We start from the raw sequence: 230686 nt of genomic DNA, 5'->3' as shown, positions 1-230686 counted from the left end.
CGCTTCAGCGCCGGCGGGCAACTTCACCGCCACAGTCGCCGCTTCACCTTCGTTCCAACCATACGCTTTGAGATAGCTGGCGACACTGCCGATGGCGTCGGCGGGACTGCCGATCAGATCGATGGACTGGTCATCGTCGAAATCGACGGCGTAGCGTCGATAGCTCGACGGCATGAACTGCGGCAGGCCCATCGCGCCCGCATAGGAGCCTTTGATGGCGAGCGGATCGATATTCATGTCCCGCGCGAGCAGCAGCAGTTCCTTCAACTCGTCGCGGAAGTATTCCTGCCGTCGGGGGCCGTCGAACGCAATCGTCGCCAGTGAATCGACGACGCGGAACGACCCGGTGTTTTGACCGAACGCAGTCTCGACGCCCAGGATGCCGAGGATCACCTCTGCCGGCACGCCAAACTGCGCCTCCGCGCGGCGCAGATATTCTTCATGCAGGTCCCAGTATTGGGTTCCGGCAGCGATGCGGACCTGCGTCAAAAACTTCGCTCGATATCGCGGATACGAGCGCACCGGCGGCGGCGCCGTCTTCGGCCGCTCCGGCCCGATCAAGCGCACCACCGTGGGCTGATGGCGGGCACTACCCAGGATGCGTTCGAGCTCCGCCACATCCAAGGCGTGCTCGGTCTGCATGGTCTCGATGAAGGACCGCACTTCCGGACGCGACAGATACTCACTGCTGCCCGCCATGGCGGACGGCGCACTCAGGACCAGGCCGACGAACGTGGCGCCGGCACTCAGCCAGGTTGCCGCATTCCGCAAAAAGTTGATCTGCATCGCTGCTCTCGGTGGTCGTGTTTTGCCGAGAGCCGCGTTACTGGCCACCGCCGGGCGGCTATGGCTGTTGTTTGCTCATCGGTCGACGACGAGCAACATAATCACAGCGCGGCTGGAACGAAGTGATGATTTTCACAATCTGCAGCGTGCATGCGGCGCGCATGTGATGGCCTTGAAGCCGGTGATGAGGCATCGGATGAGTAGCAGGTCAGCCCTTCGCGGACGCGCTCGATCTTCCCTCGCCGACTACGGGCTCGACTGAATCTGGATCACGATCTCCTCGCCGCCGCCGCCGTCGACTTCAACCGCGCCAGCCTGCCCCCGCGCATGTGCCTGCAACCGAAACTTCCCCGCCGGCAGCGCGACGGTGAAGCGACCGTCGGCGCCGCTGCGGATGCCGATTTCGGGAGTGGGTGCGGTGCCTGAGACGACAGCGACCACCGCACCGGCGACGGGCCGGCCGGATGCATCCAGCACTCGACCGGCACGACTCACCGTGACCTTGCGTCCCTCAGTCACGCGGTTGCGTCACCGTTTTCAGCCATCCATTTGCGGATCTGCTCCAGCACTTCCGGAACGATGCGCGGAGCGGAGTTGGCGAGAATGCCGAAGTCCGCTGGCGTGCCGCCGGTGCCATAGGCGTGGATGCCGACGACGACGGGCACATCGGAGCCGTCTTCATAGATCCACACCGGGGAGCCGCTCTGCCCGCCGAAGGTGTCGACGTCATAGAAGACCCGTCGCGGCCCGACGCGAAGGATGCGATTGGCGTGGAAGTATTGTTCGCGGCCGTCACCCCGATCGCCCGGATAGCCGCTGATGTTCACCAGTGCATTCTGCAGATCCGCATTGGACAGCACCGCCACCGAGAAGCTGCCCAGACTGTCGGGCGCCGGCTGGTCCAGATGGATGCAGCCGATGTCGTAGTCCGGATCCTGGCTCTGGACCCATCGATCGACCGAAGAGAAACGACTGGCCTGCAACGAGCCGAACGGCTTTGCTTCTCCGCTGCGGCCCGGCGTCACGGTGATACTCGAGGCCCAACCGTTCATCTGCGTGCTGTCGAACACGCAGTGGCCGGCGGTGATGAGCGTCTTGGGCCCGACGAACCAGCCGGTGCCGATGAAAGTGCCGAAGGCAGACTCGATTTCCAATGCACAGATCTGACGCCAGGGCGCCTGATCGGTATCGAGAATGCGAGTGCGATCGTCCTGACCGAGAATGGTTTCGAGCCCGCCCAATCGCGGACGTCTGCGTGGCAGTGGCGCCTCGCGCTTGCCGCGTACGACGAGGAACTTCTCGGATAACGATGGCCCACCAGTCTCGGCACCACGACTGCCTGTGAGCACCACGCGCCGAGGCGCGGCCTCAGTCACTTCCGTGACTGGTCTCGACATCGATTTCAGTTGCATATCGCCACTCCTTCTTCGTCAACGGCCAGGAAAGCAAAGCGATCACGCCACACATGCGGCACTGACGTAGGAACTCGGATTGCGATGTCGTGGGCTCACTCGAAGCATGATGAGAGCGAGCGAGCCTTGTAATGGAGCAAACGATGTTTCGCGGAAATCATGCAACCAACGCAGCGACGCAATCAAGGGACCAATGAACGAGCACAGCTGTTGCGGCGCATGCCCTGCTCATCAGTACCTGTCTCTGTATCGAGATTGCGAGATCTCTCTTCAGTACTGAGCCAGCGCCGCGAAAACGCCGATGTCTAAGTAAGCACCGGTACGAGAATCATGGAGGTGTATCGCGCGCGCATCGCCAATCGTCCTCGCAACCTGGAGAAGCGAAACGCATGCGACTGAACAACGAGATCGAGCGTCAGCTGCACCTGGCCTGGGCGCGCCGAACGCGACGAACTCTATCGGCTCGGTCGCGGCCGTCGACTGCCTGAAGAAGTGGTCCGCAAACTGATTCGTTAGATCGACCTGGTCGAGGCGCCTGCAAGCATGAGCTCGCTGATGACTGAAACGCGTCGACGCGCGCTGGCTTCGTAGGGAAACTCTTCAGGCCATCGCATTGCGTCGTCGCGCTCCGAAAACATGTGCCACGAAACGTGACGCACGTCACATTCGAACCGGAACTTGCCTGTGCACGGAACGATAGCTCTCCTGGGAATTGTTTGTTGGGCCGAACCTGGGAGATTTCCATGTACGCGGAAACCTGGCCGATCCGTGTCACTCGGATCGCTCGACGATTGACTGACGAAGCTGTACTGACAAATCTACTGTCGATTTTCTTTATAACTTTTCTCGCGGCTCCGTTCGCCTGGGCCATGCCGCCCGTGCTCGAGCCGACGGCGACGCTCAGAGCGCCGGACCCACGCTTCACCGAGACCGAATCGGTCGCCATCGATGGCGACTACGCAGTGGTCGGCTTTGCGGCGGAAGAATGGGACATGGAAGAAGACGAGTTTCTGGTCACGCATGTGGCCGTTGTGTACCGTCGCGCCAGCAACGGTTCATGGCAGCACATGCAAACGTTGGCGCCCGTGAGCTACCTGGCCGAGTTTCGACGACCTGGATACGTTGCGATACGCGGCAACGTCATCGCGCACATCGTCGGCGAGCTGTACGTCTTCGAGCGCACCGCTTCGGGTTGGCAACCCAGTCCTGTTCAACCACTCGCTCTCGGTGGTGCAGCGTTCGATCTTGACATCGACAGCGGCACGATCGTCGTCGCCACGCTGACTTGTTCGAATGCTCAGGCAGAGGCATTTCGCAAAAATGCGAGCGGGACCTGGGTCCGTGTCGGCGTAGCCGCCAGCGCGCCCGTCAGTTGCGACGGAGGCTCATATGCACTGGCAGCGATATCGGGAAACACGACCTTGCTGGCTGCCCCGCGACTCAACGATGGCACGGCCGCCACTTATTTCTTCAACGGCGCACCGGCCACCTGGACCGCACCTGCGCAAACGGTGAGTTATCCCATCGGGCAAGGTGTGCCCATCGCCATCGCGGGCAGTCTGGCCATTCTCAATGGCTCGGAGTTGTACCGGCGGTCCGCCGGCATCTGGAGCTTCAGTCAACGCCTGGAGCGAGAGGAATTCGGCGTCCCGGCTGCTGAAGCGAAGATCAGCGGTACTCTGGCCGCGCTGTTGTTCAATCGAGTGATCTCTGTTTTTGATCTGAGCACTTCCGGCGCCGCCACCGAGATCGCGCGCCTCACTCGGCCCGGCGGAGAAATAGGCGCTCTCACCCTCGATATCTCCGGCCGTCGCGTCATCGCTCTGGATGCATTCCGCGATCAAGGCGCGGCCTATGTTTTCGAAGTGCCGAGCACGCTGCCATCGCAACCGTCCATGATCCAGGACACCTTCCAATCCGGCAACGCGTCGCGCTGGACGCCGCTCGCCGGTGGCAGTTGGTCCGTGGCGACGACCCCCGCTTCGCGCGTTTATCGACAATCGAGTCTCGCTGCGGATGCGACCTCGGTGTTGAGCAACAGCGACTGGACCGATCAATCCATCCAGGCGGACATCCGTCCCACCGCGTTCTCCGGCAACGATCGTTGGTTCGGCCTGGCCGTGCGTCGACTGGACGCGGCGAACTACTATTATGTGACTGCTCGTAGCTCTGGCGTAGTGCAGTTGAAGCGAATGGTGAACGGAGTTTTCCAGACACTCGCATCGGCGAACCTGCCGGTGACCGCGGGCGCCGATTACCGAATCCGCCTCGAAGCGATTGGCACCACGATCACGGCGTATGTAAACGGCGTCGCTCTGTTGAATGCTGTCGATGCTTCACTAAGTCACGGACAGGCGGCGCTGCTGATGTATAAGACCGCCGCCGACTACGACAACGTGATCGTCACTCCGAGCCCACAGGCCACGCTGTTCAGTGAGAGTGATTTCATACGCGAGGCATTGTGGACACGAGTGGCCGGTCAGTGGAGCGTTCCTCTCTTCCCCGCCGAGCCGATGCACTTTCAGACCTCCACCGCCGGCGGCGCAAGTTCCTTCACCGGCCATTCATCGACGGATCAGAGCATCTACGCACGCCTCCGCCAGGACGCGGTCGGCACGGGTACTCAGCCGTGGTTTGGCTTGTTCGTCCGTTATCGAGACGCGAGCAACTACTATTACGTGACAGTTCGTAACAGCAACGAGATCTCGTTGCGACGCTTGGTGAACGGAGTCACCCAGGTGCTCGATTCGGCTCCTTTCACCGTTTCGACCGGCACCTGGTACCCGCTGCGTCTGGAGGCGATTCGGGATCAGTTGCGTGTGTATGTCGGCAACCGCCTCGTTCTCGAGGCCACGGACTCGGCGATCAGCGAAGGACGTTATGGCGCTGTCATGTACAAGTCGGCCACCACCTATGACGATGTCGTGGTGACGCAGCCCTGAGCTCGAACTCGGCGGGCGTTCATGTGACGCCCGCCGAGCCCTGCGCCAGCGCATTCTGCGAGATGAAATCCACGATCAGCTCGGCGCAAACCCCGGCGTGGGTCTCGAGAAGAAGATGGGGACCGTCGAGGACGTGGGCTTCCATGCGCGGCAGGTCCTGGATCCAGGACAGGACTTCGGCGATGTCGAAGAAAATGTCGTGTCTTCCCCAGAGCATGAGTGCAGGAGGTTGATGCTCGCGGAGGTACTCGCCGATTTGCTCGAATCGGGCTGCGTAGCGGCCGTAGTCGGCGACCAGGGCGCGGTTCAGTTCGAGATGGCCGGGCTGGTTCATTGTGCGCCAGTCTTCGATCCAGTATTGATCGGTCACGCGCGAGGCCACGTCCTCCGGGATTCCGCCGATGTATTGATCTCGCACGCCTTCGAATGTGAGGTGCGCGGTGGCGGCGCGTTCGGTTTCCCGGGAAGGGTTGTTCCAGAAGTTGATGGTGTCCTGCCATTGGGGGCTGAAGCCGGTGCGATGAGCGTTGGCATTTTGAATGATCAGGCCCAGTACACGGCTCGGATCGCGCATCGCCAGTTCGAGTGCGACGGGTGCGCCGAAGTCGTGTACATATAGATAGGTGCGCTCGACGCCGAGCCTGGCCAGTGAAGCTTCCATCAAGTCGGCGATACGGCCGAAAGTGGCATCCGCGATGACGTCCGATTGGCCGAAGCCCGGCAGGTCGGGCGCGACTGCAAAACTTGCGTCGGCCAGGCGGGGAATGACCTTTCTGAACGTCTGCGCCGAGCTGGGGAAACCATGCAGCAGTAGGACCGCGGGGCTGTCGCGCTGGCCGGCGACGAGGCAGGAAATCTTGCAGCCTTCTATGTCGAAGGTTTCGCGACGCGCAGGGCTCGTTGTTTCCATTGCCGGACTCCTTGAACTTCAGCGAGCGGCCTTTTTCCTGGCCCTCCCCGCCGTTTTCTTCAACGCGGCGCCAGCCGGCTCTCCGCCTGCGTCCAGCACCTTCAACATCCGAGCCAGCGCGAAGTGTCGATAACTGAACAGCGCCAGCGAACGAATCTCGCGCCAGTTCGCATCCTTGGTGACATCGAGCGCGATCCAGCCATTGTGCCCGATGTAGGGTGGGATGCTGAAGTGCTGGTCGCGAATCAATAGCGCCTGCTGATCGACGCCCACCCAGAACGCCAGCGTCAGCTTGAGATCGCTTCGATAGCAGTAGGCTTGCGCAAACACCTTCTTGCCCGCACGCCACACCGGGTTGCCAAACTGTTTGCTCTCGCTCGTCTCGGGAAGAGACAAACAGATCGCGCGCAGCTCCTCGAGCACGGTCTGGGCGCGCTTCGATTGCAGCGGATCGATGTCTTCAGGCTTGAGCTTGGCGGTAGGCGGTGTGATTTCGATGGTCTTGCCCAACGACCTCGTCAACGCAGGAGGCGCCACTTTCTCATAGGCCTCGCGAACCAACCGAGCGACCGCCTTCCAGGAAATGCCTTTGTCGAGGTTCACACCCAGCCAGCCGCGAGGGCCGACGTAAGGCGGCACGAAGAAATGCTTCGGCTCCTCTTGCACATAGTGTGCTTGCGCGCCTCGAGGCGCATTCAGCCATAACGCAACGCGACCGTCGCCGTGATGATTGATCGCATAGGTGGCGAATGTTTTGCCTTTCACCCGAAAATCGGGTGAACCGTGCGACATCACCTCTTCGGTTTCCGGAAACCAGAGGCAGATTTCACGCACCGCTTGACTGATGTCCTTGTTCTTGGCCATGGCCGCCCTGCGGACTGCACTTACATCCGCAGGGAAGCCTACCACGGCCCCGATATCAAACCGAGAACTTGCGCCGCCCGCGCTCTGCCGACAATCGATGCGAGCCCGTCAACGCAGTGCTGCGTGATCGGACGGTTCGCATGAACAGCCACTCGCCGGTCACACGCTGCGCAGTGATGTCGATCATCATGTAGCCGCGCTGACTGGTATCGGCCCATGCCAGCTCAGGATTCGTGGCGATGAAGGTGCGAGCCACGTCTTTGGGATCGGCCGAAAATCCACCTTCCATGCCAGGCGACGTGACACTATGCCCGGCGAACTCGACGCCGGCAGGCTGACCGTCTTCCAGCAGCGAGTACGCCCAGGCGTTGTGACTGTCGCCCGACAACATCACCAGATCCGCATCAGCGCGTTGCGCAGCCTTCAGCAGGCGTGAACGAGCGACTGGATAGCCGTCCCATCGATCCATCCACATCGGCACGCCGAGCTTGGAGCCGCGCACGTCGTTCTTGAACTTCTTGACGACTTTGTCGCTCGTTCCGGGCCGCAGCCAGTCGAGCGACGCTTCGGGCATCAGGGTGCGACCCATGATCGTTCCCATGCCCACCAGCTGCCAGACCGAAGCAGCGGCATTGCGCTTCAACTCGTGTGCAAGCCAGGCATCTTGATCGGAACCAAGCATGGTCGCCGTTGGATCGCGCCAGGCGCCGTCGCGTAAGGCGCGCAGAGCGGCATCGGGATCGCTCGCTTCGTGAGCCTTCGCCAGCTCCGCATAGATCGGCCGCGTGCGAGCCAACAGGCGTGACTCGGTACGATACAAAGTGGCGAGCGAGCCGATCTGGTAAGCCTTCCATGGATCTTCGGAAACCGGCATCCATTCACGGTAGGCCTGCATCGCAGCCGCCCGACGTGCGTTCCAATCGCCTTCGGTTTTCGACTGGTGATTCTGCGCCCCGCCCTGCCAACTGTCGTTGGTGATCTCGTGGTCGTCCCACAACGCCACCATGGGCGCCCGCTGATGCAGCTTCTGCAGGTCCGGATCCGCCCGATAGCAGGCAAACCTCAGGCGATAGTCGAGCAGGCTGACCATCTCATGATCGTGCGCCGGCAGGACCTCACGATCCGCAACTCGATCCTGCTCCTGGTACGAACCGATGCCGTACTCGTAGATGTAATCGCCGACGTGCAACCACAAGTCGAGATCGTCGCGAGCCGCCGCGTGCGCATAGGCGTTGAACCAGCCCACCGGCAAGTTGGAGCAGGAGAACAAACCCAGCCCGAAGCGATCGACCGCGCCAACCGGCAACGTCCGGGTTCGCCCAACCGGGGATTTGCTGCCGTCCGGCGCAATGAAGCGATACCAGTAAGTCGTGCCTGGCTGCAGACCGTCGACAGTCAACTTGGCCGTCCAGTCGCGATATGCGCCGGTGCGCAGACTGCCGCCTGAGACCACGCGAGTAAATTCCGGATCGAGCGCAAGCTCCGCATCCAATCTGATTTCATCGACACTCGCGGACGGTACATAGCGCGTCCACAGCAACATACGATCGGAGCTTGGCTCGCCACTCGCAACATTGTGGGTGAAACCCCGAGCGCTCATGATCGCGGACGCAAGGCTGCGGCCGATAGGAAGCGCCAACGCCCCCAAACCCAGCGCTCCCCCAAGGACGAGGCGCCGGCGGTCGATGTTCATTGTCATGGCCGTTCCTTTACTGGAGCGAACGGCTGGTGCGCATCGCCCGTCCATCGCATCAAAATCAGATCCGCGGTCTGCGCGCCTTTGCTACCCGAGTTCTGCGAGAGATAAAACAATCCGCCGCCGACCGGCTGGAAGCCAACATCGCCCTTTTGATTCCAGCCTCGCACACCTGTGGCAGCATCGCGCAAGCCATCATCCGCCAGCTCGAGCACCTTGCCTCGTTCCCAACCTTTGGCGTCGGCGGCCGGCACGCCAACGAGCTCGCGCCACGTCGGCTGGCTCCGCGCATCGACCGCAAACAGCAAATAGTTCGGAAAACTCGGTTTCTTGCCTCGGTAGACGCCCAGGAACCAACGCTGCAACGAATCGTCATAGGAAAGGTTCTGCACGCCCCAGGTGGTGTTGCCGGTGCGCACGAAATACTTGCCTGCGAGCGTATCCGGGCCGCCGCGGTGTAGATTGGCTTCATCGAGCGGTTTCGCGTACTTGCTCCAGTCGCTCACGTCATACTGCAGCAGCACTTGATGATCGTTGTCGTTGCGCTCGGTGTCGCCGTAAACGCCATAGCCAACTGTGAGATAGCGCGGGCCATCGCTGCGGCCGAATGCAGGACCGAAGCCGACGCCATCGATGCCGGAACACCCATAACGATGATCCACGTTGCCATCGAACTTGCCGTCGCCGTTCACGTCGGCGGTGAAGTCCTTGGCGACTTCCGGCAGGTAGACGGTGCGAAAAATGTCCGTACCGGTCGCTTCGATGCCGACTCGGTCGAGCCGGCTGCCATCGATCACGGCAATGTAGAAGGCGTTCTGCTTGCCGTATTCGAGCGAGCCATACACCTTGCCGTCGCCGGGATTGAAATCGAGATCGCCGAGGTGTCCGCTCCAGCCCACCACGGTGCCGATCAACTTGCCGCTGAAGTCGTACTTCGCCAGCAGGTTGGTGAACGAGTAATAGATGTAGCCGCCTTGCACGTCCACGGCGATGCCTTGCACGTGCCCGGAATTCCAGGTGCCGCCGTTCTGAGTGAGCGGCAACCGTGCCGAGGAAGCCGTGGCGACGGGCTCAGCCGTCGCCACGGAATTGCAGATGAGCAGCGCGGCCAGCGCAGCCAAAGTACGCATCATCAGAAGGTCACCTTCACCCCGAAGTTCCACATCGAGCCATAGACGGTGTACTGCTGCACCCGGCTCTCGATGTTGGAGTAGATGATGTCGGGCTCGTTGAAGATGTTGCGGCCCGCGAGTTGCACCTCGACGTTGTCGCTGTACTGATAACTCGCGCTGATGTTCCAGAGGTCGCGAGAGGTGTGATACAGGATGCCGTTGTTGGCGGTCGTCGGCGTGTTGCCCAGGGCGCTGACCCGATACTTCGACTGATAATTGCCGTTGATCCTGACATCGAACGGCCCGTAGCTGTAACCCAGACCCCAGTTGGCCGACCGTTCGGGCGTTTTCACGCGTTCGCCGTCGGTTTCGATCCGAGTGATCGAGCCGAACACGCTCAAGCCCTTGAAGGCGCCCGGCAGGAAGGTGAGCTGCTGACTGTACTCGAAGGTCAGACCTTCGTTGGTGCTGGTCCCCGGAACGTTCCGAGCGCTGCGGAAGGTGTAGCCCAGATATTCCTCGGGATCGAAGCCGACATCGCCAGGATTGACCGACAGCCCGGTCACCTGCATGTCCTTCATATCGAGCCGGTAGTACGACAGCCCGACCAGGCCGGAGGGCTCGAGGAAATATTGCAGGCTGGCGAAATACTTGGTGGACTCCTCCGGCTTCAGCTCCGGGTTCGGCACGGTCACGACCTGCGTGTCCTCGTTCACCGAGACCACACCGCCCAGGTTGCCATAATCGGGACGAAGGATGGCTTCGCTGAAGGCGAGCTGACCCACCAGGCGGTCGGTGAAGTCGTACTTCACGCCGCCGCTCAGGAACCAGTTGTCGTATTCGCCGTGGCGGGTCGAATACACGCCGTTGTTGTATTGGTACAGCAGGCCTTCGACGGTGCTGGTGGACAGACCGGCCGCTGCCACCTCGCTCGCCGGCCGAATGTTCGCGATCCGCGCGGCCGTCCTGGTCTTTTCGTAGCGCAGGCCCAGATCGAAGCGAGCGTCACCGACGCGTGTCTCGGCCTCGATGTATGCAGCCTCGATCTCTTCCTCGATGCGCTTGTTGTTGTCGAGCCTGCGCTTCAGGTTGCCGACGGTGTCGGGGACGAAGTACTCGGGGTGCGATTTGTAGATGTCATAGACGGCATAGTTGCTGTCGGCGCGCCAGTTCTGCGCGTTCATGTTGCCGGCGTTGAAGCCGAGGATCGCGAAGTCATAGTGCTGCGTCCAGGGAATGACGGCGGCGGGATCCCGCTGGGTCAGATCGCCGTTCGGGCCGACATACTGGAACTGCTGCCAGGAGCCTTCCGTGGTGCTCCATTCGTTCTTGCGGCTGCCCAGGCCGCCCATCAACGTGACTGGCAGAGCGGCGATGTCGACGTGCTTCTTCAGGTCGAGATTGAGGCCGTACTGCTCGTTGATGGCGTCGGACTCCGCGGTGCGGATGTTGTTGCCGATGTCCGCGTCGAGGTTGAAGTTGCGCGGATCGCTCCAGTCGCGGCCGGCGGTCTGCGTGATGTTCCACGCGTTGGACGTGGTCGATGGACGATCGAGCGTGAAGCCGATGCCGGTGAGCCAGCTGTCGGTGCGCTGAAAGAAGCCTTTGCTGGTGTCGCGGAAGTTGAATTCGGAGCGCGAGTAGCTCGGGCGGAACGTCGCTTCCAGGGTGTCGCCCTTGAACTCCAGCTTCGGCGCAATCGTGTAAGTCGGCGTGCCGGCGTAGCGATGCGAGTATTCCGTACGGAATCTGGTGTTGGTGCCGTCGGGATTCACCACGATGTGAGTGGGCGTGGAATCCGGCGTGGCGTACGATCTCGTGGTGGTGCCGAAGTACAGGAACGAGTATTGGTTGAAATACTCGACGTCGTAGAACGAGTAGGTGCTGCGCCAAGACAGCACCCACTCGTCGGTGAGCTGATAGTCGGTGCTCAGATTGGCGGCGAAGCGGCTGGTCATTTTCGGTCCGGGACGCCACATCACGCGATACGGCATCACGCGCCCGTCGGGCAGATACGACCAATCCGTCTGAATGCGGTCCTGCTGCACGTAGTTGGCGTTGTAGCTGGTGTTGAACGCGACGCCCAGCCGGCCGTCCATGAACACATCGCCATAGCCGAACTGGGCGGACGGGTAGATCGTCGAATGTTTCTTGTCGTCCGGAAAATAGATGCGCGAGGTTTCCGAATCGGAGGTGCCCACGGCGCCGAGCTGGAACACCACCTCACGATCGGTGCGATCGAAAGCATACTTGCTGCGCAAGTTGATCTGACCGCCCGGCGAGTCGGCGTCCATGCGCGCCGTGAGCGTGTTGTTGAGCTCGATGGCCTCGATGCCCGTGATGGACATCTGCTCGAACGAGTTCTGACGGCCATCGTTGTTGTTGGAGGTGGCGGTGGCCATGCGGGCGCCGTCCACCGTGAAGGTGGAATATTTCGGATCGAGGCCGCCGATGCGCACGGCAGTGGCATCCACCTCGGTGTAGTCGAGCGAGATGCCGGGCATGGACTTCATGAACTCGCCCACATCGCCCATGGTGAGCACGCCGTAGTTGTCGGCGGCGACCACGTTCTTCGCATTCATGGCGGCGCGGCGCTCCATGATCGCGCTCGCCTGCCCTTCACGACGCGCGGTGACAGTTACCATGTCGATGCCAGTCGCATCGACGCTCACGGCGCCATAGGACGGCACTTGCAATTGAACGTCCAGCGTCACGACCTGATTCGCGACGACGGTCGTCGGTGTCCTTGCCTCCTGCAGTCCCGTGTATCTCACGACGACCGTGACATCGCCCGCCGGCACGCCGTTGAGACGGAAATTGCCGCCGTCCTCGGAATAAGTGACGATCGTCGTGCCTTCGACACGAATCTCGGCATTGCGCACGTACTCGCCGGTTGCAGTGTTGAGAACGCGACCGCGCACACCGCCGGTGCCCACAGTTTGTTCGGACCGCGGCCGCCCGGATCCGCCGCCCACTCGCTGCAGCAAAATAACGTTGCCTTCGTCCGACTGGATCGTCAGGTCGGTTCCCGCCAGCAACATGCGCAGCGCCTCGCGCGCATCCATCTCGCCAGCGATCGCCGGCGTACTGATGCCTTCGAGCGAGCCGGCCGGCGCGATGATTTGCACTTGTGCTTGTCGGGCCAACTCGGGGATCGCCGTGACCGCGGACTGGGCGGGCACTTCGAAATGGCGCGATTGCGCATTGGCTTGAGGGGCTGCGGCCAACGCGGCGGCAACAGCACTGGCCAGCAGGACGTTCTTGTACCGATTCATGCTCAATGTTCTCGACTGCGTAATGGGCAGGATGAGAACAGAGAGAGCCGATGAATCCTTTTCCGCTAGCTTGTCAAAAAAAGTTCAACGACGGCGTGCGATCACGATGCGATCGTCTTCGTGTCGCACTTCCGCGTCGAACACGTCTGCGACCGCGTGGCTGAATCCCAATGGATTGTTGACAGCGAACAAACCGGTAACTTGAGTTTGCGCGAGCTCGGGATCGGAAATAACGATGGCCGTGTCGCTGTAGCGAGCATACAGAGCGACGGCCTCGGCCAGCGTTTCACCCTGCAAGGCAATCTTGCCTTCTCGCCAGGCGAGCTCACGACCCAACTGGCCCAGCGACAGGGCCTGCAACTGCCATCCTTGCGCTTCGCCTTCCAGCAGCGAGGCGCTGGTGTTGGCCGCCAGCGGCAGGGACGCCGACGGCGTTTCTTCGGCCAGAACCACGCGACCTTCCTGCACGAGCACCTGCGCCGGTTGCCCGTCCAGCTTGCGTACTACAAACGTCGCGGCTGAGGCTTCGACTTGCTTGTCGCCCACCTCGACCAAGGTCGTGGCGTTCGTGCCCGCTTCGATCAACACTTCACCGTACAGGACGCGGATCCTTCGCCGGCCCTCGTCTTCGTACACTTTGATGCGCGTAGCGGTGTTGAGCGTGACCGTGGAGCCATCTCCCAAAGGCACCGCGCGCATCTCTCCTTTCGCTGTGGCGTAGGCCGTGGGGATTTGCAACGAAGCCACCAGCATCACCACGATCACGAGGGAAGCCGCCAGAGCACCGCTCCAGCTCACGAAGCTTCGGCGGCGCTTTACAGGCGGCGTTGGCGCTACTACCGGTTGGAAGTTTGTCGGATCGTATTGCGGACCCAGCGCACGCGCGGACTCACTGCGCATCCAAATGGCTTGGGCGCGCACGTACGCGCCGCGGCGACGCGGGTCGCCGGCCAACCATTGCTGCAATTCCACCGCTTCTGCGTCGGACAGCGGAGCACGATCCATCCTGGCCACCCATCGGGCAGCGATTCGATCAATGTCCTGGCTGGATTCGCGCTCGTCCACTCGCACGCCTTTTTTCCGGCATCGATCCATTAGAGGTTTTGGCGGGTGAGTTTCCGCCATTGGCCAACCAATCTCCCAACCAGCGGATGCCGCGCACGATGTGTTTCTCGACCGTGTTTTCCGACAGCCCCATGTGCGAAGCGATCTCCCGCTGCGACAAGCCGCGGATGCGGCGGAGAACGAAGGCCTCGCGAGTCTGCCCGGGCATGGTGGCAATGACTTCGGCGAGCTGGCGCAAATCGTCGTGCGCGATTGCGTTTTGTTCTGGAGTAGCCGCGCCGTCCGGCATATCGACCATGCCGAGATCTTCGACTGCCAGGATGGATACGATCCGTGCCCGACGGATGTTTCGAACCACCAGCGAATGGGCGACCTGGAACAGATAAGCGCGCGGATTCAGGATATCGTCGAGGCGCTCGCGCTCAGCCAGCAAGGCATAGCTTTCCTGCACGATGTCGTCGACGTCGAAGGCGGCCGGAGAGCGTCGACGTGACAGCCAGCCTCGGAGTGCCGCCTCATGCGGCAGGATGTGCCGCATGAACCAACGCGCTCGTTCAACATCATCGAGGGCGACGCGTACGTCGCCCGCTGCAGTCACTCGATCAGACAACCCCGGCTCCCGACATCCGCCCGGTGGGCGAAATGTCGCGAGATGCTATGCGGGGCACATGACAGTTGTGTTGCAGCCCGCCCGAGAAGCTCGGGTGCGTGATCCAGTTACGGGCGGACGACCGGCGTGCTCCACCCGAATCGATCCGGCGTCTCGCCACGTTGCATGGCGACCAGAGCCGCGCGCAGGGTCTTGGTGATTTCGCCGACCTCGCCATTGCCCACCCGGTGCTCCTCGCCCTTGTGAATCAGAACACCGACGCCGGCCAGGACTGCAGCAGTGCCGGACAAGGCCGCTTCACCATCGCGCACCCAATCCAACATCTCGCGCACGTCGATGGCGCGTTCTTCGACTTCGTAGCCTTCGCTCTTCGCGAGCGTGAGCAATGAATCTCGAGTGACACCGTGCAGGATGGCGGAGTCCAGCTTGCGAGTCAGCAGCTTGCCCTTGCGGATCAGCACGAAATTGGCCGCGCCGGTTTCCTGCACCTCGCCGCCGGGCGCAAACAGGACCTGGTCGGACTGATAGCGACGTCGTGCTTCGAGCGTTGGACCGAGCGCGGCGGCGTAGTTGCCACCGGTCTTCACGCTGCCCATCAGCGTAGCGCTGCGTGCGTGTGCGTCGTCGACAAAGATGCGCAGCGGCTTCAATCCGAAGTAATCCCAGACCGGGCTGGCCAGCACCACCAGCAAGGCTTCCTCGCTCGGGGTTCCGGCCGCGCCGATGTTTGGCGAAGTGCCGAACAACACCGGTCGCAGATACAACGCGCCCGGCGCTTCGGGCACGGATTCATGGTTCACCCTGACCGTGGCGTGAATCATCTCGGCGAGCTGCTTCGCATCCGGCTCGGGCAGAATCAACGATCGCGCACTCTGACGCATCCGTTCGATGTGACGATCCACGCGAAACAGGTTGATGCTGCCATCGGCCCAGCGGTACGCCTTGAAACCTTCGAAACACGTGCTGGCGTAGTGCAGGACGTGCGCCGCCGGGTGCAACTCGATCGCTCCCGTCGGCCGCATCTCGGCCGGCTGCCATTGGCCATTCTGAAAGCGGGCGACCGCCATGGTCGGAGCAAGCACGGTGCCGAACGGAGCGCGAGCCGCAGCTGAATCTTTGGGCGTTTGCATGAGCTTGAAATCCCGACTCGCTGGGAGGGCGAGCTTGCGAGGCGCCTATTATGTACCGAAAACGCCGCGCCCGGCAGCGCCGCCCGGCGGGATCGACGCCTATTGATCTGGGTTCGAGTTGTTGTATACCGGCCCGGACGAGCCAGGCCGGTCCGGACGCCGCGCGTGTCAGCGTCCGTGATCTGCGAAAACGGTTAGGACTCGGTGTCAGTCTTCACTCCAGCCCCACCACGACGACCGACTTTGCAGGAATCCGCAACGCCAGCTTGCCGCCATTGAGCTTCGCGCCTTTGAATACGACCGGCTTGACCGTCTCGGCCGCGCCCATCTCGTTGAGCGCATCCATCTTCGATGCTGTCAGCACCTCACCGGACACTTTGCGCGCCTGCAAGCTGCCGAGATTCACAGACAACGACAAATCGTCATCGACGGTGAGATTGGTGACGGCGAGGTAGGTCTTGCCGTCCTTGCCCCTGGCGGCCGAGGCATTGAAGCTCGGGATCGCCCGGTTGCCGGAGGTGACCAGCGGCGCACTCACGTCCAGCGGCAGATACACCGAGTCCTGGAAAGGAACATACATCTTGAAGGCATAGTAGGTCGGCGTCAGCACCATTTTCGCGCCATCGGTCAGGATCATCGCCTGCAGCACATTCACCGTCTGAGCGATGTTGGCCATGCGCACGCGCTCGGCATGTTTGTGGAAGATATTGAAGTTGGCCGCCGCGACCACGGCGTCGCGCAGCGTGTTCAACTGGTAGAGATGTCCCGGGTTGGTGCCCTCCTCCACGTCGTACCACGTACCCCACTCATCGACGTACAGGCCGACGATCTTCTCGGGGTCGTGCTTGTCCATCACGGCGATGTGATTCTTCAGGATCTCGTCCATGCGCAGCGTCCAGTGCATGGTGTCGTACCATTCCTGGCGGCTGAAGCCGGTGGCGGCGCCTTTCTTTTTCCAGTCGCCGGTGGGCAGCGTGTAATAGTGCACGCTGATCGCATCCATGCGCTTGTTGCCCACGTTCTTCATCACCACGTCGGTCCACTCGGTGTTGGAACCGTTGGCCCCGGAGGCGACGCGCACCGCCGGGTTGTCGGCGTTCTTGTGGAAGAACTCCTGAAAGCGGCGATATTCGTTGGAGTAGTACTCCGGGGTCATGGCGCCGCCGCAGCCCCAGGACTCGTTACCGATGCCCACGAACGGCACCTTGAACGGCTGATCGCGGCCGTTACGACGCCGCTCCCTGGCCAGATCGTCCTCGCCCGGCGAGGTGAGATATTCGATCCATTCACGCATCACGGTCGGCGTCGCCGAGCCCACGTTCACGGCCAGATAGGCGTCGGCGCCGATCTGTTCGGCGAAGTCGAAAAACTCGTGCGAGCCGAATCGATTCGTTTCGGGCGAGCCACCCCACCAGTTGTTTTTCCTCACCGGGCGTTTGTCGCGCGGGCCGATGCCGTCGCGCCAGATGTATTCGTCGGCGAAGCAGCCGCCCGGCCATCGGATCACCGGCACCTTGACGGCCTTGAGCGCGGCGACCACGTCGTTGCGAATGCCACGAGTGTTGGGGATATCCGAATCTTCGCCGACCCAAACGCCATCGTAGATGCCGGCCCCCAGATGCTCGGAGAACTGCCCGTAGACATATCGCGAGATCTGAGGGCCGGGCTGGTCGGCGTGCAGTGTCGCCTCCGCAGTAATGGTGGCCGCGACCGCGTTCCAACAGAACATTCCGACGGCCGCGCCCACCGTGCACTTCATCGATGTTTTCAGCATTGTTTCGCTTTGTGACTAACGCCTGGAAATCGGGTAATAAAGCTTCGGCGCCCGCGGCAAGCCCATGCCCGTGCCCAGGAAGAACGACGGATGCGGCGGCTGATTGTAGGCGACGTTCTGCCAGGCGATGGCAAGACGATACACCGGGTCATGCATCAGCGTTCGCAACTTGTGTTGTGTGGGATCGCTGGTCGCGTAAATGCGCAGCTCGCTGCTGTCCTGCGAGCGCCAGATCACTTCTTCGCGCCAGTCGCCCAGCAAGTCTGCCTGCAACGCCGGCGTCCCCTTGGTGTAATTGTTCGAATAGGTGCCCTCGGCCTGCAGAATCGGCACGGCGACGCCGTTCTCGTAGTCCCATTTGTCGATGCGGCCCACACCGGCGCCGACGCCGGCATCGAAGTTGTGATCGAGCAGCTCGCGGGAAAGATCGCCGTCCCACCAGATCGCGTAGTTGATGGAATTTGGCACCGCCGTCGTGATCAGCTGGCCGGTGGCCGACGACAAGCCGCCGCTGCCGGAGGACCACATCTCTTCACCTGCATACCTCGGATCCAAGTCGGCGGACAGACCGCGGCCCGTGTCGATGCCGGTGGAGCGGCCCCACAGAATCTGGCCCGTCGCCGCGTCCCAGAGCGCCAGGCCGTAGGGCGAGGCTCTGTTTTCCATGACTTTGAAGACTTCGAGGCCCGGATGGTCGGGATCGAGATCGCCCACGTGCAAGGCGTCGCCGTGACCGAGATTGGTCGCGTACAGCACGGTGCCGTCGTCGTCGATGGTCATGGCGCCGAAGATGATTTCATCCTTGCCGTCCCCATCCACATCCGCCACCGACAGCTGATGATTGCCCTGCCCCATGTATTGCGAGCCGGCGATGTCGGAGTCGAACACCCACCGTTGAGTGAAGCGTCCATTGCGCCAGTCCCAGGCACCGATCACCGTGCGCGTGTAATAACCTCGGCTCATGATCAAACTGGGACGACGCCCATCGAGGTAGGCGACGCCGCCCAGGAAGCGATCGACCCGATTGCCGTAGCCGTCTCCCCACGCCGGGACCGAACCACGCGGCGGCACGTATGGAATGGTTGCCAGGGCTTTGCCGGTGGCGCCGTCGAACATGGTTAGAAATTCGGGACCGTCGAGCACGTAGCCGGCGCTGTTGCGATAGTCGGCAGCGGCGTCGCCGATCACCCTTCCTTTGGCGTCGGTGGTGCCATCGGCAGTCTTCATCGCGACTTCGGCTCTGCCATCACCGTCGAAGTCGTACACCATGAACTGGGTGTAGTGCGCGCCGGCGCGAATGTTTCTTCCGAGGTCGATACGCCACAGCAATGTGCCGTCGAGCTCGTAAGCATCGATGAACACGTTGCCGGTGTAGCCCGACTGCGAGTTGTCCTTGGCGTTCGATGGATCCCACTTCAAAACGATTTCGTAGTCGCCATCGCCATTGAGATCGCCGACGCTTGCGTCGTTGGCATGATAGACGTACTCCTCGCCCGCCGGAGTCACTCCGCCCGCCGGTCGTTGCAACGGCACCGGGTGATATCCGTTCCAGACCCGCGCTGAATCGCGCCCCAGACTGGGCAGCTCGAAGCCCGCGAGCACGGCTCGAACCTTGTAAACCGAAGTTTCAGTACCGGCCGGATCCAGGTAGTTGGTCGCGCCGCTCAACGGCCGACCATTCAGGCGACGACCGTCGCGATACACATTGAAACTCAATCCGTAGGGCTCGTAGCCCAGCAGGCGCCAGCTGACCAGGACGCCATCGGCGCTCTTCACCGCCAGCACACCGCGATCCAAAAACTCGGCTTGCCTGAAGCCGGGCCCCGCGGTGGTGGGACTCTCCGCTGCCGCGTGACTGGCTGGAAACAGGGCGGCGGCCGCCGTCATCGCGATCAATCCCCCGAGCTTGGATCCGATCATTGCTCTCTCCTTGTGCTGCAAATGACTCAACGCAAGTCGCAATCGGGCCGCAATGTAATTAGTCAGACAATTCTGCGGCTGCACGAATTTGCCGCCTTTTGACTCCTTTTGCAACTACGGCGCATCAGAACGGGGCAGACGCGGGGATCGACGCGGTCTTATTGCCGCTTCTTCGGACAAAATCTACACGAACAAGCAAGTTCGATCAGAACTGGTAGGCCACACGGCCGGCTTGCGCCGGCACGTCGGGCGGGTGGCCGAAATCGCAGCGAGTCAGTCGAAGATGTCGAAAATCGAGCGCTTCTTGCGATAACCGTAGCCATATTCGCCACGCTCGCCGCGCTCCCCATATTCGCCGCGTTCTCCGCGTTCGCCATAGCCGCGATTCCAATGTTGTGGTGGCGGCGGTGGCTGATGAGGCGGCGCTTGGGTGTGTTGTGGCGGCGCTTGCGGAGCGGCCGCGGCCGCATCGTCGCTCGCAGCAGCCATGAGCTTTTCGAGCTCGCCGCGATCGAGCCACACTCCACGGCAAACCGGGCACATGTCAAACTGCACGCCGGCGCGAGTCACCGTGGTCATGGAGCTGTTGTCGTTCGGACATAGAAGCAATGGCATGGCGCTTTCCTCGAGAAACGGCGGAAAGCACGGACGCGTCGTAAACACGTGGCCCTCACGCCTGGATGAATTGCGTCCGACATCACGACGCCTGGCAGCGTCGTCAGAGGGGCCCGGTCCGCGCATCACACCATATGAGAGGACGGAGCGGGAAATCAAGGCCGCCTCGAGAGAGCAATGATGATGGTCCTGGACGACGTGTTGAGCCCTGTCGAGATCGGGCGCATCTGTGAAAGCCTGGCGCACGTGCCGTTCCGTGACGGCAAGATCACGGCCGGCGCTGCTGCGCGCTCGGTCAAATCCAACGAACAAGCGGAGGGCGGCAATCCGGAAGTCGTCGCGCTGGCGCGCATGGTCCGAATGGCGCTGCAACGTCACCCGATTTTCTACGCCTATGCGAGACCGTTTCGATGGTCCCACCTCATGTTCTCGCGCTACGTTTCGGGGCATCGCTACGGCCCGCATACCGACGACGCCTCGATGATCGACGAGCATGGCTGGCCACTGCGCACCGACCTGAGCTTCACTTTGTTTCTTTCGAGCCCGGAGGATTACGAAGGCGGCGCGCTGCGATTCGTAGACGATACGAACGACAGGAGCTTCCGCCCTGCCGCTGGTTCGGCCGTGGTCTATCCCACCGGAGTGCTGCACGAAGTCACTCCGGTCACGCGCGGCGTTCGCCTTGCCTGCGTGGGCTGGATACAAAGCTTGATCCGTCGCGGGGATCAACGCGAAGTTTTGTTCGACCTGGCACATGTGCGCTCCGGGCTGAGCGGCGACGCTGCGCAACTGCGCCTCGACAAGGCGATCGGCAATCTGCTCCGAATGTGGAGCGAGACATGAGCTCGCGTCATTCCGCACCACCCCGGTTCGGGGCGTCGAAGTCTTCGCGGGTCAATGCGCGATTGATTCCGAACGCGGCGCGTGCGCCCTCCGCCGCCGCCACAATGGCCAGCTGCACATCCCCGATGATGTTGCCTGCGGCGAATACGCCCGGAACGCTGGTCGATTCGTACTGGCCGCATTTGATGCGGCCCTGACTGGTGACGGCGCAGCCCAATGCCTGAGCCAGTGTCGACTGTTCCGAGGCGGGCATATCGAAGAACAGCGCGGTGCGTGGCAGTCGCTCGCCATTTCGAAACAGGATCGCTTGCAGCTGGCCGTTGTCGCCTTCCAATCGCTCGATGCGCTCTGCTCGCAGCTCGATGCCATTCTGGCGCAGTTGTTCCAGTTCCTTCTCCGAAAGCCCAGGCGCCCCGTCAGTACAGAGCACAATGTCGTCGAACCACGCAGTGAGCGCGCGCGCCATTTCGAAGCCGCGCTGACGCTTGCCATAGGCTGCAACGGGCCGGTCCCGCATCTCCCAACCGTCGCAATAGGGGCATTGAAAGACGCTGGTGCCGAAGAATGCTTCGATATCTGGCAGTGGCGGCAAGTGGTCCAACACGCCGGTGGCGAGCAACACCTTGCGGCTCAAGACCCGGCTCGCGTCGCCCAGGGTCGCTTCGAAACCGTGGTCCACTGCGCGCTTCAGCTCGGTCACTTCGACATCTTTGATGACAACGCCCGAGTACCGTGCCAGTTCGCTGCGAGCTTGCTCCCGGAATTCGGTGGGATCGATGCCGTCGCGACTCAGATAACTGTGGATCGCCTTCGATGCCCAGTTGCGCGGCGTGCCGCTGTCACAAACGAGGACCTTCCGGTGCGCACGTCCTAGAACAAGCGCAGCGCTCAGGCCGGCAGGGCCAGCGCCGACAATGGTGACATCGAATCGATCAGTGGCCATGGGGGCGCCCGCGTGAAGAATCTACGCGGGCAACGGCTCTGATACGTATGTAGTTCCAGCGCATGCTCCGCCCTTTTGTAATCGGACGCTGTCGGCGCCCTGGCGATTCTTGCAAAGGCGCATGCCGTTCTCTCCTATGTTGTTGAAGAGTGGGCTTGTCCGGCGAAAAATAGCGGCCGAAACCGGATTCTGAAGAGCATCAATGTCGCCCCCGACATCCCCCGGCCGTGCTGCCCCGGCCTCCGCAACGGCCCAGGATCGAACCATCGAATCGTGGCTCGACCTGGCACATCTGATCGACGAACTGGCGCGTGAAGGAACAACCTGGGTCTTTCGCGGCGAGCCGGCCACTACCTATGAGTTACGCCCTGCCTCTGGTCGCGAAGGCACGGACGATCACTCGGCGCGCACGCTGAAGTACGACGTCGAGCAGGAACGCGCGGCGCTTCGTCGCTTCAAGCACGATGCGCAGCCGTATGTAGGCTTTCGGCCGTTGTCGGATCTGGAATGGCTCGCCATCGCGCAACACCACGGCATGGCGACGCGTTTGCTGGATTGGACCGAGAGCCTGCTGGTCGCCGCATTCTTTGCGGTGGAGCACGCCGGCAGCAAAGGTCACGCGCTCATTTATGGCGTTCGTGACCTGCCCATCCTGGATCCGGATGAGCAGCATGATCCATTCTCACTCGAGGAAGTTTATATCTATCGGCCGCGTCATCTGAACGCACGCATCTCCGCGCAGCGCAGCGTGTTCACGGTGCATCCGGACCCGACGGTCGCGCTCACATGCGACCGGTTGCAGCGGTGGACCATTTCGCAGAATGCCTGTCAGGACTTGAAGCTCGTGCTCGATTCGTGCGCCATCAACTATGCGTCCCTGTTTCCTGACCTGCACGGGCTCGCCCGGCACGTGGGGTGGCGTTACAAATGGGGATTGCCGCAGGGGCCGGTGAGCTGAGGCGGTCCGTTGTCTGTCGTTTAGGCGGAAACGATCGTCACGCAGAGCGACGCTATGCCGGCGGCTGCAATCGCGCTACCGCTCCATTTGCGCAATGTGAGCTGCTTTAGCGGCAGCAGAGTGTTGGTCGTGAGCAGGACACCTGTTGCGTGCAGTAGGGCCGTTGCAATCATGAATCCCATCGCGTACGGCATGGCGGCCAGGCCCGCGGCCATCTCTGTGCCATGCGCATGCCCGTGAAACATTGCGAAGCCCGCGGTGAATGCAATCATCAGCGGTGCGCTCAAGGAGCGTCTGGTCACCAAAGCGGCCCCGAAGGCGATCAGCGAAAACGCAATGGCTGCCTCAACGAACGGCGCCTCGATGCCATTCGCCCCGAGCACTGCGCCCATCGCCATCGCGGCCACAAAGCTGCCCGGCAACGCCCATCTCATCCACCCGCCCGCGCACCCCGCCAACAAGCCTACCGCGAGCATGGCCATCAAATGATCCACCCCACCCAGCGGATGCATCACCCCCGCCACAAAGCTATGCACCTCCCCACCCGTATGCGCCGCCGCCACACCGGGCAACAGCAGCGCCACCGACAGACCCGAGGTTAATTTGCGAAGTGCCATGACGTTAACAAACATATCCTCAAACGCTCATCAACCCGACCTGCCCCGCACGCTCGCATCGCCCCACGACCAAGCCAGCATCGCGGCCCACCTCCGCGCCAGGATCGAAGTTGAAGCTCACCTTCCGTCCTGCCGCCGCAGCAACGACAAACACATTAGCCTGCGTCTCGCCCCTGTGCGAGCAGCGGCACATCGGTCGCTCCGGCCGCCGCGCCAAACGCGGCAAAAAAGAAAAAATTTCTGGCCGAGGCCGCGCCAGAGCGCGGTAACGAGGCGCAGCATGCCCTCAATACCACAAACGCGCCCTGAGTCAAATGACGTAGGCCTCTCTCAACCGAACCATAAGATACTCCCGCCACCAACAGCGAGGTACCAGACATGCAAAAAGCCGAGGTATTGAGACTGGGCGTCGGCGGCCCGGTGGGATCGGGCAAGACCGCCCTGGTCGACAGCCTCTGCAAACGCATGCGCGACCATCTCAACATCGCCGTAGTCACCAACGACATCTATACCCGCGAAGACGCCGAGTTCCTGATCCGCAGCCAGGCCCTCCCCGCCGAGCGTATCCGCGGCGTGGAAACGGGCGGCTGCCCGCACACCGCGATAAGAGAAGACGCGTCGATGAACCTGGCCGCCATCGACGGCCTGATGCACGACTTCGACGGCCTCGACATGATCATCGTCGAGAGCGGCGGCGACAACCTCGCTGCGACATTCAGTCCAGAGCTATCCGACCTCACTCTATACGTCATCGACGTCGCCGCCGGCGACAAGATCCCTCGCAAGGGCGGCCCGGGCATCATGCGATCGGACCTGCTGATCATCAACAAGATCGACCTGGCCCCCCACGTAGGCGCCTCACTCGAAGTGATGGACCGCGACGCGCGCAAGATGCGAGGCGACCGGCCGTTCATCTTCACGAATCTCAAAACCGGCCAGGGCCTCGATCAAGTGATCGCCTTCATCGAACGCGAAGGCATGTTGAAACCGAAGGCCGCTTAACGCGCCAATGTGCGCACCGCCCGTGCCGCCGCCGCGGCTCGATTCTCGACGCCGAGCTTCACAAACACCTGCTCCAGGTGCTTGTTCACGGTGCGCGGGCTGATACTCAGAATCTCGCCGATCTCACGATTGGACTTGCCTCGGCTGATCCACAACAACACTTCCGCCTCGCGACTGGTCAGCGACAACGCCCGCTGCAACACCTGTTCATCGTTGCGAGTCCCGACTTCGGCCAGTCGAAACAGCAACTCATCCGGACCGATACGACTCAACACGGAGATCTCCAGCCGCCGCGCCCCGATCTGCATGGTCGCGCTGCTGGCGCTCTTCGTCCCCTCACCCCGCAGCCGCATGAGTTGCTCCACCAGTTCCGCCGGCAAGCTCGCCGCTCGTTCGTTCTGCGCCGGAAAGAGCTCGGCAAGCAGCGCGCGCGCTTTCGGCGTCCACCACTGCAATTGCCCGCTCGAATCGGTAGCCAAGAGGAAGCGGCCAGTTGCATCCAGCGCGGCGTGCGTGCCATGCGCGATTCTCGCATTCGCGAGATGCACTCGAATGCGTGCCAACAATTCGTCGATGACGATGGGCTTGGTGACGTAATCGACGCCGCCTGCCGCGAGCCCCTCCACCACATGTTCCGTATCGCTCAGCCCGGTCATGAAAATGACCGGCAGATGCGAGAGCAGTTTCTCCCGCTTCAACCGCCGGCAGGCTTCGAAGCCGTCGATGCCTGGCATCACCGCGTCCATCAGCACCAGATCCGGCGTGATCTGATCGACCAGCTCCAGCGCACTGTCGCCGTCGGTGGCGATCAACACCGTGAAGCCCGCCTGATCGAGCGTGTCCGTCAAAAAACCGAGCGTTTCCGGCGTGTCGTCCACCACCAGCACGGTATCCCGCCGCGCGCTTTCGTTAGGGTTCATCATTGCGCATGGTTTCCAGCACGTTCATGTAACGCTTCAAGTCGAAGTTCGCCACCAGGGCCTGCATGTGCGCGGTGAAGGCCTTGCTCCCCGGATCGTCCGCTTCGATCTGCCGCAGCTTGGCCTGGATTCCGCGCACGTGCCCGATCCGGCCGAGTTGATACAAATCGTTGATGTGATGTCGTGAGTCCGGCGGCAGCTCGCATGGTTCAGCGAGTTCTTCCGCCGCGTCGCTCCCGGTCTCGTAATTCCATTGCAAGCCCAGCAACCCGGCGATGCAATCGAGCAGCGCGTGCATATCGACCGGCTTCATCACGAAGCCATCGTGCGGATAGTCGGGACCGCCCGGGCTGTACTCATGAGCGTTGGCGGACACCATGACAATCTTCATCGGGCCGAGCGAGGTGCACTCTCGCAACTGTTTGGCCACTTCCCAGCCCGACAGATCCGGCATGGAGATATCGATCATGACCAGCGCGGGGCGATGCTCCATGGCCAGCGCAAGCCCCGTCCTGCCGTTCGGCGCGGTGACGACGTCGAACTTCAACGGTTGCAGCAGCCGCCGAACGATGTCGAGGTGCGCCGGATCGTCGTCGATGAGCAGTAGCTTGAGAGGCGGCCCATCATGGCCGGTGATGCGGCCCGTCTCTGTCGATTGATGGACCGCATGCATCGCTTCGGACAACAGCAGTCGCACTGTAAAAGTGGTGCCCTCACCTACCGTACTGCGAGCCAGCAGCTCGCCGCCCATGATCTGCGTCAGCAGCTTGGTGATGGTGAGCCCGAGCCCGATGCCCGGAACAGCGCGCACCGTCGGCGTCTCGCCCCGCTCGAAAGGCTGAAACACACGCTCGAGATCGGCCTCCGCGATACCGACGCCAGTATCGGAGATCTCGAACTCGGCCACCTGATTCCGATAGCGCACCACCAGGCTGGCGTGACCACGCTCGGTGTACTTGATCGCATTGGACAGCAGATTGATCAGAATCTGACGCAGCCGCTTCTGATCGGTGTACACGTGCGCCGGCAGATGCGGCGGCCGCTGGAAACGGAACTCGATGCCGCGATTCGAGGCCTGCAGCCGGAACATGTCCACGATCTGATCGAGAAACTCGACCAGCTGCACCTTGTCGCGATTCAAACGCAGCATGCCGTTCTCGATGCGTGAAATGTCGAGCAAGCCGTCGATCAGATTGGTGAGATGCTCGGCGCTGCGCCGGATCACGCGGGCGGCATTGTCCGCCGGGCCCGCCATGTCGCGCTCGAGCAGCTGTGCGTAGCCGAAGATCGCATTCAGCGGCGAGCGAATCTCGTGGCTGATGCCCACGATGTAACGCGTCTTGGCCACGTTGGCGGCCTCGGCAACTTCCTTCGCCTTCTGCAAGGCCGCGTCGGTGCGCTTGTGAGCTTCGATCTCGTCCATGAGCATCGCGGTCTGCCGGGCCGACTCCGCCTCGGCGCTTCTCCGGCTTTCGTGCGCCAGCACGATGAGCCAGGCAGCGACGCCGGTCAGCACGAACAAGCTGATGAACACCAGCCACAAAGTCATGCGGATCGCCTCGCGATCCGCCGCTGTCGTGCCGCTGTACTGATGGTAGATGAGAGACAGCAGCAGACCGATCGCCAGATTGAACACGATCAGCAGCCCGAAAAAATGTCCGCCGCGAGTGTTCAACGCCAGCGCCGCGCGTTCGGGCAGGATGCTCGCGAAGAACCCGTGCAACTGCTGAGTGAAGCGGCTGTCGGTCTTGCACAGATCGTGACAACGGGCCTCCAGCGTGCAGCACAACGAACAGATCGGGCCCGAGTACGCCGGGCACATGGCCATGTCATTCCGACCGAACACGTTCTCGCACATCGTGCAGCGGATCTCCGGCGCATTCTCCGGCAACCCCTCGGGCTGTCGCGCCAGGTAGTAGCGCCCCTTGGTGGCCCATGCGATCACGGGCGCGGCCACAAAGGCGACCAGCAACGCGACGAACGGCGACAGGATCTGTGGAAATGTGCCGAACACGCCCAGAAACGCCAGGCTGGAGAACACGATGGACAGCAACAGCGCGCCGACGCCGACCGGGTTGATGTCGTAGAGATGCGCGCGTTTGAATTCGATGTACGGCGGGCTGTAACCCAATGGTTTGTTGACCACGAGATCGGCGGTCAGTGCTCCGATCCAGCCGGCGGCGAAATTGGCGTAGATGATCAGAATGCTCTCGATGGCATTGAAGATCCCGGTTTCCATCAACAGCAGCGCCAGCAGCACGTTGAACACCAGCCACACCACGCGGCCCGGATGGCTGTGGGTCAGGCGCGAAAAGAAGTTCGACCACGCGATGGAGCCGGCGTAGGCGTTGGTCACATTGATCTTGAGCTGGCAAACGATGACGAAAATGCCGGTCAACAGCAACGCGAACGTCGGCGACTGCACGGTTTCCCGGAAGGCGAGGAAATACATGCCGGTGGGCTCGTCCGCCTGCGCCGGCAACACGCCGTGGCGCAGGGCCAGGAACGCAAGGAACGAGCCCGCGAGCAATTTGAAGCCGCCCATGAACACCCAACCGGGTCCTGAGGCAATCAACGCCGTCCACCAGGCCACTCGGTTGCGACGGTCGCGATTGGGCAAAAATCTCAGATAGTCCACCTGCTCGCCAATCTGCGGCAGCAGCGACAACAGCATCGACACGGCCATGCCGAACAGCAGCAGATCGAGCGAGCCATCCGCGGAGCCCTGCTCGCCGGTGAAGCCGGTCCACGCCGCGACTTCGGACGGAGACTTCCAGGCGATGTAAGCAATGGGCAGAAGCTGCAGCACGATCCACACCGGCTGCGTCACCAGCTGCATTTTGCTGATCAGACTGAAGCCATAGATGGCGATCGGAATCACCATCAGCGAGCTGATCAAATGGCCGATGGCCAGCGGAATGCCGAACAGCATCTGCAACGCCAGCGACATGATGCTCGCTTCGATGGCGAACAGCAGAAAGGTGAACGACGCGTAGATCAACGACGTGATCGTCGATCCCATGTAACCGAAGCCCGCGCCGCGCGTGAGCAAATCGATATCCACGCCATAGCGGGCCGCATAGGAGCAGATCGGCAGGCCAATAACAAACATCAGCGCGCAGAACGCGACGATCGCCCAGGCCGTGTTGGGGAATCCATAGGCAATCGTCAGCGCGCCGCCAATGGCCTCGCAGGCAAGAAAAGCGATCGGGCCAAATGCAGTGTTGCCGACACGGAACGCCGACTTGCGCGCGCGATCCGCCGTGTAGCGCAGCGCATAGTCTTCGAGCGTCTGGCTGGCCACCCATTGGTTGTACTGCCGGCGCTCGCGAACGATCCGTTGTCGTGCCGTCATTCTTTAGTGTTCTTTCATCGATGGGCTCACCTCAAGCAAGCCATGTGCCAGGCCACGTTCTGGAGCAGTGCACGGGCCTCGAGCGCCAAAGCTGGTGCAGGTTGGTGCCACATCGAGGTGCAGCGTTCAGGGTCCATGCACAGGGATGGATCATCCACGACGCGCGGCCGCTGTCTCTACGTCAAACAGCCCAGATGCCCCGACCGCGAGTACGTCAAATGACGCGTACCCGAGCATGGCGCACACGCATAGCGTTCCACCATCTGGCCACGCGAACAATCAACCACAACTCAGGGAAGCTTTTCATGCGACGTGAATCGATCCGTTTCCGACGTGCTGTGCGGTGGCGCGCCGCCGCCGTCAGCGCCGCGCTGGCGATACCTGTGAGCGGCGCTCTGGCCGCCGATGTGACTTTGCCTCCGATCTCTGTCGGCGCCGGCGTCCGCTCCAGCTTCACGCACACCGATCCGGACTTCGGCGAAGACATCAGCGATTTCGAGCTGAACAGCGCGCGCATCTACATCAGCGGCAAGGTGACCGAGAACATCAGCCTGATGTTCAACACCGACTACAACGCGGGCGGCGCGACGCCGGAATCGATGCGCGTCATCGATGCGGTCGCGCAGTTTTCGTTCTCGGAGCAATTCAACATCTGGGCGGGCCGCTTCCTGCCTCCCAGCGACCGCGCCAATCTGTATGGACCGTTTTACGCCAATCATTGGGGCGTGTACCGGGATGGAGTGCAGGACGGCTATCCGTTCGAGACCGAGGGCCGCAACGACGGCGTGATGTACTGGGGCCAGTTCGGCATCGCCAAGGTGTCCGCCGGCGCGTTCGACGTGCAAGGCCTGAGCAAAGGCAGCTCGGACGTGCTGTACGCCGGCCGCGTGCAACTGGATTTCTGGGATCCCGAAGGCGGCTATTACCTGAACAGCACTTACTACGGCGAGAAGGATCTGCTCGCGGTGGGCGTCGCTGCTCAAACCGCCGCGGGCGACAACGCGTACTCGGTGGACTTCCTGCTGGAGAAGAAACTCGCCAACAGCGGCGTCGTAACGCTCGAAGCGGAGTACGCCAAGTACGACGGCCTCGGAGGCTATCCCAGCCCCGCCGCTCCCCTCGCCTATGACTCCAGCGACGGCTTCTACGTCCTCGGCGCGTATGTGTTCCCCCAGACCGTCGGCATCGGCAAGTTCCAAGTGCTGGCCAAGCACGGCGAGACCACTTACGACTACGGCGTGTTGGGCGACATCGACCAGACCACCAGCGAGCTGAACCTCACTTATCTGATCAAGGACTTCAACGCGCGCGTCACGCTGTTCTACATCGACTCCAGCTTCGACCCCAACCTGGGCCGCGACAACACTCAGATGGGCGTCGGCCTGCAAGTCCAGATCTGAAGAGCGAAGTGACTGATGACGATTGACGACTGACTGGTGCAAGCAGGGCGGCTGTTTTATCTCTCGGGAGAAACCAATTCATGCATAACAAATTCGGAAAACTACGCGGACTCGGCAAGCTTGCCGTCGCCGTCGCTCTCATGGCCGCCAGCGCGGCGCACGCGGCCGACACCATCAAGGTCGGCGTGCTGCACTCCCTGTCGGGCACGATGGCGATCTCGGAAACCACGCTCAAGGACACCGTGCTGATGCTCATCGAAGAGCAGAACAAGCGTGGCGGCGTGCTGGGCAAAAAGCTCGAGCCGGTGGTGGTCGACCCCGCCTCCAACTGGCCGCTGTTCGCCGAAAAGGCCGAGCAGCTGCTGGTGAAGGACAAGGTCTCGGTGGTGTTCGGCTGCTGGACGTCGGTGTCGCGCAAGTCGGTGCTGCCGGTATTCGAGAAGAACAACGGTCTGCTGTTCTACCCGGTGCAGTACGAAGGCGAAGAATCCTCGAAGAACGTGTTCTACACCGGCGCCGCCCCCAATCAGCAGGCGATTCCGGCGGTCGACTATCTGATGAACGACGTGGGCGTGAAGCGCTGGGTGCTGGCCGGCACCGACTATGTGTATCCGCGCACCACCAACAAGATCCTCGAAGCCTATCTGAAGTCCAAGGGCGTGAAGGACGAGGACATCATGATCAACTACACGCCCTTCGGCCATTCCAACTGGCAGCGCATCGTCGCCGACATCAAGAAATTCGGCTCGGCGGGCAAGAAGACCGGCGTGGTCTCGACCATCAACGGCGATGCCAACGTCCCTTTCTATAAGGAGCTCGGCAACCAGAAGATTTCCGCCGAGGACATTCCGGTGGTGGCCTTCTCGGTGGGCGAAGAGGAGCTCTCCGGCATCGACACCAAGCCGCTGGTGGGCCACCTCGCGGCGTGGAACTACTTCATGAGCGTCGATACGCCGGAGAACGCCGGGTTCATCAAGAAATGGCGCGCCTTCATCAAGAACGACAAGCGCGTCACCAACGACCCGATGGAAGCGCACGTGATCGGCTTCAACATGTGGGTCAAGGCGGTGGAAAAAGCCAACAGCACCGAGGTGAACAAGGTGATCGACGCGATGGTGGGCATCGAAGTGCCCAACCTGACCGGCGGCGTGGCCAGGATGCTACCCAACCATCACCTCACCAAGCCGGTACTGATCGGCGAAGTGCGCGCGGATGGCCAGTTCGACACGGTGTGGCAGACCGAAGGCCTGGTGCCGGGCGACGCGTGGTCCGACTTTCTGCCGGGCAGCAAGGACATCGAGGCCGATTGGGTGAGCCTGAAATGCGGCAACTACAACACCAAGACCAAGAAGTGCTCCGGCCAGAACTACGAGTGACAGGTCCGCAGTGAAACTTCTCGGCTGCATGATGTCTTCGATCCCGGGTGTACGCCCGGGATCGCTTCTCCTGGTCCTGCTGCTGGCGGCGCTCTCGCACTGCGTTGCTGCATCGGAAGCGCCCTCGTTCGAGCAAGCGCTCGGCGCCCTGGCGACCAGCAACTTCAAGCAAAAGGAACGCGCCGCCGGCGAGTTGGTTGGCGTGCGTCACGCCAACACCCGCGCCGTGCTGGACGCGCTGCTCGAAGGCAACCTGTACTATCGAAAAGCAGACAAACGCGTGTTCATCGCCGTCACTCAAGAGGCCGGACTCGAACTTCGCGATGCTCTGACCTTGCAGTCTGCCGGAACGGCCGACGCTGCGGACTTCTCCAAGATCACCACGAACAATCAGCTGCGCAAAACACTGAGAAGCGCACTGGCCAGCTTCGATCTCACCGACCCCGACGCGCAGGTGCGGCTCGGTGCGGTCAACGAGATGCTGCGCTCCCTGGATGCGGACAGCGTTTCCATCCTGCGAGCTCGCGAACGAGATGAAAAGGACGAGTCGGTGCGACAAGCCATTCGCACCGGCCTTGCCATCGCCGACCTGAATCATGAGGACGCTGCCCGACGACTGAGCGCCGTGGAGCAGCTGAAAGGCAGTCTGAATCCCGAAGTCTTCAATCGCCTGACTGCCCTTGTCTCGACGAGTGACGATGGCAGCTACACCGAGCCCGACGCGAAAGTGCGTAGCGCCGCGCGCGCCGCCCTCGCTGGCATCGAGAACTCGCGCAGCTTCTACAGCATGCTCGAAACCTTGTTCTTCGGCCTGAGCCTCGGCTCGGTGCTGGTGCTCGCCGCGATCGGGCTCGCCATCACCTTCGGCGTGATGGGCGTCATCAACATGGCGCATGGCGAACTGATGATGCTCGGCGCATACACCACATACGTCGTGCAGCTGATCATGCCGCAGCACATCGGCGCATCGGTGCTCGTTGCGATTCCGGTGGCGTTCGTCGTAGCGGGCGGCGTCGGCGTACTCATCGAGCGCGGCGTGGTTCGGTTTCTCTACGGGCGCCCGCTCGAAACTTTGCTCGCCACGTTCGGCGTGAGCCTGGTGCTGCAACAGATCGTTCGCGACATCTTCACTGCGAACAATCGCCCCGTGGAGACGCCCTCGTGGATGTCAGGCTCGCTGCAGATCAATGAAGCATTCTCGATCACTTACAACCGTCTCTATGTCGTGCTGTTCATGCTGATCGTGTTCGTGATTCTGCAGTGGGTGCTGAAGAAGACATCGCTCGGTCTGAAAGTCCGCGCCGTGGCTCAGAATCGCGCGATGGCCAAATCCATGGGTGTGCGCACCGAATGGGTGGACGCCCTCACCTTCGGGCTCGGCTCGGGCATCGCCGGCGTCGCTGGTGTGGCGTTGAGCCAGCTCACCAATGTCGGCCCGAACCTCGGCCAGGCCTACATCATCGATTCCTTCATGGTCGTCGTGTTCGGCGGCGTGGGCAATCTGTGGGGCACGCTGATCGGCGGCATGTCGCTCGGCGTGGTGAACCAGTTCCTCGAACCCCATGCGGGCGCGGTGCTGGCGAAGATCCTGGTGCTGATCGCCTTGATCCTGTTCATCCAGCGACGGCCGCGCGGCCTGTTTCCACAGCTAGGCCGGGCCGCGGAGGGTTGAACATGCAGACATCCGCTTCTTCCAATTTATGGACCCGGCTCATCGCTGGCGAGCGCGGCACGCAGGTGTTTCTAGCGCTGCTGCTCACCGTCGGCGTGGCGGTGCCGATTCTGCATCTGGCGTTTCCAGAAGGATCGTCGCTGCACCTGTCCACCTACACGGTGACCCTGATCGGCAAGTACATGACCTATGCCCTGCTGGCCATCGCCGTCGATCTCGTGTGGGGCTACTGCGGTATCTTGAGTCTGGGCCACGCCGCGTTCTTCGCGCTCGGCGGCTATGCGATGGGCATGTATCTGATGCGCCAGATCGGCACGCGGGGTGTCTACGGCGATCTGGTGCTGCCGGATTTCATGGTGTTCCTGAACTGGAAAGAGCTGCCGTGGTTCTGGTACGGCTTCGATATGTTCTGGTTCGCCGCCGTCATGGTCGTCATCGTGCCGGGCCTGCTGGCGCTGGCGTTCGGCTGGCTCGCCTTTCGCTCGCGCGTCACCGGCGTCTATTTATCCATCATTACTCAAGCGCTCACTTATGCGTTGATGCTCGCGTTCTTCCGCAACGACATGGGCTTCGGCGGCAACAACGGCCTGACGGACTTCAAGGAGATCGTCGGCGCCGACATCAACGCATCGGGAACAAGAGTCGCCTTGTTCCTGGCTTCAGCGCTGGCGCTCGCGCTCGGTTATTTAGCGTGCCGTTACATCACCCTGTCGCGGGCCGGGCGAGTCGTACAGGCGATTCGCGATGCCGAGAGTCGCACGCGATTCATCGGTTATCGCGTCGAGTCGTACAAGCTTTGGGTGTTCGCATTCTCCGCAGTCCTCGCCGGCATCGCCGGCGCGCTGTATGTCCCGCAAGTCGGCATCATCAATCCCAGCGAGTTCCAACCGATCAACTCGATCGAAGTCGTCATCTGGGTGGCCGTCGGCGGTCGCGGCACGCTTTACGGCGCCGTCGCAGGCGCAGTGCTCGTGAACTACGCAAAGACGTATTTCACGGCTGCCCTCCCCGAGCTCTGGCTGTATGCGCTGGGCACGATGTTTGTGATCGTCACGCTATTCCTACCGCGGGGCGTCGTCGGGCTGGCCGATCGTTTAACGCCTCGTCAGCGCGTCGAACAAGCGGTGACTGCATGAACGCCAGCACCTCGTTGCGCAACGGCTGGCAGAAGGTGTTTGGCGCCGGCGCCAAGAGCGAGCGGCCGCCGCCCGGCGACACTTCGCATGGCACGATTCTGTATCTGGAAGACATCAGCGTCAGCTTCGACGGCTTCAAGGCGCTCAACGCGTTGACGCTCTACATCGACGCCGGCGAGCTCCGCTGCATCATCGGGCCGAATGGCGCCGGCAAGACCACCATGATGGACGTGATCACCGGCAAGACGCGGCCCGATGCGGGCTCGGCGTGGTTCGGCCAGAACACCGACCTGCTGACCTTGACCGAGCCGCAGATTGCCGAGGCCGGCATCGGGCGCAAGTTCCAGAAGCCGACGGTGTTCGAGCAGCACACCGTCATGGAGAACCTGGAACTGGCGGTCGCAGGCAACAAAGCGATCTGGAGCACCCTGGCCTCACCGCTCGATTCTCGGCAACGCACCCATATAGAAGAAGTGCTCGAAACCGTCTGCTTGCAGGATCGTCGCGACATGCGCGCCGGCATGCTCTCGCACGGCCAGAAACAATGGCTGGAGATCGGCATGTTGCTGGCTCAGCAACCGCAACTGCTGCTGGTGGACGAGCCAGTCGCCGGCATGACGCCGCAGGAAGTGGAGCGCACCGCCGAGCTGTTGTTGTCACTGGCGGGCAAACATTCGGTGATGGTGGTCGAACACGACATGGACTTCGTCCGCTCCATCGCGCGCAAGGTCACCGTGCTACACGAAGGTCACGTGCTGGCGGAAGGCAGCATCGATGAAGTCCAGAACGATCCCCGCGTCGTGGAAGTTTATCTGGGCGAGTGACGGAGACGACCATGCTAGAGATCCGGCGGCTCAACCAGTTCTACGGTGGCAGCCACATTCTTTGGGATGTGGATATGAACATCACCGCGGGCTCGTGCACCTGTCTCATGGGCCGCAACGGCATGGGCAAGACCACCTTGCTCCGTTGCATCATGGGCTTGCTGCCATCGAGTGGTGAAATGGTGTACGACGGGCAAGACCTCGGCCGCCTTGCAGCCGACCGCCGAGCGGGCCTCGGCATCGGCTACGTGCCCCAAGGGCGCGAGATTTTCTCTCAGCTCACCGTCGAGGAGAATCTTCGCATCGGCCTCTCAGCCCGTCGTAACAAGCTGCGGGATATTCCCGAACAGATCTTCGAGCTGTTCCCGGTACTGAAGAAGATGCTGCGGCGGCGAGGCGGAGATCTGTCCGGAGGTCAGCAACAACAGCTCGCCATCGGTCGGGCGCTGGTGCTGGAACCGCGCCTGTTGATTCTCGACGAACCCACGGAAGGCATTCAGCCCAACATCGTGCACGAGATCGGCGACATCATTCTTCGTCTCAACAAGGAGGCGAACCTCACCGTGCTGCTGGTCGAGCAAAAGTTGCCCTTCGCCCGGCGCGTGGCGAGCGAGTTCCGCATTCTCGACAAAGGCCGCGTCGTAGCGAGCGGCAAGATTCCGCAGCTGACGGATGAGCTCGTGCGCCAGCACTTGACCGTATGAGTGCGACACTCGAACATCCGTCGGCTCAGGGGTGGCGAGCGCAGCTGCAACTCACGTTCGCTCGGCGCGCCGGTCGAACGCGCATTGTCGAGCGACAGCACCGCGGCCCGTTGCTCGTGCAGCGCCCCTTCTATCCCGAAGAGGACGTTTGCCACGCTTATATCGTTCACCCGCCAGGCGGCGTCGTCGGTGGAGATGAGCTGGCCTTGAATGTCGATGTTCGAGACGGCGCACACGCATTGATCACAACGCCCGCGGCGGCGAAGTTTTATCGTAGCAATGGCCGCACGGCGCGACAGCAACAACTGCTTCGTTCGCACGACACGGCCCTGGAATGGCTGCCGCAGGAAAGCATCTTCTATCCCGAAGCGAAAGTCCGCAGCACCACTCGTATCGAGTTGAGCGCGGGCGCGAAGTTCATCGGATGGGAGATCGCCTGCCTGGGCCTGCCGGCGCGCAGGCAGCAGTTCATTGCGGGCGAGCTGCATCTACACCTCGAGTTGTGGGTCGACGGCACGCCATTGCTTATCGATCGTCTCCGCATCGCCGAGGGTAACCAGTGGGGGCTCGGCGGTCACGAGGCCATCGGCACGATGGTCGCCTATCCCGCCACACGCGCGATGGTCGACGCCGTTCGCGAGCTGACCCCAACCGGAGTCGAGACGGGCGTGACGCTCGTGGATAAAACGTTGATCTGCCGTGCGCTCGCCGCGCAGGGCGAGCCCATCAAGCAGGCATTCATCGAGAACTGGCAAACATTGCGCCCTCAGTTGCTCGATCGAGCGGCAACGCCGCCACGAATCTGGGCGACCTGAGTGAGCACCGCAGAGACAGGCCATGGAATTGACCCCGAGAGAAAAAGACAAACTGCTGATCTTCACCGCCGCGCTGCTCGCCGAGCGGCGCAAAGCACGCGGCTTGAAGCTCAACTATCCCGAGGCAGTCGCACTGATCTCGGCCGCGATCATGGAAGGCGCGCGCGACGGCAAGAGTGTGGCGGAGCTCATGAGCTACGGAGCGACCATCCTCACCCGCGACGACGTGATGGAAGGCATTCCGGAAATGATCCCGGACGTGCAGGTCGAGGCCACGTTTCCAGACGGCACCAAGCTGGTGACCGTCCATCAGCCCATCGCCTGAGTCGACGACGCGAGGACGCATGATTCCCGGTGAAATGTTTCCAGCCGCGGGCGAGCTCGAGCTCAACGAAGGCCGCGCCACGATGCGGATCAAAGTGGCCAATACGGGCGACCGGCCGATCCAGGTCGGTTCGCATTATCACTTCTTCGAAACGAACGAGGCGCTCCATTTCGATCGTCCGGCAACTCGCGGCTATCGACTGAACATTGCCTCAGGTACCGCGGTCCGCTTCGAACCCGGGCAAGAGCGAGAAGTCGAGCTGGTGGCCTACGCGGGCGGTCGCGTGGTGTATGGATTCAATCAGAAAGTGATGGGCCCGCTATGACTTCCATCAGCCGTGCCGCCTATGCCGAGATGTACGGCCCCACTACCGGGGACCGCGTGCGCCTGGGCGATACCGAGCTCATCGTGGAAGTCGAGCGCGACCATACGATCTACGGCGAAGAGGTGAAGTTCGGCGGCGGCAAAGTCATCCGCGACGGCATGGGACAAAGCCAGCGCAAGGCTGCCGCCGTGGTCGACACCATCATCACCAATGCGCTCATCATCGACCATTGGGGCATCGTGAAAGCCGACATCGGGATCAAAGACGGACGCATCGTTCGCGTCGGCAAGGGCGGCAATCCGGACGTGCAGCCAGGTGTCGATATCGTGATCGGCGCCGGCACTGAAGTGATCGCAGGCGAAGGCTTGATCGCCACGCCCGGAGCCATCGACTCCCACATTCACTTCATCTGCCCCCAGCAGGTCGAAGAGGCGATGATGTCCGGCGTCACCACCATGATCGGCGGCGGCACCGGACCAGCCACCGGCACCAACGCAACCACCTGCACCTCCGGGCCGTGGTACATCGAACGCATGTATCAGGCGCTCGAAGCGCTGCCCATCAATTTCGGGCTGCTCGGCAAGGGCAACGCCAGCCTGCCTGGGCCGCTCGAAGAGCAGATCGAAGCCGGCGTGATGGGATTGAAGCTGCACGAGGACTGGGGTACGACGCCCGCGGCCATCGACAACTGCCTTTCCGTGGCCGACCGCTACGACGTACAGGTCGCGATCCACACGGACACGCTCAACGAGTCCGGCTTCGTTGAGGACACGCTCGCCGCGTTCAAAGGTCGCGCCATCCACACCTATCACACCGAAGGCGCCGGTGGCGGTCATGCGCCCGACATCATCAAAGCGTGCGGCGAAGCCAACGTGCTTCCCTCGTCCACCAATCCGACGCGGCCGTACACCGTGAACACCATCGACGAGCATCTGGACATGTTGATGGTGTGCCATCACCTCGACCCGGGCATCGCCGAGGATGTGGCGTTCGCCGAATCCCGGATCCGTCGGGAGACCATTGCGGCCGAAGACATCCTGCACGACCTCGGCGCGTTCTCTATGATCTCTTCGGATTCACAGGCTATGGGTCGCGTCGGTGAGGTCATCACGCGCACGTGGCAGACAGCGCACAAAATGAAAGTGCAACGCGGCGCACTCGCACCGGACACTGCGCGCAATGACAACTTTCGTGTTCGTCGTTACATCGCCAAGTACACCATCAATCCAGCGCTGACTCATGGAGTCGCGCATGAAGTCGGCTCGATCGAAGCCGGCAAGCTGGCCGACATCGTGCTGTGGCGTCCGGCGTTCTTCGGCGCCAAGCCCGCCATGATCATCAAAGGTGGCATGATCGTCGCCGCGCCCATGGGCGATCCCAACGCGTCAATTCCTACACCGCAGCCTGTGCACTACCGAACGATGTTCGGCGCGCTCGGTCGAGCGCGCACCGCCACCTCTGTCAGCTTCGTTTCTAAAGCCGCGCTCGATCGCGGCATGGCGGGGCGCCTGAAACTGGACAAGCGACTGGTCGCGGTGCAAGGCACGCGCACGGTGCGCAAACGCGACCTGGTGCTGAACGGCTATCAGCCCAGAATCGAGGTGGATTCACAAACCTATGAAGTGCGCGCAGACGGTCAGTTACTGACGTGCGAGCCTGCCCAGGTGCTGCCTCTGGCGCAACGTTATTTCCTTTTCTGAAATGCTGCCGTGCTGAACATCACTTACAAACTTCCCGCCTCCGATCGTCCCGCCAATGCGCAGCTGGTGCTGCCTTTCCAGCTGCGGAACAAGAGTCGCCTACGGACGGCGCTGGCAAGCGGCGAAGAAGTCGGCCTGATCCTCGAACGCGGCTCGGTGCTTCGCGACGGCGACCTGTTACTTGCAGACGACGGTCGCATCGTCGCAGTCGTCGCCGAGCCCGAAACAGTCTCGACGGTGCGGGCCTCGGACCCGCTGGCTCTGTGCCGAGCGAGTTATCACCTGGGGAACCGGCACGTCGCATTGCAAATCGGCGCGGGCTGGATCCGTTATCAGCATGACCATGTGCTGGACGAGATGGTGCGCGGTCTCGGCTTGCAGGTCGTTGTCGAGCAGGCGCCGTTCGAACCGGAGGCCGGCGCTTACGGCGCGCATCCTCATGCCATTCTGGCGGCGCATGCACACGGATAGGACACGTCTGCTGCGCATCCTGCATCTGGCCAGCCCGGCGTTGCCAATCGGAGCGTTTCATTTTTCGCAAGGCCTGGAATATGCCGTCGAGGCCGGCTGGATCAAGGACGAAGCTGGCGCGCTCGAGTGGATCGGCGGCGTGGCGCAGCAGGCTATCGCCACGCTCGATCTGCCTGTGTTGCTTCGTTTGCACCGGGCTTGCGTGGTCGGCGATGCCAACGAACTGCAGCGCTGGAATCGATTCCTGCTGGCAGCCCGCGAGACAGAAGAGCTGCGCGCCGAAGATCGTCACATGGGTGCTGCGCTCGCACGCATCCTTCGTGAACTGGGCGCAGGTGATTCTCTCTCGAACGAACAGCCAGCGTCGCTCGGCTATGCCGCGATGTTCGCTTTCGCCTGCGCCAACTGGAACGTTTCGGAGCACGAGGCACTGCAGGCGTATGCATGGACGTGGGCGGAAAATCAGGTACTCGCCGCGGTGAAACTCGTACCGCTCGGACAGAGCGCGGGACAACGCATCCTGCATTCTCTCGTTCCACGACTGGAGCAGCTCGCAACGCAAGCTCTCAGCATCCAAGAGGAGGACATCGGGGCTTGCGCCATCGTGCAAGGCCTGGCAAGCGCACGCCACGAATCTCAGTACACGCGACTGTTCCGATCCTGATCTTCAGCTGCTCTCACCGTTGCTTCTCAATCGCTGCATCAGTCAGATCGCGAACATCACAGAAAATGATCTTCGGCTCTGTGCCGACGGGAAGCCCGGAGAGCGCATTGTTCTTCGCCGACTCAACCAAATGATGGGGGCCGCGGCCCACTATTCCCCAATGGCAGGAAGCGCGGGCCGGGAGGGCTTGCGTTTTGCGTCCTGCTCGGCAAGTTGCGCAGGCGTGAGCATATATGTATCCAGGATCCGCCGTGCGATGGGAGCGGCGAACTTCGAGCCGCCGGCGGGCGCATTCTCCACGATCACAGCAACAGCGATCTTCGGCGCTTCGACGGGAGCGAAGGCGACGAACAATGCGTGATCACGGAGATGCTCCTGCAACTCTCCCGGCTTACGCACGCGCTCCGTGAGCGCGACTGTGAAAACCTGAACGGTGCCGCTTTTTCCCGCCATTCGGTATTGCGGGGTCGGCAGCAGAAAATACCAGGCACTGCCCACGGAAGAGTTCACCACATCCATCATGCCGCCGATGGCCACCTCCCATGCTGCGGGATCCGATAGTTTGACGGGCGGCAATGCCACAGGTGGCAGCTCACGAATTCGACCGGTGCGAACGTCTCGGATGGCTCGGACCATTCGTGGCTGATAACGCACGCCGCGCGCGGACAACGTCGCAATCGCATGGGCCAACTGCACAGGTGTCACCAGCATCTGTCCCTGCCCGATGCCCACGCTGATGGTGTCGCCCGGAAACCAGACCTGCAGCTCCGGTCGTTTGAAAGCACGCTTCTTCCATTCGGTCGACGGCAAGATGCCAAGCCGTTCGCCTTGGATGTCGATACCCGTGGGGCTGCCCACGCCGAACTGCGACAGGAAGCCTGCCATCCGATCAATACCCATCACTCGGGCGATGTCGAAGAAATAAACGTCGCACGATGTGGCAAGCGCCTTGCGCAAGTCGACGGTGCCATGGCCCGCCGGTTTCCAGTCGCGGCGTGCGCGTCCGTATCCCGGCGATGACCACATGCCCCGGCAATAAAGTGTATCGTGCGGAGTCACGATGCCATGCTCGAGGGCCGCGAGGGCGAACAAAGGTTTGACAGTTGATCCGGGTGGATAGACGCCGCGTAACGCGCGGTCGTACATCGGCCGCGTCGGATCTCCAGTCAGCGCCAGATACTCGGCGTGAGTCAGACCCCGCGCGAAAAGGTTCGGATCGAATGCCGGCGTACTCACGAACGCCAGGACGTCGCCGTTGCTCGGGTCGAGTGCGACCACCGCCCCGCGCTGGCCACGTAAGCCCTCCTCGGCAGCCTGCTGCACTCGCTGATCGATCGTTAGAAACAAATCGTTGCCCGCGATCGGCTGGCGAGTCTCGAGCGGCACATCTTCCCGACCGATGCGCTCGACGCGCCGACCCCGAGCGTTCACCAGCAATTGCCTGACGCCGGGATAGCCGTGCAACTCGCTTTCGAAGGCGCGCTCCACGCCGCTCTTGCCGGTCAGGGTGGTGCCGGCGTAGCGAGTCATGTCGAGGCTCTTTTCGTCCTCTTCGCTGATTGCGGCCACGTAACCGATGGCGTGGACACTGCTGCTCGCCATCGGATAATGACGAGTCAATCGCGGTACCACCTCGACGCCCGGAAAGTGATGTCGGCGCGCGGCGAAGCGAGCCAGCTCCTGTTCAGTCAGCTGCAGCTTGATGGGCACCGAATCGAACGAGCGACGGCTGCCAATCTCCTTGCGCAGCCTGGGCAGATCGGAGCTCTCGATCAGCTCGAGCTCGGCCAGTTGCGCCAGGGTGGCATCGACATCGGCCACCTGCTCCCGGGTGAGCTCGAGCTGAAAAGACGGTGCGTTGGTGGCGAGCGGCAGACCGTTACGATCCAGGATCAGGCCCCGGTTGGCCGGAATCGGCTCGACCTTGATGCGGTTGCCTTGAGATTCGCCGACGTAATAGTCGTAACGAACGACCTGCAGCCAGACCAGCCGGGCGATCACGGTCCCCAACGCCAGCACCATCACCACGGCCGCAAACAGGGCCCGGCCCTCGAACAGCTCCTGTTCAGCCCGATGATCCTTCAGGCGAATGGATTTAGACATGGAGCTGAACCGCGACCGTAGCGTGATCCATGCGCAGCGTCCGTGATGACCGGGGTCAGGCGGCTATGTTAGATGTTTTCTGTTGGAAGATCTCCGGGAAAGCTTCAGCACTCCTCGCGGGTGGCGATCAGCTCCTGCGACGACGCGCCAGACCCAAGCCCCACAGGCCCAGCGCGAACAACGCCAAGGTGCCGGGTTCAGGTACGTTGTATGTAATGCCGCCGATGCTGGCGCTGCCCATGAAGCCCCCGAAGATGACCCGGGCTATGTCGCCAGTGTCGCGAGCGATCGTGAACGTGGAGGAGTGTCCACCGAGACCCGACGTAACGATCTGAACGCCGTCGCAGACCCTGTTTTGCTCGTTGGCCGTACACCAGAACAGGCGTTCGCCGGCGCTGTTGAACGCCATGAGGGAGGATGCATCGGAGCCCCAGGCTGTCTCGACCTGCAGGAAGTCGGTGGGGTTCTCGAACGTCATCTCGAGCACCGTGAAGCCGTCACGGCAGTAGCTCGAACCCAGCCCGGCCTGCGTGGCTGAGAGGCACCAACTGTTTCCCTCGATGCGGCCGAAACCTTCAAGCACGCTGCCGGAGGGCGACAGGAAACCGAACTCGCGCTCGCCATTCAGATTGCCACAGCGGAAATCGCAATCGGCCGCGACGATCGGCAGATAGACCGGTGCGTAGAAGCTGTTCGGGACCGGATCACGGGAGGTATTCGCCTGGTGTAGCGCCTGCAGGGTCAGCCCGGGCGCGATCTGCGACAGATCCGTGCCGTGCGCGTAGTCATCCGGATCGATAGTAATGAGCGTGGCATGAGCGCTGAACGACGCCAACAGGCACAACCCAGCCGCGAAAGCCTTTTTCATATTCTTGTTCCCCCGGTTCGTTGCAAGCCAATCCAGGCCGGCAACCACGTTGCAGCTTTCGGGCCATCGCACCTTTGTTCCTTGCGCGATAGCTCTTTGGCGGTCCCCGTTTTACTTCGGAACTCCAATGTGTAAGCAGCGTCGACGAGCTAGCTCGCCTGCACCTTGGAATGAGCTGCGACCAGGCAATCGGCAAACGCACGAACCACCCGTGAAGGTGCGGGCGAGCGGCGGATGACGCTGGCGAAGCGACAGGAATAACGAAAGCGTTGCGGATTGACGGCGCGCAGCTGCCCTGCTTTCACGAAACTCTCGGCGTAGTGATCCGGGAGGAAGCCGAGATACGCGCCGGATAACACCAAGGTGGCGATGGCTTCCTGATCGTAACCGGTGGCGGTGCGCTCCAGGCGGGTGCGATGACTCAGCTCCATGTTGGGCGAGTGATACCCGAGTCCGGCAAATGGCAGCTTGCGCAGCCTGGCCCAGCTCAATGTGTCGTTGTTGGTGTTGAACAGAGGGTGCCGCACGCCGCAATACATCAGCATGGTCTCGCCAAACAGATCCGTATAGGACAGCGTCTTGGAACTACGGTGAGTGGGCATCACCCCCACGTGATAGGCGCCGTCCAGCAGGCCACGCTCGATGCCGTTAATGGAATCGACGTGCACACTCAAACGCACCTCCGGCGCCAGCGCCGAGAACCGCTCCACGGCCACGTGCACACGCGCCTCGGGGTTGCTGACGATCTTGTCGAACAGCGCGATCTCCAACTGACCGCCCATGCGCCGATGGATGTCGTCGATGCTGCTGCGAAACGCCTCCACCGATCCGAGCAGCGTCAGGATCTCGCGATAAACGCGATCGCCTTCGGTGGTGAGTGCGAACCCGCCCCGCCCGCGGCGGCATAGTCGCAGCCCAAGACGAGTTTCCAGATCCTTGATGTGCCGGCTCACGGTGGAGGTGCCGATGTTCAGCTCCAGCTCCGCCGCCGCCATGCCGCCGCACTCGGCGACCGCCTTGAAAACCCGCAGCAGACGCAGGTCCAGATCGCTGACCTGGCCCAGCAGGGCGCGTTCCCGAGGCTGCCGGCTTACTTTCATGGATGCGCAACTAAAGAGTGACGTTTGCCCATTTGCAAGAGTACCGGTTTTGCCAATCATATGCCTCGAGGCCCCTTACTCGAGTTCGCACAATGACCCGTCTCGACGCTTACTGGATGCCGTTCACCGGCAACCGCGCTTTCAAACAGGACCCTCGCATCGTGGTGCAGGCCGAGGGCGCTCATTTCATAGATGAAACGGGCCGGCGAATTCTCGATGGCCTGTCCGGTTTGTGGTGCACCGGGCTCGGCCATTGCCGCAAGGAAATCACCGAAGCGGTCTCGCGGCAGATCGCCCGGCTCGATTACTCGCCGGCCTTCCAGTTCGGTCATCCGCTCGCGTTCGAGCTCGCCGACAAGATCCAATCCCTGATGCCGGGCGGCCTCAATCGCGTGTTCTTCACCGGCTCGGGCTCCGAAGCTGCGGACACATCGCTGAAAATGGCGCGGGCTTACTGGCGCGCCAAGGGACAGGCCAGCAAGACGCGGCTCATCGGCCGGGAAAAGGGTTATCACGGCGTGAACTTCGGCGGCGTCTCGGTGGGCGGCATCGTGGGCAATCGCAAGGTGTTCGGTCCGGGCCTCGAAACCGATCATCTGCCGCACACTCTGTTGGCGGCGAATGCGTTCTCGCGAGGCATGCCCGCCAATGGCGTCGAGCTCGCGGATCGGCTGCTCGATCTGATCGCGCTTCACGACGCTTCGAACATCGCCGCCGTGATCGTCGAACCTTTCTCCGGATCGGCCGGAGTCGTCGTGCCGCCGCAAGGTTATCTGCAGCGTCTGCGTGAGATCTGCTCCGCTCACAACATCCTGTTGATCTTCGACGAAGTCATCACCGGGTTCGGCCGCTGCGGCGCCATGACGGGCGCGGAAGCGTTCGGCGTGGTGCCGGACATGATCAATATCGCCAAGCAAGTCACCAACGGCGCTCAACCGCTGGGCGCGGTGATCGCCAGCGAGGCGATTCACGACGCCATCATGGATGCCGGCGGCCCCGACTACGCGATCGAATTTCCCCACGGCTATACCTATTCAGCGCACCCGGTCGCCTGCGCCGCCGGAATCGCAGCGCTGGACGTGCTTCAGAAGGAACAAATGATCGAGCGTGTTCGCGAGCTCGCGCCCTACTTCGAGCAGGCGGTCCATAGCCTGAAGGGCTCGCGTCACGTCACCGACATACGCAACTTCGGATTGGCAGCAGGCATCACCATCGAGGCGCGTCCGGGCGAGCCCGCGCGACGTCCGATGGAGGCCGCATTGGCGGCATGGCGCAAAGGCGCTTACGTAAGATTCGGCGGCGACACGCTACAGCTCGCCCCTCCTTTCATCGTCGAGAAATCGCAGATCGATCGGCTGATCGAGACTGTTCGAGATTCGTTGCAAGAGGTCGAATGACATGAACGCAGCTCAGGCAGTGGAGCGCCCCAACCTCGTCCAGCATTGGATTGGAGGACGCCTGGTCGAAAGCACCGGAACGCGCACTCAGCCCGTCTTCAATCCAGCCACCGGACAACGCGTCCGTGATGTAGCGCTCGGCAGCACGCAGGACCTGCAGGCTGCCGTCGATGCCGCTCTGAAGGCGCAGCAGGCATGGGCGGACAGGCCGCCGATCCGCCGCACTCGTGCCTTGCTGGAGTTCCTGCAGCTGATGAATCAGCAGCGCGACGCGCTGGCCGCGGCGATCACCGAAGAACATGGCAAGGTGATCTCGGACGCGCGCGGCGAAGTCATGCGCGGCATCGAGATCGTCGAGTTCGCCTGCGGCATCGCCCCGATGCTCAAGGGTGACTTCACCGATCAAGTGGCTACCGGCATGGACAACTGGACCCTGCGTCAGCCGCTTGGCGTAGTTGCGGGCATCACGCCGTTCAACTTCCCCTGCATGGTGCCGTGCTGGATGTTTCCTATCGCCATCGCGTGTGGCAACACCTTCATTCTCAAGCCCAGCGAACGCGATCCCTCCGCCTCGTTGTTGATGGCGCAGTTGCTGAAGCAGGCTGGCATCCCGGACGGCGTCTTCAATGTCGTCCAAGGCGACGCCAGCGTCGTGAACTCGATCCTGCAGCATCCTGATATCAAGGCGGTGAGCTTCGTGGGATCCACCCCTGTGGCACGACATATCTATATGGAAGGCGCCCGTCACGGCAAGCGCACCCAGGCTTTGGGCGGCGCCAAGAACCATATGGTCGTCATGCCCGACGCCGATCTGGATCAAGCCGTGGACGCGCTGATCGGTTCGGCCTACGGCTCCGCCGGCGAGCGCTGCATGGCTATCTCGGTGGCGGTGCTGGTGGGCGACGTTGCCGACAAGATCGTTCCGCGACTCGCCGAACGCGCGCGCTCTCTCAAGATCGCCGACGGCGCCGTCGAAGACGCCGAGATGGGCCCGATCATCACTCGCGATTCGGTGCAGCGGATCAGCCGATGCATCGAGGAAGGCCAGGCCAGCGGCGCTTCGCTGGTGGTGGACGGCCGCATCGATCCGAAGTCCGGCGCACCCTTCACGGTGGCTGGGCGCGAACAAGGCTTCTGGCTGGGCGGCACGCTGTTCGATCACGTTCAGCCCAGCATGAAGATCTATCAGGAAGAAATCTTCGGTCCGGTGCTCGCGTGCGTGCGAGTCAAAGACTTCGCCGAAGCGGTTCGCCTGATCAACACTCACCAGTTCGCCAACGGCGTGTCGTGCTACACGCGCGATGGACACATGGCCCGCGAATTTGCCCGACGCATCGAGGTGGGCATGGTCGGCATCAACGTGCCCATTCCCGTGCCCATGGCCTGGCATGGTTTCGGCGGCTGGAAGAGCAGCTTGTTCGGCGACATGCATGTTTATGGACGGGAAGGCATCCGCTTCTACACGCGCCAGAAGTCCATCATGCAGCGCTGGCCGGAGAGCACCGCCAAGGGCGCCGAGTTTGTGATTCCGTCGTCCATCTAGCTCCGTTCGGCAGTAAGAGCGCTGCGCGCGGCTCTCGCGCAGCGTCGCATTGTGACCCGCGCACGTTCATGCCGGCGCTGATCCAGGCACTCTAGCCGCTTTGCGAGCGCCTACCGAGTTCCAGCGGCAGACTCGAACTGCCAAGCGAGAGCAACAGGGATGTGCGAACGCCTGGACCGTCGGCAGGATCTTCGATGAGCTCGTATCGTCACTTGCGTGGCGCAGCCAGTCTGGTTGCGATGTCTCTTCTCGCTGCTTGTGGTGGTGGTGGCGGCGGTAAACGCAGCACACCCCCGCCTTCGGCGCCTCCTCCTCCGCCACCGCCCGCTCAGACCTACACGCTCGGCGGCACGGTGAGCGGGCTCAGCGGCTCGGGCCTCGTTCTCCGCAGCAACACGGGCGAAGCGCTGCCGATCGATTCGAACGGAGCGTTTACCTTTCCTACCGCCATCGCCAGCGGGGCTGAATACACAATCGGCATAGCAGCTCAGCCCGTGAACCCCGCGCAGACGTGCGTCGTCAGCTCCGGTACCGGCACGGTCGAGGATGCGAATGTGACGAACATCGCAGTGAATTGCACCGTGAACACGTTCACGGTGGGCGGCTCTGTCACCGGACTGTCGGGCTCCGGGCTGGTTCTGAACAACGGTCGCGAGCAAGTCACGGTCGACTCGAACGGCAGCTTCGCCTTCCCGAGCGCACTGCCGCCAGGGACGAGTTATGACGTCGCCGTCGACAATGCGCCCGCCAACCCGGCGCAACGCTGCGTTGTGAGCAACGGCCGCGGGACGGTGACAGCCGCGAACGTGAGCGATGTCACAATCCACTGCGAGACGCCTTATCCCAGCTTCGCGTATGCGCTCAATCGCGCGGACGGGACGATGGCGTCGTTCGCCATCGATGCGGCCACAGGACAGCTGCGCGCTGGCGTCGTGACGAAAACAGGCCACGGCCCCGTCGCTGCCGTCACCTACAAGACCGCCGATGGCAAGCAGTTCCGATATGTGATCAACCAGGACGACGATAGTGTCTCGGCGTTCTCGTTGGGCGCTCGTGATGGCAGTGTCGTCGAAGTCGCTGGCAGCCCGTTCGCGACCGGGGATGCGGGGCCGACGACCGCCTTGCGACATCCGACTCGGCCCTTCCTGTATGTGCCGAACGAGAGTGGTTCGAGTATCGCTGCGTTTCGCATCGACACCACCAGCGGCGCACTCACTTCCGCAGGCGTGCTTGCCTCCGGTGCGCAGCCCCGATGGTTCGTCATCGAACCGAGCGGACGGTTCGCATATGCAGCCGGTGCCGGCTCCGAGCTGTACACCTACGCCATCGATCAGACCTCAGGCTCGCTCACTGAAGCGCCGGCCAGTCGCATTTCAGTTGGCGGCTCGAGCGGCGGACTGGTGATGGAGCGACAAGGTCGCTACTTATATGCCTTCGATCCAGCGGCGGGCGCGATTTCCGCGTTCGGCATCGACGCGACCAGCGGCATCCCTGCGCCCATCGCCGGCAGTCCGTTTGCGGCGGGCCCGAACGCCACGCTGGCGTTACTTCATCCGAATGGCCGCTTCATCTATGTGAAACATCCCGCCTCCGCGAGCTCCGGCGCAGGCCTGTCGGCTTTCACCATCGACGCTGCGACGGGATCGCTCTCGAAGGTCCAAGGCAGCCCGTTCGACAGTAGCGCCAACCCAGTAACGGTTCAGTTCGATCCGACCGGACGGTATCTCTATGCCGGCCACGCCGCGAGCGGGCCTTCGTTCAATCTTCGCGCTTACGCAGTGGATACCGCGACCGGCGCGCTCACTGCAGGTCCAGGCAGCCCGTTCTCCACGCCCTCATCACCCACGAGCCTCAACGTCGATGCGAGCGGCAACTATCTCTACGTCACACACGAGAGCAGCAATCAGCTGAGCTCTTATCGCATCGAGACGGAGACGGGCAGGCTGGCTGCGCTACCCACCTCGCCCGCGACAGTGGGTGCAATGCCTGGCGCGGTCGGCAGCGAGGATCAGCCGGAACCGCTGAAGTTCGTCACCCGGAACGCATATTTCACGGACGCCTTGTTCGAGAAATTGCATCGAATCGATGTTGACGCGAACGGTACCCTGACGGTTCGCGATCACATCAACTCCTTCGGGGCGCCCAACAATGTCGCCATCGATCCGCTCGGCCGTTTCCTCTACGTGCCCGATGCGGTGACGAACCACCTCTGGGGGTATTCTCTAGACCCCTCGAGTGGCGCGCTGACTGGACTGCCGGGCAGTCCATTCGCTGCCGGGATCGATTTCACGTCGATACTGTTCGAGCCGCAAGGCCGCTTTGCATATGTGACCAGCCAGAACACCAGGACGATTCAGAGATTCGTCGCCGACAGCGACAGCGGCGCGTTGTCTTCACTAGCGAGCGTCGCAACGCCGGTCGAGGCCAGCGGCGTCACCATTCACCCGAATGGCAAGTATCTCTATACGTCGACTCCGGTGACGTCCGGCGGCATGGTGACTCATCAGGTGCAAACCTACGCGATCGATCCGGACACCGGCACGCTCACTGCTACCAGCACGGAACCGGCTGGCGAGGCGCTGTCGGTGGTGCTGGATCCCAGCGGACGATATGCCTATGTCAACGTTCGCGACTTGCCCGGAGTGCGCGCCTACAGCATCGATCCGCAAGATGGCTCGCTCGAGCCCCTTGCGGAGGTGAATCCCGTATTCAGTCCATACGGCATGGCCATGGACCCGGCAGGCAAGTTCCTGTTCGTCACACGCCGCGATCACGGCACCGTGGAAGTCATGACCATCCAGTCCGACGGCTCGTTGAATTTGACCGGCAGCTTCGGCGTCGGCGGCGAACCCATTGCAGCCACCGTGGATGCCAGCGGCCGATGGTTGTACGTGACTCAGCTCGCCGGACGCAGCATCGTGACATTCGAGATCGACCGCGCCAGCGGCGCCCTCGGGCTGAAGCAGATCACTTCGACGTTATGGCAGACATCGGCGGTGCCGTCGCCGCTAACCTTAACGTCGTACACCCAGTAACGTATCAGGCGCTCGCGGCCGCCTGAGGCGGTCGAATCACGATCAGCTTGTCGTCCGGCTCGATGCGCAGATCGGCGTCCCAGAAATTGAAAGTGTGGTGCCCGCGCACCACACGAAGAATCCGCGAATGGATCTCGGCAGGATGCCGCCCCACCTCGTCTTCGCGAGGAGCGCGTTCGATCAGCGTCACCTGGCCGCCGGCGCTGATCAGATCCATCACATAAGTGGCCAGATGATTCGACTCGATGGAGTCGGCCATGAGAATGCCGCCCACGCGGGAAGGCAACACCGTGGAGTTCGCGCCGCTCTGGCGCACGAGCTTGTCGTTCTCCGCCTCTTCGACACGCGCCACGATGCGAACGTCCGGCGCGATGTTTCTTGCCGTGAGCGTGATCAACACATTCGTGTCGTCGCGATCCGTGCAGACAATCAAGGCTCGCGCCTGTGGCAGCATGGTTTGGCGCAACGTTTCCTCGCGACTGGCGTCACCGAGAATGCCGATGTAGCCGTGCTCCGCCGCATCCTCCAGCCGTGCGTTGTCCAGATCGACGATCAGGATGTGTTGCTTGTCGATGCCACGTGCGGCTAGCTCAGCGGCGGCGCATCGACCCGAGTGCCCATATCCGCAAACCACCACGTGCCCTTGCAGCCGCGCCTGAAGTCTGCGCATGCGAATGTCCTCGATCAGATGTTGGAGCACGAACTGATAGGCCGTGCCGACGAAAATCAGCCAGACGAATAACCGGATCGGTGTGACGAAGATGGCATCGACGAGCCGCGCCTGCGGCGTGACCGGTACGATGTCGCCATAACCGACGGTCGTGACGCTGACCATGGTGAAGTACACGACGTCGATGAACGAGATCTCGCCATCGTGATTGTCCCGCAGACCGTCCCGATCCAGCCAGAACACGCCGATCACCAGCACGAACAGAAACACCACCAGCGCCGCGCGCAGCAACAATGTGCGCCGGACACTCAGTTCGCCGCCGATGAACAAGCGCCGACCGGGAAGTCGCGCGCGACGATTCAGCGCCTCGGACGCCCCGTGTATCGGCTGCTCAGGCATGCTCATCAACAATGATTCGTTATCGCCAGTGATCGACGCTCGTGCGCCGCCGTGCGGCTCGTTGACCTGCGAAGGCCAGCAGCGCGGCCAACGCTGCGGTCACGCCCAACGCCAGCGGACGATTGCTCGTGAACCGCCACTGCCAGCTGTGGCGCCGGGCCTCGCGATCGAAGCGCCCATGCGCGCCGGGGTTATTGTCGCACGGTTCATATAGATTGGCGCAGGCATCGGCGGGCAGCGGCTCCGGTGTGATCTGGCCCGAATAGCCCTGCTTGGCGAGGATGCGATCGAGCAAGCCGGGGAAAAGTTTGTTCCCTGTGACCGCCTTCACTGCCGGCCAGCCGACGAACACTTCGCGACGGCGGTGGCGCGCCGCCCATACGATGGCTTCCGCCGCGAGTTCGGGTTGGAATATCGGCGGCACCGGCATGGGCCGCTTGCCCACCAGGTTCAGCGCCCAGTCGAACTGCGGCGTGTTGAAGGCCGACAGATGCACGGTCGTCACATGCACGTTGCTGCGATCGTGGAGCAACTCCGTACGCAGTGAATCGGTGAAGCCGCGCAACGCATGTTTGGCCGCGCAGTAAGGTGCTTGCAATGGGATCGCTCGATACGCCAGCGCCGAGCCCACTTGAACGATCACGCCACGATTGCGGGCGCGCATACGCTTCAATGCACTGAGCGTTCCGTAGACGGCGCCGAGATAAGTCACATCGGTCGCTCGCTTGATCTGCTCGCCGGTGAGCGAGCTGATCGGGCCGAAGATGGTGGCCATCGCGTTGTTCACCCAAACATCGATGCGCCCCCACTCCCTTTCGACCTGTGCTGCCGCCGCTTCGACCTGCGACTCGTCGGCTACATCGACCGGGATCGCGAGCGCCAGCGCGCCAGCAGCTTCGACTTCAGCGCACGCCGCCTCCAATCCGCGCTTGCCCCGCGCCAATAAAGCGATGCGTGCTCCCGGCCGAGCAAAGGCGTGGGCCGTGGCCCGGCCTATGCCGCCCGAAGCGCCCGTAATGACGACGACTTCATCGGTGTGTGGATTGGCTGCCATACCAACAAAGCCACCGGACGCGGGGTGCGTTCCAGGAACTTCGAGGCAGCCGGACGAGTTGTAATTTATTCCGCTTCCGGTCCTCGCCCTGTGACATTGGAAGCTTTGCTTATTGCAGCCAGGGTCGGTGTCCAAGCCGGGTGAATGCGACGTCGACCATGGCAAACGCGAGCGTCACGATGATCACCTGTACCGGCTCGAGCGACAGCGCTCCCGCAAACAGCACCAGCGGCAACAGCGCTTCGCCGAGCTGATCCAGCCCCAGAGATTCAGCGCCAGGCGCAAGCTTCATGCGTCGCTTGACCATGCTCGACAACGCGTCGGCCAACAGCGAAACCGCCGCGAACGCCGCGCCGAGCCATCCAGGCAAATCCATCAGTTCGGCTGCAGCCGTAGCCGCGACGATGCCCGAGATCAGACCACGCCAGGTTTTGTGACTGCCGAACAGCCGCTCGCCATCGGGCAGTACATACCCGAAGTCGAGCGGCCATGCCCAACGGTCGTTGACCAGCTTCCCCACCACCACAGGCACGGCATTGGCCGTGATCAGCAAGGCAAGCGCTCGGGCAGTTTCAATTCCGGCACTCATTCGCCCACCGCGGATTCCCTGGCTTCAGCATAAGGGAATGCGAGCATCCCCGCGTAGGAATAAGCAGCAAGGCAAGCCGGGAGTTCCGTTGGCTGCGCCAGGCAGCGACTCATGCCCTCCCGGCAGTCTGGATCATTTCACCCCGGCAACGCGCGGCGCGTCCTTCTCGCTCACCGGAGTGGCGATCAACTGCAGGCCCGCCGGATGGGCCACGATGAACGTATTGGTGTCAATGCCTCGCGCGCTCCAGTTCTGCGCAACGACGACGGCAGGATGCTGACCCAGCTTCTCGCCGGCCACGGCATTGTCGGCAACCGCCACGCTCGTTGTGGTGGCAACGGCGGCAGCAATCAAAAGTAAACGCAATTTCATCAGAGCAACTCCCGAAGGTAGGTTTCGAAAAGGCGCGTACCTTATTCGTGACCGACCCGCGGAAACAGGGACCAGCGCGCACTTGATTCATTCCACTCGCGCAAGAATCCCTGAAAATGTCATGAGCTCATGACACAACGATCTCATCGAGCCCCAGGCGAAACTCAGCGGACCGTGAACACCACGCGATCCAGCACCTTGCCCCGCTCGTCGCCGAGCTCAAGTGCGTAGGAGCCTGCCTCGGGCGTCCACAGCGTGACGCGGTCGGCGCGGGCGAGCTCGGCGCCGTTGAGCTTCAGGCGCATGGAGCGAGTGGCGCCTTCGGTGCTGATGGGCAGCTTTTGATAGGCGGTGGGAATATCTGGATCGACCGCGATCACCATGCCGTTGGCTGGGCTCGCAATGCGTGGGATGGGGGCCGCCAGGGCGACCGTCGCCTGCGGTGTGCTTTGTTGATCGCGAGTGAACCATTCGCGGCGAGGCGCTTCGAGGTTATTGGCGAACCGCGTGGATACGGCAACGACGTCGGCTGGCGGCGTGGGCGCGATGGAAGGCACATCACGATGCAATCGGCTCATCACCTCTCGCCACACCGGCGCGGCCCCGGTGACGCCGCTGACATCGTGCATGGAGTCGCCTTCGAAGTTGCCGACCCACACCGCGACGGTATAGCGCGAAGAAAATCCGACGCACCAGTTGTCGCGCATATCCTTGCTGGTGCCGGTTTTCACGGCGCTCCAGAACGCGGTGTTCAAGTGATTGTCGACGCCGAAGGTGAGCGTGCGCGCCGCCGGATCGCTCATCATGTCGGCGACGATGAAACTCACATCCGCCGGCAGCAGCGCTCGCTCCTCGGCGCGGTGGCCTCCGGGCAAAACATGCAATGGCGAGCTGCGGCCACCGCGGGCCAATGTACGGTACGCTCGAGCCTGCTCCCAAAGACTGACTTCGGCGGAGCCGAGCGCCAACGAGTAACCGTAGTAATCGCCGGATTCGGTGATGTGTTCGTAGCCGAGCTCATAGAGCCGATCGCGGAATGGCTCGACGCCCACCAGCACCAACGTGCGCACCGCTGGAATGTTCAGCGAGTTGCCCAGCGCCGTGCGCACGCTCACCAGGCCTTTGTAGTCCTTGTCATAGTCCTGAGGGATATACGCGCCCGTGGCGGTGTCGAGGTGGACGGGCAGATCCTTCACCAGGGACGCCGCATTCAGATATCGCCGCTCCATGGCAAGCGCATAGAGGAACGGCTTGAGCGTCGAGCCCGCCTGCCTCAGCGCTCTCACTCCGTCCACGTACCGGGCGCTCGAGCGAGGCCCTGCCGAACCGACGTATGCCAGGACATCTGCAGACTCGTTATCGACGACCAGGATGGCGCCGTCGCGAACGTTCTCATCCGCAAGTCTGCCGAGCTGCTGTTCCAACACGGCGCGTGCCGTTCGTTGCAGACGGGCATCGATGGTTGTTTTCACTCGCTGACCCGGCGAGCGAAGCAAGGTATGCGCAAGTTGCGGCGCCAGCTGAGGTGCGGCCGATCGCTCGACTCCATTCGACAGCAGCGTCATCGCCGCAAGCTTGATCTCGCCGCAATCGATCGCGATGTTCGCAGCGCGCGCACGATTGCAAGCGCGGGCTGCGACACGCTCGGGCGACGCGCCCGGCTGCGGCAACAACGCCGCGATCACAAGGCTCTCCGAAAGGCTCAATCCCGACGGCACCTTGCCGGCAAGCACCTGCGAAGCCGCCGCGATTCCCTGCAGCTCGCCCCGGTAAGGTAACAGATTGAGATACGCCTCGAGGATCTGCTCCTTGGTCCAGCTCGCTTCCAGCGCACGCGCCATTCGAATCTGATTGCGCTTGTGCGTCCAGGCTTGCAGGCCAGAGCGAAGTCGAGGCGTATCCCGCAGCAGCGAAGCGACTTGCATGGTGATGGTGCTCGCGCCCCGTTGCTTGCCGCGCAGGTAACGATCTCTCATCGCACCCAGAACGCTTCGCCAATCGATTCCATCGTGCTCATAGAATCGAGCGTCCTCACCTCGAATCACCGCGGATACAAACGCCGGGGAGACGGCGCTCAGCGGTTGCCACTCGTACCGGCGCACCTTCATATCGATGCGTACGGCGTCGATCACCTCGCCATTGCGATCGAGCAGAAACGCATCAGACGGGGTGAATTGCGCGCGCACGTCCTCAAAAGACGGCGCGCGCTCGGGCCATAAGATCACGACGCCGCATAGTGCGATCAGTGCCGCAACAGCGCCGACGATGATGACTCGACGCGACTTCACTGCTTTGGCTCCACTACCAGGACAGGGTTCGGCAACTCACCGAACATCTCGGGCGCATACATCGCCTCGACTCGTGTCGCCGGCAATTGGAACTCGCCAGGATTGTTCAGGCGCACCGTGTACTCGACACTCCAGGTTCCCTTGGGAACGAAGCGGTAGTAAGCGCGGAACGCATCGAAGCGGCGTTCCTCGAAGGCGAGCGACGCCCAGCCTTCGCGGCGTTCCTGCCTGGTCAGCAACTCCGACTGGCCGCCCAACCCGCTACCCAGAATCGTCGAACCCGCCGGCACCGGATCGTCCACCACGACCCAGGTCATGTCCGACTGCGCTTCGATTTGTAACGTCACACGCGCCACGTCGCCACGCGTCCATCGACCCGGGTGCTGCTGCTCGATCGGAGTCACGGTGCGAGTCGTGTGGAAACCGGAAGACAGCGGCTTGTCGAGCGGCAACGCCGCCGTCGCACGAACCATCGCCCACGGTGCCCCCGTGCCCTGATGAGTGATATCGAGCGACGCTTGTCCCTCGCGCCAAGGCAAGCTCACTTCTTCGCTCTTCGCATTCGCCGGCCATGCGACCTGCTGCTGCTTACCGGCATAGCGCACGTCGGTAGCGCCGGTCACTGCCGTGGATTCGAAAGCGGCGGAGAACTTCTCCAGCGCCAGCGAGCCCCACGCGTTGGCAACCGTTGTGTTCCAACGTCCGCTCAACTGCCTGCCCATGGCGCCGCGGACCAGTCGCGGGATGTCTTCGCGCCATTGCGGCTCATCGAGCACGCCGAGCAGCATGCGGTTCGCGTTCGAGTCGCCCGAAATCATCAGCCACCAAAGCGCGTCATTGCGCTCCGTGGCGAAACCCATGGTGGTGCCCTGAAAATTCAGACGAGCGCGCAGAATGCCCAGGGCCCGTTGGCGCTGCTCCGAGGCAGAGCGGATGTCGGGCACGCGACGCAGGATGTTGAGCCAATCCAGCACGGCCGAGGTGGGCCACAGATCCGGCTCGATATCGATGCTGTCCAGCATCTGCGCATTGGCCGCTTCGTAACGAGACAAAGCTTCGATGGCCGCGAGCTTGCGAATCGCCAGATCGGCCGTAGGCAGAGCCGAGCCGCGCACGATTCGACCAGCCACGAAGCCCTTCAGCGCCTGAATCAGTCGATCCCTGTCCTGCTCCACCAGCTGCCAGCCCGCCTCATGCGCAATGGCCAGCACATACGCCGTCAACGTATCGTCGCCGCGCAACCACTCGCTCGGGAAATATTTCAGCAGACCGTCGGAATCCATGTAAGCGGGCAAGCGCTCGGTCCATGATTTCCACAGCGAGTCATCGCGCAGAACCACGGCGCGCGAGAGCTGCTGTTCCAGGCAGACGTATGGATACATCCGCATGTACTCGCGAACGCCGTCCAGCCCATCCCCCAGCCGTGCCCGCAATGTGACTTCCAAGCCGCCTCTGCCCTTCACCGAGCCCGCAGGCCGCTCGGCGGGAATCGATAGCGGCTCGGTGAGCTGCGCAATGGTCGCCTGATAAGTCCGCACTGGATACGCGGCGATCACGTCCTGCTTGAGCTTGATTCGGTCCGTGGCCGAGTCGCCGGCTTTGGCTCTTACATCCCAAGTCAGATGGGAAACATCGGTGGGGACCACCACTTGCCAAGTCACATCGCGCGCCTGCCCGGCTGGAAGCTCCACTTGCTGCGGCGGCAACGCACGCTCGCCCAGCTCTGCAACCGTAGGTTGCGCCTCCACTAGCAATGTTTGATCACTCGTATTTCGCAACGTGAAGGTCGCCGCAAAGCGATCACCTTCGCGCACCAGTGGCGGCAGCCCCGACAGCAGCATCAGATCCTGACTGGTGGCGATCCAAGCGGTGCCGGTGCCGAACAAATCGTCGGAGCCGCTAGCCACCGCGACGATGCGGAAGGAAGACAGTGAATCGTTCAGCGGAACTTGGAGCGAAGCATTGCCCTGCGCGTCCAGATGCACGCGGCCTTGCCACAGCAGCAGGCTGTTGAATTGCTCACGAGCACGGTCGCGATCGCGACCACCGCCGCCGCCATGGGCCACGGCTTTGCGTCCGTAGTGACGTTTGCCCACCACCTGCATCTGCGCGGTGGAAGTCCACACTTCGATGCCACGCTCACCCATCATTGCGCTCAGCAAATCCCAGGTCGGATTCGGCGCGAGCTCGAGCAGTGCCTCGTCGACGGCTGCAAGCGCGATCTCAGTCCCGGCGGGCAGCGGCTGACCGTTCTCACGTTCGACATGGACCTGCACCGTCGCCTTCTGAGCGACCTTGTACACGCTGCGATCCGGCGTCACGCGCACGTTCAGACGATGCGGCTTCCAACCCACGTTGATCTTCGCCATGCCCAGTCGGTACGCGGGCTTGTTCAAGTCAACCAGCGCCGTGATTTCTTCCGGACCGCCAGCCGAGGCTTTGCGCTTTTTCGTTTCGACTCGGCCGCGCACGGCTAGCACCGACACGAATACATTGGGCGCGTAAGCATCGGCGATCGGCACCTCGACGATCGGCGCCTGACCCTTCAGGCGCACAGTGAAGCTCGACAGCACACCCTCGCGCGCAACGGTGACCAGCGCAGTCGCCTCTCTGAAAGGCATGCGAACCTGGAAGCGCGCGGTGTCGCCCGCGTCATACTCTTTTTTCTCGGGCAGCACATCCATGCGATCGCCCTGCGTGCCGGAGAACCACCAGTCGTCTTCGCCCGCCACCCAGAACGACGCCGTTGCGCCGGCAATACGCTGCTGGGCATCGGCCGCCTCGGCTCGCACCAGCACTTCGCCGCTGACACCCGGAGCCACATCGCAAAGGACCAGACCCTGTTTGTTGGTGACACCGGTGCAGGCCGTGGGCAGCCGCTTGGTCTCGCGCGTCGTCTCGTAAGCATAAAAGCCGCCGATGAGACGCTTGCGATATGAGTACGCGGTCGACTGATACATCGACACCGTGACCGGCTGATTGGCACGCGGCTTACCGTCGAGCCCGAGAACGACCACGCGAAAACGCAGCTGCTCGGTGCTTGCGACCCAACCGTCGCGCCGGATACCGACGCTCAGTTCGGAAGGAACCAGGCGCACCCGCCCGGTCGCCGTCAGCAGTTCGCCATTGGCGTCGGCGTACTCGAGCTCGGCAGTGAGCTGCGCCGGAGTGTCGAGCCGTGGTAGCCCCGTCACAGTCACACGCGCCGACCCTTCACCATCCAATGTCACAGGCAGCACTTGCACTTTCGCCGTCGCTGCCGGCGCATCGCTTTCCTCGTCCGAATAGAAATAGGAAGTATCGCCGGTGCGGATGCCTTCCTTCACCGGCGCGCCGCCGAATTGATAATCCGAATAGCCTTCGAATCGCATGGCGCGCGGCTCGACCACGGTGCGAAGTTTGGTCGCGAGCCCAGAGGCGCCACCGCCCGACATATAGGCGACGTGCAAATCGAGCACGGCGGAATCCTGCTGGACCAGCGGCTGCGCCGAGCCCACCACGCTGGCGCGCATCGAAGGCAGTCGGAACTGCTCCACCTTGAAAGTCGCGCTCTGATGAAAGTCCTTGCCGTCGGCAAGCATGATGGAATAGTCGCCGAGCTTGGCCTCGGCGGGAATGGTCCATTGGTTTTCGGCCACGCCGTTGGCGTCGAACTGCGCCTTCAGGTCATATTGCTGACCGCTGCCGTTGTGCGTGATGCGCACCTGGCGCGCGCCCGCGACCGACTCGGGCAAGCTCACGCCGGTCGAATCGTGCCGGCGCAGGAAATGTTTCATCGACACGGTCTCGCCCGCACGGAACAGCGCCCGATCGAGCACGCTGTGATAGATGCCGGCTTGCCACCCCGAGGAAGTCCTCAAGCCGAACCGATGAGGCGCGATGCCTTCGGTCCAGCCGGATTGGGTGAAACTGAAATCCTCGCCATGTTGAGCAAAGACCAGCAGCGGCGACGGCGACCAGTTGCTGCAATAGCCGCTGTCATGCGGCTCGCCCAACGACATATCGATCTTGGCGATGCCGTCGCGATCGGTGCGTGCTTCCGCGCGCTTGGCGCCGCCGCAGTAGTTGACGATGGTGATGGCCGCATCCTTCACCGGCTGACCGTTATCCAGCCGCGTGACCCACACGGACGAGCTTTCGCGCCCCCAGTTGAAGTGCACGCCGAGGTTGGTGACCAAAGCCGAAGTGACCACATAGCGCAATTCATCGCGGCCGAGCAGCGACTGGCCGAGCAGTCGGCTGCCGATTTCCACCACATGAAAGCCGGGCTTCTGCAGCGGAATGCCGATCACTTCGGCCGGCTTCTGTCCGGACGGTTTGGTCAGCATGAAGCTGGAGGTCACGTCCTGGTCGCCGAACACCGAAGTCGAGCCGGTCGATTCGCGCCAGATGACCTGCGGCTCGTCTTCGTTATTGGCGGCCGGATTGGGAACATACTGGCCTGCACGCTCCTCCGCCTTGCGCACTCGCTCCAGCCAGTTGGCGATCGCCGCTGGATCCGCACCAACGCGCAACGACTTCGCCGGCAGCTCCACTTGCCCGCCGAACTCGGGCTCGACATTGCGCAGAGTGACCGGCAGTACGCCGCCTTCCTCCGCTTCGAGGATGCCGAAAGACGCCGGGAATTTGGCCAGCGCCGGATACGCGTCGATGCGTAGATCGAGCGGAAAGCGCGTCGCGTTCTCCAGCGTGCGACCGGCGTCATCGCGAAGCTCCACCGGCATCACGACCGCGACCGTCGACTCTTCCGGGAAGGGGCTGGCGAACGTGATTTCTTCCAGCGTAGGCGCCGCTTGTTCGGAGCTTTGCGGAGTGAGTTCCTTCCCGTCTTGCGTTCTGATTCGCACGGCAAGCGCCAGCTCGCGTGGCACTGGCGCACTGAAGGCCACGCGAACCGGCTGCATCGGCATACATCCAGCGCGCGCATTGGTACGGGTACATTCGACGCGCGCGGTAAAAGCAGGACGAACCTTGAACGCGAGCGTCTGTGTGCGGCCCATCGGCACACCGCTCACGGTCTTGACCCCCTTACCCCAGTGCAAACGAACCTGTGTCGCAGGCGGCAGGCGACGCTTGCATCGAACCACCGCAATCCGTTCCTCCGCCTGTTCGATCTCGTCCTTGCGCAGCCGCGCGGTCGAGACCATCGCGTCTTTCCACAGCAATGTGAAGTACTGGTAACCGAGCGAGCCGCGCTCGGCGAGCATCGCCGATCGTTCCTCGCCGGTCAGCACTTCCACCGGAATCTGTTCTTCGATGCCATCGACCACACAGTGCGCGTGCGCCTGGATGGAGTCGGTGGCGGCGGGCGCGGCCAGCTTGAGCAGGAAGATCTGCTGTTCGTCCACCTGGCCCCAGCGTTCGTCGGGATACGAGCTCAGGATGGCGGGCCCGCCCGTCGTGAACGCGAAGGAGCGCGTTCCACCCAGCGCCTTGCCACTCAGGCTTCGCAGATCGTCGCGCAGGCGGAACGTGCAGTTCAGGCCCGCTGGCAGATCGGCGTCGAAGTCGTAGACCCAGTTGCGAGCGTCTGCCCAGCGACCTTGACCCGGACTGGGACAGCTCACCACGAACGGATCGGGCAGACGAGGATCGCCGAGCGCCACCATCGGCACCGAGAAACGCGCGGTGGCCTGTCGCACATCGCGCATTTCTCCTCGAGGAGAGAACAGTTCTACCGTTGGGGCGGGCTCCGGCGGCGCCTCACCCACCTGGGCGAAAGCGACCAGCGCGACGAGCTGCAAAGCCAAGCCGATCCCTGCGAACTTCATCTCGATCCTCCGCGTGCATCGCTGCGGATGTTCACGCCGCAGACTTACCGGCCGATGTCCGCATTCGGACCGACCAAAGACGAATCGTGGCAATTTGTGGCGGGGACGTCTGCTGAAAGAGTCACAGCTGCCCGACTCGCAACAGCGAACGCGCGAGCTGCCCTCTCCTTATTAATAAGTATTCATCTGGCGCGGCCCATTCCGGGTGCGCTTCGCAAGTCCTGTCCTACGGGCTTGTCACCGGTGTCATTTACTAATACCCTAATGTGAAATCGAGTTTCATATTATGGGATTCGGAAACTCGACGTGTTTTTAAGTTGAGTCATCCAGGTCAGGGGGATTGATAGTGCGAAAGACTTCGAATCGCAGCCTCGTGCGTTGGGCTGTCCGCTCCGCCATGACTGCTGCTGTGTCAACGGCCGCAGTCGCTCCGTTTCATGCATTCGCTCAGGGGGCCGCTGAGCAGCCTCAAACGCAGACCAGCGCCGCTCCCGCCGAGCAGGGTCCCGAGGAAGTCGTGGTCACCGGCTATCGCATGAGCCTCAATCAGGCGCTCGAAGCCAAGCGCGCCGAAGTGGGCGCGGTCGACGCCATCATGGCCGAGGACATCGCCGACTTCCCGGATCTGAACCTCGCCGAGGCCATCCAGCGCATTCCCGGCGTCACCATCAATCGCGAAGGCGGCCAGGGCCGCACCATCACGGTTCGCGGTCTGGGTGGTGATTTCACTCGCACCAACATCAACGGCATGGAAACCGTTGCCGGCACAACGGGCAACCGCGGCCGCACCTTCGACTTCAACGTGTTTGCGTCCGAGCTCTTCCAGAGCATCGTGGTACGCAAGACTCAGTCAGCGGAGCTCGACGAAGGTTCCCTCGGTGCGACCGTCGATCTGCAGACCGCGCGGCCCTTCGATTTCGACGGCTTCCGCACGGCCCTCTCCGGCCAGGCCAGCTACAACGACGTGACCGAGAACACCAATCCCCGCGCCGCCGGCCTGATCAGCTGGGCCAACGACGACAAGACCTTCGGCGCGCTGTTCTCCGCGGCCTACAGCGAACGTAATCCTTTCGATGAAGGCTTCGGCACCACGCGTTGGGAAGACAACGGCTACGCCGCCTTCGAGCGCTCGCGCGTCAGCCCCGACCAGGTCTTCAGCCCGCGGGGCAACTACGCCGGCTGCGTTCCTTGCACCTCGCAGGCCGAGATCGACGCAGTCAACCAATCGTTCCATCCGCGCATCCCGCGCTACGCCGAGAGCTTGCTCGAGCAGAAGCGCTACGGCCTGACCAGCGCTCTGCAGTGGGCGCCCACCGAGAAGACACAGATCAATTTCGATGCGCTGTACGCGTACTACAGCAGCCAGACGGAGAACGCCAACGCCGGCTCGATCTCCTTCAGCCGCTTCAACGCCGCTGGCATCAACGAAACCATCGTGCGCGATTATGAGATCGACGCCAGCGGCAACATGGTCTACGGCGTGTTCGACAACGTCGACCTGCGCTCCGAGAACGGCTTCGAACGGCACATCACCAAATATCAGCAGTACACGCTGAGCGGCTCGCACGAGTTCAGCGATCGGTTCCGCATGACTGCGCTGGTCGGCACCAGCGAGAACGATCTGGATACGCCGTACAACTTCTCGTTCGCCTATGACGCGATCAACGTCGACGGCTACACCTACGACTTCCGCAGCAACAGCCGCTTCCCGCAGCTGGTGCACGGCATCGACATGACCAACCCGGACCTGTGGACCCTGGTCGCGGCTCGCCGTCGTGAAAGCTCCATCGTCAACAGCTACGACACCGCCAAGTTCGCGGTGGAGTACGACCTGACCGACAACCTGAGCCTGAAGGGCGGTGCGCTGGTCAAGAGCTTCGAAGTCGACATGAAGGACTTCTCCTCCGGCGGCGATCTGGCGGCGGATCGACGGCTGGTCGGCGTGGGCGCCATCGCCCGCAACTTGCCGATCGGCCGCGACATGGCCATTCCGGCCGGCTCGGATCGCAATTACATCGTGCCGGACGTGTGGAAATCGGCGGGTTATGTCGGCCTGTTCACCGACCCGTTCTACGCGCTGAATGTTTCTGGCACCGATACTCGCAACGTGCAGGAAGACGACGCCAGTGCGTTCGTGGCCCTCGACTTCGAATATGACGTGTTCGAGATGCCGCTGCGGGGCTCGGCCGGTGTTCGTTACGCTCAGACGGACGTGACTTCGCGCGGCATCCTGCAACTCAGCCCCACGGTGTCGCAGGTGGCGGAAGTCGAGAACGACTACACCGACACCCTGCCCTCGCTGAACCTGGTGCTGGAAGCGACCAACGACCTGCTGATCCGCGCGGCGGCGGCCAAGGTGATGGCACGACCGGCGCTGGGCGATTTGACTCCCGGCGGCAACATCGACAACACCTCGCGCACCATCCGCTTCGGCAATCCGCTGCTCAATCCGTTCCGCGCCACCAACTACGACCTGGGCGTCGAATGGTACTTCACCGACGAGGCGCTGATCGGCGCCGGCTTGTTCTACAAGGACATCAAGTCGTTCAGCGTGCGCCAGACCGACGGCATTCCCTTCAGCCAGACCGGCTTGCCGATCGAACTGGCGGGCGGCAACGATCCCTCGACCTCTTATGAGGTGTCGCGCATGGTCAATGGCGACGGTGGCTGGATCCGCGGCATCGAGTTGCAGTACCAGCAGCCCTTCACGTTCCTGCCGGGCGCACTCAGCAACTTCGGTTTCATCGGCAACTACACGTACATCGAGTCCGCCGTGCAATACGATGGCGGCCAGCGCAACGACCTGCTGAACCTGTCCAACAATGCATGGAACACGACGCTGTACTACGAAACCGACAAGTTCAGCGCGCGCGTCTCCGCTGCGTTCCGCGGCGAATATCTGACGGCGTTCCCGGGCGGCAACGGCAACACGGAGGAAGGCGTGAACGATGCGACCACCATCGACGCATCGGTCTCGTACAACATCACCGACGACCTGACCGTCTCGCTGGAAGGCCTGAACCTCACGGACGAGTACACTGACGCGTATGTGGGCGACAACAACCTCGTGTCCCGTTATCGTCATACGGGCCGCGAGATCCTGCTCGGCGTACGCTGGAGCTATTGATCGACCGAGGTCGGTCTCCGCTCTCTTTTGTTCAATTTGATTCTGTTTGTCTGAACGGGCGCGCATGAAAGCTACACGCAACATTGGAATGCTGGTGGCGCTCATATCGAGCGTATCGATGCTGGCAGGCTGCTCCGCCCCCATCCTCGCCTCCCAGGGCGCGCCCGTTCAGGCCCCTTCCTCCGGAGCCATCGACGAATATTTCAGCAATTGGCCCGCGGAAGCAGATCCCGCGCTGGTGGGCCGGCGCATCGCGAACAACTTCGTCGCGCGCAACTTCGATTTCCAGATCAACTCGTTTCATCGCTGGATCATCTATCCCGAGGTGTGCGCGTGGTATGGCGCTCTGCAGGTCGCGGAGCTCAGCAAGGATCAGGCGCTGAAAGAGCAACTGATCGGGAAGTTCGATCAGTTCCTGACGCCCGAAGGCGCTCGTCGCCTCAGCCCGCGCGCGCACGTCGACTACCGCATCACCGGTGTCGTTCCGCTGGAAATTTATCTGCTCAATGGTGAGCAGACATACCTCGAGATCGGCCGTGACTACGCCGACAAGCAGTGGGCAACCACCACGCCCGACGGCATCACCACCGAAGCGCGTTACTGGGCCGACGATCTGTACATGCTCCCGGTGCTGCAGGTGCAGGCGTATCGCGCTACCAAAGATCCGAAATATCTGGACCGCGTTGCCATGACCATGGTCGCGTATCTGGACAAGCTGCAGCAGCCGAGCGGCCTGTTTCTGCACAGCCCCGACTCGCCCTTCTACTGGGGACGCGGCAACGGTTGGGTCGCAGCCGGCATGGCCGAAGTGCTGTCGGTGTTGCCGCCGGAGCATCCCAACTACGCGCGCATCATGCAGAGCTACAAACTCATGATGGCCGGCTTGCTCAAGTATCAAAATCCCGAAGGCCTGTGGCTGCAGCTCATCGAGCAGCCGGATTTCTGGCCGGAAACCTCCGGCAGCGCCATGTTCGCCTTCGCCATGGTGGAAGGCGTGAAGCGCGGCTGGCTGGATGCCAAGACCTATGGTCCCGCCGCTCGCAAGGCGTGGCTCGGGCTGGTGAAGTACGTCGATTCGGCCGGCAACATCAAGGAGGTCGTGGTGGGCACCAACAAAGCATCCAACGAAGTCGGACCGGATCTGGAAGTGCAAAAGAAGTTTTATTACGACCGGCCGCGCAAGACGGGCGATCTGCACGGGCAGTCGCCGATGCTGTGGACCGCGGCGGCGTTGCTGCGATGAGCGCTCGTCGTATGACTGCTGGCCTGGCCAGCGCCATTGCCGCCGTCCTGAGCTTGCACGCCCCCGCGGCGCTCGCCAGCAAGGCCACCATCGTGCTCCATAACCAAGGCAAGCTGGCGCGCACTGCCGAGACCATCGTCATTCCCTATGCGGAAGTGAAAAAAGCCCTGCCCGACGTTGCGTTCGATCAAGTCATCGTGCGCGACGCCAAGGGTGCGGTCGTGACATCGCAGGTGACCGCGATGAAGCACATCCATCGCGGTCCGGCTGAATATGACGATCTGATCTTTCAGCACGACTTCGCCGCGGGCGAACAGCGCGCCGAGCTGACGATCGAGACGACCGAGAAGCCTCAGCCGCCTTTCCAGAGCAAAGTATGGGTCGGCTACGTGCCAGAGCGCCACGACGATATCGCTTGGGAAAACGATCTGACTGCGCACCGTGCCTACGGTCCAGCATTGGAACTGCCGAGCGCCAAACCGGATCAAATGACCAGCAGCGGTCTCGATCTGTGGACCAAGAAAGTGCCCTACCTGGTGCTGGATCGCTGGTATCGCAAAGGTCATGACGGGCTGCACGCCGACACCGGCGAAGGTCTGGATTTTTACGAAGTCGGCCGCAATCGCGGCGTGGGCGGCACCGGCGTCTGGGACGGTCAGCAACTCTCCGTCTCCGCCAACTGGCGCAAATATCACATCTACGCCAACGGCCCGGTGCGCGCGATCTTCGAGCTCAGCTATGAGCCATGGGACGCGGGCAAAGGGGTCCAGGTTCGCGAAACCAAACGTTTTATCGTGGACGCCGGCCAGCAGCTGGACGAGATTCAAAGCACCTTCGATTTCACCCCTGCTCCCGGATCCGACGGCACCGTGACCGTCGCGGTGGGCGTCACCGAGCACCCCACCAAGGCGGACGTCGCAGTGACCCGCAACGAGCAAGGCAAGTTCATTGCGCTATGGGAGAAGTATCACGATCACCCGTCGCACGACGAGCTCGGCTCCGCCATCATGCTCGCGCCGGAAGTGAAGCTCGCCGGCATGGCGCGCACCACGCCCCCGGCGAAGGGCCGGCCCGACAGCTTGTTGCTGGTCAAGGTCAAGCCGGGCGAAACGATCCGTTACTTCGCGGGCGGCGCCTGGAAGCCGGCAGGCAAGATCACCACGGCTGCCGCCTGGAACGATTATCTGACTGCAAAAGCGGCGCGGCTGGCCGCGCCGGTCCGCGTTGAGATCAATGCGACGGCCGCTCCGCCCACACCGTGATCGGGCTGGCGCCGATCAGGCCGGACGGCAGCGGCTGCAGGTTCTCCATATCCTGAGGCTGGAAGCGCTCGCCATAACGCAGGTTCAACAGCCGATAATCCGGCGCGCTGCGCCCAGCGAGCGTGTTGATGGCGAGATTGCCGACGCGCAGCTCGATATCGTTGGTCCCTACTCTTACGTACCGAGTGATGTCGAGTTCGTAAGGCGGCGCCCAGATCGATCCGGCACGCCGTCCGTTCACGAACACTTCGGCAGCTTCTCTCACCGGGCTTTCCAGCCACGCGCGACCGCCTCGTTGCTTGTCATCGAACGGCACGGGCGTGCCCTGCCCCAGATCGAGAATGTAACGAGCATCGGTCTTCGCGATCTCCAATGTTCGCCGGTACGAAGCGACGCCGGAGTAGAAGCGAGTCTTCGGATCATCAGTCCACGAGGCCAGTCTGCTTTCGGTTCGCTGCAACTGCAGGGGCGCGAACTCGACCTGCCAGTCGTTGGAAAGATCCGCGAGCGCCGTTCTGGAGCGGCTGACAGCCGTCTCTCGCCCGCTCCTGGCGCCGAACACGACGATGGTCGACTCATATGGCGCGAGTTTGAGACTCACCTCCTCGCCCGCGAGCGTCGTCATCGCGCCAGTCATGGGATTCCACAGCTGCGCGGGGCGATTGCGGCCCTCACGGAAACGCGCCTCGGCCGTGACCGGTTGGTTGGTTGTATTGGCGACGAAGTAGATATCGCCATTTTCGAGCTTGCGATGAATGAAGCCGACTGCCGACTGTTGCCGATCGAGCAGCAGGTCGGGCGTGAACAGTTTGCGCAGCGTTGCGCCCAGCTCGTTCTCGGCGACCACGCGGGTGCGCGATCGGGTGCGCAACAATCTTTGTGTGGTCGATTCGACCTGCATGGACTTCACATCGGCGGCGCGATGGCCGGCGCTCAGCTTCGGTGGCTCGCCGACCACCATGACCACTCCGCCCAAGCGCGCGAATTGCTCGACCTTCTGATAGGCGATCACGTCGATGCGGTCCATGTTGGGCAGCACCAGCACCCGATAACGCGACAGCTTGTCGAGCGATTTTCCATCGATGTAGTCGAAGCCGTAGCCCGCATCGAGCAGCTGTTCGGTGAGAGTGCGCGTCACCTTGTTCTTCACCTCGTCGCTGACCGTGGCGCGACCCGGCTTGGTCGCGGCCCACGCATCTTCGGTCGGCAGCAGGATGGCCACGTCGTTGGCCGGACGGCCCTGTCGCAACACGTAGCTCACCCGCTGCAAATATCGGGAGATGTCGGGCATCGCAATCCACCAGGGATTCTGATCGCTGAACACGGCCGCTGCGTAGAGACTCCAGCCCGGCGGATCGACGCCCGGCGGCGTGTACGGCCAGCCGTGACCGATGAGCTGATTGATGCCCTGGAGAAACAACAGGTCCGCCTCGGCTTTCATGTCGAGCGGCGTGGCGCGAAACGACGGCGAATGCAGCCACGTGAACGCTTCGGCGGAAGTCACCTGGCGATCGAACAAATGACTCGCGGAAGTCGCCCAGCGTGTCGTGGTGAATGCGCGCCAGTCATGCCCCTCGCCTTCGGGCAACGCGACCAGGGCATTGCTCGACAGAGTCACGGGCGGAAAGCCATACGTTTGCGAACGAAACCGAGTGCGATGCCGCTTGGCCCAGTCGTCGACCGGCGTGAGATAACGCTCGTCCACCAGCTCGGAAAGTGTCTGGCCCCAATCGTGCCGGACGCCGGCAGTCTGCTCCGCCGGCGCCAGGAACAGCGCCGGCAGGAATGGCAGCAGGTCATAACCGCGCCGACGTTGAAATTCCTCGGGCAGATCGTCCGTCCAATCGGCTCGATACACCTCCAGGCTGTCGCTGAACACTGCCGCGGGCGGTTGATCGCCGAACGCCTGCATCAAACGATCGCCCACGGCGCTCAAGTGAGTATCGATGGCGGCGCGACTCATATGATCGAGCACGAAGCCCTCGCCGCCGATGCCGGGGCGCTTCACCTGCTGGCCGGTGCGACTTTGCAAAAAGAACAGCACGGTGCGTGCGGCGTCCGCTTTGGATTCGATCTCCAGGCGCGGCTGCGACGGCAACGGCAAACGTTTGGCTGCTTCGGATCGAACGCTGTCGACGTCGCCATCGGCGATGAACACGGCGAGCAGCTTTTCTCCCGGCCCCACTCGCGGCGTGGGCACCGAAACTTCGCCCGGCGCGACCCGTTGTTTTTCCATTCGAACCTGCGACGCGGCCTGCGTCACGGGCACATGCGGCCCTCCGAATGGCCAACCACTGCCAAGTGTGATATCCACACGCAGCCCCTGCTCGCGACCCTTCTGCGCGGCGAAGCGCACGGCATCGATGAACTCATCGGACAGATACGTGAGATTGCGCAGGCCGGTGTCGGGATCGTCGAGCGACAGCGGATACACCGGTTGAATCTCGAAGCCGCCGAAGCCGCCCGCTTTCATCGCGGCGATCTCGCGCTCCAGCTCGGGTTTGCTGACGGCGGGACCGAACCACCACCAGCGCATCATTGCGCGCGCTTCGTCGGGCGGCGCCTGAAATGCAGCGCGAACCTGCTCAACGTTCGCCGGCGCAGTCGTCTGACTCGCTGCCCACAACGGCCACAGCAGGAACCATTGCAAGGCGAGCGCACTCACATGTCGGGTGCGGATCGTGATCATTCCACCATCCTATTTGGGATAAGTCACAAGCGTCAATGCGACGCGTCGGAGGTAATAGATGCGAACTAGTCTGAGCGCGAAGCTCACGGTGCTGACGACCCTGTTGACCATGGGTGTTGCCAGCACACTGCCGGTGCACGCCGCGCAGCCAAAACAGGCCGCGCAGGCGGAGCCTCCTACCGAGTGGATCGATCCCGACACTGGCCATCGCGTGGTGCGGCTGTCGAAGGAGCCCGATACCGCCAGCCTGTATTTTCATCAAAACAGCTTCTCGCCCGACGGCAAGAAGCTCGTGGTCACTACCAAGGACGGCATCGCGACCATCGACCTGGCTACGCGCAAGACCACCACCATCGCCAAGGGCAATGTGCGCGTGATGGTGACGGGCCAGAAGAGCGGCAACGTGTACTACACGCGCCCGGACGAGAAAGACAGCAACGCGCGCTGGGTCTACGCCACGCACATGGACACGCTGAAGACGCGCAAGATCGCAAAGATCCCGCGTGGCAACCTCAACAAGGTCAACGCCGACGAGACTCTGCTGCTCGGCTCGTGGGTCAATGGCGAGGAGATCCAGGTGGGCCCGCCGCCCAAGGAACAGCAGTACGGACCGGACGGCAAGCCCATCACGTATCACCAGGCACGCGGCTTGCGCATTCGCCAGGTGTTCGAGCAGCGGCTCGAGCGCACCATCTTCACGGTGAACATTGCCACTGGCGAAATCAAGAACGTGCACACCGCGCGCGATTGGCTGAACCATCTGCAGTTCTCGCCCACCGATCCCAACCTGATCATGTTCTGTCACGAAGGACCGTGGCACGAAGTGGATCGGCTCTGGACCATTCGCACCGACGGCACGCAGCTCACCAAGGTTCACGAGCGCACCATGCACATGGAGATTGCCGGCCACGAGTTCTTCTCCGCCGACGGCAAGACGATCTGGTACGACCTGCAGACACCGCGCAGCGGCGTGTTCTGGGTGGCGGGCTACAACCTGGAGACCAAGCAGCGCACCTGGTACAACCTGACGCGCGATCAATGGTCGATTCATTTCAACGTCAGCGCCGACGGCAGCATGTTCGCCGGCGACGGCGGCGATGAAGTGCAGGTTGCGGAAGCCAAAGATGGCAAATGGATTTATCTGTTCCGTCCGGTGCTCGCCAAGAATCTCGCCACTGGGCCGGTGTCCAAGCAGAACCTGATCCATGCCGGACACTTCGAAGCCGAGAAGCTGGTCAACATGAAGAACCATCACTACCGGCTGGAGCCGAACGTGATGTTCACGCCCGACCAGAAGTGGGTGGTGTTCCGCTCCAACATGCACGGCCCGACGCATACGTATGCGGTCGAAGTCGCCAAAGCGGACGCGGCGCCAGCGGCCCAAACCTCCTCGACGGCTGCTCCCAAGCAGCCGATCGACCGTCAGGCGCTCACTAAGCGTCACAATCCCGAGCTCACCAGCGTCGATCCCTCCGCGCCGCTGATGGTCGGCAATGGCGACATCGCCTTCACCGCGGACATCACCGGTCTGCAGACGTTTCAGGAGCAATACTCCCCGCTGGTACCGCTGATGACCCAGGCCCAATGGGCCTGGCACAGCTTCCCGAATCCGCAGGGCTTCACGGAGCAAGACGGCGAGACGATGGTCGACGTCCGTGGCAAGAAATATCCTTACGCGTACTACTCGGACTGGAAGGACTCGTCCAAACCCGCGATCGCCTGGCTGCGCGAGAACCCTCACCGGTTCTCGCTCGGCCGCCTGGGTCTGCACTTGAAGTCGCGCGATGGCAAGACCGCGCAATTCGCCGACCTCACCGACACTCGACAAACTCTGGACCTTTGGAGCGGCTCTCTGCAGAGCCGCTTCAACTTCGACGGCAGCGAAGTCCAGGTGCGAACGCGCGTGCACCCGACCTTGGACATGATCATGGTCGAGCTGACCTCGCCGTTGCTGGCGCGCGGTCAGCTCGGCGTGGATCTGAAATTTCCTGGCGTGTCGACCAAGATCAATCCCGATCCGGCCGACTGGGAGCATCCGGACAAACATCGAACCATCGAGCGCAGGCGCGATGCCCGACAGCTGAGCCTGGATCGAATTTTGGACGACACCCGCTATTACGCCGTCGCGCGCACCGACAGCGATGTGACTTTTGCGCCTGCCGGTCCGCATAGCTATCGCATCCTGCCCGCCGGCAAGCCCAACAGCCTCACGCTGATGGTCGCCTTCTCTCCCGAGCCGATTGCACAGCCTCTGCCCGATGCGGCAGCGGCGCATCGTGACGTCGAGACTCATTGGCGCGACTACTGGACCAAAGGCGCCGCGGTGGATTTCACCGGCAGCACCGATCCGCGTGCGGCCGAGCTCGAACGTCGCGTCGTGTTATCTCAATACCTGATGGCCTTGAACGGCGCGGGCACTCTGCCGCCGCAGGAAGAAGGTCTGTTCTCCAACAGCTGGAACGGCAAGTTCCACCTGGAAATGCATCTGTGGCATTCGGCGCATTTCGCGCTGTGGGGCCGGCCGGAGCTGCTCGAACGGAGCATGAACTGGTACCTCGGCCACTTGCCCGAGGCGAAAAAGCGGGCCGCGAAACACGATGTTCGTGGTGCATGGTGGCCCAAGATGGTGGGCCCCGAAGGACGTAACAGCCCGAGCAAGGTGTCGCCCTTCATCATGTGGCAGCAGCCACATCCGATCTACATGGCGGAGCTGCTCTATCGCGCCAACCCGAGCCGCGAAACACTGACCAGGTATCGTGAGCTGGTGTCGGAGACGGCGAACCTGCTCGCCTCCTTCCCGCACTTCGATAAAAAGCGCGGCCAGTATGTGCTCGGCCCACCGATCATTCCCGCGCAGGAAGTATTTCCGCCGCTCACGACCTTCAATCCGACGTTCGAGCTCGAATACTTTCGCTTCGGCCTGGCCACCGCGCAGAAGTGGCGCGAGCGACTCGGCGAGGCGCGCAACCCGGAATGGGATCGCGTGCTGGAAAAGCTGTCGCCACTGCCGCAGAAGGATGGCCTGTATCTGGCTACCGAGTCATTCCCGACGCTGTGGGACCAGGCGCGCAGCCCCGAGTGCTCGAACGGCAGGACCAAGCCCGAATGTTTCAATCGCGATCATCCGTCCTTCCTCGGTGCGTTGGGCCTGCTACCTGGCGTCAGCGCCGACAAAGCGACCATGAAGCGCACGCTGACGGCGGTCGAAGAGCATTGGGACTTGCGGCAGACCTGGGGCTGGGACTATCCGCTGATCGCGATGACGGCGGCGCGCGTCGGCCAGCCGGAGACCGCGGTGAAGTTCCTGATGTTCGACGCCAAGAACAATCAGTTTGGCTCTAGCGGCATGACGCCGCGCGTGCATCTGGATGAGCACGCCGACAGCTTTGTTCCCACCGCCGAAGGCGCGGCCAAGCCTGTCGGCCCGGATGGCCCCGGCTACACGCGGGCCGCCGAGACTTATTTTCCTTCGAACGGCGGCTTGCTGCTGGCCGTGGGCATGATGGCCGGAGGATGGGATGGCGCATCGGGACCTGCGCCGGGATTCCCCAAGGAAGGTTGGAAGGTCAGAGCAGAGGGCTTCCGCCCCCTGCCCTGAGCGTGACTGCTAGCGCACCAGGCTGTTGAGGTACAACTCGACGTTGGTGTAGCCGCCTTTACCGACGAGCGACGCATCGGACGCGTCGCTCGGATTCAAACGATGTGACTTCTCCCACGCGTCCGGCATGCCGTCGCCATCTGTATCTGGCGCAGCCACACCGCTCCGGATCTCGGGCCAACCACCTACTTCCTTCTGGCTGTTGATCAGGTTTCCCGTATCCTTGCGCACCGACTCCACCACGCGCCGGTCCACTGCATCCCGTTCCTTCGAAGCCCCTGCCGATGCAAGCACGCGCTTATACGCAGCAGGCGCCGACTCGGTCTTCACAGGCGCGAACTCGAAAGGTTTCTCGGCCTTGAACGTCGGCGGATTCTGCGACGTCACCACCAGCGACCACTGGTCTTTGACCAGCTTGCCGTCCATGTAGTTGCCCGAGAAGTGCGTCTTGCCGCTGGCGTTGCGGATATACATCGCGACCGGCCCGCCCGTCGCTGAACCCTGCTGATACCAGTTGTTGACGAAGTTCGAATGGGTATTGGCGTTGCTGTTGAGATCCGCGCCGGCTGAGAATCGCGAAGTATTGTCCGGCCGACCGTAGAACGGATCCATGTTGTAGCCGCGCTCCAGGCCCGGCTGCCAGTTGTAGAAGTCCGTGGTGGCGCCCGGACCCCAGTTGTAGAAAACGTTGTTCCGGAAGTCGATGATGACGCCTTCCGGATCGTCTTTCGCACTGGCGTAGTTGCCGATGCGAGGCATGCGCGCCTGGTGATGCGCCCACAGATTGTGGTGGAACGAATAGCGCGCGCCGTACGAGCCCTGGATCAGGCTGCCGTAGCCGTGCTGACCCTTTTCGTGGCCGGCGTCGTTCAGGGATTCGGAGATGATCGACCACTGCACGGTCACGTCGGTCAGATGTTTTAGCCCAGGCTGAAATCTCTGAGTCACCGACAGCGTCTCGTCGTTGGACCAGCTCACCGAGCAATGATCGATGACGATGTTACGACCCTGGCCGACCGACAATGCATCCGTCTCCAGTTTCGTCTCATCGCCCAGGCGGGCACGGATGTATCGAACGATGACTTCGTTAGCGCTGATATGTATCGGAAAATCGCGCAGCGTGATGCCGCCGCCTGGCGCGGACTGGCCCGCGATGGTGATGAAGTCGTTGCGGATATACAGCGGGCTCTTGAGCTGGATTGTGCCGTCGACGTCGAACACCACGATACGCGGTCCCTCGGCATCGATTGCCGCGCGCAGCGAGCCAGGCCCGGCATCGTTCAAGTTGGTGACCTTATAGACCTTGCCGCCGCGGCCGCCCTTCGTGAAGCGGCCGAAGCCTTCTGCGCCTGGGAAGGCAACAACGCGCTCTTCTTTAGCTGCGCTCGCGTGCGTTACCGACGCGCAGCTCAAGGCTGCCAGCACCGCACCGCTGACGAGTGAGCCGAATCTGGTTGCGCTGCTCATCACAGCCCCTTGATATTGGTGGATTGCTTCACGTCCACCGACTTGCCGTCCAGCGACAGGATGGTCACGTCCTTGAACGTGAAGTTGTCCGCATTGGCGATGCTGCCGGCCGACCAGGTGTCGAGATGCATGCGCTCGAAACGGAAGTTCTTCAGCGGCTTTTCCGGATACGCCGAGATCTCGAACGCGGTTTTGCCGCCCTCGGCCTTCACATCGTGCACGTACACATCGCTCAGCTGCGGGATGCCCTTCTCCTTCGGCACCGGCGTGGACAGCGTCTTCCAATAGTCCGGATAGTCCTTGATGCCCGCGGGGATCTTGGCGTAGCTGTAAGCCGGGTACCAGTTCAAGTTCACGCGCATGACCACCGGCACGTGATGAGTGTAGATATCGGAGATCTCGATGCCCGAGATGTTGCCGCCGCGCGTCTGCGCGGATTTGAACAGGATGCCCACCGGCGTCGGGTGATAAACCTTGATGTTCGAGACCTTCACATTCTTGAAGCCACCAGACGTTTCACTGCCGAACGTCACGCCGGCGGCCGCGTCGCGGACGATGCAATCGCGAATGACGATGTCTTCGGTCGGCCGCGCCACGCGCAGGCCGTCGGCATCGCGCCCCGCCTTCATGCACAGCGCGTCGTCGTTGCAGGTGATGTCGGCTTTCTCAACGAGCACCTTGCGTGACGAATCGATGTCGATGCCGTCAGTGCTCGGGCCACGACCGCCTTCGTTGTTACGAATGATGACGTTGTAGACCTCGATGTTCTGCGAATAGCAGATGTGCACCGTCCAGAAACCGGAGCGATACATGGACAGGTTTTCGATCCTGACGTTGTCGGCTTCGAACAGCTGGATCAGGCGCGGCCGGCGGCAATCGTAATCGGCCGCCCAGCGAATGCCCTTCGGGTCGTACTCGCGACGCTTGGCCCAGTAACTGTCCCAGAACACTTTGCCGTCGCCGTCGATGATGCCGTCGCCGGTCAGCTTCACGTCGCGTTCCTTGTAGACGTTGATCAGCGCGGCGGGCCAGGTCATCTCGATGCCGGCGATGCGGGTGGGCAGCAGCGGATAGTCGTCGATGTTCTGCGAGCCCAGCAGGCGCACGCCCTGATCGACCTTGAACGTCATGCCGGCCTTTAGAAACAAAGCGCCGGTGCGATAAGCGCCGCCGTCGAAGATCACGGTGCCTTTGGTTTTGGCCGCGGCGTCGATGGCGTCCTGGATGGCCTTGGTGTCCAGCGTCTTGCCGTCGCCTTTGGCGCCGAAGTCTTTCACCTGGTAAGTGTTGGCCTGCTTCGGAGCAATGCTGGCCGCGGCGGCCGTGCCTGAGGCCAACGACGCCGTCACGCCCGTGAGTGCGGGAAGCGCAACCGGCGTGGCCGCCAGAGCTTGCAGAATGGATCGACGCTGAATGGACATAGTTGAAGTCTCCAAATGCAGGCCCCGGGGCCTACTCTGCAGTGAAACGATACTGACCCGACGCCACTTCTACGACCGCTGTCTGGCCATCGCGCGTCAGTAGACGCACGTCGGCGCGGCCGTCGATGGAGCGACGTCCTTCCTTGATGGTCTGTGTGCCCCGCGCGGGAATATGAATCTCGCCGCGTGTATTTGCCGGCAGCGCGACGTCGAGCTGATAGGCGCCGCTGTCCAGCACGCGCCAGTCAGTCGCGATCGTGCCCGTGATCGCTTCGTACATTCCGCCACCGGCGCTCAGACGAGCATCTTTGAGCGGGCGAATTCGTACTCGCTCGAATCCAGGCGTCGCGGCATCGATGCCTGCCAGTCGTCGGTATAGAAAACCTACGACAGCGCCCAGGGCGTAGTGGTTCAGCGAACCGGTGATGACGCCGTCTTTGATGCCGTCCCAGCGTTCCCATGGCGTGGTCGCGCCGTTGGCGAACATGAAACCCCAGGAAGGAAACGTTGTTTGCAGCAACAAGCTGATCGCCAGCGTGGCTTCGCCATGCTCGGCCAGCGCGTCGAGGATGTACGGCGTGCCCAAGAAGCCCGTCGACAGATGCGTGTCACGCCGTCGGATATCGCCCGCCAACTGCTTGATCGCGACCGGTCGCAGTTCCGGCGGGAGCAGATCGAACTTGAGCGCCAGGACTGCACTGGTCTGGCTGCCGTTGCCAATGCGCATCGCCGCGCCCGTTCCGCCGCGGACGCCGTTCTGCGCCGGCCCGGCCATTTGATCGGTTTCCGGAGTCACGAAGTGCGTGACGAACGCACGTTTGATCGCGGCGGCGAGTTGAGCATAGCGTTCGCTGTCGGCTCGACGGTCAATGGCCGTCGCCATTTGGGACATGAGCTGCGCGCTGTAGGCCCAGTACGCGGTGCTGATCAACTCGCGCGGCGTGGTGATGTCTTCTCTGCTCTTGGCATCGACTGAAAGCCAGTCGCCGTAGTCCAGTCCGCGACTGTTACGCCACACGTAGTCGGGATTCAGCTCGAGAAGCCGCCGCTGCCACCGGTCCATCGCCGCCCAATTCTCAGCGATGACTTTGGTGTCGCCATAACGCTGCCAGCTGGTCCACGGAAGAATGGCGGCGGCATCCGCCCAACCCGGCGTGTTTTCGCCGAGTTTCCAGAACGGCGCCGTGTCGGGCATCTCACCGGTCGGCAACTGCCCGGCCCGAATATCACTCATGAAACGATGCGTGAACGCCGCGATGTCCTGATTGAACGCAGCTGCATCCCAGATGATCTGCGCGTCTCCCGTCCAACCCATGCGCTCATCTCGCTGCGGACAATCGGTGGGCACGCCAAAGAAGTTCGCACGCTGACTCCACAGCGTCGCACGCCACAGAGCCTCAATCGTCGGATCCGACGACCTGAACTTGCCCGCAATGGCCAGATCGCTGTGAACCACCGCCGCTTCGATGTGATCGAGCTGCCAGGTCGCCTCACCCTCCGGCGCATCCGCCGTCACCTCGACATACCGAAAGCCGTGATACGTAAAATGAGGCTCGAAGGTCTCTACCCCCTCGCCGCGCAGAATATAAACATCCGTATTCGCGGCCCGACGCAAAGTAAATACATCGAGCTCGCCGTTCGGCTTCAGCACTTCCGCAAACCTGAGCCGCAGTCGCGTGCCCGCCTTGCCGCGCACTTTGATCGCGGCCCAGCCGGCGATGTTCTGCCCGAAATCATAAACCCGCACACCGGGCCGAGGTTCATTGACGGAACGAACCCTCAGTCGTTCGGAGACACGAATGGGCGCGCTGATCTGCGGATCCAGTTTGCAAGACGGCGTCGAGCCGACCGACGCCGGAGCAGCCAACGAGAAGCCGACCTCATTCCAGCCACGCTGCTCCAGACGAGCGTCGTAAGTCTCGCCATCGTAGATATCCGACGCGACGATGGGTGACGCTGCAATTTGCCACTGCGGTCCGGTGCTCACGATCTGCCGCGAGCCATCCTCGAACCAAATCTCGAGCTGCGCCTTGAGCCGCCGCGGCGGCGGGCCAAAGGAATAACGCATGTCGAGATAGCTGAACTTGCTGGCGAACCAACCGTCGCCGACCATGAAGCCCAGAGCGTTGGCTCCCGCCTGCACCAGCGAGGTCACATCATATGTTTGATACAAGGCCCGACTGCGGAAGTCGGTGCTCTCCGGGGCAAGCTTGCGATCGTCGACACGCCGACCATTGATGCTGGCCTCGTATGCACCCAACGCTGTCGCATACAACCGCGCGCGAACCGGCTTTGCCTTCGCAGTGAATTCAGTCCTCAGCAAGACAGCCGGCGCAGGGAGCCATGGATGACACTCCGGAGGCTCACGCACGGGCTGCGCTCGGTTCCACGCCGCATCATCGAAGCGCACCTGTGTCCAATCATCGAGGGAATTGCGGGGAGCCAGAGTGGTTCGCCACTGGGGCCCGGTGGGCAATCGTTCGACGCGCTGATCCGCATACTTCAATCGCAGATAGCCCACGACCGCGCCTCCGAACACTGGCCGCGGTTGATCTTTACGTGTGGTGACTTCGAGCGCGATGACGTGCGAGCCGGCATTGGCGAGCTGCGCAGTGAGATCCAGCCTGGTGAACATGCCCCAGGAGGTCCACTGCTTCGGCTCGGGCCGCAGCAGGGGCTCGCCATCCATCCACAAGCCCGCCAGCGTGTCCTTAGCCGAAATGAAAAAGCTCGCCTCCACCGGCCGCTCACGCAAAGTAAACGGCCAGCGAAAACGTCGCGGCGACGCCAGCGGCTCCTCGCCCCAAATCCAATTCAAACCTATGGCGCGCTCAGCAAGCGTCTCGGCGTCTTCGGCAACGAGCCAATCGCCTTGCCAATCGTCCGGTCCGAGCCCCGTTTCCCACCATGAGCCTGCGCTCTGCAGCTGCGTGCCCTGCTCGTCCCAAACTTCCACCCGCCAATGCGCCCTCTCACGCGACCTGAGCGCGGCGCCACCATACGGAATGGCAAAGGAGCGATCGCTATCGACCCGCCCGCTGTCCCAAAGATCGGCATCGACAGACGACAACGCAGCTTCACTGCGTGCGACTAGAATTCGATATGCAACCTGCCGCGCGCCACGGCGCTCGCTGCGCATCTTCCACGACAGCAACGGCGCAGTCGCCGCCGTGCCCAACGGGCGATCGACGTAATCGACGCGCAAATCTTCGATATGAGCGACAGACTGCGCGCCCGGATCGACAGGCGTCGTCTTGCATCCGCCGACGAGGACGGCCGTCGCGGCCGCCCCCTGCAATGCCTGACGACGAGTGAGCTTCATTTCACATCCACTTCTTGCAAGCGCGGCGACAAGACATGGATCAGCAGCAACGCGACCAGATAGACCGAGCCCGCGATGATGAACATCGGCGTGTAGGTGCCGAGCTTCTCGAGCACATAGCCGACGTACTTCGCCATCAGCATGCCGCCCAGCGCGCCGAACATGCCGCCGACGCCGATCACCGAGCCCACCGCGCGACGTGGAAACACGTCACCCGGAATGGTGAACAGATTGGCGGAGAAGCCCTGATGAGCCGCCGCTGCCAGGCCCACGATCAGCACTGCCAGCCACAGCGAGCTCACCTGCTGCGCGAAGAACATCGGAGTGACCATCAGCGCACACACCAACATGGCCGTCTTGCGAGCGAAGTTGATCGAGCGGCCGCCCCGAATCAGCTTCAGCGAGAACCAGCCGCCCGCGATACTGCCGACGTCGGCCAGCAGATACACGACCACCAGCGGCGGCCCATAGCTCTTGAGGTCGAGGTCATAGGTCTTGGCGAAAAAGTCCGGCAGCCAGAACAGAAACATCCACCAGATCGGGTCGGTGAGAAACTTGGCGATGGCGAAGGCCCAGGTTTCTTTCTTTCGCAGCACCGTGCCCCAGCCCACCGCCGCGACCGGCGGATCCGGCGGATCGCTCTCGATGTGCGCCAGCTCGGCGGCGCCGACACGCTTGCTCAGCCGTGGCGCGCGATAAAACATCAACCAAACGACCAGCCACAACAAGCTGACGACGCCGGTGATCACGAACGCCGCCTGCCAGCCGAGTGCGATGGTGATGCTCGGGATGATCAACGGCGTGATGATGGCGCCGACGTTGGAGCCCGCATTGAAGACACCGGTGGCAAAAGCGCGCTCGCGCTTAGGAAACCATTCCGTTACGGCCTTGAGGCTGGCCGGGAAGCTGCCCGCCTCGCCGACGCCAAGCGCCACGCGAGCCGCGATGAAGTGCGCGACGCTGCTCGCACCGGCGTGGGCGATGTGCGCCACCTGCCAGATCGCGAAGGCCACGAAATATCCCCAGCGCGCGCCGACGCGGTCGACCGTGCGGCCCCACACGACATACGCCATCGCATACGCCGCCTGGAACCAGAACACGATGTTGGCGTAATCGACTTCGCTCCACTGAAACTCGTCCGACAGCACCGGCTTCAGAATGCCGAGGATCTGCCGGTCGACATAGTTGATGACGGTGGCGATGAACAGCAGCGCGCAAATCACCCAACGGTGCCGGCCCACGCGCGTGGAGCTATCCACCTCCTCGAAAGTCGGGACGGCCGATTCAGAGCGCATTGCCGTACCCCACGATCACCACCGACAGCAGCAGTACGCCGATGCCGAGGAACACTGTCGCCAGCGTGCTCTTGCTCACGCCACGCCACTCTTTCAGAAACAAGCCCCACATGTTGCCGAGCGCGATGATGAACGCCATGTGCAGGATCCACGACGCCGCGCCGTTCGACAGCTTGCTCTCGCCCATGCCGTAGAAGAAAAACTGCAGGAACCAGGTCGTGCCCGCGAGCAGCGCGAAGATGTAGTTCTTCGCGAGCGGCGCCTCCTTGTTGGTGTAATCCGAGAACGAGCGGTTGCGCGCCGCCAGCACCAGACACCACAACAGATTGGTCGTGAGGCCGCCCCACAGCACCACCACGAACACCACGTTGTTTCGGAACAGCGGATTGGCGCCGACCGCTTCGGCCATTTGCGCCATCGGCTTGCCCGCTTCCAAACCGAAGTTGAAGCACGCGCTCAGGATGCCCGAGATCACCGCGACCGTCAGGCCACGGGCCAGCGCGAACTCCTGCACCGATGCGGTTTTTTCCGCCGGCGAAAGCTCGCGTTCTTTCATGACGCCGGCACGGCCGCAGATGGCGATGCCGACCAGGCAGACGAACACGCCAAGCACGACCAGCTGGCCGCCGGTCTCCGCCATCAGGCCGGAGAATGTTTCTCCCTCCAGCCCCGCGATGTCGCGATAGATCGGCGGAATCAACGCACCGAACGCCGAGCAGAATCCCAGCACGACTGACACGCCGAGCGACAACCCGAGATAGCGCATCGACAACCCATACGTCAGGCCGCCGATGCCCCACAGCAGGCCCATGATGTAGGTCCAGAACACCGTCGAGCTTGGCGTCTCGCGCACGATGTCCATGTAGCCCGGAACTGTCAGCGTCGCGGCCACCCAAGGCGCCAGCAACCACGAAGCAATGCCGCCCACCAGCCAATAGGTCTCCCACGACCAGCGGCGCACGTTCTTGAACGGCAGATAGAAGCTCGCAGACGCGAAACCACCGATGAAGTGGTAGATGACACCCAGGAGAATTTGCATCAGACGCGGTAGATCCGTTCGGCGTTGGAAACGAAGAGCGCGCGTTGCTCTTGCGGAGAAGCGCTGGCCACGATGTCCGCGTACGCGTGCCACAGCTCCGCGTAGTTGGCGTGCAGGCCGTCGATGGGAAAGTTGGAAGCGAAACACGCTCGCTCGACGCCAAACGCATCGATCGCGTCCAGCACGCACGGGCGCAGGCTTTCGATGGTCCAGAGATGATCGAACATCACCAGGCCGCTGATCTTCACGGTGACGTTTGGCAGCGCCGCCAGCAGGCGCAGGCCGTTGCGCCATTCGCGCCAGCCGGTCAGCGTGCGATCCACCCACATGCCCGCGTGGTTCAATATGAAAGGAATATCCGGATTCTCGCGGATCACTTCCGCCGCGAGCGGCGCCTGCGAAGGATAGATCTGCAGATCGAACGACAGCTTGTGCCTGGCCAGCAGACGCAGGTTGGCGCGCCACTGGGTGTCCTGCATGTAATGCCGGGACACATAGTCATAGAGAGGATTCGAGTGCACGTTGAGAATCTGGCGGATGCCGCGCAGATTCGTCGATTCGGCATGCGCAGCCAATGCGGTGCCGGCGTCCGGCTGCGCGAGATCCACCAGCGCCACGATGCCTTGCGGGTAGCCGGTCGTATCGGCGAGAGACTGTAACCAGCGTGTCTCCGCCACGGCGTCCTGCGGATTCGCTTCGACGTTGATGACTTTGAGGACTTCGACGTCCCCCGCGCCAGCGCGCAGCTCACTCGGAGTGAACGTACGCGGCAGCAGGCGATTGTCACCGGAGTAAGCGACGCTCGCGGGCGACAGCCAGGGCAAATGCACTTGCCCCAGATCCCACAGATGCACGTGTGGATCGACTACTTGCACTCGTCCCCCTAAATTCCGAACGACCCGCGACGGCTAGTACGTCGTGCGGCCGCCCGAGATATCGAAAGTGGCCGCCGTGCTGAACGAACATTCCGCGCTCGCCAGCCAGCAACACAACGCTGCGACCTCGTCGATCTCGCCGACGCGGCCGATGGGAATGCGCGAGACCATGTAATCGATCTGCGCCTGGGTCAGTTGCTCGAGAATCGGGCTCTTGAAAGTCGCCGGCGTCACGCAGTTCACGCGAATGCCGGTTTTCGCCAGCTCTTTGCCCAGCGATTTGGTCAGGCCGATCACGCCGGCCTTGGACGTGGAATACGCCGACGCGTTGGGATTGCCTTCCTTGCCCGCCACCGAAGCGATATTCACGATGCGACCGTAGTCGCGCTCCTTCATGTACGGCACGATGAACTTGTTGGTGTAGAACACACCGTTCAAGTTGATGTCGATCACGCGCCGCCAGTCTGCCGGTGGATAGTCCCACAGCGTGGTCGTCGGGCCGGTGATGCCGGCGCTGGCCACCAGAATGTCGATGCGCTTGCCCAGCGCCTCGTAGGACGTGGCGGCGGCCTTTGCGACCTGCGCTTCGTCCGAAACGTCGACTGTTTGTATGTGAACCGCGCCGGAAGTCTGCTTGGCCTGCTCCAGACGCTGCACGTCCCGATCCCAGATGCTGACCTTCGCGCCTTCTTTGGTGAAGCGCTCGGCCAGCGCGAGCCCGACGCCCGAAGCGCCGCCGGTGATAACCGCGGTCTGCCCCGCGAAGCGACCCTGATAAATCGTCACGCTCATCAGCCCCGGCTCCAAGCGACCACTTTCTGTTTCTGCTCGCCGAGCTTGTCGATCCCCAGGTGCATGGTGTCGCCGGCCTTCAACCAGATCGGCGTGGGCTTCTGTCCCAGGCCCACGCCTGGCGGCGTGCCGGTGGTCACCAGATCGCCGGGCATCAAAGTCACGAAGCGGCTGAGATACGCGACGATCTGCGCGCAGTTGAAGATCATGGTGTTGGAGTTGCCGGTCTGCATGCGCTTGCCGTTCAGATCCAGCCACATGTTCAGATTCTGCGGATCGCCCACTTCGTCGGGCGTGACCAGCCACGGCCCGACCGGACCGAAAGTATCGAAGCCCTTGCCCTTGTCCCAGGTCGGGCCGCGCTCGAGCTGGAAGGCGCGCTCGCTCACGTCGTTCACCAGCACGTAGCCGGCGATGTAGTCCAGCGCTTGCGACTCCTCGACGTAGCGCGCCTGCTTGCCGATGAAAAAGCCCAGCTCCACTTCCCAATCGGCCTTGGTGGCCTCCTTGGGCAGCATCACGTCGTCGTTCGGGCCGTTGAGACAGGAAACAAACTTGGTGAACACCGGCGGCTCGGTGGGAATCGGCATGTTCGATTCGCGCGCGTGATCCGAGAAGTTGGTGCCGATGGCGAGGAACTTGGAGATGCCGTTCACCGGAACGCCATAGCGCGGCGTGCCGGACACGGCGGGCAACGACTCGGGGTCGAGCGCCGCCAGTTTCGCGAGGCCTTGCTTGGAGAGCACCTCGGGAGTGATGTCGGCGATGTGACCCGACAGATCGCGGATGGTACCGGTCCCGTCGAGCAGCCCGGGCTTTTCCTGGCCCTTCGGGCCATAGCGCAATAACTTCATGAGCGATCCTGCGAATTGGGCGAAACTTCAGTGGGTGTAGGGACGGTGCAGCGGGCAGTCCGGATTCAAGCGGACGCCGAAGCCGGGGCGATCGAGCTCGCTGGCCTTGAGCCTGCCGTTCACCGGCACCGGCTCCTCGAGCAGCAGCGGATTGAACATGGGCACCACGCGGTCGGCCTTGGGCGCCATCATCAGGAACTCCGCGAACGGCGAGTTATGACGCGTGATCACGAAGTGATAGCTGTACACGGAAGAGCCGTGCGGAATGACGAGCGCGCCGCGAGCATCGGCGAGCGCGGAGATTTTGATGAGCTCGGTCATGCCGCCGCACCAGCCCACATCCGGCTGAATGATGTCGCAGCAACCCATCTCGAGCAGCATGCGGAAACCCCAACGAGTAGCTTCGTGCTCGCCAGTGGTGACCAACATGCCCCGAGGCGCCTGTTTCTTCAGCTCGGCATAGCCCCAGTAGTCGTCGGGTGACAGCGCCTCTTCGATCCACTTCAGATCGTATTCGTGCGCCGCCTGCGCAAGCCGGATGGCGTAGTTGAGCTCCAGGCTCATCCAGCAATCGAACATGAGCCAGAAATCCGGGCCGACCTTGGCCCGCATCGACGCCAGCTCTTCCAGATTCTTGCGGAAACCTTCGGCGCCTTCGGCGGGGCCGTGATGCAAAGGCATCTTGCCGCCGATGAAGCCCAGCTTCTGCGCCAGATCCGGACGCGCGCCGGTGGCGTAGAACTGCAGCTCGTCGCGCACCGCGCCGCCGAGCATGTGATAAACGGGTTCGTTACGCAGCTTGCCGTTGAGATCCCACAGCGCCAGGTCGACGCCGCTGAGCGCATTCACCACCAGGCCCTTGCGGCCGTAATATTGAGTGGAGAAGTACATCTGGTCCCAGATCTTTTCGATCTCCGTGACCGGCGCGCCTTCCAGGAAGCGCGCGAGATGCTTTTCGACGATGTAGGCGGCCGGCTCGCCGCCCGTGGTGACTGCGAAACCGACGGTGCCGTCGGACGCTTCGATCTCCACCACCAAGGTGCCGAGTACGTTGATGCCAAAACTCTGACGGCTCTGGCGATACTGGGGATAACGACTCATGGGCGTGGCGATGTGATCGTCGATCCAATGCCCGCCGCCCTGGTCGTGATAATCCGCGCCCCCTCCACGCACCACGAATGCGCGAACCTGCTTGATGGTGGCCGGTTTGTTCATTTTCCCCTGGATCTCACTATGTGGGATGAGATATTATAAATTGGGACCAATGAGCCAAGCAACCGTTAAACTCACCTCCAAGGAAGTTCTTATGAATACGGTCAGCCCCAAGAACAAAGGTAAGCCTGCGCCCGCCGCGAGCCAGCCGAGCGGCTCGCAAACGCTATTTCGCGGCCTCGATGTGCTGGAGGCGGTCTCCGGCGGCACCATCGGGCTCGCGGAGCTCGCCGAGCAGCTCGGCCTCACCCGCAGCACCACGCATCGCCTCGCCTCCGCGCTGGTGGAGCGACGTTATCTCACATTTGCTCCGGGCGAGGGCTACAGGCTCGGCCCGAAGCTGCTCGAGCTCGGCTACAACGCCAACCTGCAGATGGATGTGCCGCGCGTGGCGCGCCCCTATCTGCAAGAGCTCGCCGATGCGAGCGACGATACGATCCATCTCGGCGTGCTCGAAGAATGGCGCGCTTTGTATCTCGACAAGATTCCTGGACGCCGCCGCATCGAGATCAGCTCGCGCGTCGGCGAGCGTCAGCCGCTCACCACCACCGGCCTCGGCAAGGCCCTGATCCTCGATGAAAGCGAAAGCCGCTGGCGCGAGCTTTGGAAAAGCGAGTGCGGCAACAAGGCCTCGAGCGCCGATTGGGAAACGTGGTTGAAGCGCATGCGCGCCTACGCGCAGCAAGGTTACGCATTCGACTTGGAAGAAAACGAAGATCGCATTCGCTGCGTCGCCGCCCCGATTCGCAGGGCGGGCGGCCGGATCGTGGCGGCGATCAGTGTGTCGGGCGCCGCTCAATACATGAGCGACGCCCGCATGGCCACGCTCGCCGCGACGGTCAAGGAAACCACCGCGGCGATCAGTGAGCAGTTCGGTTGGCTGCCGGAAGAGGACCCTGGCAAGACCAACGCCCCTCGCCCACCCGACAAGGGACGTCGCATTTGAAGACAGGCTCCATCGATGTTACTGCAAGATAAAGTTGTTCTGATCACCGGCGGCTCGCAAGGCATCGGCGCCGGCGCCGCTCTCGGTTGCGCCGAGCACGGCGCGCATGTCGCCATCAATTACCATGGCAACAGCGCCGACGCCGAAAAAGTCGTCGCCGAGGTGCGCAAGAAAGGTCGCCGCGCCATCGCCGTCAAAGGCGACGTGGCCGACGCGTCCACTGCCACCGCCTTCGTCAAAGCCGCCGTGCAGGAGTTCGGCAAGGTCGACGTGTTCGTCAGCAATGCCGGCATCTGCCCGTTCCATTCGTTTCTGGACATGCCGCAGGAAACATTGGAACGCACGCTCAAGGTGAATCTGCACGGCGCCTACTACATGACTCAGGCGGCCGCGAACCAGATGAAGGACCAGGGCCATGGCGGCTCCATCGTCGCCATCAGCTCCATCAGCGCGCTGGTCGGCGGCGAATATCAAACCCATTACACGCCCACCAAGGCGGGCGTGCACTCCTTGATGCAGTCGTGCGCCATCGCACTCGGTCGCTACGGCATCCGTTGCAACTCGGTGATGCCGGGAACGATCGCCACCTCCATCAATAAGGAAGATCTGGCGCAGCCAGGCAAGCGCGAATACATGGAAGGCCGCATCCCGCTGGGCCGCCTCGGCCGCCCCGACGACGTCGCCGGCTGCGTGGTGTTTCTCGCCTCCGACCTCGCGCGCTATGTGACGGGCGCGTCGGTGCTGGTGGACGGCGGCTTGTTCGTCAATCTGCAATAGCTTCGCTCGGGCGTAACCTGCGCCCGTCCAAGTCGCGCCTCGATCCTTCAAGTATTCCTGCTGTCGCGGGTGGAACATCACCCGCGACAGTCGAGACGATACGTTGGGAGGCGCTCCATGAATGCGGACGTGCGTGCGGACAGCGCGGACTCGAGACAGACCAAGGTCTACATGACCGAGGACGGCCGTGCCGTCATCGAGCAATCCAAGGATGCGGTAGTGGTGCTGACCTCGGAGCAGATCCTGACGGTTATCAAGGAACTGCACGTGTGCTACGACTACTGCGCGGCATGGAAGCAGCCGCAATGATCAAGCCCACTCGAATCCTGCTGCAGACGACCATCGAGACCACGGACAACGACTGGCACATCGGTCGTTTCTCGATGCTGCGCGAATATCTGACTTCGCTGCGAGCCCCTGACGGCTCGCCGCTGCTCCAGGTCACGGCTCGAGATCGCGACGCGGTCGGCGCGCCGGACTCGGTGCTCTCGACGCTGGATCGTTCCTCATATGACGAGCTGTGGTTGTTTGCAGTCGATGTAGGCGATGGCCTGCACGAGGAGGATGGTGCAGGGATCCAGCGATTCCGAGCTCGCGGCGGCGGACTGCTGCTGGCACGCGATCACATGGACTTGGGCTGTTCCGTTTGCACTCTTGGCTCGGTCGGCGCGGCCAATCTGTTTCACACGCACAATGTCACAGGTCCGGTGCCGCCGCCGGACGATCGCGGTACGCCACAGATCCAGTGGCCGAATTTTCACTCGGGTGCAAACGGCGATGTGCAGCGTGTGCGAGCGGAGCTACCGGTGCACCCGGTCATGCGCGATACAGACGCGGAAACGGGCACGGTCATGTATCTCCCTGCCCATCCGCACGAAGGCGCCGTCATCGCACCGGAATCGGATCCTTCCGCACGCGTGATTGCAACCGGCACCAGCCTGGCGAGCGGCCAGCGCTTCAACATTGCGGTCGCTTTCGAGCGCTCGGACACGGCCGGCCCGGCGATCGTGCAATCCACATTTCATCACTTCGCCGACTACAACTGGGATCCAACTCGCGGCTCTCCCGACTTTGTGAGCGAAACTCCCGTGTACGTCCTGCCGAACGACGCTCGTGGGATGGCATCGATCCACCGCTATGTTCGCAATGTGGCGATGTGGCTCGCCGGCAGACTCTGATCGACCTGGACGCTTCTCGCATGAACGCCATCCCACGCTGCTCGCTTCCCGAACCCCGGCCCACGGACATCGCAACTGCCCTCGAGGATTGGTACTGCGACCATGCGGCGATTCGCCATCTATGGGCGGTCGAGACGCCGTCCGCTTTGGTGATATCCGTTCGGCTCGAACCCACCGCGGACGGGGATGATCCGCTGCCGGTCTGGCTCGCGCACCAACATCTCTGGAGCAAGGATCTGCGCGTGCGCACCCAACGCGAGGTGCAGCTGAAACTGATCATCGCCGACACCTTCCCCACCGGCGCAGACAGCAGCTCCGCAATCGTTGCGGAGCTGAGTTGGCGAGATCCCTGGTACTTGCAGGCTTAAACCAGGGTGAAGCCGCCATCGATGGCGAACACCTGGCCAGTCACCCAATCGGCGTCGCGACTGGCCAGCGCGACAATCCAACGCGCCACGTCCTCGGGCACGCCACGACGGCCGATCGGAATGACCTTGCGCTCCTGTTCCTTCACCGCTGCGACTTCGGCCGACGAGAGCCCCATGCGATCGCGCAGGAAATCCGACTCCACCGGCCCGGAGGCAATGGCGTTCACTCGCACCCCGTGTGGCGCCAGCTCCAGCGCCCAGCAACGCGTCAGTTGTTCCAAAGCCGCTTTGCTCGCACAGTAGTCTCCGAATCCGGCCACTGCCTTGGTGCCAAGGCTGCTCGAGATATTGATGATGGAGCCGCGCGATTTCACGAGATGTGCAACGGCGGCAGCCGCGAGCAGCGTCGGACCCATCGTGTTCACGGCGTAGATCGACTTCAGATGTTCAAGCGTTGTATCGGCTAGCGCCATCGGTGCGCCTGCACCCGCGTTGTTGACCAGCACGTCGATGCGGCCCCACAGCTCGATGGCCCGGTCAATGGTACGTTGCGCATCCTGAGGATCCGCGACATCGGCGATTAGCGATGCGATCCGAGGCTCCTGCCTGGTGGTCTCTTCGAGTTTGGAGGCGCGCCGGCCGGTGATTAAAACATTCGCGCCGGCGCTGGCGAACAGGCGCGCTGCCGCCAGGCCGATGCCAGCGCCGCCACCCGTGATGACGACGGCTTGATTCTTCACGTTCACTAAAGACATCTCCTTGGAAAGATTCACGCCGGCGCGCCCATGCGCGCCCGACGCCAAGCGCGCGGGCTCTCGCCCACGATTCTGCGAAACAGTCGAGTCAGGTGCGATTGATCGGCCAGGCCGCACTCCAAAGCGATGTCGCTCAGAGATGCATCCGTCGACAACATGAGTCCCTGCGCGCGCTCCACACGACGCCGGATCACATACTCGTGCGGAGGCTCGCCGAAGCTGTTTCGGAACGCACGTCCGAAATGTGACGCATTCAAGCGCACCAGCTCGGCCAGCTCGCCATTGGTGATGGGCCGATCCAGATTGGCTTCGACGTGACTGGTCACCTTGCGGATCTGCCACGGCGACAAGCCGCCGCGGATGGGTTGCTCCGGCTTGGCAGCAGCTTCGGCGCCGCCCATTTTCTGCAGAACTTCAGTAGCACGCCGCAGGCTCTCCTCGGCCGTGACGCGCTCGTCGTCGAGCGCGCACCTGACGGCGGAGCACAGTTCTGCCATCACCGAGTGCATTTGTGAGAGTGAAAAGCCGTGCTTCGACTCCGAAGTCGAGTAAGTCGCAAGGCCGAGGCTGCCAGGAGGGTCCGCGCTCGTGAGCGCGAACGAGAGCATTGAGTTGTCCATGTTTTTGATCTCAGCTACGGAGGAAAGCGAGTAGATCCGCGTTGATCCGATCCAGATGGGTGGCGGTCAGACCATGCGGCGCGCCGGGGTAATAGATGGCCTTGGCGCCCTTGATGAGCTTTTCGGATTTTCTGCCGGTCTCGTTGACCGGCACGATCTGATCGTCTTCACCGTGCATGATCAGCGTGGGCACATCGATCTTTTGCAGATCTTCGGTGAAGTCGGTCTCCGAAAACGCCTTGATACACTCGTACGCGTTCTTCAGGCCCGCCTGCATGCTCCACAGCCAGAACTGATCGAGCGTGCCTTGCGAGACTTTGGCGCCGTCCCGATTTGCGCCGAAGAACGGGATCGCGAACTCCTGGTAGAACTGCGAACGATCCTTGGCCAGGGACGCGCGCAGACCGTCGAATACTTCCAGCGGAATACCTTCGGGATGGGCGGCCGTTTTCACCATGAGCGGCGGCACTGCGCCGATCAGCACGGCTTTGGCGACGCGCTTGGTGCCATGCCGGCCGATGTATCGCACGACCTCGCCACCACCAGTCGAATGCCCCACCATGGTGATGTTCTTCAGATCCAACGTCTCGATGACGGCGGCCAGATCGTCGGCGTAACCATTCATGTCGTTGTTCGAAGACGCCTGCTCGGACCGGCCGTGACCGCGGCGATCGTGTGCGACCACGCGAAATCCCTGTTGCGCCAGAAAATGCATTTGCCCGTCCCACGCATCGGAGTTGAGCGGCCAACCGTGGGAGAAGGTCACCACCGGACCGCGGCCCCAGTCCTTGTAATAGATCTGGGTGCCGTCTTTGCTGCTAATGGTGTTCACTGCGGGATTCCTATGGATTTGAGATTTTCGGGGCGTTCCGGTGTGGCGAAGACTTTCCCACCTTGGCGCGTGCTGCCCAAGTTCAGCCCCGTGAATCGGCGTTAAACGGCGTTAAGCGCCTGCTGCCCCGTGCAAATCGGCCCTTCGCCTGGAACCGGCCGGCGGCGTGGTCGTTGCGTCTGTATCGCCACAGGAACCATCGACGCGAAAGGGCTGCCCACATCATGGCCAAGAACAGCTCAGCCGAAATTCTCAACATCGCGGATCGCGAGGTGACGATCTCGAATCCGGACAAGGTGCTGTTCCCCCAGCCCAAGCTCACCAAGCTCGACCTGGTCCGTTATTACATCGCAGTGAGCGAAGGCGCCCTGCGTGGCGCCGGCGGTCGGCCCAACATGCTGGTGCGCTATCCGAACGGCATCGAGGGCGATCACTTCTATCAGAAGCGTGCGCCGAGCAGTCGGCCGCCGTGGATCGAAGTCGTGGAGCTGCGCTTCCCCTCCGGCCGTGCCGCGGACGAAGTCGTACCGCGCGACGCTGCGGCGCTTGCGTGGATGGCGAATCTCGCTTGCCTCGAGTTGCATCCGCATCCAGTGCGAGCCGACGATCTCGATCATCCCGACGAGCTGCGCGTCGATCTGGACCCTGTGCCTGGCGTCACATGGAAACAGATCCAGCAAGTCACCGCGGTGGCTCGAGCGGTGCTCGATGATTACAAACTGGTTGGCTGGCCCAAGACATCGGGTTCACGCGGCATGCATATCTGCGTGCGTATCCAGCCTCGTTGGAGCTTCGATGAAGTGCGACTTGCAGCTCTGGCGCTGGCACGCGAAGTCGAGCGCCGCGCGCCGAAACTCGCCACCAGTGCGTGGTGGAAAGAGGAGCGCCAGGGTGTGTTCGTGGATTACAACCAGAATGCAAAGGATCGCACCGTCGCCGCTGCGTATTCCGTGCGGCCGAAGCCGGACGCACGTGTCTCGGCGCCGCTCACGTGGGATGAAGTCGATCATTGCGAGCCGGAGGATTTCACCCTGCTCACACTGCCCGCCCGCTTCAAGAAGCTGGGCGACCTGCACGCCGGTATCGATGAGCATGCCGGCTCGATCGAGGGGCTGCTTGAATTGTTCGAGCAGCAGGGTCTGGGCGATGCGCCCTGGCCGCCTCATTACCGCAAGCAAGATTCGGAGCCGCCGCGCGTTCAGCCGTCCAAGCGCAAGTCCACCCGCAAGCCCAAACTGCCGCTCATCGAGATCGGGCGCGCCCGGCGCAAGGAAGATGCGTTAGCGGGTTTGGAGCGCTGGAAAGCGCGGCACTCGGAAGCAGCAATGCATTTACAGCCCGCCGACGTTCTGGTGGATGCAATGCGCGGCCGCTACAGCACCTGGACTCGGATCCGCATCAATCTACAGCACGTTCCGGAAGCGCTGCGGCCGGCTCAGGAGCCGCTCGATCCAGATGAAAAGATTCGCTCCAACTCGTAGGGCCTGGTGACTTCGAGCTGATCGTAACGACAATCCTCGGGTGGCTTGTCGGGGCGCCAGCGAAGGAAAATGGCCGCATGCCGGAAGCGGTCGCCCTGCATGTGGTCGTACTTCACTTCGCACACGCGCTCGATCCTTAGCGGCTCCCATGACAGATCCTTGCCGGCACTCCAGCGACTCTGCCCACCGGGCATGCGACTCGCTTCGGCGGCGGCTCCGCCCCACTCGCGCCACGGATGATCTTCCATGGCATTCTTGCGAAGTGGCGCGAGCTCTTTGACGAGTTGCTTGCGCACCGCCATCGTGAACGAGGAAGTCACGCCCACGTGCTGAAGCACTCCGTTGTCGTCATATAGACCGAGCAGTAACGAACCTACTGCATCCTTGCCGCTCTTGTGCCAGCGGAACCCGGCGACCACGCACTCGGCGGTGCGCGCGTGTTTGACCTTGATCATCGCTCGCTTGCCCGGCTGGTACACCCCCGACTCCGGTTTCGCGATCACGCCGTCCAGTCCGGCGCCTTCGAAGCGCGTCAGCCAGTCGAGCGCCGTGGCTCGATCTCGGGTGACCGGTGTGACGTAGACGGGCACCTCGACATCGCCCAGCAATCTCTCGAGCGCCGCACGTCGCTCGGCTTGCGGTTGCTCCATCAGATTGCGCCGTGCGGTCGCGAGCAAATCGAAAGCGACAAACGACGACGGCGTTTCTTTCGCCAGCTTCTGCACGCGAGACGCCGCCGGATGCAGCCGCAGCTGAAGCGCATCGAAGTCGAGCCCCCGCTCCGTCGCGATCACTATTTCTCCATCCACCACGCAGTTGCGCGGCAAGCGCTTCAGCAATGTTTCGTGCAATTCCGGGAAGTAACGATCGAGCGGCCGCGAGTCGCGGCTCTGGATATACACATCGTCCTTGCCCCGAAACACGATGGCCCGGAACCCGTCCCACTTGGGCTCATATAGGTAGGCGCCCTCCGGCAGCTCGTCGGCCAACTTGGCCAACATCGGCTCCACCGGCGGCTGCACCTCGAGCGTCTCGGTCCGTGCACTGGCTTTCATCGATTGGCGATCCCCGGTTCCCGCTGCCCAAGCGTGAACGCGCCGATCCCGATCAATGTTTCGACATCGCAGACATCGGAAGACGCTGGAATTACTGCTGCAGCCAGTGCCAGGCCACCGTAACGCGGTTTCCTTTGGCATCCCTCACCGCCGTACCCCGCGCGATGTCGCCGATATGAGCCCCCGGCAGAGCGTTCTCGACGAAATGCCGTGATTCGTTCGGATCGGCGATGATGTTTCGCCGCCCTCCCCGAACGAATTGCCCCTCCGCGCTCAACGCTATCCACAGCTCCGTTCCCTTGGCGAGGCCAACGTTGAGCGCGGCCGGATCGGCGCGTTCGATCATGAGGCGCTCATTGTTCGTTTTGTCGATCAGCAGCGGCTCCAGCCAGCGGCGGTCCCGTTGGATCGCAGACAGATCGATAGCAGGCGCCGCCGCGTCGAGAGCCGTGGCGCCTGGATTCACTCCCAGAATCACCATGGCCGGGTTCGGGCCGAATCGCATCGAGGCCAGGCTCAGTTGTAGAAACAAGGGAGTCGTGGCGGCTGGCTGACCGAGCAGCTCGACGAACATGTTTTGCAACTCGTCGCTGGGAATCGGATTGTCCTGCCACGCGGGCCGAAACTCGAGGTGATGGCGAACCACGCGGCCGTCCTTGTCCGCGGCGATGAATACAAACGGCGTCTTGGACCGGTCGGTGTTCAACATGCCCGGCTCGAAGTGGGCAAGGACCTCCACGAGCGACTGCCACTGCAGTTCCAGCTCCTTCTGCGGAGAGAGCACGCGAGGCACGCCATCGACTGATCCTGCGGTCCGATGCGGTGTCCACGGGCGACCGGCGGGCGGATCCAATGCTGCAGCGGACGCGCAGATCGCCATGGACGCAAGCGCGAGAAGCGCGGTCAATGGCTTGTCGTGCGCTCCGCGCGAACGGAGCATCGATCGGATTCTCTTCTCGAGCGACGATGCAGATTCGATCAGCGCCGGAACGACAACCCTGTCGTGTGCGCCTAGTGACGCCGCATCGACAAGCACCTGACCGTACTCGCCGGCCTCGAACCGAGTTCGGAGCACGCGTCGATCGCAATCCAGCTCGATGGCCAATCGCAGCTTTTTGAGGTGCCACCACAGTGCGAGGTTCCAGGGAAAAACAATCAACACGCCGATGGCGGCGCCAATCAGCCATTGGTCCTTCGCTCGGACATGCTGCAGTTCGTGCGCAATCACCATCTCCCGCTGGCGGGCGCTCATCTGGCGAATCCACCCCGGAACAAGAATGACTGGATTCATCAGGCCGACGACGGCAGGCCCGATGCTTTCAGTGATCACGACCTGGTGACCCGCAACGACGGTGACCTCCCCAAGCCGCTGCTCTCGCCTCACCGCATGAAGTCCGAGCGCGAACATGATCGATGCCGCTGCCGATAAACATAGCCAGAGGGCACCCAACCACTGGTCGATCGCCTGCGTCCCGACGTTCTGTATGAGTGGCGCCTGGATCGAAACTCCGGACGAGCCCATGGCATCGAAGTTGGTGACCGCCGGAGCTCCCACGACCTCCAGAATTCGCTCGCTTACGGGAACCGGCGCGAACGTTTGAATGAGCGGAATGGAGACTGACAAGGCCATTGCCGCTACCCACGCCCATCGGGATGGGAATCGACCAAGCGAGGCGGCACGTTCCCAGGCAACCGCAGCCAGACCGGCCAGCGCAGCGACCAGCGTCGCATACAGCATCCATTTCAGCACTTAGGTCTTCCTTTTCGAGTCCGCGTTTTCGTTCAGGATCGCTTGAATGCGCTGCAGCTGATCTTTCGACAGCTTGTGATCGTCGACCAGCTGAGCGAGCAGTAGATCAGCCGATCCGCGGAACAACCTCTTGGTGAGCTGCCGCACTGCTGTTCGCCGCAGAGCCGCCTGGTCCACAATCGCCTCGTAACGATGCGCGCGGCCTTCGACAGAATGTCGCACGCACTTCTTCGATTCGAGATTCTGCAGAATCGTGAGCACCGTCGTATACGCAAGCTTGGCGCGCAAGCCGCTCAAGACTTCGTTGACGGTCGACGGCCCGCGCCGCCAAAGCACGTCCATTACCTCACTCTCCCTGCTGCCAAGCGAAATCTTCATACCGCCTCGACTGACTACTAAGCACATAGTACACGATAAATACTATGTGTATAGTAGTAACGCCTCGGATCGGGTAAAGTGAGCTCGACAGGTAAACGGACTTCGGCGCCATGCGTTTGCTCACCAGCATCATCCTTCTGTGCATCTGGTCCTCGGCCCAGGCGCAGGTCGCCAGCATTCCGGCACCCTCCCCTACCGTGGGATTTCGGGATGCCGCGGTTGGCGGCGAAACGATTCGTTATATGTGCCAGGGCGCCGGCAGCCCGACGGTGATCGTCGAGCAAGGCGGCGGCATTTCGCTCGAAACGGTTTTTTCCTGGAAGCGAGCTGTAGGCTGGGCCGCGCTGGCGCCAAAGATTGCGGCGGCGACACGGATTTGCGTTTACGACCGCGTCGGGCTGGGCCGCAGCAGCAAGGCTGAGCGTGCACGCACCAGTTTTGATATTGCAGCCGAGTTGCACGCGCTGCTCGCCCAAGAAAAGATCGCTGCTCCGTACGTGCTGGCAGGTCAGTCGCTGGGCGGCATGAACGCCCTCGCCTTTGCCACTCAATATCGCGCCGAGGTCGTCGGGCTGTTGCTGGTGGACTCATCGCATCCACAACAACTGGCGCGGACCAATGCCGTGCTCCCAGCGCGAGGCGACGACGAATCGGACTTGATGCGGGCGTTTCGTGAAGGGCCTGACAGAACTGGCATGGGTGGAGAATGGTTCGACTTCGCGAAAAACAGCGCTCGGTTCGAAGGCGGCATGAGCATCGGAACGCTTCCATTGGTCGTGCTCACGCGCGCGCCACAATCTCCCGACGATAAAATGCCCCTGCCCCGGGATTGGCAGATCGCGATCGAGTCCGTGCATCAGCAGCTGCAACGGGAACTCGCCGGCGTTTCCATGAACAGCAAGCACATTGTTGCCCGGAAGGCCGGTCACAATATTCAGCTGGACGAGCCACAGCTCGTGCTCGATGCAATCATGAGTCTCATCGAACAGTCACGGGAAGGCGACAAGCAATGATTCAGGGTGCGTGTCTGTGCGGCGCCGTTCAGTGGCGGTTCGAGGGCGTGCCGGATGGGGCCACGGCATGCAATTGCACGGCTTGCCGTCGCTATGGCGTGCTGTGGGCGTACGACTATGAAGGCGAAGGAATCACCGTTTCGGGGTCGACGCAGGCATATATCAGAGGCAAGGCGCTGAGCTTCAATTTCTGCCCCACCTGCGGCTGCGTGACGCATTGGCGAGCGCTGAAACAAGATGAGGCTGGGCGGCGGAGAATCGCGGTGAATCTGCGGCTGGCGGAGCCGGAGGCGGTGGCCGGGATCGCCATCGATCACTTCGACGGCCTGGACACCTTCGAGGACCTGCCGCGAGATGGGCGGTGTGTCGCGGACTATTGGTTCTGATTCGTGGATAATGCCCGCACATTGCCTCATGCATTCGGGTGATCGACTTGACGGAAACACCGGGCCGCGAGAAACCGCTCTACGAAGCCATCATTGACGCCCAGAAACTCGCTTTCGCACCGCTATCGTTTCATGCCGCGCTGGCCTTGAGAGACCTGGGCATCCTGGCCATCCTCGCCGATCGCAGACAGGAAGCGCTCACAGCCGAACGCATCGCGGAGCTCGCAGGACTGCCGATCTACGGGGTGAAGGTGCTGCTCGAGTCCGGCGTCGTGTGCGACCTGATCGCGCTGGAAGGCGAGCGCTTCCGCATTCGACAGCTTGGCATGCTGGTGCTTCGAGATCCGATGACCCGAGTCAACATGGATTTCACCGCGGACGTTTGTTATCGCGGCATGGCGCGTCTTCAAGAGACGGTCACCACCGGCAAGCCCACGGGGCTGCGTGAGCTGGGATCGTGGAACACGATCTACGAAGGCCTCACCCAATTGCCCCCGAAGACCCAGCAAAGCTGGCTCGCGTTCGACCACTACTACTCGGATCCGATGTTCCCGGTGGCGCTGCCGCTGGTGTTCGCGGACAAGCCCAAGCGACTGCTCGACGTCGGCGCCAACACTGGCAAATTCGCGCTCGCCTGCCTGGAGCACGATGCGCAGGTGAACGTCACATTGCTGGATTTCCCCGGACAGCTCGAGCTGGCGCGGCAGGACATCGCGGCCAAGGGACATTCGGCGCGCGCGATCTACCACCCCATCGACTTCCTGGACGCGTCGGCCGAGTTCCCGCCGGATCAAGACGCCATCTGGATGAGCCAGTTCCTGGATTGTTTCGGCGAAGACGAGATCGTTTCGATTCTGGAGCGCGCGCGACGCGCCCTGGCGCCGAATGGTCGCATCTATATCATCGAAACGTATTGGGACAACCAGGAGCACGCGGCCGCGCGTTTCGTGATCGCGATGACGTCCTTGTATTTCGCTTGTCTCGCCAACGGCAACAGCAAGATGTATCGCGCCGACGACATGCGTGGCTGCGTGAAGCGCGCCGGACTTCAGCTCGAGCGCAAGCTGGAGCGGTTCTCCAACAGCCACACGATGTTTGTTTGCCGCCCGGCCTGAGCGCTCAGGCCTTTCTCGGCGGCACCACCTCTTTCCAGGCTGGGTTCGATTTCCAGCCTGGTTCCAGCGGCGGCTGATCGGCGCGGGGAACATAGGGAGAAGGCTTTCCCGCCGCCAGGTCCGGAATGTAACGCGGGCAATTGGGAAAGATGTCGATCGGCGTGACCCGCACCAACGCCTGCGCCCCTACGAACTGCTCCATCAGCGGATCTTCGAACGCGACCTCTGCGCGCCCGTTGACGCGCAATCGCTTGGACGCGTCTCCCATCCGAATGAACAACAGCCCCACGAATGGATTGAGGCCGATGTTCCCAAGGGTTTTGAACATGCCATTGCCGTCGTAGTCCGGCCAGACCAGCAGATCGGGTTGCACCACGCGCACGAAGCCCGGCGCCCCGCCCTTGAAGGAACAATCCGGATGTCCGTCCGGCGAGGCGGTGGCGACGAAGAAAAAATCCAGCGACTGAATGAACTGCCCGTCCTCGTCGGTGAATGCGGAGCGACGCAGACACTCGACCAACCGATCGGCCAGCGCGGTCGAACCGAAATGCTGCTGCAGATCTCGGTTGCCTCGATGAAACATCGCCATGGGATGCCTCCGGCTCGCTTGGAGCAGGCCGGAAGCATACACCTTGTCCGCCACCCGCTAGCTATGCGGTTTCAAGCAACAGCTTCGCCGCCCGCATCGCGCCATCGTCGATGATGGTGTCAGCGACTGCGAGCGCCCGCACACGAGTGCCCTCGGTCAGTGCGCATTCGAGCGCGGCGGAAAACGATTCCGCTGTCGGCATCGGGCCGTCATGGGCGGCGCCGATGCCCAAGTCCCACACCCGGCTGGCCCAGTACGGCTGATCCATGAGCTGCGGCACGACCACCTGCGGCGCGCCCGCCCGAGCGGCGGCGGTCGTTGTGCCGGCGCCGCCGTGATGGACGACCGCAGCTACGCGAGGGAACAACGCCTGCTGGTTGATCTCACCGATGATGAAACAGTCTTCACGATCATCCACGAGAGCCAGATCCGCCCAACCGCGCGAGATGAGAACGCGGCGACCGTGCGCTCGCACGACCTCGACTGCCATTCGCGCGAAATCTTTTGGCGCAGGCAGGCTACCGAAACCTATGTAGACCGGCGGCGTACCCGCATCGAGAAAGCTCATTAGATCATCGGGCAGCGGCCGCTCATCGGGCCAGATCCAGGCACCAGTCTGCACGACCTCGAGCGGTGCCGGTCGCTTCCACGGCGCAATCACCGGATCCGCGGCAAGCATCGGCCGATCGGTGTAACAGTGGTCGCGTATGTTATCGAGCTTCGGCAAGCCGACAGAGTCGCGCAAAGGATGCAGCCCCTCACCGAACACCTCATTCATCACCTGCACATCTCGCTCCCACAGCGCGTGGTTGTCGGTCACGCCAGGCGGATGAGGATGGTTCGGATATTCGTGAGGTCTCTGATGGGGCGAAGGCAAAAAAATCGGGCAAAACGCAGCCAGCGCATATCGCATGCCTCGCTTCTCCGCGACCGATCGTGCGGCGGCCACTGAAGAAAACAGGCCGGTGGCCACCATCATCTCGCAGCCCTCTGCCGCCGCATCGATCGCTTGGTACTGCGCAGCCATGACCTGCGCGGCGAGTTTGGGCAGCGAGATCGTCGCGCGCTTCGGCATGATTTCCGCGAGCCACTGACGCACGGACGTGAACGCCGGCAGCAACGGCACGCCGGCGTTGGCGAACAGCGCTTTGAACTCCTCATCCGGAGGTGCACACACCCGTGCATCCGTCCCCAACCTGCGCAAAGCGACCGCAAGCGCGAGCACTGGCTGAACATCTCCACGGGATCCGAAAGTGGTCAACAACACACGCATGGCACCGCTCCCTTGACGACGAGGCCGGCGATGCTGCCCCAGCGCCGGGGCCTTCCAGCAAGATCCCTCCTGCGGTATATTCTCAGCACGGCGAGGGGGACTCGGTTTCCGATCGCAAAAAGGCGTCTCATCGAGACGCCTTTTTATTTGCCGCACCGACTGTTAACTCGACATCGAGAGCCAGACAAAGGTCGCGCCGACGGCATAGGCGGCTGCCGCCGTCCAGAACAGCACGCCGCTCGCCCGCCGCAATTTCATGCAAGCGCTCGCAGCCGCAGGCTCCGACGGGCACGGCAATCTCGCCGCGACTCGTAGCATGATGCCGCTGATCAGGAGCGCTCCGCCGGCCACCGAAAACACCAGCCCCTTGTGTTCGCTGAGCCAGACGAGCTGAGGCACTGCCGAGACCAGGCCGACCAACACCGCGCCAGCCCCCAGCGATACCAGCAATGCCGGCAATACGCAGCACACCAGGGTCGCCGAACTCGCCAGCAGCGCGGCCACTGACGCACCGAGGGTTCGCTTCAGCGTGACCCTCATTGGCTCTGCTTCAACCGCGACCGCAACTCGTCCATGGAGCGCTGCGTGCGTTCGATGGCCTTGACGTCGTATCCGGCGTCGGTGAGCGCCTTGCGCAAGTCAGCGTCGGCGATATCGGTTCCGTCCTTGGTGACGATGGCCACCAGCCTGTTCTCGAGACTCACCAGCACGTCCTGCGTGGCCGGGTTCTTGCGCAAAGTTTTCTCGATGCCTTGCGCGCAGAAGCTGCACACCAATCCATTCACCTTCATCTCGATAGTAGTAGCGTCCGCGCCGGTGGCGAGCAGCGTGAACGCCAGCAGGAAATTGGAGGTTCTCATAACGATGTTTCCTAGAAATTGATCATGAGCATGGCCTGCAGCTTGCCTTCGCGGGTCGCGCCAGCTTCCAACCATGCGTTGCCTTTGAAGAGCCGCAGGAGAGCGGCCCACTCGGTGCCGTTGAACAGATCGCCGGTGTATTCGCGAGCCTGGACGACGAACCAGATCGCGAGCGTTTCGTAGTCGTGGGCGTACGGCGCGACGCCCAACTGCAAGGTGTCGATCCTGTGACTAAAGGCGCTGCCATCGTGATAATCCGTGCGGAGCGAGGCGTACACACGGCGAGTTTCGTAATCGAGCTGCCCGCCGGCATGCCAGGCGAACTGGTTATCGCCCGTCTCGCCGATGTGCGCTCGCCCGAGTCCGCCCCAGACGAACACGTTGGCCTGTGCCGATTCCAAGTTCCAGCGCCTGGGCAGGTAGTTGAAACGCAAATAAGTGATATCTCGGGTGTCGTCGTCGACTTCGCTGTTCAGCGCAAGATGGCCGCCGCCTACCGAGTACCGAAAGGTCGGCGCGTAGAACGCCTGGAACTCGGTCATCGTGCCGGCGCCGTATTCCGACATCACGGTGGTGCCATCGGCGAAGGCGATAGGTTTGGCCACCGCACTGACGCAAGTGGCGCAACTCAGGAACGCCGTCGACAGTGCGAGGCGCCCAGGAAGATGCTTCATGGGATGACTCCAAGAGGTAACGATGCCTGCGGCCTGGGGCCGCGATGGTTACGAGCTCGGAATCAGGCGATCGGCGGGGGGACCCACGGTGCGTAGCTGAGAGCGGCGAAGTCCGGCTGGACGAAGGAAAAGTTCGTACTGTAGCTCGCGAGACGAACCGGAGTGGCGACGACCAGGAAAGCTTGCGACACGGTGCACTGAGCAGTGCAGCTCATGCCGGCCATTGCTCCATCGGGACAGCAGGCACAGTCCTTTTGCATGACCTCATGACCGGCGCAGTGCTGCTCTTGTCCATGATCCGCCGGCATGCCCGCCCCCACGGCGACGACGCCTTGCAGTATCAAGGCGATGAACAGCATCCAATGGAAGACGTGCCGGCGCATAAGGCGACTGCAGTGTAGCGCATGACGTCGTTCGCATCCAAGTCGCCTTAGTTCCCTTCAAGCGCACGCCCCCCTCATCGCCGACCATGCTTCCGACGAAGCTGATCGGAGCGGCAGATCATGAAAATCGTGGTGGTTGGCGGCAGTGGCCTGGTGGGCGCGAAGCTGGTGAGCAACCTGCGGCACCGAGGTCACGAAGTGGTGCCGGCGTCACGGCGATCCGGCGTCGACACGCTCACCCGTGAAGGTCTCGCTGAAGCGCTCGCCGGCGCCGAGGTGGTGGTGGATGTCACCAACTCGGCTTCGTACCACGACCCTGAAGTCACTCAATTTTTTCGCTGCTCCTCCCGCAACCTGATCGAGGCTGCACGGGCCGCGCGCGTGAAGCATCACATGGTGCTGTCGATCGTAGGCACGGATCGTCTGCTCCAGAGCAGTTACTTCCGCGCCAAGATGATCCAGGAAGATCTGGTCAGCTCATCGCCGATTCCTCACACCATTCTGCGTTCGACTCAGTTCTACGAGTTCATGCCGCGCATTCCCGAATCGGATGCGGACGAGCGCACCGTGCGTGCTTCGCCTGCTTTGGTTCAGCCGTTAGCGTCTGGTGAAGTCGCCGCTGCGCTCGCCGATCTGGCAACGACAGCGCCACGCAATCGCATGATCGAGTTCGCCGGGCCGGAGTGCTTCCGACTCGATGAGATCGTGCAGCGCGTGATGCACGCTTATCAGGATCGACGTGAAGTCGTCACAGACACGCATGCCCGATATTTCGGCGCGCTGCTGGCCGAGGACACGTTGACGCCGGATGAAGGAGCCATCATCGGCGTGGGAACGTTCGAAGATTGGTTGAAACACTCCGCGGCTCGGGCAACCCAATCACGCAGCAGCGAGTTGTCCGCGATGAGTGTTTGATCATTGCCCGCCCTAGCAACGAAGAAGACGGGCTGTCAGGTCGTCGAGGGGCCGTTCGTGAAGGCGCATTTTCCACCCGTTCATGCGCGATTCCACCCTGCTGGCGCCATCGCCACGGGGCGGCGAATGGTTACACGACGATGCGACGGCGGGCATTCCCCGGCTCCACTGATCCAGATCGCAGACCCATCGCCCCACACGCATCCAAGTCACCGCCGGCTTCGCCAAGAGATCCGACGCGGCGCCGAGCAGGATGGCATCACACGGCACTCGTGTGAACTCGACCCGACAACAGCGTAGGAGCAAAGTATGAAAATCGTAGTGATCGGCGGCACGGGCCTCATCGGCTCGAAGCTCGTCAACAAACTTCGCCAGGCGGGGCACGAGGTGCTGGCCGCGTCGCCAAACTCGGGAGTCAACACCATCACTGGCGAAGGCCTCGCCGAAGCGCTCACCGGCGCTCAAGTCGTGGTCGACGTGGCCAACTCGCCATCCTTCGAAGCTGCGGAAGTGCTGAAGTTCTTCGAAACCTCCACCCGCAATCTGCTCGCCGCCGGGGAGCGCCTCGGCATCAAACATCACGTCGCCTTGTCGGTGGTGGGCACCGATCGCCTGCAGGACAGTGGTTACTTTCGCGCCAAGCTGGCGCAGGAGAAGCTGATCAAGGCCTCCTCCATCCCCTATACGATTCTGCATTCCACGCAGTTCTTCGAGTTCATCAACCGTATCGCGGAGTCCACGGCCGACGGCAAGAGCTTGCGTGTCTCGGACGCGATGATTCAGCCCATTCTGTCGGACGACGTCGTCGCCGCACTCGCCGATATCACTCTCGGCGCACCGCTGAATGGCACGGTGGAAGTTGCCGGCCCGGATCGCTTTCATCTCGACGATCTCGTGAGGCGCACGCTGAAGGCCACCGGTGATAACCGGGCAGTGATCACGGACAAGAACGCCGGCTACTTCGGCGCTCTGTTGCAGGAAGAGTCGCTCACTGCGAGCGCCGGTGCGCGCATTGCCGCGACGCGTTACTTCGACTGGCTGAGCTATTCGGCTGCTCAGCCTGGTGCGCAGAAAGCCACGAGCGCGGCAGCCGCATCGGCTGCCCGCCACTGAGGCGGGGATCCAGGTTCGATGCGCCTGCCTTGTAGAGGCGCATCGATCGATGGACCCGGAGAAACATCATGAAGCTGTACTACTTTCGAGGCGCCTGCTCGCTGGCCGACCACATCGTGCTCGAATGGACCGGCGCCCCATATCAAACGGTCGAGATGAGCCACGCCAATCTCAACTCGCCGGAGTACCTGGCGCTGAATCCGGCCGGCACCGTGCCGTTGCTGATCGACGGCGACTTACATCTGACCCAGAACGCCGCGATCCTGACCTACCTCGCCGAACAGTATCCGCGAGCTCGCCTGCTCGGTCGTGGCAGCGTGCGAGAACGGGCCGAAGTCATGGATTGGTTGAGCTTTCTCAACTCGGATGTCCATCCCGCGTTCAAGCCCATCTTTTCGCCCGCTCGCTTCCACCCCGACACCAAACATTCGTCGGCCGTGGCCGATACCGCGCGGGATCGCGTGCGCGCCTACCTCGCCATTCTCGAGTCGCGACTCGAAGATCGGGACTGGCTCAACGGTGAGCGGTCGATTGCCGATCCTTATCTGTTTGTCATGCTGCGCTGGGCGCTGCGCCTGAAGATCGGCCTCGACGCATACAAAGGTCTCACCCGCTTTCTCGATCGGATGTACGCCGACCCTGGCGTGCGCGCCGCTGTCCTGGCCGAGGAAGGCACTTTCGCAAACGATCTCCAACCGAGGAGCTGATCATGTTCAAACTCAAGCAATGTGGAATGGCGCTCGCGGCCGCGTGCGCCTTGATGACGACCGCGCAGGCGAACGATGTCGACGCCGCTCACCCCAAGGTGACCGAGCTGTTCACCAAAGCGCTGTCGGACTATCCGGGCAAGGAAGCACTGATGATCACAGTGGAATTCCCTCCGGGCGCGATGGACCCCGTACACAAGCACGATGCGCACGCCTTCGTGTACGTGGTCGAAGGCTCGATCGTGATGGGCGTCAAAGGTGGACGCGAAGTGACCCTGAAGGCCGGCGACACGTTCTACGAAGCGCCGACCGACATCCACACGGTTGGCCGGAACGCCAGCAAGACCGAGTCGGCCAAGTTCCTGGTGCTGCTGCTCAAGAATCAAGGCGAGCAGTTCTTCAAACCGCTGAACTAGCCCCGCGGGCGTGGCGCCATGAAACCTTGGATCTCGCGAGCGCTCTGGCCTGAGAGCGCTCGTCCAATGGATCGACGCGCGCTATCCCTTGAGTCGCCTGGTGAAGCGGGGGCGCAGATGCGCCCCCGCCTCTTTTTACAGCGCGCCGTTGTCCCAGGGACCGGTGATCGCAAACGTGATGCCTGGCGACTGCAGGTTCACGAACATCCACTTCTCGTAGAAGCAGGCTCCGCACCACTCGCTGCCGGAGTAGTTGCCCGGGCGAACGGTGCTGAGGATCTTGCCGCCGGCTTTGAAGATGGCGTCGGCGCGAGCGATCTGACCCTGGTTCAGATTCACATTGTTTTCAGCGAAGACGAACGTTCCGCCGCTCTGAGTCAGGCCGCGCAGGCGCTGGATGTTGTTGCCACCGTCCTCGCACAGGATGATGCCGCCACGCGGACTCACCGCAATGTTGTCCGGATTGTTACATTCGGTGTTGCTGACGCCGCTGCCCATGGAGTTGAACACCATCTGCAGCTGCTCGCGACGCGGGTCGTAAACGAACACTTGCCCCTGGCGCGCCATGCCGCCATTGGTGCAAGTGAAATAGATCTTGCCGCTGTCGTAGAAGCAACCCTCGGGGCGAGAGAAACACGCGCGTCCCGGCGCCGAGTTGTAGATGCGACCGTTGATCGCTTCCACGTCGGTCACGCGCACCCACTCCACATCCCAGGTCGTGCCCGCGGGGAAATCGACATACGCGCCATTCAGGCCGCTGAAGTTGAAGTCGTCGGCGCCGACCACCTTGAGCGCGAACAGTTCGCCACCTTCCGCCAGCTTGCCGTACTTCTTCGGCACGAACTTGTAGAAGCCGCCCGGAGTCACGTCCTCGGTCTGATACACGTTGCCGGTGGCAGGATCCACCGCAACCGCTTCCCAGTCGGACTTGCCCATGGCGCGCAGCGGTCGGCCGGTCGCCGTCCCATACCCCGGCACTTCGAAGATCCAGCCGTGCCGCACGCCTGCCGGAGAAACGTTGCCCGCTTCTTCGCAAGTCAACCACGAACCCCACGGAGTGCGTCCACCGGCGCAGTTACGAATGGTGCCGGTGAGCGATGCATGCGAGCTCAGGAACTTCCCGGCCACCGCGTCGAACAATACGTTGGTGGTGCCGCCGAAGCCGTAGCCCGGATCGTAGGCGGCCGGCGCGTTGAAGGCGATGCCGCTGGTGCCCTGTTCATGGTTGCGGACCAGCGCGATTTCATTGCCGCGCGCCGCAACGACGTCCATGCCATCATGCACGGCCGGTGTGCGCTGGCCATCGGCCATGACGTGACCCGTCCAGCCGTAAGTCATATAGGAGAAGCCGGCCGGCAACGAGATCAACGGCAGGCCGGTGGTGAGGTCGCGCACCGGCGCGACCGGACCGTAATCGTCCGAATACGGCAGCTCCACGGCATGGGCTTCGCGACGCGCCAGCATCGCGGCGAAAGAAATCGACGCGGCGCCGACGACGCCGTTCCTGATGAAGTCACGACGGCTGGTCACCGGCCGCGCTTCGTCGGCCGATTCACGCAAAGAATCGCTCATGGCTAACCCCTTATCTTCTTGACAGATGAACGCGAGACTGCCGCTTGCGTTCGCGCAGCGAACACGGCAACAACGTGCGGAGGGTGAGCCGAATATGTTTAACTACCGTGTCATGGGAACGATAATTGTGTGACGAGCGTCGCTTGACTAAGATTGCCGGCATGAAACAAACCGACGCCAGCGCAGCGGCCTCCGCATCGGAACTCATTTCAAAAAGAATCGCGGAGCTGGGCGACTGGCGCGGCAAGACGCTGGCCAGAATGCGCAAGCTCATCAAGGAAGCCGTTCCCGACGTGGTCGAGGAATGGAAATGGATGGGCACGCCGGTGTGGTCGCGCGGCGGCATCATCTGCACCGGCGAGTCCTATAAAAGTGTGGTCAAGCTGACCTTCGCCAAAGGCGCGTCATTGCAGGATCCCGCCGGGCTGTTCAACTCGAGCCTGGAAGGCAACGTTCGCCGCGCCATCGACATTCGCGAAGGCGAAGAGCTCGATGCCTCCGACTTCAAGGCGCTGGTGCGCGAGGCGGTCGCGCTGAACGCCGCGGCTAAATCGAGCAAGGCCAAGACCACCAAGGCCAAAGCTGCACCCAAGAAGAGAGCGAAGTCCGCGAACAAGAAGGCTTAGCACGGGCTGCAGCCCGCGTTCAGCGCTACCACCACGGTAATGCTCGAAGCCCAGATCGATGTTGTCCGACAGGTAGGGATCGAGCGCGGGGTTGTTCAGGTCGCCTGCGACACATCGGCGTGCGAATCGATACGCCGGCCCACATGTCAGTCGGATTTGCCGCGGGTCATGGTCTTGGACGCTCCAGTGCACTACTGCCCAGGCTTGGGAACGTATCGGCTCGCCTCCCATTGGGCCGCGAAGCTCGCGGTGAACCGGCGGTAGTCCGACTTCGGCACTGCAAGCCATTCCGCCATCTGCCGCAGCAGCGCCATACGCTCCCGGTCCGGCGGACCTTCCACATGCGCCATTTTGGCGGCGGCGAACAGTATTGTTTCCTTGCGCTCCGCCGCTACGTCCCGCATGACAGCCATGAGCTCGGGCCACCGTTCACGCGTCGCGCCGACCACGAACCATAGTTGCTATTCCAGGCTCTCCAACACGGCTTCGGGCGCCTGCTCCCGAGCGGCAATGCTCAGGAGCAAGACCATTTCGTCGATCTCGTTTCTGGTCAACTCTCCATCGGACGCTGCCATCATGATCATCGCGACCATGCTGTGAGCGATGACTGACCTTTCATCCACGTGCTTGCCTCGCATTTCGATCTGGCAGTCCGAGCGGCCATGACTGCCATGATTGTGCAAGCAGCAACGCCTGCTCCGCGAACTGGAAGGCCTCGTCCGGTGTGCTGGCGCGAATCGAACGATCCATCGCTGCGTGCAGCCGATTCGAGCGGGGCGATAAGACCCTGAACAGGCGCTGTAGCATTGCGCAGCTATGCTCCCAGCAAGTCATCGCGCATCTGACGCAACATCTGCTTCAGCTGCGGATCGGTAAAAGCAGCATGTGAATCGAGCTCATCGATCCACACCAGCGCTCGCGTTCTGGAAACATATTGACGAGTCGCGGCGATGTACAAAATCAGGTGCGTCGGGCCGAGAACGCGTTTCGCGATGCGCCACGCGCCGGTCTCCGCATCTGCAGCGCCTTCCGCGCGGGCACGTTGCGCGAAACTGAGTGAGAGCTCGTCCATCAGCTTTCGATGCATCTTCAACCCGTGCCCCTGCGCCACCTGCTCGGAGGCGAACTCCTCGAGACTGAGTGCGCGCACCGGCTTGAAGCCATTCAACGGCGCCCAGCGATCCAACCAGCGACGCCAGCGCGGCCGTTGAAAAATCGAAACGTTGTTACATCCGGCGCACCACGCGAGGGACATCGTTGTCGACGGCTCATCCAGTACGCGAGCATGGGTCGGTGACGCGGGCGTGGTCTGCAAGTACGTCGCACATGCAATACAAGTCACATAGGGCCCGTACACATTTTGTTTCCTCGAGGGGGCCGACGGCGCGTTGCCGAGCATGTCACAGCCCTTTATAGTTTTGTTACTCGCGGAAACCGCGGCGGCAGGGAGTCACATGCAGACTGAAGCAGCACCGGCGCCAAAGTTACTGGTCTCGGCATCCCGCGCCGACATTCAAGCCGCGCTGCAAGCGGCGCTCACACCGGAGCAACTGCAAAGCATCAAGATCGAGCAGAGCCCGGAACCGGAGAATCCGTTGCTGAGACGACGCGGCGTCGACCCGGAAGCGCTCAGCGCGGTCGTCACATTCGTCAGCGGCGCCATGGCTGGCGGCATGCTCTACGATCTGGTGAAGCAGACCATGCTCGCGCTGTCCCGCAAGCTGGGAAAAGACCGCGTCAGAGAGGTGCGGCCGGATGAGTGACGGCTGCGCTCACTGCGGGCACTCGTTCACCGAACCGTACGGATACTTCTCGGTCGACTTCGCCCGCTACTACAGCCGCAAGCCGCTGTGTCTATTCAGCTGGTGTTTCCAATGTAGCCACATCACCGTGGCCAGGCAGCCTTGGTATTTCCGGCTGGTTCGCATGCCACTGTGCAAAGTGCAGCGAACGCTGCCATCCAGCGCACTGGTCGACCTGCCCCGCTGTGAAGCGAACGATCCGGAGGCGGGAACTTTCGTCGGCTCTCACCTCATGCGCATGGTCTGGCATTGCGTCAACGCGCGGGTGGCTGCAGAGCGCGGCCATGAGGATCACGAAGCGGCGCTGCACCTTGCTCTGGAGAAGCTCGCACCTCGCGAGGTCGCGCTGATGATCATGATGACGGTGGCAGCGCGGCGGTTGATTCCGCTCGAGCAGCAGATCCAGGAAGGGATGTACCTGAAGGATCTCTTCACGGTGGGACGCTTCAAACAGTGGCTTGCGACCTGTCGTGATCGCCAGGCCGCGGCAGGAACTCTGGAAATGCTGCGAGCTTACGAGGCGTCCGGAACCGAAGACGCGGGCGCGCCCTGAGCGGAGTCGCTACGAGTACGTCGCGGCGCGTACCAGCAACACACCAGCACCGGCACAGCCAATGTGATCCAGGCGAGGACGTCGCCGGCATCGTCTGAAACCAGCGCCGAGATCAGCCCGATCGAAGTGAGCACTGCCAGGACGATGGGCGCCGTCCACACCCGTATGGGACGTTTGCCGCTCATGACGTCGCTCCTTCCGGCGCCAGCATGCCCAAGCGCGCTTCGACCGGAACATTGCGCTTCTTGAGCCACAGATACACGCCACTGCCGAGCACGACGATGGCGAGAATGTCGAGCAGCGCCCACAAAATCTTCAGCACCATGCCGCCGTAGTCGCCGAAGTGCAGCGGCTGCGACACGAGCAGCGCCTTCACATACCACGGCATCGAACGACTATCGATCATCGCGCCGGTGCTCGCATCGATCAGCACCGGGGTGAGCAGCTTCGATGTGAGCGGTGTCGAGCCATGCATGAAGGCGATGTAGTGATGCGGAGTGGCGTAGTCGGTGCCGGGGAACGCCATGAAGCTCAGATCGGCGTCGGGCACGGTCGCCCGCGCCGTCGCGACTGCCTGATCGGCGGAGCTGAACTGCGTGAGCGGCGGCTGGCCCTTGTACTTCGCGGTCATGTCGGTGACCTCGTTCTGTTGCCACAAGCCGAGGATGGGAACCGCGAGTGTGTTGATCACGCCGGTCACGCCCACCACCATCAACCACATCAAGGTCGCGATGCCGAGCAGGTTGTGCAGGTCCAGCCATTTGATGCGCGAGGAACGTTCATGCCGGACCGAGCCGAACGGCAGCTTGCGCATGAAGGGACCGTACACGACGGTGCCCGACACCAGCGACGCCGCCAGCAACAACCCCATGAAGCCGAGGAACAACGTGCCCGGCAACCCGGTGAACATGTCGTAGTGCAGGCGGAACATGAAATTCATGAAGCCCTGGTTGAGCGGATACTCGTGCAGGAAGTCGCCGGTGCGCGCGTCATACATATAGAAGGCCGACGACTCGGGTGAGCTCGGCGTCTCCGCCATCGACAGGAACCACGCCTCCGGTTCATCGGCATCGCGGAACAAGTAGGTGACCACGTCGTCCGGGCGCCGCGCCCGAGCGTCCGCGACGATCTCGTCGATGCTGACGCGCGTGGTCACACCCGGCATTTCGGGCGGCTCGATGGAGTAGCCGGTGGCATGGTCGATCTCGTGATAGAAGATCAACGGCAGGCCGGTGATGCACAACATGAGCAGAAACAGGGTGGACACCAGACTGGTCCACTTGTGCACCCAGTACCAACGGCGAATCGCGGTCGCGCTCAGCATGAGATCCATCCCTAAGAGTAAGCCGTTGTTATACCGTCAGACGGCGGTCAGATTCAAATGCGAACCATTTCCGGCTGATAATAGTTAGCATCCATGTCGTCCTGAACAGCGCCCTGTCGGCGCTCTGCCAGGACCTCGGCATTAAGATCTAAGTTATTGATGCGCTTCGGATTCCTTGCGGACGCCATGGTCACCGCGTGGTTCACGGGTCGCGCTGATCCACAACGCGTGGTACGAGCCTCGAGCGGAGCGCCCAGGTGCTGCGATGCGCTTCGGCGTTCCGCAAGAGAGGCTCTGTAGAATGTCCGCTCATGACGAGCGAACCCGCCGACAAACAAGTGACCGTGGAACTAGCCGACACTCTCATCGTCGCCCGGATCCGGGGTCAACCGACCGACGCGGTATTGCAGGAATGCCAAGCGGAGGTCTTACAGCTGGCGCGGCACAGCGGGATACGCAAGGTCCTTTACGACGCCTTGCAGATGGACCCGCCGCACTTCAGCGTGCCTTGGGCGCAGAGGGCTCTGGATGAGCAGCTGGTGGATATGAAACTGCGCCGGGCCGTCGTCGTGCCGAACAGCAAACTGGCGTTTCTGGCGCGACTCGCCTTTGGCGAGGGCGACTATCGTGTTTTCTATGAAGACGCGGCAGCGGCCAGGCAGTGGCTGATCGAGCCAGAGCAGTGAGCAGGCAGGGTCGTTGCCGAGCCCTGCCGCCCAGTCAAACTCAGCCGATGGAGCCGAAACGTTCGATCAACGCGGCTTTGCAGGCCGCGTCGTTGGCGGGCACCGAGCCTGGCGCGAAGGCCGAAGGCATCGAGCCGGACCACGTCGACAAATCTCTGCCGAAATCGAAACGATAATCGCGTTCGGAGCCGCTGCCGGCGACCGCCTTCAACAACAGCGGGCGCACGCCGCCGGCGACTTCCACGCCCAAGGTCAGCGTGTGATCGTCGAGCAGGCTCCAGTGACCGCCGACGAGCAGCGCACCGTTAGGATCGGTGCTGCTGGTGGTGTCGAAATCGCCATCGTCGCCGGTATAGCGCACGCACACGTCGATCTCGCCCGAACGCGCATTCGCATCGCCGCTCAAGAAGAACAGCGCCGCGCCCTGCTCGTCCGGCTCGTTGACGGCCACGCCGAACGAAGTGTTGACGAGCGCCGCGAAGGTGCTGGCCGCCTCGGCCGGAATCTTCGCGCTGGCGCTGACCGAGTTGGACGCCGGATCGAAGTTGAAGGCCGGATCGATGAGCGCGCTCAAGTCCATATCCGCCTCGCCCAGCGCCGTGAGATCGGCGCCGAGTCGATTGCCCTGAGCGAGCTGGTTGCGAATCCAGTCGCTGAGGTCGCTCAGCTCGGGATCGTGCGGATTGGCCAACGCGCGCTCGGCCGCGATCATCTGCACGCGCAGAATCGCTTGCAGTTCTTCGATCGACGCCGCGCCGTGCACGCTCTCGATGAGCTCTTCGTTCAGACCGACGAGATCGGCGGCGAACTGAACGAGGTGGGAGTAGGACGCCGGATTGGTCAGCTGAAAATCGTTGGTGAGTGTCCGTCCCGGATGCAGCGCTGCGAAGATCGCCTCCCGCGCGGCGGCCTCGACGACAGCAGGATCGGAGAATGCATCACCGAAAGAAGTACCCTCGATCGTCCCGATCTGCCCGGCGATGGCGATATAGCCGGACGCCCAGGCGGCATGCTCCACATCCTCGAAGCTCGAAGACGACAGCGATAGATTGCCGACCTCGCCGAAGATGCGCGATAGGATCGCAGCCATCTGCGCCCGCGACGCGTTCGCCACATCGAGCAACGGATCGTCGTCCATCGTCCCCTCGAAGACGCCTGCATCCACGAGCGCCTGGAACTTCTGCTCCGGCGTTAAAGAGTCCGCCACCATGCTGGTTACGGGCGTGATCAGGCGCAGGTCGTCCCGATTCAACTCGCTGGAGCGCAGGCTGAGCACACCTTTGAACGGCAACTGCGTCACCGTGTCGTAGCCGCCGGTCACACGGATCAGCACGGTTTCGTTCGCATCGATCGCACCGCGCAGGCAGTGCTGTTTGAGTCCACCGGTTGCGCAGTAGTCGATTCCCGTCTTGTGGTTGTACGAGAAGTAACCGTCGACGTCGGTGATGGCGCGAGGTTCGAAGGCGTCGAGCTGACCGTTGCCGTTCACGTCCACATAAACGTTGGCGCCAGCGAGATAACCGTCGACGGCGCGCGCATGAAACGTGCGGCTGCTCGCGCCGCTGCCGTTGTTGCTGCTACCGCCGTCCTGCGTGCCCTGGCTGCCACCGCTGCACGCAGCCAGTCCGAGCGAGGCGATGGCGGTCGCACCCGCCAGAATCCTGTTACGAATCTTCATTCTGTTCTCCATCTCTTCCCGATCAATAGCTCATCTCGAACCCGAGGTTGAACGCCATGGTTCGAGGCACAGAGCTACCGTCGATCTTGGTCGATTCGAGGCCGCAGGCCACGTCCAAGTGCACGCTGCCGAAGAATGTGAAGCCCACCGAGGCCGAACTCAGTTCGGTGCCCGCCAGGTTCTTGCGATAGCCCAGACGGAAGTCCGGCAGCCAGTTCGTTTCCGTCTTGTAGCCGAGCGCGACCTTCAGGTTCTGGTTGAGATCGCCGACCGGATCGTGCACGTCGTTGAGATCGACGCTGGCCGCGAGCGAGCCCGCGCCGGAGCCGAAGAACATCGCGCCTTCCAGCGTGGCAAGACGTTCCAGCGTCCAGGTTTCGTTGAGCGCGATGCGGTCGCTGTAGAAAGCAGCCGTGTAGCAGTTGTACTGCGCGCTGCCGCTCAGAGCGCCGCAGTTGCTGCCGATGGCGCCATACTTGAACTCGGGCTCGGTCAGATTGGCGAGCGTCACGCCGACGCGATATTTGGAGAAGTCGAAGATGGCGCCGACATCGAGCGTCACGTTGCTCGACTTGCGCTCGTTGGCGTCGTAGCTGTCCTTGAGAATGTCTTCGACATCCTCGTCGTCTTCGACCGAATCCAACGCCACGACCTGTTTGCTGAGCTTGGCCTGCAGATAGCGCAGGTTGCCGCCGACGATCAGCTGACCGGCGCTCGGCTTCCACACCGGACGGCTGAAGCCGACCGCAATCTCGTTGATCTGCCCGGCCTTGACGTACGCGGCCGACGCGGTCTCGACTTCTTCGGCGACCGGGTTGTAGGTCAGCGGCGCATCGAGAAATCCGAGTCGCGCCTGAGCGCTGAGGTTGGCGTCGGCGGTGAACACGCCGAAGCTGCTGCGATAGAGCATCGGGAACAGCGGCACTTGCACGCCGCCATGCACCTTGACGTAACCGTCCCTGCTCAGCGGTTCGAGGATGCCGTTGAAGCGCTCGACCAGCGCGTTGCCTTCGGATAGCGAAATGTTGTCGCGATCGAGCTCGTCGATCAGATCGTCGATCTCGTCGGCGAAGTTGTCGACCGGGCCCACTTCCGTGCCCAGGCCGAACGAGCTGAGGATGCCCATGCGAAACTTCGCGTTGGGCGCGATCGCGAATTCGGCGCCGGCCGGATTGCGCGTGGCATACAGCGAGGTCCATGCGCCGGATGCACCATTGTCGGAAAGATTGGGCCCCGCATCCAGGAACCCGGGCGCCGCCATCGACGCGCACGAGAACAACACCGCGCCAACGGCAGCGGCAACAACGAAACTCTTCACAGAAATGGACCTCCGACTCGCTTTGCTTGGTCGGCTTCGCAGCGCGCCTGCCAGTGTCGATGGCGCTGTGCCGGGAGCCTTCGGTGTACAGCGGCGCTGATTCATGCAACTGAAGCGGCGCGGCCGAGTGGGTTCGAATTGTTTGACGCCGATCACACGACAGAGCGGCGAGGCATCGACGACCGTCAACGTTCTGTCGCGCTGCGGGTCCGTTAAAGTCCCGAGGCAACCCTGTATCAGATGTGCTAACACAGCTCACGCTGCATGTTGACCATGCAATAACGCGAACCTGTGCTTGTGATTCCGGGGAGATTCCTATGACCACCAGAACGAAGGCATCCGCCTTGCTCAAGCCCGCGCTCCTCACCTGCCTCGCACTCGCCGCAACCCTGGCGAGCGCCAGCGACGACAACCGTAACAACGACAGCAATCGTCAGACGAGCGTAACCGCCTCGTTCGGCCGCGGGCTCAACACCGCTTCGCCGGGCAATCCTGTGAATCACGTGGTCCTGCCGAAGAGGATCCATGTGAAGAAGGGCGGCGTCGTGGACTTCGGCGTGGCGGGATTTCACGACATCGTGATATTCAAACCGGGCGTAACCCTCGAGGACTTGAACGACGGCAGTGGACAACTGCCGGTATTTCCACCGGTGTTCGTGATCCCGCCGAACCCGACCACTCCGCTACCGGCGAGCAGCGCGTTCCTTGCGGACAAGATCTATTACCGCGGCATCAACCCCGCCGGCGGACCACTCGCCACCCCACCTGTAGTGGATCCCCTCAACGCCCAGAACCGCAGCGAACCCGTCGCTTTCCTCGAGGCCGGAACCTACCTCGTGATCTGCAACATCCGCCCGCACTTGCTGGATGGAATGTATGGGTACGTAAGAGTGAGCAACTGAGCTCGCTCCGCTGCGCGAATCATCAGGCCACAACACCGCATCCCCTCCCGCCCGGGAGGGGATCCAATTCATTCAGAAAGGTACTGCCAACCTCGAGCGACGTTCGAGCTGTCTCCTTCCTGGCGAAGCGCCACCACCAACCTCGAGGCGACGTTCGAGCTGTCTCCTTCCTGGCGAAACGCCACCACCAACCTCGAGGCGACGTTCGAGCTGTCTCCTTCCTGGCGAAACGCCACCACCAACCTCGAGGCGACGTTCGAGGTGTCTCCTTCCTGGCGAAACGCCACCACCAACCTCGAGGCGACGTTCGAGGTGTCTCCTTCCTGGCGAAGCGCCACTACCAACCTCGAGGCGACGTTCGAGCTGTCTCCCTTCCTGGCGATACGCCACCACCAACGTTGAGGCGACGTTCGAGGTGTCCTCGCTTCTTCCGGCAGCGTCGAACAAGAGGGACCTTGTCGCCGCAGTGCGCCCAGGGACGGGACCCCTCGGGCGCGCTTGCGCGACTGAGGGGAGCACGGTGCCGGAAGGAGCGAGGACACCTCGGACGGCGCGAGCCACCGCCCCCTCTTTTCGTAACTGACCCCGCCACCAACGCAACTAGCCCAAAGCAGCGCCCCAATCTTTCCCTCTGAACGGGGTCAGGTTCGCTTCGGCTGCACGTTAGCATTCAAGCGAAACAAATTCGTCGGGTCGTACTTGGTCTTCAACGCGACCAGCCGCTGATGATTGCCCCGATAATTCGCATTGATCTGAGCAGCCGTCGCCTCACGCGGCATATCGTTCACATAGAACCCACGAGTGAACTTCTCGAGCCCCGACCAGTACCGCCGCGTCGCTTCGATGTGATCGGCAGGATCCTCACCATGGGCCCAGCCACTCAGAGTCATCATGTTCGCTAACGCATATCGATGAGCGAACGCCGTGGCGTTCTCCGGCACTCGTGAACACGCACCACCGCAGTGCTGGAAGAACAACAAAGTGGCCCGCCTCGGATCGCCCTTGATCCCGCCGACCAGTGCATCGATGAGCTCACCGGGCATGGAAGAAATGAACCCACCTTTGAGATAAGTCCCTAGCGCCCGCGGATCGGCGATATCACCCGAGCGCTGCACATCGACATAGTCCATCGTCGTGACCGTGTCCGCCACCGGCGTCCCCAACTTCCGGATCGGAGCCAGCGCACGCTCCGCATCCTTCACCGGCCCGCTGTAACAAATTTCGAGCTGCACGATCGCGGGCGCGCCGCCGGGCGGCATCATCACCACGGGATCGAAATAAAGCTCGTCCGGCGCCGCGGGCGCATAATCCGCCCACATGCTCAACGCATCGCGCATGCTCTCGAACGGGAACGTCAGCTTGCCCGCCACCACCTCCCGTTGCATCGGGTGCAACTTGAACTCGAAGTGGGTCACGACACCGAAATTGCCGCTGCCGCCCCGCAATCCCCAGAACAACTCCGCATTCTCTCTGGCACTCGTGTGGAGCAATCGCCCGTCCGCGGTCACCACATCCATGGAAGTGAGATTGTCGATGGCCATGCCGAACCGACGCGCCACTCGCCCGAAGCCGCCGCCCAAAGTGAGACCGCCGACGCCCGTGTGTGACACGGTACCAAGCGGCGTCACCAAGCCGTGCGGCATGGTCTCGCGATCGACTTGGCCGAGTAAGCTGCCACCTTTCACCGATATCTTCCGGCCTGGCGCATCCAGCTGAACACCGCGGAAGTTCTTGAGATCGATCTGCAACCCGCGTTCGCAGCTCGATTGCCCGGAATGGCTGTGGCCACCGCACTTCACCGCCAGCAACAGATTGTGCTCGCGGGCGAATTTCACCGCGTTCTGTATCCCCGCCACGTCGGCAGGCTGAGCGATCAGGGCGGGATGTTTGTCGAACGACGGGTTCAGCAGCAGCCGCGCCTGGTCGTACCCGTTATCGCCGGCCAACAGCAGATGACCCTGCAGCTTCTCGGCGAGCTCGCGAATCTCCGCGCCACGAAGCGTCACTTCGCGCCCGTCACCGGTGATCGCGGCCACGTCCGGAATGGGCCCAGAGCGCGCCAAGGCAGGTACGAACTTGAAGGCAGGAAGCGTGGCCGAAGCCAGTAGCGCAGATCTCACGAACTCGCGGCGTTTCATAAAGGCCCCCATGCAATTGAATGGCACAGTCCGTTCGAGTTCTTCTTCAGCGCGCCGTCCCTGTCGGCACGCCGGCAGTTGCGAAGTAGATGCCCCTGCCGGTTCGAATGCAACCGACTTTGGTACGGTGCCCCGCCACGCCTGGGACTGGACATTCAACGCCACTGCAGCAATCCTGGGCATCTTTCCGACCCCCAGGATGGCGCTCATGACTGCCGCTGCCCGATCGCAATCCGCTCCCTCCGCCACCGCCCAAATGGACGATCCGAGCGTGGGTCTGCCGGCCTGGATCTACCACGATCCGGAGTTTTTCGAGCTCGAGAAGCGCTCGATCTTCCGCACCAGCTGGCAGTTGGTGTGCCACGGCAACGACATCCCCAAACCAGGCGACTATCATTGCTTCGACCTGCTGGGCGAGTCGATCGTGTCGGTCCGCGGACGCGACGGCCAGATCCGCAGCTTTCACAATGTATGTCGCCATCGCGCCTCGCGGCTGCTCGACGGGCCGAAGGGACATTGCGGCGGACGCATCACCTGCCCGTATCACGCGTGGAGTTATTCTCTCGACGGACGGCTCATCGGGGTGCCCTATCGCGAAACGTTTCGCGATCTGAATCCCGATCAGCACGGACTCGTGCCACTGGAGCAGGAAATTTTCATGGGCTTCATCTTCATTCGGCTGGAGCCCGGCCTGCCGAGTGTGAGCGAAATGCTGGCACCGTACGTCGACGAGCTCGCCGCCTATCGCATGGAAGAGCTCGTGCCCCAAGGTCGCGTCACTCTGCGACCGCGCAACGTGAACTGGAAGAACGTCGCCGACAACTACTCCGACGGCATGCATATCGACGTGGCGCACCCCGGGCTCAACCGGCTGTTTGGTCGCAGCTATGGAATCGAAGCGCAACCGTGGGCGGACAAGATGTGGGGCCTGCTGCAGGAGTCGCCCCGCAAGAGCTGGTCGGAGCGCATGTATCAACAGCTGCTGCCAGCCGTCGAGTGGCTGCCGCCGGAGCGGCAGCGGCTTTGGACCTACTTCAAGCTGTGGCCGAACCTCGCCTTCGACATCTATCCCGATCAGATCGACTTCATGCAGTTCATTCCGATCTCCGCCACCGAAACCATGATCCGCGAGATCGCCTATGTGCATCCCGACGACCGGCGCGAAATGCGCGCGGCGCGTTTTCTGAACTGGCGCATCAATCGACAGGTCAACAAAGAGGACACCGCGTTGATCTCTCGCGTGCAAGCGGGCATGTATTCGAGCAGCTATACGGTCGGGCCGCTGAGCGAAAGCGAAGTGTGCCTGCGCAGTTTCGCCAAGCGCATGCGCGCCATGATTCCGGAGAGCCGCAGTGCCCGCAAAGTCTGACGTTCTGATCGTCGGCGGTGGCCACAATGGGTTGGTGTGCGCGGCTTACCTCGCCGCGTCGGGCCTGAAGGTAACGGTGCTGGAGCGACGCCATGTGGTCGGCGGCGCGGCAGTCACTGAAGAATTTCACCCGGGCTTTCGCAACTCCGTCGCCTCGTACACGGTCTCGCTGCTCAATCCGAAGGTGATTCGGGATCTGCAGTTGCAAGCGCATGGATTGCGTGTCGTGGAACGCGAGATGTCCAACTTCCTTCCCACCGAGGATGGGCGTTATCTCGCCACAGGCGGCGATCGCACCAAACGTGAAGTCGCGAAGTTCTCACAGAAGGATGCGGATCGACTGGACGCCTACGGCGACCGGCTCGATATCATCGCCGACCTGCTCCGGGACCTGGTTTTGCAGACGCCGCCGAACGTGGTCGATGGCGGCTGGCGCATGGCGTTACCGGAACTGGTGCACGCGGCCAAACTGGGAGGTCGTTTCAGCAAGCTCGACATGGCGATGCGCCAGGAATTGTTGAGCCTGTTCGTCACTTCCGCCGGCGACTATCTGGACGGCTGGTTCGAGAGCGCGCCGATCAAAGCGGTCTACGGTTTCGACGGCGTCGTCGGCAACTATGCGAGCCCCTACTCTCCAGGGTCCGCCTACGTTCTGCTTCATCACGTGTTCGGTGAGGTAAATGGTAAGAAAGGTGCGTGGGGTCACGCCATCGGCGGCATGGGCGCGATCACGCAAGCGATGGCCAAGTCGGCCGCCAGCCGCGGCGTGGACATTCGCGTCAACGCGGGCGTGCGAGAGATCATCGTCGAGAACGGCAAAGCTGTCGGCGCGGTGACCGAGTCGGGCGAAACGTTTCATGCCGCTGCCGTCGTCTCGAATCTGAACCCCAAATTGTTGTATACGAGCCTGCTCGATCCGGCGGCATTGCCTGCCACCTTTCTGGAGCGCATCAAACAATGGCGCTGCGGCTCCGGCACATTTCGCATGAACGTCGCGCTGTCCGAGCTGCCGGACTTTTCTTGCCTGCCCGGGAAGCAGCGCGCGGCTCATCACACCGCGGGCATCATCATCGCACCGACGTTGGCTTATATGGAGCGCGCCTACTTCGACGCCCGCACCCATGGCTGGTCGAAACAACCCATCGTCGAAGTGCTCATTCCCTCGACCCTGGACGACAGCCTCGCGCCTGCCGGTCAACACGTCGCCAGCATGTTCTGCCAGCACGTCGCGCCAACGCTGCCGAACGGCGAATCGTGGGACGCGCATCGTGAAGCTGTCGCCGATCTCATGATCGATACAGTCAACGCGCACGCGCCCAACTTCAAGGCCGCCGTGCTCGGTCGACAGATCATGAGCCCGCTGGATCTGGAACGCACCTTCGGCCTGATCGGCGGCGATATCTTCCACGGCGCGCTCAGCCTGGATCAAATGTTCTCCGCCCGCCCCATGCTCGGCCACGGCAACTATCGCGGCCCGCTGCATGGCTTATATATGTGCGGCTCCGGCACACACCCCGGCGGCGGAGTCACTGGCGCACCGGGCCACAACGCCGCTCACGAAATTCTCAGCGATTTCCGCCGCCGAGTGCTTCGGCGAGTCGCCTGATCGGGCGGGTGGGTCTAACCCCGACCCACGAACGGCATCTTGGTCGCCATGATGGTCATGAACTGCACGTTTGCATCGAGCGGCAGGTTGGCCATGTAGAGCACGGATGAGCCGACGTGCTCGACGTCCATCAGCGGCTCGACCGCGATGCTGCCGTTGGCCTGGGGCACGCCGTGGGCCATCGGCGCCGCGAGATCGGTGACTGCATTGCCGATGTCGATCTGTCCACAGGCAATATCGTATTTCCGGCCGTCGAGCGAAGTGGACTTGGTGAGCCCGGTCACGGCGTGCTTGGTCGCCGTGTATGGCGCAGAGTTCGGTCTCGGCGCGTGCGCCGAGATCGAACCGTTGTTGATGATGCGCCCACCGCGCGGCTGCTGCGCCTTCATGAGCTTGAAGGCCGCCTGCGTGCAAAGAAACATTCCGGTGAGATTGACGTCCACCACGTGCCGCCATTGTTCGAAGGTCAATTCTTCGAGCGGCACAGGCGGCGCGGCGACGCCGGCGTTGTTGAACAGCACGTCCAGACGACCGAAGTTGGCCTGAGTCCTTTCGAACAACGCCTGCACCGAACCAGGATGGGCTACGTCTGTCGGAACCGCCAGCGCCCGAGAGCTATCGACCCCCGCCTGCGCGATCACCGCCTCGAGGGGCTCCTTGCGACGTCCTGCGAGCACGACGCGATAGCCGTCCCGGAGCATCGCCAAGGCCACCGCCTTGCCAATCCCCGTTCCAGCTCCCGTGACGATCGCTACTCTTTCCCGTGCAGTCATTGACAACCCCTGGCGCCTGGATTCAGCCATACTACCGCCGTTGGCCGCACCTTCGAAACGGCCTGAACAGCGGAGCGTATCGTGACGCCAGTCTTTCGTTGCAGCGACTACTTCGAAGCCCACCTGCTCGCGGGGCTGCTGCGAGAGCATGGCATAGATACGTTCGTTCAAGGATCGTACTTGCAAGGCGCGCTCGGCGAAGTGCCCGCGATCGGCTTCCTCGCGATCATGGTCGACGAGGAGGATCGGACCGCCGCGAAACGTATCGTCGACGCTTATGAGCGCGGCGACCTGAAGCTGGACGATGCACAGTTCGAATGAACCGTCGTCTCAAGGCGTCGGTCGATAGATTCGATCGTACACGTAGTCCGCGACCCGCTGGCCTTGGGTGATTTCTTCGTACTACACAGACACGCGCCGCGAGCCACGCGCTGATAGCTCGGATATCACGCTTGCTCCCGAGCAAACAAAACGCCGCCCGAAGGCGGCGTTTCGTTTCCAGCCGACCGCACCGACGCGCGGCGACCGACCCTGCTCAATCCGTACAGATCTTTGCTTTGTAGTAGCCATCGGCCCACGCATTCAAGGCGGCAGCCTGGTTGTGACGAAGCGCGTCGCTTCCCTTGCCCTGACTGGTGAGGTTGCGCAGCACATCGGCCACACACGCCTCGCTGCCACAGTACTGTGTCGCCCAATATTCCGTATGGTTCTTCCAGAAGCCCGGGCTGCAATCGTTCAATTTCGGCGGCGGCGGCGGTGGTGGCTCCTCACCACCGTCGGGCGCCGTGGCTGAAGCGAAATAGCCCAGTGACATTCCTACTCCAAGCGCGGCAACGCACAATGTGTTTCTTATCAGCTTACTCATGACAAACCCCTTTGTTGTTGAAGCGCCCGCGATTAATGCAAGCCACGCACCGTAAAAATAAAACGATCGATAACGTCCCGCGTTAACGGCTCGAGAGCACCATGACGCGTAAGCGGCATGTATCCAATCTCGACGGTGCAAGCGCCACATGCCCGCGCTCTCCCATTCAGCGAGTTCTTGTATGATGCCGCCTCGATGGCAGTTTCCCGTCAGGAAGTCGGCAGGTCCGAGATGAAGAAATATGGCGTGCTGTTGGCGGTACTGATGCTGGCCGGTTGCTCGGCGCAGCCCACCGTGAAGTCATGGATGGATCCGGTGTCGTCGGTCACGATCACGGCGCAGACCGAACCGATGGTCATGATTCGCGCCGAGCCGCCCCCCGTGTTCAACGAGCGCGATTACGCGCAGCTGACGGCCATCGAAGTCAACCGCATGGGCGACCGGCGACTGTATCTGGTGGCGATTTTATGGACCACCGCCGACTTTTCACCGACGGTGCCGCAAAAGCTCGAAGCTTCGTTCCAGAACGTCGAGGTGCAGGTCGGCGATCGCGCACTCTCACTCGCCCGCCACGCAGGCACTGCATCCGAACTGGGTATCAGCCAGTCGGCGCTGCCGCTGCCCATTCCCGGTTCGACTCACATTTATTTCCCGATCGAGCGCGAAGATCTGCTGGCGATCTCGCGCTCGAATCGCATCCTGCTCACCGCGCGTGGTGTTCCGGACGCACCACGTCGTTATGAGGAATTCAGCGATGGCCGCCAGAGCCTCAGCGATTTTCTGAGCCAGCTGCCGGGCGAGTCGAGCCGCTCCGGCGGCTAAGCGCCGGCGGCTCTGCCGATGATCACGTGGAGCACCTGTTCAGAAGTTCGACGCTCGATCACCTCATAGCCGAGCGCGCCAAGATCCAGCCCCTGGAATAGCGACTCGCCCCGGCCCAGCAGTCTCGGCACGATCGCCAGGTGCATCTCGTCGATGAGTCGGGCCTCCAGGAACTGCCGGATGGTGGAAGCTCCGCCGCCGATCCGCACATCCTTGCCCTTCGCTGCTTTGACTGCCTGCTCGAGTGCGGCGTGAATGCCCTCGGTCACGAAATGAAACGTCGTGCCGCCGGCCATTTCGATCGGAGCGCGCGGATGATGGGTCAGCACGAACACCGGCACGTGATACGGCGGATTCGTTCCCCACCAGCCCTTCCACTGATCGTCCGGCCACTCACCGCGAATCGGACCGAACATGTTCCGTCCGAGGATCCAGGCGCCCATGTTGTCGAAACCGCGGGCCAGAAAGTCATCGTCGATGCCCGTGCTGCCGCCTTCGCCACCGTGCATTCTTTTGAACGTCCGGGTGGCGACCGCCCATTCATGCAATGACTCGCCACCGACGCCGAGAGGATTCTGCAGCGACTGGTCGGGACCGGCGCCGTAGCCGTCCAGTGAAACAGCAAAGCCGGCAACGCGAATCTTGCTCATGCAGTGGGTTCTCCTTGAATCGACCGATGATCGGCGGATGAGATTTCAACGCAGCGCCAGCCTGGCGGCGCCGGCGATCGCGCCTTGATTCTTCCGCTGCAGGATGACGGCCACGCCGGTCGCATCCTGCGGCAATTCCGTGATCGACGCGCTCATCCGCTGCGGCTTGCCGTTCCAGGTGCCAAGCCGCTTGAACGAGCGAACCACGTTGTAATGTTTCAGCGTGCGCCGAGCGTTTTCGCCGGCGGCGATCTTGTGCGTGGCCTCGGCCAGATAGGAAACCAGATAAACATCCATCGACTCGCGCCAGGCTTCGGTGAACTGAATCTGCAGGTTGCTGCCGACCTTCGATAACCTCATGGCCAGCGCATCCCGGTCGCCCGCGATGGCCTGCTCCACCGCCTGGCGATTCGATCCCACCAGGCTGGTGTCGCCACTCACCACGATCTGTGGTGTGAACGCGCCGGCGCGCGACAACCGCCTGATGTAGCCCTTCTGCCGCTGCGTGGCCTCGGGCATCGAGAAGCGATCCTTCCAGCCCTGATCGTCCCAGTAGTCGACGTGATAGGCCAAGGCGATGACGTCGGGCCGGCGCGCCAACTCGCCGAGCAAGGCGTCAGCCGGCGGACACGAGCTGCATCCCTGCGAGGTGAACAATTCCACGACCACGGGTTGTGCGCCGGCGCTTACCGAGAGCAGCAGGGTGGCCAATGCCGACAGCATGAAACGTCTCATGAAAACATCCTGGCACATCCGTCGCCCTCACCGCATCTCATCGTGCGCACCGGCACCCGTGGGGAGACTGAGCGTGGCATCGTCCCAACATAACGCTCCGGACCGCGAGCGGCAAGCGCCGCCCAGGTTTGATATAAGAGCGCCCGGCGCCCTTTGTCACTGGAACTCATCGCATGCTTCGAATCGTGCTCCTGCTGCTGTGTCAGTTTGCCGTGCAGACCCTGTGCATGGCCCAGGCGAACTATCCACAACCGGTCGAAGGCGACGTGGTCCTGCGCAACTTCCGCTTCCAATCGAACGAGCAGTTGCCGGAGCTGCGCTTGCATTACCGAACGGTGGGCAAGCTCGAGCGTGATGCCAAAGGCGTGGCGAAGAATGCGGTGCTGATCCTGCACGGCACGGGAGGCAGTGGCGCTCAGTTCCTGCGCGCCGATTTCGCGGATCGACTGTTTCGCGTCGGCGGCGTCCTCGATGGAACGAAATATTTCATCGTCCTGCCGGACGGCATCGGTCACGGCCAATCCAGCAAACCGAGCGATGGGTTGCGCGCCAGGTTTCCGCGTTATGGCTATCTCGACATGATCGAGGCGCAGCGTCTGCTGCTGAAGGAGCTTGGCGTCGAGCATGCGCGGCTGGTGATGGGCACGTCGATGGGCGGCATGCACAGCTGGTTATGGGGCGAGCTGCACCCGCAGTTCATGGACGCCCTGCTGCCCCTCGCCAGCCTTCCGGGACAGATCTCGGGGCGCAATCGCGCGTGGCGACGCGTGGTCATCGACGCGATCCGCAACGATCCCGAGTGGCGGCAAGGAGACTATAAGGAGCAACCTGCCGCGTTGAAGACGGGTCTGCAGATGCTGTTCCTGATGGGCAGCAACCCGGTGCTGCGCCAGGAGCAGATGCCGACGCTGCGTCGTAGCGATGAAGTGCTGGACGCTTACGTCAGCAACGCGTTGAAGACCGCCGATGCCAATGACCTGCTTTATGCGCTGTCGGCTTCGGAGGATTACGACCCGGCCCCGCAGCTGGAGATGATTCGAGCCCCGCTACTGGCGATCAATTTCGCCGACGACCTGATCAACCCTCCCGAGCTGCAGATCCTCGAGCGCGAGATTCGTCGCGTGCCGAACGGCAAGGCGCTGCTGATACCGTTCAGCGACCAGACGGCGGGCCACGGCACTCACACGTTGGCGGAAGTGTGGGAGCAGCACCTGGCAGAGTTGCTGCGGCAGTCGGAGCGAAGCTGACTGCCGCAGCATCGCAGCGCTATCGATCGTTCAGCCGCTGGAACGATACCGCCGGCGCATTCGGGTGCTTGTACTGCGAAGTCTTCTGGTCCGACACATGGGTCACGCCAGGCACTTTGGCCCATGCCTGTGCATCCGCTCGCGTGTTGGCGATCACCAGCACGCGACGATGGCCGAGATTGCCGAAAGGCCGGTTCGCGTATTTCACATGCCAGGGCGACAGCGGCTTGGGATGCTCGAGCACCACGCCGTCGACGTAGCGTTCCCCTTCAAGCGCTTTGATATTGCCCGCTTCCCACACGTTGTTGTTCACGATGATGAAACTGGGCTTGATTGCCCGCCGCCGCGCGTCCAACCGGCGCATCAGATCGATGTTGCCCTTCGCATAGGCGTTCTTTTCCGCCAGCGGCCAGGAGTTCCACTCCGCCAGACTGCTCCAGGGTCGCACACCCACGCTATCCACGAACACGCCATCCACTTTGCCTTCACGCATCAGACGCTCGACGTAGCTCACCACGTAATCCGCCCAATCCGATCCCGCGCGAATGTCGGTCATGCGCGTGTTCGCCCATGCGCTTCTCTGGCCATACGTCGGATAGGGCCACAGCGGCACCTGGCCGATGTCGTTCATGTAGAACTGCGTGTCGAGCGCGCACACGAAATGATCCGGCCGCGCTATCGGATTGATATAAGCGAGCACCTCCGCCCCCTTCTGTCTCGCGGCCTGAAATGCCGGATCGTTCCGATTGCACCGCCCCGCGATCAGCATGCCCGTCGGCTTGCCGTATAAGTGGACGTTGGTGACGTTCTTCCAAGCGATCCCCAACGGATTCGCCGCGCTCGCGGACTCCACCGCGACAACAGACAGCAATAGTGCGCTGGCTGCAACGAGTGCATGCATTCGGAACATCTCTCTCACCCTTCTTAGTCTGATTGCTAGTGACAGCCGGTCACGTGCGGCCCTCGGCGTCGCCACCGAAGACCGATCACAGATTCTTTGGAATATGCGCGTGCCCGACGATTCTTCTGAGTTGCGCGCGCGACCCTACGCGCGATCACTCGTAGTGCGCAACTGTCGCTGAAGCTCCACGCCGGAAATCTTTTACTGGAAAAGTTACAGAGGCGCGTATTGCAAGCGAGCTTCATGCGACGATTTCGCGTGACCCAGAGCGGTCGCCGATGCGATCGCCCACCAAGAAGCACCACCCGAATGAGCCGCTATGGTTGATGGCTAGCCAGACACCTCGAGTGGGATTCCAAATAATTGCTGGCTCGTGCCTTGTCTCATCCGATGAGCACGGCGAGGCGGACGGTTCGATCCATGGTGCTTACCGTACGGTGACGCCGGCCGCGACGACTTGAATCTACATTCGGCGTTTCGAAGGAAACGTCGACTGTTGAATCGCCGCCGGCTTTGCGGAGGCACATTGGCGGACTATGCAGACGTTGCTTTATCTCATTCGTCGCCGGACTGAAACATCCCGCGTAACAGGATTGCTCGCGCGGTCGCGGGTTGCGAGGCGACGGCTTCGTAGAACGCGAGCGTTGAAGTGCAGCGCCGGTGAGGTTCGTCGGCAAACTGTTCTGGCGCCGCGACGACGTCGAGAATCGATGGGTCGAGCGCCTCGGCCACCGGCAGAAGCGCCTGTTGGAACTGCCCAGCAGACACCGTCGCTCGCGGCACGGGGGATGCAGCAAGCTGCGACAGGCTCCACTGCATCTCCTCCTCGATGAGCTCGGGTGCGAACACCTTTGTTACATCGAGTTTCGAATCCAGGAACAGGCCACAGGCATCCGCTCCCAACTCGCTTGCCGCGCTCAGCTGACGAATCGACAAATTCAGAAATGCCTCGAGGCCGGCATCGTCCGCCGTGGCGAGGAGCTGCGGGTAGATGTCGGACAGGATCCGACGGGCCGCGGCAGAAATATCGCCGTCGCGAGCGCCGGACTGATACTGCGCCCAGGCTGCATCGATCGCTTGATCGACCGTCCCCGGAAAGCGCCTGTCCATAGCCTGCATCAGCGGCAACGATCGATAAGCCTGCTCGAGCTCCGAGCGTGAGCCAAACTTGGCAGCGAGCATGGCGGCCTCGCCACCGAGCGAGACACGTGTGAGCACACCGTTGTCGATGAGCTCATCGCGCGAGGGATACCACATCTGCTCTGACTTGGTGTTGCGAATCCGATCGAGGAAGGGCTCGGAGATGCCCGCCGTGCGATAGTAGGCGAGCATCTTGGTAAGACCCGCCTGATAATCACTGGTGCCAGCGAAGGAAGGACGATGAAAGCCGATCTTGGCATTCGGCGTGGCGGCGCGATCCTTGCCTGCAAGGAACAAATAAGTACACGCGCTCGCGCACTGCCCCTCAACGTAGGTATCCAGGCCTCGGTCGCGAACCATCTCGGCGAGCTGCTCTGCTTCACGAATGCGTCCGCCCTGTGAGTCGAGCACGATCGTGCGAACTTCAGGCGCCGCTCCGAGAACTTGATGCACGTACTCGTAGCTGCCGGTGCCAATCGTGCCCTGTAGCGTCAGGATGGTGCCGTCAGCGGAGAGTGTTGCATTCACACGCTTCAACGAATCGTAGTTGAAGGCGATCGACGCAAATTCGCCCATCTGCGGACCCAGCTGCGTGCCCACCCTGGCTACGAAACTGAGCGCGCTCAAGCAGGTAACGACCTGGGCCGCAATCGCCCAGCCGGCGCTGCCCCCGCGACTGGCGTGCTGATTGGCCGATCGCAAGATGCCGACGGTCGACCAGATGGTCACCAGGATGAGTAGCGACATCAGCCCAAGCATCACAAAGGCGGTGGTGCGAAGTTCCCAATCCTTTGCCAGCTCGGCCATGAGCAGAAACAGCAGCCCGAGACCCAGGCCCAGCAGCGAGCCATTCACCCAATAGGAGATCGGAAGCGACAACTCACCGCGCCAGTGCCGGATGAAGTAGTTGCGGCTCGCGGGCGCCTCGACTGATTGCGCGCTCTGGGCTGCTTCCCAGGTGCTCGGCTCGTAGTTCTCATCTTCCGCCTTCACCTTGCGAAGCGCGTACAGATTCCACGCAAAAGGCGCTGCGAACAGTGCAACCAGGAGCGCGATGGCGGCAGCTTTCGCATGCAAGCCTGTGTTCAAGAACAGTGCGACCGTCGATGCCGCAAAACAGAACAGGCCGAACACATTGAGGCCGAACGCCCAGCCGTAGAGCGAGCCGCTCGGTTGGTCGGCCGCGCGCATTGTGAGGAAGGGTACGACGAGCCAGATGGAGGCAGGCAAGGCGCCGCCCAATCCACCGCCCATCGCCGCACCCACGACGGCGAGCGCAAACAGAGCCAGCAGAATTCCATTGACGACTTTCAGCGCTCGATTCATCCGTATCCCCTGACAATGTTCTAGGAATGTTTGGAGCAGGGATGTGCTCGGGCGAGGAATATTCTCACAAATTCAGAATAGTTTGTGGTTCGGCTAAACGGACCTTCACAGGGAATGGGATCGCGCGGCTGCGAGACGCGCTTGGTTATGTCTAGCCGGGCGCTACGCGCCCGGCCGACAGGAAAGCCGTCTCAGGCCGCGCCGCGAACGGCTGCTTCGATGGCGGCGATGTCGATCTTTTTCATTTTCATCATCGCGTCGAACGCGCGCTTCGCGACGGCAGGGTCGCGATGGGTGGTGGCTTCGATCAGAACGCGAGGGCTGATCTGCCAGGACACGCCCCATTTGTCCTTGCACCAGCCGCAGACGCTCTCGGCGCCGCCGTTGCCGACGATGGCGTTCCAGTAGCGATCGGTCTCGGCCTGGTCTTCGGTGATCACCTGAAACGAAAACGCTTCACTGTGCTTGAAGATGGGACCGCCGTTCAGGCCGAGGCAAGCCACGCCCAGCACGGTGAACTCGACCGTGAGCGCCTGCCCTTGCTTGCCGCCGGGGAAATCGCCCGGCGCGGAGTGGACGGCCGTAACGGCACTGTTCGGGAAGGTCTCGGCGTAAAATCTGGCGGCTTCTTCCGCCGTGCCGTCGTACCAAAGGCAAATGACATTCTTGGCCATGGAGGTCTCCGAGGATTCATGAGTGAGCGAGTCTGTCGAATCCAAGGACGGGCGAGCGGCGGGACAACCGACAGCTCGCGCCGAATTTTTTTCGCGGCAGCGACTGGGCTAAAAGACGGAGCGCACGATCCACTCGCCGAGCGTCCCCGCCAGCGACATCACCAGGGCGCCGCCGAGCGCCCAGCCGAAGCCGTCGATCTTCAGGTGGTCGGTCAGCTTGTCCGTGATGACGAGCAGGATGGCGTTGATGATCCACCGCGTGATGAACGCCAGCAGCCACGCGATGCCGAGAGTCGCGACGGTGAAGACCGCGAACAGCAGCCAGCCCAGCAGGAAGTTGAGCACGCCAAAAATCGCGGCCACCAGCAAGGCGCTCTTGGCGCTCTTGATATGGAAGCCCGGCAGGATGGCAGCCGTGATCCACACGGCGAACGAGAGGATCAACCACGAAAGAATCAGGCTCATGCTTCAGTCTCGCTGCGTTGGGCTCGTAAGACTAACACCAGAACGCAGCCTCGCCAGCTTCGGAAATCGGCGGCTCAGTTCGCCGCAGGATGAGCCGCAACGCAAGCTTTGAACCTGGCCGCGGCATCCGGGGCGTGAGCAGTGTTCGTCGTGGCCCGGAAGGGCTTTGGCGGCTCGCCGGCAACGGATCGGTGACCACTGAAGACGAGTTCCGCAGGCTGCATCAACCTGTCTACGAAGGCGAGCGCTGCGGCTCCTTTCACGGTATCCGCAGAGTATGTATACGTTGCAGTCACCTGAGTTGTCGCCCTGGTCAGCGGCACTGGCTCACCATCGATGACGAGACGCGTGGACCTCGGAACATCGAAGGCCCCGACAAGTTTCAACGTCATCACTGGCGTGGGCGATCCGTCCGCGCTGCTTCGAACAGGCACCGGAGGCGTTCCATAAACGTAACCGAAGCGGAGCTCGGCGCCACCCTCCAACAAATGATCGATACCGCAGTACCACCCCGAGTCGGAGAAGTACCAAGGATTGACGATCTTGCTGATTGTGCCGTCGCGGTAAGCGCGCAATATTTCCAGATCGCTCTGCTTGCGAGCGCCCGTTTCGCCACTGAGGATGCCTGTGCCGCTGCATGCGTGGGTGCGGCCCTCCTCGAGAAATAGCAGGTACAGCTCACCGATCTTGAAAGCAATGTCGCAGGTGTCCGAAACGTAGCCGGCACTGGCAGGACGCTGCTGAACCCGAGCCTCTGAACCCTTCAAGTTTTCGATGGTATCGAAGGTCCAGCCGTGATCGCGGCACTGTCCGTCCTGTGACAATCTGTCCGGCGCGCAGCCGGTGATCTTCGCGATCAGGATGTGATCGGCACGCTGATAATGCTCTTCCAAGCTCAGGCCCGGTCGGCACGTGCAGGCGGACGCGACACGCGACAGGCCGGCCAGCAGCAAGATGAACAACAGCATCCACCTTGCCATGCCCGCTCACCTCTTGTTCGGCTTGGCTCGGCTGGCCACGGCCTTCTTTTCGAGTCGTTGAGGCACGATGGTTTCGCCCTTGGCAAGCATCGCGACCAGCGTCTCGATCTTCTTCGCGCGCCCGGCGGGCGTTTTCATGTTGTTGGTGCGAAAGGTCAACGCGAACAGGTTCTGGCGGTTGAGCAGTTCAAAGGTCTTGCGGGCGCGAGCGTTCGCATCGATTGCGGCGCGCAGGTCTTTCGGAATGGTGTCTGCGGAGGCGCTGCGGATCGGGGCGTAAGCGGCATCCCAGCGACCATCGGCTTTGGCGGCGTCGATCTGCTTCTGGCCGTGCGGAGTCATGCGGCCGGCCGCGATCAGGCGCGCAACGTTCTCGCGATTGATGTGGCTCCAGATGCTCTTGGGCTTGCGCGGCGTATAGCGTTGCAGAAACGAGCTGTCGTCATAGGCCTTGCGTATTCCGTCGATCCAGCCCCAGCACAGCACGACATCGAGCGCCTCGGCGGTAGTCACGGTCGGTTTACCGGAGTCCTTCTTGTAAACCCGCAGCCACAGCTCCGTCTCCCGGTCGTGATATCTGCTGAGCCACTGCTCGAAATCGGCCGCCGACCGGAAGCTCTTGATCTTTTTCGGATCGGGGATGACCTGCGCCATACGTTGACCGCTCGTTACTGCCCTGTGCCCCAGAAAACGAACTTCGGCGGTGCTGCCGCGTTCCACCAGACGATTCGTCGACTGGGTACGGGTCCTGCACCGGAAAACCATGGGTTCGCAAACACACTGTAACACCGAAGACGCCGACAGACTCGACCGGCGCCGGCAGGCTCACCGATGAGTCTCAAAGTCTGGACGGTCGGGCACTCCACTCGATCGTGGCAGGAATTCGTTCGGCTGCTGTGGTCCTATGAGCTTCAGGCCGTCGCGGACGTACGGAAGCTGCCGGGCTCGCGCCGGCTGCCGCAGTTCGATCACCAGGCGCTACGCGAACAGCTGCCGGCCAACGGGTTCGCCTATCGCTGGTTTCCTGCCCTTGGAGGCAGGCGACGAGCGCACAAGGACTCGGCAAACACCGGCTGGCGCAATGTTTCTTTCCGAGGTTATGCGGACCATCTGCAATCCGAGGAATTCGAGACGGGACTCGCAGAGCTACTCGAATTGGCCAGTCAGGAACGCACCGCGTTGATGTGCGCCGAAGCCGTCTGGTGGCGCTGTCATCGTCGATTGATCGCAGACGTATTGGAATTGCGCGGCGTGGAGGTCATCCACATCATGGATGAAACGCATGCAAAGCGCCACGAGATCGCGCCGCCGGCGCGCGTGGTGAACGGCGAGCTCACCTACCCTGGCGATGGCGGCGATGGATCGGCTTGAAACGCTCCGCATTCTTGCGCCCAGGCCAGGCGCTGCGTGCGATTCAATTTCTTCAGCGCCGCCTCTGCCTTCATTGCCTCGGACTTGCTAGCAAAAGCGCGCGCCCCCAGCACGCGGGTCGGTGGATTGGAACGCGTGAACTTCGCGCCTTTGCCGCTGCTATGAGCGGCAAAGCGCGCAGCAACGTCGATCGCGATGCCGGCGTAAGTGCGACCATCGCGGCAAGCGAGCAAATACAGCCACCAGCACTGCGTCATCCAGAAATCTTAGCAGTGTTGACTAGCGCACTGGCTGTCCCGATTAGCCCTTGCGCCTCGACGATAGCAACACCTTCTCCCGACACTTTTTGAAGCGCTCGAGCAGCGGTGCGTACACAGTCTCGTCCACCGGACCCACGCCCAGCCATTCGAGCGTCAACGAATCGATCTCATGTTCGTCCGCCTTCACTCCCTGCCCCATGCTGTCTCTCAGCCGCTGCATTTGGTATTCACGGCGGAGCGTCTGGTCGTCCGAAGGGGTCGGAGTATCAGTCGAGATCTCGGCGCGGATACAGAGCATTCGTAATGCGCGCTCGTTCGCGGCCACATCGTCGTCGCCTGCGCGAGCGAGCGTGTTCTTCACAGCCTCCAGGCCACGCTTGGGCCACTTGGTCGCGCCAGCCAGGCGATCTTCCGCAGCCTGTTTCAGCGCCTGACTCTCGGCAGCATCGGCATGACGAGCGAGTGCGAGTCGATAGGCGCGGACGGCGTTGGCCGCATCGAACAGATCGGTCCAACCTTGCTCGGCATCGAGCGCATGCTGACGAGCCACTGCGTGGTGACAGCGATCGAATGCGCGCTCGAATCTGTCCTGCAACTGCCGGGCCTGGCCCTTGGGCAGTTCGCCAATCTCCTCGAACGCGAGCCACATCTCGGGAAGCTTTCGGGCCATGCCGAGCAATTCCTGGCCGGTGCAAGCGGCCATCCTGTCCAGCTCTTCGCACAACGCGACCACCTGGGATTTCTTGCCCTCGATGGCTTCGTTCTGAGTCGCAAACTCCTGCTGACGCTTTTGAAACAGGGTATCGCATTGCTGTCGAAACTCTTCCCACAGCTTGCGATCTTCGTCGCGCGGCACAGGACCGACGGATTTCCATTGCTCTTGCAGTCGCTTGGCCTCTTCGATGGCCTTGCGAATATCCGAGGATTGCAACAGCCCCCGCACCCGCGCGATGAGTGATGTTTTCTCCTTCACGTTGCGCGCGTATTCGGCATCGATACGACTTTGCAGTGACGAAGTGAGCTCGTTGAACTTGCGCTGCAGAGCCTCGGCTTCGGCGGGATCCACGGGCGAGTGCTGGCGCCACAGTTGACGGGCTTCGCGCACCGCGGTGATCACAGTGCGCCAGTCCGGCTGCTCCCAGTTGTGCTGCGCCTCGAAATTGGCGAGCCGTTCGAACAGCAGGCCGCGCTGGCGCAGGTTTTCCTGCTTCACTTGCGCCTGAGCTTCGAAGAATTCGCGGCAGGGTTGATAAGCCTTTTGCGCGGCCTCGTGGAAACGATGCCACTCCGCCTCCGCCTCGCCCGAGCCTTTGCTCAACGTGCGCCACTGTTCCTGCAAATCCTTGATGTGCCCGGCGAGCGCCGACGGATGCAGAGTCGCGCCGATCAGCGACTCCATCCGTTCGATCAGCTCGAGGCGCTTCGGAGCGACCGAGAAGCTGCGCCAGTCGGCCAGCTCCTGCAGCTTGGCGTCGAGCTGTTTCAGCTGATTGGCGAGGTGCGCCGGCAGCGGCGGAACCGCGGGCAGCTTCTCTTCGATGGCACGACGCAGGCCTTGAGCCGTTCTGCTGCTGCCCGTGGCCAGAGCCCCATGCGCCTTGCGCAACAGTCCGCCGATCTGGCGCAGAGCCTGTGCTTCCGCCTCGGCTTTCTGTGCTTGCGCCTTGCGCTCCTCTTCGATGAGGTGCGCTCGTTCGGCCGCAGCTGCAGCCGCCGCCTGCTGTTCCGCTTCGCGTTGCTTCTGGGCGAGAGCTGCGGCGTTGGCAGCGGCGAGTTCGCGAGCGGCGTCAGCGGCAATCTGTCGCAAGTGTTGCGCGATGACCTCGCGCGACCGATCGATGGCCTCCTGAGTCGCCGCGGCAACGTCTTGCCCGGCGTGCGCAGCCACCGCTTTCCAACGACTTTCCAATTGCTCGAGCGTCGGTGTGAACAAGGCGTCGTAGTGCCGATGGCTATGTCGCTCGATAGCGGCGGAAACCGCAGCGACCTCCTCATGCAGATGCTGAACCTCTCGCTCATGCGCGAGCAGAGCGTCGCGTTTGCGGGTCAGAATCTTGTAGACGCTCTTGTCCTTGCCGCCGCGCGCATCCCTGAGGAGCTGGCGAATCTGCGCGGGATCTTCAACTGCCTCGGCGGCCCGCTGGCGGATCTTGGTGGACGTCCCCTCGATCACCAGCCTGGCGACGGTCTGGGCATCCCCGGCCGAAATGGCCGCGGTCAGACTCTGCTCCTCCTGCACGGCGAGCAAAGCGGGCTCGGGCGCGCCGGGTGCGGGCGCGCTGGGTGCGGGCGCATCCGTAGGAATCTTCTCCGACGACTGCACCGGTGCTGCGGGAGGCGGCGCCTTTCGGAAGCGCGAGAACAGGGACATCGAGTGATCCTGGACTGAAGAACCGGGGGCGGCGCGCTAGTTTAGCGGATCGTCATTTCGGTTTTAGCAAACGTTGGCGGCACCACCCGGCCGCCCGGCCCCGAGGCCATGAAGTTGATACCGCTACCATCGCGCCGTGATTGGTGTTAGCTTCCAATCGTCCGACAGACAGTTTCAACGCTGCACTATAAATCCTGGGGGATAGACCATGAGCATGGACTCTCGTGCGTTGCTGAGTGCGTGTGTGTTTTGGGCCGCGCCACTGGCCGCCGTGGCGCAGACCGAACCCATCATTGTCGAAGCGGAATCGGCCACTGTCAGTTCTGGCTATGCCGTCGGAACCGCGGACGGCGCCACCTACGTCACCATCGTCAACGATTCACCGGGCTTCGGCCCGCCCGCCACTGCCGATGGCGCGCTGACCTATTCGGTCACGTTCCCGGCCGCGGGCAACTACGATCTGTACGCCCGGTTCCGCGTCGGCCCCGGTGGCGGCAGCGACGATAGTTTCTTCATCGGCAACGGCTTTGGCGACAAGGTCGGCACCAGTGAATGGGTGCTGGTGAATCAAGTCGATGGCGGCGGCTTCACCGCGCCAGCCGATACGGTTCGCAATGGCGGTCCGGCCACCACCAATGTTTTCAAATGGTTCAGGCTCACCGGCTTTGCCGGCCCGGCCACCTGGACGGTGCCCGAAGGCAATCTCACGCAGGTGTTTTCCGCCGCCGGCCGCGAAACCGGCAATTTCATCGACAAGTTTGCCTTCGGCCATCAGGGCTCGTGGTACACGGTGAACGATCTGGATACCGGCTCGGCCGCCACCGGAACGCCACCGCCCCCACCTCCTCCGCCGTACACACCGCCCGGTCCACCGATCGCGACGGGCAAAGCGAAGTTCCTGGGCAGCGCTCACAGTCCGGCGCAGACGGCGAATTTCGCCGCGTACTGGAATCAAGTCACGCCCGAGAACGGCGGCAAATGGGCGACGGTCGAGAGCACGCGCGACGTCATGAACTGGGCCCAGGCCGACGCGGCGTATCAGATGGCGCGCGACAACGGCTTCATCTTCAAATGGCACGTGCTGGTGTGGGGCAATCAGCAACCGGAGTGGATGCAGAATCTGCCGCCCGCCGAACAGCTCGAGGAGCTGCGGGAATGGTTTGCCGCCATCGCCGAGCGCTATCCCGATCTGGAGCAGATCGAGGTCGTCAACGAGCCGCTGCACGATCCGCCGCTCGCGCCGGCCAATACACCTGCCGGCCAGTCATGCGGTGGCTGCGGCAACTATTACGAGGCGCTCGGCGGCGCCGGCGCCACCGGCTGGGATTGGATCATCAACGCCTTCGCGCTGGCGCGCGAGTATTTCCCCGACGCGAAGCTGATGCTCAACGATTACAGCATCGTCAACGACGGCAACGCGGTCCGGAACTACGTCGACATCGTCAAGCTCTTGAAGGCGCGTGGACTCATCGATCTGGTCGGCATTCAAGGTCATGCGTTCTCGACGACCGAGCCGGCGCCGATGCCCAACCTGCGCGCCAATCTCGACTATCTGGCGAGCAAGACCGCGCTGCCGATCTACGTGACCGAGCTCGACATCGACGGCAACGACGATCCGGTGCAACTGGCGGGCTATCAGAAAATCTTCCCGGTGTTCTGGGAGCATCCCGCGGTGCGCGGCATCACCTTGTGGGGTTATCGCCCGGGCCACTGGCGGACTGCTCAGGGTGCCTGGCTCGTTTATGAGAATGGTGCCGAGCGTCCAGCCATGCAGTGGCTGCAACGTTACGTTCGTAACGACCGCGCTGAGGTCGTGCATCAGTGGCTGTCTGTAGCCGGAAACGCGCCCACCGGAACGGTCGTCGGCACCGCCAACGCACGCGATGCGGACACGGACACGACGCTCTCAGAGTGGCAAACGGAATATTCCTCCGGCGGCATATTCGCGATCGACGCGGATACGGGCGCGATCACCGTGGCGGATGCCGCTGGGTTGAGCGCTGTACCCAAAGGCACCGAGCTGAAACTGTTCGTGTCGGTGTGGGACGGCTACCAGCGCAGCGAACCGGGTAGCGTGTCGATCGTGGTGAGATAACGCGGCTGAAGCAGGGTCGACCCACGGTCGGCCCTGCTCTCGCGCGAAGATCAGCGCAGTTGATCCGACGGCGAGGTGATCAACAGGCACATGCAGCCGGTTTCACTGTACACACGCTGATCCGCCGTGCCAGGCTCGGCTCGGTTGAAATCGCCGGGATACAGTTTCCGGTCTTCGATCCACAGCTCGCCTTCGAGCAGATACAACTCCTCGACGCCCGCGTGCCGATGCGGCGGATACGAGACGCCCGGAGCGAGACGCACGAGCATGCTCACACGGTCGCCTTCCTTGTCCGTCGATAGCAGCTTGACGGTGATGCCGGGTGCGGCTTGTTCCCACTGAGGCTCATGCCAATCCTCCGCGCCGGACCATGTCACCTTGGGCGCTGGAGCCGATGCCTTCTTTTGCGACGCCTTGGCGATGCGCTCGGCGAGCTCGTTCCAGATCGGCGCGGGAGGCGGCAACGTTTGAGTGCGCCACGCCGTCAAGGCGCCGGTGAGCGGCCCCAGCGAGTAATACTCCTGCTGACACTCCAGGCAGGCGGGCAAATGCTCCGCCATCAGCCGCGCTTCGGCGCTATCCAGAGCCGCCAGCGCATACGAGGCGACCAGGTCGGTGCGCTCGCATCGATTGTTGCGCGATGACGAGCTCATGATGCCGCACCTTGTTTTTGGAAGGCCAGCTGCAGCTTCGCCAGTCCGGCTCGGAGACGACTCTTGATCGTGCCAATGCTATCGCCATGTTGGGCGGCGAGCTCGGAGTACGACGAGCCGTTCAGGATAGTGGCCTCGATGGCCTCGCGTTCATGCATGGTCAGCGTCTCGAGCGCCTCTTTCAGTCTCAAGTCCTCGGCGACTCGCTCCGCATCGCCGGGCGGCTTGCCGGCGCGTGGATGATGGAGCGCGTGGGCTCGGGCTTGTCGCATGATCCAGCCGAGCACGGGGCCCTCCGCAGCCGCAAACACCGGCGCTTCGCACCAGATCATTTGGTAGATGTCGAGAACCAGCTCTTGAGTCAGCTCGCGGTCGCCGGTCAAACGCACCAGGTAGGTGAAGACCAGCGGATGAGTTTTCTCGTACAGCGAGCGCAACGCCGCCTCGTCGCCAGCGGCAATCGCGTGAATCAGGGCGAGCCACTCCTTCTCCCCGATTCGGGTGACCGCTGGATTGGCGTATAGCAACTCACCCAGGGTGAGAGTGGCTTCATTGGTGGCTTCGGCGCTCACAGTTGTAAATCGTGCCGTGCGCCGCACGCAAGTTCAAGAAGCACGTGCATCCATGGATATCGAATGATAACTGGGTCGCTGCTCAGAACCCGACCTTGGCCGCAGCCCGCCGGAACGACTCGCGAGTCTCCGATGTGAACCGAAACGCGCGGAAAAAGTCTTCGATCCCGTAGCCCGGCGCCACGCGACGCAGCGCTGCCACCTGCGCACGAGCTTCCTCGAGTCTGCCGGCGGCGGCGAGCCAATTGATGGCGACAGCCTGCACGTTCACATGGGCGTTGGGCCGCACGGCCGCTTTGCTGGCCCAGTCCGCGGCCTCTTCGAAGCGCTGCAGCCTGAACAGAGCCATCGCGCGCGAGGCCAGCATGGCGAACATGAGTGGATCGAAGGGACTGAGTCGGCGGGAAGTATCGCTCGACTCGATGGCGCTCTGCGCGTCGCCTTCCTGGCTCTGCACGAATCCCAGCGTGTAGTGGCCGAGCGCAAAGTTGGGGCTCAGCGATACCGAGCGCTGCAGCTCGAAGACCGAATCGTCGACATGTCCACGCAGCCACTGCGCTCGGCCCATGGCCCAATGCGCGGCAGGGTCCAGATCGTCGGCGACCACGCTGTCCGCGGCTGCCGCATAGGCGCGTTCGATTTCGCGATCCCGCTCGGTGCTCCAATGCAGGAACACATTCTGGAAATGGGTGAACGACAGGCCGGCGTGCGCGCGCGCAAAGGTGCGATCCTGTTTCACCGCAAGCTGAAAATAATGAGCCGCATGGCGATTGTCGTCGGCGTTGAACCGATACATGTGCCATAGCCCGCGATGATAGGCCTCCCATGCATCGAGGCTGTTGGGAGGCTTGAGCACGGCGCGATTGCGTTCAGCCGCTTCGATCTGCCCGGCCAGACAGATCACGATGCGATTGCCGATCTCCTCGAGCACGTCGAACGCGGCGTCCAGGCTGTAACTGAAGTCGTCCGCCCACACGATCCGGCCGGTGGCCGCTTCGGCCAGCTGCGCGGTGACATTCAAACGCCCCTGATACCGCCGCACCGAGCCACTCGCGACGTAGTCGACCGCGAGCAGACGAGCAGCTTCGTCGGGCGGCACGTTCCGTTCGCACAACGCGAACACACTGCCGCGTGCGATCACGAACAAAACGCGCAACTTGGCCAGCCGGGTAATGATGTCTTCCGTGAGCCAATCGGCCAGGCCGCCGCGAGCGCCCGGTTCCAGAGAGTGATCGGAGAACGGCATGACACAGATGGAGGCGCGACGCGGCTTGTTCGTGGACGACTCCGCCGCGACGGCGGCTGGAACAGCGGCGTTCACTTCGATTCGGGGCGTCTGCACGTGCTGCGACGCATGGCGACGCGCCGCCCGCCAGCATTCACGGATCGGCAGCCACTCCACTCCTTCGGCTTCGAACAACCGGATCGTTGCCTCGAGATGCGCCTCCCCCTCCTTGATCCGGCCCGCCATCGACAAACGCTGCAGCAGTGACTCGTGGGCGCGTCGGTCGAACGGCGCAAGTTGCAGCCATTTCTCGAGACAGGCACCCGCTTCGCCGTGCTCCTGCTCGCCGAGGCGCGAGACGAGCTGTTCCAGCACGGCCACATGATCGGCGCGAAATCGTCGTCGTTGTGAACCAAGCCAGCTTGCGAACTCCGGATTGCGGTCGAGCTCCAGGCCTTCGGCGAAATCCCCGGTGTACAGCTCGCCGAGCTGGCGCAGCTGAGAAACATTCAATGTTTCCAGACCGGGCTCCCTGAGACGAGCGATGTGGAACACGTCCACATCGCAATCGGAGAGATCGAGAGAGATGGCGTCCGCGGCGGCATCGACCCGCGGCTTCGATGCATCGTCGAGCACCGCTCGAAGCCGGCTCAGGCACCAGCGCAGCTCACCGCGTGGATCGCTGGAGGAATCGCACAGCAAGTCACAAACGCGACTACGCGGCAGCGGCCCTGGCGTCACGGCCAGGAGTGCCAGCAACCCTCGCACCTTGCGTGACGAGGGCAAGGGGATCTGGACGCCTTGCCTGCATAGCGTCAGCCGACCCAACAGTCGCAACTGGACGGGATGGTCGGTCACGAACCCTCCATTTCCCATGGTTTTTACCACGGTCGCTGCCACGCGCCGAGCCTAAGTTGCAGCCCGCCATTCATACCAACTTCTGGGAGATCACCATGAGCAGACTTCGAGGCCTGTGGGCCGCAACCGTGTGTGCGTTCGCCGCCTGGACCGGGCCCGTCGCCGCCGACGCAGTAACGGACTGGAACGAAATCACCATGGCGGCGGTGGCGGCGGGTCGACCGGGTCCGGTCGGATCGCTGGACACCGCACTGGTCCAGATCGCCGTGCACGATGCGGTGCAAGCCATCGAGCGACGTTTCGAGCCTTATCACATGGAGGTGCGGGGCGCGAAAGGCAGTCGTTCCGCAGCCGTCGCGGCAGCCGCGCATGATGTGCTGGTGGGCATGTATCCCGCGCAGGCTGCGTCGCTTGACGCCACTTACTACAACTATCTGGCCAATCATGGTCTCACGGGCGACCCTGGTTTGACCGTGGGCCAAAAGGTTGCTGCCGGCATCCTGCCGCTGCGGCGCTCTGCCCCCGAACCGCTGCCGCCGCCGTTTGTGGGGGGCATGGATGTAGGTGTTTGGCGGCCTACCGATTCATTCCAAGGCACGCCTCCCGCGCCGGCGCCGTTCTCGTCGATGGTGGCGCCGTGGATGTCCACGACCGATCCGTTCACGTTGACCAGTCCGAGACGCTTTCGCGCCGACCCACCTCCGGCCCTCACCAGCGAGCGCTATCGTCGCGATTACGATGAGGTGAAGTCGCTGGGCGCGCTCATCAACAGTGGGCGTTCGGCCGAACAGACCGATCTGGCTTACTTCTATAACGACAATATCTTCGCCCAATGGAATCGCGCGCTGCGCGCCATCTCGGCGAAGCATATCCACCGCATCGGGACAGCGCCCGACTGTTTGCGCTGGCCAACATCGCGACGGCCGACGCCGTAATCGCCTGCTGGGACAGCAAGAAACATTACGTCTTCTGGCGCCCCATCACGGCGATCCGCGAGGGCGACAACGATACCCATCCGCAGACCGTGGGCGACCCCGCCTGGCAGCCGTTGGTGAACACGCCGAACTATCCCGAATACACCTCGGGCGCCAACAACGTGACCGCGGCGATGACCCGAACCCTGGCGATGTTCTTTGGTCGCGACCGCATGACGTTCGAAGTCACCAGCCTCGCACCGATGGTCCAGAAGAAGGTGCGGACGTACGAGAAGTTCTCGGACGCCGCGCGCGACGTGGTCGATGCGCGCGTGTATCTGGGTATCCATTTCCGCTTCGCCGACGAGGCGGCGCGCGCGCAGGGCAACCGCGTGGCCGAGTGGACCTTCAAGCACTTCTTGCTACCGATCGAGAACAAACGCGGCGACCACCACCGCGACTGACGCTCACCGCGAGCACGGGCTTCGCGGGCTTCACTCGCGAAGTCTGTGCTCCGGTTGTTTGCAATATGCCGAGAAATGCCCGACGCTTATCGAGCAGCGGGAGCACCAACGATGAGCACCAAGCGCCGGCGGATCGGCTGGCTGATTCTACTTTTGCCTCTGTACGCGGCCTGCTCGGCCACCTACATCGGTCAGTCGGGACGACTCGGCGGCAGCGACTGGCGAACGGCGAGTCGCGAGCCGGTCGGGCTTGCGCCGGATCCGGCGACGACACCGGAAGCCGTCGTACAGGTATACGCGGCGCGCACGATCAGCTGGCGCGGCTATTTCGGCGTGCATACATGGATCGCGGTGAAGCGCAGTAACGCCAGTGAATTCACCGTGCATGAAGTCATCGGCTACCGTCTGCGACGAACAGGCACCACCGTGGTCACTCGCGTGCGTCCGCCGGACGGTCGCTGGTTCGGCGCTGAACCCGATCTGTTGAAAGACGTGCGCGGGCCAGGCGTGGACGCATTGATCGACCGCATCGAAACGGCCGTGCAAAATTATCCCTACGCCGACACTTACCGCATCTGGCCGGGACCGAATTCGAATACCTTCACCGCGTTTGTATTGCGAGACGTACCGGAATTGCGCGTCGACTTGCCACCCACCGCCATCGGCAAGGATTATCTCGGCGTCATGCCGGTGGCGCTCACGCCCAGCGGCACCGGCGGGCAAGTCAGTGTGCTCGGCGTCGCCGGCGTGGCGGCGGGTTGGGAGGAAGGCGTGGAGCTCAATCTGCTGGGTCTCACATTCGGCCTCGACCCCCTGAGCCTGTCGCTGAAGCTGCCGCTGCTCGGCCGCATCGGGCCGGACGAGCACGAGCCACTGATCGTCGATTGATCATCCATCGATCATTCACCGGGTGGTGCATCACTGTGCCAGTGTGACGTAACACTGTCACAGGCTGACACATTCCCTGCCGGCGCGGGCGTGACGGAAAATTACAAACAAAAGAATCCAACGCGCCGAATGTCGCTAGAAACATACTGACTGCGCCTTACGCACCAGCACAAATCCAAATGGCATAGGCCTTGCTACGTCTGAGTGCAGCGAAGAGCCAACACGTGCTCGCAGCGACGACGAGCGACCCGATAAGCGATCGCCCCGGCGATCGAAACAATCCAGGGGGAAAGCCATGCGGACGACAGAGCGCAGGATTGGGCCAACTCATTGGTTCTGGTACGCAATCGGGGCCGTCATCATGACGCTGCTGGCGGGGCCGCCGGCCGCCGCGGTCGAAGTGGACGCCGGCGATTGGAAACTCACTGCCTCGGGCAACGTCAACGTTCATTACATTCATTCCAGTTGTGAGGAAGAAACAGTGGCGGCCGTCACCGGCGGACTGGCGTGCCGGGGCGCGGCCGGCGAAGACAAATCTTCCTCGATCAGCAACGGTCTGCTGCCAGCGGCGCTGGCCATCGGCGCCTCCACCACGCAGAACGGCTACGACCTGACCGTCACCTTCGGCTTCTATCCGGGCATCAGCACCAACGACGGCAGCCCGAATCTGCAACAGGGCGCGGACCTGTTGAACACGGCGCTCGGCACCACCTCCATCGACATGCGTCAGGTGTTCATGACGTTCGGCAACGACAGCATCGGCACGTTCCTGCTGGGAAGGAACATCGGGCTGTTCGGCGCGGATGTGATATTGGCCGACATGACCTTGCCCGGCGTGGGCGCGGGCAACGGCAACTACGCGGCGCCGGCCAATACTTCGCTGGGCTCGATCGGCCTGGGATATATCTATACGGACTGGCTTGGGCAGATCAATTACACCACGCCGGATCTGAGCGGCTTCAAACTCACCGTCGGCATTTTCGATCCGCTCGAGCCCATCACGCAGGGCGTGGCGACCCCCGAAGGCAGCCCGGGCTATCACGCCAAACTGCAGTACACCAACGGGCCCATTTATCTCTCCGCCAGCTTCATCGGGCAGAAGCATGAAGGCGTCACGAATGCGGACGACTTCGACAGCCGCGGTTTCGATGTCGGCGGCAAACTGACTTTCGGCGGCCTGGAGATCATGGGCTGGTACTACGCCGGCGAGGGCATGGGCACGACCGCGTTGTATCTGTTCGGCGCGGCGCCCGGGGGCGAGGAGCGTGATTCCGACGGCTTCCTGGCGCAAGTCACATACAAGTTCGGCGACACCAAAGTGGGCGTGAACTTCGGCCAGAGCAATCTCGATCTGGCCCCGGGCGAACCGATCTCGGCGCTGGTCGAGAGCAACGAGAAGTACACGGTCGGCGTGTATCACTCGCTCACCGAGAATCTCACCTTGCTCGCCGAGTTCACCGACACCAAGGCCGAAGCTCACAACGGCATCGAGAACGACAGCAGCAATTTCAACGTCGGCGCCTATCTGTCGTTCTGAGTCATCGTTTGGAGTGGAGCGGCGCTGCCACGGCCCGATCTGCAGTCCCCCTTCTGCAGATCGCGGTCGTGGCGCTTTGCCAATAGTCCAACTCCGATCCCGCTGAGCGTTCATCGCGCTCGCCTGTCTCACATCCATTCGGATCGTGACGTTTGTTGGGAAATCAATCGCTTGATCCCGTCTGCTCTCGGTGCGAATGAATTGACATTTCGGTGCACTACTGCCCATTCATGGCACGACAGCGCCCGCCCTGGTATATCCGCTCGGCCGTGAATTCCAATCCGATCGACTTGCAGCTGCAGAACGGAACTCGGCAAAGCTGAGCAGCGCCATTGCCGGCGCTGCGCTTCATCCACATCGCTTCGATATCAGGGGAACCACATGGAAAGGAACAACTCCCGTCGGCGCTTTGGTTTGGCACTCGGCCTGCTCTTCCTGGCCGCCAGCGCACACGCGCAGTATCAAAAAGGACCGGATCCCACCTCCGCTTCGTTGAACGCCACCAGCGGCCCGTTCAGCGTCGCCACCTCGTCGGTGTCGAGTCTGGCGGCGGTCGGTTTTGGCGGCGGCACGATCTACTACCCGACGACCAGCGGCACGTATGCCGTGCTTGCGATCTCGCCGGGGTTCACCGCCACTCAATCGTCGATCGCATGGCTCGGCCGCCGGATCGCCACGCACGGCTTCGTCGTGATCACCATCGATACCAATTCGACGCTGGATCAGCCACCCAGCCGCGCCACGCAGCTGATGGCAGCACTGCGACACGTTACCCAGTCGAGCAGCGCCACGATTCGTAGCAGAGTGGACGCTTCACGACGCGGCGTCGCCGGTCATTCCATGGGTGGCGGTGGCTCGTTGTACGCCGCCCGAGACAATCCTTCCTTGAAGGCGGCCGTACCGCTCACGGCGTGGAGCACGACCAAGACTTTTTCGTCCATGCAGGTACCGACCCTGGTGATCGGCGCCGAGAACGATTCGGTCGCCTCGGTCACGTCGCATTCGATTCCGTTCTACAACGGCTTGCCGAGCTCGCTCGACAAAGCGTATGCGGAGCTCAATGGCGCCAGCCACTTCGCTCCGAATTCGACCAACACGCCGATCGGTCGCTACGCGGTGGCGTGGGTGAAGCGCTTCATGGATGAAGACACGCGCTATTCGCCGTTCCTGTGTGGCGCGCCTCATCAGAGTTACGCCACGGGATTGGTGTTCTCGGACTATCGATCGACCTGCCCGTATTGAAACGTTCGCACCGGGATGGCGGCTTCGCCGCCATCCTTGCAGGAGAGCCCGCCATGCAACGAAATCTCATATCAGCTGTGTTGGTTGCTGCAGCGGTCGGCGTCGCCGCGTCGTGGTGGTGGCGTGCGGACGTACCGAAAACAACCGAATCTCTTCCGTTGAGAGACCAGCCCGCACCCGCACCGACGGTAACGGCGAAGGCTGAACAAGACGTCGCGGAGCGCGAGCCGAACATGGACGCTGCGACCTCCGGGACTGCCGCGACGACATCGGAACAAACTGGATCGCCCGCAAAGACCGATCCGGAACAACCGTTCCGCGTCGACAGTGCAGGCAAGCTCGTGGTCGATGAGCAAACACGACTCAACATGGAAGCCTTGTTTGCGCAGACCGATGCAGCGGACCTGGGCGAGGCCCAGCAGAAGATCACGCAGCAATTACCCGCTGCCGCAGCAGCGGAGGCTGTGAGATTGCTCGAGCGCTACGACAATTATTCGAAGGCGCAGCGACAGGCTTATCCACCAGGCGTCGCGCCCGCGACCGAAGAAGCGGCACTAGCCGAGCTGGAAGGTCTGCACGCGCTTCGTGTAGCCCACTTCGGCCCCGAAACAGCCATGGCGCTCTACGGCAAAGAAGAGGCGCTCACGCGCTCGCTGATCGAGCTGATGCGTGTGGAAAAGGATCAGGGTTTGACCATGGAAGAAAAAGCCGCGCGAGCTCAGCAGCTGTACGACTCGAGACCAGAGCTCTCGCCGGGGGATCGCGGACCTTGATATTCGCGGGCGCGCTTCAGCAACCGCGCCGCTCCAGCAGGAAGTGCCGAACCGCCGCATCTTCGCTGAGCTGAATCGCGCGATCGTAAGCTTCCGCCGCCAGCTCGGCGCTGCCAAGCTGTTGCAGGAGATGCGCGCGCACTGCCCAGTAGGGTTGATACGAACTGGTCTCAGGCTCGAGATGATCTAGCAACCCCAATCCGGCCTGCGGCCCGTGCAACTCGGCATGCGCCGCCGCTCGAGCCACGGCAGCGCCGATCGAGGGAGCGAGCCGCAGTAGTTGATCGTAGAACGCGGCGACCGCGACCCAATTCGTGCTGCCCCCGAATGCGCGTTCTGCATGAGCCGATTGGATGGCCGCTTCGATTTGGAATCGTCCCAGGCTCTGCATCCGCGCGGCTGCGGCCAGCTCACGCTCGGCCTCGTGGATAAGCGGCATCTGCCAGCTGTGTGGATCCTGCTCCGACAATGGCACGTAGCGTCCGTCGGCACTACGACGCGCCGGCCGTCGGGCCTCGCAGTGGAGCATCAGCGCGAGCAGCCCGCGCACTTCCGAGTTGTCAGGAATGTGGTCTCTCAACACGCGGGCCAGCCAGATTGCTTCCTGACCGAGCTCCGCGATTCGATGGTCCGCGCCCGCCGCATCTTCCCAGCTGTTCCCGTACGCGGCGTAGATGGCGTTCAGCACGGCTTCGAGCCGTTCGGGGATCTGCTTCGCGGAAGGAATTTCAAACGAGATGCGCGCCTTTCGAATCTTGTTCTTGGCGCGGACCAGGCGCTGTCCTATGGTCTTCGGCGCCACGACTAAAGCGCGACCGATCGCCACGGCGTCGAGCCCGAGCACCGTTTGCAACATCAGCGGAGTATGCATGTCAGGATCGATCGCAGGATGCGCGCAAACGAACAGGAGTTTCAGACGCTCGTCCGGCAACGTGTCCGGATCGGGTGTCTCTTCCAGTTCGCGCATCATCAGCGCCAAAGACGGCGCACTCAGGTCATGAACCTGCTGATGTCGGATGCGATCCAGCAGCCGATTGCGCGCGGCAGTGAGCAGCCAACCTTGCGGACTGCGCGGCACACCATCACGCGGCCATGTCAGCAATGCAGATACGAGCGCGTCCGCTAATGCGTCTTCTGCGCCCGCGACATCTCGCGTGCGCGCGGCGAGCACGGCCACGAGTCGTCCGTAAGATTCGCGCGCGACTTCTTCGATCGCGCGCTGGACGTCACCATTGCTGGCGTTCACCAGTGACGCTCTCATCCGTCTCGCTTGACACAGGTCGCACTTCGATCGCGCCATAAGCCGCGGCCGGACAGCGCGCCGCCCAATCCAGGGCTTCGTCGAGCGAGGGCAGCTCGAGCACCATCAACCCGCCCAACTGTTCTTTGGTGTTGGCGTACGGACCGTCCTGGATCAGCCGCTTGTCCTCGCGCAGCCGAACCGTCGTGGCGTTGTCGGGACTTTCCAGCGCGTTGCCGCCGACGTAGATGCCGGCATCGGATATGGCACGGAAGTAACTGCGCCAGGCGCCGATATATGAATCCGCCACGGCGGGATCGCGCCGCTCCCAATCGTCGGGTCTCTCATAAATCATCAAGGCGTAAAGCATCTCGTCCTCCGCTGTGCGAGCGTGTTGCTGCCCCTACGATGACGGTGGAGCCGCGGTCATTTCGACAACTCTCTCGCGCGCCGATCGTCGTCAATTTGGCGCAGACACTCGCGTCTCATCGCCCAGGGCTCGGCCAGAATCCGACTCACCAGAAGAAACCCCGTCGAGTGATCTAAGCCATGGTGATGCTCGAACTGCTACGGATGCAAGCACAGAGACAAGCCGAGCTGCTCTCGAACTGTGTGCTGGCACTGGCGCGCGATCCTCTCGCTCCTGAACAGCTGAACGCCTGCGCGGCGGCCGCGCGCTCCTTCGAGGGAACCGCGCAGACCGTCGGACTCGAAGCTGGCGCCGAGCTGGCGCGAGCCATGGAAGAGTGTTGCGCGGCCGTTCGCCGCGGCGAGATCGAATTGCAGCGGGAGCTGATCGGCATGATGGTTCAAGCCGTCGACCTGCTCGATTGCATGGCCCGCACATCGCCCACCGCGCCGCCCTTATTAAGAGCGATCGATGGCGAAGACGAGGACGACTTCGAGGAGCCGTACCTGGAGAGCGCCCGACACAGCAAAGGCAAGCCAGTGCTGGTTGTGGACGACTCGGAGGAGACTCGCGAGCTCGAGCGCAAGCTGCTCAAGTATCAAGGCTACGAAGTGGTGGTGGCCGCGGACGGCATCGAAGCCTGGTACGCGGTGCTCACCGGCGACTTCGATCTCGTGCTCACCGACGTGGAGATGCCATTGCTCGACGGCATCGAGCTCACCCGGCGCATCAGGAGGGATCCACGCTTCGAGCGCCTGCCCGTGTTGATCGCATGCGACAAAGGCAACCTTCAGCAGCGCTGGCGCTGCTTCGACGCGGGCGCGAACTACTATGTCATCAAGGGCACCTTCCACGACACGCTGGTGGAAGCCGTCGCCACGCTGATCGGTCCTGCGCGCAAATAGGGCGGTGCTGCGAGTTGGAACCCGCGTCAAATTGACTCAGATTGGATGGGCGCACCCAGCGCGTCGAACTGCGCCACGACCATTGCGCGAAACTGCTTCAGCTCGATTTCAAGCGCCTGGATTGCCTGCTCAACCTGAACGGGCGACTGCGGCTCCAGGCGCGCCGCCAACGCTGCCAGGCGTTCAGCCCCCACCATCGCGGCGCTCCCCTTCAAAGTGTGCAGTGTTTCCACGCGCGCGGCGGCGTCGAGAACACTCAGCTCGCGGATGAACCCCGCGGCATTCGCAATAAACTTGCTGTATATCGCGGCAACTGCGACAGGCTGACCCAGGCTCCCCAGGAGGTCTTGTAAGACATCCACATCGAGCACCTTGGCTGAGGGCTCGATCGCGGAGGCAGCCCCGGACTTCAGTTGATCCATTGAATGTGACATATCGCGGGTGGTGTCAGCAGTGGGTCCGGATAGGGTACATTGCACGCGTCTACCTGTCGGTCAGGTATACGGTACAGGACCACGGATGAAATCGCAGTCTGCCGACGCTCGTACGAACGTTGATACGGCAAGAGGTCGTGTCCTAGTCATAGACAACGACTCTTCGATGGTGCTGTGGGTGCGCTCGGTACTGCAGGCGCGCGGTTACGACTGTTACCCCGCGCACAGCGGTGAGGAAGCGCTCGCGATCCTCCGCACTACGCCGGGAATCGTAGTCGCGATCAGCGATATCCACATGCCCGGAATGGATGGCATCACCCTGCTACAGAACATTGGCTCCCTGCAGGCCACGCTCTCGGTGCCGCGGTTCATTTTTCTCACCGCCTACCCCGAGATCGAATTCGCCGTCGCCGCCTTGCGACTGGGCGCGCTGGATTTTCTGGTCAAACCGGTGCGCCCGCAGGACCTGCTGAGCGCGGTTCGAACCGCGGTAGATCGCGTGGATCGCAATCAGATCGCCATGCAGCTCACCGATCAGGCGGCGATGCTCGCTCAGCAGGCTGAAGCTCTGGCTGCTGCCTTGAATGCTTGGAAACAGACACCGGAGCAGGTCTCGCGAAGAAGCGGCGCGCCGGGAGGCGATCTCACGCTCCTCGGGCTGGATCACTTCCGCCGGCCGCGGCAGGCTGTCGCGCCGCTCGGTGAGCTCGACGACGTCGCGTGGGACCTCTTGCGCGAACTACTGCGGGCCGAAAAAGCGGGTCAGCGCATTTCGGTGTCCGCGCTCAGCATCTCCGTGGAGCACATCTCGCCCACCACTGCCTTGCGTCGGATCCGCGAGCTGGTGAAAGCGGGACACATCGTGCGCAATCCCGACCCAATGGACGCGCGCCGCGACTTCGTCACACTGGAGCCGGAGAGTCGCGCCGCTTTGCAACAGTACTTAGAACAAGTGGCCAAAGAACTGGCTGCTGCAGTCGCCTCGCGCTCATAACCGCAGATTGGCCTCAGCCCGTACCACGAACCGTTACCGGCTCACTTGTTGTAATCACGCGTGTTCGGTAGAAACACGCCGCAAATATTGTCGCATGCCGACAAACGGAGGAAGCGATGGGGAAGATCGTTCGGCGCAAGCGCTGGCTGGTGGGAGCTGGCGCTCTCGGTGCAATTACTCTCGCGGTGTGGTTTCCGCGCGCAGAGGACACATCGCCTACTCCGAAGCCGGCCACGCCTCCATCCGTAGAGTCCGCGATTGCCATTGCAGCCCCGCCACCGGATCCGGTTGTAGGTACAACGGGCAACGCAGTACAGAGTGCTCCCATCGGAGTGCGTCAGAATTACATAGTTCAAGCCGCGAGCACGGAACTAGCGCGACGCGCAGTGACCCGCGCCGGCGGCGAGATCACGGGCGACCTCGGAATCATTCGAGCTGTCGGGGCCGCTCTAGATGGCAACGAACTCGCCAGGCTTTGGGAAGAACCCGTGGATGGTTTGCGCGTGTATGACGACGCGTCGGTCACCTCGAGCAGCACTACTAGTGCGCCTCCGGAGACGTACTATCCGACGCAGGTCGGCGCCGCGACGATGCATACGGGCGGCGTCACAGGGCGAGGCGTCACAGTCGCGGTGCTCGACACGGGCGTGTGGGCGGACAAGGGCCCGCTGCAGCAGTCGTCCTCTGGTCGCAATCCGCGAGTGCTCGCGCAGTACGATGTCATCCTCGCACGCGAAAATCCCCAAGCTTATCCTCTGCTGTCGCTAAACAAGTACAGCCGCGATATCGACGACCTGAACGGTCACGGGACGCACGTTTCTTCCATCATCGCCAGCAGCGCCATCGCATCCACGGGCCGCTACCAAGGCGTGGCGCCCGGCGTGAACCTCGTGTCGGTGCGCGTGCTCGACAGTGAAGGCATGGGCCGTTACTTCGACGTCATCGCCGGCATCCAGTGGGCAGTGAACCAGCGCCTCGCTTATGGCATTCGCGTGCTCAACCTCTCGCTGAGCGCGCCGGTGCGTTCACACTACTGGGACGATCCGCTCAATCAAGCCGTGATGGCGGCGTGGGCTTCGGGCGTAGTCGTCGTGGCCGCCGCCGGCAACGAGGGTCCCGCACCCATGAGCATCGGCGTGCCAGGCAACAACCCGTATGTCATCACCGTCGGCGCAGTCACAGATGCGTATCACCCGTACGAGCCAGGCATGTATCGCCTTGCCTCGTTCTCGTCCGCGGGACCGACCTACGAAGGCTTCGTTAAACCTGAAGTCGTCGCGATGGGCGGTCACATCCGCGCGTATGCGCCGGACGATGGCACACTCGCGCAAAGATTCCCGCAGTGGCTCGACACTCGCTATCCCGATATGACTATGTCGGGCACCTCGCAAGCCGCCGCGGTGACGAGCGGCGTCGTCGCACTCATCCTGCAAGCGAATCCCGGACTATCGCCGAACAGCGTGAAATGTCGATTGATGGACGGCGCGCGTCCCGCTGTGAAAGGCGACGGCACCCTCGCCTACACAGTGTTCCAACAAGGCGCTGGCCTCGTGAATGCGCAGGATGCGATCTACAGCACCGCTACGAACTGCGCGAATCAAGGTCTCAACGTCGCGGCCGATCTCGCGGGGCTGCAGCACTACGGTGGCCGCGCGAATCGCGACGAGAACGGCAATTACTACATCATGGAAGTTGAGCAGACTCCCGGACTGTTGACACAGCTGCTGAGCCCGCTGGGCAGCCTGCCGCTGCTCGGGCAGTTGCTGGTGGGGCTGGCTTCGACGCTCGATGGTCTGTTGTGGGACGGCAGTCCGCCCAGCAGCGACTCAGTCACCTGGAGCGAAGGTTTCACCTGGAGTAACGGCTTCACCTGGAGCAACGGCTTCACCTGGAGCAACAACTACGCCTGGAGCAATGGCTTCACCTGGAGCAACGCCTCGGCGAGCAGTTCCAGTGTCGAACCGGCGCCGCAGGAATAAGCAGTAACCGAGCCGTGGCTCATCGCGGGCTCAGATGCATCGCTGCCCTGCTCGCCTGCGCGGTTTTCACCACCGCGCAGGCAGCGCCGCCCGTGCCCGAAGTGCGGCCCATGTACTTCGAGCATCTGACGATGCGCGACGGTCTGTCGCAGAGTACGGTGATGAGCATCCTGCAGGACTCGCAGGGCTTCCTGTGGCTTGCGACCGAGAGCGGCCTCGACCGCTATGACGGTTACTCCATCCGCGAATATCGCCGCGAGCGCGGCAACGAGCATGGGCTCGCGAGCGACTACATCTGGTCAGTTGCGGAAGATGCGCGCGGCGACTTGTGGCTCGCCACCCGAGGTGGCGGCGTAGCGCGATGGGACCGCCGCCACGATCGCTTTCAACAATTCCGGCACGATCCAAACAATCCGCACTCCCTCGGCGACGACGCTGTGCGCACCTTGCACATCGATGCCGCGGGCATGATCTGGGCCGGCCTGGAGCGACAGGGTCTGGATATGCTCGATCCTCGCACCGGTCGCGTGCGGCACTTTCGCAATGAGCCCGGCAATGCACGCTCGCTGCCTTCAAATGGAGTGTTTGCGCTTTATTCGGATCGCGCGGGTCGGCTTTGGGTTGGTACGGACCACGGCTTAAGCCGCTACGAACCCGATACCAATGATTTCTCGAACGACGTTGCATTGGGCAGCCCACTGGATGGATCGCGAGTGCGCGCCATTCTGGAGGATCACGCGGGCGCACTGTGGGTTGGCACGTTCGAACGCGGCCTGCACCGGATCGATCCGAGCACTGGCGAGGTCACTTCATTTCGCCGAGATGCAAACAACCCGCGCTCGATCAGCAGCGATCGCGTACGCGCCTTGATGCAAGACGACGCGCAGCGGCTGTGGATCGCCACGTCCGACGGGCTCAATCTGTTCCAACCCTCGTCCCAGACCTTCGTGCGCTATGGCCGGGATCCAGACAATCAGCACAGTCTGCGCGACGACGATGTGATGTCGCTGTATCAGGATCGAGGCGGCGTGCTATGGGTCGGCACGCGCGCTGGCGGCGCCAGTCATTGGAGCCCGAAGAGCTGGACGCTCGGTCACTATCGCAGCAGCCTGTTTGCGAACACCGCGGTGAACGCATTCGCGGACGATGGCGAAGGCACTGTGTGGGTTGGAACCGCCGACGGTCTGGTGGAGATCGACACGATCCAGCGAACCGAGCGCCGCTACACACGTGAGTCCAGTGGGCCGCTACGCCTCCCTGACAATGGCGTGATGGCTCTACTGCACGATCGTGATGGTGCATTGTGGATTGGCACGATGAGCGGCGGCCTCGCCCGCTTCGACGTGAAAAGCGGCACGCTTCGCACCTACCCCAGTGTTCCAGGCGATCCGACGACGTTGCCCGTCGATGGCGTGATGTGCGTCTACGAGGCGCGCGACGGAACGATCTGGGTCGGCACCTACGGCGGCGGACTCGCGCGGATCGATCGTGCGACCGGCAATCTCACGCGCTATCCCTACGGAACGGATACGAGTTCGCTCAGCAATCCGGGCGCGAGCGCCATTGTCGAAGATGTGCGAGGCAATCTTTGGATCGGCACCATCGGTGGCGGCCTGAATCTGCTCGATCCCCGCACGGGTCGTTTCCATCACTTTCGTCGCAATGACCGCGATCCGAGCAGTCTGAGCGACGACACCGTCTACGCTCTACACATCGATCCGAGCGGCACGTTGTGGGTCGGCACCGCGGGCGGCGGTCTCGATCGCGTGGTCGGCGGATCGGATGAGCCGGACGCTGTGCGCTTCCGTCGGGACGAGCGGTTGACGAACATGCCCAGCCAGGTGGTGTACGGCATCGAGTCGGACCGCGAGGGCCATCTGTGGCTCAGCACGAACAACGGTCTCGTGCGCATCGATCCGCGCAGCGGCTCGAATCGTTTGTTCCGCGAACCGCACGGCCTACAGGCGGATGAATTCAATTTCAACGCTCATTATCGTGGGCGCGACGGCACGCTCTACTTCGGCGGCAACGGCGGTTTCAACGCCTTTCTGCCGGATGCCGAGCCCTCGCCCGCGCCGCCGCCGCGTGTGGCGCTCACCTCAGTCGCGATCCTCAATCAACATCTGCCGTTCGCAGAATTTCCCGGTGCGGATCGCCCTCTCGTCCTCGCGCACGACGACAAGCTGGTAACGTTCGAATTCGCTGCGCTCGATTTCATGTCACCCGCGAACAATCGCTATCTGTACCGGTTGGAAGGCTTCGACCCAGATTGGGTGGAAGCGGGTTCGGCGCATCGCGCGACATACACCAACCTGGACGCAGGCGAGTACATCTTCCGGGTCCGCGCCAGCAATGCCGATGGCACATGGAGCGAGCAGGACCTCACCATTCCAGTTCACGTTACCGCCGCGTGGTGGAATACCTTTGTCGCACGCGTGATCTATCTCGCGATCGTTGTCTGCGCCCTCCTATACGTGGGGCGATTGCTACGACTGCGGCGCACGCGCGAGTTGATGCACAAACGCCAGCTGGAAGAAATGGTCGCCGTGCGCACTCGCGAGCTGGAAGAGCGCAACCATCAGCTGCAAGTGCTGAGTCGCGCCAAGAGCGATTTCGTGGCGCGCATGAATCACGAACTGCGCACGCCCATGAATGGCGTACTCGGATTGAGCGAGCTGCTGCTGGATACGCGACTGGACCCCGTGCAGCGGCGGTTCGCCGACGGCATCCATCGTTCAGCCGACTCGCTGCTGGCCATCGTCGACGACGTGCTCGATTTCTCCAAGCTCGAAGCAGGTCGTCTGCAACTTGCGCCGGTCGATTGCGACCTCGTATTGCTGGTCGAGCAGACCGCGGAAATGCTCGCCGCGCGCGCATCCGGCAAGAATATCGAGCTCATGTGCGATACCCCGCCACGACCATTACCGCGAGTAAGAGTCGACGTGGTGCGCCTCCGGCAGGTCCTCGTCAACCTCGGCGGCAACGCCGTGAAGTTCACCGAAAGCGGCGAAGTCACATTGCGAGTGAGCTCGCCCGGCGTCGAAGGCGACCGATTGCGCGTGCGCATCGACGTGGCGGACACCGGCATCGGCATCGCGCCGGAGAATCAAGCGCGGATCTTCGAGGAGTTCGTACAGGAAGATGCATCGACTACGCGCCGTTACGGCGGCACGGGCCTGGGCCTGGCGATAGCACGGCAACTCGTGGATCTGATGGGCGGCAAACTCTCGCTGGCGAGCACGCCCGGCGCCGGCTCGACATTCACTGTCGACCTCTCGTTGCAACTGGCCGAAGCCGATGCGCAGGCGCCTGCACCGTTCGCGGAGGTGGTCGGACTACGGGTTCTTGTCGCGGACGACAATGCAGCCGTGCGACGCTTTCTCGCTCACACGCTCGATGAGTGGGGCGCACACGCCACGGGCGTAGGCAGCTTTGCTGAAGTGATGAGAGAACTGCGCGCGACTGCCTACAACGCCATGGTCATCGACCACTCGCTGTTGGATGGCGCGTCCATCCAACAACTGCAGGCCGTGATCGCTGAACGCGCAGTGCGACCGCGAATCATACGTCTGGCTAGCTTCGTGAATCTCGGGCCAACGCCGCGGAACGACCTGCAGTGGCTCGATGCGGAAGTCACAAAGCCGGTGCGCCTCCAGCAGCTACAACGCACGCTGATCGGTGATGCCAGCGTGGATACCTCGCAAATCGGTGCACATCCCGTTCCCATGAAACCGCTGGCGCCGGGCGTGCGTGTGCTGGTGGTCGAAGATCAGGCGCTCAATCGGGATGTGGCGGAAGGCATGTTGAGTTCGCTCGGCGTCGACGTAGATACAGCGCACGATGGGCAGCACGCCCTCGAAATGTTGGAACGCACGTCTTACGACGTCGTGCTGATGGACTGCCGCATGCCGGTGATGGATGGGTTCGCGGCCACCACGGAGTGGCGGCGACGCGAAGGCACAGGCCGACACATCCCTGTCATCGCATTGACCGCCGATACCACGAGCGCAGCTCGCGAAGCCTGCTTCGCCGCCGGCATGGATGACTACCTTGGCAAGCCTTTCAGTCGCGCCACTTTGCGCGCTGCACTCGCGCGCTGGGTGCCCTCGAAGCCGTCCGTAACGGACGCTGCCATGCGAAGCAGCAGCGCGGAAGGTTGATTCTCAAATATCTATAAAGCTTCTGCTGTAGCGCGGCAAGTACCAACACACCGCGCGCTGCGGCCTTCCCTTTTGCGTTCCTCGGCGAGCGAATAGAGAATCGCGCCGGGAACGGCGATAACAATTAGAGAAGGATCCATCATGTCGTCATCGACTGCGGCGCTGAGCGGGTCATACGATGTTCTGCTCGTCAGCCTGTCGGTTGTGATTGCGATTCTCGCCGCCTATGCGGCACTCGATTTCACCGTCCGAATCAATGCGGCGCGCGGCTCCCTGCGCCTGGTGCGTCTCGTCGGCGGAGCCATCTGCATGGGTGTGGGCATCTGGTCGATGCACTACGTCGGCATGCTCGCATTCCGATTGCCAATTCCGGTGCGCTATGACTGGCCCACCGTGGTGCTGTCCTTGCTCGCCGCAGTGTTTGCTTCCGCCGTCGCGTTGTTCGTGGTCAGCCGCAAGCAGATGGGGCTGGTGCGCGCCACGCTAGCCAGCATCGTCATGGGCGGAGGCATCGCGACCATGCACTACGTCGGCATGGAAGCCATGCGGCTCGCGGCAATTCATACCTATTCTCCCAGCCTGGTCGCGCTGTCGGTGGTGCTGGCGATCGTCATTTCGTTCGTGGCGCTGTGGCTCACCTTTCATCTGCGCGCCGACCCCAAGGCGTGGAGCCGAAAGAAACTCCTGAGCGCGCTGGTGATGGGCGCCGCGATTCCGGTGATGCATTACACCGGCATGGCAGCCGTGACATTCATCCCTTCCACTACGCATCTCCACGATGTATCACGCGCGGTCGGCGTTTCGGCGCTCGGCACGGTGGCCATCATCGTGATCACGTTGCTGCTGCTCGGCCTGGCGCCGATGGCGAATCTGAAAATCGATTCGCTGTCGCACACCCGGCAACTCACGGTGCGTCATTTTTTGTTTCTGGCGGTGCTGGGGCTGGTGTCGATCCTGGGCATCGTGCTGATCGAGCAGGAAGGCCGGCAGCTGGCGCAGGATTCCCGGCTGATCAACGAAGCCAGCCGGCAAATCATGTTGAGCCGGGAACTGTCCAGGGATCTGCTGCTGGCGGCCCGCCCTCTCGAGAACACCGAGGCAGAGGAACTGGCGAGACGTGCACGAGAGACGTGGGTCCTGTGGAGACGCTCGCACGAATCCTTGAAACAAAACCACCCGGACGGTGCGGCGGCGATGCTCATCGGCGGGGTGAAAAAGAGAGTCGGCGGCGCCGCCGTGCATGCGAACGTCGAGCCCGAGAACACCGGGACTTTCGCAACGATCGATGCCGCCTACGTGGCCATGAGCCGGTCGGTGCAGCGCTTGCTTGGGCAGCTGTCATCCGCGGAGATCGGCTCCCTGCTAAACGAACTGCTCGGTCACGAGCAGAGTTATCTGCAAAGGTTGAGCGAACTCGTATCGCACTATGAACAGAATTCCGAGACTCGCCAGGCTCGCCGCGATCGATTGTATGTCTTCATGCTCATGTCGCTGCTGGGTGTACTGTTGTTGCAAGGACTGGTGGTGTTACGGCCTGCGCTATCCAGGATTCAACACGGCATTGGCGAGCTCGAGCGAACCACGCAGGCGCTGCATCGGCAGGTCTCGTTCGTCGAGTTGCTGCAGTCGGTGGCGGTCGCGGCCAACGAGGCGACATCGACGGACACCGTGCTGCAGTTTGCACTCGACCGGATCTGCGCACACACCGGTTGGCCGGTGGGGCACGTGTATCTTTGCGCACCCGATTCCGCTGACCTGATTTCCAGCTCGCTGTGGCACGTCGACGATCCGGAGCGATTCGCGTCGCTGTGCAATGCCACCCAACGAACCCGCCTGCACGCCGGCATGGGACTGCCCGGTCGAGTCGTGAAAACCGGCAAGCCCGCATGGATCCGTGATGTGAGGGACGAAAGCAGTTTCGCGGCGGATGTCGAAGTGGCCGCGCTCGATGTGCGCGGCGCTTTCGGTTTCCCGGTGCTGGTACAAGGCAAAGTGGTGGCGGTGCTGGAGTTCTTCTCGCACCGGGTGGAAGAGCCGGACGATGAGCTGCTCAATGTGATGGCGAACGTGGGCACCCAACTGGGTCAGGTCGTCGAGCGCGCTCGCGCTCAGGAGGAGATCGCCCGCAATGCCGAAGACCTGGCGCGTTCCAATGCGGAGCTCGAACAATTCGCCTATGTGGCTTCGCACGATCTGCAGGAGCCGCTGCGCATGGTGGCGAGTTTCACCCAGCTGCTGGCGCGTCGTTACCGCGGTCAGCTCGATTCAGAGGCCGATGAGTACATCGGCTATGCCGTCGACGGCGCGCAGCGCATGCAAACGCTGATTCTGGATCTGCTCTCATACGCGCGACTATCGACCAAAGGTCAGTCGCCGCAGCCCATCAACACCGCCACCGTGTGCGAAGCCGCGCTCGCGCAGCTCAAACAATCCATCAAAGAGCGCAACGCCGTGATCACCGTGGAACAGTTACCTACCGTGGTCGGCTATGCCACGCAGCTGACTCAACTGTTTCAGAATCTCATCGGCAACGCGCTCAAGTACTGCAACCGTCAGCAACCGGAGGTGCATGTGAGCGCGCAAGCGACGCCCGACCACTGGATCTTTTCGGTGCGCGACAACGGCATCGGCATCGAGCCGCAGTATTTCGAGCGCATTTTTCAGATGTTCAAGCGACTGCACACGCGCGAGCAATACTCGGGCACCGGCATCGGTCTGGCGCTATGTAAAAAAATTGTGGCGCGCCACCGCGGTCAGATCTGGGTGGAGTCGCAACCCGGCAAAGGCTCCAACTTTCTGTTCACGATTCCACGCACCGAGGGTCTGACCTCATGATCACGGGCGCCGTCGAGATTCTGCTGGTCGAAGACAATCCGGGCGACGCCCGGCTCACCCTGGAGGCCTTCAAGGAAGGCAAGGTCATCAACAATGTGCACGTGGTGCGCGACGGCGTCGAGGCGCTGGCCTACCTGCGACGCGAAGGCAGATACCGCGAGGTCCGGCAACCGGATCTGGTGCTGCTCGATTTGAATCTGCCCCGCAAGGACGGCCGCGAAGTGCTGGCCGAAATCAAGGCGGACCAACATCTGAGGCAGATCCCGGTGGTGGTGTTGACGACCTCCACCGCCGAGGAAGACATCGCGCGCGCCTACAGCAGTCACGCCAATTGTTATATCAGCAAGCCGGTGGACCTGGAGCAATTCCTGCGAGTCGCGCATTCCATCGAAAGTTTCTGGCTCAACTTCGTCAAACTTCCCCCGCACGGAGCCAATGATGTTCGATAGGCGGATCCGGCTGCTGCTGGTCGAGGACAGTCCAGGCGATGTCCGCCTGTTCACGGAGATGATCAGAGAGGCGCGTGCGTTTCAATTCGAGCTCGAGCACCGCGACACCATCGACAAGGCGCTCGGCTTCCTGGCCGGGACCTGCCCCGACATGATCGTGCTGGATCTGGGGCTGCCCGACGGCGGCGGCGTCGATGCAATCCACAGGGTGCAGCGGGCCGCGCCCAACGTGCCATTGGTGGTGTTGACCGGTCTCGACGACGAAGCAGCGGCGATCGAGGCGCTCCACGCCGGCGCGCAGGATTATCTGATCAAAGGTCAAATGAGCACGAGCCTGCTGGTGCGCGCGTTGCGTTACGCGTTCGAGCGACACGGCATGCAGATGGCGTTGCGCAAGGAATCGACTCTCGACGAGCTCACCGGCCTGGCGAACCGCCGCGGCTTTCTGATGCGCGCCGAGCAGCACGCCATGCTCGTGAAGCGTACTGGCGAGCGCTTTGTGGTGGTGTTCATCGACATGGATCGTTTGAAGCCCATCAACGACACTTTGGGTCATCAAGCCGGCGATGCCGCCATCGGCGAGATCGCGGACGTGCTGCGTGTTTGTTTTCGCGAGTCGGATATCATCGGCCGCCTGGGCGGCGACGAGTTTGCACTGCTGCTACCCACGACCGAGGGCAATAGCGAACACCTGATCCGCGAGCGCCTTCACCAGGAGCTACGGCGCAGAAACATGCAACCGGAGCGACGCTTTCACCTGTGTGTCAGCGTGGGCATCGTGACTTCCGATCCGCATCAGCCGCTCTCGGTGGAGGAAATGCTCGCGCAGGCGGACGCCCTCATGTACGAAGAAAAGCAGAAAGGACGGCTGGCGCGGCCCCTGGCTCGCTGAATGCTATGCAGGCAGCGTGAAGTGCAACTCCGCGCCACGATCCTTCTCCGCCAGACCATGCTGTCAAAGCGCTAATCGGCCATCGCCGTCTGTAAAACGCACACGAACAGCACCATCAACGTGAGTCGCACCATGACCTTTGCTTCCGCGTCTGGGTATCGACGCACTACAGGGAGCGAAGATTGCGCTCCATCCGGAGCTGGCTGTGCAGGCCGACTTTCGCCTGCCATACTTCGCTATTTCACGCGCAGGAACCGCAGTGACCTACACTCTTTATTACTCGCCCGGTGCGGCGAGCATGGCTGTGCACTGGATGCTCATCGAAATGCAGCTGCCTTTCGAGGCGAAGCTGGTCAGCATCGATGCCGGGGAGCAGCGTTCTGCCGAATATCTCAAACTCAATCCGAGCGGCCGCATTCCGACCCTGATGATCGACGGCGCTCCGCGCACCGAATCGACCGCGCTGCTGATGTCGTTGGCCGAACGTCATCCAGACAAGGGGCTGGCGCCGACGCCTGGCTCCGCTGCCCGCGCTGAATGGCTGGAGACGATGATCTATCTGGCAAACACGGTGCTGCCCGCCATGCGCGATTGGTTCTATGCGGGAAAGGACGGCGATCCCGCCGGTGCCGAAGCGGTGCAAGCATTGGCCCGCCGCCGAATCGAAGGCGCATGGGACCTTCTGGATGCGCGCTTGAGCGACGGTCGCAGTCATCTGGTCGGCCATCAGTTGAGCACCGCTGATCTGCTGGGCACGATGCTGATGCGCTGGTCGCGAAACATGCCGCGCCCTGCAGACACCTGGAAGAATCTCGCGCCCTACATTCGCCGGATGCGCTCCATGCCTTCCTTTATCGAGCTCAACCGGCGCGAAGGTCTCACCGACTGGTCGAACTGAACCCCGTATTGCGCAGATGTGACGCCCGCGAGCGGAGCACGTCGCGCTTTCGTTTTGCTCAGAAGAATCCGTGCAGCTGCGCAAAAAACAGCTTGCGGTTCTGCAGGTCGTTTTGCGGGATGCCGTCGTAGATGCGCGCGCCTAGCCGCAGTTGCACGAACTGGAATGGAAACAGTTCATAAACCAGGCTGTAGCGGTTCTGCTCGTCTTCGTCAACGTCGGTGTCCGGCTCGAACACCTCGGCGGTGAGCTTGAGGTTGTGACCTTGTGAGATCCACCAGTTGGCTTCGATGAGCCCGACCCACTGCTTGCGCTCCTCGGGGCCGAGCGTTTCATCCGTGAGGTAGTCCGCCTCGGCCAGCCATGCGATGGGCCCGGTGCGAAGACCGGCAAAAACGCCTTGCATCTGACGGTCGCCCGCGTCCGTGTGATTCAGATTGAAGCCCGCCCCGACGCGCCAGACTCTCTGCACATGCTCGGCGCGCAAGCTCACCTGCTTGCCTTCGTCGGGCTCCGGCCCGCTCGCCGTGCCGTTGGACACGGCAAGTTGTGTCGACAGCGAGCCGGACTCGTATCCCACCTGCACGCCGCGATCCGGGGTCGCGAAGTTGATGCCAGTCACCTGCCGAATGAAGGCCCCGTCGTCCTCGAGGCGCAGCCCGTACGGCAAATAGAATTGTCCGGCCTGCACCTGCCAGCGTTGATCCTCAGTTGTGTAGCGAGCGAACGCTTCCAGGTTGGTGCTGCCGCCGGGTGCGAACCGTTGATCGAAATAGACCGCCAATCGATCCGGTATGGGCGTGATCGCAAGGTAGGCCCGCCCCTCTTCCAGATCGAACTCGGACCGAGCGTCGTTGTCCGGCACATCCGTATGAGTGGCGTTGGCTCGCAGATTGCCGCCGAGCGCGAAGAAGCGATTCACCACGCCCGTCCACGCATCGGATTCTATGCCTTCGATGCGACGGGCCGGCAGTGCGGTCTGCGCCCAGCCATTGCCGAAAGCATTGCGCATGCCGCCGCCGGCTGCGTTGAAATGACAGTTGCTGCACTTGAGCCCTTCGCGAACGGCGAAATACGGCTCGGCTCGAACGCCAGCCACGCTGGCTGAAAACAGCGCCACGAGCGCACAGATCTGCAAGAACACAGCGCCCGCCCTCATCGCGCCGTCTCCACTGTGAAGCGCAGAACGAAATCGCCTCCGGCGGTACCGTCGTGATCGCCGTCGATGGGCCGAGCCGCCAGGTCCGCGAGCGCTACCGGATCGCTGCCGCTGATGCGCAACTCATATTCGTCGGCGGCCAGAGGCGTCACGCGTGGCTCGATCGCCAGCACCGACGGTTGTGTGGATCGAACCCTCACCTGAACGGGCACGGTTCGCTCGTTGCCCGCTGCGAATTCGCCATCCCCGCCGCTGACTCGCAACGTCACGAGATCCGATTGCAATAAAGACGTGTCGAGCTCGGTATCCGAGGTCACAACGATCTCGCGCATCGAAGCCGGCGCGCTCTCGAAGCGCATGGGCGACACTGCGATCAGGTGCGCGAACTCGATACGAGTTTTCTGGCTCCCGCCTCCAGAGGTATTGGGCGCACCATCGGCAATCCATTGGCGAATCACATCGACTGTCGCCTGCGGCAGCGGTGGCGCATTGAGCGGCATGCGAGCTCCCACCGCAGCTGTTCCTTCGATTTTCTGGATCAGATAGCTCGCATCCGGATTGCCCGGCTGAACGCGCATCAGCGCAGGCACTTCGACACTGGGTGCATTCACCAGCAGTGCATACGAAGCGCCTTCATCGAGTCGTAGGCCGAGCGGCGCGGCCGCGCCTGCGTGGCATCCAGTACAAGCGGGCGTGAACACCAATGACTGGATGGATTGGAAAGTCGGTTGCAACGTGCCGCTGTCTTCCCCCGCGGGCCGACCGTTCTCGTCCAGCCCTTCTCCGTCTCCAGCGCACGCGACCAGTGTGCACGTCATACACAACGCAGAAAAACTCGCCAGCTTCATGCACACCCCTTCCGCTTCCAGCGCCAGATCGTTGCTGGCTGGCCCGTGAGTGCCTCGATGCCCTCGCGCGGTTCATTCCTACTCTTTGAACCTCGCGATCGCACTCGGGCACTCATGTACAGACAAGTGACGCAGAAACATCGACGCCACGCGGAGAGCGCAGACATGCGCATGCAGAGAAGAACGAGCATCGATTGGCGATACTCCTCGCTCGCAGTGATGCTGATCGCTCCATGGATACTGAGCGGTTGCGGCGGCGGGGGTGGCAATGGCGGCGGAGGCGGCGATTCGCAACCCGCCGCCCCTACGGTGTCGCTCACGGCGCCGTCCGGCGGTTCGGTCAACAGGACCGTGCAGCTGACTGCAAACGCCACCGCAGGAAGCGGCGTGAACCGCGTCGAGTTTCTTGTCGATGGCAATGTGATCGCCACCGACACCACCGCGCCCTACTCCACCGATTGGGACACGTCCACCGTTGCTGACGGTGCGCACTCAGTGACTGCACGCGTGGTGGACGCAGCCAATGTTTCTGCCACGTCCGCCGCAGCCACAGTCAACGTGCTGAATTCTCCCACGATCAATGTGGCGGTCAGCTCCGCCGAGGTATTTCCGAGCACCAATTCCACCGCGACGGGCACGGGGCAGCTCACATTCAATCTGGTGACCGGCGTGGTCACAGGCGGCGTCACACTCAGCGGCATCACCGCAACCCTCGCGCACATTCACCACGGTATCGCCGGCACGAACGGACCGGTGATCGTAGATTTCCTGGCGAGCGCAGCCGATCCGAATCGTTGGGAGGTCGAAACGGGCGATGTTTTGAACGCCGATCAGGTCAACGCGTTGCTCGCCGGCCAGTTGTATGTGAACGTTCACTCCGCCGCTCACCCCGGCGGAGAGATTCGCGGTCAAATCAAACCCCAAGGCGTTGTGGTCGGGATCGCCGGTCTCAGCGGCGCCAACGTGGCGCCGCCACAGACGAACACGGCGACGGGTTTCGCCGCGATGACAATCAACGAGTCGTCGAACACAGCCACCGTTCACGTGCAAACAACTGGAGTCGACGACGCAACCGAAGCTCACGTGCATAACGCGCCCGCGGGCGAGAACGCCGCAGCTCCGCTACTCACATTGATGAAAGATCCGGCGGTCGCATCCCACTGGTTGCTGGAGCAACAAAGCATCACCCAAGCGGAGCGCGACGCGCTGGCAGCCGATCGCCTCTACGTCGACGTGCACACGCCGGCCTCGCCGGGTGGCGCTCTGCGGGGACAGTTGTCGACAGAAGCTGAAGCGCCGGCCGCAGTGACATTGACGCAGTTGCAAACCACCATCTTCACACCCAGCTGCGCGGGTTGTCACACCGGCGGAGGCAGCTCGCTGCCTGCGTCCATGAATCTGTCGAACGCGGCGGCTACGCACGCCGCCATTGTAGGTGTCGCAAGTACAGAGCAGCCGTCGTTGCAGCGAGTGACTCCCGGCAATCCCGACGCGAGCTATCTGGTTCGCAAGATCGAAGGCGGTCCCAGCATCACTGGCGCACGCATGCCGTTGGGCGGAGCACCGCTCGATGCAGCGTTGATCGCCGATGTCAGAGCCTGGATTACCGCCGGCGCAGCGAACAATTGAGATAGCGCTTCTGACAGTTCTCATTGGGCCGTGGCAGCGCGTATGCTGTTCGCACCGAGAGTCTCTCGGACGAACAGCACGCTGACGGCCCGACATGACCAGGCGTCTTTGTAACGATGCGGCGAGCGACTCGCGGCAAACAACGTTGCCGCCGTGGGCTGCCTGCAGCGTTCTTATTTCGGGCCTGGCGCTGGCCGGCACGGGCCATGCCGAAGTGAAATGGAGCGGCTCGCTGGCGTTGACCAGCGACTACGTTCAGCAGGGCCTGTCACAGACGCGAGGCGAACCGGCGCTGCAAGGCGGTTTGCGAGCCCAGCTCGACGAGCACTGGACCGTGGGCGCCTGGGCTTCCAGCATCGATCGCTACGACGGGCCCGGAGCCAACCTGGAAATCGACCTGTACGCCGCCCGCGCCTGGCGGATCACGCCAGAGTGGATCGGCACGCTGACGGCCACACATTATTACTATCCGGACGACGTGCCCTATGTTCAGTACGACTATGACGAACTGGCCGCCTCGCTGGGCTATCGCTCCGCCCTGTTCGCTACCGTGGCGTGGTCGCCCAACTACGCGGATGCAAGCTACCGGGGCGTGGCGGCCGACCGATCGGCCCTGTCCTATGAGATCAGCGCCAATCAGGCCATCGCGGGTGGCTGGTCCGGCAATGTCGGCGTGGGTTATCGGGATCTGAGCGAGCTGTTCGAGCAACAATACTGGTATGGCCACGCCGGGCTGATGCATTCGGCGAATCGACTCACCTTGCATCTGACCTATACCTATATCGATCGGGCCGCGCGCCAGTTGTTCGGCCACGAGCGCGCCGCCAGTACCTGGTCGGGCACCTTGATCTGGAGATTCGGCGACATCGATTGAACCGTGCGGCTCGCAACGGGTACTTACCAGCGTGATGACGCGCACCCACAATGATACGAGCGCGAGAGTGGCGTCGCTCGCCAAGCCATCGCTCAACAACAACGAGGCCGAGCTGGCGCTGATCCGGCGCATCACCCTGCGCGATCGGGGCGCGCTGCGCGAGCTCTACGTGTTGTATCACCGTCGCTTGTCGCGCTTTCTGATGCGGCTGACGCAGCGACAGGACCTGGCCGAGGAAATCATCAACGATACCTTGCTGGTCGTATGGAACAGCGCCGACCGCTTTCGAGGCGACTCTCGCGTTTCCACCTGGATCGTCGGCATCGCCTATCGGCGCGCACTGAAAAGTATCCGACGCCGGCGATCGTTCGAGCTGATCGAGCAGGAAGCCGACGACTCGCTGGTGGGCGCGGACGCCCTGCAGGACTGCGAGACCCAGGAATGGATCGAAGAAGCGCTGGAGGAGCTGCCCATCGAGCAACGCCTGTGCCTGGAGCTGGCGTACGTGCTCGGTCATTCCTGCGAGGAGATCGCGGCCATCACCAGTTGCCCGGTGAACACAGTGAAGACTCGCCTGTTCCACGCCCGCCGCAAACTCAGCCTGCTGTTGCCTCGCCTGGCGGGCAATCCCGACCTATAGAGAACGCACATGCACCGAGTGCATTCCAATCATGAGCAGTGCTGGGAGTTGATCCCGTGGGTGGTCAACGGCCGCGCCAGTGACGCAGATCAGCGCGAAGTGCTCGCGCACGTCGAGACGTGCACCGAATGTCACGACGAGTTGCAACGGCATCGGCAGATTTACATTCAGATGCGTGGCAACGACGAAGTCATCGCCGCCCCCAGCGCATCGTGGCAGAAACTGTTGGCGCAACTCGATCGGCAGCCCGCTGCTGAAGTCGCCAAGCCAGCGCGAATCAAGCGCATCTGGCTGGTGGCAGCGCTCTGGCTGCAGCTCGTTGCGATCGCGGGTCTTACTGGCGCGTTGTTCCGATCTGCCGCTGCTCCACAGCCACAGTACCAGACACTCTCGAGCCCACAGCCGGTGGACCACCGCGCGGCCGTGCGGGTCGTTTTTGCTCCGAACGCTCAGCTGGAAAGTATCAACCAGTTGTTACGAGACGTTGAATGCAACATTGTCGCCGGACCGAGCGAAGCTGGCGTCTACACGGTGGCCACGAAGGACGGCAATGACCTGCGTCGGATCATTGCCTCCTTGCGTCAACATCCCGAAGTGTTGTTCGCGGAGCCCAGCCCCACAGCGGTTGGCACGATCCGATGAAGCATGTCGCTGCACTCCTCGCGATGCTCACACTCGCCGCGTGTATGCAGTTCGCGCGCGAGTCGGCCGATGAGGAGCTGATTCGGACCCATCCCGAACGTTTCATCCTCATCACTTTGCGCAACACTGAAGGAATGTCTGCCACTCGTGCGGGATCCTCGCCGCGCGACTACGGCTCGGCCATGCAATACGCCATTGCACCCCGCACTCGTGCGACGGCACGAGAACTGGCGACGCGTTATCGACTGACTCCAGTGCGCGAATGGCCCATCTCACAACTTCGGGTCCATTGCATCGTGTACCGAATGGATCCCGGCGAATCGCAATCCGACTTGCTCCGCAGACTGCGAGACGATGCGCGAGTCGAATCCGCCCAGCCCCTGAACTCGTTCGGAACGCTCAGCGGCACATACAACGATCCTTATGCAGGACTGCAACGCAGCCTGCCTGCCATGGGCGTGCCTCAAGCTCACACCTGGTCGCGAGGCAAAGGAGTCAGTATCGCGGTGATCGATACGGCCGTGGACATCAATCATCCCGACCTCGCTGCCAGCAAGATCGCGGTCAGCAATTTCACCGGCCAACGTACCCGGGGAGCTGCGCATGGGACCGCTGTCGCAGGCGTCATCGCCGCCACGGGCGGCAACTCGGTCGGCATTGTCGGCATCGCGCCGGAAGCTCGAGTGCATTCGCTGGCGGCCTGCTGGTCGGAATCGGCCAGCCCGGCGCGCGCCGTTTGTGACAGCTTTACCCTCGCCGTCGCGTTGAGCAGGGCCATCGAGATGAAGGCCGATATCGTCAACTTGAGTCTCGGCGGCCCGAGCGATCCCCTGCTGCGCCGACTGGTGGAACACGGCCTGGCGCGCGACATGATTTTCGTGGCGGCGCTGCCGACCGAAGGCGTGGCCACCGGCTTCCCCTCGGAAATTCCAGGCGTGGTGGTGGCGGACGCCGTGGGACATAAACACGCGGCCGACAATGTGCTGCTCGCGCCGGGCATCGACGTGCTGACCCTCGTGCCTCACAACGGTTATGACTTCGTTTCGGGCAGCTCGATGGCGGCGGCCAATGTATCCGGCGGCATCGCTCTGTTGCTGTCACATCGCTTGCAAGCAAACGAAGTGCGGGATGTGCTGGCGCAGACTGCGGCCAACGGCAACAGCATCAATCTCTGTGTCGCCCTCGCCGGCTCGGAAGCCGAACAGCACTGCGATTCCGGAGAAGTCGCCGGCCGTGCACATAACTCGCTGAATTCACCCGCACGACGCTAATTTTTTGCCGAAAACTAGCCACACAAAATTTCACTCTCCTTTTTCCCCCGGGCTGGGACTACTCTATCGGGAGGCGCATCCAGTGGGGACACCATGGCGCTTCCTGGCCTGCTCGAAGCACGAGAGCTGCTCGAGGCAAGAGATACGAGACGTGTGCTCGCCGCCGTCGCGTCGGGAGCGTTGCACCTCGGGATTTTCCTGGCAGCAGTGGTGTTCGGCGGTCGGCACGACGGCGTCGGCGAAACCGAGCGGGTGGCCTCGCAACTGGTGTTCATCGAAGCGCCCGATGTCGATCGCAGCGAGGGTCTGGAGCTCGCGCCACTGGAGCCGAGCTTCGCCGCCGAGTTACTGGCCGAACAACTGGGCCAGGATTCCGAGCCGCCCTCGCCCCTCGAGGTGGCAGAAGCGAGCACCGAGCCAGTGCAGCCGCAGCCGGTGCTGACCGAACTGCCGGCCGACAGCAGTGCCACCGCGAGCATTCTGGAAACCGTCGAACCGGCGCCCACCTACGCAGCCTCGAAAGAAGAGCTGGCTACCCTGCCCGAGCGCCTCGCCCGTTTGATCGAACAACAAGCCGGCAACCCGGACAGCCAGCTGCAGTGGGAAGACAACGGCAAGCAGTACACCGCCAGGCTGGTCTGGGAACGGGCCAAAGACGGCACGGCGCTGGAGCACGTCATCGCGCAGATCAGCGCATCCGACCAGGGCAAGTTGCTTTCGACGCGGATCATGCTCAAACGCCTCGCGTTCTCGCAATTCACCCAAGTGGTGGATCGCTGGGATCCGATGGTTCAGCTGCACGACGACGTCATCGTCGGCCGCTTTCACAGCAATTCCCAGTTCAATGTGATGCACGACTCGCGCGTCGGACCGAAGTTTCTAGGGAAAGTCACCACGGCGGCGCGCAGCTTCGAGATGTTCTCGAGCGGCCGCGGACGCCAGGCCGAGATTTTTCCCGGCGGCTTGGAAACACGCACCAGCCGTATCGACCTGCCCAAGGCAGTGCAGCCGTCCGCCTGGGCGCCCGAAGATCCGAACTCACGCATCCACGAACTCAGCAGCGACACTCGCATCCGGTTTTTTGCCGACGGCAGTTACATGTGGCGCACCAACGGAGCGCCCGGTGCAGGCTATCTCAACTCACCGTCCGAGCATCCGGTGTATTTCATCGCCACACCGGGCACGACTTTGGCGGTCCAGGGCGTGGTCGCGGGCAAGATCCTGGTCTATTCGCCTCACCGGATCGTGATCGAAGACGACATCGTCTACGCCCGGGACCCGCGGATTGTGACGGACTCGCGCGATTATCTCGGCATGGTGAGCGACAAGTACGTCGAAGTGGCGTCTCCCGGCACCACCGGCCCCGGCGATCTGAATGTGCATGCGGCGATTTTCGCTGGCCGGCGCTTTGTGGTGAGAGACATCGACCATGGCCGTTCCGCCACGTTGCGGATTTATGGCAGTCTGTCCGCCGGCAGCTTGTCGGCCAGCGAGCCGCGCTACGCCACCGAGATCGAATACGACCCGCGCTTCGAAAAGCGTCGGCCGCCCGGCTTCCCCTTCACCAGTCGGTTCGAAGCCGAAACGTGGGATGGTCAATGGGTGGCCACGTCGGAACGAATGGCGGAAGAAACGTTCTAAGGACACAGGAAATGCGATTCGGGCCGGCCGCGGCCGAATCATCGGGTAAAGGATGGGGATTCACGAGCCTGGCAACGATGTCGAGGGAACCATGACCCCGCGTCTGTTCGTGACTGCGCTGACGGTGCTGCTCGCACCACTGGCCCTGTTGGCCAATGAACCGGCCGATAATGTCGATTTCAAGCCGAATGTGCCGGACGCTTCGAGCGCACCTGCTATCGTTCCACCGCTGCTGGATTCGCCACTGCTCATGCCCCCGCCGTCGGGCGTGGAAGAGTTGGTGGTCGAAGCGCCGGAGCCGCGCTACGTCGCGCCGACGCTGCGAGATCGGATCGGCCGAGTCTGGGCGCCGGTTTATATCAACGGCAAAGGCCCGTTCCGCCTGGTGCTCGATACTGGTGCCAACAGCACCGCCGTGGTGCCTTCGCTGGCCAGGCAGCTTGGCCTCAGCAACGAATCACGCACCGTGAAGTTGCTGGGCGCCACCGGCTCGGCCGTGGTGCCGATCATCAAGGTCGACAGCATCGAGGTTGGCGATCTGTGGCTCGGTCAACGCCAGGTCGCGGTCGTGCCCGACGTGTTTGGCGGGGCCGAAGGCGTGCTGGGCGCCGACGGCTTGGGCGACAAGCAGATCCGCATCGATTTCAAGAACGACGAGATCTCCATCATCCGCTCCACCGGGCCGTTCCGCTCGCTCGGCTTCAGCCGCGTTCCAGTGAAGCTGCGGCATGGTCATCTGCTGATGTTCGACGTGCGGCTCGCCGGCGTGCGCACGCGCGCCACACTGGATACAGGCGCCCAGGCCACCATCGGCAACAAGAGTCTGCAAGCTGCGCTGGCCAAGAAATCCCAGGGCGTCACCAATGCCGTGATCGGCGTGACCCTCGATGTCCAACACGGCGAGACCCTGTTCGCGCCGGCCGTGGACATCGGCGACATTTCTATTCGCGGCATGCGAGTGACGTTCGGCGACATGTATCTTTTCGACGCTTGGAAAATGAGTGGCGAGCCGGCGCTGGTCATCGGCATGGACATCATCGGCCTGCTGGACACGCTGGTCATCGACTACAAGCGTCGCGAGCTGCACTTGAAACCGCGCCGCGCGTCGGATCGGCAGACGCTCACGGATCGCATGTCGAATTGAGCTGCAGCCGTTTATGAACGTATGCCTTCGCTCGGCGACAGGCTGGCTCCATCGCCACTCCCGCTGCAAGAAGAGCTGCGATGGCGGAGCTTAGGGCGCAGCCCGTGCCACGCATGGTCGTGCTGAGGCGTGCCGAGCTCAGTATCGAAGCTGGTCCGTCGCTCGAGGCGAGAACATCGGTCGCATCAGTTCCAGATCCATGCCCGCCTTTGAGCAGTACATGTTCCGGCCCGAGCGCGAGCAGAGCTTCAGCTTGCCTGGACTGTTCCTCACCGGTACTCGCCACCTGCTGCTCCAGCAACAACGCCGCTTCGAGCAAGTTTGGCGTGATCACCGTGCAACGAGGCAACAAACGATCCCTCAGCAGCGAGACTCCGTCCGCGTCCAGCAACGCCGTGCCGGATGAAGACGCGAGCACCGGATCCAGCACGATGGGAATGCGCTGTCGGTCGGGCAATTCGTCCAGCACTGCACGCACGATCGCCGCGTTACCAAGCATGCCGATCTTGATTGCGGCAATGTCACCCGACCGAAGCGCCGCGCTGAGTTGCTGACGAACCAGATCGGCGGGCTGCACACATGTGGCTTCGACCTGGCTATGCGTCTGCGCCGTTACTGCCGTAACCACGCACGCGGCATGCGCTCCGAAATCCGTGATGACTTGAACGTCTCTGACCAGACCGGCGCCGCCACTCGAATCCGTGCCGGCAATGACGAGCACACGCGGAGGCATTCAGCGCTCCGCTTGCAATGCCAGCGCTGCGCGCGTTGCGATGATCCACTGCTGTGCTCGCGACTCTGGCGATGGATTGCGAAGCACATCGGACACGACCGCCGCACTATCGGCTCCGGCCTCGAAGACGTCCGGCACGCGTTCGACGGTCAAGCCGCCGATGGCAACCAGAGGTAAAGGCGCGATGCGACGTTTCCATTCGGCGATGCGGGCCAATCCTTGAGGAGCCCAAGGCATCACTTTCAACGTGGTCGGATAGATCGGCCCCAGTGCGACGTAGTCCGGATTGAAACTCAGCGCTCGATCGAGTTCCGCATGGCTGTGCGTACTGATGCCGACGCGAACGCCGGCGCGCTGCAAGGCTGGCACGTCCGCGTCATCCAGATCGCTTTGTCCCAGGTGCACGAAGTCACACCCTGCGTCGAGTGCGATCCGCCAGTAGTCGTTGACGATCAAACACGCGCCTGCTTGTTGGCACAGTTGCTTGCCGAGCAGCACCTGGCGTCGAACCTCGGCCTCCGTCCGTTCTTTGATGCGCAATTGAACGAGACGAACTCCCACGGGCAGCAGGCGCGGCAACCATGCGATGTCGTCCACGATCAAATAAAACGGATCGAGCTTCATGCAAGAAACGCCAGGCCAGCTTCGGGCGTCGAAGGAATCGCAACATCGCTGGGCATCATCGGTTCGGCGAGATACGCCGTGCGCCCAGCCTTCACGGCATAGTTGAACGCCCCCGCCATGGCTGATGGATCACCCGCACGCGATACGGCTGTGTTGATCAGAACTCCGTCCATGCCCAACTCCATGGCGCGCGCCGCGTGCGATGGAACGCCGATGCCAGCGTCGACGATCAGCGGCACGCTCGGGAAGCGGGCCCGCATGGCTCGCAAGCCCGGCACATTGTTCAAGCCCTGGCCCGACCCGATCGGCGCCCCCCAAGGCATGAGGACACGACAACCTGCGTCAAGCAGCTTGTCTGCGACCACCAGATCCTCGGTGGTATATGGAAAAACCTGGAAACCTTCGTTGGCAAGAATCCTGGCGGCTTCCACCAATCCGAACACATCGGGCTGCAACGTCGCACGATCGCCGATGACTTCGAGCTTGATCCAGGTCGTTCCGAACAACTCGCGCGCCATGTGGGCAGTGGTGACCGCTTCCTTCGCGGAGTGACATCCCGCGGTGTTGGGCAACACGCGCACGCCCAAAGAGCGAATGATGGAGAAGAACCCCTGGCCCGAACGCTCGCTGCTCGACTCCCGCCGCAGCGATACTGTGACCACGTCGGTGCCGGACGCCTTGACCGCCTCCGTCAGCACGGCCGGCGAAGGGTATCTCGAGGTCCCCAACAGCAGCCGCGAGGTCAACTGAGTGTCATAGACGAGCACTTCAGCCTCCTTGCATGGGCGCCACGACTTCGATGCGATCGCCTTCGCCGAGTCGTTGGTCACGCCGCTGCGTCTTGGGAATGAAACAGCCGTTGACGGCGGTCGCCACGAAGCTCTCGGTATAACCGAGCTCGCTCAGCGCTTGCTCCAGCGTCGTGGCCGCGACATCGCGATCCTCTCCATTAAGCGTGATTCTCATAAGCCACCTGACGACAACCTTTCTCTTTCAGAACAGCGTCGGCCGCCATCTGCGCGAAGGCCGGAGCGAGCAGATAGCCGTGCCGGAAAAACCCATTGATGTAGATGCGGTCCCGCCGCCAGACGATGCGCGGCATGTTGTCTGGGAATGCCGGACGCACCTGCGTACCCAATTCCAAGACTTCTGCTTCGCCGAAGGTCGGATGCAGCGCATAGGCCGCGCTCAGCAGTTCGAGTACTGACCGCGCAGTCATGCGAGTGCTGTCATCGCTTTCGATCATGGTGGCGCCGATCATGAACACACCCTCGGCGCGCGGCACAATGTACGCCGACGTTTTCGGGTCAACCAATCGCACCGGGCGCTGAAGCACGATCTCGTTCGAGCGCAACAACAACATCTCACCCTTCACGCCGCGGAGGTCCTGCAACTGGTGTCGCGCGGCCAGACCTGTGCAATCGATCACCAGATGATCGCCCTGCGACTCGTCCGTGCATGTGATGCCGAAATGAATGCGACCGCCGAGGGCGATCACCCGGTCAGCGAGATATCGGAGCGCACCACGAGGATCGATGTGCGCTTCGTCCTTGAAGAACAACGCACGAGGAAAACGATCGGCCAGCGACGGCTCCAACCGTGCGACCGCCGTGCTGTCCAGCCATTCGTAGTGCGTGGTGCGACGGCTGAGCGCCACCAGTTCGGACAAGTGTCGACCGTGTGCCACGACCAGGCTGCCTCTCTGCACTAAGGCAGGCACGCGCCTGGTCCACCAGGCAAGGCTCTGCTCACCAAGCTTTGCGATCAGCTCCGCCGAATGCTCACACTCGCACCACGGCGCCAGCATCCCGCCGGCGAACCACGAGCAGCTTTGCGGCCCGAAGCCCTGACCCTGCTCGAAGACTTCAACGGGAACGCCGCGCTCTGCGAACTCGACGGCGCAGCTCAAGCCGGCGATGCCCGCGCCAACGATGGTGACCCTCATGGTCAGCTCGCGCTGGCTTCAGGCTGCGCCGGATCGATGTAGATTTCGCCTCGCTCTCTGAATTTCAGCGCCATTTCATTCATGCCCGACTCGCGCGCGGCGGCTTGCACTTCGTGCGAGATGCGCATGGAGCAGAACTTCGGTCCGCACATCGAGCAGAAGTGCGCGAGCTTGTGCGCCTCACGCGGCATGGTTTCGTCGTGGAAGGCGCAAGCGGTGTCGGGGTCGAGCGAAAGGTTGAACTGATCCTCCCATCGGAAATCGAAACGCGCGCGCGAGATCGCATCGTCACGATCACGCGCACCGGGATGTCCCTTGGCGAGATCGGCGGCATGCGCCGCGATCTTGTAAGTAATGACGCCGGTCTTCACGTCGTCTCGATTCGGCAGGCCCAGATGTTCCTTTGGCGTGACGTAGCAAAGCATGGCGGTTCCGAACCAGCCAATCATCGCTGCGCCGATGGCGGATGTGATGTGGTCGTAGCCGGGTGCGATATCGGTCGTCAACGGCCCGAGGGTGTAGAACGGCGCTTCCGAGCAATGCTTGAGCTGCTCGTCCATATTCTCTTTGATCTTGTGCATGGGAACATGGCCGGGGCCTTCGATCATCACCTGGCAATCGCGGCTCCAGGCAATCTTGGTCAACTCTCCGAGCGTGCGTAACTCGGCGAACTGCGCCGCGTCGTTCGCGTCCGCGATGGATCCCGGCCGCAGCCCGTCGCCGAGCGAGAAACTCACATCGTAGGCCCGGCAGATGTCGCAGATCTCCTCGAAGTGCTCGTACAGAAAACTTTCTTTGTGATGCGCGAGACACCACTTGGCCATAATGGAGCCGCCCCGGGACACGATCCCAGTCACTCGATTTGCCGTCAGCGGGATGTATTGGAGGCGGACGCCGGCGTGAATCGTGAAGTAATCCACGCCCTGCTCGGCTTGCTCGATCAGCGTGTCACGAAATATTTCCCAGGTCAGCGCTTCGGCCACGCCATCGACCTTCTCGAGCGCCTGATAGATGGGCACGGTGCCGATGGGCACCGGTGCGTTGCGCAGGATCCATTCGCGAATGTTGTGTATGTTCCGCCCGGTCGACAGATCCATCACCGTGTCCGCGCCCCAGCGGATTGCCCATACCATTTTGTCGACCTCTTCCGCCATGCTGGAGGTCACGGCGGAATTGCCGATGTTGGCGTTGATCTTCACCAGGAAGTTCCGACCGATGATCATCGGCTCGGACTCGGGATGATTGATGTTCGCCGGGATGATGGCGCGACCCGCCGCGATTTCCGAGCGCACAAACTCCGGCGTTACATACTCTGGCACATTCGCGCCCCACGAGTTGCCGTCGCGACCGTTCGCTGGCACGGCACGGGAGCGACCGACGTTTTCTCGGATCGCGACAAACTCCATTTCCGGCGTGATGATGCCAGCACGCGCATACGCCAATTGCGTGACTGCCGCGCCGGCTTTCGCCCTCAACGGAGCATGCCTTGTTGGAAATTTGACGCTCGAGGATGACTCGACGTCGTTACGCGCGCGAATCCATCGTTCGCGGATGCGAGGCAGACCTTGCTCTATACTAATGTTGACCCGAGGATCGGTGTACGGCCCTGAAGAATCGTAAACAAAGACATCGGGCTCGCGCGCGGACGGATGCAACGTGATGGCCCGCATCGGCACCTTGATGTCGGGATGCAATACGCCCGATGTGTGAACCTTGCGGGAGGCAGGCAGCGCGGTCGTGGTGACAGGTACCGTGGTGGCGTTCATCCGATGCTCCGTGATTGGAGATCCAGACACGCCGGGTACGAAGCAGCGCAGGCGCAACGTCGCTGAGACACGTGAAAGTCACGGGAATGTCACAGGGAACACATCGCATCGCGCTTAGCCTTTCCTACGCCAGTATGACCTGGATCAGGTTCAAGGGTCGTCATACTGCGCAATGCGCCAATGACCTCTCAGCCCCTGCAGGGGCTCCCCTAGCGAGCGCGACGTTAACTTGCACGGGCGCGCGGAGTCAAGCTGCGCCCTTCGAGTCGGCAGAGGCATCAAACATTGCTGGTGTCGCTAGATATACTCCAGCCACCCATCCAGCCCGTGAATGAACTTCTTCAATTCACTTCCATCCGGGCGCGCACGCGCCATGTGAGTGAGCAGCACGCCGAGCGATCCGTGCTTCTCTGCATATCGCAGCAACTCGATCACCTGAATGCTGAACGTGCCGCTGGGACTGAGTTGATGTAACGACACTTCCGCATAGTCCTGCGCCAGCAACGCCAACTCCTCGGGCGTGAACTCCTGCTCCACCAGATTGCGCAGCTGCGCCATTTCGTGTGCGCTCACCGCGAGCGGTCGGCGCCATGAGGGCGATCCAGGAGTGTCCACCGAGCGTCGCTCCAATGCATCGTCCACTGCGCGCGCCAGTCGTTGCACGAAGAACTCTGCATAGACGGGAACAAGCTCGGAGAGCATTCGGCCCGAACCGCGCGAGGTGCCTCGATCGTACAGGAGCTTGCGCAGCGAACGTCCATGCAACTCATCCATCCCGGCTTCCCGCGCCAGGCGTGCAAGCGCAATCAGATCGGCGGCCGAGACGCCGAGTTGAAGCACGGCCTGCTCCAGGATGGTGTAATCGTCGAGACCGAGCTCGGCCGCCGTTTCCTGCAACAGCGCGGGGCGTGACCGCAACTCGGCGCGCACCGACTTCTGCTTGATCAGTTGCACCAGCCGCTGATGAGTCGTGACCTGAAAGTCTCGAATGCGCCGATAAGCTACCACCCCCAGCCGCTCCCGGGCCTGCCCGACATTCTCGGCCAATGTTCCTTCCTGCTGCATCTTTCGATACAAGCGCAGCGTTGCGACTCCCGCGCTCAGGGTGCTCATGAGATCGCGCAGGCTGGCCGCTATGTTCAAAGCCTCGCTCATGATCCGGATGGCGGCCGTCAACTGGCGCTCACCCTCCAGCAAAAAGCCCTTGCGCAACATCAACGCCAGGATCGCCGGCCGATCGCCCGCTTGTTCTGAAATTTCGAGTCCTCGATCCAGCACCGCATGGGCTGCTTCGAAGTTTCCGAGCAGCTTCAAAACATCGGACTCGATTTCATAGAGCGGACTCGGCCGCTCCGGTCGCGGACGCTCGCGCACCGCGGCCAACGCTTCAGCGAACAAACCATTGGCGATCAGCGTACGCGCACGCTGCGCCGCTTGACGCTCCCAGATCGCCAGGTCCGCGTGCGCTCGCAGCTCGGAGCTGAGCTCGATGCCCAGCTTGTCCGCCAGCCAGACCTTGCTTTGAGGCTCGAGCTCTTCATAGGCGCCACGCAGGTGAGGCGCGAACTCGGGACGCCACAGCTTGTCGAGCTCATCGAAGCTCGCGCCGATCCACAAGCGATGATAGATCTCCTCCGCTCGTCCCAAGGTCGTGTCGCTTTTGCTGTAGTACTCCGCGGCCAGCTTGTGAATATCTTCGACCACCGCACCCAGGGTGGCCCTGAGATCGGGCAGCATGATTCTGCGCAGCGCGGGGAGATGCCATAGCGCGCCGTGCTCGAGATATGGATCGACCAGCCCCACTTCGCGCGCCAGTTCATCGAACAATCGTGTCGGATGATTCGCATCTACGAGCTGGAGTTCGCAAGGCGCCGCCAGCACTTTCTCGATGATCTCCGGCGTGATCCGGCGCAGGATCAGCCCGGGACTGGCCACTTTCTCCAGCTCCGGGTCGTGCTTGCGGACGTGCGCGAGAATGCGTCGATACAGCATGCCCTGCTGCTGTTCCTGCTTGATCCTTGCAAACAGGCGCCGACGCCCGACTGCTTCGCGCAGCGCTGCGAGATCTTCACTCAGCACGACCTTGGCCGCGAGCACCAGGTTCAAAGGCACCGTGCCAACCAGCTCGACGATGCTCCTGGCGTCGGCTTCGCTGATCGGCCCGCCTTGCATCTTTTGTGTGCGTTTGACGATCAGCTCGATAGCGGCCTCCGTCGGCAAGCCAGTCAGCTCGACGGGTTCGCGCTGCAGATCGTTCGCCAGCGGCGAGCGCCCGGCAGTCACGATCCGCAGTCGGTCGACGCGCCCGAGCAGCTCCGCGAGCAGTGCCCAAGTGACCAGCATCGCGGTGGTGCCCTGATATTCCGCCTCTTCGAGTGTATCCAGAATCATCAACACCGGCTGCTCGGTGCGTTGAGCAATCGCATCGAGCAGCCGACAGAATCGATTGATCAGTCGCTCGCCACCGCTGAAATGAGACGACTTGGATGACTCGTGCACATCATGGCTGCCTTCCACTTCCGCCACTTCGGAGGACAATGACCCCAGCACGCCGTCGAAGTCGGGGAACTGCGCGAGCAACTGCCGGATCGCGTCTTCCAATAGCGTGTTCGGCCGCCGCGGATCGAGCGCACCTCGGTCGAAATCGAGGTAAACGAACGGCATGGGAGGCCGCGATGGATCGCCGGCGTGTTGCAGTATGAAACGAGCCAGCAGCGCCGATTTACCCATGCCCCCAGGGCCGAACAGATGCAGCGGCGGGCGCTGATGAAGCAGGTAGCGCACGTATTGCACATTGCGGCGGAATCTTTGCCACGTGCTTTCGGGCGGCAACACACCCACGTAGTCGGTGAGCCGCGCAAGATAGTCCTCGCGGTCCACGAAATTCTCGCCAGCGAGTTTTCGCATCGGTTCGAGCTGACGTTGTCGCTCGATATCCGCCGTGATCTGCGCACGCGATGGTAAGTTCGGCAGGATACCTTCCAACCACCGCGTAGCCCGCTCGAACGCGAGCAGCTGCTCGAGCGAAAGTGTTCCCAGCGCGATCGGGTCGTTCGAATCGATCAGCGTGTCGAGCGCCTGTTGCAGCGGATCGGGTGCATGAACAACGTTGACGGCGCGCGCACGTCGCATGCCCTCTCGGTCTTTCAGGCGGCGAAGGCCCATGCGGCGCGCCGACTCTTCGAGCTGCCAGCAGTCCACATTCGATTCCTGCACCGGTCGCGCGAAATTGGTCAGCTCGATCAACGCTTCGTTTCTATTCTCATTGGCGCGCGCATCGACTGGCTGCAACGTTGCCAACTCGAACGTCGACAGCACTGCCGCGGCATCGAGGAAGGGAGCAATCAGGCGCTGCACCTCGCGATCGGCGGCTGCGCCATCCAGCCAGGCGAATGCGTTGCCGCGGCCGTCGTCGAACTCGATATTCACGGCAGTGTTCCCTGCCTGATGCGTTCACAGGTGTCGTGCAATCGGCTGTGGAACTGCTTCCAGTGATCGTGATTTGGATCCACCGGCAACAGTGCATCGAGCGCGTCCACCGTGGGCTTCAATACAACGGGATCGTCGGAACGTCCCGCCGTGCGGGCGAACCACCGAATGAAATCTTCGATATCCGACCGCTCCGGCCGATGCACGACGTCCAATGGAACATACGGCGCCACGTGCGCGCTCAGCTTGGTGGGTTCCAGGCCGAGCAGGAACAACCAGAGGTTGGGACATTCGTTGCCGTCGACGGCCTCGCACAGTTTGCAAAGAAATTCGACCGCGCTCTTGTCCAGGTTCACCAGGTCGAGCTCGTCGATCACCAGCCAGGTTCGATCCGGCAATGCCGCCAGTCGTGCGATCAATTTCGCTGCCAGATCCTTGGTGACGCGCGACACCTGGGCCCACTCGTCGACATCGGCGAGTTGATCGCCCCACAGGCGGGAAACGATGGCGTTGGCCAGCGACACACCCGTGACATCGAGCACGTCGCCACTGTTGGCTTCGACGCGAACCATTCGCGCGTAGTTCCTGCTCGGATCGCAGATGTAACTGATGGGCCATCGTGAATACGATTTTCCCACCCCGCCGTTCACTGCGAGCACGCGACCGGCAGGCGCCCCGTTCGCCAGGGAGCTCAGCCGATCCCAGAATTGTTTGCGATTCAACACCGGACGCGTGTTGATGAAGAACGGACGATGCGGCGCGCCCGGAGCAGTCTCGGTGGTAGTGACCTTGGCGAGCAGCGTCGCGGCGAAACTGGCGAAAGCTTGCTTGGGATGATGATTCTGGAACGCTTGCAGCAGCGACGTGAGCCGGCCGTTGTCCTCGGCCCACACGATCACCAGCTGACATTCCATGTCGAAGTTCTTGCCCGCGGGCACCACGCGCTCGAGCTCTATGTCGAGCCAGTCCTGCAGAAACAGATCGAGCGCCTGCCGGTCGAAGGCCCCGATCATCTCCTGTCGCAACTGCCGTCGCTGCTGGTTGTCCAGCGCCATGCGCGCGTCCTCAAGTCCAGAACTTAGGTACGCCTCGAGCTGCCATCCGCTGCACGATCAAGTCTAACGGAATTCCCTGGTTATATCGGCCCAGCAGCCGCGAATAGTCGGGATCCCCCGCATGATGCAACACGACGGCATGCAACCCTGCATCCAGGCCCGGCGAGCCGGAGGAGCCGCGTTCAGTGTTGGTATCGTAGAGCAGCCGCGTGCCGTTGCCATTTGGCTCGAGCACCGCGCCGATAGCCAACTTCAACGGCTCGAGCTGCGGATGTTGACCTATGAACAGGATGGATTTGGCCGCGGGCCGCGCCCGACCCGAGTCGATCTGGATCCAGCCGCGTGGCTGGCCGGCAACGTTTCCCTCGCCGATGGCTCGTTGCAGGCGCAGCAGCGCATAGTCGAGATGATCGGGATCGGGCACACCGCCGGCATCGCCGGGGTCGTGCGGACTATACGGGCTCCAATCCACCAGCCATTTCGGCGCTGCCGCCAGTTTCACCGCCACCGGCGCCGCCGAACCGACGGCAAAATCGAACAGACAAGCGATGTCTGCAGGGTCCTGCTGCGCTTGGGCGTGGCGCTCGATGACGTGATAGTTGGTGAGCACCAGATCCCTGGCGACCAGAAAGCCGGTGCCGCCGGCCATCTTCAAGTTGTCTGGATACTGGATGCGGCAGATTCGACGCCCGATGTCGGTCATCTTTTCGATCCACAGGCCCCAGTCGGCGAAACCGCCGTCGACTCTCACCAGCCGCTCCAGCCCGCCGCTCGCCGGAGCGACCGCTGTGACTCTCTGTTCAAGAGCAGCCACGTCGACGATGGCTGCCGTTTCGAGCGAAGCACGCAGGCCGCGCACGCGGGCGTTGTTGGATGTTCGCTCCGCCGCGGCGATGAGGCGGTCGGTCCAACCTTCCCGTTTGGAAAGATTGATCAGGTTGAACACCATCGCCTCGAAGCTTGCCGCCGGGACCAGCGTGGCCAGTGGCTGCAGGTCGAGCTCGTCTTGCAGCAACTGGTCCAGGGTCTGCGCCGTGAAGGCGGCGAGGAAGGCGTCGCGAACGATCCTGCGTTGCGGACCACTCAGCTCATTCAGATCGAGGGCCATGGCCACTCCTTGTTGTCGGAACGGATTGAGGGAAGCCCTGAATCGTTGTCCTAATCGTTGCCCTGAGTCGTTGCCCCTGAGTCGTTGTCTGGAGCACGCCACGATTTTACTTAGATGGCGAGCCGGCGTCGGCTTTGGGACGGACCTCTCACAATCCGGGGCCGGCCTACCGTAATTTTTCCGTCATCGCTGCCGATGCAGAGCAGCACACGGATCAAACGCAGCGGGTGAATGCCCACCCCGAGGGCTGGCCTGCCTATGACATGTTGAAGAAAATCGCCATCTCTGAAGTTCGAACCGGAATGTTCGTGGCTTCGGTCGACGGACCGTGGCTGAAACACGGTCTGTGGAAGACCCGTTTTTTGGTGAAGGACGCCGAGGCGCTCGCCCGCCTGAAGAGCTCGGGCGTGGAGCAGATCTGGATCGATCTGTCCAAAGGCATAGATGTGGCGCCTCCCAAGGAGACGCCCTCGCCTTCGATCACGGTGCCTGAGCCTCAGAGCGCGCCCACGCCGAGGAAGCGCGGCTCGATGGCGGACGAATTGGACAACGCCGCTCAAGTGCTCAAGCGTTCCAAGGAAGCCGTCACTTCGCTGTTCGCAGAAGCCCGCATGGGCAACGCCGTGAACACCAGCAACTGCGCGCCGCTGGTCAACGACATCGTCGATTCGGTGGATCACAACTCAAGCGCGCTGGTCAGCCTGTGCCGGCTGAAGACCGCGGACGAATACACTTATATGCACTCGGTGTCCGTGTGTGCGCTCATGGTCTCGCTCGGCCGCCAGCTCGGCCTCGATGATGACACCGTGCGCGACGCCGGCATGGCCGGCCTGTTGCACGATCTCGGCAAGGCGGTCATGCCCCAGGACATCATCAACAAGCCGGGCAAGCTCACCGACGAAGAATTCGCCATCATCAAATCGCACCCGGTGCGCGGCTACGAGATGCTGCTCGAAAGCGGCGTCGACAACGAGCGCGTGCTCGATGTCGCTCGTCATCATCACGAGCGCATCGACGGCAAGGGCTATCCCGACAAGCTGCCCGAGGACAAGATTTCGCTGATCGCGCGCATGAGCGCGGTTTGTGACGTGTACGACGCCGTGACTTCAGACCGACCCTACAAGGCGGGCTGGGATCCGGCGGAGTCGGTGTCGAAAATGGCTTCCTGGGAAGGACATTTCGACCCGAAGGTGCTGCAGACCTTCATCAAGACCATCGGCATCTACCCGATCGGCTCGCTGGTGCGCATGGCGTCCGGCAAGCTGGGCGTGGTCGTGGAACAGAACGCCGCCAAACTCACGGCCCCCAAGGTGAAATTGTTCTTCTCCACCAAGTCGGGCCTGCCCTTCGAGCCCAAGCTGCTGGATCTGATGGACCCGTTCGCCAACGATCGCATCGTGGCCCGCGAGCCCCCCGAGAACTGGAGCTTCGGCTACCTCAACGACCTGTGGGCCAACCACATTTCGTGATCCGGCGCGCGGCCTAGCCAGCCGCGCGGCGTCGAGCGTCCGGCAGCCAGATGGCGAGCAACCCCAGCAAGGGGAGCAACGCACTCAAGCGATAAACCGCTTCGATGCCATGCACGTCGGCCAGATGCCCGAACGAGGCAGCCGCCAGCCCGCCGACGCCGAACGAAAAGCCGAACATCATTCCCGACACCATCCCGACTCGCGCGGGCATCAGCTCCTGTGCAAACACCACGATGGCCGGAAACGCCGACGCGATGGTCAGCCCGATGAGCACCGTCAGCACCTCGGTCCACGCCAGCCCCGCGAACGGCAACAGCAGCGTGAATGGAATCGCGCCCAGCACCGAAAAGCGAATCACGTTCTTGCGGCCGAAGCGGTCGCCCCAGTAGCCGCCGGCCAGCGTACCGACAGCGAGCGAGCCCAAAAACAGGAACAAATGCACCTGCGCCTCGATCACGCTCATCTGAAAACGCTCGATCAGGTAGAAGGTGTAGTAGTTGCTCAAGCTCGCCACGTAAGCGAACTTGGAAAAGATCAACAGCAGCAGAATCGCCATGCCCTTGGCCACATGCCCGCGTGGCAAAGCAACTTCCAGCTTCTGTGGCGCGCGCAGTCGTTGCAGGCGAGGCAAGCCGTGATGTTTGTACCAGAGACCCACGTTCCACAGGATCGCGGTCGACACCAGGGTCAGCAGCGCGAAAGCCACCAGGCTTGATTGCCCCCACTGCACAACCACCAGCGCCGCGAACAGCGGTCCGATGGCCTGCCCCGCATTGCCGCCCAGCTGAAACAGCGACTGCGCGAGCGAATGACGATCGCCCGCCGCCATGCGTGCGACCCGCGAAGCTTCGGGATGGAACACCGATGATCCCATGCCGAGCATCATGGCCCCGACCAGGAGCCCCCAGAAACTCTGAGCCAACGCGAACACCGCCAGCCCGGCAGCGGTGAACAGTGTTCCTGTGGGCAAGGAAAACGGCGCCGGCCGCTTGTCGGCGACATAACCGATCACCGGCTGAAGCAACGACGCGGTGGTCTGATATGCCAGCGAAATCCACCCGAGCTGCGCGAAGCTCAGCGAGTGACTGGCCTTGACCATGGGATAACTGGCCTGCATCAGCGACTGCATCATGTCGTTCAACAGGTGGCAGCAGCTGATCGCCAGAATCACCGAAAACGCAGTGTGATCCCGCACGCTGGCGGGATCGCGAACCTCGACCGAAGAATTCAAGCAAACGCTCCGTGCGACCGACGCGATGAGTCGCGTCGGTTCGACAGCTGGTGGGATCTCATGTCCTCAGTGTATTCAGTCTCGGGCGTTGCGTCCGTGACAGTTGGGACATGTTTCGTCGAGACAGGGCGCTACTCGCCCAGCAGATGCAGGACCACTTCCCGCTGGTGCGGCCGCTGGCGGTGCTCGAACAGGTAGATGCCCTGCCAAGTCCCGAGCACGATCTGGCCGTCCATCACGGGTATGGATAACTGCACTTGGGTCAACGCCGTGCGCAGATGCGCCGGCATGTCGTCCGGACCTTCGTCGTCGTGCGCATAGCGGCTCGGATCCTCGGGCGCGATCTGCTCGAAGAACGCTTCCAGGTCGGTGCGTACTTCCTTGGCTGCATTCTCCTGGATCAGCAGCGATGCCGAAGTGTGCCTGCAGAATACCGTGAGCAAGCCGGTGCTCACCTGCTGAGCGGCCACCCAAGAGCGAATCTCGCGGGTGATCTCGACCAGACCCCGGCGCGAAGTGCGAATCGAAACAACGTGAGTGAACTGGCGCATGATGCTCTCGACCCCGGCCTCAGACCCTTGCCTCAGACCCTGGCCTCAGACGTTGACTTCAAGCCCTGACGCCTCGGCCGGCCTTCCTGCCGGAGATAGTCGCACCGACCGCGCGTAAACAGAAAGCCACGATGCCCTCGACCAGTTCCTTCCGCCCTTCGCGCTTGGCTCTTGGCGCGATGGGCCGGATCAAGGCTTCGGTGAACGCGCCGACGATGCACGCCGCGCCGATATCGACCGACTGAGCCGGAAACTCGCCGGCCTCGACGCCCTCGATCAACAGCGACTTGAATACTTCGCCGAACCGCTTGCGCCCGAGCAAGCGAGCCTCGTCGACCTCCTGCTCGGCAGGCTCCGCGATGAAGGCATAGGCGAGGTACGGACCTTCGAGCGCACGATTGGCGAACGACTCCACGCAGCCCCGCAGCCGGCAAGTCACATCTCCCGCCCCCTTGGCGATGGCCTGCAGGATGGCGATTTCGTGATCGATGGCGGAAGTCAGCACTTCGACGAACAGCGCCGCCTTGGAGGGAAAGTAACGATAGATGGCGCCGGCGGACAGCCCGGCGCTGGCCGCCACGGCAGCGATGGACGCGTGATTGAACCCGCCTTCGGCAACCAGGGCGCGCGCGGCTTTCAGGATGCGCTGCCGATTGTCGGCCAGCCGCTCCTCCATCAAGAACGAACGCCGGTAGCTCATGCGCCGGATCCTACCCCGGTCCCGCGATGAAGTGAATGCTCATTTTCTTTGTGAATGCTGATTCACTTCTTGGCCGCACACTCCTACAATCGGGCGCGAAAGATGCCGGTGTTGTCATCAGGGGGCCCATGAACGTCATTACGTCCAAGCTGCGCACCAACAGCGATGAATATCGCGCCAACAGCGCCGCTTTGCGCGCGCTAGTCGATGAGTTGCGTGAGAAAACCGCGACGGTTGCCTTGGGTGGCTCCGAGAGCGCCCGCCAGAAACACACCGCTCGCGGCAAGCTGCTGGTCCGCGACCGCATCGATCTGTTGCTCGATCCCGGCACGCCGTTCCTCGAATTCTCGCCCCTCGCCGCGCTCGGCATGTACGGCGGCGATGTCGCCAGCGCCGGCGCGGTCGCAGGTGTCGGTCGCATCAACGGTCGCGAGTGCGTGATCGTCGGCAACGACGCGACGGTCAAAGGCGGCACCTACTACCCCATCACCATCAAGAAACATTTGCGCGCCCAAGAGATCGCGCGCGAGAACCGCCTGCCCTGCGTCTATCTGGTCGACTCCGGCGGCGCCTTCCTGCCCATGCAGGACGAAGTGTTCCCGGACAAGGAACATTTCGGCCGCATCTTCTATAACCAGGCGAACCTGTCGGCGCTCGGCATTCCGCAGATTGCCTGCGTGATGGGCTCGTGCACCGCCGGCGGTGCCTACGTGCCGGCCATGAGCGACGAAGCCGTGATCGTGCGCAACCAGGGCACCATCTTTCTCGGCGGCCCGCCGCTGGTGAAAGCGGCGACGGGCGAAGTCGTGAGCGCGGAAGACCTGGGTGGAGGTGACGTTCACACGCGCATCTCCGGCGTCGCCGATCATCTTGCCGAGAACGATCATCACGCACTGGCCATCGTTCGTCGCATCGTCGGTAATCTCGGACCTCGCGAAACAGCATTCCAGCAGCAAGCGGTCGAAGATCCGCTGTACGACCCGGACGAGTTGTACGGCGTGATCCCGGCGGACACACGCAAGCCCTTCGACGTGCGCGAGGTCATCGCTCGGATCGTCGACGGTTCACGCTTCGACGAATTCAAAGCGCGCTTCGGCAACACGCTGGTCACGGGCTTCGCGCATGTGTACGGCTATCAGGTCGGCATCATCGCGAACAACGGCGTGCTGTTCTCGGAATCGGCGCAAAAGGCCGCGCACTTCATCGAACTGTGCTCGCAGCGACGCATCCCGCTGGTGTTTCTACAGAACATCACCGGCTTCATGGTCGGTCGCAAATACGAGAACGAAGGCATCGCGCGCCACGGCGCCAAGATGGTCACCGCGGTCGCGACGGCCCAGGTGCCGAAGTTCACTGTACTGATCGGCGGCTCTTATGGCGCGGGCAACTACGGCATGTGTGGTCGCGCTTATTCGCCCCGGTTCCTCTGGACCTGGCCGAATTCCAAGATATCGGTCATGGGCGGCGAGCAGGCCGCCAATGTGCTCGCCACCGTGCGCCGTGATGCACTCGAAGCGCAAGGCAAGCAGTGGAGCGCCGAGGAGGAAGAAGCCTTCAAGGCGCCGACGCGCGCCCAGTTCGAGACGCAAGGCAGCGCCTATTATGCGACCGCCCGTCTCTGGGATGACGGCATCATCGATCCCTCGCAAACGCGACGCACGCTGGGGCTCGGCCTCGCCGCTGCGGCCAATGCTCCGGTCGGTGAGACACGCTTCGGCGTGTTCCGCATGTAAGCGAGGACTCCATATGTTCACCAAAATCCTGATCGCCAATCGCGGCGAGATCGCATGCCGGGTCATCGCCACCTGCCGCAAGCTCGGCATTCGCACGGTCGCGGTGTATTCGGAAGCGGATGCGGGCGCGCGTCATGTGCGTCTTGCGGACGAGGCTTACTGCGTCGGCCCAGCCGCTTCGCGAGAGAGTTATCTGCGCGTCGATCGCATCATCGAAGTTTGCAAACAATCCGGCGCACAGGCGGTGCACCCGGGTTATGGATTCCTGTCCGAGAATGAGCACTTCGCGCTTGCTTGCGAGCAGAACGGCATCGTGTTCATCGGCCCGCCGGTGAAGAGCATTCGCGCCATGGGCCTGAAGTCCGCGGCCAAGGCAATCATGCAGCAGGCCGGGGTGCCGCTGGTTCCTGGTTATCATGGCGCGGATCAGGATCCGGCGCTGCTGCAGCGAGAAGCTGACCGCATCGGCTATCCGGTGCTCATCAAAGCTTCGGCGGGCGGCGGTGGCAAGGGCATGCGTGTGGTGAATGGGCCGGACGAGTTCGCCGCCGCGCTCGCCTCCTGCCAACGCGAGGCACGGACTTCATTCGGTGACGATCATGTGCTGATCGAGAAGTATCTGCTCCAGCCGCGTCACATCGAGATTCAGGTGTTCGCCGACAAAGCCGGCCACACCATCAGTCTCCACGAGCGCGACTGCTCCTCGCAGCGTCGTCACCAGAAGGTGGTCGAAGAAGCGCCCGCTCCCGGCGTCGACGCCGATCAACGCGTAGCCATGGGCAAAGCAGCTTGCGACGCCGCGCGCGCCGTGGGTTACGTCGGTGCAGGCACGGTCGAGTTCATCGCCGACTCGGCGGGCAACTTCTACTTCATGGAAATGAATACGCGGCTGCAGGTGGAGCACCCGGTGACTGAAATGATCACCGGCCTCGATCTGGTCGAGTGGCAGCTGCGCATCGCGGCCGGCGAGGATCTGCCCCTCACTCAAGAGCAAGTGCCGTTGAACGGGCACGCCATTGAAGTGCGCATCTACGCCGAGGAACCCGAGAAGGGCTTTCTGCCATCGGTCGGCCGTCTCGTCTGCTTCCAGGCGCCAGCTCCTTCGGCGCATGTGAGGCTCGATACGGGCGTGGAACAAGGCGACGAGATCACGCCCCACTACGACCCGATGATCGCCAAACTGATTGTTTGGGAGCGCAGCCGCGAAGCCGCCATCGAGCGCATGCTGGGTGCGTTGGCCGAAACGCGCATCGTCGGCGTCGGCCACAATGTGAACTTCTTGTCCCGGCTCGTCGGTCATGCCGCGTTTCGTGAAGGCCGCGTCGACACGGGTTTGATCGAGCGTGAGCGCGCTACGCTCATGCCGAATGCCACCGAGTTGCCGGCTGGAGTATTCGAAGTGGCCGCGCTGGCGCAACTCTCGTTCGAACGCGAACAGAGTCGCTCGAGCTCGCCTTGGAGTCTCACCGACGGCTGGCGCATCAACGGCGCGCAGACTCGCTCCTTGCAGTTCGTCGCCGGCGAACAAACGGCCAATGTTTCGATTCGCTACTCCGGCGACGGCTATGTCGTCGGCGACCAGCCGGCGAAGGTGCAACGTCTGTCCGAATCCGACCTGCGCATTTCCATCGGCCAACGCCACATCAACGCCGCGGTGGTCAAAGCCGGAGAGCAGCTGCATGTATTCTTCCGCGGCCGGCAGTATGTGCTCACCTATGTCGATCCCCTACTGCATGCCGGGGAGACGGAAGAAGTGCACGGCGGCCTCAGTGCGCCCATGCCTGGGAAGATCATCGCCCTGCTGGCCGAGCCTGGCGCGGAGGTCGCCAAAGGCGCGCCGCTGCTGGTGATGGAAGCCATGAAGATGGAGCTCACGGTGTTCGCCCCCGGCAAGGGAAAAATCGTCAGCTACCTGTGCAATGCCGGCGACCAGGTGAAAGAAGGCGTGCCGCTGGTGGACTTCCAGGCCGGCGCATAACAGCACTGACGCACAAGCAGAACGGCCGCATCCACGGCAAGCTCCGACCGAGCAGGAACCCGCGCGACGCCGCCGCGTTCCACGGATCTATCGCATCGGAGGGTTGTCATGGCGAAAGTGCTGGTTCTGTATTATTCCTCGTACGGGCATATCGAACAGATGGCCCAGGCCGTGGCCGAAGGCGCACGCTCTGCCGGTGCGCAGGTGGATGTGAAGCGCGTTCCCGAGATCGTGTCCGAAGAAGTAGCGCGCAAGTCGGGGTACAAACTGGATCAGCCCGCACCGATCGCGACGGTGGAGGAACTGCCGCAGTACGACGCCATCATCTTCGGTACCGGCACGCGCTACGGCAACATGACGGCCCAGATGAAAAGCTTCATCGATCGCACCGGCGCGCTGTGGGCCAGCGGCGCGCTGGTCGGGAAGGTCGGCTCGGTGTTTTCCTCATCCAATACTCAGCACGGCGGCCAGGAATCCACCATCCTGACATTCCATCCCGTGCTGCTGCACCTCGGCTTCATCATCGTCGGCCTGCCCTATGCCTTCCAAGGCCAAATGGGCGTCAGCGAAGTGATGGGCAATACGCCCTACGGCGCGTCGACCATCGCCGGCACCGATGGCAGCCGGCAACCGTCCAGGATCGAGCTGGACGGCGCCCGCTACCAGGGGCGACACGTCGCCGAAATCGCCGCGAAAGTTGCCGGGCGTTAACCGGCCGACCAAGGGCCGCCGAGCGCCTTGAACAATGTGATCGAGGCGTTCACGCGCGCGAGCCTGGCTTGCACCAGCGAATCCTCGGCGTTCAATTGCGAGCTCTGGCTTTCCAGCACGGTCAGCAAATCTTCCGAACCGGCCTGATACCGTGAGGTGGCAAGGCGCAGCGCCAGCTGCGCCTGCTCCACCGTTTCAGTCAGCAGCTCGGCTCTGCGCTCCGCGGTGCTCACAGCCATCAAGCTGTCGTTCACTTCCTTTACACTGGTGAGCACGGTTTGCAAATACGTCTCGACCAGCTCGCGACGCGACGCGTCCGCCAGTTGCACCTGACCGTTGAGCTCGCCGCCATCGAACAACGTTTGTGACAAAGAAGTCGCAAGCGCCGCGAGCGTCGATGAGCCGCCCGTCACCCAGTCAGTCACCAAACCCGTGGCGCTCAGCTGCATGCTTGGATAGAGCGCTGCCCGAGCCACGCCAACGTCGGCGTTGGCGGCAACGAGCCCTGCTTCAGCCGCCCGAATATCGGGCCGACGCTGCAACAGATCGCCCGGCTGACCCGGAGCGATCGACGGCGGGATCGCATCGGCGAGCGACTCGGTGCGAACGCTGAACGCTTGCGGCGCCCGGCCGAGCAACAATGCCAGCGCACTCTGTGTTTCGGTCAGGCTCTGCTGCAGCACCGGCAGCTCTGCTTCGATGCTGAGCAGAGCGGTGCGCTGCTGGGCGACGTCCAGACCACTGACCGCGCCATTCGAGTAGCGGACTTGGACAAGCGACATCAGCGAACGCGCCGCTTCCAGATTTTTCCGTGCGATCGCCAATCGATCCTTCAGCGCGAGTGTCTGAAAGTAATAAGACGCAACGTCGGCCTGCAGCACGAGCTTGGTGCTTTCGAGGTCGTATTCGCGAGCCGCCACCCGCGCCGACGCCGCCTGCACGCTGGCTCGATTGGCGCCCCATAGGTCCAGCTCATAGCTCACGGAAAGCTGCGAATCGTCCGACGACGCCAGCGTACGATTGCCACCGATTTCGCGCTGACGCGAACCCGACACCGACAGCGATGCATATGGCACCAATCTGCTGCTGGCCATCTTTGCGGTCGCTTTCGCCTGCTCAATGCGGGTCGCCGCGGCGGCGAGATCGTGATTGGCCGCGAGTGCCTCAGCCATCAATTGTTCCAGTTCGGCGTTGTGAAACAGCTCACGCCATTCGGTCGGCGCGGCGTCACTGACTGCCGCCGTCTGTTCCGCCCAGGACTCGGGCAGACTGGCACTCGGCCGCTGATACTGCGGTGTGAGGCTGCAGCCCGCGAGCACACCGACCGCGGCAGCCATCAATGCGCGTTTTAAACAACCATGCACTTTCATCTTGATTACTCCGATGCCAGCGCGACGACAGGATCCATGTACGCGGCCTTGCGGGCCGGCAGATAACCGAACAGCACGCCTGTCAGCAGCGCCGAGCCCAACGCGAGTAGCGCGGGCGTCGGCGTGAAGGCGACGTTGGTGCCAAGCGCCTGAGCAATGAATCCCGCCGTGAAGCCCAACGCCACGCCGATCACTCCGCCGATGCCGCAGACCACCAAGGCCTCGGTGTTGAACTGCAACAGGATGTTGCTGGCTCGCGCACCCGTCGCCATGCGTACGCCGATTTCGCGCGTCCGCTCGGTTACGCTCACCAGCATGATGTTCATCACCCCGATGCCACCGACGATTAGCGATATCGCCGCGACACAGCCGAGCAACAGCGTCAGCGTGTTTTGTGTGGAAGCGGCAGCGGCCATGAACGAGCTGGTGCTGCGGATCTGGAAGTCCTCGAGGTGATGGCGTGAGATCAACAGCTGCCGAATCTCTTCCTGCGTGGCCGCGGTCTTCGCATCGTCCGCGAGCTTTACGTTGATCGAAGCCAGATACTGCTGACCGAACAAACGACTGAAGCCGGTGGACAGCGGCACGAACGCCGCATCGTCCATGTCGGAGCCGAAGGCGTTGGCGCCCTTGCTGGCCAGCACGCCGATCACTTCGAACGGCGTATTCGACACCAGGATGAACTTACCGACCGGATCTTCATCATCGGAGAACAGGTTTCTGGCGACCGTCTGACCCAGCACGATGACCGTGGCGTAGCTGCGAACATCGTCTTCGGTCACGAACGTGCCACTGGCCATCGGCCAGTTCTGAGTGATTTGATAGCTGGGCCACACCCCGGTGATGTTGCTCTGATAGTCCACCGAGCCCATGCGCAGCGTGGCGCGCGTTTTGCGCTCGGGGGACACGGCGACCACGTTGTCCAGCGTTGCAATTTCCCGAGCATCGGCGGGTACGAGTGTCGCGATGTCGCCGGAGGGGCGCGTACCGGGCGCCCCCGGAAACACCAGCAACAGATTGCTGCCCATGGAGGCGATCTGTTGCATCACCGCCTCTTTGCTGCCATTGCCGATGGCCAGCATGGTAACCACGGCCGCCACGCCGATCATCACGCCGAGCAGCGTCAGCGCACTCCGAAACTTGTTGGCTCGCAGCGAGCGCACGGCCATTTTCATGGCCTCCTTCAGATCGTCGAGCCAACCCGCCTGCGCAGGCTGCAAAGCGCGCTCGGTGATGGCGCCTGTCGCGACCCGCTTCACCCCGGAGTCCTCGACGATGCGACCATCCTTGATATGAAGGATGCGCTCGGCGTGTTCGGCCACCGCCGCATCGTGAGTGATCAAGATGATGGTGCGGCCATCCGAATGTAGCTGCTTCAGCAGCGCGATGACTTCAGCGCCGCTGCGGCTGTCGAGCGCGCCGGTGGGCTCGTCCGCCAGAATCACTTCGGCATCGTTCATCAGCGCGCGGGCAATCGACACGCGCTGCTGTTGACCGCCCGACAGTTGATTGGGCCGATGGTCGGTTCGATCGCCCAGACCGAGCTTCGCCAGCAAGCTGCGTGCGCGATCCCTGCGTGCCTGCTGCGGCATGCCTGCGTAGATTGCGGGCAACTCCACGTTCTCAGCGGCCGTCACTGTGGCCAGCAAGTTGTAACGCTGGAACACGAACCCGAACGTATCGCGACGTAGCGCCGCCAGCTCGTCGGGATCGAGCGTGCCCACGTCCACGCCGTTCACTTCGTAACGACCAGCGTCGGGACGATCGAGACAGCCGAGGATATTCATCAAGGTCGACTTGCCGGAGCCGGATTGACCCATGATGGCCACGAACTCGCCGCGACGGATCTCGAGCGACGCATGGTCCAGCGCGCGAATCTCGGAATCGCCGCTTGCGTAGACGCGGCTGGCGTCCACGACGCGGATCAGCGGGGTGTCGTCTTGATGTTTCATATCCTTGACCCAGGCAGTGAGCTCGCTTTACAGACGCGGTCCCATCTGCCGCATGCGACCGCCCGCCGCCGCAGAGCCTGCAGGCGCGGCGTTTGTTACAATCAGCCGATCTCCCGGCAGCAAGCCCGAGACGATCTGCGCCGTCGAACGATTGGTGAGACCGATCTTCACGTCGCGCTCGACGATGCCGTTGTCCGTCAGCACTTTTGCTTTGTAAGCGTTGGCCCCAGCGTCGCGCCGAGCTTGCAGAGCATTGATCGGTGCGAGCGGCACATCCTTCGCCTCGCCGAGTGTGAAGAACACCTGCACCGTCATCTGCGGCAGCAGCTGGCCCTCGCGGTTGTCGACATCGATCAGCACGTTGTAGAGAACCACGTCGTTCTCGACTTCCGGCGTGGGATACACGGCGCGGACCTTGCCATGCCACTGTTTGTCGGGCATGCCGAGCGTGGTGAAATGCGCCGGCATGCCGACCGAAATGCGGCTCACATCGGCTTCGGCGACCTGCGCCCACACCGTCATTACATCCATGTTGGCGACTTGCACGATGACGGGCGCGGACTGCGAGGCATTCACCGTCTGCCCTTCGAGCGTGGTTTGCGAAACGACGGTGCCGTCGAGCGGCGCGTAGATCTTGGTGTAGCCGAGATTCGCCAGATCGCCTTCGAGTGTCGCCTCGGCGGCCCTGATCTGCGCGCGTGTGGCGCTCACCGTTGCCGCCGCGACCTTCGCCTGCGCTTCGGCCTCATCGACGGTGGTCTGGCTGACGGCGTCGGCTGCGCGCATTTCCCGATTGCGCCTCAACTGAGTGGCGGCGAGCGCGGATTCGGCCAACTGCTGTTCCAGCTGCGCCTTGAGATTCTCGAGCGTGGCACGATCCTTTCGGACGGTGGACTCGTACACTGTCGGATCGATCTCGGCGATCAGATCGCCTTTGGCCACGCGATCGCCGATTTCCACATGGATTTTCATGACGCGGCCCGACACCTGCGTGCCCACGTCGACATAATCCTTGGGCTCGATCGACCCTACGGCGGTGATGCTTTTCTGCAGGTCGCCGCGCGTGACGGTGACTGTCTGCAGTCCGTTCGCGTCATCCTGCCCGATGTAATGACACGCCCCGGCGATCACCGCCGCGCCGAGCACCGCCGCCAGCTCCATCTTGCGCCAGCCGCTGAACACGCCGGCGGGCGCTCTCGTTTGCTTCATGTCCGAACCCCTGCCCATCGAAGTCACCATGGGACGAGCATGGGCGGCAAACGTGGAGAGAAATTGAAGACTTTGTGGAGTCGCGAGCGTTGCCGCGCCCCAAGCCTTGCCGAACCCCGAGGGACAGGTCTTAATGCCGGCCCATGAAATGGAGCATCTCGACCAAGCTGTTCCTGGTCCTGGTGGCGATCAGCATCGCCACCGTGGCGGCCATGGGCGTATCCGCCCGGATCAGCTTCACGCGCGGCTTCATCGGCTATCTCAACGAGCAGAGCGGCGCATACGCCGATTCAGTCGTGCCCCGATTGGCAGAGGCCTACAGAACGGAGGGCAGCTGGAGGTTTCTGCATCACAACCCGCGCGCCTGGTATCGCCTGCTGGACAATCGCACCCGACGCGAACGCGATAGCGGGCCGCCACAGTTCTCGGAAGTGGAGTTCAGCGCCGTACACTTGCGGCTCACTTTGCTCGACGCCGACAGGAACATCGTCATCGGTAACCGCGACGTGCCCCGCGACGCTTCGATGCGAGCGGTCGTGGTCGACGGTCGCACCGTCGGCTGGCTCGCCCTGATTCCATATCAGCAGGCGACTGCCGCCGCCGACGTGCGCTTTCAACAGCGACAGCTCACTCAGAACTGGCTGATCGGCTGGGGCACGGTCATCGTCGCCGCCCTCGCCGCCTGGTGGCTGTCGCGCTTGCTGGTGACGCCGCTCAAACGAATCACGGCAGCGACTCACAATCTGGCCAGTGGCGACTACAGCGTGCGCATCCCGGTCACCTCCAAGGATGAGATCGGCGGCTTGTCGGAAGACTTCAATCGTCTGGCGCAGGCGCTGGCCCACAACGAGCAGTTGCGACGCTCGTTCATGGCGGATGTTTCACACGAGCTGCGCACGCCGTTGTCGGTGTTGAAAGGCGAGTTGGAAGCCATCGAAGACGGCGTGCGGGCCATGACGCCCGCGACGCTGGCTTCCTTGCAATCGGAAGTTACAACGCTCAACAAGCTGGTCAGCGATCTTTACGATCTGTCGCTCTCGGATATCGGCGCGCTGAGCTATCGCATGGCGCAGATCGAAATCGACGACGTGCTGCACGCCACCCTCGCCGCATTCCAGCAGCGGCTCGCCGAGCGAGAGCTCAAGGTGCAAACGGACATTGCCCGGTCCGTGATGGTCAACGGCGACGAAGGACGATTGCAGCAGCTGTTCAACAACCTGCTCGAGAATTGTGCGAGGTACACGCAAGCCGGTGGCGTCGTGCGCGTCGGTTGTCGCATCGACAATGCTGAGGTGCTGGTCGAGATCGAAGACTCAGGCCCGGGCGTTCCTGCCGACATGCTGCCTCGTATCTTCGAACGATTCGTGCGTGCCGAGGCCTCGCGCAATCGTTCGCACGGCGGCGCAGGGCTCGGCCTCGCGATCTGCCGCAATATCGTCGAGGCTCATGGGGGTACGATCACTGCCAGCGCCGCGCCACTCGGCGGATTGCTGATGAGCATCCGCCTGCCGCGGCTTCGTGAGGTGCAGGTGTGATATGAGCGACAGTGCCAGCCCAGCCAGAATCCTGATCGTCGAGGACGAACCGAAACTCGCACAGCTGCTGGCGGACTACTTGACCACCGCGGGCTATCACACACAGATCGTCGGCGACGGTCGCGAAGTCGTGCCGGCGCTCAAGGCATCGCACTTCGATCTGATGTTGCTCGATTTGATGCTGCCGGGTCGCGACGGCCTCGAGATCTGCAAGGACGTGCGCAGCTTCAGCAACATCGCCATCGTCATGGTGACCGCGCGCGTGGAAGAGATCGATCGCTTGCTCGGGCTGGAGCTCGGTGCGGACGACTATATCTGCAAGCCGTTCAGCCCTCGTGAAGTCGTGGCGCGCGTCAAAGCGATTCTGCGTCGGACTCCGCAGCAGGCTCAGGCGCAGGTGAACTCCAGGCTCAGCATCGACGAAGCCCGGTTCAAAGCCGTGCTGAATGGACAGACGCTGGATCTCACGCCGGTGGAGTTTCGGCTGCTCAAAACCTTGTCCGCTTCGCCGGGCCGCGTGTTCTCTCGCCAGCAACTGTTGAATACGCTGTATGAGGATCATCGCGTCGTGACCGATCGCACCGTCGACAGTCACGTGAAGAACCTGCGACGCAAGCTGCAGCAGGCTCACCCGGGCGATGAAATGATCGAATCCATCTACGGCGTGGGCTATCGGTTCACGTTGTGATCAGTGCTCGCGCCGGCTCGGCGGCGGCATGCGAAGCTCGTGCTTGCGCACCGACTTGAGATAACGATGCACCCGTTCGGCTTCGGCGCTCTTCAGTAGGTCGATCGGCCGGCCGCCCAGCACGTCGTTGGCCGTGCCGAGCCACTGCTTCGCGCGCTCCACACTGCCCAGCACTTCGATACTGGTTCGGAACAGGCCGACCACCTCGAGCGCCGCTTGCCATTCCCGACGTTGCGGATCCAACTCGCGCGTGCCCGATTGCAACTGAGCAACTTCTTCGGGCCCGGCGCCGAGCATGGACGGCAACGGGTCCGCCAGGCCGAGCTGCTCGACGGCGCGCAGCAGCGCCTTGGTCAATAGCGCCGGAGACAGGGTGGTCTGTTGATATTGTGACAATTCGAGATACTCGACTTGATGCAGCCGGGTCAGTCCAGGCCGCGCAACCAGCTCCTGGCCTCGTCCAGCGTGAGGCCGAGCTCCAGGGCCTTCGGAATCTCCTCATCCGAGTCGGTCGTCGCTTTTTCAATACCCTTTTTGGGGCGCCTCCGCAAATCGTTGTGTCTATGGACTCAGCAGGCAGGCAGCACGAAATAGAAGGTCGCGCCCTGGCCCGGCTGCGACTCCGCCCAAACGCGCCCACCGTGTTTCTCGATCACCGATTTGACGATGGTCAAGCCCAGGCCGGTCCCCTCGAACTCGCGCTCCGAATGCAAGCGCTGAAAGGCCCCGAACAGCCGCGCTGAATACTTCGGATCGAAGCCCACGCCGTTGTCGCGAATGAAATACGCTCGGGTCTGTTCCACCTCCGTCGCCCCGATCCAGACCTCCGGCGACGGCCGGGTCTGCGAGAACTTGATGGCGTTGGAAATCAGATTCCTCAGCGCCAACGTCAGCAACCCCGGATCTGCTCGCACGCAAGCAGACGACAACGAAATATGAACCTGCGTGGAAGGCTGCGGGCCAAGCTCCGCGACCACCTGGCGCATCAACTCGCCCAGATCCAGATCCTGCGTCTGCAACTCACGTTGCGACACCGACGCCAGTTTCAGCAGATGATCGATGATGCCATCCATGCGGCGGGTGGTCGATGCGATCCCGTCCAGATCACGCTGGGCCCTGCTCGACAGCGAAGTACCGAGGTTCTCCGCAAGCAACGCCGAGTAGCCCTTGATCGCTCGCAGCGGCGCACGCAGGTCATGAGACACGCTGCGCGTGAATGCTTCCAGATCGCGATACGCCACTTGCAGGCGCCGATTGGCCATCTCGAGTTCCTGCGTACGCTCACGAACCCGCTGCTCGAGTGTCGCATTGAGCTGCCGCACCTGTTCTTCCTGTTGCCGGCGTGCAGTGATATCTCGCAGCGATGCGAAGAACACGGTTTTGCCCCGTCGCAAAGTCGACGCGATCGAGATCGCCACCACGATCTCGACGCCATCTTTGCGAAGCGCCGGCATTTCCACTCGTTTGCCGAGCACGGTATGAGGACGCGTATGAAACTTCCTGACCGCCTCCATGTGCGCCTCGCGCATGCGCTCGGGCACGATGATGTCGGCGAGCTGGCGCCCGAGGACTTCACTCTTGGTCCAGCCGAAGGTGTGCACCGCTTGTTTGTTCCACTCCAGGATCCGGTCCTGTTCGTCGATGACGATGAACACCTCCAGCGAATTTTCCAGAATCGTCGCGGCATCCCGCTCCTGCTGCAGCAACCGTTGATCCGCGAGCACACGTTCGCGGAGCATTTGCCGGCTGCGCGCCATCGCAAAACCGAGACCGCTCAACAGCAGCGTGCCGAGCGCTCCGCCCACCCACACCATCCACGCGGGAACCAGTTGATTGGCTCTGATCATCGAGGGCGCGGCGGCGATGCGCAGGGTCCAGTGATGACCGCCGACGGCTACGTAACGAAGCAGATGGATGCTGTCCGCGGCAACGCGCTCATGAGCCGAGCGCCGATACATCAAGCCCGAGGCGCGAATCTGCTGGCCGTCATAAACTTCGATCTCCACATCCCTGGGATCGGTTGCGAACACGCTTTCCATGAAATCGCCCGCACGAAACGGACTGTAGACATACCCGAGCAGCGCGTTGCGCCGCTCCGGGACCGTGGCGACCGGCAAGTCGCGCTGATACACCGGCACATACATGAGAAAGCCGGGCTGCGGCGACGAGTCGATCTCCTGCACCAAGGTCACTTTGGCGGTAACCGCCGCGACGTTCTCATCGCGTGCACGCTCCATGGCCGCGCGACGCACCGGCTCGCTTGCCATATCGAAGCCCAGCGCTTCTTTGTTTCTTTCGTCCTGCGGCTCGAGGAACAGGATCGCGGTCTGCGGATGATTGCCGCGTCCGGCGCGATTGCTCCAGAACCCTCGCGGCAGCGGGCTCATCTCCCTGGAGACGAGCTTGTCGACCACGGCCGCGTATCCAAAACCCTGCACGCCCGTGAGCACCTTGGCGAGATTCAGCGGTCGCGAGAAGCGACGCCATTCTTGTTCAGTGATGGGCCACGCGTTGTCGATGAAACCCGCCCCACCGCGGAGCACGGCCTCGCACGCCGACAAGCGTTCTTCGATCGCATTCTGGGTGTGAGCCGCGCGCTCTTCGAGCGTGCTGCGAGTGAGCGTCATCGCCGCCCGTTCCATGGACAGCACAAAGGCCGCCGTGATGGCGGCGCCCAAGGTGAGAATGCCGAGCGCAACGATGACGGGGAGCAACCATCCCGCGCGCCAGGATTCTTGCGGAGTGTCCAGACTATCGGGCAAGAATTGCCAATCGCGTACGCTCATCGGACGACGGTCGCTGTCCTGCAGCCCCGGACACTATCGCCCCCCGCAAAAACCCGCATGCGGAGAAATACGGTCGTGGCATCACACGGCTACATCAAGCGTGCAATCTCCCCCGCATCGGCGCATTTCTCCAGCGTGAGTATTTGCTCGACCCACCGGTCGATGAGGGGTGGCGCCGGCTCGGAGCGAGCGCGACGGCAACAATCGCGGAACTTCTCGATGAGCGCGGCCTCCGAGGCAGGTCGGCTGGGACTGCCGGACGGCTGGTCGATTTGCAGCTTGACTCGACGGCCACCGGACAATTCCAGTTCGACAGAACCTCGCAACACATCCGGACCCGCCGTTCCACGCGCGGGATCGGCGGAGAAGTTCGCGCGACCGGCTAGATCAAGCACGGCCGCATCCTGCAAGGCGCGATCGGTGAAATCATCCAGCGTCACGGTTCCACACCGCAACGCCGTTGCCACGGTGAATGGCAGACTGAACTTCGCGTCGATGGCTGTTGCAGGTCGGCGCTTCTGAGCCACCGGTTCGGCGAGCATCAGATTGAGCCGACTGCCGACCAGTTTGATGCTGACGATGTCACTCGAATCGATCCGATGTTCCCGAACGAGCTGGGCCGCGGCCTCGATATATACGTGTGTGCCCCGGCATGAGGGATACGGCTTGAACGAGATCCGGTCGATCGCGAAGCTTTCGCCAAACGCGTGAGTGACCGTTTCAGGCTCGTAAGCGCCTCGCGCATACAGAGCGAAGAAGCCGGCGCGACCTTCGAACGGACGATCGAAGCCCCGTACGCCTTTGCGCGCGAGCAGCACCGAAGTCACGGCGATCTGCGCTGGGAATGCATCGCGTACGGCGCGAATATCTGAATGTGGACTGAACTTGAGCTCAGCGCTACAGGTTGCCTGGCCGAGCGTCAGCGAGAATGCATCGATGAGCTGCTGCTCATTGAGCTTTAGCAGTCTACCAACGGCGGCGGTAGCGCCAAACGCCGCGATCATGGGCGGCGGATACCATCCATACTCATCCAGCGGCACGCGCAGCGCGAGACTCAATCGGCAAGCGACATCGCACCCGAGAACGAGCGCCGCAATCAGCTCTTTGCCTTCGATCGGCCCGAACGCTTCGCAGACGGCCAGCGCCGCAGGAATGGTTGGCGCATTCGGATGTAGCAGCGATTCGTCATGCGCATCTTCGAAATCCAGTGCGTGCGCCAGCGCACCGTTGGCAAACGCCGCCATCGCTGCGGGCAGCCGAACTCCGCTCGCGAACACTGTGCTTTGCGTATGCCCGCCCTGCTCCATCGCATGCTCGACGAACGGTCGACATACGGGAGCGAGGCCGGTCGCGGCGAGCGACACACCGAGGCCATCGAGCAGGCAGCGCTTCGCCATCTCGCGCGTGTGCTCGGGGATATCCTCGTATCGTGTCGAGACAACAAACGATGCCAAGGATCGGGAAAGTTCGTTGGATTCTGTCATCGGTTACTTGTCGATCACCGGGGTCGCGTTCGGCTGCAACCCATTCGTAGAGTCATCCGGAGTGCCGGGAGTGCGGGCGCGCGAGATCCAATGCAACGTCGCGAATGCCGCGACGTAGAACGCAGCCAGCGTCCAGACCACGCCTCCGAAGGATCCCGTCGAATCGTGCAGATTGCCGATCAAGGGATGCGCGAAGACACCGGAGCCGCTACCCACAACCGTGATCATCGCGAATGCCGCCGCGGCCGCGCGTCCCTCGAGAAGCTGCATGGCCAGCGCCCAGAACACGCCCTGAGCACCGCCTGCACCGAGGCAGGCAAGCAAGAATGCAGCGAATGCCAGTACCGTATTCGCCTCCTGCAACGCCGCCGAGAGAAAGAATCCCAGCGTTGCGATCGCGACTGACACTCGCAACGGAGTCGCCCGATCCTTCACCTTATCCGAGCTGCGACCGGCCAGCAGACAGCCGATGCTGAAGGTGATCCACGGCAGGCTGTTGAGCGCGCCCACCGCGAGATTGCCCGCACCGGACACCTGCCGAATCATCAGCGGCATCCAGATGGTCATGACATTGATGGCCAGCACCATGGTGAACAGCACGAAGCCCAGCGCCCAGACCAGCGGATTGAACGCCGCCTCACGAATGTTGCCAAGCGCGCTCGACTCCGCGGATTTGTCGCTGACCGTGCCGAGTTCCTCAATCAGCCACGTGCGCTCCTGCTCCGTCAGAAACTTCGCATCGGCCGGCGTATCTGGAATCAGCTTCAGGCACAGCAGCCCCATGAGCACCGACGGCACACCTTCCAGGATGAACAACGACTGCCAACCGTGAAAACCGGCCCAGTCCACGCCCAGCAATGCGCCGGAAAGCGGCGACGCGATGATCATGGAACACGGCACGGCGATGAAGCTGAGGCCGACGGCCAGGCCGCGTACCCGCTTGGGGAAAATCCTGCTGATGTAATAGATCATGAAGGCGTGGAAGCCCGCCTCGGCCACGCCCAACGCGAAACGGTTCACCAGAAACCAGAACTGATCCGGGACGAACGCCGTGGAGGTCGATACCAGGCCCCAGGCGCAAGCGATGATTGCGAACCCGCGGCTTGCGCCCAGGCGCCGGAGCAGCTCGGCGTTCGGCGCTTGAAATAGCAGGTAGGCCAGCGTGAACAAGCCCGAGCCCCAGCCGAACACTTCGGCGCTGAGCCCGAGCGCATCGTTCATTTGCAAGGCGGCGAAGCCGATGTTGCCGCGATCGATGGCGAAAAAGAAATACAACAGAAACACCAGGCTCGCGACGTGGAGCAGCAGTTTCCGTTCGACGCGCTTGTGGATGTCCAACGTCATTCTCCCGCCTGGTCGCGACGCGCAATCGCTTGCTGATATCGAGCTGGCGCTTCGGCGACGATGGCTTGTGCATCGCCCGGCAGCAACAGGCGATCCTTTGCCAGCGCACTCGCCGCCTGCGCCACCGCCTCGACATAAGCGTGTTGCGATTCGTAGCGCTCTTCGATGGACGGCCTCGGGTCTTTGCGTTCTTCTCGCTCGCGTCGAGTCGCGGCGAACGGCACGTGCAGGCCGGTCGCCATGCACAGATCGCCTTCGCCGAATCCTGGCTTGCGCACATTCCATCCCGCATTCGTTGCGAGCGGCACGCTAACGAACGGATGCCGCACGCCCCCGATCATCAGACCATCCGCGTCCGCTTGCGGCACAAGCAATGGATAGGAGCCCATGCGCTTCGGCGGCTGCTGGCTGAAATCGTAGTAATGCTTCGCCGAGAAGGCGCCCACATAGCGGGCCTCGGGAAGCTGCGGAAACTTGTAAGCTGACTGTGGCACCAACTCGCCGCGCGCGACAGTGGGATAACGGCCGTCGGGCGGTGTTTCATCGTTCGTCACCCATCGATCCAACGCCACGAACAACGCTCGCGCGAATCCACTCCATTCGATCATGGCTGGCGCCGGCGCCGCACAGAAACGTGGGCTGGCGCCGGGGCGAGGCGCGGCATTGTGCTCGGTCCCCGCGAACACGAACACGCGCACGTTCTCTGGGAAAGTCAGGTCGCGCCCATTCATATCCAGATAAGTGAGCGTGCCGCCGTGCCAGAGCTCATTCTCCGAATCGATATGAATGATGCGCGGGCAAGAGCCCGCCGCCGAGCAATGGCTCAGCACGCCGTCGGTTCGGCGACTCAGCGGATCGGTCGTCACTGGATAGCTGAAAGGAAACTCGTCCCCGCGCAGCCCCCAGCTCGAGTGTTGCGCGTCCTTCAATCCCGGGCGCGCGAACGCCGAGTTCACTGAATTGCGGCCGGCGCCGGAGATCACGATGTTCGCGCCGTCGAGCACTTTGCGTCCCGACTCGTCTTCATTGAAGTGCGACACCAGCTCCTTCAACGTACGGCCCGTCTGGGATGCGCCGAGTGCGATGACCTTCTCGATGGCCGCTCTACCGCGCATGCGTACCGGATTGCCCTCGGCGTCGCTGTATCTCAAGTAAGAGACCAGATCGCGCATGGAGGCCAGCGCCAATCCATAGACCACCGGATCGCGCGCCTGATATACGAACTCGAACAAGGCACCGGGGGTCGTGCCGGCAGGCTTGGTGACTTCGATGCGCCACGGATCGAGATAACGCCATGACAATCCCGGCGGGCTGATCGGTGGATCCGCGTCACGCTCGCGCATCGTCAATGTTGCTTTCCCGGAGAGATCGGCCGCGGGATAGGTGAGATAGCCGATGAATGTGCCGGCGGAACCCACATCGAAGAACTGCTCTCGCGTGACACCGGTGAGTGGGGCGCCATTCGCCTCCCTCGCGACCGGCAGTCGCGCGCTCAGCAAGGTTGAATCCGGCGCACGCGGCAAACGACTGCCCAGCGCGACGGCCATCGGCGGCGCATCCTGCAACGGATACTCGGCTTGCCAGCCGCTCATGACGACGGTGAAGCCTGCGTTCATCAGGAATCCGTCGCCGGCATCCGGCTCGCCAGTGAAGCTTCCGCGGCTGGCGCCGGGCTCGACGCGATTCAACAGGCCGATGCTCAACGGCCGGCCGCGATTGACCATCTCGTACAGCATGCGGCCATTGCCCTTGGCCATGTCGGCCGGCTTCAGGATGATGACGTCGGCGTCGAACGCCACACTTCCCTGTTCGTCACGAGGTGCACGATCGATGTTCACCAATCCCGCGTTCACTGCGAGCGCCGGATCCACGCGATAGTGAGCGACGCCGCGGATGATCTCGTACGAGCCAACCTTGCCGAAGGTCCGACCTGCGAACGCGGGCTCGGTGGATTTCACTTCGAACCTGATGACCTCGGCACGAGCAGCGGCGCCGATGAAGGCGCACGCGGCCAAGCTCATGATCAAACGTCGGGGCCACTTTGCAACCCAGCAGTTCATGCATCCACCGCTTCGAGTAACAGTTCGTCGCCCTGGACGATGTAGCGCGCGTTGAGTCCTTGGCTTGCGGTATGCCGCTCCAGGTATGCCCGCACTTCTTCGAACCTCGGATCGGCGGCCTTCAGGATTTCCGGCTGTGACATCGGCCCGATGCAGGTGGGCAGCAAGGTGATGCGCGGTGGCTCGCCACGCTTGAGCACGCATTTGACGATGGCTGTGTGCCGTGAATCCGGTGGGAAGTTATAGGTGATGGCGAAGTTCGGCTCCCATTCCGGATGCAGTTTCTGAATTTCCCGGAAGCCCTTGCTGCGCGCATGCTTCTCGTCCATGTGCAGATCCATCGCGAAATTGCACAGACTGTAGAAGATGGGCTTGCTCTTGTAGATATCGACGCCCTTCAGAATGTGCGCGTGGTGACCAAGGATCACGTCCGCGCCAGCGTCGATTGCCGCCCGCCCGACGTCGCGTTGATAGTCGGCGATGACCCCTGGAATGAAGTGGATGCCCCAGTGCAGCGACACCGCGACGAAGTCCACCTGATCTCTCACCTTCGCGATGTCTTCGGTGAGCGCACGCAAATCGTCGCGATTGGGAAAGGTGTGGATTCGCGCCGGTGTGCCAGGCTGATCGTGCTCGACCTGCTCGTAAAGCGTCCACGCACGCATCGGCGCACAGCCTGGACGATTCTCTTCGGCCCAGAAGCCCATCGGCAGAATCGAGCTGTACGCCAGAAATGCGATGCGCCGGCCTTTGGCTTCGGCGATGACTGGCTGGCGTGCTTCGATGATATTCGCGCCGACGCCCACGACGCTCAATCCGCTCTCGCGCAAGGCGTTCACCGTGTCGAACATCGCCTCCGCACCCCAATCCATGCAGTGATTGCCGGCCAGCGAAGCGACCGTGAAACCTGCCCGTCGAAACGCAGGCGCTGCGGATTTCGGACTGCGATCGGTATGCCGGACCTGGGGCAAACGAGCGCCACGCTCCGAGATCGGCAGCTCGAGCTGCATGAAGGCCACGTCCGCTTGTTGCAGCGTGGGACGCACATAGTCGAACAAGGTGTCGGGATCCGGGCGGCTGGGACCCACGTCTCCCACCGCATAGAGCAGGACGTCGTCTGAAGAACTCATGGCGCTACACACTCGAAGTTTTCAGCCCGGTTTGTATCGCCCGCTCCCTTGTACCGCGCGCGCTTGGGGTATGGACACAACGGTCGTGTGCGCGTCACCTGCCCTTCCTGCACATGACTGGCGACGATCTGCTCGGGCGCCGCGCCCCGCTCGACCCATTGTTCCAGCGCCATGAGAACATCGTGCCGAGCATCGAGCACCGGCGGATCGCCGGCATTGCCGAAGCTGTTCGGGCCCGGGCCGCCGCGACAGTGATACATGCCGGGAACCATGAACATGCGAAAGAAGCTATCGGTTCTCTGCGCGCCGACCGTGCTGCGGACGGCTTCGTAGTAATTGATGCTGTTGTAAGGGGATGGACCGGAATCATCCCAGCCGTGATACAGGATCAGTCGAGCATTGCGTCGCTCGAAGGCAGAAAGGTCCACCTCGTCCGAGATCAGCGCCTTCAGTCGCTGTCGCGCAATCGGCAGATCCCGCTCCAGCACGAACGAGGCCGGATCCCAGTTTTTGTCCTGAAACACGGCGTAGCGATACATGTCGGCGCCCAACTTGCCGCGGCGTGCGAGCTCCGACACCGGCAATATCGTGCCGATCGCCGGCGGCGGATATATCTCGTTGCCCGCGGCATCTTGCAGCGGCGAGAACAAACTGCGCAGATTCGCGACCTGCGCCCTGCTCAAGCAGTGCCCCTGCTCGGCGCCGCTGCAAGTCAGTGAGTCGAAGTCGAATTTGCACGACGGCGGGTGTTCGATGAGCCCGTCTTCCACGCCATCGTTCTTGTCACACGCAGCCACCATCCGGCGCACCGCATGCTCCATGTCTTGTTGCGTGAGTTGCCCTTCCGCATTGGCTGCGTTGGCGCGACCGCTGAGCATCACGTACGTCGACATATCAGGAAAGCTCGTGCCCGGCGCACCGGATACGATGCCGTCGTAATCCGCGGGATAGCGCTGGGCAGCCGTGAGCCCCTGCTGCCCGCCGTTCGAACATCCCATGAAATACGAGTAGCGCGCCGGCTTCGCGTAGTACGCCTTGAGAATTCGCTTCGCGGCCGTCGCGGTCAGATGCTGTGCTCGGCCGCCGTAATTTTCGATCCGTTCAGGATGCCCCAGAGCCCACGATGCATCCGCCGGCCCGCCCTTGTGACCCGTGTCTGTGGATGCAGTGGCATAGCCGCGCTTCAGGCCGTGCGCGAGCGAGCTGTAGTTGATGAAGCCTGCGTAACCGCCGTTACCGACGCCGAGATGCTTGCCATTCCAACGCGACGGCGGCGGCAACCACAATTCGAACTCGATCTCTGTTTCGATGCGTCCCTGAACGCGACAGAACGGCTCAGTGACCGACACGGGACCGCGCGTGAGCGTGTCACTCTCCAGCGTCCACTGCGGCGAGGGAGCGATCGGCGTTGCAACGAGCTTCGTGTTCTCCAACCTCAGCGATTGCAGATTGGAACACGCCTGATCGGCCGCCTGGGCGCCATTGGCGGACGCAACGATGAGCAGCAGCGCCGTCATGCCGAAACTCTCGGTCATGCACATCCCCCGATGAAAATATTTCTAAAGTTCTTTCGCCCCTCCATAAGCAAACGGAGATGGCCGCATAAGCGCTTCGTATGACCCGGCGTCGACTCGATGCGCAACGCGGACGATTGTTTTCTCTCGGCTTCGCCGGCGTCAATACGCCATAAGGAATTCATTTGGACCGACATTATTTTTATCTCGATGCCTTGCGCCGTTTTTTTGTGTGCTACAACTTGCGGCGCTCGACTCGAACTACGAATGACGATTGGGGGACTTCATGGCGATCCATGTATCGACACTGGACGGCGCGTCGGCGCGTCGCACGTTTCATCGCGCGCTCGGTCTTGCATTCAGCGCGGCAGCTCTGAGCACGCCACCTGCGTTCTCGCAGAACGAAACATCGGGCGAGAGCTTGAACGAGGTGGTGGTCACTGGCAGTCGCATTCGCGGCGTGGAGCCAACCGGCTCGAATGTCATTGCATTGGATCGCGACGTGATCGTCGAAACAGGCGCGCCGAGTACCAGTGATCTCATTCGCAAGCTGCCGCAGGTCGTTGGTCTCGGCGCTTCGGAAACAGCCTCGGGCGCGCAGAACGGCGCAGCCAACGCTACGCGCGGCGTCGCCGTGAACCTTCGCGGCATTGGTTCGAACGCAACCTTGCTGCTGCTCGGCGGTCGCCGCATGCCCCCTGCGGGCACGCAAGGTCAGTTCACCGACGCATCGGTCATTCCTTCCATTGCGATCGAGCGCCTGGAAGTCGTTGCTGACGGCGGCTCCGCCATCTACGGCTCGGATGCGGTGACGGGCGTCGTGAATCTCGTGCCGAGGCGCGAGTTCACCGGTGCGGAGAGTGCTGCTCGCTATGGCGTCGCCGACGGTTATTACGATTGGTCGGTCGGGCAGATCGGCGGTTTCAATTGGAGCTCGGGCCGCGCCATGGCAGCTGTCGAGCACACCTATCACAGCGCGCTCGAAGGCAAGGATAGAGATTTCTACACATCGGATTTGCGCCGCTTCGGTGGCGACGATCTTCGCTCACAGCAATGCGCACCCGGCACCATCCTGGTTGGCGGTGTTCCTTACGCCATTCCTGCGAACTCCACCGGCACGGGCCTGACACCGGCATCGTTTACGCCCAACACGCGAAATCTGTGCGACAACCTCAAGCGCGGCGACATCATTCCGGATCTCAGGCGCACCAGCGCATTCGCCGCGGTCTCACAAGATCTGGGCGACGCGGTGACGTTGTTTGCCGAGGGCTACTTCTCACGTCGCACCTTCTCATTGAAGGATTCGCAGGTCGTGTCGAATCTCACGGTGACCAGCGCCAACCCGTACTACGTCAACCCTACCGGCGGCACCGGCCCAGTCATCGTTCAATATGACTTCGCCAACGACGGCGGCATTCCCGAGAACCCGGGCGAAGCCGAGTCTTGGGAAGCCGTGTTCGGTGCGCGGTTCAACCTCTCTACTTCCTGGCAGGCGGAAGCCTATGTGGCGCGAGGCAAGAGCGAAGACTTCGTGCGACGTACGCAGAATCTCAACACCACGCCTGGCGGCATCAACGCGGCGCTGGCCAATCCCAACCCAGCGTTGGCCTTCAACCCGTTCGGTGGCGGCGGCATCTCCGATCCGAATACGGTGGCGGCGATTCGCAACGGCATGTTCATCATCCAAGGGGACACCGAGATGATCGTGGCGGCGGTACAAGCCGACGGACCGATCGTGTCGCTACCGGGCGGCGACTTGCGGCTCGCTGTCGGTGCCGAGTATCGCGACGAAGGCTTGGGCGGACTGCTCACGCAAGGTTCGACGGTGGCGCCCGTGTACGTGCCGAGCAATATCTCACGCGACGTGAACGCGGTGTTCGCTGAAGCGTACGTGCCCATCATTGGAGCGAACTCGTCCTCCGGTCAGGAACTCGGTATTTCTCTGGCGGGTCGTTACGAGGAGTACAGCGACTTCGGCGATACCTTCAATCCAAAGATCGGTCTCACCTGGCGACCGTTGGCGGACCTCGCGTTGCGCGGCAGCTGGGGTACTTCGTTTCGAGCGCCCGGGCTCGCAGAAAACGATCCGCGCTCGGGTGGCTATGGTCTGTATGGCGACACTCTGCCCTGCAATCACCGCCCACCTGCGACGACGTGCCAAGGCATTGGCATCGCAGGCGGCAATCCAGACGTTCAGGCGGAGGAAGCCACGACGTGGTCCGCCGGGCTGGAATACACACCGCAAGCGCTTCCGGATCTGCGCGCCTCGCTGACTTACTTCAGCATCGATTATGAAAATCAGATCGTCGGGTTGCGCGGAACGGCGGGCTTGCTGACGAATCCGATTTACGCGCCATATCGCATTCTGGATCCCACACCGGAGCAAGTGGCCGCGCTGCTTGCGTCAGGCCTGCCGATCAACTCTTCCATCAATCCTGCGCTGGTTACATACATTCAGGACGGACGCCGTCAGAACCTGGGCCAGACCATCGCCAAGGGCATCGATGCCGAACTGAGCTATCGCTGGGATCTTGCCGGCGGCCAGCTCCGCGCCGGCTTCAACGGCTCCTACTTCACCGACCTCACCACCTCCGCCGCCCCCGGCGCGCCGCAAGTCTCCGTCGTCGGCACTCTCAATTACCCTCAACGCTTCCGCGGCCGCGCCGAGCTCGGCTGGAACCGAAACGACTTGAACGCGGTCGCGTTCGTCAATCACGTGAGCTCGTACGATCAGGTCGGCGTCGCCGTTCCCCGCAGCATCGACGCATACACCACTGTCGACCTGCACCTCGGCTACGACCTCACGCAATTCTCCGACGGCCTCACCGTCGCCCTCGACGTGCAGAACCTCGCGGATGAGGATCCACCGTTCGTAAACATCTCCGGCGGCTACGACCCCCAGTCCACCAGCCCGCTCGGCCGATTGTTTGCAGTGAGCTTCCGTAAGACCTGGTGAACCCTAGCCCGCGGCCGCGCGATCACGCCATAATAGCCATGCTTTCCAAACATCACCTCTACATCCTGACAGCCCTGCTGATCTCGACAGCATCGATCGCAAGCGAGACCTCCGGCGTGAAGACGATAGACGCCGAGCTGACGGGCAAGCCGCCCTCGGGCGCCTACGGCGTCGTGGTAGAACACGACTCGAGTCTCTCGACGCACACGCTCTATCGCCCCGAGCGCTTCGGCGGCATCAAACATCCGGTGCTCGCCTGGGGCAACGGCGCCTGCAAGAAATCCGGTCTGTTGTTCGCCGAATTCCTGGCGGAGATCGCCTCGCACGGCGTGCTCGTGATCGCGGACGGCCCACCCATCGCCGGCGAGCGCCGCGTTCGCCCCGACAACGAGGTTCGCCAGCCAATCGAGCGACCCAGCAAATCGCCCAAACCCGACGGCACCGCCCTGATCGCCGCCCTCGATTGGATCGAAGCTCGCAATCAAGACCGCGACAGCCGTTACTTCGACAAGATCGATATGAGTAACGTCGCGGTGATGGGCATGTCCTGCGGCGGCTTGATGGCCTACGGCGCCTCCGGCGACAAACGCGTCAAAACCGTGGGCATTTGGAACAGCGGCCTGCTCGAACCGAACGCCGCCATCTTCAGCGCGCTGCACAGCTCCGTGCTCATCGTCACCGGCGGCCCAAGCGACGTTGCGCATCCCAACGGCCTGCGTGACTTCCAAACCATGCCGACGAACATTCCGGTGTTCCATGCCGTGCGCCCCGACGTCGGCCACTTCGGCACCTATTCCTCCGACAACGGCGGCGCATTCGGCGAAGTGGCCGTCGCGTGGATCCAATGGCAACTGCGCGGCGACGAATCGTCCGCCGCCAAAGGAATGTTCGTCGGTGATCGCTGCACACTGTGTGTGAACCCGCAGTGGCAGGTCCAACAACGATCGCTGCGCTAGAAGTAGTCCATCGCTGCGCCGCACGCGAAAAATAGGCAAGTTTGCCCTTTATGACCCCGCTGCACCGACCTATCGTCAGCGGGCGTCCTATCAAAAAGGGGAGAACCTGCCGTGAATACACTGCAACGAGTGCTGTCCTTCGCCGTGCTGCTTACCGTGCCGCTATTGACAACAGCCGGCGATCAGAACGCGACTGAATCATCGCGGGCCTCGACCAACAGAGGATCGTCACCGCTCGTCGAGAAAGTGAGACAAGCGACAGCTCGCTATAGAGACATCAGCGTCGCGATCGCCGAGGGCTGGGTCCCCGCGACTCCCTGCGTGAGCGGTCCAAACTTCGGCGCAATGGGCGTGCACTTCGCATTGCCCGCTCGCGTGGGCGACGGCGAGATCGATGGCGCTGAACCCGAGCTGCTCATCTACGAACCGCAATCAAACGGCGCGATGCGCCTGGTGGGTGTAGAGTTCCTGGTGATCGCAGCCGACTGGGCGAAGAACAATCCGGATGGTGGCGCCCCATCCGTCGACGGTCATCTGATGCACTTCGTCGGCGAGCCCAATCGCTACGGCTTGCCTGCGTTCTACGAACTGCACGTGTGGGCGTGGGAACGCAATCCCGATGGCTTCTTCGCCGATTGGAACCGGCTGGTGACCTGTAATAAACAACCCGCGTCATGATGCCCATGTTTGTGCCGCCCTTCGTCGCGCCGTGACAGCCCGACGAAGGGCTCACATCGCGCTCAAGCGAACACCGCGTCCAGAAACATCATGACCGCGAAGCCGCCGAGCAACGAGAACGTCGCGATGTCTTCGTAACCGCCGCGATGAGTCTCGGGAATGATTTCATCGCTGATGATGAACAGCATCGCGCCGGCGGCGAGCCCGAGCACCACTGGCATGGCCGGTCCGGCGATCCACACTGCCGAGCTGCCGAGAGCACCGCCCAGCGGTTCGACCAGGCCGGTCAATGCGGCGACCATGAAAGCCTGCGACTTGGGATAGTCGATGGCAAGCATCGCGGCCGCCACGGCGAGTCCTTCCGGAATGTTTTGTAATCCGATGCCCACGGCCAGCGGCGTAGCCTTGCCAACGTCGCCGCCGGCGAAGCCGACGCCCACCGCCATGCCCTCGGGGAAGTTGTGCAACGTGATGGCGATGACGAACAGCCAAAGCCGCTGCATTCGCAAGCTGTCCGGCCCTTCCTTGCCCAACACGAAATGCTCGTGCGGCACGCGCCGATGCACCCAATACAAGCCGAGGGCGCCACCCAGCAACCCTGCGATTACAACCAGCACCGCGAGCGGCTTGGAGCTGATGTGAGATTCGGCGTGATCGAGCGCCGGCTGCAGCAGCGAAAAGAACGTTGCCGCCAGCATCACACCGGCGGCCCCGCTCAGCAACGCGTCCTGCGCCTTGGGGGACGGCCGCCGAAAAAAGAACACCCAGACCGCTCCGAGCACCGTGCCCATGCCGGCGAGAAAACTCGCGGCCAGGCCTCGCCAGAAAAGCTCATGCTCTTGCATGCACCACCGCGGAGCGAATGTTGAAACTCATCACCGCGAGTGCTCCATGAACGTCGCCACGCCGTTCAGGAACATCTGCACGCTGATCATCACCAGCACCATGCCCATCAAGCGCTCCATCGCCGTCAAACCGCGATCGCCCAGCGCCCGATAGAAGAACGGTGCGGCGATCAGGATGGCCGCGGTCGCCGACCACGCGATCGTGGTAGCGAGCCAGAGCTCGAACATGCTTTCCGCGGTTCCACGCAGCAACAGCAACGTTGCCAGTGTGGACGGACCGGCGATGAGCGGAATGGCCAGCGGCACCACCAGCGGCTCGCCATCGCCCGAATCGTCGAAGCCGCCGTGCTGTGGGAAGATCATGCGTAGCGCGATCAGGAACAGCACGATGCCGCCGGCCATGCTGATGGTTTCCTGCTGGATCTGCAGCAGGGCCAGCGCCCGTTCGCCCACCAGCATGAAAAACACCAGCACCGCGTAGGCGATCAGGCACTCGCGAATCAGAATCTTCCGCCGACGCTCGGGCGGGACGCGCTTGAGCACGGCCAGGAATACCGGCACATTGCCCAGCGGGTCCATGATCAGCCACAGCGTGATGACGGCGGAAAGGATATCCATCTCTCGAAATTCTCAGGGCTTGAGGTGCGGATGTTGTTGGCGCTGCCGCTCGAGCGCCGCGTTTGCGACAGATTCTGCCACGCCGTTGCCACAATCGGCACGCACCCTGTTCGAAAGCGGCCCATTCGAACGAGGTAGCACATGGCTCAGAGCGGCAAGATCCGGGTTGGCATCCTGTTTGGCGGCCAGTCGACGGAACACGAGATTTCTATACTTTCCGCGCGGAATGTGCTTGCGGCCCTGGATCGCACACGCTTCGAACCGTTGCTCATCGGCATCGACAAAGCCGGGCGCTGGCTGCTCCAGGACGAGCAGAAGCTACTCGCCTGCGCCGCCGATCCTCGCCGGGTCGCGCTCGGCGCCGGTCGGCCTCTCGATATGCCCGCGACTCTCGCTTCGGCCGATCCGGATTCGAACCTGTCCCACCGGATCGATGTCATCTTCCCGGTTCTGCATGGAACGTTCGGCGAGGATGGCGCCCTGCAAGGGTTGCTCGAGATCGCGGGTATTCCTTACGTGGGCGCCGGGGTGCTCGGCTCCGGCATCGGCATGGACAAAGATGTCATGAAACGTCTGCTTCGTGACGCCGGCATTCCAGTGGCCAACTTTCGCACGGTGCGTCGACCTCAGTTCGACGCGGACCCTCGACGCGTATGCGAGGAGCTCGCCACGCTCGGCTTCCCGATGTTCACCAAGCCGGCCAACGCCGGCTCGTCGGTCGGCATCCGCAAGGTCGCTCAGCCAACGGCGCTTGCCGAAGCGATTCGCTTCGCCTTCGAATTCGATACCAAAGTCATCGTGGAAGCGGCGGTCTCGGCAAGAGAAATCGAGCTTGCGGTGTTAGGCGGCAATCCAGCCACCGTCACGGTGGCCGGTGAGATCGTCGTCGATCATCCCGATGGCTTTTACTCATACGACGCCAAGTACGTCGACGAGCACGGCGCCCGCCTCGATCTCCCCGCGCGCATCTCGCCCGACCAGCAATGGGAAGCTCAAGCCCTCGCATTGCGCACGTTCGAGGTCCTGGAGTGCGACGGCATGGCTCGCGTGGATTTGTTTTTGACCAGCGACGGCAAACTTCTGGTGAACGAGATCAACACGCTCCCGGGATTCACCGCCGTCTCGATGTACCCCAAACTCTGGTCACTCTCCGGCGTCCCTCCCACCGAACTAATCACGCGCCTGATCGAGCTCGCCCTTCAGCGCAGCCGCGCCCGCGCGGGCCTCAGACGCTCTGTGCCGCGAACTAGGTGAACAGCCGAAACAATCGCTGAATGGCGTTGACCTTCGGCGCCGGCTTTGGCGTGGGCTTGTAGGCTTGGGTGCGGATGGTCTTTTCCCGCCATTCGAAGTAGGACGGGCTTTGGGGGGAATCTTCGTCGTCGAGCAACGCGAGTCGTTCGTTGCGAGAACGACCGTTGCGGGGGGTTTGCATGGGCGGGCGGGCGCGGGTTGACATGGCATCAACTTAGGGCCGCGCACATGCAGCTTACATAGGGCGGCCGCTGAACCCACTCCACGGCGGTCCCGCTGTGGAGATTTTGCACTCAGCTCGGGCCGGCGCACACAATCGAACAATCATCGTGCAGTTTTGTCGGTTCTATTTCACGACCATTCGACCTAACGTAAGGAGCTCGAAACCCCTACGGGAGAGCCAGCATGCAGATTGGATTCATCGGCCTGGGCAGCATGGGCGCCGCCATCGCCCGCAACCTCGTCAAAGCCGGCCATGAGGTACGAGCCTGGAATCGCTCGCCGGTCGCGCCTGAAACCGTCGCTGGCATGACGCTGATCGACCACCCGGCAAAAGGGTTCGACGCCGAGGTGGTCTTCACCATGCTCTCGGATGACGCGGCGATCCGGGAAGTGATCGTCAGTCCTGCCCTGCTCCAGCGCGCACGCGCAGGACTGATCCATGTTGTCACTTCGACCATCTCGGTCGCCTTCGCGAAGGAACTCGAGAAACTTCACGAGGCAGCTGGCGTGGGTTACGTGTCAGCGCCTGTGCTCGGCCGGCCAAATGTGGCTGCCGCAGGCGAGCTGCACATCCTGGTGGGCGGCAAGCCTGACGCCGTCACAATCATCGAACCCCTGCTCGCCGTGCTCAGCAAGAAGGTCTGGAAGCTCGGCGAAATCCCAGCCCAGGCCAACGCCGCCAAGATTGCGGTGAACATGATGATCGCCATGGCGATCGAGGCCATGGCCGAAGGCGTGGTTCTCACCGAGGGCGTAGGTCTTGAACGGACGCGCTTCTTCGAACTGATCCTGGGCACGCTGTTCAGCGGGCGCGCTTACGAGAGCTACAGCGCTCAGATCGCCGAAGGCTCATTCGAACCCGGGTTCAAGCGAGGCTCGGCCTGAAGGATCTGCGGCTTGCCACCGAAGCCAGCACTCAGCTCGGCCGCACCCTGCCGATGCTCGAAGCGGTGCGAACAAGAATGGTCGAAACCGTCTCAGCTGGGCTCGGCGAGAGAGACTGGTCGATCATGGCGGACGTGACAGTGCGCGGTGGCGTCCAATCGGAGTAACCACCGCGCTCGGGATGACGGCGCGATCACTCCCACTCGATCGTCGCCGGCGGCTTGCCCGAAATGTCGTAGGTCACGCGCGAGATGCCGTTGACCTCGTTGCAGATGCGGCGAGCCACGAGATCCAGGAACTCATACGGCAGGCGGGACCAGCGAGCAGTCATGAAGTCGATGGTCTCGACCGCGCGAAGGGCGATGACGTAGTCGTAGCGGCGGCCATCGCCCATCACGGCAACGGAGCGGACCGGAAGGAATACGGCGAAGGCCTGGCTGGTGCGGTCGTACAGGTCGTGTTTGCGAAGCTCGTCGAGGAAAATCGCGTCAGCCTGACGGAGCAAGTCGGCGTATTGTTTGGTGACTTCGCCGAGGATGCGCACGCCCAGGCCCGGGCCGGGGAAGGGATGGCGGTAGACCATCTCGCGAGGCAGACCGAGTTCGACGCCGAGCTTGCGCACTTCGTCTTTGAACAGCTCGCGCAGCGGCTCGCAGAGCTTCAGATTCATCTTCTCGGGCAAGCCGCCGACGTTGTGGTGGCTCTTGATCACGTGAGCTTTACCCGTGCGGGCGCCGGCCGACTCGATCACGTCCGGATAGATCGTGCCCTGCGCGAGCCAGCGGATGCCTTGCAGCTTGGCAGCCTCTTCTTCGAACACCTCGACGAACAGGCGGCCAATGATCTTGCGCTTGCGCTCCGGATCGACTTCGCCCTTGAGCGCAGTGAGGAAACGTTCTTCGGCATCGACGCGAATGACGCGCACGCCCATATGTTTGGCGAACGTTTCCATCACTTGATCGCCCTCGCCCTGCCGCAGCAGGCCGTGGTCGACGAATACGCAGGTGAGCTGATCGCCGATCGCACGATGCAACAGCGCGCCGACGACAGATGAATCCACGCCGCCGGACAAGCCCAGCAGCACATTATCGCGACCGACCTGCTCGCGCACGCGAGCGATCGAGTCGGTGATGATGTTGCCCGGACTCCAGCGCGCTTCGCAGCCGCAGATCTCGCGAACGAAACGTTCCAGGATCTTTTCACCCTGCAGGGTGTGAGTCACTTCGGGATGGAACTGAACGCCGTAGTAGTGCCGCGATTCATCGGCCATGGCGGCCAACGGCACGCTGTTGGTGAAACCGACAGCCACGAAGCCAGGAGGCAATTCGTCCACGCGATCGCCGTGGCTCATCCAAACATCGAGCAGTGCGCGGCCCTGCGCGTCCTTGTGATCGAACATTCCGTCGAACAATTTGCAGGGAGCGGAAGAAGTCACCTGGGCATAGCCGAACTCACGATGCGTTCCTGCGGTGACACGGCCGCCGAGCTGCGCGGCCATCGTTTGCATGCCGTAGCAAATGCCGAGCACCGGCACGCCGAGCTGAAACACTGCCTGCGGCGCTGTAGGCCCTTTTACATCGGTCACGGACTCCGGGCCGCCCGAAAGGATGATGCCTTTCGCGCCGAACTCGCGAACTTCGGCATCCGTGATATCCCAGGGAAGGATCTCGCAATACACGCCGCTCTCGCGCACGCGCCGGGCGATCAGCTGAGTGTATTGCGCCCCGAAATCAAGGATCAGAATACGGTGCGCGTGGATGTCCGAGCGAGGCAGATTATCGGCTGACACGGTAGTTGGGTGCTTCTTTCGTGATCGTCACATCGTGCACATGGCTTTCGCGCACACCGGCGTTCGTGATTCGCACGAACTGCGGGCGGGTGCGCAATTCTTCAATCGTCTGACAGCCGGTGTAGCCCATGGCCGCACGCAGGCCGCCGGCCAGCTGATGCAGGATGGTGACCACGGAGCCCTTGTAAGGCACGCGACCTTCGACGCCTTCCGGCACCAGCTTTTCCAACTCTTCGGTCGCGTCCTGGAAGTAACGGTCCTTGGAGCCGTGCGACTGCGACATGGCGCCGAGCGAGCCCATGCCGCGATAAGACTTGTACGAGGCGCCTTGATACAACTCGACATCGCCGGGCGATTCTTCGGTGCCGGCGAACATGCCGCCGCACATCACCGAATGCGCGCCAGCCACCAGGGCTTTGGCGATATCGCCGGAGAAACGAATGCCACCATCGGCGATCAACGGCACGCCGGTGTTCTTCAACGCTGCAGCGACGTTGGCCACCGCGGTGATCTGCGGCACGCCGACGCCAGCAACGACGCGAGTCGTGCAGATCGATCCGGGACCGATACCCACTTTCACGCCGTCCGCGCCTGCTTCGACCAGCGCCAGGGCGGCGTCAGCCGTCACGATATTGCCGCCGATGACCTGCTGATCGCGCCAGGTCTTCTTGATCTCACGCACCATCTGAATCACACCGCTGGAATGGCCGTGCGCGGTATCGACGACGATCACGTCGACGCCGACCTCACGTAACGCGGCGACGCGCTTCATGGTGTCCGCACCGGTGCCGACGGCGGCGCCGACGCGCAGTGCGCCTCGCTCATCCTTCGCCGCACGCGGGAATTCGGTGGCCTTCTGGAAATCCTTGACCGTGATCATGCCTTTCAAGTTGAAGTCGCCATCGACCACCAGCACCTTCTCGATGCGATGCTTGTGGAGCAGCGCCAGCACTTCATCCTTTGGCGCGTTCTCACGCACGGTAACCAAGCGCTCCTGCGGGGTCATGACTGTGGAGACCGGAGCGTCCAGCTTGGTCTCGAAACGCAGGTCGCGATGCGTGACGATGCCGACCGCCTTGGAGCCCACCACCACCGGCACGCCTGAAATGTTCTTGGAGCGGGTCAGCTCCAGCACTTCGCGAATGGTCTTGTCGGGGGAGATGGTGAACGGGTCGTGGATGACGCCGCTTTCGAACTTCTTCACCTTGGCCACTTCGCGCGCCTGGGCCTCGATGCTCATGTTCTTGTGGATGATGCCGATGCCGCCCTCCTGGGCGATGGTGATCGCCAGCCGCGCTTCGGTGACAGTGTCCATGGCGGCGGACAGGACCGGTAGGTTGAGGCGGATCGAGCGGGTAAGTTGCGTGCTGAGGTCAGCGTCGCGCGGCAGGAAATTGGAGTAAGCCGGGACCAGAAGCACGTCGTCGAAGGTGAGTGCTTCCTCGAGAATACGCATGGTGGGGTGCCCGCGGGTAATCGATGAAAGCGCGCCATTGTACGCGGCGCGGCCCCTCCGGTAAATGTTCCTGGCGCCACCTTGGGTGAAGGGAGCCGCCCTGGGTACAGGGATGTACCCCGCCGCCGCAGGAGGCGGCGAGGGTCGTGGCAGGATGCCCGATCCCGAGCCAGAAAAGCGGGATTAAGCCGGACGTGCGCGGCAGGGACGTAGGCTGTAGCCTTCCGGGGATGAATCGCGAACTGGAATTCGACTTCTCGGCGCCACCGCCGGCGCCCAAACCCCCGGAGGAGCCGGCGCCTGCCTCGCGCCCGGCCGCCGAGCCCGCGCCGTCCGTCGCAAAACGACCGGCAGCCCCGCCGGCCAGGAAGGTGGCGCGCGAGCCAGTCCGAAAGGCGCCGATAGAAGATATCGATGACGCGCCGGCCACGGCCACCGAGCCTGAACGGGATGTCTACACTCCCGCTCGCCTGAACAAGGAGGCGCGCACGCTGCTCGAGCGCGGCCTGCCGTCGCTATGGCTGGAGGGCGAGATTTCCAATCTCTCCCGCCCCTCGTCCGGCCACTGGTACTTCTCGCTCAAGGACGAGTCCGCACAGCTGCGATGCGCCATGTTCCGCCAGAAGAACATGATGGCGCGCTTCACGCCCAAGGACGGCATGCATGTGCTGACGCGTGGGCGCGTGAGCCTGTACGAGCCGCGCGGCGATTATCAGTTCATCGCGGATCATATGGAGGAAGCCGGCGAGGGCTTGCTACGTCGACGCTTCGACCTGCTGAAGAACAAGCTGGCCGCTGAAGGTTTATTCGATGCCGCTCGAAAGCGCCCGCTGCCGCGATTGCCCAAGCGCATCGGCGTTGTGACTTCGCCCACCGGCGCGGCGATTCGGGACGTGCTGAACATTCTGCATCGGCGCTTCTGCACGATCCCGGTGTTGATCTATCCCGTTCAGGTGCAGGGCGCGAGCGCGGCCGGCCAGATCGCCGCGACGATTCGACTCGCATCGGCGCGTGCCGAGTGCGATGTATTGATCGTCGCGCGTGGCGGCGGCTCGCTGGAGGATCTGTGGGCGTTCAATGAGGAAGTGGTGGCCCGCGCCATCTTCGATTGCCGGATTCCGGTGGTGTCTGGTGTCGGTCACGAAGTGGATTTCACAATCGCCGATTTCGTCGCCGACGTGCGCGCGCCGACACCCTCAGGCGCTGCTGAGATGGTCGCGCCCGATTGCAACGAATGGAAACGCAGCGTCGCCCTGTTGAGCAGGCGCGCGAATGCGGCAATGGTTCGTCACGTTGCGGGTTGTCAGCAGCGTTTGGTGTGGCTGGAGCGTCGACTCGCGCAAGTTCATCCTGGCGTCGAGCTGAGGCAAAAGGCGCAGCGCCTCGATGAGCTGGAACAGCGTTTGGTTCGCTGTGCTCGCGGTGGCTTGCAGGAGCGCAAGAGCACCCTGGTTCATCTCGCCGCGCATTTGCGTCAGCACTCCCCTGCCCTTCGCGTTGCCGCTGCCCGCGGTCGATTGGAAATGGCCAGCAAAACATTGGGCACGTCGCTCCAGCGGCGGCTCAGCGTGCTCGACAATCGCTTGCGCCATGCGGCCGGCAGTCTGCGGCAACACTCGCCGGCCCTGAGGATTTCGTCACTGCGCGGTCGGGTGGAGATGGCCAGCAAGAGCATGGACACCTTGGTGCATCGTCGACTGCATAAGCTGGACGCGCGCCTGCGCCTCGCAGCCGGCAAGCTGAACGCTGTGAGTCCGCTGGCCACGTTGCAACGAGGCTACGCCATCGTGACTGACGCGCAGGGAACTGTCGTGACGGATGCGAGGTCAGTCAAACAAGGTGATGTGATCGAGACGCGTTTGTCCCGCGGTGCTGTGCAGGCTCGCGTCGAGAAGGTCACGCCGCATCGAGATGACGAGAACCCATGAATTCGAAGCTCAAGTTGCATTTGTTTCGTTTCGCCCTGCCCTTTGTCGTTCTCGCTGGGTTCAGCGCCGGCGCGGTCGCCCTTCCGAAAGAGAGTCGAGTGCCGGGCGGGATTGCGCTGGTTCCCGTGCCGGGTGGCGAGATGCCGCCCACGGTTCAGTTCAACGCCTATCGCGTCGCGGTCGTTCGTCGTGACGATCAATGGGTCGCCGTGGTTGGCATTCCGCTCGCGGAAAAACCTGGCGAGCTGAAGTTGAAGGTGAGCACGCCGGAGGGGACGACTGAAGTTCCCTTTCGAATCGCCGACAAGAGCTATCGCACCCAGCACTTGACCATCAAGGATAAGCGCAAGGTCGAGCCGAATCCGGAAGATTTGAAGCGCATCAGTGCGGAAACGAAGCGATCGGAGGCGGCGTTGTCCAAATTCACGGCCACGGGCACGCCGGCGTTGCAGCTGATTTCACCCGTTGAAGGTGTGCGGTCGGATTCATATGGCTCGCGGCGAGTGTTCAATGGTCAGCCCCGCAATCCGCACTCCGGAATGGATATCGCCGCGCCCACCGGCACGCCGATTCGCTCGCCGGCCGCGGGGGTGGTCGTCGAAGCGGGAGATTTCTTTTTCAACGGCAACACCTTGTATATCGATCACGGCGACGGGCTCGTGACCATGTACTGCCACCTCGACACCATCAAAGTCAAAACCGGCGACCGCCTCGAACCAGGCCAACTCATCGGCACCGTCGGCGCCACCGGCCGGGTCACCGGACCTCATTTGCACTGGGGCGTGGCGTTGAATCGCGCGATGGTGGATCCGGCGTTGTTCATCGGCAGCAAGTAGTTTTCCGTCCGGCCGGCATCTGCATATAGCGCCCGGCGATGTTGGATGCCGCAGCGAAGGATTACACTCTGCGGTCCGAACACGCCGTACCCGCGAAGCTCATGGCCTCAGCCCGCAAAATGCTCCAGCTCGACCACCCCTTCCCCATGCGCCGGGGTGGCGCGCTGCCGGACGTGCAAATCGCCTACGAAACCTGGGGCGAGCCGAGCTTCTGCAACGACAACGCCATCCTGATCTTCACCGGCCTGTCGCCCTCGGCGCACGCCGCTTCCTCCACCGAGGATCCGGCGCCGGGCTGGTGGGAAGACATGATCGGTCCGGGCCGCCCCATCGATACGCGGCGCTTTTTCGTCATCTGTGTGAACTCGCTGGGCAGTCCGTTCGGTTCGACGTCGCCGGCCTCCATCAACCCGGCGACCGGGCAATGTTATCGACTGACATTCCCGGTACTGACCGTCGAAGACATCGCGCGTGCCGGCCATGAGGTCGTGGCATCGCTCGGCATCAAGAAGCTAGCTGCGGTGGTGGGTCCGTCGCTCGGCGGCATGACTGTGCTGGCTTACTGCGCCTTGTTCCCCGAGGGCGCTCGAGCGCTGGTTTCTATCTCCTCTGCCGCGCGCTCGACGCCTTTCGCGATCGCCCTGCGCTCACTGCAGCGGGAGATGATTCGTCGCGATCCGGCGTGGTTGGAAGGCAATTATTCGCCGGACGCGATTCCCGTGCAGGGCATGCGCCTGGCGCGCAAGCTCGGCATGATCACTTATCGATCGGCGAAGGAATGGCTGCAGCGCTTCGGTCGCGAACGCGCCAACGCCGAGCGCAAGCCGGGCGATCCGTTCGGCATCGACTTCGAAGTGGAATCGTATCTGGAGAATCACGCGGTCAAATTCATCGGTCAGTTCGATCCGAACTGTTACCTGTACATCTCGCGCGCCATGGATTTATTCGATCTCGCCGACCACGGCGGCTCCGTCGCCGAAGCGCTGCGCCGCTTCACGGTGGAGCGTGCTTTGATCATCGGCGTGGAAACGGATTTGTTGTTCCCGATCGAACAACAACAGGAACTGGCCGACGGGCTCAGCAACGGCACTCGCGCCGTACAATTCGCCCGCCTGCCCTCCATTCAGGGCCACGATTCCTTCCTGGTCGACATGGACCGCTTCCGCCCCGTGGTCGCCGACTTCCTGGCCGAGCTGAAGCTGGCCAATCCTTGAAGTCTCAGCTCCTTTTCTTGACCCGCTTCATCAAGCGCTGACGCGACCGCCGCTGCCGCGGGGTCAAAGGATTCCGCTTGCCCTTGAAGGGATTCTCGTCGGTGCGAAATTCCATACGCACCGGTGTGCCTTCCAACCGGAAGTTCTTGCGAAACACGTTCGCGAGATAGCGCTTGTAAGCGTCCGGGATGTGCTGAATCTGGTTGCCGTGGACCACGATGATGGGCGGGTTGCGACCGCCCTGATGCGCGTAGCGCAGCTTGATGCGCCGGCCGCGAACCAACGGCGGTTGATGTTGTTCGATGGCCGTCTCGAGCACTCGAGTCAGCTCAGGCGTCGCCAACTCACGCATCGACGCGTCATACGCATGTTTGACACCGCGCATGAGCTCACCAACGCCCGTGCCATGCAAAGCCGAGATGAAGTGCACCGGCGCGAAATCCAGAAACGGCAGCCGCAAATCCAACCCAGCGCGAATCTCATCGCGCTTGTCCGAAGGAATGCCATCCCACTTGTTGACCGCGATCAACAACGCGCGCCCTCGCTCCGCCACCATGCCGAACAAGCTCGCGTCCTGCTCAGTTACAGCGTCGTGCGCATCGATCACGCCGATCACCACGTTGGCCGAATCGACGGCCTGCAGCGCCTTGATGACGCTGAACTTCTCGATGGCTTCCTCGACGCGCGCGCGACGGCGCACGCCCGCGGTATCGATCAGCATATAGTTGTGCCCATCGCGCTCGAACGGCACGAACACGGCGTCCCGCGTCGTGCCCGGTTGATCGAACGAGATCAACCGCTCTTCACCGAGTAGACGATTGATGAGCGTGGACTTGCCCACATTGGGACGTCCGATCACAGCGACGCGAATGTCATCCTGGCCGCCGGCGGCCGCCGCGCCCTCCGCGAGCTCGATGCCTTCCAGCGCGTCATCCATCAATCCCTTCACGCCATCGCCATGTGCGGCGGAAATCGCGCGAGGCTCGCCCAACCCTAGCGCATAGAAATCGGCGCCAGCGGTAGCGGAGTCGACACCTTCGGCCTTGTTGGCGACGATGAAAACTTTCTTGTTGAGCTTGCGCAGCGTCTGCGCGATGTAGTGATCGTCCGGGGTGACGCCGCTGCGCGAGTCGACCAGAAACAAAACCCGGTCGGCCTCCTGCACCGCGCGCAACGCCTGCTTGACCATCTGCTGCTCGACGCCGCGCGCGTCTACGACCAGACCGCCCGTATCGACCACCACATACGGCAGCGAGCCGACCTTGCCGTAACCGTAGTTACGATCGCGGGTCAGCCCCGGCATGTCCGCGACCAATGCGTCGCGGGTGCGCGTCAGGAAATTGAATAAGGTCGATTTGCCGACGTTGGGGCGACCGACCAGAGCGATGACAGGCAACATAGAAGTGACTGATGACTAATGACTGGTGACTGGCCAGAGCAAATGATTGGAAGCAGTCAGCGCAGTCACGGCTGACAGGCGGCTACTGGCCGCTGTCAGCCGTTTTGACTTCGCGGGCGGCGCTGCGAAACACCAGCAGCTTGCCCGAATCCGTCTGCACATACACGCGCTGGTCGTCGCTGACCGCCGCGTTGGTAATACGTTCGCCATCGGTCTTCTGGCGCGCCACGATCTCGCCGGTGGCCTTGTCGAGCCAGTGCAGGTAACCCTCGAAGTCGCCCACCACCAGTGCGTCGCCGTCGATGGCTGGTGCGGTCAGGCCGCGACGTTTCATCGTGTCCTGCTCCCACTGCACGGCGCCGTCACTGCGGCGCATGGCGATCACCACGCTGTCCGCGTTGGTGAGATACAGATTCTGTTCGTCCATCGCGAAGCCGCGATAGCTCGAAGCATCGCGCGCCCACCAGATCTGCCCGGAATCGCGCGCCAGCATGGCGACGCGGCCCTGGAAACCGACGACGAAAATGTCGTCACCCGAAACGCGCGCGGGCGCGTCGATATCGGTGAGACGCTCCAGCTCGGTACGGCCGCGGGGCGCGTTCACGATCGTGTCCCACAGCACGTCGCCGTTGCGAGGATCGATGGCCAACACCTTGCCGCTGTCGAAGCCGGCAATGATGCGATCGCCCGCCAACACCGGCGGCGCCGTGCCACGCAATGTCAGCCTCGGCACGGACTCGTCGACCGCCCACTTGGTGGCGCCGTCCACCGCGGATAAAGCCTCGATGTGACCGTCGACGGTGCGGATCACGACGGTGTCATTCACGATCAAGGGTCGAGCGAGGATTTCGCTGGCGATGGACTGACGCCAACGCTGCGCGCCGTTGGTGGCATCGAGCGCGATGATGTCGCCGTCGCTGGAGCCCAGCACCACCAGGCCTCCGCCGACTTCCGGACCCGCCGACAGTGCCAGCTTGGTCTTGGCGATCCACTGGCGCTTGCCGGTGTCGGCCGCGATCGCGACGACTTCCCCGTCGTGAGAGGCGGCATACACCACGCCGTCCACGACATTCGGTTTGAGCGCCAGACGCAGCCGCTCCGAATCGCCGCCCAGCCCCACCGTCCAGAGACGCTGCACGTCGCGCGTGGTCGTGATCTCGGTGAGCTCCGCCGGCGGATCGACCTCCTTGTCGTTGTCACAGCCGAGCATGACCAGCAAGGCCGTCGCGGCGGCGGCGATCCGCGCACCCCGATATAGACGCGTCAAGGAAGTCTTCTTGTCGATCATGGTTGACCCTGGGCCGAGGCTGGTTCGGTCGCGGGCTCGGCGGCTTGCTTGTCGCCGCCCACGTCCTGCAATTTCATTTCGATCAGGTTGCGGTCGATCATGCGCTCCGCGCCGCTGATGTTAGCCGTCAACGCCGCCGCATACTCGGCCCGCGCCGCTTCGGGATTGCCTTTCGCAACCTGCGCATCGCCTCGGATCTCGCGGACTTGCGCGGCGAACGCGCCCGCCTTCTCTGGGTTCAGCAGGCTCAACGCCTCGTCATGCTTGCCTTGCTGAATGAGCAGACGAGCGACGCGCGTGCGCGCGACCCACGCCAGCTCGTCGTCTTTCGAGGTGTCGACCACCGCACGCAACAGCGGCAGCGCCTCGTCGAACTTGCCCGCATCGACATGTTTCTTGGCCAGCAGCAAGCGACCGTGCTGGGTGTACGGCGAATCTTCGTGGTCGGCGACCAGCGTACCGAGCGAGCGGTTCGCCGCATCCAGCTCGTTGCGCTCCAGGGCGCCACGAAACTCTTCGTACAGGTTGGCGGCCGCCGCGGCCTGGTCGGCCGAGTGGATCTTCCAGTACTGCCAGCCGCCCAGCAGCGCCAGGCCCAGCACGATGCCGCCGAGGATCCAGGTCCAGTTTTCGCGCCACCAGTTGCGTAGCGCCTCTTCCTGATCGCGATCGGTCAGAAATTCATCGACCATAACTTGTGTCTTGCTTGTAGTAAGAAGTGGAAAGGCTAAGCCGGCAGTCCATTCGAGTGTTGCGTCGAGTCTTGCGTCTGGCCCTGGGCCAGCCGTGAGCGCAGCTCCTCGGCCAGTCGCTCCCAGGCGACTTCCACCTGGGGCGCCCCCACCCGCAGGGATTTCAGACCGGCGACGCGCTTGTCGGTTTCAGCGTCGCCCAAAATCAATGCCCAGGCGGCGCCGCTCTTGTCGGCCCGCTTGAGCTGCGATTGAAAGCTGCCGCCGCCGCAATTCATTTCGACGCGGATGCGCGGCACCTGATCGCGCAGCGTTTCGGCCAGACGCAGCCCTTCGGCCTCGGCCCGCTCGCCCGCGATCACAAAATAAACATCCGGCGGCGTGGCGCGCACTTCACCGGTCTGTACGCGCAGCAATTCGACGATGCGCTCCTGGCCCAGCGCCCAACCGATCGCAGGCGTGGGCTTGCCGCCCAGCTGCTCGACCAGTCCGTCGTAACGTCCGCCCGAGCACACCGCGCCTTGCGAGCCGAGTTCGGTCGTGACCCACTCGAACACCGTGTGCGAGTAGTAATCCAAGCCGCGCACCAGCAGCGGATTCAAAACATATTTGATGCCCAACGCATCGAGGTGGCGGCACAGCCCGCTGAAGTGCTGACGCGATTCCTCGTCGAGGTGCTCGGTCAGCATCGGCGCGTTCTTGATGATGTCCTGCAGCTCTGGATTCTTGCTGTCCAGGATGCGCAGCGGATTGCCTTCCAGCCGACGCAGGCTGTCCGCGTCCAGCTTGGACTTGTACGCGGTGAAATATTCCACCAGCTTCTCGCGATACACGCGACGCGAGGCCGGCGTGCCGAGCGAATTCAGGTTGAGCTCGATACGTTGCACGCCCGCCTTGGTCAGCAGGCGCGAGCTGAGCAGAATCACTTCCGCATCGATGTCCGGGCCGGGATAGCCGAAAGCTTCCACATCGAGCTGATGAAACTGACGGAAGCGCCCGCGCTGTGGCTTCTCGTGACGGAACATCGGGCCGGCGCACCACACTCGCTGCTTCTGATTGTGCAGCAGGCCGTTGCTGATCATGGCGCGCACGATGCCGGCGGTGGCTTCCGGACGCAGGGTCAGCGAGTCGCCGCCCGGGTCCTGGAAAGTAAACATTTCCTTGGACACCACGTCGGTGAACTCGCCGATGGAGCGCTTGAACAGGTTCGTGTGCTCGACGATGGGCACGCGAATTTCCTGATAGGCATACGAAGCGAAAATCTCGCGCGCCAGATTCTCCAGGCGCTGCCAGGCGGCCATGTCCGCCGGCAAAATGTCGTTCATGCCGCGAGGCGGCTGGATCTGCTGCTGGCTCACTCGCCCGAAACCTCACCGGTCATGGTCCCACTCATTTCAATGGCGCCGCCGGCGGCGACCACGAACCTGGTCGAATCTTTGCCCGCCCTGCGCGGCACCACCACGGACTCGCCGTTCACCTGAACCGAGACCGCGGACGCATTGCCGAGTGTGATTCGAATCGGCGGCGTGCCGGAAACATTGCGCACGCGCCCACTCTCACCCAGACCGAACATCAACCTCTTTCCCGTGGCGTCGTAAATCTCGGTCCACGACGCATCGCTGAATTCCAGCCGCAGGCGGACGGCATCTGCTGCCGGCGCATTCGCCGGCTGCGAGCTCTGCGCAACCGCTGAACCTGGAGCCGGCGAAGTCGGCGCTGGCGAACTGGTGGCAGGCGAGTTGGTCGCCCTCGAGGGCTGCACAGGCGCAGGCGGACTCGTAGTCGTGGTCGCAGGCGGCGCTGTCGTAGTCGCAGGCACAGTTGTTGTCGTCGCAGGCGCTGGCGTCGACGCCTCGACCGCCGACGGCGGTGGCGTCACCGGCTCGCTCGCGACTTCAGACTGGGCTTGCGACTCCGCAGCGAACTGCTCATCCAACGCAGCCTGCACCGGATCGCCGGGCGTCGCCACTGTCGCCCAGATCCACCAGCCCAGCATCAATGCGATCAAGCCCACGCCCAGCCACAACGGGCCGGCCAGCGAGGGACGTTGCATGGCCACCGAGGTGGTGGCGGATGCAGGGATGGGCGGCGGCGCTTCCTGCCGGCCCGTCACTGCTTCGTAACGCTCGATGATCAGCTGCGGCGACAACCCGAGCAGCGTCGCGTACTGTCGCAAATGCCCGCGCGCATACACTGGCACGCCCAGCTCATCGAAACGATTCGTTTCGATCGCCTCGACCATGCGCACGTCGAGATGCAGCTCTTCGGCGATGTGCAGCTGAGAGAGGGAGCGCCGCTCGCGCTCCCGGCGCAGCAGTTCTCCGGGCGTCAGCGCGTCGTTGGTCGGCTCGGCAGAGCCGACCTGTGCATTGTCGAGCGCGTTCTGCTCGCTGCTGTTGCCAGCTGCATTCATCCAGGATTCCGCTCGGACTCGATCAACTCCTTGGTCTGAGCGGCCCTCGGGTATTCCAGTTTCAAACGTTCCGCATAGTTCTTCGCGGCGGCGGCATTGCCCAACGCGCGTTCTATGCGTACGCCCAGCCACAGCGTCGCCGGGCTGGTGCGACCCACTTCCGTGTACCGTTCGAGGAAACCGCGAGCGGACAGATAATCGGTTTGTTTGAATTGCAGATCGGCCATCTGGTACAGCGCGTCACTGAACTTCGGCCTGATCGCCAGCGCCTTGCGCAGATTTTCCTCGGCGGCCTTCATGTTGCCGCCGGCGGTCGCGCAGCTGGCCGCGTTGAGATACGCCACTTCGGGCGTGCGATACAAGGGATTGGCGGCCGCCTGGAGCATCAGCTTCTCGCCACGCTCGTGCTTGCCCTTCTGGCACAGATAAGCGCCGTAGTTGTTCTGGATCTCCGGGTTTTGCGGATCGAGCGCCAACGCCTTGGAGAAATGCGACTCGGCTTTGCTGGTCTGGCCGAGCCGCTCGTAGAGCATGCCGGCGGTGATCTGCGCGTTCGGATTGCGCGGATTCTGCTCGATGGCCTTGTCGATCTTCTCCTTGGCCTGCGCCAGATTGTTCTTGCGCAGGTAATCGGTGCCCAGCTGCAGATTGATTTCTGCCGCGCGCTCCGAATCGGGCGTGCCGAGCGTTTCCCGCGTGCTCATGCACCCCGTGAGAGCGGCAAGCACGACCACGGATAAAGCCACTACTGCGTTGTTCTTCATTGCACTGCCACCGAGATCAGCTTCGAACCCAGACGGACCGTCGTTCGATCGTGCACGCGCCCGACCAGCTGCCCGCAGGCCGCATCGATATCGTCGCCGCGCGTCCGACGCGTGGTCGCGATCACTCCGTTCGCATTGAGGATGTCACGGAAGCGTTCGATGGCCGCGGCGCTGGAGCGCTTGTATCGCGTGCCCGGAAAAGGATTGAACGGGATCAGGTTCAGCTTGGCCGGCCGGCCCTTGAGCAGGGCGACCAGCTCGTGCGCATGCTCGGGATGATCGTTGACGCCGTCGAGCATGACGTATTCGAAAGTGATGCTGCGTGCGTTCTGCTTGTTCACATACACCCAGCACGCATCCAGCAGCTCGGCGATCTTGTGCTTGCGATTGATCGGCACCAGCTCGTCTCGCAACGTATCGTTCGGCGCGTGCAGCGAGACGGCCAGCGCGCAATTGGTCTCTTCAGCGAGCTTCAACATCTGCGGCACCAGGCCCGAGGTGCTCACCGTGACCCGGCGACGTGAGATATCGAAACCCAGATCGTCCATGAGAATTTCCGTAGCGGGCACGACGTTGCGATAGTTCGCGAGCGGCTCGCCCATGCCCATGAACACGATATTGGTGACGACGCGGTCGCCGCCGTGCTGATAGCCCAGTTCTTTGTTGGCAAGCCATACCTGACCGACGATTTCGGCGGCGGTGAGGTTTCGGTTGAAGCCTTGCTGAGCAGTTGAGCAAAACGTGCAGTCCATCGCACAACCGACCTGGCTGGATATACACAAGGTGCCCCGGCCAGGCTCGGGGATGAACACCATCTCGATGCCCTGCTTCACTCCCTCG

196 protein-coding genes, 1 pseudogene and 1 riboswitch (2 of these 198 only partly in view) are annotated in these 230686 nt (G+C 62.6%); of the genes and pseudogenes, 84 read left to right on the top strand and 113 right to left on the bottom strand.

Annotated elements, in window-relative coordinates; translation table 11 throughout:
- From mltB to JM946_RS08630, 3 genes are all read right to left on the bottom strand, one after another.
- Positions 1-786, bottom strand: partial view of a lytic murein transglycosylase B gene (mltB, locus tag JM946_RS08640; RefSeq protein ID WP_203166881.1) — the 5' portion only. The gene continues 288 nt to the left of window position 1, outside the view; only the first 786 of its 1074 coding nucleotides appear in the window; the start codon lies at positions 784-786; the stop codon falls past the left edge of the window.
- Positions 787-1032: 246 nt separating this feature from the next.
- Positions 1033-1305, bottom strand: coding sequence for a carboxypeptidase regulatory-like domain-containing protein (locus tag JM946_RS08635; RefSeq protein WP_203166879.1), 273 nt, complete (start codon positions 1303-1305; stop codon positions 1033-1035).
- Positions 1302-2198, bottom strand: coding sequence for a trypsin-like serine peptidase (locus tag JM946_RS08630; protein ID WP_203166877.1), 897 nt, complete (start codon positions 2196-2198; stop codon positions 1302-1304). Before JM946_RS08630 ends, JM946_RS08635 begins: the two co-directional genes overlap by 4 nt.
- A 743-nt stretch (positions 2199-2941) precedes the next feature.
- Between JM946_RS08630 and JM946_RS08625 the strand changes: the two genes are divergently transcribed.
- Complete coding sequence (locus tag JM946_RS08625; protein ID WP_203166876.1) at positions 2942-5140, top strand: hypothetical protein; 2199 nt, start codon at positions 2942-2944, stop codon at positions 5138-5140.
- A 19-nt stretch (positions 5141-5159) separates the two neighbouring features.
- Here JM946_RS08625 and JM946_RS08620 read toward each other — a convergent pair whose 3' ends face one another.
- The 11 genes from JM946_RS08620 to JM946_RS08570 form a co-directional block, all read right to left on the bottom strand.
- Positions 5160-6050, bottom strand: coding sequence for an alpha/beta fold hydrolase (locus tag JM946_RS08620; protein WP_203166874.1), 891 nt, complete (start codon positions 6048-6050; stop codon positions 5160-5162).
- Positions 6051-6068: 18 nt separating this feature from the next.
- Entirely contained in the window at positions 6069-6914 is an 846-nt protein-coding gene (locus JM946_RS08615) for an MmcQ/YjbR family DNA-binding protein (protein ID WP_203166873.1), read from the bottom strand.
- A 55-nt stretch (positions 6915-6969) separates the two neighbouring features.
- Positions 6970-8613 carry an alkaline phosphatase D family protein gene (locus JM946_RS08610; RefSeq protein WP_203166871.1) on the bottom strand — a complete coding sequence of 548 codons (1644 nt, stop codon included), beginning with the start codon at positions 8611-8613 and terminating at the stop codon, positions 6970-6972.
- Entirely contained in the window at positions 8610-9743 is a 1134-nt protein-coding gene (locus JM946_RS08605; RefSeq protein ID WP_203166869.1) for a hypothetical protein, read from the bottom strand. Before JM946_RS08605 ends, JM946_RS08610 begins: the two co-directional genes overlap by 4 nt.
- The gene (locus JM946_RS08600) at positions 9743-12997 is read right to left on the bottom strand and encodes a TonB-dependent receptor domain-containing protein (protein WP_203166867.1); all 3255 of its coding nucleotides are present in this window, start codon (positions 12995-12997) and stop codon (positions 9743-9745) included. Before JM946_RS08600 ends, JM946_RS08605 begins: the two co-directional genes overlap by 1 nt.
- A gap of 84 nt (positions 12998-13081) precedes the next feature.
- Positions 13082-14092 (bottom strand): FecR family protein, encoded by a 1011-nt coding sequence (locus JM946_RS08595; RefSeq protein ID WP_269140956.1) that lies wholly within the window; start codon positions 14090-14092, stop codon positions 13082-13084.
- Positions 14031-14672 carry an RNA polymerase sigma factor gene (locus JM946_RS08590; RefSeq protein ID WP_203166865.1) on the bottom strand — a complete coding sequence of 214 codons (642 nt, stop codon included), beginning with the start codon at positions 14670-14672 and terminating at the stop codon, positions 14031-14033. The genes JM946_RS08595 and JM946_RS08590 overlap by 62 nt, the downstream gene beginning before the upstream one ends.
- Positions 14673-14779: 107 nt before the next feature.
- Positions 14780-15802: a branched-chain amino acid aminotransferase gene (locus JM946_RS08585; protein ID WP_203166863.1), complete on the bottom strand. Its 1023-nt coding sequence runs from the start codon at positions 15800-15802 to the stop codon at positions 14780-14782.
- 214 nt (positions 15803-16016) lie between these two features.
- Positions 16017-17561: an alpha-N-arabinofuranosidase gene (locus JM946_RS08580; protein ID WP_203166862.1), complete on the bottom strand. Its 1545-nt coding sequence runs from the start codon at positions 17559-17561 to the stop codon at positions 16017-16019.
- Between the two features lie 30 nt (positions 17562-17591).
- A complete protein-coding gene (locus JM946_RS08575; protein ID WP_407700530.1) occupies positions 17592-19463 on the bottom strand; it encodes a rhamnogalacturonan lyase in 1872 nt (623 codons plus the stop codon).
- 306 nt (positions 19464-19769) lie between these two features.
- Positions 19770-20111, bottom strand: a complete 342-nt coding sequence (locus JM946_RS08570; RefSeq protein ID WP_203166860.1) for a TFIIB-type zinc ribbon-containing protein — start codon at positions 20109-20111, stop codon at positions 19770-19772.
- Positions 20112-20288: 177 nt separating this feature from the next.
- Between JM946_RS08570 and JM946_RS08565 the strand changes: the two genes are divergently transcribed.
- The gene (locus JM946_RS08565) at positions 20289-20954 is read left to right on the top strand and encodes a Fe2+-dependent dioxygenase (RefSeq protein ID WP_203166859.1); all 666 of its coding nucleotides are present in this window, start codon (positions 20289-20291) and stop codon (positions 20952-20954) included.
- A gap of 7 nt (positions 20955-20961) precedes the next feature.
- On the opposite strand, the gene JM946_RS08560 is transcribed toward JM946_RS08565, so the two are convergent.
- On the bottom strand, positions 20962-21897 hold the full coding sequence (locus JM946_RS08560; RefSeq protein ID WP_203166858.1) for an NAD(P)/FAD-dependent oxidoreductase: 936 nt from the start codon (positions 21895-21897) through the stop codon (positions 20962-20964).
- A gap of 202 nt (positions 21898-22099) precedes the next feature.
- Here JM946_RS08560 and JM946_RS08555 point away from each other — a divergent pair, with 202 nt between their 5' ends.
- Positions 22100-22855, top strand: a complete 756-nt coding sequence (locus tag JM946_RS08555; RefSeq protein WP_203166857.1) for an FRG domain-containing protein — start codon at positions 22100-22102, stop codon at positions 22853-22855.
- 20 nt (positions 22856-22875) lie between these two features.
- On the opposite strand, the gene JM946_RS08550 is transcribed toward JM946_RS08555, so the two are convergent.
- Positions 22876-23439, bottom strand: a complete 564-nt coding sequence (locus tag JM946_RS08550) for a HupE/UreJ family protein (RefSeq protein ID WP_203166856.1) — start codon at positions 23437-23439, stop codon at positions 22876-22878.
- A gap of 411 nt (positions 23440-23850) precedes the next feature.
- Between JM946_RS08550 and ureG the strand changes: the two genes are divergently transcribed.
- A complete protein-coding gene (gene ureG, locus JM946_RS08545) occupies positions 23851-24474 on the top strand; it encodes an urease accessory protein UreG (protein WP_203166855.1) in 624 nt (207 codons plus the stop codon).
- Here the strand turns inward: ureG and JM946_RS08540 are convergent.
- A complete protein-coding gene (locus JM946_RS08540) occupies positions 24471-25394 on the bottom strand; it encodes a response regulator (RefSeq protein WP_203167871.1) in 924 nt (307 codons plus the stop codon). The genes ureG and JM946_RS08540 overlap by 4 nt on opposite strands.
- Positions 25384-28749, bottom strand: a complete 3366-nt coding sequence (locus tag JM946_RS08535; protein WP_203166853.1) for a hybrid sensor histidine kinase/response regulator — start codon at positions 28747-28749, stop codon at positions 25384-25386. The genes JM946_RS08540 and JM946_RS08535 overlap by 11 nt, the downstream gene beginning before the upstream one ends.
- A gap of 305 nt (positions 28750-29054) precedes the next feature.
- Between JM946_RS08535 and JM946_RS08530 the strand changes: the two genes are divergently transcribed.
- The 12 genes from JM946_RS08530 (at position 29055) to JM946_RS08475 (ending at position 40161) form a co-directional block, all read left to right on the top strand.
- Positions 29055-30149, top strand: a complete 1095-nt coding sequence (locus JM946_RS08530; protein ID WP_203166852.1) for a porin — start codon at positions 29055-29057, stop codon at positions 30147-30149.
- 140 nt (positions 30150-30289) lie between these two features.
- Complete coding sequence (gene urtA, locus JM946_RS08525) at positions 30290-31525, top strand: urea ABC transporter substrate-binding protein (protein ID WP_203167870.1); 1236 nt, start codon at positions 30290-30292, stop codon at positions 31523-31525.
- A 28-nt stretch (positions 31526-31553) separates the two neighbouring features.
- Positions 31554-33197, top strand: a complete 1644-nt coding sequence (gene urtB, locus JM946_RS08520) for an urea ABC transporter permease subunit UrtB (RefSeq protein WP_203166850.1) — start codon at positions 31554-31556, stop codon at positions 33195-33197.
- A 2-nt stretch (positions 33198-33199) separates the two neighbouring features.
- Positions 33200-34333 carry an urea ABC transporter permease subunit UrtC gene (gene urtC, locus JM946_RS08515; RefSeq protein WP_203166848.1) on the top strand — a complete coding sequence of 378 codons (1134 nt, stop codon included), beginning with the start codon at positions 33200-33202 and terminating at the stop codon, positions 34331-34333.
- A complete protein-coding gene (urtD, locus tag JM946_RS08510; RefSeq protein ID WP_203166846.1) occupies positions 34330-35157 on the top strand; it encodes an urea ABC transporter ATP-binding protein UrtD in 828 nt (275 codons plus the stop codon). Before urtC ends, urtD begins: the two co-directional genes overlap by 4 nt.
- Positions 35158-35168: 11 nt before the next feature.
- Positions 35169-35861, top strand: coding sequence for an urea ABC transporter ATP-binding subunit UrtE (gene urtE, locus JM946_RS08505; protein WP_203166844.1), 693 nt, complete (start codon positions 35169-35171; stop codon positions 35859-35861).
- Positions 35858-36676 (top strand): urease accessory protein UreD, encoded by an 819-nt coding sequence (locus JM946_RS08500; RefSeq protein ID WP_203166842.1) that lies wholly within the window; start codon positions 35858-35860, stop codon positions 36674-36676. Before urtE ends, JM946_RS08500 begins: the two co-directional genes overlap by 4 nt.
- Before the next feature lie 22 nt (positions 36677-36698).
- On the top strand, positions 36699-37001 hold the full coding sequence (gene ureA, locus JM946_RS08495; RefSeq protein ID WP_203166840.1) for an urease subunit gamma: 303 nt from the start codon (positions 36699-36701) through the stop codon (positions 36999-37001).
- Positions 37002-37020: 19 nt separating this feature from the next.
- Positions 37021-37326, top strand: coding sequence for an urease subunit beta (locus JM946_RS08490; RefSeq protein WP_203166838.1), 306 nt, complete (start codon positions 37021-37023; stop codon positions 37324-37326).
- Positions 37323-39026, top strand: a complete 1704-nt coding sequence (gene ureC, locus JM946_RS08485) for an urease subunit alpha (protein ID WP_203166829.1) — start codon at positions 37323-37325, stop codon at positions 39024-39026. Before JM946_RS08490 ends, ureC begins: the two co-directional genes overlap by 4 nt.
- A 9-nt stretch (positions 39027-39035) precedes the next feature.
- Positions 39036-39497: an urease accessory protein UreE gene (ureE, locus tag JM946_RS08480; RefSeq protein WP_203166828.1), complete on the top strand. Its 462-nt coding sequence runs from the start codon at positions 39036-39038 to the stop codon at positions 39495-39497.
- A complete protein-coding gene (locus JM946_RS08475) occupies positions 39484-40161 on the top strand; it encodes an urease accessory protein UreF (RefSeq protein ID WP_203166826.1) in 678 nt (225 codons plus the stop codon). The genes ureE and JM946_RS08475 overlap by 14 nt, the downstream gene beginning before the upstream one ends.
- A 150-nt stretch (positions 40162-40311) precedes the next feature.
- Here the strand turns inward: JM946_RS08475 and mrdA are convergent, their stop codons facing one another.
- The 3 genes from mrdA to JM946_RS08460 all read right to left on the bottom strand — a co-directional run bounded on the left by mrdA (position 40312) and on the right by JM946_RS08460 (position 44232).
- Positions 40312-42264, bottom strand: coding sequence for a penicillin-binding protein 2 (mrdA, locus tag JM946_RS08470; RefSeq protein ID WP_203166824.1), 1953 nt, complete (start codon positions 42262-42264; stop codon positions 40312-40314).
- A 127-nt stretch (positions 42265-42391) separates the two neighbouring features.
- Positions 42392-43132, bottom strand: a complete 741-nt coding sequence (locus tag JM946_RS08465) for a PEP-CTERM sorting domain-containing protein (RefSeq protein WP_203166823.1) — start codon at positions 43130-43132, stop codon at positions 42392-42394.
- Positions 43133-43281: 149 nt separating this feature from the next.
- Positions 43282-44232 carry a LysR family transcriptional regulator gene (locus JM946_RS08460; protein ID WP_203166821.1) on the bottom strand — a complete coding sequence of 317 codons (951 nt, stop codon included), beginning with the start codon at positions 44230-44232 and terminating at the stop codon, positions 43282-43284.
- Between the two features lie 92 nt (positions 44233-44324).
- On the opposite strand from JM946_RS08460, the gene JM946_RS08455 reads away from it, so the two are divergent.
- The 3 genes from JM946_RS08455 to JM946_RS08445 all read left to right on the top strand — a co-directional run bounded on the left by JM946_RS08455 (position 44325) and on the right by JM946_RS08445 (position 50207).
- On the top strand, positions 44325-45629 hold the full coding sequence (locus JM946_RS08455; RefSeq protein ID WP_203166819.1) for an aspartate aminotransferase family protein: 1305 nt from the start codon (positions 44325-44327) through the stop codon (positions 45627-45629).
- Between the two features lies 1 nt (position 45630).
- On the top strand, positions 45631-47172 hold the full coding sequence (locus tag JM946_RS08450; protein ID WP_203166817.1) for a CoA-acylating methylmalonate-semialdehyde dehydrogenase: 1542 nt from the start codon (positions 45631-45633) through the stop codon (positions 47170-47172).
- Between the two features lie 194 nt (positions 47173-47366).
- Positions 47367-50207, top strand: coding sequence for a lactonase family protein (locus JM946_RS08445; RefSeq protein WP_203166814.1), 2841 nt, complete (start codon positions 47367-47369; stop codon positions 50205-50207).
- Positions 50208-50211: 4 nt separating this feature from the next.
- On the opposite strand, the gene JM946_RS08440 is transcribed toward JM946_RS08445, so the two are convergent.
- The 6 genes from JM946_RS08440 to JM946_RS08415 form a co-directional block, all read right to left on the bottom strand.
- The gene (locus JM946_RS08440) at positions 50212-51282 is read right to left on the bottom strand and encodes a potassium channel family protein (RefSeq protein WP_203166812.1); all 1071 of its coding nucleotides are present in this window, start codon (positions 51280-51282) and stop codon (positions 50212-50214) included.
- Positions 51283-51295: 13 nt separating this feature from the next.
- Complete coding sequence (locus tag JM946_RS08435; RefSeq protein ID WP_203166810.1) at positions 51296-52330, bottom strand: SDR family oxidoreductase; 1035 nt, start codon at positions 52328-52330, stop codon at positions 51296-51298.
- A 109-nt stretch (positions 52331-52439) separates the two neighbouring features.
- Positions 52440-52919: a CDP-archaeol synthase gene (locus JM946_RS08430; protein ID WP_203166808.1), complete on the bottom strand. Its 480-nt coding sequence runs from the start codon at positions 52917-52919 to the stop codon at positions 52440-52442.
- Positions 52920-53051: 132 nt separating this feature from the next.
- Positions 53052-53291 carry a hypothetical protein gene (locus tag JM946_RS08425; RefSeq protein ID WP_203166806.1) on the bottom strand — a complete coding sequence of 80 codons (240 nt, stop codon included), beginning with the start codon at positions 53289-53291 and terminating at the stop codon, positions 53052-53054.
- A gap of 164 nt (positions 53292-53455) precedes the next feature.
- The gene (pbpC, locus tag JM946_RS08420; RefSeq protein ID WP_203166804.1) at positions 53456-55579 is read right to left on the bottom strand and encodes a penicillin-binding protein 1C; all 2124 of its coding nucleotides are present in this window, start codon (positions 55577-55579) and stop codon (positions 53456-53458) included.
- Positions 55576-61350 carry an alpha-2-macroglobulin family protein gene (locus tag JM946_RS08415; RefSeq protein WP_203166803.1) on the bottom strand — a complete coding sequence of 1925 codons (5775 nt, stop codon included), beginning with the start codon at positions 61348-61350 and terminating at the stop codon, positions 55576-55578. The genes pbpC and JM946_RS08415 overlap by 4 nt, the downstream gene beginning before the upstream one ends.
- Positions 61351-61759: 409 nt before the next feature.
- On the opposite strand from JM946_RS08415, the gene JM946_RS08410 reads away from it, so the two are divergent.
- The 3 genes from JM946_RS08410 to JM946_RS08400 all read left to right on the top strand — a co-directional run bounded on the left by JM946_RS08410 (position 61760) and on the right by JM946_RS08400 (position 66982).
- The gene (locus JM946_RS08410; RefSeq protein ID WP_203166801.1) at positions 61760-64477 is read left to right on the top strand and encodes a TonB-dependent receptor; all 2718 of its coding nucleotides are present in this window, start codon (positions 61760-61762) and stop codon (positions 64475-64477) included.
- A 64-nt stretch (positions 64478-64541) separates the two neighbouring features.
- Positions 64542-65720, top strand: a complete 1179-nt coding sequence (locus tag JM946_RS08405) for a glycoside hydrolase family 88/105 protein (protein WP_203166799.1) — start codon at positions 64542-64544, stop codon at positions 65718-65720.
- A complete protein-coding gene (locus JM946_RS08400; RefSeq protein ID WP_203166797.1) occupies positions 65717-66982 on the top strand; it encodes a DUF4861 family protein in 1266 nt (421 codons plus the stop codon). Before JM946_RS08405 ends, JM946_RS08400 begins: the two co-directional genes overlap by 4 nt.
- Here the strand turns inward: JM946_RS08400 and JM946_RS08395 are convergent.
- Positions 66951-69671: a glycosyl hydrolase gene (locus JM946_RS08395; protein WP_203166795.1), complete on the bottom strand. Its 2721-nt coding sequence runs from the start codon at positions 69669-69671 to the stop codon at positions 66951-66953. The two genes, JM946_RS08400 and JM946_RS08395, sit on opposite strands and share 32 nt — an antisense overlap.
- Before the next feature lie 58 nt (positions 69672-69729).
- Between JM946_RS08395 and JM946_RS08390 the strand changes: the two genes are divergently transcribed.
- Positions 69730-73269 carry an oligogalacturonate lyase family protein gene (locus tag JM946_RS08390; RefSeq protein ID WP_203166794.1) on the top strand — a complete coding sequence of 1180 codons (3540 nt, stop codon included), beginning with the start codon at positions 69730-69732 and terminating at the stop codon, positions 73267-73269.
- A gap of 9 nt (positions 73270-73278) precedes the next feature.
- On the opposite strand, the gene JM946_RS08385 is transcribed toward JM946_RS08390, so the two are convergent.
- The 9 genes from JM946_RS08385 to rhmD are packed head-to-tail and all read right to left on the bottom strand — an operon-like array spanning position 73279 to position 85549.
- Positions 73279-74736: a hypothetical protein gene (locus tag JM946_RS08385; RefSeq protein ID WP_203166792.1), complete on the bottom strand. Its 1458-nt coding sequence runs from the start codon at positions 74734-74736 to the stop codon at positions 73279-73281.
- Positions 74736-76157 (bottom strand): glycoside hydrolase family 28 protein, encoded by a 1422-nt coding sequence (locus JM946_RS08380; protein WP_203166790.1) that lies wholly within the window; start codon positions 76155-76157, stop codon positions 74736-74738. Before JM946_RS08380 ends, JM946_RS08385 begins: the two co-directional genes overlap by 1 nt.
- A gap of 31 nt (positions 76158-76188) precedes the next feature.
- Positions 76189-79479 carry a family 78 glycoside hydrolase catalytic domain gene (locus JM946_RS08375; RefSeq protein WP_203166788.1) on the bottom strand — a complete coding sequence of 1097 codons (3291 nt, stop codon included), beginning with the start codon at positions 79477-79479 and terminating at the stop codon, positions 76189-76191.
- On the bottom strand, positions 79476-80774 hold the full coding sequence (locus JM946_RS08370) for an MFS transporter (RefSeq protein WP_203166787.1): 1299 nt from the start codon (positions 80772-80774) through the stop codon (positions 79476-79478). Before JM946_RS08370 ends, JM946_RS08375 begins: the two co-directional genes overlap by 4 nt.
- Positions 80764-81813 (bottom strand): L-rhamnose/proton symporter RhaT, encoded by a 1050-nt coding sequence (gene rhaT, locus JM946_RS08365; RefSeq protein WP_203166786.1) that lies wholly within the window; start codon positions 81811-81813, stop codon positions 80764-80766. The genes JM946_RS08370 and rhaT overlap by 11 nt, the downstream gene beginning before the upstream one ends.
- The gene (locus JM946_RS08360) at positions 81813-82688 is read right to left on the bottom strand and encodes an amidohydrolase family protein (protein ID WP_203166784.1); all 876 of its coding nucleotides are present in this window, start codon (positions 82686-82688) and stop codon (positions 81813-81815) included. Before JM946_RS08360 ends, rhaT begins: the two co-directional genes overlap by 1 nt.
- A gap of 33 nt (positions 82689-82721) precedes the next feature.
- A complete protein-coding gene (locus JM946_RS08355) occupies positions 82722-83474 on the bottom strand; it encodes an SDR family NAD(P)-dependent oxidoreductase (protein WP_407700529.1) in 753 nt (250 codons plus the stop codon).
- A 5-nt stretch (positions 83475-83479) separates the two neighbouring features.
- On the bottom strand, positions 83480-84334 hold the full coding sequence (locus JM946_RS08350; RefSeq protein WP_203166781.1) for a fumarylacetoacetate hydrolase family protein: 855 nt from the start codon (positions 84332-84334) through the stop codon (positions 83480-83482).
- A gap of 27 nt (positions 84335-84361) precedes the next feature.
- Entirely contained in the window at positions 84362-85549 is a 1188-nt protein-coding gene (rhmD, locus tag JM946_RS08345; RefSeq protein ID WP_203166779.1) for an L-rhamnonate dehydratase, read from the bottom strand.
- Positions 85550-85640: 91 nt separating this feature from the next.
- Here rhmD and JM946_RS08340 point away from each other — a divergent pair, with 91 nt between their 5' ends.
- The 5 genes from JM946_RS08340 to JM946_RS08320 all read left to right on the top strand — a co-directional run bounded on the left by JM946_RS08340 (position 85641) and on the right by JM946_RS08320 (position 88815).
- On the top strand, positions 85641-86492 hold the full coding sequence (locus tag JM946_RS08340; protein ID WP_203166777.1) for an IclR family transcriptional regulator: 852 nt from the start codon (positions 85641-85643) through the stop codon (positions 86490-86492).
- A 15-nt stretch (positions 86493-86507) separates the two neighbouring features.
- Positions 86508-87269 carry an SDR family NAD(P)-dependent oxidoreductase gene (locus JM946_RS08335; RefSeq protein ID WP_203166776.1) on the top strand — a complete coding sequence of 254 codons (762 nt, stop codon included), beginning with the start codon at positions 86508-86510 and terminating at the stop codon, positions 87267-87269.
- A 117-nt stretch (positions 87270-87386) separates the two neighbouring features.
- Positions 87387-87578, top strand: a complete 192-nt coding sequence (locus tag JM946_RS08330; protein ID WP_203166774.1) for a hypothetical protein — start codon at positions 87387-87389, stop codon at positions 87576-87578.
- Positions 87575-88447, top strand: coding sequence for a hypothetical protein (locus tag JM946_RS08325; RefSeq protein WP_203166773.1), 873 nt, complete (start codon positions 87575-87577; stop codon positions 88445-88447). The genes JM946_RS08330 and JM946_RS08325 overlap by 4 nt, the downstream gene beginning before the upstream one ends.
- A 20-nt stretch (positions 88448-88467) precedes the next feature.
- Positions 88468-88815 carry a hypothetical protein gene (locus JM946_RS08320; RefSeq protein WP_203166771.1) on the top strand — a complete coding sequence of 116 codons (348 nt, stop codon included), beginning with the start codon at positions 88468-88470 and terminating at the stop codon, positions 88813-88815.
- Here JM946_RS08320 and JM946_RS08315 read toward each other — a convergent pair.
- From JM946_RS08315 to JM946_RS08305, 3 genes are read right to left on the bottom strand one after another with little or no spacing between them, the layout of a single operon-like run.
- A complete protein-coding gene (locus tag JM946_RS08315; RefSeq protein ID WP_218042689.1) occupies positions 88812-89570 on the bottom strand; it encodes an SDR family NAD(P)-dependent oxidoreductase in 759 nt (252 codons plus the stop codon). The two genes, JM946_RS08320 and JM946_RS08315, sit on opposite strands and share 4 nt — an antisense overlap.
- 14 nt (positions 89571-89584) lie before the next feature.
- Positions 89585-90190 carry a helix-turn-helix domain-containing protein gene (locus JM946_RS08310; protein WP_203166767.1) on the bottom strand — a complete coding sequence of 202 codons (606 nt, stop codon included), beginning with the start codon at positions 90188-90190 and terminating at the stop codon, positions 89585-89587.
- A 10-nt stretch (positions 90191-90200) separates the two neighbouring features.
- On the bottom strand, positions 90201-91040 hold the full coding sequence (locus tag JM946_RS08305; protein WP_407700528.1) for an alpha/beta fold hydrolase: 840 nt from the start codon (positions 91038-91040) through the stop codon (positions 90201-90203).
- A 203-nt stretch (positions 91041-91243) separates the two neighbouring features.
- Here JM946_RS08305 and ligD point away from each other — a divergent pair, with 203 nt between their 5' ends.
- Positions 91244-92503 (top strand): non-homologous end-joining DNA ligase, encoded by a 1260-nt coding sequence (gene ligD, locus JM946_RS08300; RefSeq protein ID WP_407700527.1) that lies wholly within the window; start codon positions 91244-91246, stop codon positions 92501-92503.
- Here the strand turns inward: ligD and JM946_RS08295 are convergent.
- From JM946_RS08295 to JM946_RS08285, 3 genes are all read right to left on the bottom strand, one after another.
- The gene (locus JM946_RS08295) at positions 92458-93558 is read right to left on the bottom strand and encodes an ATP-dependent DNA ligase (protein ID WP_203166763.1); all 1101 of its coding nucleotides are present in this window, start codon (positions 93556-93558) and stop codon (positions 92458-92460) included. The two genes, ligD and JM946_RS08295, sit on opposite strands and share 46 nt — an antisense overlap.
- Before the next feature lie 91 nt (positions 93559-93649).
- Positions 93650-95308 (bottom strand): M56 family metallopeptidase, encoded by a 1659-nt coding sequence (locus tag JM946_RS08290; RefSeq protein WP_203166761.1) that lies wholly within the window; start codon positions 95306-95308, stop codon positions 93650-93652.
- The gene (locus JM946_RS08285; protein ID WP_269140953.1) at positions 95309-95686 is read right to left on the bottom strand and encodes a BlaI/MecI/CopY family transcriptional regulator; all 378 of its coding nucleotides are present in this window, start codon (positions 95684-95686) and stop codon (positions 95309-95311) included.
- Between the two features lie 110 nt (positions 95687-95796).
- Between JM946_RS08285 and JM946_RS08280 the strand changes: the two genes are divergently transcribed.
- Genes JM946_RS08280 through JM946_RS08270 form a run of 3 tightly spaced genes read left to right on the top strand, consistent with a single transcriptional unit; the run spans position 95797 to position 98200 of the window.
- A complete protein-coding gene (locus JM946_RS08280; protein WP_203166758.1) occupies positions 95797-96699 on the top strand; it encodes an alpha/beta fold hydrolase in 903 nt (300 codons plus the stop codon).
- Positions 96696-97085, top strand: coding sequence for a GFA family protein (locus tag JM946_RS08275; RefSeq protein WP_203166756.1), 390 nt, complete (start codon positions 96696-96698; stop codon positions 97083-97085). The genes JM946_RS08280 and JM946_RS08275 overlap by 4 nt, the downstream gene beginning before the upstream one ends.
- Positions 97086-97132: 47 nt before the next feature.
- Entirely contained in the window at positions 97133-98200 is a 1068-nt protein-coding gene (locus tag JM946_RS08270) for a class I SAM-dependent methyltransferase (protein WP_203166755.1), read from the top strand.
- A 4-nt stretch (positions 98201-98204) separates the two neighbouring features.
- On the opposite strand, the gene JM946_RS08265 is transcribed toward JM946_RS08270, so the two are convergent.
- The 5 genes from JM946_RS08265 to JM946_RS08245 form a co-directional block, all read right to left on the bottom strand.
- Positions 98205-98789 carry a pyridoxamine 5'-phosphate oxidase family protein gene (locus JM946_RS08265; RefSeq protein ID WP_203166754.1) on the bottom strand — a complete coding sequence of 195 codons (585 nt, stop codon included), beginning with the start codon at positions 98787-98789 and terminating at the stop codon, positions 98205-98207.
- 61 nt (positions 98790-98850) lie between these two features.
- A complete protein-coding gene (locus JM946_RS08260; protein WP_203166752.1) occupies positions 98851-100062 on the bottom strand; it encodes a glycosyltransferase in 1212 nt (403 codons plus the stop codon).
- Positions 100063-100224: 162 nt separating this feature from the next.
- Positions 100225-100602: a hypothetical protein gene (locus JM946_RS08255; protein WP_203166751.1), complete on the bottom strand. Its 378-nt coding sequence runs from the start codon at positions 100600-100602 to the stop codon at positions 100225-100227.
- The gene (locus JM946_RS08250; protein ID WP_203166749.1) at positions 100599-100922 is read right to left on the bottom strand and encodes a heavy-metal-associated domain-containing protein; all 324 of its coding nucleotides are present in this window, start codon (positions 100920-100922) and stop codon (positions 100599-100601) included. The genes JM946_RS08255 and JM946_RS08250 overlap by 4 nt, the downstream gene beginning before the upstream one ends.
- A gap of 11 nt (positions 100923-100933) precedes the next feature.
- Positions 100934-101596, bottom strand: coding sequence for a hypothetical protein (locus tag JM946_RS08245; RefSeq protein ID WP_230979574.1), 663 nt, complete (start codon positions 101594-101596; stop codon positions 100934-100936).
- Between the two features lie 266 nt (positions 101597-101862).
- Here JM946_RS08245 and JM946_RS30945 point away from each other — a divergent pair, with 266 nt between their 5' ends.
- The 5 genes from JM946_RS30945 to JM946_RS08225 all read left to right on the top strand — a co-directional run bounded on the left by JM946_RS30945 (position 101863) and on the right by JM946_RS08225 (position 105130).
- Complete coding sequence (locus JM946_RS30945) at positions 101863-101997, top strand: hypothetical protein (RefSeq protein ID WP_269140952.1); 135 nt, start codon at positions 101863-101865, stop codon at positions 101995-101997.
- Between the two features lie 102 nt (positions 101998-102099).
- Entirely contained in the window at positions 102100-102894 is a 795-nt protein-coding gene (locus JM946_RS08240; RefSeq protein WP_203166747.1) for an SDR family oxidoreductase, read from the top strand.
- Between the two features lie 309 nt (positions 102895-103203).
- A complete protein-coding gene (locus JM946_RS08235; RefSeq protein WP_203166746.1) occupies positions 103204-104007 on the top strand; it encodes an SDR family oxidoreductase in 804 nt (267 codons plus the stop codon).
- 68 nt (positions 104008-104075) lie between these two features.
- Complete coding sequence (locus JM946_RS08230) at positions 104076-104714, top strand: glutathione S-transferase family protein (protein ID WP_203166744.1); 639 nt, start codon at positions 104076-104078, stop codon at positions 104712-104714.
- Positions 104715-104716: 2 nt separating this feature from the next.
- Positions 104717-105130 (top strand): cupin domain-containing protein, encoded by a 414-nt coding sequence (locus tag JM946_RS08225; RefSeq protein WP_203166742.1) that lies wholly within the window; start codon positions 104717-104719, stop codon positions 105128-105130.
- 135 nt (positions 105131-105265) lie between these two features.
- On the opposite strand, the gene JM946_RS08220 is transcribed toward JM946_RS08225, so the two are convergent.
- Positions 105266-106702 carry a PhoX family protein gene (locus JM946_RS08220; protein ID WP_203166740.1) on the bottom strand — a complete coding sequence of 479 codons (1437 nt, stop codon included), beginning with the start codon at positions 106700-106702 and terminating at the stop codon, positions 105266-105268.
- A 161-nt stretch (positions 106703-106863) separates the two neighbouring features.
- On the opposite strand from JM946_RS08220, the gene JM946_RS08215 reads away from it, so the two are divergent.
- Positions 106864-107328 carry a DUF1801 domain-containing protein gene (locus JM946_RS08215; protein ID WP_407700526.1) on the top strand — a complete coding sequence of 155 codons (465 nt, stop codon included), beginning with the start codon at positions 106864-106866 and terminating at the stop codon, positions 107326-107328.
- Between the two features lie 191 nt (positions 107329-107519).
- On the opposite strand, the gene JM946_RS08210 is transcribed toward JM946_RS08215, so the two are convergent.
- The 3 genes from JM946_RS08210 to JM946_RS08200 form a co-directional block, all read right to left on the bottom strand.
- The gene (locus JM946_RS08210; protein ID WP_203166737.1) at positions 107520-107741 is read right to left on the bottom strand and encodes a hypothetical protein; all 222 of its coding nucleotides are present in this window, start codon (positions 107739-107741) and stop codon (positions 107520-107522) included.
- 48 nt (positions 107742-107789) lie between these two features.
- Positions 107790-107951 carry a hypothetical protein gene (locus tag JM946_RS08205; RefSeq protein WP_203166736.1) on the bottom strand — a complete coding sequence of 54 codons (162 nt, stop codon included), beginning with the start codon at positions 107949-107951 and terminating at the stop codon, positions 107790-107792.
- 191 nt (positions 107952-108142) lie between these two features.
- On the bottom strand, positions 108143-108583 hold the full coding sequence (locus tag JM946_RS08200; protein WP_203166735.1) for a hypothetical protein: 441 nt from the start codon (positions 108581-108583) through the stop codon (positions 108143-108145).
- Between the two features lie 199 nt (positions 108584-108782).
- Here JM946_RS08200 and JM946_RS08195 point away from each other — a divergent pair, with 199 nt between their 5' ends.
- Positions 108783-109091 (top strand): hypothetical protein, encoded by a 309-nt coding sequence (locus JM946_RS08195; RefSeq protein ID WP_203166733.1) that lies wholly within the window; start codon positions 108783-108785, stop codon positions 109089-109091.
- Positions 109084-109683 carry a hypothetical protein gene (locus tag JM946_RS08190; protein WP_203166732.1) on the top strand — a complete coding sequence of 200 codons (600 nt, stop codon included), beginning with the start codon at positions 109084-109086 and terminating at the stop codon, positions 109681-109683. The genes JM946_RS08195 and JM946_RS08190 overlap by 8 nt, the downstream gene beginning before the upstream one ends.
- Here JM946_RS08190 and JM946_RS08185 read toward each other — a convergent pair.
- Genes JM946_RS08185 through JM946_RS29950 form a run of 3 tightly spaced genes read right to left on the bottom strand, consistent with a single transcriptional unit; the run spans position 109644 to position 111213 of the window.
- Positions 109644-109868, bottom strand: coding sequence for a hypothetical protein (locus JM946_RS08185; RefSeq protein ID WP_203166731.1), 225 nt, complete (start codon positions 109866-109868; stop codon positions 109644-109646). The two genes, JM946_RS08190 and JM946_RS08185, sit on opposite strands and share 40 nt — an antisense overlap.
- Positions 109865-111004: a PepSY-associated TM helix domain-containing protein gene (locus JM946_RS08180; protein ID WP_407700525.1), complete on the bottom strand. Its 1140-nt coding sequence runs from the start codon at positions 111002-111004 to the stop codon at positions 109865-109867. Before JM946_RS08180 ends, JM946_RS08185 begins: the two co-directional genes overlap by 4 nt.
- Positions 111005-111060: 56 nt before the next feature.
- Positions 111061-111213, bottom strand: a complete 153-nt coding sequence (locus JM946_RS29950) for a hypothetical protein (RefSeq protein WP_218042687.1) — start codon at positions 111211-111213, stop codon at positions 111061-111063.
- 105 nt (positions 111214-111318) lie between these two features.
- On the opposite strand from JM946_RS29950, the gene JM946_RS08175 reads away from it, so the two are divergent.
- Positions 111319-111693: a SpoIIAA family protein gene (locus JM946_RS08175; protein ID WP_203166728.1), complete on the top strand. Its 375-nt coding sequence runs from the start codon at positions 111319-111321 to the stop codon at positions 111691-111693.
- Between the two features lie 40 nt (positions 111694-111733).
- On the opposite strand, the gene JM946_RS08170 is transcribed toward JM946_RS08175, so the two are convergent.
- The gene (locus JM946_RS08170; RefSeq protein ID WP_203166726.1) at positions 111734-113371 is read right to left on the bottom strand and encodes a hypothetical protein; all 1638 of its coding nucleotides are present in this window, start codon (positions 113369-113371) and stop codon (positions 111734-111736) included.
- A gap of 22 nt (positions 113372-113393) precedes the next feature.
- Positions 113394-114689 (bottom strand): conjugal transfer protein TraF, encoded by a 1296-nt coding sequence (locus JM946_RS08165; protein ID WP_203166724.1) that lies wholly within the window; start codon positions 114687-114689, stop codon positions 113394-113396.
- 317 nt (positions 114690-115006) lie between these two features.
- Here JM946_RS08165 and JM946_RS08160 point away from each other — a divergent pair, with 317 nt between their 5' ends.
- Positions 115007-115591 (top strand): hypothetical protein, encoded by a 585-nt coding sequence (locus JM946_RS08160; protein WP_203166723.1) that lies wholly within the window; start codon positions 115007-115009, stop codon positions 115589-115591.
- A 68-nt stretch (positions 115592-115659) separates the two neighbouring features.
- Here JM946_RS08160 and JM946_RS08155 read toward each other — a convergent pair whose 3' ends face one another.
- The gene (locus tag JM946_RS08155; RefSeq protein WP_203166721.1) at positions 115660-115929 is read right to left on the bottom strand and encodes a hypothetical protein; all 270 of its coding nucleotides are present in this window, start codon (positions 115927-115929) and stop codon (positions 115660-115662) included.
- A 303-nt stretch (positions 115930-116232) separates the two neighbouring features.
- Entirely contained in the window at positions 116233-117729 is a 1497-nt protein-coding gene (locus JM946_RS08150) for an FAD-binding oxidoreductase (protein WP_203166720.1), read from the bottom strand.
- Between the two features lie 256 nt (positions 117730-117985).
- Between JM946_RS08150 and JM946_RS08145 the strand changes: the two genes are divergently transcribed.
- A complete protein-coding gene (locus JM946_RS08145) occupies positions 117986-119098 on the top strand; it encodes an aromatic ring-hydroxylating oxygenase subunit alpha (protein ID WP_407700524.1) in 1113 nt (370 codons plus the stop codon).
- Positions 119082-120704 carry a phytoene desaturase family protein gene (locus JM946_RS08140; protein WP_203166717.1) on the top strand — a complete coding sequence of 541 codons (1623 nt, stop codon included), beginning with the start codon at positions 119082-119084 and terminating at the stop codon, positions 120702-120704. Before JM946_RS08145 ends, JM946_RS08140 begins: the two co-directional genes overlap by 17 nt.
- Before the next feature lie 14 nt (positions 120705-120718).
- On the opposite strand, the gene JM946_RS08135 is transcribed toward JM946_RS08140, so the two are convergent.
- Positions 120719-121477: an SDR family oxidoreductase gene (locus JM946_RS08135; protein ID WP_203166715.1), complete on the bottom strand. Its 759-nt coding sequence runs from the start codon at positions 121475-121477 to the stop codon at positions 120719-120721.
- Between the two features lie 81 nt (positions 121478-121558).
- On the opposite strand from JM946_RS08135, the gene JM946_RS08130 reads away from it, so the two are divergent.
- The gene (locus JM946_RS08130; RefSeq protein WP_203166713.1) at positions 121559-121798 is read left to right on the top strand and encodes a putative signal transducing protein; all 240 of its coding nucleotides are present in this window, start codon (positions 121559-121561) and stop codon (positions 121796-121798) included.
- A 214-nt stretch (positions 121799-122012) separates the two neighbouring features.
- Here the strand turns inward: JM946_RS08130 and JM946_RS08125 are convergent, their stop codons facing one another.
- Complete coding sequence (locus JM946_RS08125) at positions 122013-122342, bottom strand: hypothetical protein (RefSeq protein ID WP_203166711.1); 330 nt, start codon at positions 122340-122342, stop codon at positions 122013-122015.
- 195 nt (positions 122343-122537) lie between these two features.
- On the opposite strand from JM946_RS08125, the gene JM946_RS08120 reads away from it, so the two are divergent.
- Positions 122538-123164: a hypothetical protein gene (locus tag JM946_RS08120; RefSeq protein ID WP_203166709.1), complete on the top strand. Its 627-nt coding sequence runs from the start codon at positions 122538-122540 to the stop codon at positions 123162-123164.
- On the opposite strand, the gene JM946_RS08115 is transcribed toward JM946_RS08120, so the two are convergent.
- Complete coding sequence (locus JM946_RS08115) at positions 123161-123814, bottom strand: dihydrofolate reductase family protein (RefSeq protein WP_203166707.1); 654 nt, start codon at positions 123812-123814, stop codon at positions 123161-123163. The two genes, JM946_RS08120 and JM946_RS08115, sit on opposite strands and share 4 nt — an antisense overlap.
- Before the next feature lie 45 nt (positions 123815-123859).
- A complete protein-coding gene (locus tag JM946_RS08110) occupies positions 123860-124549 on the bottom strand; it encodes a DUF1223 domain-containing protein (protein ID WP_203166706.1) in 690 nt (229 codons plus the stop codon).
- A gap of 173 nt (positions 124550-124722) precedes the next feature.
- Here JM946_RS08110 and JM946_RS08105 point away from each other — a divergent pair, with 173 nt between their 5' ends.
- Positions 124723-125796, top strand: coding sequence for an alpha/beta fold hydrolase (locus JM946_RS08105; RefSeq protein ID WP_203166704.1), 1074 nt, complete (start codon positions 124723-124725; stop codon positions 125794-125796).
- 19 nt (positions 125797-125815) lie between these two features.
- On the opposite strand, the gene JM946_RS08100 is transcribed toward JM946_RS08105, so the two are convergent.
- The 6 genes from JM946_RS08100 to JM946_RS08075 form a co-directional block, all read right to left on the bottom strand.
- Positions 125816-126697: a hypothetical protein gene (locus JM946_RS08100; protein WP_203166703.1), complete on the bottom strand. Its 882-nt coding sequence runs from the start codon at positions 126695-126697 to the stop codon at positions 125816-125818.
- 555 nt (positions 126698-127252) lie between these two features.
- A complete protein-coding gene (locus tag JM946_RS08095) occupies positions 127253-129163 on the bottom strand; it encodes a COG3904 family protein (protein WP_203166701.1) in 1911 nt (636 codons plus the stop codon).
- Between the two features lie 191 nt (positions 129164-129354).
- Positions 129355-129837, bottom strand: a complete 483-nt coding sequence (locus JM946_RS08090) for a VOC family protein (protein WP_203166699.1) — start codon at positions 129835-129837, stop codon at positions 129355-129357.
- Between the two features lie 108 nt (positions 129838-129945).
- Entirely contained in the window at positions 129946-130302 is a 357-nt protein-coding gene (locus tag JM946_RS08085) for a phage holin family protein (RefSeq protein WP_203166697.1), read from the bottom strand.
- Positions 130303-130376: 74 nt separating this feature from the next.
- Positions 130377-131282 carry a hypothetical protein gene (locus JM946_RS08080; RefSeq protein WP_203166696.1) on the bottom strand — a complete coding sequence of 302 codons (906 nt, stop codon included), beginning with the start codon at positions 131280-131282 and terminating at the stop codon, positions 130377-130379.
- 6 nt (positions 131283-131288) lie between these two features.
- Complete coding sequence (locus JM946_RS08075) at positions 131289-131936, bottom strand: YdeI/OmpD-associated family protein (protein ID WP_203166695.1); 648 nt, start codon at positions 131934-131936, stop codon at positions 131289-131291.
- Positions 131937-132113: 177 nt separating this feature from the next.
- Here JM946_RS08075 and JM946_RS08070 point away from each other — a divergent pair, with 177 nt between their 5' ends.
- Positions 132114-132653: a DUF488 domain-containing protein gene (locus JM946_RS08070; RefSeq protein WP_203166694.1), complete on the top strand. Its 540-nt coding sequence runs from the start codon at positions 132114-132116 to the stop codon at positions 132651-132653.
- Here the strand turns inward: JM946_RS08070 and JM946_RS08065 are convergent.
- Together JM946_RS08065 and JM946_RS08060 are read right to left on the bottom strand one after the other, a co-directional pair.
- Entirely contained in the window at positions 132620-132910 is a 291-nt protein-coding gene (locus tag JM946_RS08065) for a GIY-YIG nuclease family protein (RefSeq protein WP_203166693.1), read from the bottom strand. The genes JM946_RS08070 and JM946_RS08065 overlap by 34 nt on opposite strands.
- Positions 132911-132953: 43 nt before the next feature.
- Positions 132954-135284 (bottom strand): DUF349 domain-containing protein, encoded by a 2331-nt coding sequence (locus tag JM946_RS08060; protein WP_203166692.1) that lies wholly within the window; start codon positions 135282-135284, stop codon positions 132954-132956.
- A gap of 208 nt (positions 135285-135492) precedes the next feature.
- Here JM946_RS08060 and JM946_RS08055 point away from each other — a divergent pair, with 208 nt between their 5' ends.
- Positions 135493-137379 (top strand): endo-1,4-beta-xylanase, encoded by a 1887-nt coding sequence (locus JM946_RS08055; protein ID WP_203166691.1) that lies wholly within the window; start codon positions 135493-135495, stop codon positions 137377-137379.
- Between the two features lie 50 nt (positions 137380-137429).
- On the opposite strand, the gene JM946_RS08050 is transcribed toward JM946_RS08055, so the two are convergent.
- From JM946_RS08050 to JM946_RS08040, 3 genes are all read right to left on the bottom strand, one after another.
- Complete coding sequence (locus tag JM946_RS08050; RefSeq protein ID WP_203166690.1) at positions 137430-138032, bottom strand: cupin domain-containing protein; 603 nt, start codon at positions 138030-138032, stop codon at positions 137430-137432.
- Positions 138029-138604, bottom strand: a complete 576-nt coding sequence (locus tag JM946_RS31215; protein ID WP_203166689.1) for an RNA polymerase sigma factor — start codon at positions 138602-138604, stop codon at positions 138029-138031. The genes JM946_RS08050 and JM946_RS31215 overlap by 4 nt, the downstream gene beginning before the upstream one ends.
- Positions 138605-138686: 82 nt before the next feature.
- Positions 138687-140687, bottom strand: coding sequence for a hypothetical protein (locus tag JM946_RS08040; RefSeq protein ID WP_203166688.1), 2001 nt, complete (start codon positions 140685-140687; stop codon positions 138687-138689).
- Between the two features lie 95 nt (positions 140688-140782).
- Here JM946_RS08040 and JM946_RS08035 point away from each other — a divergent pair, with 95 nt between their 5' ends.
- The 6 genes from JM946_RS08035 to JM946_RS08010 all read left to right on the top strand — a co-directional run bounded on the left by JM946_RS08035 (position 140783) and on the right by JM946_RS08010 (position 146505).
- The gene (locus tag JM946_RS08035) at positions 140783-141622 is read left to right on the top strand and encodes a phosphatase PAP2 family protein (protein WP_203166687.1); all 840 of its coding nucleotides are present in this window, start codon (positions 140783-140785) and stop codon (positions 141620-141622) included.
- Positions 141520-142065, top strand: coding sequence for a vanadium-dependent haloperoxidase (locus tag JM946_RS08030; protein ID WP_203166686.1), 546 nt, complete (start codon positions 141520-141522; stop codon positions 142063-142065). The genes JM946_RS08035 and JM946_RS08030 overlap by 103 nt, the downstream gene beginning before the upstream one ends.
- A 111-nt stretch (positions 142066-142176) precedes the next feature.
- A complete protein-coding gene (locus JM946_RS08025) occupies positions 142177-142953 on the top strand; it encodes a DUF3750 domain-containing protein (RefSeq protein WP_203166685.1) in 777 nt (258 codons plus the stop codon).
- A 295-nt stretch (positions 142954-143248) separates the two neighbouring features.
- Positions 143249-144490, top strand: a complete 1242-nt coding sequence (locus JM946_RS08020; protein ID WP_230979573.1) for a porin — start codon at positions 143249-143251, stop codon at positions 144488-144490.
- A 381-nt stretch (positions 144491-144871) separates the two neighbouring features.
- Positions 144872-145732 carry an alpha/beta hydrolase family protein gene (locus JM946_RS08015; protein ID WP_203166683.1) on the top strand — a complete coding sequence of 287 codons (861 nt, stop codon included), beginning with the start codon at positions 144872-144874 and terminating at the stop codon, positions 145730-145732.
- A gap of 53 nt (positions 145733-145785) precedes the next feature.
- The gene (locus JM946_RS08010; protein ID WP_203166682.1) at positions 145786-146505 is read left to right on the top strand and encodes a lipase secretion chaperone; all 720 of its coding nucleotides are present in this window, start codon (positions 145786-145788) and stop codon (positions 146503-146505) included.
- 16 nt (positions 146506-146521) lie between these two features.
- Here the strand turns inward: JM946_RS08010 and JM946_RS08005 are convergent, their stop codons facing one another.
- Both JM946_RS08005 and JM946_RS08000 read right to left on the bottom strand, forming a co-directional pair.
- Positions 146522-147766 carry an RNA polymerase sigma factor gene (locus tag JM946_RS08005; protein WP_203166681.1) on the bottom strand — a complete coding sequence of 415 codons (1245 nt, stop codon included), beginning with the start codon at positions 147764-147766 and terminating at the stop codon, positions 146522-146524.
- A complete protein-coding gene (locus JM946_RS08000) occupies positions 147732-148115 on the bottom strand; it encodes a YciI family protein (RefSeq protein ID WP_203166680.1) in 384 nt (127 codons plus the stop codon). Before JM946_RS08000 ends, JM946_RS08005 begins: the two co-directional genes overlap by 35 nt.
- Before the next feature lie 179 nt (positions 148116-148294).
- On the opposite strand from JM946_RS08000, the gene JM946_RS07995 reads away from it, so the two are divergent.
- Complete coding sequence (locus JM946_RS07995; protein ID WP_203166679.1) at positions 148295-149059, top strand: response regulator; 765 nt, start codon at positions 148295-148297, stop codon at positions 149057-149059.
- A 26-nt stretch (positions 149060-149085) separates the two neighbouring features.
- Here JM946_RS07995 and JM946_RS07990 read toward each other — a convergent pair whose 3' ends face one another.
- On the bottom strand, positions 149086-149481 hold the full coding sequence (locus JM946_RS07990) for an Hpt domain-containing protein (protein ID WP_203166678.1): 396 nt from the start codon (positions 149479-149481) through the stop codon (positions 149086-149088).
- A 97-nt stretch (positions 149482-149578) separates the two neighbouring features.
- Here JM946_RS07990 and JM946_RS07985 point away from each other — a divergent pair, with 97 nt between their 5' ends.
- From JM946_RS07985 to JM946_RS07955, 7 genes are all read left to right on the top strand, one after another.
- Positions 149579-150487: a response regulator gene (locus JM946_RS07985; RefSeq protein WP_269140949.1), complete on the top strand. Its 909-nt coding sequence runs from the start codon at positions 149579-149581 to the stop codon at positions 150485-150487.
- Between the two features lie 488 nt (positions 150488-150975).
- Positions 150976-152466: a S8 family peptidase gene (locus JM946_RS07980; protein WP_203166676.1), complete on the top strand. Its 1491-nt coding sequence runs from the start codon at positions 150976-150978 to the stop codon at positions 152464-152466.
- A 14-nt stretch (positions 152467-152480) separates the two neighbouring features.
- Positions 152481-156626, top strand: a complete 4146-nt coding sequence (locus JM946_RS07975) for a two-component regulator propeller domain-containing protein (protein ID WP_203166675.1) — start codon at positions 152481-152483, stop codon at positions 156624-156626.
- A gap of 141 nt (positions 156627-156767) precedes the next feature.
- Complete coding sequence (locus JM946_RS07970; protein WP_203166674.1) at positions 156768-159461, top strand: MHYT domain-containing protein; 2694 nt, start codon at positions 156768-156770, stop codon at positions 159459-159461.
- On the top strand, positions 159458-159910 hold the full coding sequence (locus tag JM946_RS07965) for a response regulator (RefSeq protein ID WP_203166673.1): 453 nt from the start codon (positions 159458-159460) through the stop codon (positions 159908-159910). Before JM946_RS07970 ends, JM946_RS07965 begins: the two co-directional genes overlap by 4 nt.
- The gene (locus JM946_RS07960; protein WP_203166672.1) at positions 159900-160802 is read left to right on the top strand and encodes a GGDEF domain-containing response regulator; all 903 of its coding nucleotides are present in this window, start codon (positions 159900-159902) and stop codon (positions 160800-160802) included. The genes JM946_RS07965 and JM946_RS07960 overlap by 11 nt, the downstream gene beginning before the upstream one ends.
- 259 nt (positions 160803-161061) lie before the next feature.
- A complete protein-coding gene (locus JM946_RS07955) occupies positions 161062-161700 on the top strand; it encodes a glutathione S-transferase family protein (RefSeq protein WP_203166671.1) in 639 nt (212 codons plus the stop codon).
- Positions 161701-161758: 58 nt separating this feature from the next.
- Here the strand turns inward: JM946_RS07955 and JM946_RS07950 are convergent, their stop codons facing one another.
- Positions 161759-162859 (bottom strand): porin family protein, encoded by a 1101-nt coding sequence (locus JM946_RS07950; RefSeq protein WP_203166670.1) that lies wholly within the window; start codon positions 162857-162859, stop codon positions 161759-161761.
- Entirely contained in the window at positions 162856-163677 is an 822-nt protein-coding gene (locus JM946_RS07945; RefSeq protein WP_218042685.1) for a hypothetical protein, read from the bottom strand. Before JM946_RS07945 ends, JM946_RS07950 begins: the two co-directional genes overlap by 4 nt.
- A gap of 195 nt (positions 163678-163872) precedes the next feature.
- On the opposite strand from JM946_RS07945, the gene JM946_RS07940 reads away from it, so the two are divergent.
- The 7 genes from JM946_RS07940 to JM946_RS07910 all read left to right on the top strand — a co-directional run bounded on the left by JM946_RS07940 (position 163873) and on the right by JM946_RS07910 (position 171548).
- Positions 163873-165336: a CHRD domain-containing protein gene (locus JM946_RS07940; protein WP_218042683.1), complete on the top strand. Its 1464-nt coding sequence runs from the start codon at positions 163873-163875 to the stop codon at positions 165334-165336.
- Between the two features lie 94 nt (positions 165337-165430).
- Positions 165431-166210 carry a TorF family putative porin gene (locus tag JM946_RS07935; protein WP_203166667.1) on the top strand — a complete coding sequence of 260 codons (780 nt, stop codon included), beginning with the start codon at positions 165431-165433 and terminating at the stop codon, positions 166208-166210.
- Positions 166211-166277: 67 nt separating this feature from the next.
- A complete protein-coding gene (locus JM946_RS07930) occupies positions 166278-166850 on the top strand; it encodes an RNA polymerase sigma factor (protein ID WP_203166666.1) in 573 nt (190 codons plus the stop codon).
- Between the two features lie 9 nt (positions 166851-166859).
- Positions 166860-167492 (top strand): zf-HC2 domain-containing protein, encoded by a 633-nt coding sequence (locus tag JM946_RS07925; protein ID WP_203166665.1) that lies wholly within the window; start codon positions 166860-166862, stop codon positions 167490-167492.
- Positions 167493-167515: 23 nt separating this feature from the next.
- Positions 167516-168763 (top strand): S8 family peptidase, encoded by a 1248-nt coding sequence (locus JM946_RS07920; RefSeq protein WP_218042682.1) that lies wholly within the window; start codon positions 167516-167518, stop codon positions 168761-168763.
- Between the two features lie 93 nt (positions 168764-168856).
- A complete protein-coding gene (locus tag JM946_RS07915) occupies positions 168857-170404 on the top strand; it encodes a hypothetical protein (RefSeq protein ID WP_203166663.1) in 1548 nt (515 codons plus the stop codon).
- A 91-nt stretch (positions 170405-170495) separates the two neighbouring features.
- A complete protein-coding gene (locus JM946_RS07910) occupies positions 170496-171548 on the top strand; it encodes a retroviral-like aspartic protease family protein (RefSeq protein ID WP_203166662.1) in 1053 nt (350 codons plus the stop codon).
- On the opposite strand, the gene thiD is transcribed toward JM946_RS07910, so the two are convergent.
- From thiD to JM946_RS07865, 9 genes are all read right to left on the bottom strand, one after another.
- Positions 171526-172281 carry a bifunctional hydroxymethylpyrimidine kinase/phosphomethylpyrimidine kinase gene (gene thiD / locus JM946_RS07905; RefSeq protein WP_203166661.1) on the bottom strand — a complete coding sequence of 252 codons (756 nt, stop codon included), beginning with the start codon at positions 172279-172281 and terminating at the stop codon, positions 171526-171528. The genes JM946_RS07910 and thiD overlap by 23 nt on opposite strands.
- Positions 172282-172905 (bottom strand): thiamine phosphate synthase, encoded by a 624-nt coding sequence (locus tag JM946_RS07900; RefSeq protein WP_203166660.1) that lies wholly within the window; start codon positions 172903-172905, stop codon positions 172282-172284.
- Positions 172902-173672 (bottom strand): thiazole synthase, encoded by a 771-nt coding sequence (locus JM946_RS07895; protein WP_203166659.1) that lies wholly within the window; start codon positions 173670-173672, stop codon positions 172902-172904. Before JM946_RS07895 ends, JM946_RS07900 begins: the two co-directional genes overlap by 4 nt.
- Before the next feature lies 1 nt (position 173673).
- On the bottom strand, positions 173674-173871 hold the full coding sequence (gene thiS / locus JM946_RS07890; RefSeq protein ID WP_203166658.1) for a sulfur carrier protein ThiS: 198 nt from the start codon (positions 173869-173871) through the stop codon (positions 173674-173676).
- Positions 173855-174850: a glycine oxidase ThiO gene (gene thiO, locus JM946_RS07885; protein WP_203166657.1), complete on the bottom strand. Its 996-nt coding sequence runs from the start codon at positions 174848-174850 to the stop codon at positions 173855-173857. The genes thiS and thiO overlap by 17 nt, the downstream gene beginning before the upstream one ends.
- Before the next feature lie 2 nt (positions 174851-174852).
- Positions 174853-176616: a phosphomethylpyrimidine synthase ThiC gene (gene thiC / locus JM946_RS07880; protein ID WP_203166656.1), complete on the bottom strand. Its 1764-nt coding sequence runs from the start codon at positions 176614-176616 to the stop codon at positions 174853-174855.
- 103 nt (positions 176617-176719) lie between these two features.
- A riboswitch (TPP riboswitch) is annotated at positions 176720-176837 on the bottom strand.
- Positions 176838-176913: 76 nt separating this feature from the next.
- On the bottom strand, positions 176914-180045 hold the full coding sequence (locus tag JM946_RS07875; RefSeq protein ID WP_203166655.1) for an AAA family ATPase: 3132 nt from the start codon (positions 180043-180045) through the stop codon (positions 176914-176916).
- Positions 180042-181100, bottom strand: a complete 1059-nt coding sequence (locus tag JM946_RS07870; protein WP_203166654.1) for an effector-associated domain EAD1-containing protein — start codon at positions 181098-181100, stop codon at positions 180042-180044. The genes JM946_RS07875 and JM946_RS07870 overlap by 4 nt, the downstream gene beginning before the upstream one ends.
- 10 nt (positions 181101-181110) lie before the next feature.
- On the bottom strand, positions 181111-182208 hold the full coding sequence (locus tag JM946_RS07865; protein ID WP_203166653.1) for an effector-associated domain EAD1-containing protein: 1098 nt from the start codon (positions 182206-182208) through the stop codon (positions 181111-181113).
- Positions 182209-182471: 263 nt separating this feature from the next.
- On the opposite strand from JM946_RS07865, the gene JM946_RS07860 reads away from it, so the two are divergent.
- On the top strand, positions 182472-183677 hold the full coding sequence (locus JM946_RS07860) for an HD-GYP domain-containing protein (protein WP_203167868.1): 1206 nt from the start codon (positions 182472-182474) through the stop codon (positions 183675-183677).
- A 13-nt stretch (positions 183678-183690) separates the two neighbouring features.
- Here the strand turns inward: JM946_RS07860 and JM946_RS07855 are convergent, their stop codons facing one another.
- The 3 genes from JM946_RS07855 to JM946_RS07845 all read right to left on the bottom strand — a co-directional run bounded on the left by JM946_RS07855 (position 183691) and on the right by JM946_RS07845 (position 186159).
- A complete protein-coding gene (locus JM946_RS07855; RefSeq protein WP_230979572.1) occupies positions 183691-184908 on the bottom strand; it encodes an MFS transporter in 1218 nt (405 codons plus the stop codon).
- A 131-nt stretch (positions 184909-185039) separates the two neighbouring features.
- On the bottom strand, positions 185040-185459 hold the full coding sequence (locus JM946_RS07850) for a secondary thiamine-phosphate synthase enzyme YjbQ (RefSeq protein WP_203166652.1): 420 nt from the start codon (positions 185457-185459) through the stop codon (positions 185040-185042).
- Between the two features lie 58 nt (positions 185460-185517).
- Entirely contained in the window at positions 185518-186159 is a 642-nt protein-coding gene (locus tag JM946_RS07845) for a TetR/AcrR family transcriptional regulator (protein ID WP_203166651.1), read from the bottom strand.
- 128 nt (positions 186160-186287) lie between these two features.
- Here JM946_RS07845 and JM946_RS07840 point away from each other — a divergent pair, with 128 nt between their 5' ends.
- From JM946_RS07840 to wrbA, 3 genes are all read left to right on the top strand, one after another.
- Entirely contained in the window at positions 186288-187892 is a 1605-nt protein-coding gene (locus JM946_RS07840) for a carboxyl transferase domain-containing protein (protein ID WP_203166650.1), read from the top strand.
- 13 nt (positions 187893-187905) lie between these two features.
- On the top strand, positions 187906-189870 hold the full coding sequence (locus tag JM946_RS07835; RefSeq protein WP_203166649.1) for an acetyl/propionyl/methylcrotonyl-CoA carboxylase subunit alpha: 1965 nt from the start codon (positions 187906-187908) through the stop codon (positions 189868-189870).
- Positions 189871-189978: 108 nt separating this feature from the next.
- Complete coding sequence (wrbA, locus tag JM946_RS07830) at positions 189979-190581, top strand: NAD(P)H:quinone oxidoreductase (protein WP_203166648.1); 603 nt, start codon at positions 189979-189981, stop codon at positions 190579-190581.
- On the opposite strand, the gene JM946_RS07825 is transcribed toward wrbA, so the two are convergent.
- The 3 genes from JM946_RS07825 to JM946_RS07815 are packed head-to-tail and all read right to left on the bottom strand — an operon-like array spanning position 190578 to position 195112.
- Positions 190578-191951 carry an efflux transporter outer membrane subunit gene (locus JM946_RS07825; RefSeq protein WP_218042680.1) on the bottom strand — a complete coding sequence of 458 codons (1374 nt, stop codon included), beginning with the start codon at positions 191949-191951 and terminating at the stop codon, positions 190578-190580. The two genes, wrbA and JM946_RS07825, sit on opposite strands and share 4 nt — an antisense overlap.
- A 5-nt stretch (positions 191952-191956) precedes the next feature.
- The gene (locus tag JM946_RS07820; protein WP_203166646.1) at positions 191957-193903 is read right to left on the bottom strand and encodes a MacB family efflux pump subunit; all 1947 of its coding nucleotides are present in this window, start codon (positions 193901-193903) and stop codon (positions 191957-191959) included.
- A 27-nt stretch (positions 193904-193930) separates the two neighbouring features.
- Complete coding sequence (locus tag JM946_RS07815) at positions 193931-195112, bottom strand: efflux RND transporter periplasmic adaptor subunit (RefSeq protein WP_203166645.1); 1182 nt, start codon at positions 195110-195112, stop codon at positions 193931-193933.
- A gap of 143 nt (positions 195113-195255) precedes the next feature.
- Between JM946_RS07815 and JM946_RS07810 the strand changes: the two genes are divergently transcribed.
- Both JM946_RS07810 and JM946_RS07805 read left to right on the top strand, forming a co-directional pair.
- Positions 195256-196647, top strand: coding sequence for an ATP-binding protein (locus JM946_RS07810; RefSeq protein WP_203166644.1), 1392 nt, complete (start codon positions 195256-195258; stop codon positions 196645-196647).
- 1 nt (position 196648) lies between these two features.
- Complete coding sequence (locus JM946_RS07805; RefSeq protein WP_203166643.1) at positions 196649-197335, top strand: response regulator; 687 nt, start codon at positions 196649-196651, stop codon at positions 197333-197335.
- Here JM946_RS07805 and JM946_RS07800 read toward each other — a convergent pair whose 3' ends face one another.
- The 7 genes from JM946_RS07800 to JM946_RS07770 form a co-directional block, all read right to left on the bottom strand.
- Positions 197336-197731: an MbcA/ParS/Xre antitoxin family protein gene (locus JM946_RS07800; RefSeq protein WP_203166642.1), complete on the bottom strand. Its 396-nt coding sequence runs from the start codon at positions 197729-197731 to the stop codon at positions 197336-197338.
- Positions 197732-197904: 173 nt separating this feature from the next.
- Complete coding sequence (locus tag JM946_RS07795) at positions 197905-200121, bottom strand: CHASE domain-containing protein (RefSeq protein ID WP_203166641.1); 2217 nt, start codon at positions 200119-200121, stop codon at positions 197905-197907.
- 89 nt (positions 200122-200210) lie between these two features.
- Positions 200211-201605: an MmgE/PrpD family protein gene (locus tag JM946_RS07790; protein ID WP_218042678.1), complete on the bottom strand. Its 1395-nt coding sequence runs from the start codon at positions 201603-201605 to the stop codon at positions 200211-200213.
- A 3-nt stretch (positions 201606-201608) separates the two neighbouring features.
- Positions 201609-202943, bottom strand: a complete 1335-nt coding sequence (locus JM946_RS07785) for an MFS transporter (protein WP_218042676.1) — start codon at positions 202941-202943, stop codon at positions 201609-201611.
- Positions 202944-202945: 2 nt separating this feature from the next.
- Positions 202946-204970 carry an alpha/beta hydrolase domain-containing protein gene (locus JM946_RS07780; protein ID WP_203166638.1) on the bottom strand — a complete coding sequence of 675 codons (2025 nt, stop codon included), beginning with the start codon at positions 204968-204970 and terminating at the stop codon, positions 202946-202948.
- A gap of 35 nt (positions 204971-205005) precedes the next feature.
- Positions 205006-206139 (bottom strand): CapA family protein, encoded by a 1134-nt coding sequence (locus JM946_RS07775; protein WP_203166637.1) that lies wholly within the window; start codon positions 206137-206139, stop codon positions 205006-205008.
- A complete protein-coding gene (locus tag JM946_RS07770) occupies positions 206136-207674 on the bottom strand; it encodes a tannase/feruloyl esterase family alpha/beta hydrolase (RefSeq protein ID WP_203166636.1) in 1539 nt (512 codons plus the stop codon). The genes JM946_RS07775 and JM946_RS07770 overlap by 4 nt, the downstream gene beginning before the upstream one ends.
- A 265-nt stretch (positions 207675-207939) precedes the next feature.
- Here JM946_RS07770 and JM946_RS07765 point away from each other — a divergent pair, with 265 nt between their 5' ends.
- From JM946_RS07765 to JM946_RS07755, 3 genes are all read left to right on the top strand, one after another.
- A complete protein-coding gene (locus tag JM946_RS07765) occupies positions 207940-210609 on the top strand; it encodes a TonB-dependent receptor plug domain-containing protein (protein WP_203166635.1) in 2670 nt (889 codons plus the stop codon).
- Entirely contained in the window at positions 210606-211565 is a 960-nt protein-coding gene (locus tag JM946_RS07760; protein WP_203166634.1) for an alpha/beta hydrolase, read from the top strand. The genes JM946_RS07765 and JM946_RS07760 overlap by 4 nt, the downstream gene beginning before the upstream one ends.
- A gap of 111 nt (positions 211566-211676) precedes the next feature.
- Positions 211677-212243: a hypothetical protein gene (locus JM946_RS07755; RefSeq protein ID WP_203166633.1), complete on the top strand. Its 567-nt coding sequence runs from the start codon at positions 211677-211679 to the stop codon at positions 212241-212243.
- A 62-nt stretch (positions 212244-212305) separates the two neighbouring features.
- Here JM946_RS07755 and JM946_RS07750 read toward each other — a convergent pair whose 3' ends face one another.
- A complete protein-coding gene (locus JM946_RS07750; protein WP_203166632.1) occupies positions 212306-213088 on the bottom strand; it encodes a ZIP family metal transporter in 783 nt (260 codons plus the stop codon).
- A gap of 30 nt (positions 213089-213118) precedes the next feature.
- Positions 213119-213706: a YhgN family NAAT transporter gene (locus JM946_RS07745; protein WP_203166631.1), complete on the bottom strand. Its 588-nt coding sequence runs from the start codon at positions 213704-213706 to the stop codon at positions 213119-213121.
- 141 nt (positions 213707-213847) lie between these two features.
- Between JM946_RS07745 and JM946_RS07740 the strand changes: the two genes are divergently transcribed.
- On the top strand, positions 213848-214960 hold the full coding sequence (locus JM946_RS07740) for a D-alanine--D-alanine ligase family protein (protein ID WP_203166630.1): 1113 nt from the start codon (positions 213848-213850) through the stop codon (positions 214958-214960).
- Here JM946_RS07740 and JM946_RS07735 read toward each other — a convergent pair.
- Complete coding sequence (locus JM946_RS07735) at positions 214953-215165, bottom strand: hypothetical protein (RefSeq protein ID WP_203166629.1); 213 nt, start codon at positions 215163-215165, stop codon at positions 214953-214955. The two genes, JM946_RS07740 and JM946_RS07735, sit on opposite strands and share 8 nt — an antisense overlap.
- Positions 215166-215365: 200 nt before the next feature.
- Between JM946_RS07735 and JM946_RS07730 the strand changes: the two are divergent.
- Positions 215366-216234: pseudogene (locus tag JM946_RS07730) on the top strand (NAD(P)-dependent oxidoreductase).
- A gap of 26 nt (positions 216235-216260) precedes the next feature.
- Here JM946_RS07730 and guaA read toward each other — a convergent pair.
- Both guaA and guaB read right to left on the bottom strand, forming a co-directional pair.
- Positions 216261-217856: a glutamine-hydrolyzing GMP synthase gene (gene guaA, locus JM946_RS07725; protein ID WP_407700509.1), complete on the bottom strand. Its 1596-nt coding sequence runs from the start codon at positions 217854-217856 to the stop codon at positions 216261-216263.
- Positions 217843-219312: an IMP dehydrogenase gene (gene guaB / locus JM946_RS07720; protein ID WP_203166627.1), complete on the bottom strand. Its 1470-nt coding sequence runs from the start codon at positions 219310-219312 to the stop codon at positions 217843-217845. The genes guaA and guaB overlap by 14 nt, the downstream gene beginning before the upstream one ends.
- 230 nt (positions 219313-219542) lie before the next feature.
- Between guaB and xseA the strand changes: the two genes are divergently transcribed.
- From xseA to metX, 3 genes are all read left to right on the top strand, one after another.
- Positions 219543-221240 carry an exodeoxyribonuclease VII large subunit gene (xseA, locus tag JM946_RS07715; protein WP_203166626.1) on the top strand — a complete coding sequence of 566 codons (1698 nt, stop codon included), beginning with the start codon at positions 219543-219545 and terminating at the stop codon, positions 221238-221240.
- The gene (locus JM946_RS07710) at positions 221237-222076 is read left to right on the top strand and encodes a peptidoglycan DD-metalloendopeptidase family protein (RefSeq protein WP_203166625.1); all 840 of its coding nucleotides are present in this window, start codon (positions 221237-221239) and stop codon (positions 222074-222076) included. Before xseA ends, JM946_RS07710 begins: the two co-directional genes overlap by 4 nt.
- A 101-nt stretch (positions 222077-222177) precedes the next feature.
- Complete coding sequence (gene metX, locus JM946_RS07705) at positions 222178-223290, top strand: homoserine O-acetyltransferase MetX (protein WP_203166624.1); 1113 nt, start codon at positions 222178-222180, stop codon at positions 223288-223290.
- Positions 223291-223294: 4 nt separating this feature from the next.
- Here the strand turns inward: metX and der are convergent, their stop codons facing one another.
- The 7 genes from der to rlmN all read right to left on the bottom strand — a co-directional run.
- Positions 223295-224689, bottom strand: a complete 1395-nt coding sequence (gene der / locus JM946_RS07700; protein ID WP_203166623.1) for a ribosome biogenesis GTPase Der — start codon at positions 224687-224689, stop codon at positions 223295-223297.
- Positions 224690-224771: 82 nt separating this feature from the next.
- Positions 224772-225977, bottom strand: coding sequence for an outer membrane protein assembly factor BamB (bamB, locus tag JM946_RS07695; RefSeq protein WP_203166622.1), 1206 nt, complete (start codon positions 225975-225977; stop codon positions 224772-224774).
- Positions 225974-226669, bottom strand: coding sequence for a YfgM family protein (locus JM946_RS07690; protein ID WP_203166621.1), 696 nt, complete (start codon positions 226667-226669; stop codon positions 225974-225976). Before JM946_RS07690 ends, bamB begins: the two co-directional genes overlap by 4 nt.
- 35 nt (positions 226670-226704) lie before the next feature.
- Positions 226705-228012: a histidine--tRNA ligase gene (hisS, locus tag JM946_RS07685; RefSeq protein WP_407700523.1), complete on the bottom strand. Its 1308-nt coding sequence runs from the start codon at positions 228010-228012 to the stop codon at positions 226705-226707.
- Positions 228013-228023: 11 nt separating this feature from the next.
- Positions 228024-229082: a RodZ domain-containing protein gene (locus JM946_RS07680; protein WP_203166620.1), complete on the bottom strand. Its 1059-nt coding sequence runs from the start codon at positions 229080-229082 to the stop codon at positions 228024-228026.
- Positions 229079-229846, bottom strand: a complete 768-nt coding sequence (pilW, locus tag JM946_RS07675; RefSeq protein WP_203166619.1) for a type IV pilus biogenesis/stability protein PilW — start codon at positions 229844-229846, stop codon at positions 229079-229081. Before pilW ends, JM946_RS07680 begins: the two co-directional genes overlap by 4 nt.
- Positions 229843-230686: the 3' portion of a 23S rRNA (adenine(2503)-C(2))-methyltransferase RlmN gene (gene rlmN / locus JM946_RS07670; RefSeq protein ID WP_203166618.1), read on the bottom strand. It continues 275 nt past the right edge of the window; 844 of the gene's 1119 nt are visible here — the last part of the coding sequence; its start codon lies beyond the right edge, outside the window; its stop codon occupies positions 229843-229845. The genes pilW and rlmN overlap by 4 nt, the downstream gene beginning before the upstream one ends.

Source organism: Steroidobacter gossypii (assembly GCF_016801985.1).
In the GTDB taxonomy this organism is placed as follows: domain Bacteria; phylum Pseudomonadota; class Gammaproteobacteria; order Steroidobacterales; family Steroidobacteraceae; genus Steroidobacter; species Steroidobacter gossypii.
The sequence above is the reverse complement of the archived record's forward strand: the minus strand, read 5'-3'. Positions and strand labels throughout refer to the sequence as shown.

Excerpts from the sequence above, each read along its gene's own strand:
- JM946_RS08630 (WP_203166877.1), bottom strand. The coding sequence starts at position 2,198 with ATGCAACTGAAATCGATGTCGAGACCAGTCACGGAAGTGACTGAGGCC.
- JM946_RS08625 (WP_203166876.1), top strand. The coding sequence starts at position 2,942 with ATGTACGCGGAAACCTGGCCGATCCGTGTCACTCGGATCGCTCGACGA.
- JM946_RS08620 (WP_203166874.1), bottom strand. The coding sequence starts at position 6,050 with ATGGAAACAACGAGCCCTGCGCGTCGCGAAACCTTCGACATAGAAGGC.
- JM946_RS08615 (WP_203166873.1), bottom strand. The coding sequence starts at position 6,914 with ATGGCCAAGAACAAGGACATCAGTCAAGCGGTGCGTGAAATCTGCCTC.
- JM946_RS08610 (WP_203166871.1), bottom strand. The coding sequence starts at position 8,613 with ATGACAATGAACATCGACCGCCGGCGCCTCGTCCTTGGGGGAGCGCTG.
- JM946_RS08605 (WP_203166869.1), bottom strand. The coding sequence starts at position 9,743 with ATGATGCGTACTTTGGCTGCGCTGGCCGCGCTGCTCATCTGCAATTCC.
- JM946_RS08600 (WP_203166867.1), bottom strand. The coding sequence starts at position 12,997 with ATGAATCGGTACAAGAACGTCCTGCTGGCCAGTGCTGTTGCCGCCGCG.
- JM946_RS08595 (WP_269140956.1), bottom strand. The coding sequence starts at position 14,092 with ATGGATCGATGCCGGAAAAAAGGCGTGCGAGTGGACGAGCGCGAATCC.
- JM946_RS08585 (WP_203166863.1), bottom strand. The coding sequence starts at position 15,802 with ATGCAAACGCCCAAAGATTCAGCTGCGGCTCGCGCTCCGTTCGGCACC.
- JM946_RS08580 (WP_203166862.1), bottom strand. The coding sequence starts at position 17,561 with ATGAAGTGCACGGTGGGCGCGGCCGTCGGAATGTTCTGTTGGAACGCG.
- JM946_RS08575 (WP_407700530.1), bottom strand. The coding sequence starts at position 19,463 with ATGACGGCGGCCGCCGCCCTGTTTCCAGCCAGTCACGCGGCAGCGGAG.
- JM946_RS08570 (WP_203166860.1), bottom strand. The coding sequence starts at position 20,111 with ATGCCATTGCTTCTATGTCCGAACGACAACAGCTCCATGACCACGGTG.
- JM946_RS08565 (WP_203166859.1), top strand. The coding sequence starts at position 20,289 with ATGATGATGGTCCTGGACGACGTGTTGAGCCCTGTCGAGATCGGGCGC.
- JM946_RS08560 (WP_203166858.1), bottom strand. The coding sequence starts at position 21,897 with ATGGCCACTGATCGATTCGATGTCACCATTGTCGGCGCTGGCCCTGCC.
- JM946_RS08555 (WP_203166857.1), top strand. The coding sequence starts at position 22,100 with ATGTCGCCCCCGACATCCCCCGGCCGTGCTGCCCCGGCCTCCGCAACG.
- ureG (WP_203166855.1), top strand. The coding sequence starts at position 23,851 with ATGCAAAAAGCCGAGGTATTGAGACTGGGCGTCGGCGGCCCGGTGGGA.
- JM946_RS08540 (WP_203167871.1), bottom strand. The coding sequence starts at position 25,394 with ATGAACCCTAACGAAAGCGCGCGGCGGGATACCGTGCTGGTGGTGGAC.
- JM946_RS08535 (WP_203166853.1), bottom strand. The coding sequence starts at position 28,749 with ATGACGGCACGACAACGGATCGTTCGCGAGCGCCGGCAGTACAACCAA.
- JM946_RS08530 (WP_203166852.1), top strand. The coding sequence starts at position 29,055 with ATGCGACGTGAATCGATCCGTTTCCGACGTGCTGTGCGGTGGCGCGCC.
- urtA (WP_203167870.1), top strand. The coding sequence starts at position 30,290 with ATGGCCGCCAGCGCGGCGCACGCGGCCGACACCATCAAGGTCGGCGTG.
- urtB (WP_203166850.1), top strand. The coding sequence starts at position 31,554 with ATGATGTCTTCGATCCCGGGTGTACGCCCGGGATCGCTTCTCCTGGTC.
- urtC (WP_203166848.1), top strand. The coding sequence starts at position 33,200 with ATGCAGACATCCGCTTCTTCCAATTTATGGACCCGGCTCATCGCTGGC.
- urtD (WP_203166846.1), top strand. The coding sequence starts at position 34,330 with ATGAACGCCAGCACCTCGTTGCGCAACGGCTGGCAGAAGGTGTTTGGC.
- urtE (WP_203166844.1), top strand. The coding sequence starts at position 35,169 with ATGCTAGAGATCCGGCGGCTCAACCAGTTCTACGGTGGCAGCCACATT.
- JM946_RS08500 (WP_203166842.1), top strand. The coding sequence starts at position 35,858 with ATGAGTGCGACACTCGAACATCCGTCGGCTCAGGGGTGGCGAGCGCAG.
- ureA (WP_203166840.1), top strand. The coding sequence starts at position 36,699 with ATGGAATTGACCCCGAGAGAAAAAGACAAACTGCTGATCTTCACCGCC.
- JM946_RS08490 (WP_203166838.1), top strand. The coding sequence starts at position 37,021 with ATGATTCCCGGTGAAATGTTTCCAGCCGCGGGCGAGCTCGAGCTCAAC.
- ureC (WP_203166829.1), top strand. The coding sequence starts at position 37,323 with ATGACTTCCATCAGCCGTGCCGCCTATGCCGAGATGTACGGCCCCACT.
- JM946_RS08475 (WP_203166826.1), top strand. The coding sequence starts at position 39,484 with ATGCACACGGATAGGACACGTCTGCTGCGCATCCTGCATCTGGCCAGC.
- mrdA (WP_203166824.1), bottom strand. The coding sequence starts at position 42,264 with ATGTCTAAATCCATTCGCCTGAAGGATCATCGGGCTGAACAGGAGCTG.
- JM946_RS08465 (WP_203166823.1), bottom strand. The coding sequence starts at position 43,132 with ATGAAAAAGGCTTTCGCGGCTGGGTTGTGCCTGTTGGCGTCGTTCAGC.
- JM946_RS08460 (WP_203166821.1), bottom strand. The coding sequence starts at position 44,232 with ATGAAAGTAAGCCGGCAGCCTCGGGAACGCGCCCTGCTGGGCCAGGTC.
- JM946_RS08455 (WP_203166819.1), top strand. The coding sequence starts at position 44,325 with ATGACCCGTCTCGACGCTTACTGGATGCCGTTCACCGGCAACCGCGCT.
- JM946_RS08450 (WP_203166817.1), top strand. The coding sequence starts at position 45,631 with ATGAACGCAGCTCAGGCAGTGGAGCGCCCCAACCTCGTCCAGCATTGG.
- JM946_RS08445 (WP_203166814.1), top strand. The coding sequence starts at position 47,367 with ATGAGCTCGTATCGTCACTTGCGTGGCGCAGCCAGTCTGGTTGCGATG.
- JM946_RS08440 (WP_203166812.1), bottom strand. The coding sequence starts at position 51,282 with ATGAGCATGCCTGAGCAGCCGATACACGGGGCGTCCGAGGCGCTGAAT.
- JM946_RS08435 (WP_203166810.1), bottom strand. The coding sequence starts at position 52,330 with ATGGCAGCCAATCCACACACCGATGAAGTCGTCGTCATTACGGGCGCT.
- JM946_RS08430 (WP_203166808.1), bottom strand. The coding sequence starts at position 52,919 with ATGAGTGCCGGAATTGAAACTGCCCGAGCGCTTGCCTTGCTGATCACG.
- JM946_RS08425 (WP_203166806.1), bottom strand. The coding sequence starts at position 53,291 with ATGAAATTGCGTTTACTTTTGATTGCTGCCGCCGTTGCCACCACAACG.
- JM946_RS08415 (WP_203166803.1), bottom strand. The coding sequence starts at position 61,350 with ATGAAGTTCGCAGGGATCGGCTTGGCTTTGCAGCTCGTCGCGCTGGTC.
- JM946_RS08405 (WP_203166799.1), top strand. The coding sequence starts at position 64,542 with ATGAAAGCTACACGCAACATTGGAATGCTGGTGGCGCTCATATCGAGC.
- JM946_RS08400 (WP_203166797.1), top strand. The coding sequence starts at position 65,717 with ATGAGCGCTCGTCGTATGACTGCTGGCCTGGCCAGCGCCATTGCCGCC.
- JM946_RS08395 (WP_203166795.1), bottom strand. The coding sequence starts at position 69,671 with ATGATCACGATCCGCACCCGACATGTGAGTGCGCTCGCCTTGCAATGG.
- JM946_RS08390 (WP_203166794.1), top strand. The coding sequence starts at position 69,730 with ATGCGAACTAGTCTGAGCGCGAAGCTCACGGTGCTGACGACCCTGTTG.
- JM946_RS08385 (WP_203166792.1), bottom strand. The coding sequence starts at position 74,736 with ATGAGCAGCGCAACCAGATTCGGCTCACTCGTCAGCGGTGCGGTGCTG.
- JM946_RS08380 (WP_203166790.1), bottom strand. The coding sequence starts at position 76,157 with ATGTCCATTCAGCGTCGATCCATTCTGCAAGCTCTGGCGGCCACGCCG.
- JM946_RS08375 (WP_203166788.1), bottom strand. The coding sequence starts at position 79,479 with ATGAAGCTCACTCGTCGTCAGGCATTGCAGGGGGCGGCCGCGACGGCC.
- JM946_RS08370 (WP_203166787.1), bottom strand. The coding sequence starts at position 80,774 with ATGCGCTCTGAATCGGCCGTCCCGACTTTCGAGGAGGTGGATAGCTCC.
- rhaT (WP_203166786.1), bottom strand. The coding sequence starts at position 81,813 with ATGCAAATTCTCCTGGGTGTCATCTACCACTTCATCGGTGGTTTCGCG.
- JM946_RS08350 (WP_203166781.1), bottom strand. The coding sequence starts at position 84,334 with ATGAAGTTATTGCGCTATGGCCCGAAGGGCCAGGAAAAGCCCGGGCTG.
- rhmD (WP_203166779.1), bottom strand. The coding sequence starts at position 85,549 with ATGAACAAACCGGCCACCATCAAGCAGGTTCGCGCATTCGTGGTGCGT.
- JM946_RS08340 (WP_203166777.1), top strand. The coding sequence starts at position 85,641 with ATGAATACGGTCAGCCCCAAGAACAAAGGTAAGCCTGCGCCCGCCGCG.
- JM946_RS08335 (WP_203166776.1), top strand. The coding sequence starts at position 86,508 with ATGTTACTGCAAGATAAAGTTGTTCTGATCACCGGCGGCTCGCAAGGC.
- JM946_RS08330 (WP_203166774.1), top strand. The coding sequence starts at position 87,387 with ATGAATGCGGACGTGCGTGCGGACAGCGCGGACTCGAGACAGACCAAG.
- JM946_RS08325 (WP_203166773.1), top strand. The coding sequence starts at position 87,575 with ATGATCAAGCCCACTCGAATCCTGCTGCAGACGACCATCGAGACCACG.
- JM946_RS08320 (WP_203166771.1), top strand. The coding sequence starts at position 88,468 with ATGAACGCCATCCCACGCTGCTCGCTTCCCGAACCCCGGCCCACGGAC.
- JM946_RS08315 (WP_218042689.1), bottom strand. The coding sequence starts at position 89,570 with ATGTCTTTAGTGAACGTGAAGAATCAAGCCGTCGTCATCACGGGTGGC.
- JM946_RS08310 (WP_203166767.1), bottom strand. The coding sequence starts at position 90,190 with ATGGACAACTCAATGCTCTCGTTCGCGCTCACGAGCGCGGACCCTCCT.
- JM946_RS08295 (WP_203166763.1), bottom strand. The coding sequence starts at position 93,558 with ATGAAAGCCAGTGCACGGACCGAGACGCTCGAGGTGCAGCCGCCGGTG.
- JM946_RS08285 (WP_269140953.1), bottom strand. The coding sequence starts at position 95,686 with ATGAAGATTTCGCTTGGCAGCAGGGAGAGTGAGGTAATGGACGTGCTT.
- JM946_RS08280 (WP_203166758.1), top strand. The coding sequence starts at position 95,797 with ATGCGTTTGCTCACCAGCATCATCCTTCTGTGCATCTGGTCCTCGGCC.
- JM946_RS08275 (WP_203166756.1), top strand. The coding sequence starts at position 96,696 with ATGATTCAGGGTGCGTGTCTGTGCGGCGCCGTTCAGTGGCGGTTCGAG.
- JM946_RS08265 (WP_203166754.1), bottom strand. The coding sequence starts at position 98,789 with ATGGCGATGTTTCATCGAGGCAACCGAGATCTGCAGCAGCATTTCGGT.
- JM946_RS08260 (WP_203166752.1), bottom strand. The coding sequence starts at position 100,062 with ATGCGTGTGTTGTTGACCACTTTCGGATCCCGTGGAGATGTTCAGCCA.
- JM946_RS08255 (WP_203166751.1), bottom strand. The coding sequence starts at position 100,602 with ATGAGGGTCACGCTGAAGCGAACCCTCGGTGCGTCAGTGGCCGCGCTG.
- JM946_RS08250 (WP_203166749.1), bottom strand. The coding sequence starts at position 100,922 with ATGAGAACCTCCAATTTCCTGCTGGCGTTCACGCTGCTCGCCACCGGC.
- JM946_RS08245 (WP_230979574.1), bottom strand. The coding sequence starts at position 101,596 with ATGAAGCATCTTCCTGGGCGCCTCGCACTGTCGACGGCGTTCCTGAGT.
- JM946_RS30945 (WP_269140952.1), top strand. The coding sequence starts at position 101,863 with ATGACCGGCGCAGTGCTGCTCTTGTCCATGATCCGCCGGCATGCCCGC.
- JM946_RS08240 (WP_203166747.1), top strand. The coding sequence starts at position 102,100 with ATGAAAATCGTGGTGGTTGGCGGCAGTGGCCTGGTGGGCGCGAAGCTG.
- JM946_RS08235 (WP_203166746.1), top strand. The coding sequence starts at position 103,204 with ATGAAAATCGTAGTGATCGGCGGCACGGGCCTCATCGGCTCGAAGCTC.
- JM946_RS08230 (WP_203166744.1), top strand. The coding sequence starts at position 104,076 with ATGAAGCTGTACTACTTTCGAGGCGCCTGCTCGCTGGCCGACCACATC.
- JM946_RS08225 (WP_203166742.1), top strand. The coding sequence starts at position 104,717 with ATGTTCAAACTCAAGCAATGTGGAATGGCGCTCGCGGCCGCGTGCGCC.
- JM946_RS08220 (WP_203166740.1), bottom strand. The coding sequence starts at position 106,702 with ATGAGCGATTCTTTGCGTGAATCGGCCGACGAAGCGCGGCCGGTGACC.
- JM946_RS08215 (WP_407700526.1), top strand. The coding sequence starts at position 106,864 with ATGAAACAAACCGACGCCAGCGCAGCGGCCTCCGCATCGGAACTCATT.
- JM946_RS08210 (WP_203166737.1), bottom strand. The coding sequence starts at position 107,741 with ATGGCTGTCATGCGGGACGTAGCGGCGGAGCGCAAGGAAACAATACTG.
- JM946_RS08200 (WP_203166735.1), bottom strand. The coding sequence starts at position 108,583 with ATGTCCCTCGCGTGGTGCGCCGGATGTAACAACGTTTCGATTTTTCAA.
- JM946_RS08195 (WP_203166733.1), top strand. The coding sequence starts at position 108,783 with ATGCAGACTGAAGCAGCACCGGCGCCAAAGTTACTGGTCTCGGCATCC.
- JM946_RS08190 (WP_203166732.1), top strand. The coding sequence starts at position 109,084 with ATGAGTGACGGCTGCGCTCACTGCGGGCACTCGTTCACCGAACCGTAC.
- JM946_RS08185 (WP_203166731.1), bottom strand. The coding sequence starts at position 109,868 with ATGAGCGGCAAACGTCCCATACGGGTGTGGACGGCGCCCATCGTCCTG.
- JM946_RS08175 (WP_203166728.1), top strand. The coding sequence starts at position 111,319 with ATGACGAGCGAACCCGCCGACAAACAAGTGACCGTGGAACTAGCCGAC.
- JM946_RS08170 (WP_203166726.1), bottom strand. The coding sequence starts at position 113,371 with ATGAAGATTCGTAACAGGATTCTGGCGGGTGCGACCGCCATCGCCTCG.
- JM946_RS08160 (WP_203166723.1), top strand. The coding sequence starts at position 115,007 with ATGACCACCAGAACGAAGGCATCCGCCTTGCTCAAGCCCGCGCTCCTC.
- JM946_RS08150 (WP_203166720.1), bottom strand. The coding sequence starts at position 117,729 with ATGAAACGCCGCGAGTTCGTGAGATCTGCGCTACTGGCTTCGGCCACG.
- JM946_RS08145 (WP_407700524.1), top strand. The coding sequence starts at position 117,986 with ATGGACGATCCGAGCGTGGGTCTGCCGGCCTGGATCTACCACGATCCG.
- JM946_RS08135 (WP_203166715.1), bottom strand. The coding sequence starts at position 121,477 with ATGACTGCACGGGAAAGAGTAGCGATCGTCACGGGAGCTGGAACGGGG.
- JM946_RS08125 (WP_203166711.1), bottom strand. The coding sequence starts at position 122,342 with ATGAGTAAGCTGATAAGAAACACATTGTGCGTTGCCGCGCTTGGAGTA.
- JM946_RS08120 (WP_203166709.1), top strand. The coding sequence starts at position 122,538 with ATGGCAGTTTCCCGTCAGGAAGTCGGCAGGTCCGAGATGAAGAAATAT.
- JM946_RS08115 (WP_203166707.1), bottom strand. The coding sequence starts at position 123,814 with ATGAGCAAGATTCGCGTTGCCGGCTTTGCTGTTTCACTGGACGGCTAC.
- JM946_RS08110 (WP_203166706.1), bottom strand. The coding sequence starts at position 124,549 with ATGAGACGTTTCATGCTGTCGGCATTGGCCACCCTGCTGCTCTCGGTA.
- JM946_RS08105 (WP_203166704.1), top strand. The coding sequence starts at position 124,723 with ATGCTTCGAATCGTGCTCCTGCTGCTGTGTCAGTTTGCCGTGCAGACC.
- JM946_RS08100 (WP_203166703.1), bottom strand. The coding sequence starts at position 126,697 with ATGCATGCACTCGTTGCAGCCAGCGCACTATTGCTGTCTGTTGTCGCG.
- JM946_RS08095 (WP_203166701.1), bottom strand. The coding sequence starts at position 129,163 with ATGAATCGAGCGCTGAAAGTCGTCAATGGAATTCTGCTGGCTCTGTTT.
- JM946_RS08090 (WP_203166699.1), bottom strand. The coding sequence starts at position 129,837 with ATGGCCAAGAATGTCATTTGCCTTTGGTACGACGGCACGGCGGAAGAA.
- JM946_RS08085 (WP_203166697.1), bottom strand. The coding sequence starts at position 130,302 with ATGAGCCTGATTCTTTCGTGGTTGATCCTCTCGTTCGCCGTGTGGATC.
- JM946_RS08080 (WP_203166696.1), bottom strand. The coding sequence starts at position 131,282 with ATGGCAAGGTGGATGCTGTTGTTCATCTTGCTGCTGGCCGGCCTGTCG.
- JM946_RS08075 (WP_203166695.1), bottom strand. The coding sequence starts at position 131,936 with ATGGCGCAGGTCATCCCCGATCCGAAAAAGATCAAGAGCTTCCGGTCG.
- JM946_RS08070 (WP_203166694.1), top strand. The coding sequence starts at position 132,114 with ATGAGTCTCAAAGTCTGGACGGTCGGGCACTCCACTCGATCGTGGCAG.
- JM946_RS08065 (WP_203166693.1), bottom strand. The coding sequence starts at position 132,910 with ATGACGCAGTGCTGGTGGCTGTATTTGCTCGCTTGCCGCGATGGTCGC.
- JM946_RS08060 (WP_203166692.1), bottom strand. The coding sequence starts at position 135,284 with ATGTCCCTGTTCTCGCGCTTCCGAAAGGCGCCGCCTCCCGCAGCACCG.
- JM946_RS08055 (WP_203166691.1), top strand. The coding sequence starts at position 135,493 with ATGAGCATGGACTCTCGTGCGTTGCTGAGTGCGTGTGTGTTTTGGGCC.
- JM946_RS08050 (WP_203166690.1), bottom strand. The coding sequence starts at position 138,032 with ATGAGCTCGTCATCGCGCAACAATCGATGCGAGCGCACCGACCTGGTC.
- JM946_RS08035 (WP_203166687.1), top strand. The coding sequence starts at position 140,783 with ATGAGCAGACTTCGAGGCCTGTGGGCCGCAACCGTGTGTGCGTTCGCC.
- JM946_RS08030 (WP_203166686.1), top strand. The coding sequence starts at position 141,520 with ATGGAATCGCGCGCTGCGCGCCATCTCGGCGAAGCATATCCACCGCAT.
- JM946_RS08025 (WP_203166685.1), top strand. The coding sequence starts at position 142,177 with ATGAGCACCAAGCGCCGGCGGATCGGCTGGCTGATTCTACTTTTGCCT.
- JM946_RS08020 (WP_230979573.1), top strand. The coding sequence starts at position 143,249 with ATGCGGACGACAGAGCGCAGGATTGGGCCAACTCATTGGTTCTGGTAC.
- JM946_RS08015 (WP_203166683.1), top strand. The coding sequence starts at position 144,872 with ATGGAAAGGAACAACTCCCGTCGGCGCTTTGGTTTGGCACTCGGCCTG.
- JM946_RS08010 (WP_203166682.1), top strand. The coding sequence starts at position 145,786 with ATGCAACGAAATCTCATATCAGCTGTGTTGGTTGCTGCAGCGGTCGGC.
- JM946_RS08005 (WP_203166681.1), bottom strand. The coding sequence starts at position 147,766 with ATGAGAGCGTCACTGGTGAACGCCAGCAATGGTGACGTCCAGCGCGCG.
- JM946_RS08000 (WP_203166680.1), bottom strand. The coding sequence starts at position 148,115 with ATGCTTTACGCCTTGATGATTTATGAGAGACCCGACGATTGGGAGCGG.
- JM946_RS07995 (WP_203166679.1), top strand. The coding sequence starts at position 148,295 with ATGGTGATGCTCGAACTGCTACGGATGCAAGCACAGAGACAAGCCGAG.
- JM946_RS07990 (WP_203166678.1), bottom strand. The coding sequence starts at position 149,481 with ATGGATCAACTGAAGTCCGGGGCTGCCTCCGCGATCGAGCCCTCAGCC.
- JM946_RS07985 (WP_269140949.1), top strand. The coding sequence starts at position 149,579 with ATGAAATCGCAGTCTGCCGACGCTCGTACGAACGTTGATACGGCAAGA.
- JM946_RS07970 (WP_203166674.1), top strand. The coding sequence starts at position 156,768 with ATGTCGTCATCGACTGCGGCGCTGAGCGGGTCATACGATGTTCTGCTC.
- JM946_RS07965 (WP_203166673.1), top strand. The coding sequence starts at position 159,458 with ATGATCACGGGCGCCGTCGAGATTCTGCTGGTCGAAGACAATCCGGGC.
- JM946_RS07960 (WP_203166672.1), top strand. The coding sequence starts at position 159,900 with ATGTTCGATAGGCGGATCCGGCTGCTGCTGGTCGAGGACAGTCCAGGC.
- JM946_RS07950 (WP_203166670.1), bottom strand. The coding sequence starts at position 162,859 with ATGAGGGCGGGCGCTGTGTTCTTGCAGATCTGTGCGCTCGTGGCGCTG.
- JM946_RS07945 (WP_218042685.1), bottom strand. The coding sequence starts at position 163,677 with ATGACGTGCACACTGGTCGCGTGCGCTGGAGACGGAGAAGGGCTGGAC.
- JM946_RS07940 (WP_218042683.1), top strand. The coding sequence starts at position 163,873 with ATGCGCATGCAGAGAAGAACGAGCATCGATTGGCGATACTCCTCGCTC.
- JM946_RS07935 (WP_203166667.1), top strand. The coding sequence starts at position 165,431 with ATGACCAGGCGTCTTTGTAACGATGCGGCGAGCGACTCGCGGCAAACA.
- JM946_RS07925 (WP_203166665.1), top strand. The coding sequence starts at position 166,860 with ATGCACCGAGTGCATTCCAATCATGAGCAGTGCTGGGAGTTGATCCCG.
- JM946_RS07920 (WP_218042682.1), top strand. The coding sequence starts at position 167,516 with ATGCTCACACTCGCCGCGTGTATGCAGTTCGCGCGCGAGTCGGCCGAT.
- JM946_RS07915 (WP_203166663.1), top strand. The coding sequence starts at position 168,857 with ATGGCGCTTCCTGGCCTGCTCGAAGCACGAGAGCTGCTCGAGGCAAGA.
- JM946_RS07910 (WP_203166662.1), top strand. The coding sequence starts at position 170,496 with ATGACCCCGCGTCTGTTCGTGACTGCGCTGACGGTGCTGCTCGCACCA.
- thiD (WP_203166661.1), bottom strand. The coding sequence starts at position 172,281 with ATGCCTCCGCGTGTGCTCGTCATTGCCGGCACGGATTCGAGTGGCGGC.
- JM946_RS07900 (WP_203166660.1), bottom strand. The coding sequence starts at position 172,905 with ATGAAGCTCGATCCGTTTTATTTGATCGTGGACGACATCGCATGGTTG.
- thiS (WP_203166658.1), bottom strand. The coding sequence starts at position 173,871 with ATGAGAATCACGCTTAATGGAGAGGATCGCGATGTCGCGGCCACGACG.
- thiO (WP_203166657.1), bottom strand. The coding sequence starts at position 174,850 with ATGAGGGTCACCATCGTTGGCGCGGGCATCGCCGGCTTGAGCTGCGCC.
- thiC (WP_203166656.1), bottom strand. The coding sequence starts at position 176,616 with ATGAACGCCACCACGGTACCTGTCACCACGACCGCGCTGCCTGCCTCC.
- JM946_RS07870 (WP_203166654.1), bottom strand. The coding sequence starts at position 181,100 with ATGGCGCTGGACAACCAGCAGCGACGGCAGTTGCGACAGGAGATGATC.
- JM946_RS07865 (WP_203166653.1), bottom strand. The coding sequence starts at position 182,208 with ATGGCCCTCGATCTGAATGAGCTGAGTGGTCCGCAACGCAGGATCGTT.
- JM946_RS07860 (WP_203167868.1), top strand. The coding sequence starts at position 182,472 with ATGTTGAAGAAAATCGCCATCTCTGAAGTTCGAACCGGAATGTTCGTG.
- JM946_RS07850 (WP_203166652.1), bottom strand. The coding sequence starts at position 185,459 with ATGCGCCAGTTCACTCACGTTGTTTCGATTCGCACTTCGCGCCGGGGT.
- JM946_RS07845 (WP_203166651.1), bottom strand. The coding sequence starts at position 186,159 with ATGAGCTACCGGCGTTCGTTCTTGATGGAGGAGCGGCTGGCCGACAAT.
- JM946_RS07840 (WP_203166650.1), top strand. The coding sequence starts at position 186,288 with ATGAACGTCATTACGTCCAAGCTGCGCACCAACAGCGATGAATATCGC.
- JM946_RS07835 (WP_203166649.1), top strand. The coding sequence starts at position 187,906 with ATGTTCACCAAAATCCTGATCGCCAATCGCGGCGAGATCGCATGCCGG.
- wrbA (WP_203166648.1), top strand. The coding sequence starts at position 189,979 with ATGGCGAAAGTGCTGGTTCTGTATTATTCCTCGTACGGGCATATCGAA.
- JM946_RS07825 (WP_218042680.1), bottom strand. The coding sequence starts at position 191,951 with ATGAAAGTGCATGGTTGTTTAAAACGCGCATTGATGGCTGCCGCGGTC.
- JM946_RS07820 (WP_203166646.1), bottom strand. The coding sequence starts at position 193,903 with ATGAAACATCAAGACGACACCCCGCTGATCCGCGTCGTGGACGCCAGC.
- JM946_RS07815 (WP_203166645.1), bottom strand. The coding sequence starts at position 195,112 with ATGAAGCAAACGAGAGCGCCCGCCGGCGTGTTCAGCGGCTGGCGCAAG.
- JM946_RS07810 (WP_203166644.1), top strand. The coding sequence starts at position 195,256 with ATGAAATGGAGCATCTCGACCAAGCTGTTCCTGGTCCTGGTGGCGATC.
- JM946_RS07805 (WP_203166643.1), top strand. The coding sequence starts at position 196,649 with ATGAGCGACAGTGCCAGCCCAGCCAGAATCCTGATCGTCGAGGACGAA.
- JM946_RS07795 (WP_203166641.1), bottom strand. The coding sequence starts at position 200,121 with ATGAGCGTACGCGATTGGCAATTCTTGCCCGATAGTCTGGACACTCCG.
- JM946_RS07790 (WP_218042678.1), bottom strand. The coding sequence starts at position 201,605 with ATGACAGAATCCAACGAACTTTCCCGATCCTTGGCATCGTTTGTTGTC.
- JM946_RS07780 (WP_203166638.1), bottom strand. The coding sequence starts at position 204,970 with ATGAGCTTGGCCGCGTGCGCCTTCATCGGCGCCGCTGCTCGTGCCGAG.
- JM946_RS07775 (WP_203166637.1), bottom strand. The coding sequence starts at position 206,139 with ATGAGTTCTTCAGACGACGTCCTGCTCTATGCGGTGGGAGACGTGGGT.
- JM946_RS07770 (WP_203166636.1), bottom strand. The coding sequence starts at position 207,674 with ATGACCGAGAGTTTCGGCATGACGGCGCTGCTGCTCATCGTTGCGTCC.
- JM946_RS07765 (WP_203166635.1), top strand. The coding sequence starts at position 207,940 with ATGGCGATCCATGTATCGACACTGGACGGCGCGTCGGCGCGTCGCACG.
- JM946_RS07750 (WP_203166632.1), bottom strand. The coding sequence starts at position 213,088 with ATGCAAGAGCATGAGCTTTTCTGGCGAGGCCTGGCCGCGAGTTTTCTC.
- JM946_RS07745 (WP_203166631.1), bottom strand. The coding sequence starts at position 213,706 with ATGGATATCCTTTCCGCCGTCATCACGCTGTGGCTGATCATGGACCCG.
- JM946_RS07740 (WP_203166630.1), top strand. The coding sequence starts at position 213,848 with ATGGCTCAGAGCGGCAAGATCCGGGTTGGCATCCTGTTTGGCGGCCAG.
- JM946_RS07735 (WP_203166629.1), bottom strand. The coding sequence starts at position 215,165 with ATGTCAACCCGCGCCCGCCCGCCCATGCAAACCCCCCGCAACGGTCGT.
- guaB (WP_203166627.1), bottom strand. The coding sequence starts at position 219,312 with ATGCGTATTCTCGAGGAAGCACTCACCTTCGACGACGTGCTTCTGGTC.
- xseA (WP_203166626.1), top strand. The coding sequence starts at position 219,543 with ATGAATCGCGAACTGGAATTCGACTTCTCGGCGCCACCGCCGGCGCCC.
- JM946_RS07710 (WP_203166625.1), top strand. The coding sequence starts at position 221,237 with ATGAATTCGAAGCTCAAGTTGCATTTGTTTCGTTTCGCCCTGCCCTTT.
- metX (WP_203166624.1), top strand. The coding sequence starts at position 222,178 with ATGGCCTCAGCCCGCAAAATGCTCCAGCTCGACCACCCCTTCCCCATG.
- der (WP_203166623.1), bottom strand. The coding sequence starts at position 224,689 with ATGTTGCCTGTCATCGCTCTGGTCGGTCGCCCCAACGTCGGCAAATCG.
- bamB (WP_203166622.1), bottom strand. The coding sequence starts at position 225,977 with ATGATCGACAAGAAGACTTCCTTGACGCGTCTATATCGGGGTGCGCGG.
- JM946_RS07690 (WP_203166621.1), bottom strand. The coding sequence starts at position 226,669 with ATGGTCGATGAATTTCTGACCGATCGCGATCAGGAAGAGGCGCTACGC.
- JM946_RS07680 (WP_203166620.1), bottom strand. The coding sequence starts at position 229,082 with ATGAATGCAGCTGGCAACAGCAGCGAGCAGAACGCGCTCGACAATGCA.
- pilW (WP_203166619.1), bottom strand. The coding sequence starts at position 229,846 with ATGAAGAACAACGCAGTAGTGGCTTTATCCGTGGTCGTGCTTGCCGCT.